Origin of the sequence: Actinobacillus porcinus (genome assembly GCF_901764995.1) — a bacterium.
In the GTDB taxonomy this organism is placed as follows: Bacteria; Pseudomonadota; Gammaproteobacteria; order Enterobacterales; family Pasteurellaceae; genus Exercitatus; species Exercitatus porcinus.
Genome location: NZ_CABFKI010000002.1, coordinates 56817 through 272636 on the forward strand (window position 1 = coordinate 56817; position 215820 = coordinate 272636).

Below are 215820 nucleotides of genomic sequence, written 5' to 3' on the forward strand. Positions count from 1 at the left end.
TAATGAAGCAGCAAACATATCTGAGCTCATATTGTTATTGCGCAAAAATAATTGATACGCTTCATTATTAAACTTACCGTCAACCAAGAAATTTGGCATGCTCACAATCGCACGTTTAATCGCGTCATCGCTCACCGCCAAATTTAATTCTTTGGTATATTGCTGTATTAAAGTTTGATCAATTAATTCCGTTAAAACACGGGTTCTTAAGCCGTTAATAAACTCGGGAGAGTCAACAACTGCCGCAAATTCTGTCTCGCCCAGTTCTTGGCTGATACGTTGATAGGCTTCGTTGTAACGTTGTTGAAATTGCTCTTGACTAATTTCTTCGCCATTCACTTTAACCGCTGACAAATCTGCCGATGAGCCTAAATACCCATACATTCCCGATACGAGAAATGATACGGCGATTGCCGCAAGAATTGCTTTTGACACCCAGCTATTCGCCATGTGGTGCATTTTTTCCATAAATGACATTTGGATTTTCCTATGTTTTATCAATAAGTCCAAAATTATAAAATAAAGCGCGGTGAAAAATAAGCAAATTTTTCACCGCACCTGCTTTAATTAACCGTTGGTTTCACTTTCGGCGACTTACGCGCTCGTGGTACTTTGACGGCATTGACCGGTGACAGTTTAACAAACTCCACACCTTGTGGCGGATTTTCAAGGGCAAGTGTTAACACTTCATCAATGGTTTCCACAGCGTGAATGGTCAAGCTATCTTTTGCATTTTGCGGGATATCTTCCAAATCTTTCACGTTATCTTTTGGAATTAATACGGTTTTGATCCCGCCACGATGTGCTGCCAATAATTTTTCCTTTAAGCCACCAATTGGCAAGACTTTACCCCGTAAACTAATTTCCCCTGTCATGGCCACATCCGCGCGCACGGGGTTGCCCGTTAAGCAAGAAACCAAGGCTGTACACATTGCAATCCCTGCACTTGGGCCATCTTTTGGTGTCGCGCCATCCGGCACATGAATATGAATATCACGTTTTTCGTGGAAATCACTGGCAATCCCCAATTTTTCCGCACGCGAACGAACGACCGTCATTGCCGCTTGGATAGACTCTTTCATTACATCACCCAATGAGCCGGTAAAAGTGAGTTTACCTTTGCCTACCACAGAAGCCGTTTCAATAGTCAACAAATCACCGCCCACTTCCGTCCAAGCTAAACCTGTTACTTCACCAATACGATTTTCCGTATCCGCCAAACCATAATCAAAACGGCGAACACCTAAATAATCATTAAGGTTATCGCTATTGACCACTAAAGATTTCACTTTTTTATCTAACAACAACTGTTTAACGGCTTTACGGCAAATTTTGGAAATTTCACGTTCTAAACCACGCACACCCGCTTCACGCGTGTAATAACGAATAATATCAATAATCGCGCTATCTTCAATCGTGAGTTCACCTTTTTTCAAGCCATTACGTTCCATTTGTTTTTCCAGCAAATGGCGAGTCGCAATATTCAGTTTTTCGTCTTCCGTATAACCTGACAAACGAATCACTTCCATACGATCTAACAATGGGCCGGGAATATTCATTGAATTTGACGTTGCCACAAACATCACGTCAGACAAATCATAATCCACTTCTAAATAATGATCGTTGAATTTAGTATTTTGTTCAGGATCAAGCACTTCCAATAATGCCGAAGCAGGGTCGCCACGATGATCCATTGCCATTTTGTCAATTTCATCGAGTAAAAATAGTGGATTTTTCACCCCCACTTTTGCCATTTTTTGGATCAATTTACCGGGCAAGGAACCGATATAAGTTTTACGGTGCCCACGAATTTCCGCTTCATCACGCACGCCACCTAATGCCATTCGAACATATTTACGCCCGGTAGCATTTGCAATAGATTGCCCTAAAGAGGTTTTACCCACCCCTGGTGGCCCTACCAAACAAAGAATAGGCCCCTTAATTTGGTTTAGGCGCGATTGTACGGCTAAATATTCCAAAATACGCTCTTTCACACGCTCAAGACCATAATGATCCGCATCAAGAATTTCTTGCGCTTTTTGAATATCTTTTTTCACTTTAGTGCGTTTGTGCCACGGCACTTGCAACATCCAATCAATATAACTGCGCACCACGGTCGCTTCTGAAGACATTGGCGACATCATTTTGAGCTTTTTAATTTCCGTCTCGACTTTTTCTTTCGCTTCCGCCGGCAATTTTGCTTCGTCTAATTTTTGGCGCAATTGATCGATTTCGCTGTCTGCCTGTGCATCTTCATCACCGTCTAGCTCTTTGCGAATGGCTTTCATTTGCTCGTTCAAGTAATAATCGCGATGGGTTTTCTCCATCTGCTCTTTTACTTTGCCACGAATACGTTTCTCAACTTGCAATAAATCCGTTTCGCTTTCCATAGCACCCAGCAAATATTCTAAGCGTTCCTGTACATTAGCACGCGATAACACTGCTTGTTTATGACGAACAGAAACCGGCAAATGCGCAGCTAAAGTATCCGCAAAACGATCAATGTCTTCAATCGTTGTGAGCGCATTGATCATCTCTGGCTGAATTTTTTTATTTTGTTTGGCGTAATTTTCAAATTCATCAAAGGCCACTTTACGCGCTACTTCAAGCTCTTTATTGGCTTCAATAATGGTTTCAATGGGCTCAATCACCGCAGAAAAATGATCATCATCGCTCATTCGTAAAATATCCGCACGTTGCTGACCTTCGACTAACACCTTCACTGTGCCGTCAGGTAATTTCAGCATTTGAATGATATTTACAATCGTACCAATATCATATAAATCTGCGACAGTCGGATCTTCGACTTCTGCTTGTTTTTGCGCTACAAGCAATAACTGTTTGCCCGTTTCCATAGCATGATCAAGGCTTCGAATTGACTTATCGCGTCCCACAAAAAGCGGCATCACCATATAAGGAAACACCACGACATCGCGTAAAGGTAAAACGGGAATTTCACGTTTTTGAGTGCGTTTAGCGTTCATCATTTATACTCTTCTTTACTTACTAGATTTCATACTAGGTTCTACTTACTAGATTTCATACTAGGTTCTACATTGGGGCAAAAAAACAAAATTCAAGACATAACAACAAAGCAGACACTTCACCATTACTTTCAATTTACTATTTCGTAGTAAAGACAAAAAGTGCGGTCAATTTAACCGCACTTTGACACTTTCTTGCCCGAATTTTTACTTTTTATATTCAAGTTTTGGACTTTCACCCTTGGTGATCACCGCTTCATCTACCACAACCTTAGCCAAATTGTCTAAAGACGGCAAATCATACATCGTATCAAGCAATATGCCTTCTACGATTGAGCGCAAACCACGTGCCCCGGTTTTACGTTCAAGGGCTTTTTTCGCCATTGCAGTCAACGCGTCTTGGGTAAATTCCAATTCCACATCTTCTAAACCAAATAAGGCTTGATATTGTTTTGTCAACGCATTTTTAGGTTCAGTTAAGATTTGAATTAAAGCGGCTTCATCCAATTCACTCAGTGGTGCAATCACAGGTAAACGTCCGATAAATTCAGGAATTAAACCAAACTTAATTAAGTCTTCCGTTTCAATTTGTTTAAATAAATCCGTCAAACTTAATTCATCTTGCTCACCTTTCACTTCAGCATCAAAGCCGATACCGCTGCCAACATGAATACGTTTTTGCACAATTTTATCTAAACCGGCAAAAGCCCCACCACAAATAAATAGAATTTTAGAGGTATCTACACGTAGCATATCCTGTTGTGGATGTTTACGTCCCCCTTGTGGTGGAATGGACGCCACAGTTCCTTCAATTAGTTTTAACAAGGCTTGTTGTACGCCTTCGCCTGAAACATCACGTGTAATAGATGGATTGTCAGATTTACGCGTGATCTTATCAATTTCATCGATATAAATAATGCCTTGTTCTGCTTTTTCTGTATCGTAATCACAGTTTTGCAACAACTTTTGAATGACATTTTCAACATCTTCACCCACATAACCTGCTTCCGTTAAAGTGGTGGCATCTGCCATGGCAAAAGGCACATTCAACATACGTGCTAAGGTTTGTGCCAATAAAGTCTTACCGCTTCCCGTTGGACCGATTAATAAAACATTACTTTTGCTTAATTCAACATCATCGGTTTTATGCCCTGAACGCAAGCGTTTGTAATGGTTATACAAGGCAACCGCAAGAACTTTCTTCGCATAATCTTGCCCGATAACATAATCGTCTAAATGGGCACGAATTTCATGGGGTGTCGGTAACTTTTCTTCTACTGTTTTTTCAGCTTCTTCAGCACTTTCTTCTTGCGCATCTAGTAATAATTCGTGGCATTGCTCAATACATTCGCCACAAATATAACCTGAAATCCCCGCAATTAACTTGCCCACTTCATCTTGAGACTTACCACAAAATGAACAATGTGTATGATTTTCTTGTGTCATCTCTTATCCTTAGCGTTTGCTTATTACCGTATCCACGAGACCGTAGGCACGAGCTTCTTCTGCCGACATAAAATTATCGCGATCCGTATCACGTTCAATCACTTCAAGGGATTGCCCCGTATGGAAAGCTAAACGCTCATTCAAAGTGTTCTTAATTTTTAAAATTTCATTGGCGTGAATTAAAATATCAGAAGCCTGACCACGGAAACCACCCAAAGGTTGGTGAATCATCACGCGCGCATTAGGCAATGCTGCACGTTTTCCTGCCGTTCCGCCCGCCAATAAAAAAGCTCCCATTGAGCAAGCCTGACCAATACAAAGCGTGCGCACATCCGGCTTAATAAATTGCATGGTGTCATAAATTGCCATCCCTGCAGTCACTGAACCGCCCGGGCTGTTAATGTAAATATTAATATCTTTATCTGGATTTTCTGACTCAAGGAATAACAATTGCGCCACAATTAAATTAGCCATATTGTCTTCCACTTCACCCGTTAAAAAAATGACGCGTTCTTTTAAAAGGCGGGAATAAATATCAAAGGAACGCTCACCGCGTGCCGTTTGCTCAATCACCATAGGGATTAATGCCATAAAGTTCTCCGTAATACTATCCGAAAAATAATTCGCCTATTCTACCTGAAAAAGTAATAAATAGATAATGTTTATCATCTAAACAAAATGCATGCTCTTTACTGTCATTAAAAACAGATATTATGTAGTAATTACACAAGGCGGTTAGTGAGCTTATTGAAATGTAAGTATTGTACCGTAAACGCTGAAATGTCTTATGGTTCGACAAGCTCACCAACCGCCATTTCAGCTTTGTACAAGTGCTATATAATGCCGTTAAAAACAAAAGTGCGGTTCATTTGCCGCAAGTTTTAAAACTCGCTCAAAATCAACCGCACTTAAGGAATTCAGAAACTTAACAATTAAGCTTTTGGATTCATAATTTCATCAAATGATGCTTTTTTCTCAGTAACCTGTGCTTTAGCAAGAACCGCATCTACCGCTTGTTCTTCTAACACTACGTTACGAACATTATTGGTTAATTCTGCATTTTTCGCATAGAATTCAACCACTTCTGCCGGTTGCTCATAAGCTGAAGCAATGTCTGCGATCATCGCTTTAACGCGATCTTCATCGGCTTTTAATTCATTCGCTTTAATGACTGCGCTGAATAAAAGACCTACTTGAACGCGGCGTTTTGCTTGTTCTTCAAATAATTCACGTGGCAATTGTGCCGCTTGTTTTGCATTACCGCCAAAACGTTGCGCCGCTTGTTCACGTAATACATCAATTTCTTGATCGACTGCAGCCGCCGGAACATCGATTGCATTTTCAGCAATTAAACCATCAATGACTTGTTGTTTAACGCGAGAAACTAAGGCATTTTTCAACTCACGTTCCATATTTTTTTGGATTTCAGCGCGTAAATCTGCCACAGTTTTTGTGTTTGGACCAAATTTAGCTACAAATTCATCCGTTAATTCCGGTAATACTTGGTTTTCTACTTTTTTCAAGGTAATCGCAAATTTCGCATCTTTACCTTTTAAGTTTTCAGCGTGATATTCTTCAGGGAATTTCACGTTAATGTCGAATTGTTCACCGGCTTTTTTACCTACGATGCCATCTTCAAAACCCGGAATCATACGGCCTTGACCCATCGCAAGAACGAAATCAGAAGCTTTACCGCCATCAAATTCAACGCCATCAATTGAACCAACGAAGTCAATAGTTACGCGATCATCTGCTTTCGCCGCATCGGCACTTTCTGCCCAAGTTGCTTGTTGTTTGCGTAATACTTCAACCATGTTATCCACATCAGCTTCCGTAATTTCAACAACCGGTTTCTCAACTTTGATATTTTCTAAGCCTTTTAATTCCACTTCCGGATAGACTTCAAAAGTTGCTGTGAAAACTACATCTTTGCCATCTTCAAAGCTTTCTACCGCGAAAGTTGGACGACCTGCAAGATTTAATTTTTCTTTAAACGCTAAATCAAAGAAATGACGTGGTAATAAGTCATTTAATACATCTTGGCGAATTGATGCACCAAAGCGTTTTTCTACGATTTGTGCCGGCACTTTACCTTTACGGAAACCATCAATACGAACATTGCGTGATGCACGTTTTAATTCTTCACGCACTGCATTTTCCACTTCTGCCGCCGGGATTGTAATTGTAACGCGGCGTTCTAAACCTTGAGTTGTTTCAATAGTTGACATTCTTTTTTCCTTTATAAAATTGAATGAAATTGGGTAAAAACTGGCGAATTATAACGAAAGATTGAATTTCAGTCGAGAGAAAATTTAAGGATTATGTTCTTTAAGAAAGAAAAAGTGCGGTCAAATTAGCTCTATTTTTTCTACCAAGTCTAACCGCACATTGATGATAACTTAGTTTAATGAATAAGTTTCATATGCGTATAATGTATTAAACATCAACATCGCCACGGTCATTGGCCCTACGCCACCTGGTACCGGTGTGATAAATGCCGCGTGTTCTGCCGCTTTATCATATTGAATATCGCCACGTAATTTACCGTCTGCCCCACGGTTAATGCCCACGTCAATCACGATAGCACCGTCTTTTACCCAATCACCATTGATAAATTCAGGCTTACCCACAGCGACCACTAAAATATCCGCTTGACGAATATGATGTTCTAAATCTTTCGTAAAACGATGGGTGACAGTAACCGTGCAACCGGCAAGCAACAGCTCCAACGCCATCGGTCGACCCACAATGTTGGATGCACCCACAATGACCGCATGTTGGCCACGCAAACTTATACCTGTGGTTTCCAACAATTTCATCACCCCATAAGGTGTGCAAGCACGCAAAGTAGGAATACGCTGACACAATCGACCTACGTTATAAGGATGGAAACCGTCCACATCTTTATGTGGTGCAATGCGTTCAATCACTTTTGTGCTATCAATGTGCTTAGGTAAAGGAAGTTGAACCAAAATCCCATCAATCGTCATATCTGCATTTAATTGGTCAATTAATGCCAATAAATCCGCTTCTGTTGTCGTTTCCGCCAAATCATAGGATTTAGACGTGATGCCTAACTCTTCACAACTTTTTCGTTTACTACCCACATAAACCTGAGAGGCGGGATCTGCCCCGACTAATATCACCGCTAATCCTGGCGCACGTTTACCCTGAGCAATATATTGATTAATTTTTTGAGCGACTTCAGCTTTAATATTTTTAGCAAGTGCTGTGCCTGATATAACTTGTGCTGGCATTCTTTATCCTTTATTTATTCAATTAAATTGACCGCGAAAACGTTTGCTATTTTCTCAAAAAAACGAAATAAATGTAACCCTAATTGCCATAAAATTAATCAATCAAACAAATTTTTTTAAAAAGTCATTGACTGTAAAAAAAAGAAAACTATAATGCACACATCTTGTCGGCGAGTAGCGCAGCTTGGTAGCGCAACTGGTTTGGGACCAGTGGGTCGTAGGTTCAAATCCTATCTCGCCGACCACTTCTTAAATATATCCTTTGAAATTCCATCAAAAGACATATCCATTTGAATGCGCCCTTAGCTCAGCTGGATAGAGCAACGCCCTTCTAAGGCGTGGGTCAAAGGTTCGAATCCTTTAGGGCGTGCCATTAAGTTATTTTAAAATCAATCACTTACAAGCTATGCAACTAATCTTAATCGAGGTTCACTTTGCGAATGTTCCGTAAATGTACCGTAAATTTCGACCTTGTTTGCGTGTTCCAATAAATGATCTGCATTTAAATGAGCATACTTTTTAACCATTTATAAGGTTTCCCAACCGCCTAATTCTTTTAATGTGAAAAGCGGTGTTCCTGCTTGAACGTGCCAACTCGCCCAAGTGTGGCGGAGGTCGTGAAAGTGGAAATCAGTTAATAAGCATTTTTTTGTAGCCAAATTAAATGCTTTTCGGTTAATATCCTGCAAAGGATTTGGTAAGTTTGAAATTGATGAAGTGGAATAAACGACAGATGGATATGTTCAAAGAGTGATTTCCCTACCCCTTAAAATGAAAAACTCAGTCAAAATCGGCTGAGTTTTTTTTATTTCTCTATGTGTAATGTCTTTTCATTTTTTATTTCACATTATTCCGTTTAATTCAATTTTTTCCCTAATTTATCTCACTTATTTAATGATGATTATGTTGGTTGGGTAAGGGCATTTTATCTTTATTTCTGATGCGGATTTCGTGTATTTGTTCCGCTTAAATTACGCATTAATAACGCATAATCTAATTCCACATCTTCAGGCACATCCAAATACACAAAATGCCCATCGCCAAGACCGGCTTCAACGAGCTCATTTTTGCGATTTAGCATACGGTTAATTTGGAACACCACATTGCCTTTTGGGGTCATCATTTCTACTTCATCACCCAATAAGAATTTATTTTTCACCGCCACTTCAGCCATACCTAGATCGTTGCGCTTACCCGTGAATTCGCCCACAAATTGTTGACGCTCAGAGATAGAATAGCCGTAATCGTAGTTTTGATATTCATCATGGTTATGACGGCGCAAGAAACCTTCCGTATAGCCGCGGTGTGCCAGACTTTCTAAGGTGCTTAATAAGCTTTCATCAAAAGGCTTGCCGGCTGCCGCATCATCAATGGCTTTACGGTAAACTTGCGCCGTTCGCGCGCAGTAATAAAAGGATTTGGTACGACCTTCAATTTTTAGCGAATGTACGCCCATTTGGGTCAAACGCTCAACATGTTGCACCGCACGCAAATCCTTCGAGTTCATAAAATACGTCCCATGCTCATCTTCAAAGGCGGTCATTTGCTCATCAGGACGGTGTGGTTCCGTATATAAGAACACTTTATCCGTAGTTTGCCCTTCCCCTAGGGTTGGCGCCACATTTTTCACGTCAATTTCAGGTTCATATTTCGGCACAATATTGCCCACATCATCCGTTGTGCCTTCTTGCATATTGTATTCCCAACGGCAAGCATTGGTACAAGTGCCTTGGTTTGAATCGCGCTTATTAATATAGCCCGAAAGCAAACAACGCCCTGAGTATGCCATGCATAACGCGCCGTGTACGAAAATTTCGAGCTCAATATCAGGCACATGCTCACGAATTTCTTCAATTTCTTCCAATGACAATTCGCGCGATAAAATTACACGTGTTAAGCCCATTTGTTTCCAGAATTTCACTGTCGCCCAGTTCACCGCATTGGCTTGTACGGAAAGATGAATATCCATTTCCGGGAAGTTTTCACGCACCAACATAATTAAGCCGGGATCAGACATAATTAATGCGTCAGGTTTCATATCGACCACAACTTTCAAATCTTTAATAAAGGTCTTCAGTTTGGAATTGTGGGGCGCAATATTCACGACCACATAAAATTTCTTACCCAGCTGATGAGCTTCATCAATGGCGATTTTCAAATTTTCGTGGTTAAATTCATTGTTACGCACGCGCAAGCTATAGCGTGGCTGTCCTGCATAAACCGCGTCAGCACCATAAGCAAAGGCATAACGCATATTTTTCAAGGTACCCGCAGGGGAGAGAAGTTCAGGTTTAAAGGTCATAAGTTTTCCATTTGTCTGAGTTCAAGTCAGGAGCTCGCCTAAGGCGAACCGTTAAAGGCGTGCATTTTAGCATAAAGCGCGGTGAAAAATGGAATGATTTTTGGCATAAAAATTGGGACACATGATGTGTCCCAAAATATATTATTTAAACAATTCTAGTAACGCCTGAACAGGATGTTTCGGTTTAAATTGTTCGATACGTTTAACTTGGCTGCGGCAAGAATACCCCGTGGCTAAACAGCGATCTTTCGGTTTGCCTTGTATTTTTTCGCCCCAAGATTGATCGTAAATTTCACGCGACATTTGTTGATTTTGCACTTCGTGACCAAATACGCCCGCCATACCGCAACAGCCAACGGTTTGAATGTGCAAAGTTTCACCAAACACGGTAAAAATTTGCTGCCAGTCTTTCGGGCTGGTTGGCATTGCCGTGGCTTCCGTACAATGCGGGAACAAATACCAAGGCTCAGGCGCGGAAGTGCGGTCAGAAATACGCAAGTTTTCCACCGCACTTTGCACGCGTGCCGATGACAATTCAGCTTTCAGCCATTCTTGCGATGTCAACACCTTAAAATCACCCCGATTTTCGCCCAACACTTCTCGATATTCATCGCGATAAGACAGTACAATCGCAGGGTCAACGCCCACTAACGGCACACCTAATTTTGCCACGCGGTTTAACATTTCCGCTTGATTTTTCGCAGTACGCGTAAATTGTTTTAGGAAACCTTTAATATGCTGTGCTTTTCCATTTGGACGGAACGGCAATAAAATGGCTTGGTAGCCTAATTTTTGCGTTAATGCCACAAAATCTCTCACTACTTTGGCATCGTAATAAGATGTCCAAGGATCTTGCACCACTAAAATTAAATTCGCTTTTGCTGCATCCGATAAGCTTTCCAACTGTTCCAAGGATTGACCTTGATAGCCGATTTCCACTAACTGTTTGTCTAAATTCGGTTGTGAAAGCAACGGCAAATCCGTCATTCCAATGGTTTTTTCCACCGCACTTTGTACCAGTTTCATTTTGGTGAAGAAGTTAAAAACTTGCGGCGCTTTCGCCATATATGGAGCAGCAAGTTCCAAATTGGCAACCACATAATCTTTCACAGGGCGCAAATAGCGTTGATGATAAAAATAGAAGAATTTTGAGCGGAAACTTGCCACATCAATTTTAATCGGACATTGGCTCGCGCAGGCTTTACAGGCCAGACAAGTGTCCATGGCTGCTTTGACTTCATGGCTGAAATCATATTCTTCTTTTTTCTTAAAGCTATTTTTGATTTTTTGTACAAAGTCGTTAAGCTTCACTTCGGCATGTTGGAAATCCAATTCCGCAGGCTGAACATTTTCATTTGCCATTAATTTCAACCACTCACGTACCATTGCCGCCCGCCCTTTTGGCGAGAAAACACGGTTACGCGAGATTTTCATAGACGGACACATGGTGCTGTGAACATCAAAATTAAAGCACAAACCATTGCCGTTACAATTCATTGCACCGCTAAATTCTTCGCGAATTTGAATCGGAATTTGGCGATCGTGATCTGCGCGCATATCCGATAACAAACCATAAAGTTCATCATCGCAATTTAACGGTGTACAGATTTTCCCCGGGTTTAAACGATTTTCAGGATCGAACAGGAATTTGACATAACGCAGTTCTTGCCAAAGTTCAGGGGTAAAGAATTTTTCTCCATAACAAGAGCGCACGCCTTTGCCGTGTTCGCCCCAAATTAAACCGCCGTATTTTAAGGTGAGATCTGCTACGCTATCGGAAATTTTCTTAAAGAGTTCCACTTGTGCGCGATCGGTTAAATCTAATGCAGGGCGCACGTGTAGCACCCCGGCATCCACGTGACCAAACATGCCATATGGCAAATTATGGGCATCCAATAAGGCGCGGAACTCTAAAATATAATCCGCGAGATGTTCAGGCGGTACACAAGTATCTTCCACAAAAGCAATGGGTTTTGCCCAACCTTTGGCATTGCCCAATAACCCTACGGCTTTTTTGCGCATGGCATAGATACGGTTGATACTATCGAGATCGTGGGTGACTTGGTAACCGATAATATTATCTTCGCCCTTGGCAATTTTTTCATCTAATTGCGCGCAAAGTGCGGTGACTAATTCGGTGATTTTGTGTTGATCATTGCCGGCATATTCCACAATGTTCAAGCCTAAAATCGGGTTTTCTTCCGTTTCCGTTAATAAATCGCGCACAGAATGCCAAATAATATCTTCTTTGGCTAAACCCAATACTTTGCTATCTACGGTTTCAACGGAGAGCGCGTTGGCTTTCACCATAAAAGGCGCGTTGCGCAATGCCGCGTTGAAAGAGCTGTATTTCACATTAATTAAGGTGCGGAATTGCGGAATCGGTGTAAGATCCAATTTGGCTTCACAAATAAAAGCCAGTGAGCCTTCGGAACCGGTTAAAATGCGGGTTAAATTAAATTCGCTTTCATCATCATTAAAGACGTTTTTCAAATCGTAGCCTGTTAAAAAGCGATTAAGCTGTGGCAAATCATTGAGAATTTGTGGGCGTTTTTCTTTGGTGCGCGCGAAAATTTCTTGATGAAGTTGACGACCAAGTGCGGTTAAATTTGGGGGTAAATTTTGCGCGAAGTTTTCCGTTTTTATGGCACCGGTTTCTAAAATTTCTCCATTGACCAACACGGCTTTTAATCCCAGCACGTGGTCGGAAGTTTTGCCGTATTGCAAGGAACCTTGTCCTGAGGCATCTGTATTAATCATACCGCCCAAGGTGGCGCGATTGCTGGTGGAGAGTTCAGGGGCAAAAAATAAACCGTGGGGTTTTAAGAATTGATTTAGCTGATCTTTGACTACGCCTGCTTGCACACGAACCCAGCGTTCTTTGACGTTGAGTTCCAAAATGCCGGTCATATGGCGCGATAGATCCACGATAATCGTATTATTGAGCGCTTGACCATTTGTCCCGGTGCCGCCACCGCGCGGTGTAAAACGCAGTGAACGATATTTATCTTGTTGCCCTAATTTGGTTAAACGCACCACATCAGCAACGGATTTCGGAAATAAAATCGCTTGTGGTAATAATTGGTAGACGCTGTTGTCGGTGGCAAGGCTTAAACGGTCGGCATAATGAGACGCCATATCGCCTTCAAAGGATTGGGCTTTTAACTCTTCGAGATAATCTTTGACCAGCGGATTTAAGGCTGGAACTTGGGATAAACGGGGTAACATAATGAACTCTATAAATCAGGTAAGAAAAGTAACTGAATGGATTTTAGCATATAAAAAGAAAAAAATTGGGTTAAATCGCGATCAAGAATAGGGCATTTTGTTCAAAAAATAATCTAAAAATCCATTTTTGAACAAAAAATAAGCAAAATAACAAAAAATAATTGCTTTCCTATTTTTATGGTAGATAATACGCACACTTTTGAAACGTTCTTTTGAACTTCGGTTTAAAAGAAAGGAATTTGTCAAAAGGAAGACAGGGCAAATTCAAACCCTTAAGTGTATATTTGGACAGCAATTTTGTAAAAAAGTTTTATTTTTTATAAAAAAGGTTTAAAATATACATAGCACAAGAAATTGTGTTTGGACTTCAGCTATATCAGCTGATACAAATTTTTTAATTAAGATGACTAAATATTAAGAGGATCATCACAATGAAAAAAACAGCAATCGCATTAGCTATCGCTGGTTTAGCAGCAACAGTTGCGCAAGCAGCTCCACAAGAAAATACATTCTACGCAGGCGCTCGTGTGGGTTGGTCTGCAATGCACCACGGTGTGGAACGTGTAGCAGATGAAGCCGGTGTTGGTTATAACCGTAACTCTGTAACTTACGGTGTATTCGGTGGCTACCAAATCTTAAACCAAAACAACTTTGGTTTAGCAGCTGAATTAGGTTACGATTTCTTCGGTAAAAACCGTACTCGTGAAGCTGGTGAAGGTACCGGTTACCACACAGCACACGGCGCAAGCTTAGCATTAAAACCTAGCTACGAAGTATTACCAGGCTTAGATGTTTACGGTAAAACCGGTGTTGCAATCGTTCGTAACATGTACAAAGATGGTAAAGGCGATGAAGCACCTAAATACAACAAAACTAAAGCATCTTTAATCTTAGGTGCTGGTGTTGAATATGCAATCTTACCAGAGTTAGCAGTTAACTTAGAATATCAATGGTTAAGTAAAGCAGGTAACTTAGATAAAGCTTTAACTAAAGAAGATATCGCTAACACTAACTACAACTACAACCCAGACATCCACTCTGTAACTGCAGGTATCTCTTACCGTTTCGGTCAAGGTGCAGCACCGGTTGCAGCGCCTGAAGTTGTAAACAAAACTTTCACTTTAAACAGTGATGTAACTTTCGCATTCGGTAAAGCAACATTAAAACCTGAAGCTTCTGCAGCATTAGACGGTATCTACAGCGAAATCGCTCAAGTAGCTAACCCGGCAGTAGCAGTTAACGGTTACGCTGACCGTATCGGTAAAGATGCAGCTAACTTAAAACTTTCACAACGTCGTGCAGAAACAGTAGCTAACTACTTAGTTTCTAAAGGTGTTGACTCTAACGCAATCACAGCAACAGGTTACGGTGAAGCAAACCCGGTAACCGGCGCAACTTGTGACAAAGTTAAAGGTCGTAAAGCATTAATCGCTTGCTTAGCACCAGACCGTCGCGTTGAAGTACAAGTTCAAGGCAACAAACAAGCTACTATGTAATTTAGTTGTCTAAGTAATTAGATAAATAAATTCAAAAAAGCCCCAAGCAGTAATGTTTGGGGTTTTTTACGATATATGTAGTCACTGCACAAGACGGTCGTTGAGCTTGTCGAAACGTAAGTCTTGTGCGGAATGCTGTGGTTCGACAAGCTCACCAACCGTGGTTCGACAGGCTCACCAACCACTATTTATGATTATTTCTGATGGATGTTATTTCCATCATGGCAAGGAACACAAAATGAAAAAATGGTTAATCGCAATTATTGTTGCCGTTATCGTAGGCTTTACCTTAATGTCGAGTTATAACGGCTTAGTGAAAGCGGAAGAAGAAATTGATTCGGTTTGGGCAAATGTTGAAACCCAATATCAACGCCGTTCAGATTTAATTCCAAACTTGGTAAGTACCGTTAAAGGACAAGCGAATTTTGAAAAAGAAACCTTAACGCAAGTAACAGAAGCGCGTGCCAAAGCGACACAAACGCAAATTAATCCAAGTAATATGACAGAAGAACAGCTTAACCAATTCCAACAAGCCCAAAATCAAGTGGGTTCGGCATTATCGCGTTTATTGGTTAGCGTAGAAAAATACCCTGATCTTAAAGCAGGTGAAGCATTTATGTCTTTGCAAGCCCAGTTAGAAGGAACTGAAAATCGTATCAATGTGGCACGAGATAAATTCAACAGTGCGGCTAAAAATTACAATTCCTATATTCGTACTTTCCCAACGAAATTTGTCGCCTTGATCTTTGGTTTCAAAGAAAAGCCTTATTTTAAAGCGGTAGCCGGTGCAGAAAATGCGCCTAAAGTGAGCTTTGAATAAAGCGACTTGTCAGGCAAAGTTAAAGTGGTAAAACCACTCTATGAGATATAACCGATCGCGCCCTAGGCGTTATCGGTTTTCAATGGAAAAAGAGAATCCCAATGTCCTTATTTTCTAACGCAATACCCTTCGATAAAACCCAAATAGAGCAAGGGATTGATTTGCTAGAGCAAAAAACTTCCGCGGAATTACGGGTTTATATCGAGCCACGTGTACAAAACGCGCCTATTTTTCACCGCGCTTTACAGATTTTTAACGCCCTTGAAATGCAACAAACCCAATTACGAAATGGGGTGCTGATTTATATTGCTTACAAAGATCATCAATTAGCGATTATCGGGGATGAAGGCATTCATCAATTTGTAGGCGATGCTTTTTGGCAACAGACACATCATATGATGGTGAATGAATTTAAACAAAATCGTTATACGGAAGCGGTTTTATTGGGCATTGAACGGATCGGGGCAGAGTTGGCTAAGCATTTCCCGATTCAGGCAGATGATATCAATGAATTACCTAACGAGGTGATTATTCATGGCTAAATGGCTTAAAAGCGCGGTGGTTTTTTTCACGTTTTTTATTGCGAGCGTGGCAGTGGCAAAAGATTTCCCTGCGCCACCCAACCCCTTTCGTTATGTAAATGACTATACCCATACTCTCTCAACCAATGAAGTCAATTATCTTGAAAATAAGTTGCAGGACTATAGTCGCCAAACCAGCTCACAAATCGCCGTGGTGATCATTGGTTCAACAGGGCAATATGCCATTGCGGATTATGCGTTCCAACTTGGCGATCAATGGGGCATTGGGCGGAAAAATTTGGATAATGGCGTGTTATTACTGGTTGCCAAAAATGATCGTAAGGTATTTATTGCCACAGGTTATGGACTAGAAGGCGCATTGCCTGATGCCCTATTGTCGCAAATTATCCGTAAGGTTATCTTACCGAACTTTCGCTCAGGAAATTACGGAAATGGCATTAATCAAGCCTTAGATCATATTATTGCCGCAAGCCAAAAAGAATATGATGCCTTGCCTGCAGACGCCAAAGATGAAGGCATCGATGATTACATTCCTTTTATTATGGTCTGTGTGTTCATTTTGTTTGTGTTATTTGGCGAAATAAGCTGGCGCGCGCCTTATGTGAGCCGTAGTCACTCTCATCAACATCTACAAAATGCCGCGATTCTTGCCGCTATGTTAGAACAAAGTCGCCGTAATCGTTATGGGAACGGTAATGGTGGTGGCTTTGGCGGCGGTTTTGGTGGCGGTGATAGTGGTGGTTTCGGTGGTGGTAGTTTTGGCGGCGGTGGTGCCGGCGGAAGCTGGTAATAACTTATTAAATCACTATGGTTTATCATGTAATTCTGTTACAATGACGCCGTATTTAATTATCGATTCAAAAAAGGAAAAACAATGGAAACTTTAGAGAAAATCAAGAAACAAATTGCTGAAAACCCAATTTTAATTTACATGAAAGGTTCACCAAAATTACCATCATGCGGTTTTTCAGCGCGTGCAGCAGAAGCCTTAATTAACTGCCAAGTGCCGTTTGGTTATGTGGATATTTTGCAACATCCTGATATTCGTGCAGAATTACCAAAATTCGCCAACTGGCCAACATTCCCACAATTATGGGTTGAAGGAGAGTTAATCGGTGGTTGTGATATTATGCTGGAAATGGCGCAATCAGGCGAATTACAAAGCTTATTAAAAGAAGTGGCCACTCGTCATCCTGCTTAAACATTCCGGCATGGCAGAGCCACTCAGATTGCTGACAAAGCGGTGTAATAGACAAAATAGTTGCTATTACACCCCTTATAAGCACCAAACATCAACAAACCTTAGGTTATTTCTTACGACATTCACCCAATATCCGTTTATTATTGACTTCATCCAATTGCTCAATTTTCATATAACGCTTTGTTACGTCCACAATTTTGAAATCCAGACTGTCTGAAAGGTTGGTGTTTTGTTGCACTTCCTTAAACAGCGAATTTTCTGCTTGGCGTAATCGCGCATTTTGTTTTAATTGCTGTTCCGTTTCTTTTGAGTGCATACGCACCGCGTTACTTTGATTGGAACGCAGCGTCAGCATGTGATCTTTTAACGACCAATTTCCAATCTGCTTATATTCGTAAGTCCATTTTTTGTCAAAAATGATAATACCCGTGGTGACCATTTGACCGTCAGCGCGCAGATCTTGGTTAAAGGAATCAATTGCTTGTCCTTCTAAGTAAGGAATTTGGCAAAACCATTCGCCGACCACCGATTGCGGTGGAATAGGCGGATTGAGTATGGCAAGGGCATACTGACTGGCAAGAAGTGCGGTGGAAAATAAACCTGATTGCATTATTTTGTCTCTCGTAATTTTTTCAAAATAGCTTTCATTTTCTCATCTAAAGGGGCATTCAACCGCAAGGTTTCCCCGGTTTTAGGGTGTTCAAAACGAATGCTCGCCGCGTGTAGAAATAAGCGATTAAGCCCTAAGGCACGCATTTCAGCATCAAAATCTTTATCGCCGTATTTATCGTCCAAGGCAATTGGATGACCCGCGTGCAAGGTATGTACCCGAATTTGATGGGTTCGACCGGTCACCGGCGAAGCCTTCACTAAGGTTGCCGTTGGATAACGTTCTTCAATGGAAAAACGTGTTTCAGACGGTTTACCTTCCGGGCTGACTTTAACAATGCGTTCGCCACTGGCTAATTCATTTTTGAGCAAGGGTGCTTGCACCACTTTAACATGGGATTGCCATTGTCCGCGTACTAATGCCAAATAATCCTTTTGCACGGTTTTGATGCGTAATTGTTCATGCAAATGGCGCAAGGCGGAGCGTTTTTTGGCAACTAACAAAATGCCCGAAGTATCACGGTCTAAACGGTGAACGAGTTCTAAAAAACGTGCTTCGGGGCGTAAGGCACGCAAACCTTCAATCACGCCAAAACTCAAGCCACTGCCACCATGTACTGCAATGCCCGAGGGTTTATTAATCACTAACAAACAGTCATCTTCAAAAATAATTTGTTGCTCAAGGCTTGCCACTTTATTTAATTTGCTCGAAACAGGCGCTTGCGTTTTTTCCGACACACGCACAGGCGGCACGCGAACCACATCGCCGCATTGCAATTTATACTCAGGCTTAATTCGCCCTTTATTTACGCGCACTTCACCTTTGCGCACAATGCGATAAATTAAACTTTTGGGTACGCCTTTTAATTTAGCCAGAAGGTAATTATCAATGCGTTGTCCTGCTTCATCTTCAGAAATTTCAAGCATTTTTACCGCAGCGTTAATGATCTGTTCAGTCATATTTTATGAATGGGAAATAAAAAATTTGCGCAGAGTTTAGCACAGATTCGCTTCGATTTAAATTCTGAAATGCCTTGCGAAAATGGCGCATTTCGCCCATAATAGTGCGGATTTTTGCCTGCTAAAAGTGCGGTGACAAAAAACGCTGTTTTTGAGTCGCTAACGCCTGAAGAAAATAGGGCAAAATCAATGTGTTTTGTTAAATGGTTCATAAATGCAGTTTAGACGTAAGACGTTTATTTTTAACAAAAAAAGACTGAGTTTCCCACTTTTTGCCAACTGATTTGGCAAGCTGTAATCAATGCGCCCAGCTAACGGATTGTCGTGAGGACAAGCTATAGCGACAAACACGAGGTCGATTACGGTGAGATTTGAGTTCAAGTGCGGTTTAATTCGGTATCGTTTTAAGAAATAACAGAGAATTTTGACCAATGAAAAGAATGTTAATTAATGCAACTCAAAAAGAAGAGTTGCGCGTTGCGCTGGTAGACGGGCAACGTTTATTTGATTTGGATATTGAAAGTCCGGGTCACGAACAGAAAAAAGCAAACATCTACAAAGGAAAAATCACACGAGTTGAGCCAAGTCTTGAAGCGGCTTTCGTGGATTATGGTGCAGAGCGTCATGGTTTCTTACCGTTAAAAGAAATTGCGCGCGAGTATTTCCCGGCAGATTATGTGTACAACGGTCGCCCAAACATCAAAGATGTGATTAAAGAAGGGCAAGAAGTCATCGTTCAAGTGAACAAAGAAGAGCGCGGCAACAAAGGGGCGGCGTTAACGACTTTTGTTTCCTTAGCGGGCAGCTATTTGGTGATTATGCCGAACAACCCGAGAGCAGGTGGGATTTCCCGCCGTATCGAAGGTGATGAGCGTCTTGAGTTAAAAGAAGCTTTAAGTTCCTTGGAAGTGCCGGAAGGCGTGGGTTTAATTGTTCGTACCGCCGGTGTGGGCAAATCCCCGGAAGAATTGCAATGGGACTTAAAAGTGTTGCTTCACCATTGGGAAGCCATTAAACAAGTGTCAGAAAGCCGTCCGGCACCATTTTTAATTCACCAAGAAAGCGATGTGATTGTGCGTGCGATCCGCGATTACTTGCGCCGCGATATTGGTGAAATTTTGGTGGATAGCCCGAAAGTGTATGAAAAAGCGAAGGCGCACATTAAATTAGTTCGCCCGGATTTTATCAATCGCATTAAACTTTACCAAGGCGAAGTGCCGTTATTCAGCCATTATCAAATCGAGTCGCAAATTGAGTCCGCTTTCCAACGCGAAGTGCGTTTGCCGTCAGGTGGCTCGATCGTTATTGATGTCACGGAAGCCTTAACCGCCATTGATATTAACTCCGCACGTTCAACCCGCGGTGGCGATATCGAAGAAACGGCGTTAAATACGAACCTTGAAGCAGCGGATGAAATCGCGCGTCAATTGCGTTTACGTGACTTAGGCGGCTTAATCGTGATCGACTTTATCGATATGACCCCGGTTCGTCACCAACGTGAAGTAGAAAACCGTATGCGTGATGCAGTGCGTCAAGACCGTGCGCGTATTCAAATTAGCCGTATTTCACGTTTCGGTTTATTAGAAATGAGCCGTCAACGTTTAAGCCCATCCTTAGGGGAATCGTCAAGCCACGTTTGCCCACGCTGTCAAGGTACCGGTAAAGTACGTGACAACGAAAGTTTATCTTTATCGATTTTACGTTTAATTGAAGAAGAAGCCTTAAAAGAAAACACCAAACAGGTGCAATGTATTGTGCCGGTTCAAATCGCGTCTTACTTACTCAATGAAAAACGCAAAGCCATTCGTAGCATTGAAAAACGCCATAATGTGGATGTGGTGGTGGCGCCAAATGAAGCCATGGAAACACCGCACTTTAGCGTTTTCCGTGTGCGTGACGGCGAAGATTTAAATGTATTAAGCTACAATTTAGCGAAATTACACGAAACCCATGAAGAGTTATTCGCGGCAGAAGAAAGTTTAGTATCCCGTAATACGGATATGACGCCTGAAAGCGAACCTGAAGTAGCGGCATTGTCCATGACCATTTCAGAAGCAGCGCCGGTTGTTGAGCCAAAAGTGGAAGCGAAACCGTCTTTATTGTCTCGTATTATTGCGGCAATTAAAGGCTTGTTTGTGTCTGAAACCAAACCGGAACCCAAAGCTAATACGCGTAATCGCAATAATCGCCGTAATAATGAACGCCGCACTAACCGCCGTTCACGCCCTGAGCGTAAATCTTCTGAAGATAACAACGCAGAGCGTGCAGACGTGCGTCAGGCTGAGCGCAATAACGAACGCGTGAATCGCCGCAATGCACGCAAAACGAGCTTGGCAGATGAGGCGCTTGTGAATGAAATGGCATTGGAAAATGCAGTGGAAACACAAGAAGAAAAAGCGCCACGCCAACGCCGTGAACGCCGTGATTTGCGTAAAAAAGTGCGCCTTAACAACGAAGTGGCGAATATGGACAATGTTGACATGACGGAAGAAATGTCTGTGCTGGCAGAAAGCGCGGTGGAAACCGTAGCCGTTTCTGAGCCGGCGCAAAATAACCGCCGCGAACGCAATAATAGCCGCCGCACAGCGCGTCATTTACGCAATAATAACCAACGCCGCCGCCGTCACGAAAATGCATCGCCAATGCCGTTGGCTTTCGCTGCGGCATCGCCGGAATTAGCGAGCGGTAAAGTTTGGGTTGATTATAGTTATGTTCAAAAACAGAAAGAGAACGCGAATTTCTTATCTGTGGATGAATTGCTTGAACAACAATATCAACAAGATGGCAATGTGGAAGTGAACCTACCGGCATCGGCGATTGTTGAGAAAGCAGAAAGTCATGTTCAACCATTGGGCTTGCTGACTCAGCCGGCCAACGAAGCGGTAGAGAAAAAAGTCCAAGAGTCGTTAGAGCGTTTAGATGCGGAACAACGTTTGTTAGAGCAACAAGCGCAAGCCGGCGCGGTAGTGGCTGAAGCAGAAAGCGCGGTTAAAAATCAGGTCGAATTTGAACGCACTTATCGCTTCACAGGTCGTTTGGGAACGTTCTCGGCTGTGCAACATACGCAAGCGCAAATGACCCTAGCCAAAGCGAGCGATGAAGTCCCTGAGCCGTTTAAGATCGTGGAATGGACAGAAAGCCGTTATTATTTCTACGGCAAAGGTGGAGCCGGTCATCATAGCGCCGTCAGCCACGTATTCAGCGAACCGACCAAAGCGCAAGCGGAGTAAGGGTTGAGTTGATAAAATAAAACCTAGCACGAGCTGATCAAACCGTGCTAGGTTTTTTAATCCCTACATGCTGGGCTGAAAAAAGCGATATTGTATCATTAACATTCATCTAATGCGGCATAAAACAATTTTAAGCTCATCGCAATTTTTTCAGATAAATCCTCATCATTGATAAAAGCGGAAAATAAAACAATCCTATTGTTTCGCTGAATAAACTGAGAATTGCGCAAGAAAATCTCTTGCCAATCATCACCGTTACCATAGCGTTCAAACGTTTCACAGCGAATACATTCATTTTCAATACTAAAATCCAGTGCAAACGTACGGTTATTTTTCACAAAATCAATAACAAAAACTCTATCTTCATAAACCCATATTTTAGTAGGTTTAATATAATTTTCTAATTCTGAATACACTTTATCTTTAATTAAAGTTAAAGTGTAAAAAGTTGATATTTTATTAGTCAATTTCTCTTGTATGTAATGAGCAACATTTTGTCCGATTTGGGCAGACAGAAAAGAAATATCGTTTCGTTCAACAAATAATGAATGGAAAGGATTTTCTTTATTTAATAAGGAAATTATATCTCTACTTAATTTTTCTGTTACAAAGGGTAAAGACCGAGCAGGGTGAATAACTTGATTTTCTAATTCAAAGCCTTTATCAATGGGCAAAGAAAAAACGTTATGATAACTAAAACAATGATAAGAAGTTGGGAAAATATCATTAAGAGATTTTATAGAGAGACCTTCACGGACTAGTGTTGTTGCGACAAGGACTTCATCATTAGGGAAATGAATTCCTACTGGGTTGTTGTCGTGGCTAAATGCTTGTCTTTTTTTGTAAATTTCAGAAATGCGTTTACGCTCTGTATAGCAGACTTCAACGGCTTTATGAGAAAGACGGGTTAAGGGAAATAAACAACCGTAGGGCGTTGTGTCAATTAGCGTTGCCGGCTTGTACCAATAGTGATCTTCAGCGAGTTGCTTATAATCTGAGAGCAATGCGGCTTCTTGATAGCTTTCTGTTTTGTCGAAAAAATCGTTTAAATTAGAAAATGAAAAAACAACATCCGGTTCAATTAACCAATAAAAATCCGCTTTTACTTGTTCTTCAAAAGCATAATAAAAATAGTCACCACAAAGCCAACCCAAACCGCGATTGAAATGATTGTAATTTAATAAATTTTTACGCTCTAAAAATGCTTCATTCCAATTAATTTTTTGTATGAAATTAGGGGTAAGAACTTCACCTTTCATTTCATCTGCAATAACAAAAATATGTTCTTTGGGGAATGCTTTTAATAACGTTGAATATAATTTTTCTTCAGCTTGTCCCCAGCAGTGGGTTCTAATGCCAATAACTTGTTTTATCATCGTTTGAACGTTTTTATAATAGGTAATATAAATTATAGGGATTTTTTACTATCAAATTCAACCCCAAAGGGGCTGAATTTAATAAGTCTGGTCGCGTTTATCGTAAATTACTTCACTTCCCGAAACATAATTTCCCCGGGGATAACCGACCCTTGCCAATATAATTCGCTGGCGACTTTTTCTGCTAATTGCAAATAAGCTTGACGGATTTCTTCGTTGGAATGAGAAACCACCGTTGGGGTGCCTTTGTCCAAATCTTCACGTAAGCAAATGTGCAACGGCAATTGCCCTAAGACTTTTACGCTATATTTTTCCGCAATTTTTTCTGCGCCGCCTGTGCCGAAAATCGGTTCATGATGACCGCAGTTTGAGCAAATATGCATGGACATATTTTCCACAATTCCCAATACAGGCACAGAAACCCGTTCAAACATCGAGATACCTTTCACGGCATCGAGTAACGCAATATCTTGCGGTGTCGTCACCACAATGGCACCGGTGACAGGAATTTGTTGCGACAACGTCAATTGAATATCGCCTGTGCCGGGTGGCATATCGATAACAAGATAATCTAATTCATTCCACAAGGTTTCATTGAGCAGTTGGCTCAACGCACTGCTTGCCATAGGCCCGCGCCAAATGGTGGCGTTATTGGCGTCCATTAAATAACCAATGGAATTGGTTTGTAAACCGTGGGCAATGACGGCGTTGATATGTTGATTATCCGGGGAAGTCGGGCGTTGATCCGCTGCACCAAGCATATGCGGTATGGATGGCCCATAAATATCCGCATCTAACAACCCCACTTTCGCCCCTTGTGCTTGTAAGGCGAGAGCAAGGTTAACGCTGGTGGTGGATTTCCCAACCCCCCCTTTGCCGGACGTAACGGCGATAATATTTTTTACCCCTTTAACAGCCGGATGATTATTGGCACGTTTTAAGGTAGCGATTTGATAATGCAACGCCCATTTGATTTCTTTGGCATCTGCTGTCTGTAATAATGCAGGAGATAATGCCGCTTTGAGTTGTTCAAAGGCGGTATTCCACGCAAAAGGCATTTGCAGTTCAATGCGTAAAACATCCCCACCTTTTTCAATTTTTTTCACCGCACTTAAAGCAATTAAATCTTGTTGTAAGCTTGGGTGTTGAAACTGTTTGAAGATTTGCTCAAGTTGAGCTTGTTGATCAGCTTGAAGATTGGCTGAAAATTGGATAGACATAATATTTCCTAAACACTAGAGTAAAATTCTCGGTTATTAAAACATGAACGGATTAAACTGTTAAGTAAAATTGGGTTCAACTGGAAAAAATACCGCACTTCAGGTAAAATTCCCGCAATTTTTAGCAAATTTAAGGTTATTACAATGTCAAAACAAAACCGTCAAATCCTTGTTACTTGTGCGTTACCTTACGCAAATGGCCCCATTCACCTAGGGCATATGCTTGAACATATTCAAGCGGATATTTGGGTGCGTTTCCAACGTATGCGTGGCAACGAAATTCACTTCGTTTGTGCAGACGATGCCCATGGCACACCAATCATGCTAAAAGCGGATCAAATGGGGATTACGCCTGAGCAACTTATTGCAGATGTACAACAAAGCCATTACGCGGATTTCTGCGGTTTTAACATTAGTTTTGATAATTATCATTCTACCCATAGTGAAGAAAACCGCGAGTTATCAGAAATGATTTACACGCGTTTAAAAGAAAACGGCTTTATTAAAAGTCGCACCATTTCGCAATTATTTGACCCTGAAAAATCCATGTTCTTGCCTGACCGTTTTGTAAAAGGCACTTGCCCGAAATGTAAAGCGGAAGATCAATATGGCGATAACTGCGAAGTGTGCTCAGCTACTTACAGCCCTACAGAATTAATCAACCCTCGTTCAGCAGTATCGGGCGCAACGCCGGTGGTTAAAGAAAGTGAACACTTCTTCTTTGATTTACCGAGTTTTGAAGCCATGCTTAAAGAATGGAACCGTTCGGGCGCGTTGCAATCGGAAGTGGCGAACAAAATGCAAGAATGGTTTGATAGCGGGTTACAACAATGGGACATTTCGCGCGATGCGCCGTATTTTGGCTTCAAAATCCCGGGCACAGAAAATAAATATTTCTACGTTTGGTTAGATGCGCCTATTGGTTATATGGCGTCTTTCAAAAACCTATGCAAACGCGAAAATATTGATTTTGATACCTTCTGGAAAAAAGACAGCAACGCAGAGCTTTATCATTTTATCGGTAAAGACATTATGTATTTCCACAGCCTATTCTGGCCGGCAATGTTAGAAGGGGCAAATTTACGCAAACCAAGCAATATTTTTGTCCATGGTTATGTGACCGTGAACGGTGAGAAAATGTCAAAATCCCGCGGAACCTTTATCCAAGCGGCGACTTATCTCAAACATTTAGATCCGGAATGTTTACGTTATTACTACGCGGCGAAGTTAAGCAACCGTATTGACGATTTAGACTTAAACCTTGACGATTTCGTACAACGCGTGAATACGGATTTGGTGAACAAATTAGTGAACTTAGCTTCGCGTAACGCGGGCTTTATCCAAAAACGTTTTGACGGCAAATTGGCAGAAAAATTAGATGACGAAGCGTTGTTTAATGAATTTATTGCCCAATCGGAACAAATCGCGACTTATTATGAAAACCGCGAATTTGGTAAAGCCATCCGTGAAATTATGGCGTTAACGGACAAAGCCAATAAATATGTGGACGACAAAGCCCCTTGGGTGATTGCCAAAGAAGAAGGACGCGATGCGGAATTACAGGCAGTGTGTTCGCAAGGGATTCAAATGTTCCGTGTGTTAATGGGTTATTTGAAACCGGTACTTCCAAAATTAGCGGAACGTTCGGAAGCTTTTTTACAAGCTGAATTAACCTGGGAAAATTTAGCCCAACCTTTATTGGCACATCAAATTGCACCGTTTAAAGCTTTGTTTAGTCGTTTAGATCCAAAACAAATTGACGCGATGATTGAAGCTTCTAAAACAGAAAATGCCGCGGTTAATGCCGCACCAAAAGCGGAAAAAACAACGGAAAAATCCACCGCAGTTTCTACCGAATTTGAGCCGGTGGAAGCTGAAATCAGTATTGATGATTTTGCCAAAATTGATATGCGAGTAGCAAAAGTCATTCACTGTGAAGCGGTGCCGGAAAGCAATAAGTTGTTGAAATTCCAATTGGATTTAGGTTTTGAACAACGCCAAGTCTTCTCAGGTATTAAAGCCGCGTATAACAAACCCGAAGATCTGATTGGTCGTCATGTGATTGTAGTCGCAAACCTGGCACCACGTAAAATGAAGTTTGGTATGTCAGAAGGGATGATTTTATCCGCCGGCACCGGTGGGGCAGATTTGTTCTTGCTTGATGTGGATACAGGCGCAAAAGCAGGTAGTCGTGTGATGTAAACCGCCAAGGGGAAATATCCCGCACCCAAATCACCCGTAGGAACAGGGTTTATCCCTGTCCGCAAACGCAAATACGGCGTGGGATTTTGGGCGAATCGTAGGGGCAAATCACATTTGCCCCAAAATAATCGTGGGGACATCAGGGGCGAATATCCCGGCATGGCAGAGCCATACCGGGTTACGCATAAATCAGCCCCTTTGGGGCTGGGGATTTATATCCAGCGCTGAAACCATTCAAATTTGTCTAAAAATCGTGGAAATAATGGGGGATTAGGGAATTTGGATATTTATTTTCCACTTTATTTCCATTATAATTGATCTGTGTCAATGAATGTGTTTGACATTCTTTACATTACTTTACAATTTTTATACACAATTCTTACAAAAATTGTTGTAAAATAACCAAAGTTAACGAGAAAGGGCTGGATTGATGCTGCTTGATGCTGCTTGATGCTGCTTGATGCTGCTTGATGCTGCTTGATGCTGCTTGATGCTACGTTTTCTAAAGATAGTTTTAAGTTCAGAATGAGTTGTGTAGTTGTACCTAATTTATTATCAGGTTCGCATGGACGGCGCACAAAGCGCCGTCTTTTTTGTGAATGAAATATGCTGGTATGACTTCTTTTTTGCCTGCAAAGCCTTGGAGTGAGCATGGATGGCATAAATGACTGAGCTTGTCGCAATCTTATTGTATTACTTATCTATATTCATAGAGGACTTATGAACAAAATTTTCAAAGTGATTTTTAATCGAGCAACAGGTAAAGCCGTTGTTGTGTCGGAATTAACCAAAGCTCACGGTAAAAGTGCGTCACAAACGGATGACCGCGCAAGTGTGGGATTATTAAATATCGGTGCAGCTGCCACAGCCGCTGTTTTATTAGGTTCAATGTCTGTAAGCTTAGATTCTTATGCGGCAATTGCAGAAGGTTCAGCAACTGGGCAGGCTGCAATTGCGATTGGTGCGGGTTCAACAGCATCATCAGTAAATGCCACAGCGGTGGGGCAGAGGCTAAAGCGATTGGTGCAAATGCAACCTCTTTAGGTATGAATGCTACAGCAACAGATGATAACACAGTAGCAATCGGTGCGAATGCAATCGTTCAAAACAGTGAAAAGGTTGGTGGTTTAGCGATTGGTAAAGGGGCGAATGCAACAGGTAAAGGTGCTTCTGCGATCGGTACATCATCCGTGGCGAATGCAATCTACGCAAGTGCTTACGGTGATACCACTAAAGTCTATGCAGAACGTGCAATTGCAATCGGTTTAGCAAGTAATATTTCTGCAGGCTCAACTAACGCCACCTTATTAGGTAGCCATGCAACCATTGGTGAAAACTCTGTGCGTGCCGTTTCTCTGGGTTCCGGTAACAACGTAAGTTCAGCAAATGCAACGGCATTAGGTTCAGGTATCACAATCGGTACCGGTCTTGCAAATTCAGTGGTATTGGGTGCAAACTCTGGTACAGGTGGTTCACACGCTATTGCTAACGAAACAGGCGCAACGGTAAATGGCGTAAGCTATTCAGGTTTTGCGGGTACGGTTAACAGCACAGGTAACTTTGTGAGCGTAGGGACTAACGCAACAGGTGGTCAACGTAAAATCATCAACGTTGCAGCAGGTAACGTGTCAGCAACTTCTACTGAAGCGATCAACGGTTCACAGTTATATATGGTGGCGAACGAGCTTAAAAACCAAATGGGCAGCTCTTCAATCAAATATTTCTCTGTAAAATCAACAAATGCAAATAACCAAAACAACAATGGTGCATCAGGTGACAATGCCATTGCGATTGGTCCAAATGCAACAGCACAAGGAAATCAGGCCATTGCCATTGGTCTAAACAGTGCTTCAGCAGCAGGCAAAGCGAATACGGTTGCAATCGGTAACAATGCAAGTGTATCAGGTGATAGCGGTACAGCAATGGGTAACGCAGCGCGTTCTGCTAAAGATGCTCTTGCATTAGGCGTACTTGCGAATGCAACAGCAGAACGTGCGACAGCCGTTGGTCCTGTGGCAAATGCATTAGCAGGTAACGCAACCGCAGTGGGTAACCAAGCAAATGCTACATCTACTTTCGCAACGGCGATTGGTGACCAAGCTGTAGCAAATATTTCTCGTGGCGTAGCGTTAGGTGCAGGTTCTGTGACGACACGTGATATCGCAACCACAGGCGGTTACGATATCTTAACTAATAAGGCTTCAACCATAACAGATAAAACTTGGAAAGCAAATGCAGCAGCGGTTTCTGTGGGTAATGCAACGCATACTCGTCAAATCGTAAACGTGGCGGCAGGTTCTGAAGACACAGACGCTGTGAACGTAGCGCAATTGAAAAAAGTGGTTGAAAGTCGTGCGGACTCAACTCGTACTTATACGTTCTCTATTGAAAATGGCGCTTCAGCACAAGCAAATACTTCAGGTAATGCAGATACTTGGAATTTAACTACGAACGATTCATTAACCTTTGGTGCAAGTGGCGATTTAAATGTCACAACAGATGGTGCAGGTAAAATCGTTTATGGCTTATCTTCAACTTTCTCAGATAAGATCAATACCATTGAAACCACTGCAAACCAAGCAAAAGCAACAGCCGACACGGCTAAAGCGACAGCTGATACTGCAAAAGCAACCGCAGATACCGCGAAAGCGACTGCAGACGATGCAAAAGCAACTGCAGATACCGCTAAAGCAACAGCTGATACTGCAAAAGCAACTGCAGATACCGCTAAAGCGACAGCTGATACTGCGAAAGCGACTGCAGACGATGCAAAAGCAACAGCTGATACCGCGAAAGCAACTGCAGATGATGCAAAAGCAACGGCTGATACAGCGAAAGCAACCGCAAACGATGCAAAAGCAACCGCAGATACAGCGAAAGCGACCGCAGACGATGCAAAAGCAACCGCAGATACAGCGAAAGCGACTGCAGATGATGCAAAAGCAACGGCAGACACCGCGAAAGCGACTGCAGATGATGCGAAAGCAACAGCAGACGATGCTAAAGCTATCGCAGGTACAGGTAAAGACGGTAAAGACGGCTCTACAGGTACAGCAGGCGCAGCAGGTCAAGGCTTAACAGGCAAAGACGGCTTAAACGGCAAAGACTTAACTACCAAAGTTAACGCATTACGTAACGGCGAAGCGGGCTCAGTGGTTTATACAGACGCAGACGGCAACCGTTTAGTGAAAGCGAACAATGGTCAATATTACCCTGCAGCTCAAGTGGGCGAAGACGGCGAACCGCTAGCAGGTGCAAAACCTGAAGCAAATCCAATCGCTTCAGTAGTAAACCCGGATGGTTCTACAACAGCACCAACAACAATGGGTAATGTGAAGAGCAATATCGGTCCGAACAACGGCGCTGGTCCAATTACAGCAAACGATGCGAAAACTGCGGTGACAGATTTATTAGATGACACCACAGGTTTAAACAACGTTGCAACCGTTGGTGATTTACAAGCGATTGCGCAAGCGGGCTTAGACTTTACGGGTAACAACAACGCTACCACGGTACACCGTGCGTTAGGTACGAAATTAACCGTTGAAGGCGAAGGTTCAACAGAAGCAGGTTGGACAGGTAAATCAACGGCTGCGAACAACTTATATGTTGAAGCCGATGCGACAAACAACAAATTAGTTGTGAAAATGGCATCAGATTTAGCGAACTTAACCTCTGTGGCAGTGGTTGATCCTGCTGACCCAACTAAATCAACAACGTTAAAACCAACAGGCACAACCGTTAAAGATGGCAACAAAGAAGCTACTTACGGCGTTGATGGCATTGGCTTAAAAGGCGATGATGGTGTAACTACCACTTTAGGTCGTGATAAAGACGGCAACTTAACCGTGAAAAAAGGCGATGAACCTGCCGTTGCGTTAGCGACACAAGGTATTTCAGGTAACGGTGCTGACGCCAAAGACGGTTCTAACGGTACAACAGGCGCTTCAGTTACGGGCCCTACAGGTAAAGACGGCTTAAACGGCAAAGACTTAACCACCAAAGTAAACGCATTACGTAACGGCGAAGCGGGTTCTGTGGTTTATACAGACGCAGACGGCAACCGTTTAGTGAAAGCGAACAATGGTCAGTATTACCCGGCTGATCAAGTAGAAGATAATGGCGAACCGAAAGCTGACGCAACACCTGTAAAAAATCCAATCGCTTCTGTAGTAAACCCGGATGGCTCTACAACAGCACCTACAACAATGGGTAATGTGAAGAGCACCATTGGCTTAAACGGTAAAGATGCAAACGGTCCAATCGGTGCAGAAGCTGCGAAAAACGCAGTGGCGGGTACAGATGGTCAATCCGGATTATTAGCGAAAAAAGGCGCTGAGTTAAACAACGCTGCAACCGTTGGCGATTTACAAGCGATTGCACAAGCGGGCTTAGATTTCACAGGTAATAATGCTGCTGAAGACAAAGATGTTCATCGTCCATTAGGTACGAAATTAACCATCGAAGGCGAAACAACAAACGCGAACCAAACGAAAGCAGACTTTGGTGCAACAGCTGCGAATAATATCCACGTTGAATCAAAAGGCGATGAGAACAAATTAGTGATCAGCCTAACGGAAGATTTAAAAGGTATTAACAGCGTTGACTTCAAACCGGCTGAAATTACTAACCCGGATGGTTCAACAACTTATGCTAAAGCAAACATCAGTTCAAAAGGTAATACTTACACTGAAACTGATAAAGATGGCAAACCTGTAGAAAACGGTAAAACCGCTTCATACGGTTTAAACGGTACTGAAATGGTAGAAACCGATGCAGAAGGTAATAAGTCTGTTAGCACCACAACGGCAAAAGGTACTGATATTAAAGAAACTGCAAAAGATGGTTCAGAAAAAACCGCTTCTTATAAAGTGGGTGGCACTGAGTTAAAAGAAACTGCAGCAGACGGTACAGAGAAAGCAGCTTCTTATAAAGTTGATGGTACAACATTAGAAGAAGTGGCAGCAGATGGTACAGAAAAATCTGCAGAATACAAAGTTGATGGTTCTAAAGTAACTGTGGTTGATCCAACAACAGGCGAAACTAAAGAAACCACAATGGATGCAGACGGTACACACGCAACTGTAAAAGATAAAGATGGTAACACAACGAAATCAGCAGATTACACAGCTGATGGTTCAACAGTGAAAACAGTTGATCCAACCACAGGCGAAGCGAAAGAAAGCACTTATGGTGCAGATGGCTTAAGCACAAAAGCGTTGGATAAAGACGGTAACGTTACGAGCGAAACCACAGTTACCCCTGAAGGTGTGAACCTTTACGGTAAAGATGGTAAAGACGGCAAAGATGCTGAACCGGTTGCTTCTTTAACGAACAAAGTTGATGAAAACGGTAACAACAACCCAAGCTTAGCATTCGCTAAAGATGGCAAAGGCGATGACGCTAAAGGTACTGGTTCTGTTACTGGCTTAAAAGACATCGAACGTAATTTAGATGGCACTGCAAAAGACAGAACTGCAGCTGCAAATGCAGGTTATGTGGATGATCGTCTGAAAGAAATGAACGATGGCAAACCATTTGAATATTTTGATAAAGATGGTAACCAAGTTGTTCGTGGTAAAGACGGTAACTTCTATGATCCAAAAGATTTAGAAGGTAAAGTTTACGATACAACTGCAGGAAAATACTATCCGGCGAAAGCTGATGGTACTGCGGATACAGCACAAACACCTGTTAAAGGCAAACCGGCTTCAGAAGTTGTGATTAAAGCAATGCCAAATGAAGCAGGCCCTGTTGCAATGGGTAATGTTGGAAGCGGATTAGGTTTAGAAGCTTACAATGGTAAACCGGGTGCGGATGGTAAAACGGTTCCTGCAAAATATGATGCAACTAATGCAGATAACGTTAAAGCGGCACAAGGCGCAGCAGATAAGTTATATGCTTTAGATGGTGATAAACTTAACAACGTGGTCACTGCAGGCGATTTACAAGCATTAGCAGTAGCGGGCTTAGACTTTACGGGTAACAACAACGCTACCACGGTACACCGTGCGTTAGGTTCAAAATTAACCGTTGAAGGCGAAGGTGCTTGGAACGGTCAAAACTCTGCAGCAAACAACTTGTATGTTCAAGCAGATGCAGCGAACAACAAACTTGTTGTGAAAATGAACGAGAACTTAACCGGTATCAACAGCGTTGATTTCAAACCAACTGAAATCACTAACCCGGATGGCTCAAAAACTTATGCGAAAGCAAGCATGAGCTCAGCAGGTAATACCTACGTTGAAACCGATAAAGACGGTAAAGCAGTACCAAATGGTAAATCTGCAACTTACGGCTTAAATGGTTCAACACTGGCAGACGGTAAAGGCAATGTGACCGATATGACTGCAGCAGGTACAAATGTTGTTGATGCAGCAGGTAACAGCGCAACTTACGGTGCAAACGGCTCAAAAGTAGCTGATGCAGCAGGTAACACTGCAAACTATGGTGCGAATGGTTTAACAGTTGCTGATAAAGATGGTAACCCGGCAATTACGCTTGTGAATAATGCTTCAGGCCCAAGCTTGAACTTTGCGAAAAACGCAGATGGTACGGGTACAGGTAAGATCACAGGTGTTGCGGCAGGCGATATCACACCGGATAGCACAGATGTGGTAACAGGTGCGCAAGTTTATGCGTTAAGTGGTGGTAATAATGTCACTATCAATCCGGCTGATGGTTCTACAACCTCAACAGCGAAAGATAAAGATGGCAATATCATCATGACTACCGATGAAAACGGTAACCAAGTAGAGAAACAATACACGTTAACCACTTACAACGTGGAAGGTCAAACTGAGTTTGTAACAAACTCTGTGATTACTGCGGTTCATAATATGAACGAACAAGGTATCAAGTTCTTCCATACAAATGATGATAAAGTGACACCAGTTGACCAAACCGGTCCTAACGGTATTGACTCAAGTGCTTCAGGTGCTTATGCAACAGCGGTGGGTTACCAAGCGACAGCATCAGGTACTAACGCGCTTGCAATGGGTAAAGGTGCGACAGTAACAGGTGAAAACTCAATTGCTATCGGTACAGGCAACCAAGTGGCAGCGTCAAAATCAGGTGCATTCGGTGACCCTAACATCATCATGAATACAACATCAGATAACGTTGTAGTATCAGGCAGCTATGCGATCGGTAACGATAACGTGATTAACTCAAGCAATACATTTGTATTGGGTAATGATGTTAATAACAAACTTGATGCAAACGGTAAGATTACCGGTCAAGCAGCAGGCAACACTGTTGAAAACTCTGTTTACTTAGGTAATAAGTCAACAGCAACAGCGGGTGATGGTAGCGCAACAGGTACCCTCAAAAACTTAAAACAAGATGGTACACAAGGTTCAACCACAACGGCAGGCTCAACAGGTACTGTTTCTACTGCGAAAGTGGGTAACATGACTTACGGTGGCTTCGCCGGTGCGAAAGCAGACGGTGTGGTTTCTGTTGGTGCTGCAGGTAACGAGCGCCGTGTTCAAAATGTGGCGGCAGGTGAAATCTCTGCAACCTCAACAGATGCGATCAACGGTAGCCAGTTATACAGCGTGGCAAAAGGCGTGGATCAACTTGATGGTAAAGTAAATCGTATGAACCGCAAACTACGTAGTGGTATTGCAGCGGCAACAGCGATGACTAACATTCCACAAGTTACCTTACCGGGTAAAAGCGCGTTGGGTGCCGGCGTGGGTAGCTATGACGGTCAAGGCGCACTTGCTGTGGGTTACTCAAGAATGTCTGACAACGGTCGCATTATCTTGAAATTGTCTGCAGGCGCAAGCACGCAAGGCAAATATAACGCAGGTGCAGGCGTTGCGGTACAATGGTAATCCGTTAGCCTAGCTAACTAATTAAATAAAACCCTATCGAATTTTTCGGTAGGGTTTTTTGTTGCTACATAATTATCGTAAGGCAATGAATATAGGCAATGTGCTCTATGTTTGGATTTGTGATATACTTCGCGCGATATTTTTTACTCGAGACGTTTTACAATGCGAGATCCACTTCAATATTATTTTCTTGAAATGCGCGAGCATTATCTCCATGTGCCTTATTTAAACCAACAACGCCGAATTCGTGTATTATTGCCGAAAGGCTACCGCGAAGAAGCCGGGCATTATCCTGTTCTTTATATGCACGATGGGCAAAATGTTTTTTACAGCAAAGAATCTTATTCGGGCTATTCTTGGAAAGTTATCCCGACCATTAAGCATCATAAAGAGTTCCCTAAACTTATTATTGTGGGGATTGATAATGCCGGCGCGGATCGTCTTGATGAATATGGTCCTTGGCAAACAGATACCGGTTCAACCCCTGATACACAAAATGCCGGTGGTTATGGGATGGCGTATGGTCGCTGGGTGGTGGAAACCGTAAAACCTTTTATTGATCAACATTATCGAACAAAGCGAGATCGTGAACATACGTTGCTGGCAGGGAGTTCGATGGGCGGCATTATTACCGCATATATGGGGGCGGAATATCCCGAGATCTTTGGTCATTTAGGGGTCTTTTCTTTGGCGTCATGGTTTAGCGAACCGGCGTTTATGGGCTTTATCCATTCCCATCCGTTAAATCAATCAAGCAAGGTCTTTATCCAAGTGGGAACCAATGAAGGCGATGACGCGGATGCGATGTTTATCTCCAATATGAACCAAGCTTATATTGATTGTACATTGCGTTATTACCAAGCGTTGTTACGGACAGGGCATCCGATTGACAATATTCGTCTGAAAATTATGGCAAATGAAATTCACCATGAAATGCATTGGGCAGATCATTTCGTAGAGTTTTTACGGTTTTCGTTGTTAAATCGGTAGGTTTTTGGGGGGGAAATATTTTTGCCCCCAAATAATCTGGTGTAATAGGCAAAGTAATTGCTATTACTCAGACCGCTGACAAACATCTAGACCTCTCGCTAGATGTTTGATCTAATAGGCATATCGAAAATCCAAAAGCCGAAAGGTTGATAACCCGACACATCTAAGCCGCAATGGACAACGCCAATGTAGTCAGACTGTCAGAACAAGGGAAAAAACTCTACAAACGCCGAGCGGAAACCGTCGAGCGCAGCTTTGCAGACGCCAAGCAACACCACGGACATCGCTACGCCCGTTACAGAGGGTTATCGAAAGTACAAATGCAATGCTTCCTTGCGGCAATGGCGCAAAATATCAAGAAGATAGCCCTTGTGCTCTGGGCTTTTTTACGCTTTTTATGGCTTATTCTTCACCAATATGCGGTAATGGCAAAGAAATCCCCAAAACTGACCGCTTAAGTGGCTATTTAAAGTAAAATGCAAAAGAAAGAGATAAAACAGCAAAATAAACCTACCTTTGGCAGGAAGCCTGAAAAGGTGGGTTTGTATCGGGGAGAAAGCGTAGTCAGAAATTCTCTTTTTCTGACCGCACTATAATAGAAAAGATTGCATTTTCTCGATTTGTCGTTAAAATACACACTTCCTTGTCATCGCTGAATTAGAGATCGGCGAATGATGTATCATTAACTTACTTTTTAGGAGTAAAAAATGTCTCTAAGCGTAGAACAAAAAGCTGCCATCGTTGCAGAATTCGGTCGTGATGCGAAAGATACTGGTTCATCAGAAGTTCAAATCGCGTTATTAACTGCTCAAATCAACCACCTTCAAGGTCACTTTGCTGAGCATAAAAAAGACCACCACGGTCGTCGTGGCTTATTAGGTATGGTTTCTCGTCGTCGTAAATTATTAGACTACTTAAAACGTACTGATTTAGCTAAATATTCTGAAACTATCGCGCGTTTAGGTTTACGCCGCTAATTTTCAAATATTACCGATTTTAAAGCGTCCATTTTGGGCGCTTTTTTATTGCTGTCACCAAATGCTTTCAATATCTTAAAAGCGCGGTGAATTTCACATTGATTTAAAAAACAGCAATTAAACACTTTTTTTATTTTCTCGCTTGACAGGTTGGCACGAAATCCGTATTATTCACCACCGTTAACCGCGGAAGAATGGCAGAGCGGTTGAATGCACCGGTCTTGAAAACCGGCGTGGATGCGAGTCCACCCTGAGTTCGAATCTCAGTTCTTCCGCCATATTATTCAGAAAAACCGTTATCGAGAGATAACGGTTTTTTGCTTTTATCTGATTTAAGGTGGTGAGCCACCGTTTAATGGAGTATGATTTTATTAAATCAGCGTAATCCCCAAAAATCAAATAACCATTCACCACTTGGTTGCTTGATTGCATGCATTGTTTTTCTGGTGGTTTCTTCACTCTGTGGCGAAATATAAACGACCTGAAATTCTACTGTATTAGCAGCCAACTTCTTAATTCCATCTATACGTAACACATTCAAGCAACCTGATTTATGATGAAACATAAGATGCTGTGGCATACCTAAGCCATTAGGTTCGGAACTATCGGGATCGCTGTAAGCAGAAAGAGTGCTTGTTGGAGTATTACAAGCGATTAATGCAACATATTTTGAAATAGCAGGTTTAGCCTGATTAAATAGTGCTTTGGCATTGCTGTTTGGCTTTGCATTATTAACAGCAGCATCAACAGATGCTTGTGCAGACGATGAAACACCTGCCCCTGAAAGGGCTGAATTTACAGAACGCAATGCCCCATTTACGGTTGAAAGAGTATTTATAAATTAGCCATAGGACTAGGTTGTTCTGCTACTGATTTGATGAAAAAGACCGAGGAAATACTCCAAAAACTAGATGAGATGTAATAGACAAAATAGTTGCTATTACATCTTAAATAGCTTCATCGAAAGACCTTGCCCTGTCTCAAAGGGAATAAAATAGAATGAAAGATTTATTCGGGTATCTTGTTCAATTACTGCATAATGCTGCAAAAATTTAGTATTTAGCTGGTTAATGTTGCATACACAATCAATATACATTATGGTTTGTGTATTGATTGTATATCTTCGGAGAATAACTATGCGTACAGCAGCCATTAATTTAAGAGTTCACCCTATGCAACGGGATATGATTGATTATGCGGCTTCTCTGCTTGGCAAAAGTCGTTCTGATTTTATGTTAGACGTTGCTTACACCTATGCGCAAAATGTGATTTTAGATAGAACGGTATTTCAATTAGATAGCGAAAAATTTAACCGCTTTATTGAAGTGCTTGAACAGCCAACAGAAGAAAATGCAGGATTAGCCAAATTAATGGCGGTAAAAGCCCCTTGGGAGGCATAATGTATTCTGCACCTGAATTATTGAATGCCACTCATCATTTAGACGATTTTGATTGTGGCGAAGAAGCCTTAAATAGTTGGTTAAAACGCAACGCATTGAAAAATCAACAAAATCAAGCAAGCCGTACTTTTGTGATTTGTCAGAATAATAACGTTGTTGGTTTCTATGCTTTAGCGGCCGGATCAGTAAGCCATCAATTTGTATCAGGTGGATTAAGACGAAATATGCCGGATCCTATTCCTGTTGTCGTTTTAGGTCGATTAGCCATTGATTTAACTCATCAGGGGCAACAATTGGGGGCAGCATTATTAAAAGACTCTGTTTTGAGAGCAAGCGCAGTTTCTCAGCAGGTGGAGGTTAAAGCGTTGTTGGTTCACGCATTGAATGATAAGGCGAAAGCGTTTTACCTAAATTATGGTTTTCAAGTTTCACCTATTGATGATTTGATTTTGTTATTGAAATTATAAGGCTTGTTGATGTTTTGTGCGTATAAAATATGCTATTTTATACCTAGTATGCAAAATACGTATCAGGTTACGCCTAGTTGAGCAGCTCTGTCTCTCTAATTCTCAGCCCCAAAGGGGCTGATTTATGCATAACCCAGTATGGCTCTGCCATGCTGGGATATTGATACCCATGAAAAATTCACCTCACTTATTCGCCATAATCACCGCACGTTTTGGTGCGGGGTAGCCTTCGATAGTTTTGCTGTGGTCGGTTGGATCTAAGAAATCGATAAGGCTTTCGTTTTCGAGCCAATCGGTTTTGCGTTGTTCTTCAAGGCTGGTCACTTCCACATCCACACAACGTACATTTTCAAATCCGCATTTTTCTAACCAATTGATTAAGCAAGGCACAGATGGGATGAAATACACATTTTTCATTTTGGCATAGCGTTCAGCAGGCACGAGAGCGGTATGTTCATCGCCGTCAACAACCAGTGTTTCTAACACCAATTCACCGCCTTTGCGTAATTGGTTTTTCAGTTGGGTTAAATGATCCAACGGCGATTTACGGTGGTAAAGCACGCCCATAGAGAAGACCGTATCAAATACGCCTAGCGGTTGCATTTGTTCGATGCCTAAGGGAATTAAGTTGGCACGGCGGTCGTTGTTGAGTAATTTGCGTACGGCTTCAAATTGGCAGAGGAAGAGTTCTGTTGGGTCAATGCCGACAACCATTTTTGCCCCTTCGCCAACCATACGCCACATATGGTAACCACTGCCACAACCGACATCTAAAATGGTGCGATCTTTTAATGGGGCAAGATGGGGTAAAACACGATCCCATTTAAAATCGGAACGCCATTCTGTATCAATATGGATACCGTGGAGATGATAAGGGCCTTTGCGCCAAGGCATCAGCTGTTTTAGATGATGAATAAGACGTTGTTTTTCGCCATCAGAGAGTGGCAAAGTGCGGTCGGATTTCACCGCACTTTTTAAATCAATTTGTTCCGCCGGCGTGTCGGGAAGAAACTCGATAACCTTTGCCCATTTGGCATAATCACCATGGGTATTTTTTTCCCAATTTTTGAGCTGCAACGGTAAAGTTTCCAGCCAAGGCGATAACGCTGTGGTGGCGATTTGTTGATAAAATGGGCGAAAATCAATCATTTTTCATCCTTATAAGCGGCGTCCGCTTTATGGAATGTGTCCACAATTTCTTGACTTGGTTTGCCTGAAATCAATGAAAAGACAATCACCGCTAAGGTTGCCAGTGCAAAGGCAGGAATCATTTCATAGACGCCATGCCATACGCTGTCCGTTGGGATCATTTTTTTCCAGCTAAACACGATAATTGCCCCGGTGAGCATGCCTGCCATTGCACCGCCGGACGTCATCCGTTTCCAAAACAGCGAAAGTAAAACCACAGGGCCGAAAGCACTACCAAATCCCGCCCACGCAAATTCCACTAATTTTAAGACTTGATTGTGTTCATCTTGGGCAATCCAAATGGCAAGTCCTGCGATAATCAGTACCATCGCGCGTCCAAGCCACACAAGCTCTTTATCACTGGCGTTAGGGCGAATAAAGCCTTTGTAGAAATCTTCGGTGATTGCGCTAGATGAAATCAGTAATTGGCAACTTAAGGTACTCATGACAGCGGCTAAAATTGCAGAAAGTAAAACGCCGGCAATCCAAGGATTAAAAAGCAGTTTTGCCAGTTCGATAAAGACTTGTTCACGTTCATGATTGACGACACCCGCTACTTGTGGGTTAGCGTAAAAATAGGCAATGCCAAAGAAACCAATGCCAATGGCACCCGCTAAACAAAGCACCATCCAGGTCATGCTGATTCGGCGTGCTTTGATTAAGGATTTGGCAGAATAAGCCGCCATAAAGCGCGCTAAAATATGCGGTTGTCCGAAATAGCCTAATCCCCATGCCGCAAGACTTAATAAACCAAGGGGCGTTGTCCCCGTAAATAAATCCGTAAAATCTTTATTAGCCACTTGCTCAGCCTGTGCCATAACAATATGGAAATTATCCAAGCCACCTAGCGCATAAACCACAACGACAGGGGTAAGGATTAAGGCGAAAATCATTAAGGTCGCTTGAATGGTATCGGTCCAACTCACCGCTAAGAAGCCACCGATAAAGGTGTAAGCGATGGTAGCCAGCGCGCCATACCAAATGGCGGTAGAGTACGGCACGGCAAATAAGTTTTGGAACAATTTGGCACCCGCCACAACGCCTGATGCGCAGTAAATGGTGAAGAACACTAAAATAATACTTGCCGACACAATTTTGAGTAAATTGTGGGAGGTGCCAAAGCGGTGATGAAAATATTCGGGTAGGGTTAAGGCATTATTGTTGTATTCGGTGTGAACACGCAAACGCCCGGCAACAAAACGCCAGTTGAGATAGGCACCAATGGTTAAACCAATGGCAATCCAACCTTCCACTAAACCGGAAACGTAAACCGCACCCGGCAAACCCATTAAGAGCCAACCGGACATATCCGATGCACCGGCAGACATGGCAGTCACAAAGCTACCTAAGCGGCGACCGCCTAAAATATAGTCAGAAAGATTGGACGTATAACGATAGGCAAGAAAGCCGATGGCGATCATCCCCAAAATATAAACCGTAAAGGTTGTTAGCGTTGGATCTAAGCCGAACATTAGAAACTCCAAAAAATTTTACCGCACTTTTATCGTTCAAGCGGAAATTTGATTATAAAATTTGATAAAGCGCACATTTTACATGATTTCTGCTTGTTTTTCTATTTGCCTTCGTTATCCTTATGGCAGTTTATGGAGATTTTAAAGATGAATTCTGTTGAATTATTAGTCAATGTCACCCCAAATGAAACCCGTGTAGCGTTAATGGATAACGGTGAATTAAAAGAAGTGCATATTGAACGCCAAGCGAAGCGTGGCATTGTGGGGAATATTTATAAAGGGCGCGTAACGCGTGTGTTGCCCGGTATGCAATCGGCTTTTGTGGATATTGGTTTGGAAAAAGCCGCATTTTTGCATGCTTCCGATATTGTGTCGTACACCGAATGTGTGGATGAAAATGAGAAAAAGCAATTTGTGGTGAAAGACATTGTGGAACTGGTGCGCGAAGGGCAAGATATTGTGGTGCAAGTGGTGAAAGATCCCATTGGCACCAAAGGCGCACGTTTAACCACCGATATTACCTTGCCATCTCGTTATCTCGTTTTTATGCCGGAAAATAGCCATGTTGGGGTGTCGCAACGTATTGAAAGCGAAGCAGAGCGCGTGCGTCTTAAAGAACTGGTGGAACCCTATTGTGATGAATTAGGCGGTTATATTATTCGTACCGCGGCAGAAGGGGTTGCTGAAGCGGAATTAAAGCAAGATGCGGATTTTTTGAAACGCGTTTGGCGCAAGGTGTTGGAACGAAAATCTAAATATCCAACCCGTTCAAAAATTTATGGCGAGTTGGCGTTGGCACAACGTATCTTGCGTGATTTTATTGGGCAAGGGATTGAGAAAATTCGCATTGACTCAAAGCTCTGTTTTGCGGAAGTGAAAGAGTTTACGGAAGAATTTATGCCCGAGTTGACGGATAAATTAGTGCTTTATTCAGGCAATAACCAACCTTTATTTGATGTTTATGGGGTGGAAACGGCGATCAATACTGCATTAGATAAGCGTGTGAATTTGAAGTCAGGCGGTTATTTGATTATTGAGCAAACCGAAGCCATGACCACCATTGATATTAACACAGGTGCCTTTGTGGGCAATCGTAACTTAGAAGAAACGATTTTTAACACCAATATTGAAGCTACAAAAGCCATTGCCCAACAGCTTCAACTGCGCAATTTGGGGGGGATTATCATCATTGATTTTATTGATATGCAAACCGATGATCACCGCAATCGTGTACTTGATGCGTTACGTACCGCTTTATCCAAAGATCGTGTGAAAACCAATGTGAACGGCTTTACGCAGTTGGGGTTGGTGGAAATGACGCGTAAACGCACCAGAGAAAGCCTTGAGCATATTTTGTGTAGTGATTGTCCATCTTGCCAAGGGCGTGGGCACGTGAAAACCGTGGAAACCGTGTGTTACGAAATTATGCGCGAAATTATTCGGGTGCATCATTTATTCGCCAGTGAGCAGTTCACGGTTTACGCTAGCCCTGCGGTGGCGGAATATTTGATTAACGAAGAAAGCCATGGCTTGCTGGCAGAAGTGGAAGTCTTTATTGGCAAACAGGTTAAAGTGAAAACGGAAGTGTATTACAACCAAGAACAATTTGATGTCGTTGTGGCGTAAATTTTTGTCATTTAACAGGGATACATTGGGCGTATCCCTGTTGGAACGACTATCGTTCTTGCAACGCCTGTTTCATGCGCGTAATTGGTTTAATCAAATATTGAAATACGGTTTTTTGTCCGGTTTTAATGTCAACAGAGGCAATCATCCCCGGAATAATGGGCATTTCTTTGCCTTCTTTATCAGTCAAATGGCTACCATCGGTTTTGACTAACACGCGGTAATAAGCTTCATTAGGGTTGAGCTTCAAATCGCTGGGGCGTTTTTGATCATGCAAGGTGTCGGGGCTAAGCAACGTCACCGTCCCGTTCAACCCACCATAAATAGCGTAATCGTAAGCGGTTAATTTCACCAGCGCAGGCATACCGGGGCGCACATAAGCCACATCATTAGGGCTAATATAAGCTTCCACCAACAAGGTATCTTCGATAGGCACAATTTCCATAATATCTTGCCCTACACTGATCACGCCGCCAATGGTGTTAATGCGAATATTCTTCACAATCCCTTTCAACGGCGAACGAATCATCGCACGTTCTACGGGGTCAGCACGCACCGCCATATTTTCTCGCGCTTGCGATAGTTCTGCTTCCACTTTGGTTAATTCCGTCCCTGCATCTGTCGCGTATTTATTGCGCCGTTCCGCCATTTGCAATTGCAAATCACTGGATTGGCGTTTCATTCGCAATAATTCCACTTCCGACATTGCGCCGCGTGCCACCATAGGTTCCGTCATTTTAATTTCCCGATCCAACAACGACTTACTATGGCTCAAGCTTTTCAAGGATTCTTCTAACGCTTCCTTTTTGGCTTGATAGACTGCGCGTTCACGTTGTTGAAGTGCGGTAGGAATTTGGTCAGAAAATTCTAATGGAATACCATAGGCTTCCGTTTTCAGACGTGTTGCCAAGGCTTCCAAGTTTTCCACTTTCGCTTGGCTTTCACGCAATACCGCAGAACTACGGGTATCATCTAATTTCAGCAATACCTGTCCTTTTTCTACGGTATCCCCTTCTTTAACCAGCATTTCTTTTAAAATTCCCGGATCCAAACTTTGAATAACCTGTTCGCGGCTGGTGGGAATAATGCTGCCTTGTCCGCGCGTGACTTCTTCAATCGGGCTGTTATAAGCCCAAATGACAAAGGCGGTGAGCAGCACAAAAAAGAACGAAATGGTGATAAAAATAGAATGATGCTTTTCCTGTTGCAATGCCGCGTGCAAATCGTTGAGCAAATGTAGATCTTTTTGACTCACGGTATTTTTAACCGTATTTTTGACCGCACTTTCATCCGTCCGGTTGTTTTGTGTTGCCTTATTCGGCAACACCCCTTGCTCGTCTGGTGGCATTGGTTTGTTGTCTTTATCCATAATTCTTTACCCGAAAATCACTGATTTTGCGACAGAACTCGATCGCCTGTCGCGGTTATCATTACTTTTGTGTCTCTTGTGTTTCTTGTATTTTCTGCGTTTCTTGTGTAGCCGGTTGCTTTTCTTTCGCCGACAAATGTTTCAATACCGCATCACGGGGGCCGTCTAACACCACTTTGCCATCTTCAACCACCACAATACGATTGACCAACTGCAAGACTTGCGAACGGTGCGTGACCACAACCAAAGTACGAGATTGACACCAATGCGCCAAGGCTCGCAAAGCATAAACTTCCGAGGTTTGATCTAAGCCTGTTGTAGGCTCATCTAACAACACCACTCGCGGGTCTTTTAGCGTCATCCGCGCCAACGCCACCATTTGTTTTTGACCGCCGGAAAGCCCTAAACCGTCTTCCCCAAGGGGCATATCTAAACCACGGGGATGTTGGCGGATCAAATCAATTAAGCCAAATCGCGCAAGGGCATTCAGTAAATCCTGATCCGTTGAAAAACCGTCCATACGCGCTAAATCCAAGTTCTCACGCAATGTCCCAAGGAATAAGCGCGGATTTTGTTCCAACAACACCACTTGATTGCGCAAAAAGTGCGGATCGATTTGGCGAAGATCTACATCATCAAGGCTAATATTCCCTTGTTGCGGTTCATACAACCCCGCGGCTAATTTCAACATGGTGGATTTACCGGAACCGATTTTTCCTAAAATGGCTACTTTCTCCCCCGGCTGTAAGGTCAAATCCAAATTATTCACCGTGGGTTCGCCGTCTTTGCTATAGCCAAAAGAAACATGATGAAATTTGACCGCACCTTGAATATGGCTCAGGGTCACATAATTCCGCTCGCTATCTCTATCCGTAGCACGTTCCACAATTCCGTTTACCCCTTTTAACGCCAACCACGCCTGTTGAAAACGAATGGCAAGTCCGGCAATTTGCCCCAAGGGGGCTAAAGCGCGACCGGATAAAATCACACAAGCAATCAACGCCCCCATGGTGATTTTTTCTGACGGATTATCGCTATGAATCAGATAAGTCCCTGTTAACACAAGGAAAACCGTATTCAGCTGTTGCATCATCATGGTGAAATTGGTCACAAAATTACTGATGTTTTTCACTTTGATGGATGACGCGGCGGATTTTGCCGTGAAAAAATCCCAGCGTTTTTGCGCCCAATTAAACGCATTATTGGTTTTTAAGGTTTCCAACCCTTCAATGGCTTCAACGGTTAAACCTTGGCGTTGTGAACTTTCGCGCATGGATTCATTAATAAAACGAGAAAGTGGAATTTGTGCCAATAAACCCACAATAATTACAACGGGAATAATGGTTAACGGCACAAAGGCTAATTTCCCCGCCACCAAAAACATCACAAAAATAAATAAAAATAAAAACGGCAAATCTACTAAAGTTAATAAACTGGCGCTGGTCATAAATTCACGAACGGATTCAAAATCGCGCAAGTTATTGGCATAAGAACCCGAAGAAACAGGGCGTTCTTGTAATTTAATATTTAATACACGCCGAAATAAGGCAGAGCTAATAATTAAATCCGCTTTTTTACCTGCAATATCCGTTAAATAAGCGCGTAATAATTTCGCCATTAATTCAAAAATAATTGCTGTAATCACGCCAATACTTAATACCCAAAGGGTTCCATAAGCTTTATTTGGCACAACGCGATCATAAACATTCATCACATATAAAGAGCTGACTAAAGCTAAAAAGTTAATAATAAAACTGGCTAATAAAACCTGATAATAATAGCTCTTAAAACGCCAAATAACTTTAAAAAACCACGCCTTAGGTAATTTATATTCAGGCAACTCAGAACGTGTATCTACGCTATCGCGTGGCTTAATAAACCAGCAATGTTGTAAATAATTTTTGTTTAATTCTTCTTCGCTCACCCAACGTGTTAAATTATCCGGTAAATGAATTTTATAACGGCGACCTTCATCATCTTCCTGAATTTCAGTGACCAATGCTGCTTCTTCATTTTGTAAAAATAATAAAACCGGCACAGCTAAAGAAGGAATTTCATTTAACGGACGTTTGGATAAGGTATTTTCAAATCCCTCGCTTTTTAAATATTCACGCAAAGAACTCAAGTCTAAACTATTATCTTTCGTGCGTAAGGTATGGGCGGCTAAGGTCGCGACCGATAAATTAGCCCCCAATAATCTTGTAGCAAGAGAAAGTGTTTCAATAATTTGTTTCATAAGCTATTTAAAATTTAATTTGATTTCTTGATTTTTAATGCCGCTCCAAGCGGAAATCATCCCTTGGGTATATAAATAATCTAATTTAGATTGACGTAAATTATGTTGCGTATTGCTATAAGCCAATTCTGCATTAGATAATTCTTTTTCCGCGTTTAATACATCTAACAACGAACGGCGTGCCACATCAAATTGCAAACGATAAAAATCTACCACTTTTTCCGATGCCGCAATTTGACGTTTTAAGGTTTTTAATTGTGCCTGACTTTCCTGAATATTAATTTTCGCCAAGGCGGCACTTTCTTCCAAATCTCGTGCGGTACGTAATAAACGTTCGTGACCGGCGGCAATGGCACTGGCGCGCTCGCGCACGGTGTAATCAGAGGCGCGGTCGAACACATCCCAAGCCACTTGCACCCCAATTTGACGGTCTTCACGGGTTGCGGAACCCACCAAATTCACCCGTGGCAAACGTTTTTTCTCTTCGGCTTGCAACGACAAATTCCGCGCTTCCAAATCCGCGGCACCCGCTTGATAAAGCGGATTCCGGGCTTTATCCGTCAAGCTGTATTTATGATAAAGTTCATCCGCACTTAATTGGGCAAAGGGGTCACTCAAGGTATTTGCCGCAATTTTTTTATGGTGATATTTGGACAGCGTGTTCAACGTAGCCGCTAATTTTTGCTGATAGGTGTTAATTTCCTGTTGCACCATCAACATCCGCGTTTCCGCTTGCACAAACTCCGATTCGCGCCCTTCGTCATTTTCCAGCACCACAGCAAGGTCTTGCAAAATACGCTGATGGCGCGCCAAACTACGTTCCATCACCGCAATGGATTCACGCATATTTAACGCCGTTAAATACAATTGCCCGATGGTATAACCTAATTCCTCGCGCGTTGCCGCGTGGTTATGGCGATAATATTCTTCTTCCTTGCGACTACGTTCAACGTCTTTTTCAATGGCACCAAAGGCATATAAATTCATTTCCGCTTGGACACCCGGAATAATTTTTTTCGACGTGTAATCGTTTTTATCTTGATGATATTGGCTCAATGATTTACTGCCTGTAACGCTAACGGTGGGGAAATGCGCAGATTTACTTTGTTCTGTTCGATTTCTCGCCGCTTCCACATCCGCAAGGGCTTCTTTCACTTCCGGCGCACCGGTTAAATTTTGTTGTAATAAATTTTTTAAGGTTTCTGCTTTTGCCGGCGTTGTTGCCAAAAGCGCGGTCAAAATAAGCGCAGAAACGGAACGATAGGAAAATGTTTTCATTGCGGTCTCCTTTTTTTACTTCCGTAAAGACTTTTTTAAAAAATAACAAAAAATAAAACAGAAAAAAACACGAAATTTACAGTTGAGACAAAATACTACTTTTTTGTGCAGTAACCTACAATGTTTATACCTACAATAACAGTAACACCCAAGTTTGGGTCGAAAATGGCATTGAAGTCATTTAATTCCCCAACATAACCCAAAGTGCGGCGAAATTCGCCGCATTTTTTATCGCAGTTAATATTGTAGGGACACACTGCGTGTGTCCGAAAATATTAATAAAATCAATAGTATGTAACAATGTTGATAACGGACACACGCAGTGTGTCCCTACAAAAACATTTTTTCCAATGATTTCAATGAATTAGCCGTAGGGGCGAAAAATATTTCGCCCGTACAAAACATCCCACACTGTCGTCACAATGGACACCGGCGGTGTTTCAAGTTTTAAAACTATGATAAAATCCACCGCACTTTTATTGCCTGCGGCAAAATCCAATTTAACTTAACGAGAAAATCATGTTAAAAATGACCCAGAATTCCCTACTGACCCAAAGCAACTTGACGCTTGTGGATCTTCAAAATACCTTTGATTTAATGTCACACCGCCAAATTGATTATGCGGATCTTTATTTTCAACTCAGCCAAGATGAAAACTGGGTGTTAGAAGACGGCATTATTAAAGAAGGTGGTTTTCATATTGATCGTGGCGTTGGTGTACGCGCGGTGTCGGGTGAGAAAACAGGTTTTGCTTATTCCGATCAAATTAATTTAGCGAATTTACAACAATGCGCCAATGCGGTGAAAGGGATTGCCAGCCCAAGCCAAGGCAATATTTTGAAGCCGTTGCGCTTTAATGAAGTCCATGCGGTGCAACGTTATGCGGCGATTAATCCGTTGGATACCCTTTCAAAAGTGCAAAAGATCGAGTTGTTGCGTTTGGTGGATGCGACCGCGCGGGCGGAAAGCCCTTATGTGACGAAAGTGACGGCAAATTTGACCGCACTTTATGAAGAAATGCTCGTGGCGGCTACTGACGGTACTTTAGCGGCGGATATTCGCCCCTTAATTCGTTTGTCGATTTCGGTGTTGGTGGAAAAAGACGGCAAACGTGAACGCGGTTCGTCAGGTGTGGGCGGTCGTATGAGTTTGGAATGGTTTTTTGAAGATTTTCAAGGGGAAATGCGCGCAAAATATTTCGCCAAAGAAGCAGTTCGTCAGGCGTTGGTGAATGTTAGCGCGGTGGCTGCACCTTCGGGGTTAATGCCTGTGGTGTTGGGGGCGGGCTGGCCCGGGGTATTGTTACACGAAGCTGTTGGACATGGTTTGGAAGGGGATTTTAACCGCAAAGAAAGTTCTTTATTTACCGGCAAAATCGGGGAATTGGTGACTTCCCCTTTATGTACGATTGTGGATGATGGCACGTTGCCAAATCGCCGCGGTTCGATTACGGTGGATGATGAAGGTACGCCAAGTCAATGTAATATGTTGATTAAAAACGGTATTTTGCAAGGCTATATGCAAGATAAGATGAATGCGCGTTTAATGGGCATGCAACCCACCGGTAACGGTCGCCGCGAAAGCTATGCGCATTTGCCAATGCCACGTATGACCAATACCTATATGTTAGCCGGCGAAAGCAAATTTGATGACATTATTGCTTCCGTAGAACAGGGGATTTTTGCACCGCACTTTGGTGGCGGGCAAGTGGATATTACGTCGGGGAAATTTACCTTTTCGATGTCGGAAGCCTATTTAATTGAAAAAGGAAAAATCACCAAGCCGGTTAAAGGCGCTACGATGATTGGTAACGGCATTGAAGTGATGCAGCAAATTTCAATGGTCGGCGATCAGGTAGAAATCGATCACGGCATTGGCGTTTGTGGCAAAGATGGACAAAGTGTCCCTGTTGGTGTTGGTCAACCCGTGTGTAAAATTGAGAAAATTACGGTGGGCGGAACGGATTGATTGAATTTTTATTCAAAATAATTGCATAATTAATCAAAAGGAATTATGCTAAATCCCAAATTAAACCAATTTATTTTTACAAAACAAGGAAGAACACAATGACACAGTATACTCGCGAAACATTTAACGAAGTGATGATCCAAAATTATAACCCTGCAAATTTTATTCCGGTTAAAGGGAAGGGGAGCCGCGTGTGGGATCAGGACGGGCGTGAGTATATTGATTTTACCAGCGGTATTGCGGTAAATGCTTTGGGGCATTGCCATGATGAAGTGGTGGCGGTGCTGAAAGAACAAGGTGAAAAATTATGGCATTCGAGCAACTGGTTTACCAGTGAAACCACGCTAGCGTTGGGCGAAAAGCTGGTTAAAAACACCTTTGCTGAGCGCGTGATGTTTGCCAATTCAGGGGCGGAAGCCAATGAAGCCGCATTAAAATTGGCGCGCCGTTATGCAGTCGATCATTTTGGTGCGCAAAAATATAACATTATTTCTTTTAAGCAAAGTTTCCACGGACGTACATTATTTACCGTTAGCGTGGGCGGTCAACCTAAATATTCTGACGGTTTTGGCCCGAAACCTGCCGGGATTATTCACGTGCCATTTAATGATTTAGATGCGGTGAAAGCGGTGATTGATGATCATACTTGCGCCATTATTGTTGAGCCGGTACAAGGTGAAAGTGGCGTTATTCCTGCAACCAAAGCGTTTTTACAGGGCTTGCGTGAACTTTGCGACCAATATAATGCTTTGTTAATTTTTGATGAAGTGCAAACGGGCGTGGGGCGTACAGGGGCATTTTATGCTTATCAAAAATACGGTGTGACACCTGATATTTTGACTTCGGCAAAAGCCTTAGCCAATGGTTTCCCGATGAGTGCAATGATGACAACCACAGAAATTGCGAAAAGCTTTGCACCAGGCGTGCATGGTACCACCTTTGGCGGTAATCCTTTGGCTTGTGCGGTCGGTGCGAAAGTGGTGGATATTATTGCAGATGAAAAATTCTTGGCAAATGTGAATGCTTCGGGCGAATTTTTTAAAGCTCAATTACGTCAGTTAAACGAAAAATTGGGCTTGTTTGCGGATGTTCGTGGCGAAGGCTTGCTCATTGGCGCAGAACTTATTGAGAAGTATCACGCGAAAGCCGGTGAATTTGTCACGGCTTGTGCCGAAAACGGTTTGATGATTTTAGTGGCGGGCCCGAATGTATTACGTTTTGCCCCGGCGTTGAATATTACGGAAAGCGAAATTTTAGAAGGGATGAAACGTTTAGAAAAAGCACTTTGTCAGTGGTTTGAGTAATTGCTATTACACCTTTTAATTGCCAACTATATGCGGTCTCCATAATTATAAATTTGTCTATTACACAAGTTTTGAACTAAAATTGTTATTTAAGATTAGAAACTATTCAGAATAGTTAAATAAAAAACGCGCTTCATTCAGTTAAAGCGCGTTTTTATATTCTGTTAAGCCCCTGTCTCTTTCTTCAAATCCAATTCATAACGTGGTGGAAGCTGCGGACTTGCATCATCTTCTTGCATCGGTACACTTTCAGGTTGTTTGGGTGTTGGTTGCGTGGTGTCCACTTTGGTTTTTCCCGTTAAGGGATCTTTTAATGGTGCAAATGCAGTTTTACCTGAGAGCCATAAATCCATAAAAGCGCGGTTAAATTCTTCATCAAATTGATATTCAAGAATTTGATCATTTAAAACAAAATAGCCCTTATGGTCTAAAACAATGTAGCTTAAACGATCATTAGGCGAGAAATCGGGTAATGTGCTTTGCAATACTTTAAGCCATTTTTCTTTTTTTTCATTATCGATGTGCAAGGCATCCATTTCTTTAATTAAGGTAATCGCAAAATTTTTACCTTCAACGGGTTTCGCATAGTCCACGCTCAGCATCACCGGGGTTTGGTTTTCTTTGTATTCCCCATTTTCGCTATAGAGCGAGACGGTGTAAACATGGAACGGCCCCCAGTTATAATCTGCTTTGCCTACAGGTTGCCAATGTGCAGAAAGTGCGGTGGAAATTAGGCATAAAATTGCGCTAAAGAATAATTTGAGCGACATAAATAATCTCAGAAAAACAAGGTTAAACTGTGCCGATTATAGCAAGTCTTATGGGAATAAAAAAGGCAACTGCCGTTGCCTTTTTCGTTTTATGCTGATTTTAACGCATTATTTTAATGAGCCAACCATATCTTCCGGACGAACCCATTTATCGAAGTCTTCCGCTGATACAAGACCAAGGTTGATCGCTTCTTCTTTTAAGGTTGTACCATTTTTATGTGCAGTTTTCGCAATTTTCGCGGCATTTTCATAACCGATATGGGTATTTAACGCCGTTACTAACATTAACGAATTATCTAATTGTTGTTTAATGCGTGGATAGTTTGGCTCGATACCTGTTGCACAGTGTTCATCAAATGAAATACAAACATCCGCTAATAATTGCGCTGATTGTAAGAAGTTCGCCGCCATTACCGGTTTAAATACGTTCAATTGGAAATGACCTTGTGAACCTGCAAATGAAATGGTTGTGTCGTTACCTAATACTTGTGCGCACACCATGGTCATCGCTTCACATTGAGTTGGGTTTACTTTACCCGGCATAATTGATGAACCCGGTTCATTTTCAGGAATTAAGATTTCGCCGATACCGGAACGTGGGCCTGATGCCAATAAACGGATGTCGTTAGCAATTTTGAATAATGACATGGCGATTTGTTTTAATGCACCGTGCGTTTCAACGATAGCATCGTGAGTCGCTAAGGCTTCAAATTTGTTTTCCGCCGTGATGAATGGTAAGCCGGTGAATTTTGCAATGTATTCAGCCACTTTCACATCATAACCTTTAGGTGTGTTCAAACCTGTGCCTACTGCTGTACCACCTAATGCCATTTGGCGTAAGTGTGGAAGGGTATTTTTTAAGGCGATTAAACCGAAATGTAATTGTGCTGCATAAGCAGAGAATTCTTGACCTAATGTTAATGGTGTTGCATCCATTAAGTGCGTACGACCAATTTTTACCACATCTTTAAAGGCTTCTGATTTTGCCACGAATGTTTTTTGTAAACGTTCTACCGCAGGAATAGTGGCTTCAACCACTTTTTTGTATGCCGCAATGTGCATTGCAGTTGGGTAAGTATCGTTTGAAGATTGTGATTTATTCACATCATCATTTGGGTGAATAATCGATTTTTCGCCTAATTTACCGCCATTGATAACATGTGCACGGTTTGCAATCACTTCGTTTAAGTTCATGTTTGATTGCGTACCGGAACCGGTTTGCCAAATAACTAATGGGAATTCGCCATCTAATTTACCGGCTAAAATTTCATCACAAGCTTGTCCGATTAAATCGCGTTTTTCAACAGGTAATACCCCTAAATCGTGGTTAGCGAAAGCAGCGGCTTTTTTCAAATAACCAAAAGCTTCGATAATTTCTTTTGGCATTGACGCTTCAGGGCCAATTTTGAAGTTATTGCGTGAACGTTCAGTTTGTGCCGCCCAATATTTGTCCGCAGGAACTTGAACTTCGCCCATAGTGTCTTTTTCGATACGAAATGTCATATAATCACCTTTAATAAATGAAATGAAAAAAGAATGGCAAAATTCTAACACTTTAGCGTTATTTAGAACAGTAGCAAATGTTGGTTTTGTGATTTAGATCATTAATTTGGAGAGAGATATGAAAGATAAAATCATTTTTACTCAATCTGTATCAGAACAAAAGCAAGCGCATTTTCAACCCAAAAAAGAATTTTCCAATAATGCGGAAATCACCCCCGATACAACCGAGCAAGAAAGCAATACAGAAGCACTTGAAGGCGAGTTGCTTACTGAGCAGTTTGAGCAAGCGGTAAACCCTAAATCGCGTTGGTGGAAACCTGTTGCTTGGAGCGCGGTAACCTTATTTCTTGGCGGGACAGTCGCGCAATCTATTCAATGGCTGATTGACAGTTGGCAAGGAAAACAGTGGATTTATTTTTCCTTTGCTATTGCCGGTTGCATTGTGATTGTCTTGGGCATTTCAGCTTTAATAAAAGAGCTGTGGCATTTGCGGCATTTACGTCAACATTTGCTGTTACAAGCACAAAGTGCGGTGATTTTTCGTGATATTTCTTCACCGGAGCAGAGTATTGCTACCTGTAAAAAAATGGCGGATAGTTTGAATTTAGATAACCAACATCCCAACCTTTTACAATGGCAACGACAAATCCATGATGGTCATTCAGGGCAGGAAATTGCGTATTTGTTCAGTCAAAATGTCATGAAGCCAATGGATAAACAGGCGAAAACCTTAATTACAAAAGCAGCGATTGAGAGCGCAACGGTGGTGGCAATTAGTCCACTCGCGGTGTTGGATCTCTTTTTTGTGGCATGGCGACATATTCGCTTGGTCAATCGAATTGCGAAACTTTACGGTATTAAGCTAGGTTATTTTAGTCGTTTACGCTTAATGAAGTTGGTTCTGTTGAATATGGCCTTTGCGGGGGCGACCGAGTTATTGCATGATGTGGGGATGGATTGGATCTCGCAAGACATTACGGCGAAATTATCCGCTCGTGTGGCGCAAGGTTTAGGCGTAGGGCTTTTAACCGCGCGTTTAGGCATTAAGGCGATGGCGTTTTGCCGTCCTTTAGCCTTCCAACCTGATGAAAAACCGCGTTTACGCCACATTCAAAAAGAGCTCTTGAGTGTGTTAAAAAATACGGTGTTAAATCCCATGAAAGTAAAAGAAACGGAAAAGCTGTAAAGTTAAATTGACATTTAACCGTTTTGAGCATACATTTATCGGTAAGATTTCTTTACGGAATAAGAAAATGACTGAAAATACACCGCACTTTTCTTTTGATGATTTGGTGGCACATAGCCCCAAAATGCGTACACTGGTAGAAACCGCAAAAAAATTTGCACAACTTGATGCCCCTTTGTTAATTCAAGGGGAAACAGGGACGGGCAAGGATTTAATTGCCAAGGCTTGCCATCAATGGAGCGCGCGCCGCAACGCCAGATTTATTGCCGTAAACTGTGCAGGGTTACCGAGTGAAGATGCGGAAAGTGAAATGTTTGGGCAAGCCAAAGGGGATAAAACCACGCAAGGCTTTTTTGAATATGCAGACGGCGGTACGGTGCTGTTGGACGGTATCGCGGAGCTTTCTTTACCGCTACAGGCTAAATTATTACGTTTTCTGACAGACGGTTCTTTCCGCCGAGTGGGAGAAGAACAGGAACATTATGCCAATGTTCGCGTAATCTGTACGTCACAGGTGCCATTGGCGCAATATGTGGAACAAGGTAAGGTTCGCAGTGATTTGTTTCATCGTTTGAATGTGTTGACCCTAGATGTACCGCCTTTGCGTGAACGACAAGCGGATATGGCGGATTTAGTGAATTTGTTTGTGACGCAAATTAGCTCAAATCTTCGCATTGAGACACCGCGCTTTAATACGGATTTTCTTGAATTTTTGAACCATTACCCTTGGGAAGGAAATGTGCGCGAGCTTTATAACGCGCTTTATCGTGCCTGTTCCTTGGCTGAAAATAACCAACTTTCCATTGTTCATTTAAATTTACAACTAAAATCCCAACAAGCTAACCCGTCAACTGAGATAAATTTAGCGCAATTTGGCGAAGCAACCCTTGATGACATTATGGCGAATTATGAAAAACAAGTGTTATCGCTATTTTATGCAAAATACCCAAGTACGCGTAAACTTGCCGCAAGATTAGGTGTGTCACACACCGCGGTGGCAAATAAATTGAAGCAATATGGTATTGGTAAGTAGAGCCGCAGAGCGGCTCAGATTCACGAACCCTATACGGCTCGTATAGGGGCAAAAGTCAGAAAATCTCTCTATTTTTCACCGCACTTGGCGTATGTTGATCTAACAACGGAAAACGTTTGACTAACTTTAGCCATTCCACTTTGTCAATTTCAATTTCTAACTCAAATTCGCCCCGTTCGCTAATTTGCTCATGACGAACACAATGAAGCTGATAAAGTGCATGGCGAATTTGCCCGAGATTAGGCGCAAGCGTTAAGGCTAATTTGAGTATTTCATCACTCAAACGCAAGCGAATTGCGTCTAAGAGTAGCTCAATGCCTTCGCCGGTTTGGGCAGAAAGATAAACGGCTATCGGTTGATTTTGATCATTCCATTCAATATGCGGCCGCACATTTTCTAAAGCATCAATTTTGTTATACACCAACAACATCGGCACATCGTTAGCATCAATTTCTTCTAAAACAGTATTAACCGCGGTGATATTTTCGAGCTTTCGCGTATCTGCGCCATCAATGACATGAAGCAACAAACCGGCTTCTGTGGTTTCTTGCAAGGTGGATTTGAACGCAGAAACTAAATCGTGCGGTAAATCGCGAATAAAGCCAACGGTATCTGCTAAAATGGTGGTGCCCACATCTTGAATGTGCAAACGGCGCAATGTAGGGTCAAGGGTGGCAAACAGTTGATCTGCGGCATACACATCCGATTGCGTCAAACGATTAAACAACGTGGATTTCCCCGCATTGGTATAACCCACGAGTGAAACCGTAGGAATATCTGCTTTTTGGCGCGTTTGACGATTTTGATTGCGTTGTTTCGCCACTTTTTCCAAGCGATTTTGCAGTTGTGCAATACGCACCTTAATTAAGCGGCGATCGGTTTCCAATTGTGTTTCGCCCGGTCCGCGTAAACCTACTGCACCTTTTTGTTGATCCAAGCCTGTTTTACGACGCACTAAACGAGTTGCAAGATGCTTTAACTGGGCTAATTCAACTTGCAATTTCCCTTCGTGAGAACGAGCGCGCTGAGCAAAAATATCCAAAATCAACCCCGTGCGATCCACCACACGACATTGGCATAAACTTTCTAAATTCCGAGCTTGCGCGGGCGTAAGTTGATGATTAACCAAAATGACATCCGCATGATGTAATTCCACGGCTTCTGCAATTTCTTCCGCTTTGCCTTGCCCCACAAAATATTTCGCTTGTGGTGTGGAACGAGATGTGGTTAAGACTTGTGCAATATCCACTTTTGCCGATTGCGCAAGAAGCCGGAATTCCATTAAATCATCGAGATTTTTATTTTGAGAAAAGAAAACATGAACGACAATGGCTTTGTCATTTTGTGTTTCTGTCAATGGAGAAAGTGCGGTCAAAATTTCAGGAATTTCCACCGCACTTTGATTAGATGCTTTTTCGCGATTCAACATTATTCCGCTTGAGTTGTCTCTAAGCTGACAGCTTGTTGTGCCTGTTGGTATTGCCCATTGTGGTTATTGTTATGGTGCGATACCGCACGAGCCGGTACAACCGTTGAAATTGCGTGTTTGTAAACCATTTGATTCACAGTGTTTTTCAATAAAATCACGAATTGGTCAAAAGATTCGATTTGACCTTGTAATTTAATACCGTTAACAAGATAAATCGAAACCGGAATACGTTCACGGCGAAGTGCGTTTAAATAAGGATCTTGTAATGATTGACCTTTTGCCATTTTGCTACCTTCTTAGTTATAGTTGTTATTTATTGTAATTATTTACTGTCTATCTCTAACAGCCGTCTCAATATATCAATTTTTAACGCTGTTGCATAGCCAAATCAAAGGCTTGAGTGATCTTTTTTAAATTTTGCTCATTTTTCAAGCTATCTAACCAAGTAATCGGTGTTTTCCAGCCGCGTAACCACGTAATTTGTCGTTTAGCCAACTGCCTTGTGGCGCAAATTCCACGATAAACCGCTTCATCTAAATCATATTGACCTTGTAAATGTTCCCACATTTGGCGATAGCCCACACAACGAATTGACGGCAAATCCAAATGCAAATCAGAGCGGGCAAAGAGTTTTTCTACTTCCGCTTTGAAGCCTAATTCCATCATTTTATGGAAACGCAGTTCAATGCGCTCGTGCAAAATAGCACGATCTTCAGGGGCAATCGCAAATTGCAACACATTGTAAGGTAAGGTTTCGCCTTTTTGTTCGGTGAGCTCGGTGAGCGATTTGCCGGTTAAATAAAATACTTCTAACGCGCGGTTAATGCGTTGGCTGTCATTGGGGTTAATGCGCGCCGCGGAAACCGGATCGATTTTTTCTAACGCTTTGTGTAATTCCGCCCAACCCACTAATTCGGCTTTGGCTTCAATTTCCGACCGCACTTTTTCATCTGCGTTGGGCAAAGGCGATAGCCCATCAATCAAGGCTTTGTAATAAAGCATCGTACCGCCGACTAATAAGGGAATTTTGCCTTGCGCACTAATTTCCGTCATTTCGCGCAAGGCATCTTCACGAAAATTCATAGCGGAATAACTTTCGGCAGGATCCAAAATATCAATCAATCGATGTGGCGCAAGGGCGAGCTCTTCTTTGCCGGGTTTTGCCGTGCCAATATCCATTCCCTTATAAATCAATGCACTATCAACGCTAATGACTTCCACCGGTAAATGTTGACGTAATTGAATGGCAAGATCGGTTTTGCCTGAGGCCGTTGGCCCCATAAGAAAAATCGCGGTAGGCAATGTATTATTCGTCATTATTTATTTCTCTCTTAAATAGGCGCTAAAATCCACAGGAATAAAAAATGAAGTTAAGGAAAAATGCGGTTGCGCTTCCATTAACTGTTCGACTTCTTGCAATAAATTAACCGCGCTTGCAAAGACTTTAATTTCACTCAATTCAATTTGTTCATAAAGCGCGGTGAAAAAGGCATGACTTTCAGTCAGATTTTGATTGAGCAAAGACATCACCATATTTTGCAAATTTTGCTGGCGCAGACATTGTGGTACGCTGTTTAAGGTAATGCGATGCTGTTCCCGGTTTTCAGTAAAGTCAAACCCCATTTGTGCAAAAAAGCTTTTTTGCTGTTCCCAAGCTTGTTGTAAGGGCGCATTTAAGCGAAAAACAACGGGAATTAACAAAGGTTGTTTTGGGCTTGTTGAATTTAAGGTTAATTCAAACCACACTTTTTGTAGCGTGGCTAATGGCAAGAGATAAAATTGGTTATCCTGTTGTAATAACAAGGCTTTTTCTTCCACTAATGCCAATGCGCGTAATATAGATTTTGCTGCTTTTTCATCCACTACAGGGGCAGCGGTTGGCTCGCTCGGGTTATGACCTTGCAATAATTCCCCATAAAGCCGTTGTTCTGTTTTGCTAACCGTTCCTCGTGCTAACGGCAAATGAGATGCCCCTTGAAAGCGCGGTTGAAAATCAGGCTGTTTTGGCAAATATGAGGGGCGATCTGCGTAACTTGTTTTTGTAGGTTCAGAAGGATAATTGGGTTTAGTATAAGTGCGTTCAAATAGATTTGCCCCTGCCGCTGCGCGATTAGGTTTAATCGTTGGCGCGTAGTTGTATGATACTTGGGGTTCTTGAATGTTGTTGTCAGCCATGTCTGGGGCGGAAAAATCCAGCTGTTCCGCACTGAATAAGGCGTTGCTGATTCCTTGAAAAATAAAATCATGGATTAAGCGCGATTGCTGAAAACGCACTTCGTGTTTAGTGGGATGCACATTAACATCCACATCATTGGGATTTAAATCCAAAAACAACACAAAAGCAGGGTATTGCTCTGTGTGCAAATGTTCCGCATAAGCCTGACGTATAGCGTGGTTAATCACCTTATCTTTCACCATTCGTCCGTTAATATAACAATAGGCTAAATCATTTTGCGAGCGGCTAAAATTGGCGGTGGCCACCCAACCGGACAAATGCAAATCATCGTGTTTCCAATCAATCTGTAACGCATGTTGCACAAAATCTTCACCACAAATCGCCGCAACGCGTTTCAATTTTTGCTGATCATTCACCGCACTTTTATACTGACGCACGATTTTTCCGTTATGGGTTAAGGTAAACGCAATGTTGGGTTTTGCCAATGCGATACGGCGAATGACTTCATCAATATGCGCAAATTCCGTTTTATCAGTGCGCAAAAACTTGCGGCGAGCAGGGGTGTTAAAAAATAAATTCGCTACTTCAACGGTTGTGCCCACAGGGTGCGAAGCGGGTTGAATGGTACTTTCTTGATCGCGTCCTTGAACATACACTTGCCAAGCTTCATGTTGTTCAGCAGTACGCGAAGTTAAGGTTAAACGAGAGACGGAACTAATACTAGCCAAGGCTTCACCGCGAAAGCCAAAGCTTAAAATAGCTTCAAGATCGTCCATACAAGCAATTTTGCTGGTAGCGTGGCGCGCCAAAGAAAGAGGTAATTCTTCTTTCGGAATACCGCTACCATTATCGCGAATACGAATCAGGGTGGCGCCGCCATTTTCAATATCCACGCGAATATTATTCGCGCCCGCATCAAGGCTGTTTTCAACTAATTCTTTAACAACCGATGCAGGGCGTTCTACCACTTCGCCAGCAGCGATTTGGTTTGCCAGTTGCGGTGGTAGAATTTGAATGGGCATAATTTTATTCCTTCAGTTGAATTTTTTGTCCGGCAATCGCTTTGCCATTTTTTAATTTTGGATTTAATTTCAAAATTTTTTCCGGCGAAATATTATACAATCGACCTACAGCGTAAATGGTTTGATCTTTTTCCATAACATGATATTTCGGGACAGTTTGCGTTTTGTCGGCTTTTGTTTTGCTGTTTTTACTATCATCGCGGCTATTTTTGGCGTTGCTTGTCTTTTTAACGTTACTTTCTTCCTTTTTTGTATTTTTTGTTGCCTTTTCTTTTTGGGGATTTGGCTTGCTTTCTGTTTGTTTTTCTTTGGTTGTTTTTTTCTCTTGGGCTGTTGTTTTCTCTTGGGCTGATTTTACTTCTACAGTTTTTTCAGCTTTTGTTGCCGCTGGGATGTTGATTTTTTCCCCTATTCGTAATTCCTTACGTTTTAGCTGATTGAGTTCAACAATATCGTCCACTTTCACACCGTATTTTTTCGCGATAGTGTCTAAACGTTCGCCTGATTTCACCGTATGTTTGATTCCACTGTCTTTAATGGTACTTTTTGGCGATTTTTCTGTCGATTTTTCTTCAGTTTTCACCGCGCTTTTTCCATTATCAGGAATACGTAAACTTTGCCCGATAAAGAGTTCTTTACGTTTTAATTGGTTTAATTCCACGATGTCATCGGCTTTAACGTCATATTTTTTCGCAATGGTGTCCAAACGTTCGCCTGACTTGACCGTATGCTTAATGCCACTGTCTTTAAGGGTGCTTTTTGGCGATTTTTCTTCAGTTTTCACCGCGCTTTTTCCATTATCAGGAATACGTAAACTTTGCCCGATAAAGAGTTCTTTACGTTTTAATTGGTTTAATTTCACGATGTCATCGGCTTTGACATTATATTTTTTCGCAATAATGTCCAAACGTTCGCCTGACTTGACCGTATGCTTGATTCCGCTGTCTTTAATGCCTTTTTCGGTAGCCTTATCTTTGTTATCTTTATTGTTCTCTTTTGGGCTTTCTTTGGCTTTTTTATCATCCTTATCTACCGGGGAGACAGATTCGTTCTTCTCGGATTTTTTTTCTTTAATATCAGGTGCTTTTACGGATGTATTCACATCTAACCCGCCATTACGTTTGCGATAATCCACAATGCCTTGATAAATAATATAGGCAATTCGGCGGCGATAGGATGGCGTACTTAATTTGGCTTCTTCTTCCGCATTGGACAGAAAACCTGTTTCCACTAAAACGGACGGAATATCCGGGGAGCGTAATACCCCTAAGCTGGCATGTTGCGGATTGTTTCGGCTTAAAGTCGTGATTTTGGCAAAATTACGCAAAATCGCATTACCCAATTCGTAACCCACTCGTTGGCTGTGCCCAAATTGTAAATCCAATACGGTTTGATTGAGGTATTTTTCATTACTATGTTCGGCTAACACATTGCCTGCGCCACCTAATAACTCGGATTGTTTTTCATGATCTTCTAACCATTGCCCCATTTCATCGTTGGCACGGCGATTAGATAACACCCAAACAGAAGCACCACGTAACGCGGGATTTTCAGAAGAATCGGCGTGAATAGAAATGAGATAATTGGCCTTTTTATGGCGTGCAATTTCAGAACGTTCAGGCACGGAAATGTAGTAATCGCCTGTGCGCGTTAATACGGCACGGAAATTAGGATCTTTATCTAAAAATCCTTTTAATTCGCGCGCAATAGATAAAGTAATATTTTTTTCATATAGGCGCATATTGCGGCTAATAGCACCCGGATCTTTGCCGCCGTGACCGGGATCAATAGCAATTGTCCAAGGTTGTGCTTGAACAGTCAAAGTCAAAAGTGCGGTAAAAAAAAGAACGATTTTTTTCATTATTATCCAGTTATATCTCAGCAAAATCCTAACGCTAAGTTTCAGAAAAATGGGTTATTAATAACGTTATTTCAAATGGTTTAGAATCTGTTCACCTTGCGTGCTGTTTGTCACCAATACAATCTCACGCCCGTTATCTACATAGGTAATATTTACCATTAAATCCGGTTCAGCAAGCAATCTGGCTCCTTTTTCTGCCCATTCCACAAGACAAATACTGTTAGCCGAAAAATAATCGCGAATGCCCATAAACTCAAGTTCTTCGGGATCGCTTAGGCGATATAAATCAAAATGATAAATCTGTTTGCCTTGTAAATGATATTCTTCCACTAAGGTATAAGTTGGGCTTTTGACATTACCTTGATGCCCTAATCCCTGAATCATTCCACGGCTTAAGGTGGTTTTGCCTGCACCAAGATCGCCATTTAAGTAAAGGGTAATGCCTGTTTGGGTTGAAACCCTGCAAATAGCCGAAATCAGTTTCTGACCAAAGGCAATCATCGCGGTTTCGTCAGGTAAAAATTGGCGGAATGTATTCGATGTCATAATGTGCTTGCGTGATCTTAGATTCGTTAAAAATAGACCGAATTGTACCGCACTTTTATGATTTTCAATAGGGGAAAAATATGAAATGATAAGGAATGGTTAATGGGAATAATAAAAAAGGACGCTGTAAAAAAGCGTCCTAAAAGAATTTGGAGCGGGAAACGAGGCTCGAACTCGCGACCCCGACCTTGGCAAGGTCGTGCTCTACCAACTGAGCTATTCCCGCGTAGCGACATGTTGTCGAAAACAGGGCGTATTATACAAATGTTTTTAGACCATGCAAGCAAAATTTTTTAAATTGAGTTTGTTTGTTTTAAAAATAAACAGAATTAGTCTAATTTAATAAAATGTTCACGATAATAAGCCAATTCTTTGATACTTTCACGGATATCATCTAGTGCCAAATGGGTATTGGTTTTGGTAAATCCTTCCAAAATTTCAGGCTTCCAACGGCGCGCTAGCTCTTTCAGCGTGCTGACATCTAAATGACGATAGTGAAAATAATCCGCTAAATCAGGCATATATTTGTAAAGAAAACGCTTATCTTGGGCAATGCTGTTGCCACAAATAGGGGAAGCCCCTTTAGGCACCCACTTTTTCAGAAAATCAAGGGTTTGTAGCTCTGCAGCACGCTCGGTTAATTTACTTACTTTCACCCGTTCGACCAACCCATTTTCCGTATGAGTTTTTACGCACCACTCGCTCATTTTGCTTAATAATTCATCGGATTGATGAACTGCAAGCACAGGGCCTTCCGCTAAAATATTGAGATTCTTATCGGTGACAATCGTTGCAATTTCAATAATTCGCTCTTTTTCGGGATCTAACCCCGTCATTTCCAAATCAATCCAAATGAGATTTTCTTTATCTTGTGCCATAATTTCAGTATCCTATGTTAAATTTTTTGCAATTCTACCTGAAAATTAACCGCACTTTAAATGGCAAAACATAAATTAACTCAAAATCAAAAACGCCGTATTCATTCAAATAATGCGAAAACTCTTGATCGTCATCGCCGTCAAGCCAAAAAAGACATTGACTGGCAAGATGAAATGTTGGGGGAAACCCAAGACGGCGTAGTCGTTACACGCTATTCGATGCACGCCGATATTGAAGACGCGCAAGGCGATATTTTTCGCTGTAATTTGCGCCGCACTTTAGCCGGCGTGGTGGTGGGCGATCACGTGGTTTGGCGCAAAGGCCATGAACAATTACAAGGCATTAGCGGCGTAGTTGAAGCCGTACAACCGCGCAAAAACGAATTGTCGCGCCCCGATTATTATGATGGCTTAAAAGTGATGGCATCAAATATTGATCGCATTATTATCGTCTCTGCGGTATTGCCGGCTTTGTCCTTGAATATTATTGACCGTTATTTGGTGATTTGTGAAAACGCCAATATTCCCGCGGTGATTGTGCTTAACAAGGTCGACTTATTGTCTGATGAAGAAAGAGAATGGGCAAAAACGCAGCTGCAAATTTATGAAACACTGGGTTATCAAACGCTGATGATTTCTGCACAAACCGGCGAAAATATGGATAAATTAACCGCACTTTTAGCGGAAGGAACATCGATTTTTGTGGGGCAATCAGGGGTGGGCAAATCAAGTCTTGTTAACCATATTTTGCCTGAAGTGCAAGCACAAACCGGTGAAGTGAGTAGCACATCCGGGTTAGGGCAACATACCACAACCGCTTCGCGTCTCTATCATTTGCCTCAAGGGGGCAATTTAATTGACAGCCCGGGGATCCGTGAATTTGGCTTATGGCATTTAGAACCGGATCAAATTACAAAAGGGTATCGCGAGTTCCAATATTTTTTAGGCACCTGTAAATTCCGTGATTGTAAACATCTCAATGATCCGGGGTGCGCTTTACGGGAAGCTCTTGAACAAGGAAAAATTCATCCTGTACGGTTTGAAAATTATCATCGCTTGATTTTAAGTCGTGATGAGAACAAATCACAGCGTCATTTCGTGGAATAATGCTTTGTGCTATAACGCTAACTTAGTCTAAAACGGAATTTTTTCTTTTAAAAATTTGTTAAAAAAGCTCAAAATAACAGCAAATCGATAATTTTTTTGTGATCTACTTCAAATTTTGTAGTGATTTAGCTTGATTAATTAAGCAGAATATTGATACTAGGGACTGAAATTTTTGCGCGCAAGAATAGTCGGTTTTCCGACCGCACTCTTAGGTGTGTTTGGTTGAACGATTTTGCTCGAGAGTTTTGGTGATGAGTTTGCTGTTTGAAGTCATCACAGAATGTTTACCTTAACTTAAAATAAAGGACAAATTATGTACTCAAAAGACGTTGAAATTACAGCAGCTGCAGGTTTACATACTCGCCCGGCAGCACAGTTCGTTAAAGAAGCAAAAGCATTCGCTTCAGACATTACTGTTACATCTGCAGGTAAAAGCGCGAGCGCAAAAAGCCTATTTAAATTACAAACCTTAGGTTTAACTCAAGGCACTGTTATTACAATCTCTGCAGAAGGCGAAGATGAGCAAGCTGCAGTTGATCATTTAGTGGCTTTAGTTCCAACTTTAGAATAATTTTTGTTTAGCCATAAGACTGAACATTTCCTGCTATAAGCAGGAAAAGTGGGTTTTATGGCTATTATTTTATATACATAATCAGGCTATAAAATAGAAGGTTAAATCATGATTTCAGGAATTCCAGCTTCTCCAGGTATTGTTTTTGGTAAAGCACTTGTACTTAAAGAAGAAAAAATTATTATTGATAACCAAAAAATTTCAGAAGATCAAATTGATGCTGAAATTGCACGTTTTTATGAAGGGCGTACTGCAGCAGTAGCGCAATTAAGCTCAATTCGTGATCGTGCCTTAAAATCTTTAGGGGAAGACAAAGCCGCTATTTTTGAAGGTCATTTGATGATCTTAGAAGATGAAGAATTGGAAGAAGAAATCATTAGTTATATTCGTTCTAATAAAGCCAATGCTGCTGCGGCGGCAAGTAAAATTATCGATCAACAGGTAGAAATGTTATCTGAAATCGATGATGAATATTTAAAAGAACGTGCAGGCGATATTCGCGATATTGGTAACCGTTTATTGAAAAATATCTTAGGTATGCATATCGTGGATTTGGGTGAAATCAATGAAGAAGCTATTTTAGTGGCTTATGATTTAACCCCATCTGAGACAGCACAATTAAACTTAGACAAAGTGTTAGGTTTTATCACAGATATCGGTGGTCGTACATCACACACCTCTATTATGGCACGTTCATTAGAGTTACCTGCGATTGTGGGGACAAATAATGTTACAGAGCAAGTGAATACCGGCGATTACTTAATCCTTGATGCGGTAAATAATGCCGTTTATGTGAATCCAACACGTGAACAAATCGAAAAATTAAAAGCACAACAAGTACAATTAGCAGAAGAAAAAGCGGAATTAGCAAAATTAAAAGATTTACCTGCATTGACGTTAGACGGTCATCGTGTGGATGTTGTGGCAAATATTGGTACCATCCGTGACTGTGACGGTGCAGACCGCAATGGCGCAGAAGGGGTTGGTTTATACCGTACTGAATTCTTATTTATGGATCGTGATAGCCTTCCATCAGAAGAAGAACAATTCCAAGCTTATAAAGAAGTGGTTGAAGCTATGAATGGTCGTATCGTGGTGTTACGTACCATGGACATCGGTGGTGATAAAGAATTACCATATTTAAATTTACCAAAAGAGATGAATCCGTTCTTAGGCTGGCGTGCCGTTCGTATTGCCATGGATCGCCGTGAAATTTTACATGCTCAATTACGTGCGGTTTTACGCGCTTCAGCATTTGGTAAACTGGCGGTCATGTTCCCGATGATTATTTCGGTAGAAGAAATTCGTGAATTAAAATCCGTTATCGAAACATTAAAACAAGAATTACGTAACGAAGGCAAAGCCTTTGATGAAAATATTCAAGTTGGCGTAATGGTAGAAACGCCGTCAGCTGCGGTGAATGCAAAATTCTTAGCGAAAGAAGTGGACTTCTTTAGTATCGGTACAAACGATTTAACACAATACACTTTAGCGGTTGACCGTGGTAACGAAATGATTTCTCATTTATACAACCCAATGTCGCCGTCCGTATTAGGTTTAATCAAACAAGTCATTGATGCTTCACATGCCGAAGGTAAATGGACAGGTATGTGTGGTGAGCTTGCCGGTGATGAGCGCGCTACCTTATTATTGTTAGGTATGGGCTTAGATGAGTTCAGTATGAGTGCAATTTCTGTGCCAAGAATTAAAAAATTAATTCGTAATGTGAACTATGCAGATGCAAAAGCCTTAGCTGAAAAAGCGTTGCAAGTACCAACTGCAGCAGAAATTGAACAATTAGTTGATGAATTCTTAAAAGAAAAAACATTAAACTAGATACAAATGGAAATTTTTGCGTTAGAATACGTGAAAGTTTCAATTAGTTAGGAGACAAGTAAATGGGCTTTTTTGCTAAATTATTCGGTTCAAAAGAGAGCCAAGCGGTAGATGTGAAAATTTATGCACCTTTATCAGGTGAAATCGTAAATATTGAAGATGTACCAGATGTGGTTTTCTCTGAAAAAATCGTAGGTGATGGTGTTGCAATTAACCCAACTGGTGACGTAATCGTTGCGCCGGTTGATGGAACAATTGGCAAAATCTTTGAAACGAACCACGCATTCTCAATGGAATCTGCGGAAGGTGTTGAATTATTTGTGCACTTCGGTATCGATACTGTTGAATTAAAAGGTGAAGGCTTTACTCGTGTAGCACAAGAAGGTCAAGCCGTAAAACGTGGTGACGTGATTATCAAATTTGATTTAGAACTTTTAAAAGCTAAAGCAAAATCAGTACTAACCCCAGTGGTTATTTCTAATATGGATGAAATCAGCCATATTGAGAAAAAAGCAGGTACAGTTGTTGCTGGCGAATCTGAAGTTTTATCACTTAAAAAATAATGTGTTGAATAAGAAACCGGCTATTTAAAATAGGCAGTTTCTATTTGTTAATTATCCCAAAAGTTCGCTTAGCTTTAAGCGGACTTTTTCTTTCATAAGGAACGAATATGTTTGGAAAAGCGGGTTTAGGCGGCTTGATGAAGCAAGCGCAACAAATGCAAGAGCGTATGCAAAAAATGCAGGAAGAAATTGCGCAATTAGAAGTGACAGGCGAGTCTGGTGCAGGTTTGGTCAAAATTACCATTAATGGCGCGCACAACTGCCGCCGTATTGATATTGATCCATCTTTAATGGAAGATGACAAAGAAATGTTGGAAGACTTAATTGCCGCAGCATTTAATGATGCCGTACGCCGTGCGGATGAATTACAAAAAGAAAAAATGGCTTCAGTCACAGCAGGTATGCCGTTACCACCGGGATTTAAAATGCCATTTTAATAAAACATGTTAAATTTTCACCGCACTTTTTAAGTGCGGTTTGTTTTTAAGGATGTTTATGCAAAGTAGTTCACTTTTAGAAAGCCTTATTGAAAACCTTCGTTGTTTACCTGGGGTTGGTCCTAAGTCAGCACAGCGAATGGCCTATCATTTATTACAACGCAATCGTAGTGGTGGCATGAATTTGGCGCGGGCGTTGACAGATGCCATGTCGAAAATAGGGCATTGCCAAGCTTGTCGGGATTTTACGGAAGAAGAAACTTGCCATATTTGTAATAATCCCCGCCGCCAAAATTCGGGTCTATTGTGTGTGGTAGAGATGCCGGCAGATATTCAAGCGATTGAGCAAACAGGACAATTTTCAGGGCGTTATTTTGTCTTAATGGGGCATCTTTCTCCCTTAGACGGTATTGGGCCACGAGAAATTGGCTTGGATTTACTGCAAAAACGTTTGCAAGACGAACAATTCACAGAAGTCATTTTAGCTACAAACCCTACGATTGAAGGCGATGCCACTGCAAATTATATTGCGGAAATGTGCTTCCAACAGGGGATAAAAGTAAGTCGTATCGCCCATGGCGTACCCGTGGGTGGGGAACTTGAAATGGTGGACGGAAATACGCTTACTCACTCATTATTAGGCCGACGCGAATTAGGATAATTTATGTCAGAACAAACCTTAAATAATTTTTCATTGATTAGCCGCTTATTTGGCAATCTTTTTTATCGTGCGCCTAGCGATGAAATTCTTGCTGGCGTATTTTCTTGGTTACAGCAAAAAGGTCTTGAGCAAGTTTGGGCATTGGATACGGATAAAGAAAGCCAATCTGCCATCGAGAGCTTGCAAATGCCTGTTGCAATTGATGTTTTACAAAAAGAATATGAAGCCATTTTTCTTCGTGAAAATGGTGTTTCTACTCAACTTTCTGATTATGGCGTAAATATTGCGGATTTTGTTCAATTTCGGCAAGAACGCGGAATGCCAATGGTTGAAAGTGCGGATCATTTTGGTTTAGTTTTTTTAACGGCTTCATGGATTGAAGATAACTTAGATTCAGTAGATGCCCAACGCCAGCTGTTTGAACAGTTCTTATTGCCTTGTGCGAATAAGTTTTTATCTAAAGTGGAAAGCGCTGCAAAATTGCCTTTTTATCGCTCTTTGGCCGTGTTAAGTCGAGAAATCCTTGCGGCAATGGCAGATGAGTTGGATGAAGTGGAATAATGATGAATAATGAAAGGGGATAGCCCTCTCATACCCTATACGAGCCGTATAGGGCTACTTGATCTGAGCCGCTCTGCGGCTCTTTTTGTCTAGGTGTAATAGACAAATTTGTTGCTATTACACCTTTTCAGCCCCAGCGGGGCCGGGATTAAGGAACCTAGCACGGCTCGTGCTAGGTTATTTCTTTATTCAAGGCAACATACAACGGCTGCAACGCCTGTAAGATCATCGTTAACTGCTGTAATGGCGTGGCAAAATGAAGATGATTGTTCATTTCATTTTGTTCGATATATTTCTTTAATCTCGTCTCAATGGTATTGAATTTCAGGCTAAATTGGGCTTCACCAATGGATTGAATATGTTCTAATAATTCAATGATTTCCTTCGCGATAGGATAAAATTCCCCAAGAAATTCACAATCTTGTTTTATTTTTTGCATGTTTTTACGATAAGCGCCCAGCGCAGAAATATAACCTAACAACGTGCTGTTAATTTGCACCAACTCAAAGCCTTGGGTTAAATAACGAGCATATTTTTTAGGCTCGCTGTTCATGGTTGAGATGGTATTATTTAACGCCATCGCACTTTCGTGGGCATTTCGCCGCACAATACGGTATTGCAAATCATCGCCTTTGCCAAATTGAAGATGGCAGATAATATGCAATAAATATTTCGCATCTGCCACGATCGCCTGACGGCTGACTTTATCCAGTTGCAAATATTTCCAATCAGGCATAATAAAAGACACCGCAATCCACGCTAAAGCAGAGCCAATTAAGGTATCTATAAAGCGCGGTAAGGTGGCATCATAAATATTAAAGCCCATAATATCAAAGCTCGCCAACACCTGAATGGTAATGAAAAAGGTAGAATAGCTGTAATTGTTGCTACGGAAAAAATAGAATAAGGTGCTACTGATGACCACCACAGCCAGTTTCGCTTCAATGGTGGATGTCATATAAGGCAAAAATGATCCTACCAGTACCCCAAGTAGCGTGCCAATAATACGTTGTTTTAACCGTACTTTGGTGGCGGAATAATTGGGTTGGCACACAAAAATAGCGGTCAGCAGAATCCAATAGCCGCGATCCAGTTGCAAATGAAAAATTTCCACTACCGAACAGCAAATAAACACCACAATAGACAGGCGAACCGCGTGGCGGAACAGTTGGGAGTTTAGGGTAAAATGACCGGCAATACGCGTCATAATATTGCGTAAACCGGTCACATTTTCTGTATAAATTTGTGCACGTTCGTTTTGTTCTTCTCGGTGTTGCGATTGTTCCAAATGGCGTAGCTGCCAGTCGATATTTTGCAAATTTTCCAGCAAAGTGCGGATAGATTGTAAGGTGTTTTCCGAGCATTGAATTTGTGGATCATTCACATATAACTCAAAGGATTGCACAATACCTTGAACTGCACGCTCTAAGCGTTTGTTGTATTGATAATCCTTCCCTTGTTGTAACGCTAAGGCAATATCGCGACAGGCTTGTGCTTCTAACTCAAGCAAACGTTGCATACGGAAAATTAAATCGGAATTTTTAAGTTGGGTGGCTAATTTTTCATAATCAAAATAGGCGGAATTGGCGCGCTCGTGAATATCTTGGGCGGCAAAATAAAAACGTAGCATTTTATTGGTATGCGCTTGGCGATGTTGTCCGCGCATACGGTTAAATAAGGCGTTCCGCGTGAGATTAAAGGCAGCAATCAAGGCGCTGTTTTTCATTGCCAGTTCAAGTTGTTTTTGCTCTAAGGATTCTACATCATCAGGATCGAAGAAATCGGATTTTGCATCGAGATAATCGGCAAGAGCAAAGAAAGAGCGAATAAGACTTTCTTGAACAGGGCGGTTGGGAAAGAATAAATGCACCACCACCGCGATACTGCTATAAAGTAACGCACCGCATAAAATCATCAACGGATTAATATACCAAGCGGTTTCAGGCAAATAGGTTAAGGTTGTATAAAGCGCGACAACCAATGTGCCAAAGGCGATGGTGCTGTAACGCTGTCCAACGGCACCGAGCATCGTGAAGATAAAGGTCATCGCTGTCATAGCAAGGATAAACAATGCACCTTGATGAAGAAAAAATTGTGCTGTGAGAGACGAAATAGAAAAGGCGAGTAGCGTGTAAAAAATATTGCGTAAGCGACCACTTAGGCGATCATCTAAATCAACCAATCCACCCGCGATTACACCAAGCACAAGGGGCATACTCCATTGCGAAATATCAAATTGCCAAACCAAAATGGCTGCAATATTGACTGCAATAAAAATAGGTAAGCTGGTAATCACTTTGGTATTAAGCATAGCGTTTTACTTGTGTGGCAAAAGGATAAATCGGTTATTTGATGCGATGATGGTGAAATTGATATATCGTAGCCCCTAGAATTGAAAGATAAACAGACTTCTATGAGACGGGATAAGCGTCTGTCCAAATCTACGAGCGTTAACGGACAGGCATAACGCCTGTCCTGACAAAAATATCAAGATTATTTTTGTTTTTTCACCCAGTCTAAGAAACGTTGTTGTGTTTCTTTATCGGCTTGTTGATACCAATATTGTAACATTTGCTCAGCGGCGTTTTCGCCTTGAACGGTCACTTTGCCTTTTTGAACTTTACCATTCGCACCAACGGTTGCCATCGTAGCCGGAAGTGTTGCTGTGGCGAAACCTGCAACGGCTGCCGGTGCGCCAGATGAGTTATAGTCTGAAAGATTTTCAACGAGATTTACATTTGGCAAGAAACCTTCTTGTTTTAAGTATTCTTGTTTCGTTGTAATTTCAGTACCGGAAACCGTGCTTACAGTGATTTTTGGTGACGCTTTGAACGCTTCTGCATCACGTTCATCAGACAATTTTGGTGCTGAAATACGAAGGTCTTCCGTTGAACCTTGGAATGTTACCACGATAGGATCACTTTCAAATAAAGTGCGGTCAGAACCGGAACGAATCACTTCGCTCACACGAACTACGACTTGGTGGGTGTTTGTATCATTGATATTAAATGAACGGGTTTCTTTTAAAAGCGCTTTGCTTGCTTTTTGACCATCGATCGCCAAAAAGTCAATATTTGATGAACCTGTTACCACGCTTGCTAAGCTAACAGAGCTCGCAAATAAAGTTGTTGCAGCAATGGCTGCTAAACGAAATTTCATAATAACTCCTTCCAAGGATATTTAAGATTTAAAGCCTACGCTTTATACAAAAGCGTTACTGCGTATGCTATGCTAAATTTAAATAAATGAAAATAGCCATACAGAAAAAAAACGTTATTTTTTGTGTTAAGGATGAAACTATGGAAAAAAGACAATTTACCGTTTATGGGCGTGTTCAAGGGGTGGGTTTTCGTTTCTATACGGCACAACAGGGGACAAAATTAATGTTGAATGGCAGTGTAAAAAATCTTTCGGATGGTTCAGTCTTGGTTATTGCCATCGGAAATAGCGAAGCGGTAAACCAGTTGCGTCAATGGTTAAAGACAGGATCACCGGCAGCAAAAGTGGAACGAATCATTGAACAAGAATATATTGGCGGACGTGAGTTTACCGGTTTTAAGATTGAACGATAAAGTTGTAAAAGTGCGGTTAAAATCTCGCTATTTTTAACCGCGCTTAACCCTTTACAAACATTTCGCAGGCTTGGGCAACCCGGCCAATTTAGTCGCCTGTTTAGCCGGACCATCAGGAAATAAACGTTGCAAATAACGGCTATTGCCTTTTTCTTCACCTAACTTTTCTGCCATCGCTTTAACCAGCATACGAATAGCCGGGGAAGTTTTATATTCTTCATAAAAATGACGTACAAAATAAATGACTTCCCAATGAGCATCCGTTAACGCCAAATTCTCTTTTTCCGCAATGGCACGCGCAACGTCTTCATTCCATTGACTCATGTCCATTAAATAGCCTGAAGGATCCGTTTCAATTTGAATATTATTTATGGTTAGCATATTGATAGTCAACGTAAAAAACGCCCCAAATGGGGCGTTGGTGATTTAGGACTGATTATTCATCGCGGTTGAAAATCGTTAATAAATTCAACAAGCTGATAAATAAGTTATAAATAGAAACGAATAAACTTACGGTCGCACGAATATAGTTTGTTTCGCCGCCGTGAATAATATTACTGGTTTCAAATAAAATCGCGGCACTTGAGAATACTACGAATAAACCACTTAAGGCGACTTGTAATGCAGGCATTTCTAAGAAAATATTAGCAATCATCCCGACCAGTAACACGATAAATAACGTGAACATCATACCGGAAAGGAATGACATATCTTTTTGAGTCGTTAATACGTAAGCTGAACAGGCGAAGAATACTGCCGCAGTACCGCCTAATGCTAAGATCACGAGATCGCTTAACCCCGCGCCCACATACATATTTAAAATCGGTCCAACGGTATAACCTAAGAACCCGGTGAACGCGAAAGCCGCAATAATACCGGCACCGCTATTCGCAAGGCTATTGGTTAAGAACAATAGACCATAAAATCCGGCCAAGGTCACAATAATCCCCGGACGTGGTAAACCTAAAGACATTGAAATATAGGCAACGACCGCAGAGAATGTTAGCGTTAATGCCAATAAAAAGTAAGTGTTGCGTAACACTTTGTGAGTTTGCAGTAATGATGTTGATTCATCACGACCACCAAAAACAATACGAGATTGTTGCATAGACTTTCCTTATAAAAGAGTGAAGAGACAGTTGTTAAATTAAAGTTAATTTAGAGAAATGTCAAAATATATTTTACCCAAAATGGCGGTAGTTTCAGCAATCTGAACAAAATACCATCTCTTGACAGTAATTTACAAAGTTTTGGTTTACGCTTAATAAAAACTATATTATACTCTGCGCCACTTAACCGCGGAAGAATGGCAGAGCGGTTGAATGCACCGGTCTTGAAAACCGGCGTGGATGCGAGTCCACCCTGAGTTCGAATCTCAGTTCTTCCGCCATCTTATTCAAGGAAAGTCGCAATGTTGTTATATAGTATTGCGGCTTTTTCAATTTCTGCGTTTATGGTGTAATAGACAAATTTGTTGCTATTACATCTCAAAATTAGAGAATAAATCGATTTATATGGTGTAATAGTAACTATTTTGTCTATTACACCCACCATATTAATTTGGGGAATAGCTTAAATACTCACCATTAAGCGAGAATCGATACTTATATAAAATTTGAATTAGACTATTGAGTCTTTTACTACTACGTCAATAATTAAAATTGAACAACACTATTTATTAATAGATGATTTTTTTATCCTCTCAATAATTTTGACTTATTCACTTGCTGTTTCTAGATTAGAAAGCGGTGTTTTCCTGTCTTTAAACATTCAATAATATATTAAAATAGCATCAACCATCCGTTCATTTGGTGTATTATTGGCTTTACATAATAAAATAATTTCATCAATTTCTTTTAATGAGTAGGAAATCGTTTTCTCACAAAAGATTGATTTTACACCAGCATCAATACACGCTTTTATTATCTCAAAATGAGTTTGAATAGGGGGCATATGCTAATAATATCAAACTTATTTTCTTTAAGCATTTGTTTATAATCAGTATATCCATATTCTATATTACATTCTTTTTTATAGAATGAACAAGTTCTTTATTAATATCACAAATAGAACTAATATTAACACATTCTATGCTATTATATGCTTTAATATGACTCCAAATAATTTTCCTGGTTGGATCTTTATCTATACCATAAGCAATAAGTCCTAACCCAATAACTCCAACATTAATCATAATAACCCTCCAATTATTTCTTTTTTAATGAAATGACACAACCCAAAATAACAATTAATGCTCCTACAGTTTGATAGATAGAAATTTCTTCTCCTAGAGTTAAATAACTAATTACTGCAGTGGATAAAGGAACTAGCAACTGAATAATATTAAATACAACAACACCTTGTTTCTGTACAATATAAAAAGCAAATAACATACCAGTTAACATTCCATACATACCTGCCAAAATTAATCCTATTAACAAACCTAAATTAACATCATATAGCTGGTAAATAACACCGGAATCATGAGCCAATATTAGATAGATGATTCCAGTTAATGTGGCAGTAGAAGCACTAATTATAATAGGATGTAGTTTATTTGAAACTTTTTTGACAAGAAGATTTTGAATAGATTGGATAAATATTGCTGTTATTAGAAAGATTGACCCCATTATAAAATTACTATTTTCGGATGAATTGTCTCCATAAATAACAAATATAAAAGAACCGAGTAAAGATAAAAAACTACCAAAATAAAAACTTATATTTTTCACTTTTTCGCGTTCATCTTTAAAAAATATAGCCGCCATTATTACAGCTAGAGGCATTGCCATAATAGCAAAAATACTACCTGATAATGCAGATGTATATTTGAGCCCATTTATAAAAAAATACATATTGCCAGTCATAAATAAGGCTAGCAATAACAGATACAGAATAATTGAAGGTTCTTTAATAATTTTTAATATCTCGTGCTTATATTTCAAAAGCACAATGAATACAAATAATAGCCCACCTGAGATAAACCTAACCGCATTATTATTTAATGTTTCAAAATGAATACTCATATAGCGCATAATAGGAAATCCAAATCCCATTAATACAATATAAGTCAGTCTTATTAAGTTTTCATTATTCATAATTACATCTCCTGTTCAGTAACATTATTGATAAATTATGTCAATATCTTGGTAAGACTATCTTTTATATTTATAAGGATATATCAAAATATGATATATCCTTATACAATTCAATAATGAAAAATATGTTTTTAACTATTCTTAAACGCTTTTATCTGTAAGATATATTGCGAGAATTTGTTAAACTCATGGGTTTCAATATCATCCCAAATAATATCATAGTAAGGCGCGAGCGCATCTGCACTTCGGTTTGCATTCACTACTTCGTCAAGGCTTGAAAGTAGCACCAACGCATTTCCTTTGTTTTTTTCACGGAAATTAGTCACGCATTTGAGCGCGATATCATCGAATTCTTCAGGACGGTCGATTTTATCTTGTAAGGTTTCGCTTGGGAAAAGCGTTGGATTCAACATAACTTGCTTAATGCCACATAAGAATCCAACACGTTCTGCCCAATAACCGCCTAAGCCCACACCACAAATTAAAGGGGATTTATCATCTGTTTGTGAAATCAGTTTATGAACTTCTTGCAATAAATGTTGCATATCGTGCCGTGGATGCAAAGTACTGTAATTGACAAAACGCACATCGGGATCAATGTAACGTAATTGCATCATTTTTTCGTAGTCATTGGCATGGCTGGAAGAAAAACCGTGTAAATAAATAATCATAACGTACTCCTTCTATGTCTGATTATTAAGGTTTATTTATCTTACGCAAAGTGCGGTTAAAAATCTGAAGATTTTTTAAATTTTGTGATCTTGCTCTCGAAATAAGCCAGTATTCTATCCGCGATATCAATACCGCTTGTTTTCTCAATCATTTCAAGCCCGGGGCTCGCATTGACTTCCAACACGAGATAGCCGCGCTCAGATTGAATAAGATCAACGCCTGCGACATCTAAGCCTATCGTTTTTGTGGCTTGAACCGCCAGCTGTTTCACAGATTCCGGAACATCAATGACGGTGGCTTTTCCGCCTAAATGACAATTGGCTCTAAAGTCATTCTCTGGGCTCTGACGCTGCATTGTTGCCACCACCCTATCACCAATAACAAAACAGCGAAGATCTTTGCCCTTCGCTTGAGCAATAAATTCTTGTGCTAACATTGGTGTGTGTTGTTCTGCATAGCAGGCTTCCGCTTGCGTCAATGTATTTGCCAACATCACACCATCGCCTTGCATCCCTTGCAAATGTTTAAGCACCATAGGTGCCGCCATTTGATAATAGGGTTGCGTCACTTCTTTCCCTGCAAAGGTTGAAAGCGGAATAGGAATATGATGGCTATGTAAAACTTGCAAGCTCTGCCATTTATCACGAGCCAAACGAATTGCCGCTTCCGTATTCAAACAAGGTATTCCTTGCGCTTGAAAATGCTGTAATACAAAGCAGCCCATTTGTGTGCTAGTTACGCCAAAACGCGGTAAAACCCCATCATAATGGGACAATAGAATAGGTGGCTTGTGGGTATCTTGTTGGTAATAAATGTCAAAGTGCGGTGAAGTTGGGTTAAGTTTTAATAAGCAACGATTTGGATCTAAAATATCCATTTTATGACCGCGCTTTTGTGCAGCAGCACGTAAACGTTGGCAACTGTAAAGGCGCGGTTCGCGACATAACATCAATAAATTCATATTCATCCCATTTATTTCATACACTAATATATTACACCAATCAAAGAGTTCGGTGAAAACCCCTTTCTTATTTTGTAACAAGATCTTACAATATTTAACGTCTTTTTTTACTAATAGGAGAAAAACATGTTTGTCGTTATTTTTGGCCGTTCGGGCTGTCCATATTGTGTTCGTGCAAAAAACTTAGCTGAAAAATTAAAAGGTGAAGTTGCAGATTTTGACTATCGCTATGTGGATATTCACGCAGAAGGTATTACAAAAGAAGATTTATCAAAATCTGTGGGTAAACCGGTAGAAACCGTACCGCAAATCTTTATCGATGAAAAACCAATCGGTGGTTGCACTGATTTTGAAGCATTAATGAAAGAACAATTTGGTGTTGTTGCTTAATTGATGTTATCTATGATAAACCTAAGAGTACGGTCAAATTTCAAGTGATTTGACCGCACTTTTTGCTGTATTATTCCACCATACTTTTAAAGAGATGAGGCCTCATGAATATTGAGTTTTTTATGAATAAAACCTTGCCAACACTAGTCACAAAATCATTACGGATTATTTTGAGTGCTAGCGTCATTGCATTAGGTATTATTGATTTAGTTGCTCTGATGAAAGTACTTTATACCCTTGGGTTGATGGTATTTACTAACGAAGCAATCGTCCCCCATAGCGTGGCAGAACAAATTGTGATTTTCTTTTTGTATTTTGGTTTTTTGGCATTTATTGCCCAATATTTCCAAAGCGGTTATCACTTTCCACTACGTTATTTCATTTATTCGGGGATTACGGCAATGCTACGGCTTATCATTGTGGATCACGAAAATGCTATGGATACGCTCTTATTTGCCGGCGCCATCTTATTAATGGTTATCGCACTCTGCTTATTACTTTATGCAGACAAGGTGAAAAATATTTAACACTAGGGTCTGTTTATCCACGCGGATGGAATTTCTCGTGCAAACGTTTGAGCCGCTCTTTTGCCACGTGCGTATAAATTTGGGTTGTAGAAAGATCGCTATGACCTAGTAGCATTTGCACCACGCGCAAATCCGCACCGTGATTAACCAAATGTGTCGCAAAGGCATGGCGTAATACATGGGGAGAAAGGCTGTCACTATCGATTTCCGCTAAAACGGCATAATATTTGATACGATGCCAAAAGGTTTGGCGGGTCATTTGAACGGCACGCTTACTCGGAAATACCACATCAGAACTTTGTCCGTTCAACAACATGGGACGCCCGTAATTAATAAACTGCGTGACCCAATAAGCCGCTTCTTCACCCATTGGCACAATACGCTCTTTATTCCCTTTACCGATTACCCGAACCACCCCTTGCGACAAACTAATATTATCCATCGACAGGGAAACCAATTCCGTGACACGTAATCCTGTGGCATAAAGCAATTCCAACATGGCCTTATCACGTAACTCTAACGGGATTCCTGTGCTAGGTGCTTGCAATAAATCGCCAACTTGTTGTTCCGTTAAATATTTAGGCAAACGGCTCGGTAATTTAGGCGAACTTAAGACCGCACTTGGGTCATCAGTACGGTATTTTTCACGGTATAAATATTGAAAAAAACGCCGCATCGCGCTTAACAGGCGTGCTGTGCTCGTGGCTTTGTAACCTTGATTGACGCGCTCACCTAAAAAACCTTGCAGATCAACAGGATCCAAATCTAACAAGGTTAAAGACTGATCGCACAACCAATTAGACAGTGCGGTCAAATCCAACCGATAAGATTGAATGGTGTTTTCTGACAATCCTTTTTCTAACCAAAGTTCGTTCAGAAAAAGTTCAATGAGCGCGTTATCTTTCATCTAAAGCCTTTACTCGTTTTCCTCTGCTTTATTGGCATTCTCGGCTTTTTCAGCTTCTGTTTCCGCAAAAGCATCTTCATCCGCTTTGTCAATTGCCCCTTTGATGGTGAGTTGGATTTCAGCAGAAATCACATGATCAAAAATATCTGAAAGGGCATTCAATTTGCTGACATCTGCATTGCCTTCTTCATTAAAATAGCCATTTTCTTTCAAGCTATTAATAAAGGTAGAAAAGACTGCCTTATCGAAAAATTCCGGGGCATTAATACCATGTAATACCGCCAAACGTTGTGCCACAGATTGACTTTCTTTTTCCAATACCGCACGGCCGATTTCAGGGTGATTTTGCAAAATATTAATGGTAATGGTGTAACGCTGTAAGATTTCGCGCACTGCAGAAGCCCATAATTGCAGCCTGCGCACTCTTGAGCGGTTAATGCTTAGCATATTTTCATAGCAATGAATTAATTGTTGGCGTTGTAATTCCGCAATAATCAACTCAATTTGCCCCTGAATTTCTTCGGCAGGAATGTGTAAGAATAATTCCGCTTTTAAGAATGGATAAATTTTACTAACGGCATCCACCACTAACTCTTTTTGGATGGCTTCATAATGCAACACCAAACTTGCCACCAAAGACGGTAAAACAAATAAATGTTGAATATTGTTGCGATAATAAGTCATGAGTACTGCAGAATTACGTTCCAAACGTACTAATTCACCAAAATTATCTTTTTCAACCAACACGCCCACGCGATCTAAACCTAAAACGTGTTCTAACATTTCTTCCGGTGTTTCCGTTGGAATAATCACATCCTCAGAATAAGGCACATTTTGTAGGAACTGTTGATAGCTGCCCAATTGCTCCAATAATTGCTCACGAGCAAGAGCGCGTTGACGAGATGACAATAACGCCGTTCCGGTTAAATTCATGGCATTGACTGCTGCTGCTTTGTTGATATTGATCATCACTTGATGAGAAACACTATCCACCGCTTTATTAAACCAAGTTGGACGCTCTTCTGTCTCTTCTTTCCATTCCGGATAATGTTGATTTAAATACGCAGCAAGCGTAATAGGTTCGCCAAAATTCACAAAGCCTTTACCTAAATTGCGTAATTTTTTGATCACACGCAACACTAAGCCCGCATTTTCTTTTTCCTTCTCAGCGCCACGTAATTCTTTCGCATAGGTATCGACTTCAATCACGTGTTCATAGCCCACATAAACCGGCACTACGGAAATCGGTCGAGTTTGGCTTTGTTGCAAGGCTTGCAAAGTCATCGACATCATTCCTGTTTTTGGTGTCAACAAGCGACCGGTACGTGAACGTCCGCCTTCGATAAAATATTCTACCGAGTAACCACGATGGAATAATTCCGCTAAATATTCACGGAACAGGGTGGAATATAAACGATTTCCTTTGAAAGTACGGCGAATAAAGAATGCGCCCCAGCTACGGAATAACGGACCCGCCGGCCAGAAGTTAAGATTGATCCCTGCGGCAATATGCGGTGGCACTAAACCTTGGTGATAAAGTACGTAAGAAAGCAGTAAATAGTCAATATGACTACGGTGACAAGGGACATAAACAATCTCATGGCCATCTAACGCTAACTTACGCACGCGATCGGCATTTTCAACCTGAATACCTTGATATAATTTATTCCATAGCCAACCCAAGAAACGATCCGCTAAACGTAAACTAGTGTGGTTGGTATCCGCCGCAATTTCGTGAAGAATTTTTTCCGCTTCTTTACGTGCTTTTTCAGGGGTTAATTTCTTCGCCTTCGCTTCGTCTTCAATGGCTTGCAACACAACTGGAAGTTGTAACAATTTATTAAACATCGCTTGGCGGTTAGGCAAACGCGGCCCGGTTGCAGAAATACGTTGGCGTGCAAAGTGAATTTTGGCAATTCTCGCTAGTTTCTGCGAAATACGCTCATCTGCACCATGGTTATCTACCATATAACGCATGGAAACCGCTTGAGAAAAACGCACAAACGTATCACGTCCAAACCAAATCGCCGCAATGGTTTTCTGAATACCATTTAATAAACGCAAATTAGGCAAGCCTTTATCTTCACGACCCGGCGAACGTCCCCACAACACAGAAACAGGGATAACTTGAACATCCAATTCCGCTAAAGTGCGGTGAGATTCAAGGTAATTATAAAAAATACTTTCGGTTTCTTTTTTCGCGCCTTTAGATTTGAAAAATTGACGTCCTTCATCTAAGAAAACATAGCGCGGCAAAGATTTGCCGGCAATTTCGTTATTGATTAAAGGATCGGGTAAACCCACATTTAAGCAGTTGTTACGAAAAACAACAAAGTCGGTTTGAGAGGTGTAAGGTAATACATAAACAATGGGTTGCGCCGTATTGAGTTGTAATTCTTCAATCGGGCTATGTGGAATGGGGTTATTTTTAACTAAGAAAGATAACGGAAATTCCAAGCATTTTCTATACAAGTTCATGAGTGCTGACATAATTAAATTCCATTGTGTCTATTAAGATCATATCCGACCAGAGTTTAACATAAAACCACTAGGGTTTCAGCTCAAAAAAAGAGCGAGTCCACAATTCTGTGAACTCGCTCACGAAAAATAACGATAATTTTATTTTTCAAATAATTCGGCGTGTAATGCGCGAACGACATCGTCTGCCTGCGTGCTTTGAACCAGCATACAGACGTTATTCGTGCTTGCACCATAACTAATCATACGCACATTGTATTGATCTAAAGAATCAAACACACGTTTTGCCACACCGGCAGAAATATGTAAGTCGTTACCAATTAATGCGACCAAAGATAAACCTGTATCCACTTTTACTGTGCAAACTTCACTTAATTCCGTGAGTAACTCGTTAGACAATAATTCCGCACCGGATGAAGCTGAGCCTGTTTTATCTAAGGTTAAAGCAACGCTGACTTCTGAAGTGGTAATGGTATCCACTGAAATTTTATGTTTTGCCAAAATGTTAAATACATTTGCTAAGAAACCTTGTGCGTGCAACATATTTAAGCTAGAAAGCGTTAATAAGGTTTGATCACGACGTAATGCAATGGCGCGGAAAGTTGGACGCGGTTGCGGATCACGCGTTACCCAAGTACCGCCATCTTGTGGTGCTTTGCTTGAACCCACATAAACCGGAATATTGCTACGTACAGCAGGTAATAAGGTGGCAGGGTGTAACACTTTTGCACCGAAAGTCGCCATTTCCGCCGCTTCGGCAAAGCTCATGGTATCAATACGTTGCGCTGCCGGTACAATACGCGGATCCGTGGTGTAAATGCCTGCTACATCTGTCCAAATTAATACATCTTTCGCTTTTAATACTTCTGCAATGAGTGCGGCAGAATAGTCTGAACCGCCACGACCTAATGTGGTAGTTTTACCATTCGGATCACGACCAATAAAGCCCTGAGTGATGACTAATTCACCGCGATCGATCAATGGTTTTAAGATATTATCGCTGTTTTTCTGTGTTTGTTCATCGTCTGGTGCTGCTTTACCAAAATGACTGTTTGTCGCCACAATTGAACGCACGTCCAACCAAGTCGATTGTGCATTTAATTCACGTAACACCTCTACGAAAATACGCGTTGACATCATTTCACCATGGCTGATTAACTCATCCGTTAACGCCGCTGAAGTAGCTAATGATGCGGCTTCAGAAAGACTTTCAACATTTTCTAACAAACGTTCAATTTCAGGGCGAACAAGACTATCGTCTTTTAATTCCGCTAAAATATTTTCTTGAATTTGACGAACTTCACCCACTAATTTTGCACGTTGCTGCGCATCTACACCATTGGCTAAAGCCACTAATAAATTCGTCACACCCGCAGACGCAGAAAGCACAACCACACGGGTATTAGGATCCGCTAAAACGATTTTGGCACAAGCCGTCATAGCAGCATGATTAGCAACACTCGTACCACCAAATTTTGCAACAGAAAGATGAGACATAGATAACTCCTGTAAATAAATATTTGTGAATATTTTGAATAACTATACAAATAATAATTTTATTCAATTTTGTCAAACAAAAAATAAGGAAAACACACAAATATTTGTATTTTCCTTAAATATTGTACATTTTATTGCGAAATTCTTGAAAATTCATCAAAGAAAGTCGGGAATGTTTTTGCTGTACATTTTGGATCTAAAATCGTCACCGGTGTATTCGATAACGCCACTAATGCAAAGCACATTGCCATACGGTGATCATTATAGGTTTCAATTTCCGCGTGTTGAAACTGTGCTAAATCCAAGGGTTGAACACGAATAAAATCTTCGCCTTCTTCCACTGTCGCGCCCACTTTACGCAATTCCGTTGCCATCGCCGTTAAACGATCCGTTTCTTTTACGCGCCAGTTGTAAATATTGCGAATAACGGTTTCGCCTTTGGCAAAGAGTGCTGTCGTTGCAATGGTCATCGCAGCATCAGGAATATGATTCATATCCATATCCACACCCACCAATTCACCTTGCTCTGCTTGGATAAAATCCTCGCCCCAAGTCATTTTTGCACCCATTTTTTCCAATACATCGGCAAATAAACGGTCGCCTTGAATACTATTTTTGCCAACGCCTGTGACTTTCACACAGCCCTTAATCGCTCCGGCCGCCAAAAAATAAGACGCCGAAGACGCATCCCCTTCAACTAAAAAGGTTTTCGGCGATTGATATTGTTGGTTTCCTTTCACTACAAAACGTTCGTAATTTTGGTTATCTACATCGACACCAAAAATCTTCATCATATTCAAAGTGATATCGATATAAGGTTTAGAAACCAATTCGCCGATAATTTCAATTTCAGTATCCGCAGAAGCCATTGGCGATGCCATTAAAAGTGCGGTCAAAAATTGCGAAGAAACGGAACCGTCAATTTTTACCTTGCCACCTTTTAAACCTGTATTACGAATTGCTACAGGCGGATAACCGTCTTGCTCTAAATATTGGACATCTGCCCCCGCTTGTAAAAGCGCGTCCACCAAATGTTTAATTGGTCGCTCTTTCATTCGCGGTTCGCCTGTTAATACAATTTCGGCCGGTACGGCATTAGGGGTTGCCAAACAAAGTGCCGCCGTTAAAGGACGCATTGCGGTTCCTGCATTGCCTAAGAATAAAGACAATCCATTTTGCCATTCAAAAGCACGCCCTAACCCTTCGACTTCACAAATCGATTTATCGTCCGAAAGGGTATATTTCACGCCCAAATGCTTTAAGGCATTAAGCATATGACGCACATCATCGCTATCCAGCAAATTGGTCACTTTGGTCGTGCCTTTAGCCAGTGCGGCTAATAATAACGCACGGTTTGACAGGCTTTTTGAACCGGGAAGGTTAATTGTGCCTTCCACGCGGTTAATCGGGTTTAAAGTAATTTTTTCCATTGTATTGATATCGGTCTATCTTGATATAAAGAAGCGGTATTATGTAGCACTTGTACAAAGCTGAAATGGCGGTTGGTGAGCTTGTCGAACCATAAGACATTTCAGCGGTTACTGCACAAGACTTACGTTTCGACAGGCTCAACGACCGTCTTGTGCAACTGCTACATAATATCGTAAATAAGGCTATTTAAGATTTAACACTTTCACCAAGGCGTTAAACAAGCGATCATTTTCTTCCGGTAAGCCCACGCTAATACGCAAATGGTTTGGCATGCCATAACCTGCAATAGGTCGAACAATCACGCCTTCGCGTAACAGGGCGTCATAAATCGGTGCCGCCGGTTGTTTAAAATCAATGGTGATGAAATTGCCTTTTGAAGGGATATATTCCAGCCCATATTGTTGGCAAAATGCTTCATAACGTTTTAGTTCTTGGCGGTTATTTTCCGCCACTTTTTGCACAAAAGCATCATCATTCATTACAGCAATAGCAGATGCTAATGCCAAACTATTCACATTAAAGGGCTGACGCACGCGGTTGAATAAATTGGCAATTTCGGGATTTGATACCGCATAACCAATGCGTAACCCTGCCAAACCGTAGGCTTTGGATAAAGAACGAGATACTACTAAATTCGGGTATTTGTTGAGTAAAGCAAAGGAATCAACGCGCTCATCTGCCGCAGTAAATTCCGTGTAGGCTTCATCTAAAACCACAATAATATCTGACCGCACTTTTGCCAAGAACCCATCAATTTCCGCTTCAGTTAAGAAGTTACCTGTGGGGTTATTTGGGTTAGCAATATAAATTAATTTGGTTTTCTCATTAATTGCCGCTAAAAATGCGTCTAAATCATGCCCCCAGTTTTTTGCCGGGATTTCACGGGCGGTGGCATTAATAGCCTTCGTCACTAAAGGATACACAATAAAAGCATATTGAGAATAAATAATCTCATCTTGCTCTGAAGCAAAAGTATGTGCTACTAATTCAAGTAAATCATTTGAACCATTACCCAAAGTAATTTGCTCAACGTTCACATTAAACTTTTTGCTAATCGCTTGTTTTAAATCAAATCCATTACTATCGGGATAACGGGTTAAATCATCTAACTGCGCTCGAATCGCATTTTTGGCACTTTCCGGAAAACCAAAGGGATTTTCATTCGAGGCTAATTTGATGATATTAGTAATACCTAACTCACGTTCAAGTTCTTCAATAGGTTTACCGGCTTGATAAGGAGAAAGCGATTGTACGCCTTGATTTGCACGTTGTAAAAATGACATAAATTTTAACCGCAGTTTGATAAAATCATAAGAAATAGGGCGAATAGGCTTCGCCCCGACATAGGCGATAAACTAGGCGTTTTCCGCTTCAAATTTTTTCATAAATTCGATTAAGGCTTGCACACCTTCAATTGGCATGGCGTTGTAAATAGAAGCACGCATACCGCCTAATACTTTATGCCCTTTCAAGGCTTGTAAGCCGGCCGCTGTCGCTTCTGCTACAAATTTCGCATTTAATTCATCGTTATCCGTTGAGAAGGTCACATTCATCACGGAACGATTGGCTTTCGCAATATAATTACGATAGAACGTGCTTTGATCAAGATAGCTATAAAGCAATGCCGCTTTTTCTGCATTGCGTTTTTTATAAACATCCAAACCACCTTGCGCAAGCATATGTTTAAACACAAGCGCGCACAAATACCACGCGAATGTTGGCGGTGTATTAATCATCGAATCTGCGTTAGCTTGGATCTCATAGTTCCAAATTGATGGCGTAGCTTGGCGTGCTTTACCGATTAAGTCCTCACGCACAATAACAAGCGTAATGCCTGCCGGCCCTAAGTTTTTCTGCGCACCCGCATAAATTAAGCCAAATTTGCTGATATCCACTTGTTCCGCCATGATGTCTGAAGACATATCCGCCACAAGCACTGCATTTCCTACATTAGGAATATCTTTAATTTGCACCCCGGTGATAGTTTCATTGGTGCAATAATGAACATAATCATATTGTTCTGCAATATCGCTAAAGTCCGTACGATTAACGGAAATCACGCCATTGTCGTCTTTTTCAATAATACTGACTTCATCTAACTCAATAAAATTACGTGCTTCTTTTGCCGCGGTACCGGACCAATGTCCACTATTTAAATACAACGCTTTCCCTTTAGCCCCACCTAAATTCATTGGAATTGCCGCAAATTGACCTCGCGCACCACCTTGCAAGAATAAAATTTTATAATTGTCCGGCACATTAAATAATTGACGTAAATCTTTTTCTGCTTCCGTGATAAGTTCCATAAAATACTTACCGCGATGGCTCACTTCCATCACAGAAGTGCCTTGATTTTGCCAATTTAATAATTCTGCTTGTGCTTTTTCTAATACCGCTTTCGGCATCATTGCAGGACCTGCACTAAAGTTAAATACTTGTGTCATGATTGCTTCCTAATATTTACGTATAATTTTGAAAAAAAGTGCTTGTATTTTTACCACCATCAGCCTGATCAAGCAATGAATTTTCCGTAAATTCAAAAAAAATTTGATCTAAGCCATAAAATACCGCTTAACGCTTTGACGTTACAGAAAAAAAACGCTAAATTAAAGCGTCTGTTTTACTTTAACGAGGCTTAAATAATGGAAAATGCTAGCAAACAATCGTTCCAAGATGCATTGGAATATGTGCGTATTACTCGTCAACGCAATAAATTACTTCGCGATATTGACGATTGCGAACGTAAAATCCGCGATAACAAAAAACGCGTATTGTTACTTGATAACTTAAATGACTATATTCAAGATGGTATGACTATCGCAGACGTGCGCGCCATTATTGAAAATATGCATGATGACTATGAAAACCGTGTGGATGAATATGTTATCAAAGCAGCGGAAATGTCAAAACAACGCCGCGAGTTAAAAGTGCGTATGAAAGAGCTTAAAGCATCACATTCAGTATTAGCTAAAAAAGAGAAATAATCATTAGGGATGTGTTATACGTCCCTATTATTTTGCTAATAGAAAGACAACGATTTATCTATGACACCAACACAAAGTGCGGCCGAAATCGACCGCACTTTTTTTATCAGAGAAGAAAATCAGAAAGATTAATTACCACCACGCTCATAGATAATTTCCACACCTTCGTCATCTTCTTCAGACCAATCGTCCCAGAAATCATCTTCATCTTCTTCAATGGCATTAGCCATGGCTTGTTGGTGATAATCATCCCATTTGAATTTCACGTCTTCCACTTCTTTATTTTCTTCTTCCACTTCACGTGGATTTGCTTCAATAAAGTCCATAATTTCGTTGGTTAAATCAGATACATTTTTACCTGTTGCCGCTGAAATTAAGAAGTAGTCTTCGTCAAAACCTAAACGTTCCGTAATATCTTTCGCACGCTCTTGCGCTTCTTCATCGCTCATGGTGTCAATTTTATTGAACACCAACCAACGGGGTTTATCCGCTAATTTTTCGCTATATTGGAATAATTCATTTTCAATAATAGCAATGTTATCCGCGGGATCACTTTCATCAATAGGCGCAATATCCACCAAATGAATTAATACACGACAACGCTCTAAATGTTTTAAGAAGCGAATACCCAAACCTGCGCCTTCTGATGCGTGTTCAATCAATCCGGGAATATCTGCAATCACGAAACTGCGATCAGCACCGACACGCGCCACACCTAAACTTGGCACAATAGTGGTAAAAGGGTAATCTGCCACTTTCGGTTTTGCCGCAGAAACCGCACGAATAAAGGTAGATTTACCCGCATTCGGCAAACCTAACATTCCCACATCAGCAAGCAACATCAACTCTAACTGTAAATCACGTTTTTCCCCCGGTGTGCCTAAGGTTTTTTGACGCGGTGCACGGTTAACGGAAGATTTAAAGCGCGTATTGCCTAAACCATGATAACCGCCTTTTGCCACCAGCATTTTGGCACCATGTTTGGTTAAATCCCCTAAAATTTCTTTAGTGTCATTATCAATCGCGCGTGTTCCTACAGGTACACGCAACGTAATATCTTTACCACGTTTGCCGGTACAATCTGAACTACGCCCATTTTCACCGCGCTGTGCAGCAAAACGTTTTTCAAAGCGGTAATCAATGAGAGTGTTTAGGTTCTCATCTGCGATTAAATAAACATCACCACCGTCACCACCATCACCGCCATCCGGTCCACCTTTAGGGATAAATTTCTCGCGGCGGAAACTCACACAACCGCTACCACCGTCACCGGCTTCTACTCGAATCAAGGCTTCATCAATAAATTTCATTCTTTTCTACCTTTAAATAATTTATGTCCAATCGCGGACAAACTCGCGCCTAATACTACCACAAAGGCACCAATATAACTTAGAGAATTTAACTGGGGATGTGCAAAATCTTCAGGATCGACAAAGTGTGCGATATGGGAAAAGACTATTGTTAACAGAGGCACCAATGTTAATACCACACTGACTTTAGAAACATCCCAACGATTTAACGCTTCCGCATAAGCACCATAGCCGATCATGGTGTTTAAACAACAATAAATAAAACAGCCCCAAGCAAAAGGGGTTAGGTCATTGACTTGAGCGAACTCTGCAAAGGGCGTAAATACGAAGGCGCATCCTAAATAAATTAATAAGAGAATTTGTTGAGATGAAAAAGATCTCAACATCACTTTTTGTGCCAACCCATAAAGCACCCAAATTAATGCAGCGGAAACACTTAAGAGCACACCAATAATACTTGTATTTAAACTCAAAAACAGTTCAAAACGGTCATTAAAAAAGAACGCTAGCCCAATAATTAAAATAACCAACCCTAATTTTTGGTGCAATCCTAAGGTTTCTTTAAATAAAAGTACGCCTAAAATTAACATTCCAAAAGAAGAAACATGGATAAAAATTTGGGCAATCGAAGGCTCAATAAAGTTAAGTGAAGAACTAAATAAGAAGAAGTTTCCTGCTAAACCAATCACCCCCACGACCGCCCAGATTAAATAAGTGCGGTTGAATTGAATGCGTTTTGGTAATTTATGACGACATGCAAGCAATAAAAACAAAGAAATGGTCGCTACTACAAACCGATACCATACAATGGTTTTTGCGTCCATAATAGCAACGACTTGCTTAAGCGCCAACGGCAAAGATCCCCATGCCATAGCCGCTGTCAATGCAAAAAGAAAACCCAATAAAGGCTGTTGTTTCATTTTTTCCGTCCTTTTTTAGGGGCTTATTTTTAATAAGCCATGATGTTATTATCTAACGACTGCGGACGTTTAATAAAAAAGCCCCACTACATTTAGCAGTGGGGCGTTTTATTCTTTGATAAATTATTCAGTTACAATACTTACGTATTTACGGCTTTTCTCGCCTTTAACTTCAAATTTAACTTTACCGTCAGCAGTTGCAAATAAAGTGTGGTCTTTACCCATACCTACATTTGAACCAGCGTGGAATTTAGTACCACGTTGACGAACAATGATGCTACCTGCTAATACAGATTCGCCACCGAAACGTTTAACACCAAGGCGTTTAGCTTCAGAATCACGACCGTTACGAGTTGAACCACCAGCTTTTTTAGTTGCCATCTACTTGATCTCCTCTGAAATTATGCTTGAATCCCAGTGATTTTCACTGCTGTGAACCACTGACGATGACCTTGTTGTTTACGGCTGTGTTTACGACGACGGAACTTAACGATTTTAACTTTCTCGCCACGACCTTGTTCTACAACTTCAGCCACTACTTTCGCGCCAGCAACTACTGGTGCACCAATTTTAACATCTTCACCGTTAACGACCATCAACACTGAATCGAATTCAACAGCAGAACCTACTGCCACTTCAAGTTTTTCTAAACGAACAACTTGACCTTCGCTTACACGGTGTTGTTTACCGCCACTTTGGAAAACTGCGTACATAAATACTCCGCTCATTTGCGCTTAACGTCAATTCGTCTTAGCGCGTATAAATTCATATAAATAGGTCGCAAATTCTACGGAAAAATCCTACCCTTGGCAAGCAATTATTTGCAATAAAATAAAAAAATCACAAATTTGCCTGTTTTATTTTAGAAATTTCCAAAACTCAGGTAAAATCAACCGCACTTTAACACCATTAAATTGGATTTACATAAATGACACAAACGACTTTAATGGATATGAAAACTATCCAAGCCCTGATTGAATCAGATATGCAAAAAGTGAACGCAGAAATTTTAGCACAACTAAATTCTGATGTCGCGCTCATCAATCAACTTGGTTTCTATATTATTCAAGGGGGCGGAAAACGTATTCGCCCGCTTATCGCCTTACTCGCAGCGCGCGCCATTAATTATCAAGGCGACTTAATGCCAACCTGCGCGGCGTTTATTGAATTTATTCATACCGCAAGCCTATTACATGATGATGTCGTAGATGAATCGGATATGCGCCGCGGACGTGCCACTGCCAATGCAGAATTTGGCAATGCGGCAAGCGTGTTGGTAGGGGACTTTATTTATACGCGTGCTTTCCAATTAGTGGCAAAATTACAATCACTTAAAATGCTCGCGGTAATGGCGGACGCGACTAACGTGTTAGCGGAAGGGGAAGTTCAGCAGTTAATGAATGTGAACGATCCTGAAACCACCGAAGAAAATTATATGAAGGTCATTTATCGCAAAACCGCGCGCCTTTTTGAAGTGTCAACTCAAGCGGCTGCCATTGTTGCCCAAGCGGATGAAAATATCGAACGTGCGTTGCAAGAATACGGTCGCTATCTTGGTACAGCATTTCAATTGGTGGATGACGTGTTAGATTACAGCGCAGAAGCGGAAACCATGGGTAAAAATGTAGGGGATGACTTAGCAGAAGGCAAGCCAACCTTACCGTTGCTTCACGCAATGCGTCACGGCACGCCGGAACAAGCGGCACTCATTCGTTCAGCCATTGAAGAAGGCGGAAAACGCGAAATTATTCATGATGTTTTGGCGATTATGGCAGAGCATCAATCGCTTGAATACTCGATGACACGAGCCAAAGCAGAAGCGCAAAAAGCCGTGGATGCTATTCGTATTTTGCCAGACAATGAATATAAACAAGCCCTAATTTCCTTGGCATATTTATCGGTTGATCGAACCTATTAGCCACCATTTATCTTTGGGGCGTGACAAACGCCCTTTTTTATTTAATTTAATGGAAACTTTATGACTGAAACTGAAAAAACAACAGCAGAAATCATCCAAAGCGCGGTGAATTTCAAAGAAGAATTTAAAAAGCCATCAAAACCACGCAAACAAAAACAAGATCCCAATGCGCCTTATGTGCGTCCTAAATTGATTATGCCAAATGATCATAAAAAGCTCTTGTTGCATACTTGCTGCGCCCCTTGTGCCGGGGAAATTATTGCAGCAGTAATGGCGTCCGATGTGGAATTTACTATTTTCTTTTACAATCCCAATATTCACCCACATAAAGAATATTTAATTCGTAAAGATGAAAATAAACGCTTCGCGGATAAACATAATATCCCGTTTATCGATGCGGATTACGACCGAGCGGATTGGTTTGAGCGTGTTAAAGGTTTAGAACACGAACCGGAACGTGGCGCGCGTTGCACCAAATGTTTCGATATGCGCTTAGAACGTACCGCACTTTACGCGCATGAAAATGGCTTTCCAGTAATTGCCACTAGTTTGGGAATTTCTCGTTGGAAAAATCAAGAACAAGTTTATGACAGCGGACGCCGTGCGGCAAGCCGTTATGAGGATGTTATTTTTTGGGATTTTAACTGGCGTAAAGACGGCGGCTCAGCACGTTCTGACCGCTTGCGTAAAGAAGAACGTTTTTACAAACAAGAATATTGCGGTTGCGTATATTCTTTACGCGATGCCAACCAATGGCGCGAAAGTCGTGGATTAGGAAAAATAGAAATCGGCAAAACGTTCTATTCCCTTGATGAATAAACATTATAAAAAAACACCGCACTTTTTATCGTGCGGTGTTTTATTTTTCTTTATTTCGCAGGATTACGCTTTGGCTTTTTCGCGTAAACCTAATACAATAGCGACACTAAACGCCACAACGAAAGAAATAAGCATACCAACGCTGTACATTCCCCAGTCGCCTGCACGAATTGACGCAATACCTACAAGACCTGCTGCACCAAGTGCGGTGGCTTTGACATTAAAGAATGCAATAAATGCTGCGGCTAAACCTGAACCGATCATAGCTGCATAGAATGGGTAACGATAACGTAAGTTCACACCAAACATTGCAGGCTCTGTGATCCCTAATAAAGCTGAAATGCCTGATGGAATCGCTAAACCGCGTGTTTTCGCATCTTTATTTAATACCGCAACCGCTAAACAAGCGGCACCTTGCGCAATATTAGACATTGCCGCAATCGGGAAAATAAAGGTAGCTGCTGTGCTGGCTAATAATTGAGTTTCAATGGCGATAAAGGTTTGGTGCATACCGGTAATAACGATTGGTGCATACAAACCACCAAATACACCGCCCCCCACAAAGCCCAGGCTGTCATATAACCACGTTAACCCTGAACTTAATAATTCACCTGCTTCACGACCAAATGGACCGATGATAGTGAACGCTAAGAAACCGGTAATGAAAAGTGAGAATAACGGTGTAATTAAGTTATTTAAAACCGATGGAACCACTTTCACAAAGAATTTCTCAAGGGTTGCTAACACCCAAGCCGCGATCAATACCGGGATTACCGTACCTTGATAACCCACGCGCTCAATTTCTAAACCAAAAATGTTCCATAATTGAAGGTTGCCTTTTGCTAAAGCTTCCGCATAGCCATAAGCATTGGTTAAGGCCGGGTGAACCAAAAGCATCCCCAAGGTCGCCCCCAAATAAGGGTTACCACCAAATTTTTTGGTTGCCGTAAAGCCAAGCAATACAGGCAAGAATACGAATGGGGCATTGGCGAACGTATCGATTAAGTTGGCAAGATCTTGATAATGCGGGTAAAGATCTAATAAAGATTTGCCTTCTTCAAATAAATCTTTGGCGGTAAAGATATTTCCAATCCCCATTAACAAACCGCCTGCCACGATAGCAGGGATAATAGGCACGAAAATTTCAGATAAGCCTTTGATTAAACGTTGAACAATATTTTGCTTCGGTGCTTGAGCCGCTGCTTCTTCAGCACTTGCTGAAGATTCACCGCCCATAATTTTTGCCATTTCCGCATAAACTTTGTTTACCGTCCCTGAACCGAAAATAATTTGATATTGACCGGATGTCGAAAATTGTCCTTTTACACCTTCAATATCTTCGATGCCCGCTTTGTCAATTTTTGATTCATCAGCCATCGTTAAACGTAAACGCGTAGCACAGTGAGCTAAATTAGCGATATTACCTTTACCGCCCAATTTATCGATCACTTCCTGCGCAATTTTGGGATAATTCATAGGTTGCTCCTAGGTTAATGAAATGCTGAAAGGATTTTATCGAAAAGTGCGGTGAGAAACTAGGAAATTTTGAATAAACACAAGAAAAAACCGCGAAAATCAGCGTTATAAGAAAAAAATGGATAAAAAAAGCAGGCCTAAGGGGAGCCTGCATCAAGGGGTTAACAAATGTATATTTGTTGTTATTATTGCCGTTTCGAGAGTAACTACGAAACGTAAAGAATTGTAAAGAAACTTAGAAAACTTGTCAACTAAAAAATATCACCTATTCTTATTTTCGTTACAAAAATAAATACTTAGCAAAAAATAAAATGTCAAGTTATGTAAAGAAATGTCAAGATGCGTTGTTATGTGCGGTTGTGTGCACAGAAAATACGGCAAAAAAAAGCCAGATTAGGGATATCTGGCTACTAAGGACTGAGAATAAAATATAATTATTTTTATGGGATTACTTTCCATTAAGGGCTATGAACAAGTAATCAACACCACGGACACCGCTACGCCCGTTAAGAGGGGTGTCGAAAGTACAAATGCAATGTTTCCTTGCGGCAATGGCAAAGAAATCCACAAAACTGAGCGCTTGAGTGGCTATTTGAGGGGAAAGACAAGAGAAAGATATAAAACAGCAAAAAATAAACCCACTTGTGACAGGAAGCCTGAAAAGGTGGGGCTGTCAGAGGCCTAAAATCCCAGCGGTTGCTGGGATTTTGTGTTTTATGTGTAAATCCTTAAAACGGAATTTCATCATCAAAGCTATCCATTGGTGGCTCTGGTTGTGCCGGTTTTTGTGGTGGTTGGCGTGGGGTGTTGTAAGTTTGTTGACCGCCGAAAGTATCTTGTTGTGCAAATCCCCCCTGATTACCACCATTGGTACTATTACGGCTGTCTAACATTTGCATCACATCGCCTTGGATTTCTGTGGTGTAACGATCTTGACCATTTTGATCTTGCCATTTACGAGTGCGTAAGCGTCCTTCAACATAAATTTGAGAACCTTTGCGAAGGTATTCGCCAACGACTTCAGCTTGACGGCGATAGAATACAATGCGGTGCCATTCAGTGATTTCACGGCGTTCGCCTGTATTACGGTCTGTCCAGCTTTCACTGGTTGCCACGCTGATATTGGCGACTGCTTCGCCATTAGGCATCGTGCGGATTTCAGGGTCGTTACCTAAACGCCCAACGATAATTACTTTGTTAACGCCTGCCATAAATTTCTCCTCGTTAATAAAATTTTTTTCTGTGAAAAGTGCGGTGTATTTTGCCTGAATTCCGAAAAAAGATCTATAAAAATTCACTGAATATTTTCACAGAGTATAAAATATGCGATAATCATTCCAATTTTTCAAATAAGTAGTTGTAAAACATTATCTATGGATCAAATCGATATTCGTGGGGCGAGAACCCATAATCTTAAAAATATTAATCTTACAATTCCGCGCGATAAACTGATTGTTATTACGGGGCTATCGGGTTCCGGTAAGTCATCCCTTGCTTTTGATACGCTTTATGCGGAAGGGCAACGCCGTTATGTGGAAAGTTTATCGGCTTATGCACGTCAATTTTTATCCTTAATGGAAAAGCCGGATGTAGATAGTATTGAAGGCTTGTCGCCAGCGATTTCTATTGAACAAAAATCAACGTCCCATAACCCGCGTTCAACGGTGGGGACGGTGACGGAAATTCATGATTACTTGCGTTTATTATTTGCTCGAGTCGGCGAACCCCGTTGTCCGCATCATGATGTCCCATTGGCGGCACAAACGATTTCGCAGATGGTGGATAAGGTGTTAACTTTGCCTGAAGAAAGCCGAATGATGTTGCTTGCACCTATTGTGAAAGGGCGAAAAGGGGAACATGTCAAGACCTTGGAACAGATTGCGGCGCAAGGTTATATCCGTGCACGTATTGACGGAGAAATTTGTGATTTGTCTGATCCGCCAAAATTAGAATTGCATAAAAAACATACTATTGAAGTCGTGGTGGATCGTTTCAAAGTGCGGTCAGATTTAGCCACAAGATTAGCGGAATCCTTTGAAACGGCATTAGAACTTTCAGGCGGTACGGCGATTGTTGCGGATATGGACAATTCTCAAGCAGAAGAGTTGATGTTTTCTGCCAATTTTGCTTGCCCACATTGTGGGTATTCCGTGCCTGAATTAGAGCCACGTTTGTTTTCTTTTAACAATCCGGCCGGCGCTTGTCCGACTTGTGATGGTTTGGGCGTGCAACAATATTTTGACGAAAGTCGCGTGGTTCAAAATGATGAAATCTCTTTAGCTAGCGGTGCGGTAAAAGGTTGGGATCGCCGTAATTTCTATTATTATCAAATGTTGAAATCCCTTGCAGAACATTATCATTTTGATATTGAAATTCCTTATGGGCAGTTGCCGAAAAAGATCAAAGACATTTTGATGAATGGTTCCGGCGAAGAAGAAATTCAGTTTACTTACTTAAACGATCGTGGCGATAAAGTGGTGCGTAAGCATCCTTTTGAAGGTATTTTGAACAATATGGCGCGCCGTTATAAAGAAACGGAATCCATGACGGTACGTGAAGAATTGGCGAAAAATATTAGTACTCGTCCTTGTCAAGATTGTTGCGGTTCGCGTTTGCGCCCTGAAGCGCGCCACGTATATATTGGTAAAACAAACTTGCCTGATGTGTCTGAAATGGGGATTGGTGAAGCTTTAGCCTTTTTCGAGCAGATGACATTGGAAGGGCAGCGTGCGCAAATTGCGGAGAAAATCTTAAAAGAAATTAAAGAGCGGTTGTCTTTCTTGGTGAATGTGGGATTAAACTATCTTTCCCTTTCGCGTTCGGCAGAAACCTTGTCAGGTGGCGAAGCGCAACGTATTCGCTTGGCGAGTCAAATTGGCGCGGGTTTGGTGGGCGTGATGTATGTGCTTGATGAGCCGTCTATTGGTTTGCATCAACGAGATAACGAACGCTTGTTAAATACGCTCATCCATTTACGTAATTTGGGTAACACGGTCATTGTCGTTGAGCATGATGAAGATGCCATTCGTGCGGCAGATCATATTATTGATATTGGGCCGGGGGCTGGTGTGCATGGTGGGCAAGTCATTGTGCAAGGCAATGCACAAGAGATTATGGCGAACCCACAATCCATTACGGGGAAATTTTTATCAGGCGCAGAAAAAATCGAAATTCCGGCAAAACGCACCGCACTTGATAAGAAAAAATGGCTGAAATTAAAAGGCGCCACCGGAAATAACTTAAAATCCGTGAATTTGGATATTCCCGTGGGATTATTTACTTGTGTTACAGGGGTTTCGGGGTCAGGAAAATCAACGTTGATTAATGATACTTTATTCCCTTTGGCACAAAATGCCTTAAATCGCGCGGATAATATTCATTTTGCACCTTATAAGTCCATTGAAGGATTGGAACATTTTGACAAGGTCATTGATATTAACCAAAGCCCAATCGGGCGGACACCGCGTTCAAATCCGGCAACTTATACGGGGTTATTCACACCGATTCGTGAGCTCTTTGCCGGTGTGCCTGAAGCGCGTGCCCGTGGTTATAACGTGGGGCGTTTTAGCTTTAATGTGCGTGGCGGACGTTGTGAAGCCTGTCAGGGGGATGGTGTGATTAAAGTAGAAATGCACTTCTTACCTGATGTTTATGTGCCTTGTGATCATTGTAAAGGGAAACGTTATAACCGCGAAACCTTAGAAATTCGTTATAAAGGTAAAACCATTCATCAAGTGCTAGACATGACAGTGGAAGAAGCGCGCGAATTTTTTGATGCCATTCCGGTGATCGCACGTAAATTGCAAACCTTAATGGATGTAGGGTTATCCTATATTCGTTTAGGGCAATCTTCTACCACATTGTCGGGCGGTGAAGCGCAGCGTGTGAAATTAGCCACGGAATTATCAAAACGTGATACAGGGAAAACCCTTTATATTTTAGATGAACCAACCACAGGTTTGCATTTTGCGGATATTAAACAATTATTGGAAGTCTTGCACCGTTTGCGCGATCAGGGCAATACCATTGTGGTGATTGAGCATAATTTAGACGTGATTAAAACGGCGGATTGGATTGTGGATCTCGGGCCTGAAGGCGGAAGCGGCGGTGGGCAAATTATTGCGACAGGGACACCTGAACAGGTGGCGGAAGTGGAAGGTTCGCACACAGCCCGATTCTTAAAACCTATCTTGGCGAAAAGATAAACAGACCTGAAGCTCTTGGCTTTAATCTTGTGGGATTTATGCGTATAATAGCGCGTATTTTTAACTTTCTATAAGCCGATAGGGTGAGCGCAGAATGCAATTAATTCGTGGAATGCACAATTTTAACTCAAAGCAACCAAGCTTTGCTCAAGGTTGTGCATTAACGATGGGCAACTTCGATGGCGTTCATTTGGGACATCAAGCCGTCTTAAAGCATTTGCGCGAAAAAGCAGATAGCCTAAATTTGCCCATGGTAGTCATGCTATTTGAGCCACAGCCGCGTGAATATTTTCAAGGCAACCAAGCTCCCGCGCGTTTAATGCGTTTGCGTGATAAACTGCAAGCCTTGAGTCAGCTGGGTGTGGATACGGTAATTTGCGTTAAATTTGACCGCACTTTTGCCCAACTTAACGCGCAACAATTTGTGCAAGATTGGCTGGTGAAAAAATTAAACGTAAAATTTCTCAGCATTGGCGATGATTTTCGTTTTGGTGCAAATCGCGAAGGGGATTTTGCCTTGTTGCAACAGGCTGGCGAGCAATTTGGATTTGTGGTGGAAGATAACCGCACTTTCCAATTAAATGATCAGCGCATTAGCAGCACAGCTATCCGCCACGCATTAGCCAATGATGATTTGGCTTTGGCTGAACATTTATTAGGTCGCCCTTATCGTATTTTTGGCAAAGTCGTACACGGTCAAAAATTAGGGCGAACTATTGGTTTTCCCACAGCAAATATTCGTTTACACCGTCAAGTTAACCCGATAAAAGGGGTTTATGCGGTAAAAGTGCGGTGCAAATGTGGTGAGATTTTTAATGGCGTAGCGAACATTGGTCAGCGCCCTACGGTCAATGGCGTAAAACAATTATTAGAAGTCCATCTCTTTGATTTTAATCAAAATTTGTATGGACAGGCGATAGAAGTGGAATTTTGTAAGAAAATTCGTCACGAAATGAAATTCCCCTCTGTCGATGACTTAAAAGCACAAATTCAAAAAGATGTGCAAGTGGCAAAAAATTATTTTCAATAAAATTTTATTTACAACGGTATAAAATATGTCTGAAGTTGATTACAAAAACACCTTAAACCTGCCTGAAACAGGTTTTCCGATGCGTGGGGATTTAGCCAAACGCGAACCTGCGATGTTAAAAAATTGGTACGATAAACAGTTGTATCAAAAAATTCGTCAAAGCACCAAAGGCAAAAAATCTTTCATTTTGCACGATGGCCCTCCTTATGCGAACGGAAGTATTCATATTGGTCACGCCGTAAATAAAATTTTAAAAGATATTATTATTAAATCTAAAACCGCGCTGGGTTTTGACAGCCCTTATATTCCGGGTTGGGACTGCCACGGTTTGCCGATTGAATTAAAAGTTGAAGCGTTGGTGGGGAAACCAAACCAAAAAATCTCAGCGGCAGAGTTCCGTGAGGAATGTCGTAAATACGCGCGCGAGCAAGTCGAAGGTCAGAAAAAAGATTTTATTCGTTTAGGTGTGTTGGGCGATTGGGATAATCCGTACTTAACCATGAATTTTGACACGGAAGCGAATATTATCCGTGCTTTTGGTAAAGCGGTTGCGAATGGGCACTTATACAAAGGCTCAAAACCTGTTCACTGGTGCTTAGATTGTGCGTCATCTTTGGCGGAAGCGGAAGTGGAATACGAAGATAAAACTTCGCCGTCAATTTATGTGCGTTTTGCGGCTGCCGATGAAAGTGCGGTGGAAAAATTGTTTAATTTAACGGAAAAAGGCAAGGGCAAATTATCCGCGGTGATTTGGACAACAACCCCTTGGACATTGCCGTCAAATAAAGCCATTGCCATCAATGCTGACTTAGAATATCAACTTGTTCAATTCAATGATGAACGTTTGATTTTAGCCGCTGAATTAGTGGAAAGCGTAGCGAAAGCAGTCGGCGTTGAAAGTTGGGCCGTATTAGGTTCGGCAAAAGGTGAGAGCCTTGAATTGTTGCAATTCAATCACCCATTCTATGATTATACGGTGCCGTTTATTTTGGGCGACCACGTGACCACAGATGGTGGTACAGGTTTAGTGCATACCGCCCCTGACCACGGTCAAGACGACTATGTGGTGGCGCGTAAATACAATATCGGTATGGCGTGTTTAGTGGGGAATGACGGTAAATTCACCGGCCAAACAGAATTTTTCGCAGGCTTAGGCGTATTTGAAGCCAACGGTAAAGTGCTAGAAAAATTGGAAGAAGTGGGCGCATTGTTAAAATTAGAAAAAATTCGTCACAGCTATCCACATTGCTGGCGTCACAAAACACCGATTATTTTCCGTGCGACACCACAATGGTTTATTGGCATGGAAACAAAAGGGTTGCGTCAACAGGCCTTAAGCGAAATTAAAAATGTGCGTTGGATTCCTGATTGGGGTCAAGCACGTATTGAAAAAATGGTGGAAAATCGCCCGGATTGGTGTATCTCACGCCAACGTACTTGGGGGGTGCCTGTTGCCTTATTTATTCATAATGAAACAGAACAACTTCACCCACGTACCGTAGAATTAATCGAAGAAGTGGCGAAATTAGTTGAGCAAAAAGGTATTCAGGCTTGGTGGGATCTTGATCCGAAAGACTTATTAGGCGATGAAGCGACAAACTATAGCAAAGTGCCTGATACGTTGGATGTATGGTTTGACTCGGGATCGACTTATTCAAGCGTGGTGGGTGCTCGCCCTGAATTTAACGGCAAAGCCGCGGATATGTACCTTGAAGGTTCAGACCAACACCGCGGTTGGTTTATGTCATCCTTAATGCTTTCAACCGCAACGGATAATAAAGCACCTTACAAACAAGTGTTAACCCACGGCTTTACAGTGGATGGTCAAGGCCGCAAAATGTCGAAATCTATCGGCAATATCGTGACGCCACAAGAAGTGATGGATAAATTCGGCGGTGATATCCTACGTTTATGGGTGGCGTCAACAGACTATACGGGCGAGATGACCGTGTCTGATGAAATCTTAAAACGTGCCGCTGATAGCTATCGCCGTATTCGTAATACCGCGCGTTTCTTGTTGGCGAACTTAAACGGTTTTGATCCAAAACGTGATTTAGTGAAACCTGAAGACATGATTTCTCTTGACCGCTGGGCGGTGGATTGTGCCTACCAAGCACAAGCAGAAATCAAAGAGGCTTATGATAACTATCAATTCCACACCGTTGTGCAACGTTTAATGCGTTTCTGCTCGGTGGAAATGGGATCGTTCTATCTGGATATTATTAAAGACCGTCAATACACCACCAAAGCAGATAGTCTCGCGCGCCGTAGTTGTCAAACTGCCTTATGGCATATTGCAGAAGCGTTGGTTCGTTGGATGGCGCCAATTCTTTCATTCACCGCCGATGAAATTTGGGGCTATTTACCCGGTGAGCGTAGTGAATTCGTCTTTACAGAAGAATTCTATAACGGCTTATTTGCCTTAGACGTTGACGCAGAACTTGACGATGTTTACTGGCAACAAGTACTGACGGTGCGTAACGAAGTTAACCGCGTGTTAGAACAGGCGCGTAATGATAAAGTTATCGGCGGTGGTTTAGAAGCAGAATTAACGATTTTTGCCGATGAAACTTTCTCAAGCCTGTTAAATAAACTGGAAAATGAATTACGTTTCGTAGTGATTACTTCAAAAGCCGAAGTGAAACCATTAGCACAAGCGGATGTGGCGGAAGGTGAAGTGAAAGGCTTAGCGATTAAAGCTGTTCGCTCTGCTAACCACAAATGCCCACGTTGCTGGCATTATTCAGACAGCAAAGATGAAAATTCACTTTGTTCTCGTTGTGAAGAAAACGTCAACGGCAATGGCGAAGTACGTAGATTTGCGTAAAATCTGACCGCACTTTAATTGCTCTCAGATAAATACCCCACACGAGCCGTGTGGGGTTACGCATAATTGAGCCGCTTTGCGGCTCTGAATTTATAAAAATAAATTGAGTATTATGTTGTATATTCCCCGTCTGAGTCGCCTGAGCGTTTTGAAAATTTTAGCAAAATTCAGTATGTCTGAGCGAAGCGAGTTCTGGAATTTTGCGTAAAAAAGTTTTCAAATAAGCGAAGAAAAGCAGCGAAGTCGGGGTGTGTTTCTTTTGCCTACTTTTCTTTGCACAAGCAAAGAAAAGTAGGTCGCCTTAAGGCGAAACTTACCTTTGAATAACAAGGAAAATTATGGAAAATAAAACATCAGGTTTATCCTTCCTCTGGTTAAGTGCGGTGGCTTTTATCCTAGATTTGCTCACAAAATATATTGTGACGCAAAATTTTGAGCTTTATGAAAGTGTGAATATTCTGCCAATTTTTAACTTAACCTATGCACGTAATACTGGTGCGGCATTTAGCTTCTTAGCTAATCATGATGGTTGGCAAAAATATTTCTTTATTGTACTGGCTATGGTCATTTCTGCGGTATTGGTTTATTTCTTAAAGAAAAATAGCACAAGCCAAAAGTTACAAAATTCCGCTTATGCTTTAATTATTGGCGGTGCCTTAGCGAATATGGTGGATCGCGCTTATAACGGTTTTGTAGTGGATTTCTTGGATTTCTACTGGCAAAACTGGCATTATCCTACGTTTAATGTGGCGGATATTGCGATTTGTATCGGCGCAGGTTTATTAGCATTAGATGCGTTCAAAAATCCAGAGAAGAAAAAAGAATGAAGATTATCTTAGCCAATCCGCGCGGATTTTGCGCCGGTGTGGATCGTGCAATTAGCATTGTAGAACTTGCCCTTGAAATTCATGGGGCACCGATTTATGTGCGTCACGAAGTGGTGCATAACCGTTTTGTGGTCAATGGGTTGCGTGAACGCGGCGCGATTTTCGTGGAAGAATTAGACGAAGTACCGGACGGTGCCATTGTGATTTTTTCCGCGCATGGTGTTTCTCAAGCGGTACGCCAAGAAGCCAAACGCCGCGAGTTGAAAGTTTTTGATGCCACTTGCCCATTGGTGACAAAAGTACATATGCAAGTGGCTCGAGCAAGTCGTAAAGGAACAAAAGCCATTCTCATTGGTCATGAGGGTCATCCTGAAGTACAAGGCACAATGGGGCAGTATGATAATGAAAATGGCGGTATTTTCTTAGTGGAAAGCGTAGAAGATATTGCCAAACTCAATATTAAAGATGACAGCGATTTAACCTTTATGACTCAAACCACGCTGTCCCTTGATGACACAGCAGAAGCGATTGCGGCGTTGAAAGCGAAGTATCCGAATATTCAAGGGCCGCGTAAAAACGATATTTGTTATGCGACCACTAACCGTCAACAAGCGGTGCGTGAATTGGCAAAACAAACGGATCTCGTTTTGGTGGTGGGCTCGAAAAATTCCTCTAACTCAAACCGTTTAGCGGAATTAGCAACCCGAATGGGTGTTCAAGCGCGCTTAATTGATGGTGCTGAAGATATCGATCCAAGTTGGCTTGAAAATGTAAATGCGATTGGTTTAACCGCGGGGGCGTCTGCGCCGGAAATATTAGTGCAGTCTGTGATTGCCCACCTAAAAGAACTGGGGGCAACGGAAGTGGAAAATCTGCAAGGCGTTGAAGAAAATATGTTCTTTGAAGTACCGAAAGAGTTACGCGTAAATGAATAAGGTGTCTGGGCGAACAAATTGTTCGCTCATTTTTTATGCCTAAATTATCCCTGTTTTTTACCGCACTTTTTCTATTTTTGTGATCTTCATTCCAAAAGCGCGGTGAATTTATTGTCAGTTTTCACAAAATCCTTGAAAGTACAGGCGTTGAATGCATATTCAACATCATAATCAAGGAGAAACTATGACATCATTGAAAAAATTATTGAGTACCACATTCGTCATTGGTACATTATTGAGCACAAATGCGTTAGCTGAAAATACCCCTGCAACGGCAGATTCTGCAACGACTGCGGTGCAGCAAGAATCTGTAGCACAAGTTCAACCCCAAGCAGCGGCTATTGGCGATAAGCTTAATATCAATACCGCAACAGTGGCTGAAATCCAAAAATCTTTGGTCGGCATTGGGGCGAAAAAAGCGGAAGCGATTGTACAATATCGTGAAAAGCACGGTAATTTTACCGCGGCAGAGCAGTTACTTGAAGTGCAAGGTATTGGCAAAGCCACCCTTGAGAAAAACCGAGATCGTATTGCATTTTAACCTATCTTTAACTTTATTAGCGGCATAGGAATATGTCGCTTTTTTGTTATAATGGCAGGCATTTTCAAAAGCGTTAAAAAAGGAAGAACGGATGAAACAAAAAATTGTGCTTGCTACAGGCAATAAAGGCAAAGTGAAAGAAATGGCGGATGTATTAGCTGACTTTGGTTTTGAAGTTGTTGCACAAACAGATTTAGGTATCGAAAGTCCTGAAGAAACCGGGTTAACTTTTGTGGAAAATGCAATTTTAAAAGCGCGCCATGCGGCAAAAGTATCAGGCTTACCGGCTATTGCAGATGACAGTGGTTTAGCGGTTGAAGCCTTAGGGGGCGCGCCCGGGTTATATTCTGCGCGTTATGCCGGCGTTGAAGGTGATAATGCAGACGCCTTAAATCGTCAGAAATTATTACAAGAATTAGCGGATGTCCCGGTCGAAAAACGTCAAGCTAAATTTGTGAGCTGTATTGTGTTGTTGCAACACGAAACGGATCCAACCCCAATTATTGCGGAAGGCGAATGTTTTGGCACGATTTTATTTGAAGAAAAAGGCAAAAATGGTTTTGGTTATGACAGCCTTTTTTATAGCCCGGAAAAAGGTTGTACCTTTGCTGAATTGGAAACCTTAGAAAAGAAAAAAATTTCTCATCGCGCTCGTGCTTTAACGGTGCTTAAAACCAAATTAAAAGGTGAATAATTGACGACTTTAACCTTACCGCCGCTCAGTTTGTACGTACATATTCCTTGGTGCGTACAAAAATGCCCTTATTGTGATTTTAATTCGCATGGGCAAAAAGGGGAAATTCCCGAACAAGATTATATTCAGCACTTGCTTGCAGATTTGCAACAGGATTTGAGCCGTTATGGGGAAAGTATTCAAGGGCGAAAATTAACGAGCATTTTTATTGGCGGCGGAACACCGAGTTTGTTTTCGGCTCAAGGTATTCGAGAGTTGCTTGAGGGAGTTCAATGTCTGCTTCCTTTTGCAGAAAATATTGAAATCACCCTAGAAGCCAATCCGGGCACGGTGGAAGCGGGGCGTTTTAAAGGCTATGTGGATGCCGGTGTGACACGGATTTCTATGGGGATTCAAAGTTTTTCCGATGAAAAACTCCGTGCTTTAGGTCGCATTCATAATGCGCAAGAAGCAAAAAGTGCGGTGGGATTTGCTCAAGATTTATTAGGGCAAGGATTGAAAAGCTTTAACCTTGACTTAATGCACGGTTTGCCTGAGCAAACGGTTGAGCAAGCCTTGGATGACTTACGTCAAGCGATTGCCTTAAATCCGCCTCATTTATCTTGGTATCAGTTGACCATTGAACCCAATACGATGTTTGCGTATCGTCCACCAATGTTGCCTGATGACGATGCCTTATGGGACATTTTTGAGCAAGGGCATCAACTGTTGCTGTCTGCAGGTTATCAGCAATACGAAACCTCCGCTTATGCTAAACCCGATTTTCAATGCCAACATAATTTAAATTATTGGCGTTTTGGCGATTATCTTGCCATTGGTTGTGGTGCACATGGCAAACTGAGTTTTACCGATGGGCGAATTATTCGTTTCTCAAAAACGAAACATCCTAAAGGCTATATGCGTGGTGAGTATCGTTATGAAGAAAAAAATATCCCTGAAACTGACCGCGCTTTTGAGTTTTTTATGAATCGTTTTCGTTTGCTTGAAGCCGTGCCTAAAGCAGAATTGACCGCCTTGACGGGGTTAGCGGAAAGTGAGGTTAAAAATGAGATCATTTGGGCGTTGGAAAAAGGTTATTTAATAGAAACTGAAACTCATTGGCAAATTACCGAACAAGGAAAATTATTTTTAAATGAATTGCTAGAAAGATTTCTTTCTGAATAGCTATTGAATAATTCTTGAACGTTGCAAACGATTGCTTTTATTGCTTTTTTTATTTGCTAAAAAAATCAGCAAAAAACTTTGATGTTTGTCACAAAATAATGATTTTATATTTGAAATAAATGTTCCATCAGTCTAATATGCCGCACAAAGTTTAGAGCTTATGGTATTTTAAATATCAATAATGATTTATTTAGAATTTCAGTAAGCTAGATGAAAAATATTGTTTCATAAATTGTCTATTTTTAGAACGATCATAAAGATGGCTGGTCAGCCTTTTTACGAATAAATTTCTCTATGAGAAATGGGGTGTTGTTCGTCTAAATTTTCCATAAGTTCAAATAAACTTGAATGAGAAAACTGCTATGGATTATTGCAGTTTGATTTATTATTTTTTGAAAACTTTGGAGAATATTATGTCTATGATCTCTAAATCATCATCTGAACATAATTCAGCAAATCATAAAATGAAATGGAATAAATTTGATATCACGTGGGTATTTAATTTATTTGGTACGGCTGTGGGGGCTGGTGTACTTTTTTTACCTATTAATGCCGGTATGGGGGGCTTCTGGCCGTTGGTGATTATGACTGTGCTTATTATGCCGATGACCTATTTAGCCCACCGTGGTCTTGCTCGTTTTGTATTATCATCAAGTAAACCGGGTAGTAATATTACGGAAGTGGTGGAAGAACATTTTGGACGCAAAGCGGGGATTTTAATTACCTTACTTTACTTTTTCGCGATTTTTCCTATTTTATTAATTTACGGAAATGGCATTACCAATACAGTGGATTCATTTATTGTTAATCAATTGGGGATGGAATCGCCAAATCGCGCACTTTTATCGTTAATCTTAATTGCTTCGTTAATTGGTGTAATGTTATTAAGCGAAAAAGCGATGTTGAAGATTACAGAATATTTAGTTTATCCATTAGTTTTCATTTTATTTGCCTTATCTATTTATTTAATTCCGGAATGGAATATGGCAGCAATTTCAGAATATCCTACTTTATCTGAATGTTTAAAAACTTTATGGATTACGATTCCGGTCTTAGTCTTTTCATTCAATCATTCGCCTGAAATTTCCGCATTTAGTTTGTCACAACAACGCGAATATAAAGAGTTTGAATTAACAGAAAAACATGCCAGCCGTACCTTAAAAGGTACTGCAACTGTTTTACTTTGCTTCGTGATGTTCTTTGTGTTTAGCTGTGTATTAACGCTTTCACCGGCGGAATTGGCGGCGGCTAAAACACAAAATATCAGTATCTTATCTTTCTTAGCTAATAAATTTGATAATCCATATATTTCCTATTTTGGTCCGTTTGTTGCCTTTTTAGCGATTACTAGTTCATTCTTTGGGCATTATCTTGGTGCCAAAGAAGGTTTAGAAGGGTTATTCTTAAAACTTCGCCAAGATAAGAAAGCGATTTCTGCTCGCAAATTAAATTATGGCGCAGCGGCATTTTTCCTAGCGACATTATGGGGTGTTGCAATTATTAACCCAAGTATTTTAGGTTTAATTGAATCTTTAGGCGGTCCAATTATTGCCATGATTTTATTCATTATGCCGATGTACGCCATTGCAAAAGTTCCGGCAATGAAACGTTATCAAGGGAAATTAAGTAACATTTTTGTTACAATAATGGGCTTAATTGCGATTTCTGCCGTAGTTTACGGTTTGTTCTAACCAACTATTCTAGGCAAACGGTATGTTTGTCTAGATTTTTTTTAGGGGATAGTATGATTAGTGTATTTGATATGTTCAAAATTGGGATTGGCCCTTCTAGTTCGCATACGGTAGGCCCGATGCGTGCAGGGAAACAATTTTTGGACGATTTAGTAGAACGTGATTTATTAACACAAATTAACCATATTCAAGTGGATGTTTATGGTTCCTTATCTATGACAGGGCGTGGGCACAGTACGGATATCGCCATTATTATGGGATTAGCCGGTTCTTTACCTCATGATGTGGATATTCAACATATTCCGCATTTTATTAATGAGATTAAAAAGACCGCACTTTTACCGTTAAACCATGGTGAGGTGAGCGTGAAATTTGATTTTGAAAAAGATCTGATTTTTAACCAAAACTTTTTACCATTGCATGAAAATGGGATGCGAATTCGTGCGCTGAAGGATGAACATCTTGTGTATGAGCAAACCTATTATTCCATTGGTGGTGGGTTTATTGTGACAGAAGCAGAATTGAAAGCGCAATCTGCACAAACAGAAACAGCACAGGAGAACATTCCATTCCCTTATAAAACCGCTGAAGATATTTTGCGTCATTGTGAAGAAAATGCCTTGCCATTTTCAACAGTGATGTGGGAAAACGAAAAAGCCTTACATGGGAAGGAAGCCACAGAAGCCTATTTAGCTTCTATTTGGCAAACCATGAGTGATTGTATTCAGCATGGTTTGAAAACAGAAGGGGTGTTACCGGGTCCATTAAAAGTAGCTCGCCGCGCACCGGGGCTCTATCGAATGTTGCAGTCGCATGCCAGTTTATCTAATGATCCGATGAAAATTATTGATTGGGTGAATTTATTTGCACTTGCAGTGAGTGAAGAAAATGCAGCAGGTGGGCGAGTGGTTACTGCGCCAACCAATGGGGCTTGTGGTATCGTGCCTGCGGTTTTAGCCTATTATGATAAATTTATTTCACCACTCAATGCGGAAACCATTGAGCGCTATTTATTAACCTGCGGCATGATTGGATCTTTGTACAAAATGAATGCGTCTATTTCAGGGGCGGAAGTAGGATGTCAAGGTGAAGTTGGGGTTGCTTGCTCAATGGCGGCCGCAGGTTTAACAGAAATTATGGGGGGGAGCCCAATTCAGGTATGTATTGCCGCAGAAATTGCGATGGAACATAACCTTGGTTTGACTTGTGATCCCGTGGGGGGGCAAGTTCAAGTTCCTTGTATTGAACGCAATGCGATTGCGGGGGTAAAAGCCATTAATGCCAGTCGGATGGCATTACGCCGTACTTCTAGTCCACGTGTTTCTTTGGATAAAGTAATTGAAACCATGTTTGAAACGGGTAAGGACATGAATACCAAATACCGCGAAACTTCACAAGGTGGACTTGCCATTAAGGTAACCTGTAGTTAATCCGTCTTTATTTTTAGATAAGCCAAAAGTCAAATTTTGGCTTATTTTTTTGTAGTGATTTTAATTTTAAATAGATATGGTAATCTATGGCGGATGGTAGCTATGAACCCCTTTCATAGCGAGATGAAATAATTTATAGCAAATTGTTATTGTCACGATGGCAGTTTGGTATTAGAGTATGGCAATCGTTTGCGCGATAGGCGTAATAAGGAAAAAAGATGAATCAACTTGAAATGAAGAAACTTGCTGCACAAGAAGCGTTGAAATTTGTTCAACCTGATACCATTGTTGGGGTGGGAAGCGGTTCAACGGTGAATTGTTTTATTGAAGCTTTGGGCACGATGCGTGATGAGATTAAAGGCGCAGTGGCTGCATCAAAAGCCTCAGAAGAATTATTACGTCAACAAGGTATAGAAGTGTTTAGTGCCAATGACGTTTCAAGTTTAGATATTTATGTGGACGGTGCGGATGAGATTAACCCACAAAAAATGATGATTAAGGGCGGCGGTGCGGCATTAACCCGTGAAAAAATTGTGGCGTCTTTGGCGAAAAAATTTATCTGTATCGTTGATCGCTCGAAATTAGTGGACGTATTAGGTTCAACATTCCCATTACCGGTGGAAGTGATTCCAATGGCACGCTCACAAGTGGCGCGCAAATTGGTGGCATTAGGTGGTTCACCGGAATGGCGCGAAGGGGTGATTACTGATAATGGCAATGTGATTTTAGATGTACATAATTTCGCTATTATGAATCCCATCGAAATGGAAAAAGAATTAAATAATGTTGCAGGTGTAGTGACAAATGGTATTTTTGCACTCAATGCGGCACATACAGTGATTGTTGGAACCCCTGAAGGTGCGAAAGTTATTGAATAATGACCGCACTTTTCTTCCTAAACAATGCAAACATAAATTTAACAATACAATAAGGAAATCACAGAATGGCTAAAGTCTCTCTCGATAAATCAAAGATTAAATTTCTGTTACTCGAAGGCGTACACCAAAATGCATTAGATGTGTTACATAATGCAGGTTACACCAACATCGAATATCACAAAAAAGCCTTAGAGCCCGAAGAATTAAAAGAAGCGATTAAAGACGCTCATTTCGTTGGTTTGCGTTCGCGCACTAACTTAACGGCAGATATTTTAGAACATGCCAATAAATTAATTGCGGTAGGTTGCTTCTGTATCGGCACCAACCAAGTGGATTTGGTGGCAGCAAAAGAAAAAGGGATTCCTGTTTTTAATGCGCCTTACTCGAATACACGTTCTGTAGCGGAATTAGTGTTAGCCGAAATTATTTTGTTAATGCGTCAAATTCCAAAAGCCAATGCGGAAGTTCACCGTGGTGAATGGAATAAATCTGCAGTGGGTTCACACGAAGTGCGCGGTAAAAAATTAGGGATTGTGGGATATGGTCATATCGGCTCTCAATTAAGTATTATCGCAGAATCTTTGGGGATGAACGTCTATTTCTATGATGTTGAAACGAAATTACCATTGGGTAATGCACAACAAGTCAATACGCTGGAAGAATTATTGCGTTCTTGTGATGTGATTTCTTTACATGTACCGGAAAACCCATCCACTAAAAATTTAATGAGCGCAGAACGTATTGCACAATTAAAACAAGATAGCATTTTGGTGAATGCTGCACGTGGTACCGTGGTAGATATTGATGCTTTAGCAGCAGCATTAGACGCAGGTAAGATCCGTGGTGCAGCGGTAGACGTCTTCCCGGTAGAACCTGCTTCAGCCGATGAAGTATTTGAATCACCTTTACGCAAATTTGATAATGTCCTTTTAACACCGCATATCGGTGGTTCAACGGTAGAAGCACAAGAGAATATTGGTACGGAAGTGGCGTTGAAATTTGTGAAATATTCAGACAACGGTTCAACACTTTCTGCGGTGAATTTCCCAGAAGTGTCCTTACCTGAACATGAAGGGGCGAAACGTTTATTACATATTCATCATAACAAACCGGGTATTTTAAACAAAATCAACCAAGTATTTGTGAATGCCAATGTGAATATCGCGGCGCAATTCTTACAAACGGATCCGTCAATTGGTTACGTGGTCGTTGATGTGGAATCGGAAAATACCGATGAATTGCTTGCTCAATTAAAAGAAATTGACGGCACAATCCGTGCGCGTTTGTTGTATTAATTTCTTATCTCTTCAAAGTGCGGTGAAATTTTACCGCACTTTTTCTTTCTTTTCTGTTCTATGCTAAAATCACGCCAATTTTTATTCACTTCATATAATCAATGAAAAAAATTCTTTCTATTTTTCTTATTTTACTTGTACTTTTGGTGGGCGCCGGCTTTTGGGGTTATCACCAACTACAACAATTTCTACAGCAACCTATCCCTGTGCAATCGGATCAATTATTGACCTTGGAACGGGGCACCACCGGCAAAAAATTAGCCACATTGTTAGAGCAAGAAAAATTGGTTGATGATGCCAAATGGTTGCCTTGGGCCTTAAAATTGCATCCCAATTTAAATAACGTCAAAGCGGGAACCTATTCCTTAAACGGCGTGAAAACGCTCAATGATTTGCTAGTACTGTTGAATAGCGGTAAGGAAGTGCAGTTTAGCCTTCGTTTTGGCGAAGGAGAAACTTGGAAATTAGTGAAAAAATCCTTGGAAAATGCACCGCACTTAAAACAGCAATTAGCCGGAAAAAGCGAAGCAGAGCTACTTAAACAATTCAACTTACCTGAAAACAACCAACACAAATTGGAAGGTTGGATTTATCCGGATACTTACCATTATGTGCCCAATTCTAGTGATGAAGAACTATTGAAACGTGCCGTGGTGAAAATGACGAAAATCTTAGATAAAGCTTGGGCTGAAAGGGATGCGGATTTGCCGCTTGCCAATAAATATGAGATGTTGATTTTGGCTTCGATTGTGGAAAAGGAAAGTGGTGTTCAGGCGGAGCGTGGCAAAATTGCTTCGGTATTTATTAATCGTTTGAAAACGAAAATGCGCTTGCAAACGGATCCTACGGTGATTTACGGTATGGGCGATGAGTATAATGGCAATATCCGTAAAAAAGATTTAGAGCAGGTTACGGTGTACAATACTTATACCATTGATGGATTGCCGCCGACACCGATTGCGAACCCAAGTGAAAGTGCGATTTTTGCAGTAGCGCATCCGGAAAAAACGAATTTTCTGTATTTTGTGGCAGATGGCACCGGTGGTCATAAGTTTAGCCGTACGTTGAGTGAACATAATCGCGCGGTACAAGAATATTTACGTTGGTATCGACAAAATAAAAAATAATCCCAGTCATTGAGAACAGTATGAACGGAAAATTTATTGTTTTAGAAGGTTTAGAAGGTGCGGGAAAAACCACTGCACTGAATACAGTCGTCGCGCAACTGAAAGCGTTAGGGGTGACAGATTTAGTTTTTACACGCGAACCGGGCGGCACGCCTTTGGCAGAAAAGTTGCGCAATTTAATTAAATATGAAACGGAAGAACCCGTAACCGATAAAGCGGAACTGTTAATGCTTTATGCAGCACGTATTCAGCTGATCGAAAATATTATCAAACCCGCACTGGCGCAAGGAAAATGGGTGATTGGCGATCGTCATGATTTGTCATCACAAGCTTATCAAGGCGGTGGGCGTCAGCTTGATAAGGCATTTATGCAAATGCTTAAAGAGAGCGTATTGGGCGATTTTGAACCGGATTTTACCCTGTATTTGGATATTGATCCTGCCTTGGGATTAGCGCGTGCCCGTGGGCGTGGCGAATTAGATCGCATTGAACAGGCAGGCTTAGACTTTTTTTACCGCACGCGAGCGCGTTATTTGGAATTGGTGAAAGACAACCCGAAAGCCGTGATTATCAATGCTGGTCAGGAACTTGAACGAGTCACCGCAGATATCCAAAGTGCGGTGCAAAAATTTGTGAATTCGGTAGGAAAAACAACTTCATTATGACCGCACTTTATCCTTGGCTTATGCCCACTTATGACAAAATTACGCAGGCTTTTTCCCAAGGTCATGGGCATCACGCGTTATTATTTAAGGCGGATTTGGGCTTGGGGACGGAAAGCCTTGTGAATGCAGTCGCGGCATTTTTATTTTGCCAAGAAAGCCAAAAGCCTTGTGGGCATTGTCATCATTGCCATTTATTTAGCGCAGGTAATCACCCTGATTTTCATTTGTTAGCTTCGATTGAAGATAAAGATATTGGTGTAGATCAGGTGCGTGAAATCAATGAAAAAGTGAATCAGCATGCACAACAAGGTGGTAGTAAGGTTGTGCTTGTACAGGGTGCGGAACGATTAACGGAAGCAGCAGCCAATGCGTTGTTAAAAACCTTAGAAGAACCGCGCCCGAATACCTATTTTTTATTGCAAACAGATTTGTCTTCTTCATTGATTGCGACCATTTATAGCCGTTGCCAATCTTGGTTATTGAATGTGCCGACCTTAGGCATTGCGCAGGCTTGGTTGCAATCTCAACGCAATGATGAAATCGCAGAAATTCACACCGCACTTCGTATTAATTATGGGCGGCCGTTATTGGCGTTAACTACGTTGGAACAGGGGCTGATTGAAAAACGCCGTGAATTTTTACGTGCCTTTTGGGTATTTTATTTACGCCGTTCGCCTTTGGAAGTGCTGCCGTTATTTGATAAAACTTTGGTTCATCAACAATTAGACTGGTTGAACAGCTTTTTATCCGATGCGTTAAAAGATAAATTAGGCATTAGAACCGGCTGGGTGTGCCAAGATTTGGCGAAAGGTGTACAACAATTTAGTGAAAAACAAACCGCACAAGGGTTATTAAAAGCCAATCAAATTATTCAAAAAGTGCGGTGGGATTTAGCACAGATTAATGGGGTAAACCAAGAATTGATCTTATTAGACGGATTAACGCAATTAGTAACGGAAGTGTTTGAGAGATAGGTCAATAGCCCTAGTACATCATCATTCAATCCATTAAAATCTTTAGGTTATTTTTCAAAAAGGAGCAAGCCAATGACAGTAGAACGAACTTTATCTATCATCAAACCTGATGCCGTTGAGCGGAATTTGGTTGGGAAAATTTTAGCCCGTTTTGAAGAGCAAGGGTTTCAGATTATTGCCGCTAAAATGCTACGTTTAACACGTGCTCAAGCGGAAGGATTTTATGCGGAACATCAAGGCAAGGAATTTTTTGAGCCTTTGGTGGAATATATGATGTCAGCACCTATTTTGGTCTCTGTTCTTGAAAAAGAAAATGCCGTCAAAGATTACCGCACTTTGATAGGAACCACCAATCCGGAAGCTGCGGCAGAAGGCACGATTCGCAAGGATTTTGCTCAAAGCCAACGCCGTAATTCGGTTCATGGCTCTGATAGTGTGGATAGTGCAGCGCGCGAAATTGCGTATTTCTTTGTTGAATCTGAAATTTGTCCGCGTTAAAATAAAAAGCGTCCAAGGTGCCCCACACCTTGAACGCTTAAGGTTTATCTGTTACAAACCAATAGTTGCTGTGTCGCCTTTAAGCAATAGACATAGCAGTAAAATGATAAGAAACTTAATTAATCGTTTCATACATTCTCCTTACTGATGTGAATCAACAAGGTCTGCTTAGCCCCACTAGCTGCTACTGGTGGGGCTTTTCACAGACCCACCTATATTTAAATCCCATATCTGAAATTTAAATACCTGCGTATTATACTGTATTTATATTCCTATGACTATATTTGTATTCAGTAAAAAATTTCTGATTAAATAACTTGCCTTTTGGTTAAAAAAGTCTATTATAGACGTCTATACTTCTAAATGATTTTTTAAGGAACGATTATGTCATCTTATTTATTTACTTCTGAATCGGTATCAGAAGGACATCCTGATAAAATTGCCGATCAAATTTCTGATGCGGTATTGGACGAAATTTTAAAACAAGATCCTAAAGCGCGCGTGGCGTGTGAAACCTATGTGAAAACCGGTATGGCGTTAGTGGGCGGTGAAATTACGACCTCTGCTTGGGTGGATATTGAAAATTTAACGCGCCAAGTGATTTGTGATATTGGTTATAAACATTCAGAAATGGGCTTTGATGGACATTCTTGCGCGGTATTAAATGCTATCGGTAAACAATCTCAAGATATTAACCAAGGGGTTGACCGTGAAAATCCATTAGATCAAGGCGCAGGTGACCAAGGAATTATGTTTGGTTATGCCACCAATGAAACTGACGTATTTATGCCAGCGGCCATTACTTATGCGCACCGTTTAATGCAACGTCAAGCGGAAGTACGTAAAAACGGTACATTAGATTGGTTACGTCCTGATGCCAAAAGCCAAGTCACCTTAAAATATGAAAATAATAAAATTGTCGGCGTTGATGCGGTAGTGCTTTCAACTCAACACGCTGAAGACGTGAGCCAAAAAGCGGTGCACGAAGGGGTGATGGAAGAAATTATCAAGCCGATTTTACCTTCAGAATGGCTAAGCAAAGAGACAAAATATTTTATTAACCCAACAGGGCGTTTTGTGATTGGTGGCCCAATGGGCGACTGCGGTTTAACGGGGCGTAAAATTATCGTGGATACTTACGGCGGTGCAGCACGTCATGGTGGCGGTGCATTTTCGGGTAAAGATCCGTCAAAAGTTGACCGTTCAGCCGCTTATGCTGCACGTTATGTGGCAAAAAATATTGTTGCCGCAGGTTTAGCAGATCGCTGTGAAATCCAACTTTCTTACGCTATCGGTGTGGCAGAGCCAACCTCAATTATGGTGGAAACCTTTGGTACAGGGAAAGTGGCAAATGAATTGTTAGTAGCGCTTGTGCGCGAACATTTCGATTTGCGTCCTTATGGTTTAATTAAAATGTTAGATTTAATTCAACCAATTTACCGCGAAACTGCCGCTTATGGTCACTTCGGGCGTGAACAATTCCCATGGGAAAAAATTGATCGCGCAGCAGATTTGCGTGCGGCAGCCGGGTTGTAATTAAAAGAAAACCGCTCGATCTTTCAATCGAGCGGAAACGGATGTTTTTTTATTACGGTGTCAGGTTATTGACATAACAACGAAATCAAGGCTACAATGATTCTGTAGTCGATTTCGACTGCAATATGCAATTTACCCTCGGTACAAGAAAAATAAATTCGCATTTACTGCTCCTTATATTGTGTTAAACACAAGCAGAGCAAAAACACAAAAATCCCTGTTCCAGCAGGGATTTTGCATTTCTCCCTGCCACCAACTGTTTTTCAACAGCGAGAAAATTATATAATTACCTGTAAATTTAATCAATAAAATGACCGAGCCAAATTTTCGACAACTCAAAATGCAAATACAACGCCGTTTGTCCGTTTGTTTGGCAATGGCTGAAAGCTATTTCAACCGTCCATTTTTAATGCCTGAAGTGAGTTACGATATTCGTGGTGTGAAAGCGGGTGTAGCGTATTTGCAACAAAATACCATTAAATTTAACCGCACTTTGTTATTGGAAAATCCCGAAGAATTTATTCGTCAAGTGGTTCCCCATGAATTCGCGCATTTGTTGGTGTATCAATTATTTGGTCGCGTCAAGCCACACGGAAAAGAATGGCAAGGAGTTATGGAAAAGGTGTTTCATTTGCCTGCGGATACTTGTCATCAATTTGATGTGCAATCGGTGCAAGGGCAAACTTTCGCATATCGCTGTGCTTGTCAAGAACATCAATTGAGTATCCGCCGTCATAATCGTATTGTGCGAGAAAGTGCGGTTTATTTTTGTCGTAAATGCAAAAAGCCCTTAGAAAAAATAGGCTAGAAAAGATTTGTAATGAGATCATATTGTTATGTATAATCAGCCTGCAATTTAAACCAATAAGGAGCATTTTTATGAAAAAAACAGCACTAGCAATCGTTTTAGGGGCATTAACATTCTCAACTGCGGCAAGCGCGAATTGGTATGTTGAAGGTGATGTAGGTTATTCAAAAGTAAAAACTTCGGGTTTAGCGGTTAAAGAAATTAATGACAGTTCATTTTCACCGAGCGTAGCGGTTGGTTATAAAATTAATGATTGGCGTTTTGCGCTAGATTACACACATTACGGTAAAGCAGACCAAAGTTATACATATATTGAACAAGATAGTACTACCGTTGGTAATGAAGAATTAAATGTTTATGGCTTTGGTGTAGCTGCATACTACGATTTTAATCTTCAGTCAGCGATTAAACCTTATGTAGGTGCGCGTGTTGCGACTAACTACGTAAAATTAGAAGGAAGTAGTGTAGAAAGAACTTCAACCGGTATTTCTCGCACAAGTGACTCTGATTCAGCGACAAAAGTAGGCTATGGTGCCGTTGTAGGCGCAACCTATAACTTTGCGCCAAAATGGGATTTAAATGCCGCATTAGAGTATAACCATTTAGGCAAAGTGGAAGATGTGAAAATCAACCAATACGGCGCGAAAGTGGGCGTACGTTATTCATTCTAATTTTCCCGTTATTTTGAAAGTGCGGTCGTTATTTTTAATAAATGCGACCGTATTTTTTTATGTTTATTCCCTTGAAAAATCCATTTCTATTCCTATTTAACTTCACATCCTATTTATTTTTTCAAGGAAATAATAATGTCAAAACAACAAACTTATGGTTTTCAAACAGAAGTTAAACAACTTCTTCAATTAATGATCCATTCTCTCTATTCTAACAAAGAGATTTTCTTACGCGAATTGATTTCAAATGCCTCTGATGCGGCGGATAAATTACGTTTTAAAGCCTTGTCTGCACCAGAACTTTATGAAGGCGATGGCGATTTAAAAGTACGGATCAAATTTGATGAGAAAAAAGGCACCATCACCATTTCAGATAACGGTATCGGGATGAACCGTGAACAAGTGATTGCACATTTGGGAACAATCGCAAAATCAGGAACTAAAGAATTTTTAACCGCACTTGGTGCGGATGCCGCCAAAGATAGCCAGCTTATCGGGCAATTTGGGGTGGGTTTCTATTCGGCATTTATTGTAGCGGATAAAGTGGAAGTGCGCAGTCGTGCCGCGGGTGAAAGTGCGGATAAAGGCGTACTTTGGGTTTCTGCCGGTGAAGGTGAATATTCTGTTGAAGATATTGAGAAAAAAGAGCGTGGTACAGAAATTACCCTTTTCTTGCGCGAAGATGAAAAAGAATTTTTAAACGAATGGCGTTTACGCGAAGTGATTAGTAAATATTCTGATCATATTGGTTTGCCGGTGGAAATCTTAACTAAAGATTATGGTGACGATGGCAAAGAGCAAGGCGTGAAATGGGAAAAAATCAATAAAGCGCAAGCCTTGTGGACGCGCGCAAAAGGTGAGATTTCCGATGATGAATATAAAGAATTTTATAAACATTTGAGCCATGATTTTGCGGATCCGTTAATTTGGGCGCACAATAAAGTAGAAGGTAATCAAGAGTACACCAGCTTACTTTACGTGCCGTCAAAAGCCCCTTGGGATTTATTTAATCGCGAGCAGCAACACGGTTTGAAACTTTATGTTCAACGCGTGTTTATTATGGATGACGCAGAAGTGTTTATGCCAAATTACTTGCGTTTTATGCGCGGCCTTTTGGATAGTAATGATCTGCCGTTAAATGTGTCTCGTGAAATTTTGCAAGATAATAAAACCACTGCTGCATTGCGCAAAGCCTTGACGAAACGCTCACTTCAAATGCTGGAAAAATTAGCACAAGATGATCAGGAGAAATACTTAGCATTTTGGAAAGAATTTGGTTTGGTGTTAAAAGAAGGCGTGGGCGAAGATTTTGCTAACCGTGAACAAATTGCTAAACTTTATCGTTTTGCATCAACCAAAACAGACAGTAGCGAGCAAACCCTTGCTTTGGCGGATTATGTGGCGCGTATGAAAGAAGGGCAAAAAGCCATTTATTATATTACGGCAGATAGTTACACCGCCGCGAAAAATAGTCCGCATTTAGAATTGTTCAACAAAAAAGATATTGAAGTGTTGCTACTTTCAGATCGTATTGATGAATGGATGTTGAGCTATTTAACGGAATTTGACGGCAAACCGTTGCAGTCTGTTACAAAAGCTGATATTGATTTAGGCGATTTAGCGGATAAAGAAGCCGAAGAACAAAAAGCGCAAGATGCAGAGTTTGGTTCTTTTGTGGAACGCGTGAAAACCTTGTTGGGGGAACGCGTGAAAGATGTTCGTATTACGCACCGCCTAACGGATACACCGGCAGTAGTGTCAACGGATAATGATCAAATGACAACGCAAATGGCGAAGTTGTTTGCCATGAGTGGTCAACCTGTACCGGAAGTGAAATATACTTTTGAGCTGAATACGGAACATCCGTTAGTGCAAAAAGTGGCAGATTTAACGGATGAAACGGAATTTGCGAATTGGGTTGAATTGCTACTTGAGCAAGCAATGCTGTCTGAACGTGGTACGTTGGAAAACCCGGCAGCCTTTATTAAACGGGTGAATAGCTTGCTTACGAAGTAGTTTTTGTTTGAGAAATAACCTAGCACGAGCCGTGCTAGGTTCGCTAAACCCAGCCCAGCTGGGGCTGAAAAAAGAGCCGCAGAGCGGCTCAGATTAAGTAACCCTATATGGCGCGTATAGGGTTTGTTAACGGTCTAGGACAGGGATAAACCCTGTCCCTACGTTTATGAATCATGTTGTTCAATTTAGGGATCCTTATGGCGGTTTTTATTGCGTGGGGAAATATTCAACAAACTTATTCTTTTCAAGATATTCCCGCTGACTTATTGCCTGAACAATTACGCATTGTGCCACAAGGCAATTCGCGCGTTTTGCAGCGTTATGAATGTCGCAAATTGTCGCATTTTCTTTTGTGGCAACTGTGTAAAACGGCACAAATTCCTACCGCACTTTTAGCGCAAATTTATCGCACAGAAAGTGGTCGTCCGCAATTTCCTGTCAACCATATTGATTTTAATATTACCCATTCAGGTGATTGGGTGGCGGTGGTGTTGAATGTTGTGGAACAGGGCGACTGTGCGGTTGGCATTGATATTGAATTTCCTAAAAAAACAAGAAATTTCGCCGCACTTTTGGCGCATTTTGCAGCTGAAAACGAGATTCAATGGTTTGAGCAACAAGAAAACCCTGAACAAGCCTTTTATCGAATTTGGTGTTTGCGTGAAGCCCTATTGAAGTCGCAAGGTGTGGGGATTGTGAAGTTAAGTGAAGTGGCGCACGATCCTGTTAATTTTACGTTGAATTCGGCTTATTGTCCGCAAGGCGAATTGGTTTTTACCCATGAATTGCCTTTTTATTTGGCAACTTTTAGTTCAGGGGATGGGCTAAGAACAGCGCGATACTTTCAGCTTACGGAGAACGGGCTACAGGCGGTTGATTTGCAAAGTGCGGTGAATTATTTGGTGAATAATGAAACTATTTTGTGAGCCACTTCAAATTTTGCATAAAAATTCGAGAAAAATAGTTGTTTTTTTAGTAATATTTCACCGCTGATAGCGGTGTTCACAGCTATCTTGAAGCAAATTGAAGTGTACAAGTTGTATAGGTACAAAAAATGTCTGAATTAAATCAATTTACCCAAAATGATATCGAAATTATCAACAGTGAAAAATTGTATGATGGTTTTTTTGATATGCGCCGTATTCAATTTCGTCATAAACTATTTGCTGGCGGTTGGAGCGGAGTGGTTACGCGTGAACTGTTGATAAAAGGTGCTGCATCAGCAGTCATTGCTTACGATCCTAAATTAGATAATGTGGTTCTAGTTGAGCAAGTTCGTATTGGTGCTTACGATCCCAAATTATCTACATCGCCTTGGTTGTTTGAATTGATCGCAGGGATGGTGGAAGAAGGCGAAACGCCTGAAAATGTAGCGTTGCGTGAAAGTGAAGAAGAAGCCGGGGTGGTGATTGAAAATCTACAACCCGCCTTGAGCGTTTGGGACAGCCCGGGTGGAACTTTGGAACGCATTTATTTATTTGCAGGCAAAGTCGATAGCACGAAAGCCAAAGGAATACATGGACTTGCAGAAGAAAATGAAGATATTCGGGTGCATGTGTTAAGTCGGGAAATGGCTTATCAATGGCTTGAGCAAGGCAAAATTGATAACGGTATTGCGGTAATAGGTTTGCAATGGCTGCAGCTAAATTATCAACGATTGCAGCAAGAATGGTGTTGATAACGAATAAAATATCAACAAAAAAATGAAAAAAGTTAGATCTTTGTCGCATTTTTAATTTTTGAGTGATGAAAAATTTTTTTGAAAGAGTAGAGTTTCGTAAACCGATTCTTAAATAGCGATAGTTGTTGTAAAAAAGGGGGGATTGTGCGTAACACCTATATCGATAATACCAAGGCGAAAGTGATACGCCTTGTGCAAATAACGGATCCCCATTTGTTCAAGGATGAGAACGGTGAACTGCTTGGTATTAATACGCTAGCGAGTTTTAATCAGGTGCTAAGGGAAATTCAAGAAACGGATTTTGATTTTAATTTGATTTTAGCAACTGGGGATATTGTACAAGATAGCTCTGATGAGGGTTATCTGAGATTTTGTGAACGAGTCAACAGGTTGAATAAACCGGTATTTTGGTTGCCGGGAAATCACGATTTTCAGCCCAAAATGCAGGAATATTTAAATAGTGAGCATGGTTGTGTCAATTCGCGCAAGCATTTATTGCTTGGTGAAACTTGGCAAGTGTTGATGTTAGACAGTCAAGTTTTTGGCGTGCCGCATGGGCATCTTGGACAGTACCAAATTGATTGGGTAATGTCTAAACTGAAAGAACATCCGGAACGTTATACTTTAGTGGTGCTGCATCACCATATTCTATCAACAAATTCAGCGTGGTTGGATCAACATAATTTGCGCAATTCGGAAGAACTTGCGCAAACACTTGCGCCATTTCGTAATGTAAAAGGGATTCTACATGGTCATATTCATCAACAGATGGATGCAAAATGGCATGGTTATCAGTTAATGGCGACACCATCAACCTGTGTGCAATTTAAGCCCGATAGCAATCATTTTGCTTTGGATACCTTGCAACCGGGTTGGCGTGAAATTGAGCTTCATGCAAATGGCGATATTGTGACCCGAGTGAAACGGATTCAACAGGCAGAATTTTTGCCAAATATGCACGAAGAAGGCTATTAGTTATTTGATAATGGCAAAGGGCAGAGGTTATGATGATCTCTGCCTTTTCTTATTTTTTTGATCTAATTCAATCTTTCTTAAATTTAACACTAAAGAGTTATTCCTTTAATTCATTGTTAACTACGCGATTTTTTTAGCTTGTGCTAGAATTCACCGCATTATGTACAAATCGCACAAATTCAGATTGCGGATATTTTGTAGGGTGGCTATGACTTCACAACTCGACATTGAACAACTTGCCTGCCAGCGCGGTGACAAAATTTTGTTTACGGATTTGAATCTGACGTTTAAATCAGGGGATTTTGTACAAATTGAGGGTCATAATGGGATCGGCAAAACCAGTTTGCTACGGATTTTAGCCGGATTGGCGTTGCCTTTGAGCGGTAAAGTGCGGTGGAATTCCTGTGAGATTGAGGTAGATCGCGAAGGGTATTATGACAATTTGCTGTATCTTGGACATCAATCCGGGGTGAAGCCTGAATTGACAGCTTGGGAAAATTTACATTTTTATCAGCAAGTGAGCTCGAGCAAACAAGGTGATGATATTTTGTGGCAAGCCTTGGAAATGGTGGGATTATTAGGGCGAGAAGATTTGCCGGCGAGTCAACTTTCAGCGGGACAACAAAAGCGCATTGCGTTGGCGAGATTATGGCTTTCTACCGCGCCACTTTGGATTTTAGATGAACCATTTAATGCCATTGATAAATCGGGTGTGGGCGTGTTAACTCGACATTTTGAGCAACATGCCGAACAAGGCGGCATTGTAATATTGACCAGCCATCAAGATGTGCCAAGTCAACGCTTACAAAAAGTGCGGTTAGATCAATTTAAGTTTTTAGCATAATGATATTTTTAGCGATTATTAAACGAGAACTACGGATTGCCATGAGAAAGCAAGCGGAAATTTTAAATCCGTTATGGTTTTTCTTAATTGTTATCACGTTGTTTCCCTTGGTTGTCGGGCCTGATCCTAATTTGCTCGGCAAAATAGCAGGTGGTGTGGCTTGGGTCGCTGCGCTGCTTTCTGCCTTATTATCCTTTGAACGCTTATTTCGTGATGACTTCGTTGATGGCTCATTGGAACAGTTGATGTTAATGGCGCAACCTTTAGCCATTACCGCCTTGGCAAAAGTGATCGCGCATTGGTTGTTGACGGGCGTTCCTTTAATTTTATTATCGCCTATTGCGGCATTATTGCTTTCTCTTGAAATGTCTATCTGGTGGGCTTTGGTGTTAACCTTGTTATTGGGCACGCCGATTTTAAGTTGCCTTGGTGCCATTGGTGTAGCGTTAACAGTGGGATTACGCAAAGGCGGCGTGTTGTTAAGTTTAATTATTTTGCCGTTGTTTATTCCGGTACTTATTTTTTCTGCGTCTGTGCTTGATGCGGCAACATTAAATTTGCCTTATCACGGACAATTAGCCATTTTAGGCGCCATTTTAGCCGCTGCATTGACCTTTTCACCTTTTGCGATTGCGGCAGCATTACGAATTTCATTAGACAATTAAAGGAATGATTATGTGGAAATGGCTTCATCCTTATGCCAAATCTGAAACACAATATGCATTATGCGGTAAGTTTATACCGTTTTTTGCCGTATTGAGCGTGCTGTTACTGGTTGTTGGAATTGTGTGGGGGCTGGCTTTTGCTCCGGCGGATTACCAACAAGGGAATAGTTTCCGAATTATGTATGTTCATGTGCCAACGGCGATTTGGTCAATGGGCGTTTATGGCTCAATGGCGGTGGCGGCCTTGATTGGGTTGGTGTGGCAAATTAAAAATGCCCATTTGTCTGTGATGGCGATGGCACCTATTGGCGCGATATTTACCTTTTTAGCTTTGGTCACCGGTGCAATTTGGGGCAAACCGATGTGGGGAACTTGGTGGGTTTGGGATGCGCGCTTGACCGCTGAATTAATTCTATTTTTCTTATACTTAGGTGTAATGGCGTTGTATTCTGCTTTCTCTGATCGTAGCAAAGGCATGAAAGCCGCCGCGGTGCTTTGCGTGGTGGGGGTGATTAACTTGCCGATTATTCATTTTTCCGTGGAATGGTGGAACACCTTACATCAGGGCGCGAGTATTACCAAATTTGAGAAACCTTCTATTGCAACACCGATGCTGATTCCCTTAATTTTCAGTATTTTCGGTTTTATGAGTTTAACCATTTGGTTAACGTTAGTGCGTTATCGTAATGCTTTGTTGCGCGATGAAATGAAACGCCCGTGGGTGAAAGCGTTAGCGAAGTAAAAAGCGCGGTCAAATTTTAAATGATTTTGGGAGAGAAATATGTTTTTCCAATCTTGGAATGATTTCTGGAATATGGGCGGCTACGGCTTTTATGTTTGGCTGTCTTATGGCATTTCCCTTGTGGTAATTCTTGGGCTAATTGTGAGCAGTTACAAAGGAAAAAATACGGTTTTGCGCGAAGTGCAACGTGAACAAGCGCGTGAAGAACGCTTAAAAAATATAAAAGTAGGGAGTGGGCTATGAATCCAAGACGTAAATCGCGTTTGAGTTTGATTTTATTTGTAGTGCTAGGTGTTGCGGTGGCGGCCGGATTGGTGATGTATGCCTTACGCTCAAATATTGATTTATTTTATACGCCGTCAGAAGTGCTGTACGGTAAAAATGATGACGCTGCAACCAAACCTGAAGTTGGGCAGCGTATTCGAGTGGGGGGGATGGTTGTGGCTGGAACGGTAAAACGCGATGCCAAAAGCTTAAAAGTGCAATTTGATGTGAACGATATTGGCCCGGCGATTACCGTGGAATATGAAGGCATTTTGCCTGATTTATTCCGTGAAGGACAAGGGATCGTGGCGCAAGGTGTGTTAATTTCCCCGACTGTTTTACAGGCAACAGAAGTGTTGGCAAAGCATGATGAAAATTATGTTCCGCCTGAATTAGGGGATCAGCTTAAAAAAGCACATCAACCGATGGGCATTAGTGAGAAAGATTTGAAAGGTGAAAGCGAACGAGATCGCAATGAGAAAGAAGGTCAACAATGATTGCTGAATTAGGTCACTTTGCTTTAGCATTAAGTTTGGCGGTAGCGGTGCTACTCGCCATTTTCCCCTTGTGGGGGGCTGAAAAGGGCAATATTCAATTCATGCGCTTAGCTCGCCCGATGACGTATGCGCTATTTTTTGCCTTAACATTTGCGTTTGGTACGTTGTTTTATGCTTTTGCTGTCAATGATTTTACCGTGCAATATGTGGTGAATAATTCTAACAGCCAACTGCCGTTACAATATCGTTTATCCGCCGTTTGGGGATCCCACGAAGGGTCATTATTGCTGTGGATTTGGTTGCTGAGTTTATGGGGTGCCGCGGTAGCCCTATTTAGTAAGCCTTTACCACAAGAAGCCGTAGCGCGCGTATTGGGCATTATGGGCTTAATTAGCATTGGCTTTTTGATTTTTGTGTTATTTACCTCCAATCCGTTTATCCGCACGTTCCCTGATTTTCCCGTGGATGGGCGAGAGTTAAATCCGTTATTACAAGACGTAGGCTTAATTTTTCACCCACCATTGTTGTATATGGGCTACGTAGGTTTTTCCGTAGCTTTCGCCTTTTCGATTGCGTCTTTGATGACAGGAAAACTGGATACTGCTTGGGCGCGTTGGTCGCGTCCTTGGACAATGGCTGCTTGGGTATTTTTAACCTTGGGTATCGTGCTGGGTTCTTGGTGGGCTTATTACGAATTGGGCTGGGGTGGCTGGTGGTTCTGGGATCCCGTGGAAAATGCGTCTTTAATGCCGTGGCTAGCAGGAACCGCCTTGTTGCATAGTCTTGCGGTAACGGAAAAGCGCGGTGCTTTTAAAGCTTGGACTGTGCTATTAGCGATCTTAGCCTTTTCATTATGCTTATTGGGCACGTTCTTAGTTCGCTCGGGCATTTTAGTGTCGGTTCACGCCTTTGCTTCGGATCCTACTCGCGGTTTGTATATTTTAGCCTATTTAATCGTGGTGATTGGCGGCTCCTTGTTGCTTTACGGCTTTAAAGGCAACCAAATTCGTTCACGTGATAATGCCGAACATTATTCGCGCGAAACCATGTTATTGCTCAATAATATCCTTTTAATGACCGCACTTTCCGTGGTGTTGCTGGGAACCCTTTTGCCTTTAGTACATAAGCAATTAGGCTTAGGTTCCATTTCCATTGGTGCGCCATTCTTTGATCAAATGTTTCTGATTATTTGTACGCCATTTGCCTTGCTATTGGGTATCGGACCGCTGGTAAAATGGCGCAGAGATCAATTTTCGGCTATTCGGAAACCTGTGATTATTTCAGTGTTATTCATGGCAATCCTGGGTTTTGCCTTGCCTTATTTCTTGCAGGATCAATTAACGGTGAGCGCGGTATTGGGTTCAATGATGGTGGTGATTATTACGGCGCTTGCGTTATATGAATTACACCAACGCGCAACGCATCGCACTACGTTTTTTGTGGGCTTAACCAAATTTTCTCGTTCACAATGGGGAATGGTGTTGGCGCATTTAGGCGTGGCGATGACTATTTGGGGGATTACCTTTAGCCAAAACTACAGCATCGAGCGCGATATTCGTATGAATGTCGGGGATACGGTGGAAATTTCTGGCTATCAATTCCAATTCAAAGGGATTCAAGATGCCAATGGACCGAATTATTTGGGCGGAAAAGCGGAAGTGGAAATTACTCAAAATGGTCAATATGAAACCACGCTTTTTGCCGAAAAACGCTTCTATAAAGTCAGTAAAATGACCATGACCGAAGCCGCGATAGATTGGGGCTTGACGCGCGATCTTTATGTGGCACTTGGCGAAAGTCTAGGCGATGGCTCTTGGGCATTGCGACTTTACTACAAACCCTTTATCCGTTGGATTTGGCTAGGGGGATTATTGATGGCATTAGGGGGCGTGCTTTGTTTATTTGACCGCCGTTATCGTTTTTCGAAGATGTTGACAAAATAAATGATGAACAAAAAATTCTTTTTACCTTTAATTATTTTTTTCCTGTTGATTGTTGCTTTTTTTGTACAGCTACAACGTAATGCGCAAGGGGATGATCCTAAAGCATTAGAAAGTGCGTTGATTGGGAAAACGGTTCCGACCAAAACGTTGGTTGATTTATTTGATGAAAATAAGGTTTACGGCAACGAAATCTTTCAACAGGGTAAACCCATTTTGCTCAATGTTTGGGCAACTTGGTGCCCAACTTGTTATGCGGAACATCAATATTTAAATGAATTAGCAGCGCAAGGCATTGCGATTATTGGTTTGGATTATAAAGATAAAACCGATAAAGCGATTAAGTGGTTGAAAGATCTGAAAAATCCCTATCAAGTTGTTTTAAAAGATGAAAAAGGGGCGTTTGGCTTGGATTTAGGTGTGTATGGTGCGCCTGAAACCTTTATTGTGGATGGCAAAGGCATTATTCATTATCGTCATACAGGCGATGTAAATGCCAATGTTTGGGAACAAAAACTGAAGCCGATTTATGAGCAATTAATGGAGCAGGCGCAATGAAATTAGTGAAAATTGGCTTGATTTTAACCGCTCTTTTAACGGCAACTAGTAGTTTTGCCGCCATTGATGCCTTGGAATTTAAATCCGCTCAGCAAGAGCGCGATTACCATAGTTTGACGCAAGAACTACGTTGCCCCCAATGTCAAAATAATAATATCGCAGACAGCAACGCGACTATTGCGGTAGATATGCGGGCAAAAGTGTTTGACTTGCTGAATGAAGGAAAAAGTAAAGACGAGATTGTGAATTATATGGTCGAACGTTATGGTAATTTTGTGACCTACAATCCGCCGTTAACCCCCGCTACCATATTACTTTGGTTGTTGCCCTTGTGCTTTGTTGTATTGGGTGTATTTTTTATTTTTCGCCGTAAAGCGAAGACAACTGAAAGTGCGGTAGAAAATTCAGCGATTTCTTCAACGCATTTGTCTGCGGAAGACGAAAAACGCCTGCAAGCGTTATTGGATAAGAAGGATTAATTTATGATGTTATGGCTTGTTGCCGCTTTATTAACCTTTATTGTGGCACTGATTGGTTTTTATCCTTTATTGAAAAAAACAACTCAAGATGGGGATACTCAACGTGATGAATTGAATAAGGCATTTTATTTTGATCGTTTGAAGGAGATTGAGCGTGATGAAGCGCAGGGGTTGCTTGAAAATACATCGCAATTAAAAACGGAATTGCAGCAAAGATTATTGGAAGACATTCCTGATGATGTCGCGCAAGATGCCGACCAAAGTGCGGTGAAAAAGAGCGATAGATCCTTGGGAAAACTTTGGTTTGTCTCCGGATTTTTGACGTTGTTGATTGTCGCGGGTTGTCTGTATTTTAAACTGGGAGCGTGGCAACAACAGGCGATGTTTGAGAACGCCTATGAGAAATTACCTTATTTTTATGAGCGGGTGAAAACCGAGGATGTAAATCCATTAAGCGATGAAGAATTACAACAATTTGCCACCGCACTTCGTGTGAAATTACAAAAAGAACCACAGGATTCAAAAGGTTGGTGGACATTAGGACAAATTGGGATGTCATTGAACAATGGGAATTTAGCCTTTTCCGCCTATGAAAAAGCCCTAAGCCAAGATCCGAACAATGTGGAATATAAATTATCTTTCGCGCGTATTTTGATGATGTCAGATAATGACGACGAAAAATTGCAGGGCGAAACCTTGTTAAAAGAAGTGATTCGCCAAGATCATAGTAATTTACAAGCGTTGGGTTTATTGGCATTTTATTATTTTTCAAAAGAAGATTATAAGATGGCTGCGGTTACTTGGGCGATGATGTTGAAATTGATGCCTGAAGACGATAGTAGACGTGAATTGATTGAGCGTTCTATCCGATCTGCAAGAGATGCTGTCGCGGAGCAGGATGACCGCCAAAGTTCTAGAAAATAATTGGTAAAAAGTAACACTGGGGGCTGTTTATTCAAAGATAAACAGACCCTGTTTTTTATTATTATAAAATTGTTTAAAAAATGATATCATATTAAAGGTTATGGGTAATTTTACTTCAAGGGACTTGAAAAAAGCTCTATAGAATATGAATCCTATTTGGATTGATGTATTAACAGAACTTAATTTTTGTTTTTGTAATTCTGATAATTTTCCTTTGGAATTGTATTGAGTCGTGACAACTTAGGGAGGGGAGGCATGAAATTATTACAAACATCTTTAAGTACAGCCACATTTATGATGATAGTGTCAATGTTGTCATTTGCCGAAATGAATATTCGTATCTCAGAAGATTCTACCACCGTAAATGGAGTAGAAACATCTTTAGACAGCATTTGGAATAATAAGAAGTCTACCTCTTATACCGTCAATGGACAGGACGTTCAACTTAACGGTCGAAATAACCAAGCCATAAAGAAAAAGAACGACAATATTCAATTTGAAGTTTATGGATATGGTGAAAATTATACTTCTCATTCCATTTATTCTTCAGGTGCCGGCGTTTGTCATGCTTTTGTTGGTGGTCGTGAAGTTGAGTTAAAAGATTCCAGTATTTATTATGTCAAAGATTCTAAAACCGGAGATTATTATGCCGCGATTGTGGGAGCTGACGTATCAAAAGGTGGCGCGAAAAATGTTCAATATGCACCAATTTTTAATATTAAAGATCCTAAATTGTTAGAACAAATCCGTAAACAGGAACAAAATGACGGCAAAAAAATCGTTGAGAAAAATATATCAGAACGTGGCGATTTCTTAGAAAACGTGATTTGTCGTTAAGATGAAATAATAAATGAAAGAGAATGTTATGCAACGAAAGATATTGATTGCTTTATTGAGTGTTTTAACCGCTTGTACAACACCAAAAAATCAACCACAAGCACCATTAGATATGCAAGCGGTACAAGAATATAATGCAAAAGTTTATAGTGGAAATACCGTACCTTTAGCTGAGAGAATGAAATCCCCTAAACAAGTTGATAATCCGGTCAATCAAAGTGATAAGCAATCAAGTAAAAATCCAGTAACAAGGGTTAATCCGAACATCGCCGTGGGTGTAGGCTATGGTCATGGTTATTGCCATCATAGACATTGTTGGTAATTTCGTTTTATACTTCCTGATATAGAAATTGTTCTTTCTATGAAAATAGAACTGTATAAGTTGCAAATATCACTTGAAATCCCTATTGAAATTTTACTTCAATAGGGATTTTTTCATATTCTAAAAACATTTAATCTTTACCTAAAAAACATCATATCCCTAACCTAGAATTCACGTTTGGATTTGACGAAAATTAAGCAAACCTTTAACATTGAACCAAGTGATTGGCAAAAAGCCTTAAAGAATATTAAGGCGTATCAAAGTTAAATAGAAGGAGGCGATATGAGCTTAATTCCGATGAATGAAATTACTCGCTTAGACCAACTAGATCCAGATGGCAGTTACAGTTATAAAGATTATTTACTTTGGAAATTGAAAGAGCGTGTAGAAATTATCAAAGGTAAGATTATGGCAATGTCGCCTGCGCCAAATCGTCTGCATCAACGGATTTCGATGAAATTAACGAAAGCATTTCTTGATGTTTTTTCCGGTCAGCAGTGTGAATTATATGTAGCCCCTTTTGATGTACGTTTTCCCGATGAAAACGGCAACGTGAGAACGGTCGTGCAGCCTGATTTATGTGTGATTTGCGATCCTAATAAGTTAGATGAACGAGGTTGTCTTGGTGCACCGGATTTGGTAGTGGAAATTCTTTCGCCGGGGAATTCCAAACGAGAAATGAAAGATAAATATGAGCTTTATCAAGAATATGGTGTGAGCGAATATTGGGTAGTTCGCCCTGAAGAGCGCAATATTCATATATATGTGCTTGAAAATGGGCGATATATTGGTATTGCGCCGGTGGTGGAAGATGATGTGATTACTTCGGTTAGATTCCCGAATTTAAGTTTTTCTACGTCAGGTTTATACGATTTGTAAGATAGGTAATGGACGATTTTGGAAAAACTATGATTTTGGGCTATTAGATAGCTTGTATGAAAAAGGATATATTACTAACCCCGTCAATAAAAATAAATCCTGTTATTTAACGCCTGAAGGTTTGGAAAGAGCAAAAAAATTAGCCGAAGAAATGTTTGGGCAAGAGAAAACAGATAAATAAATTATCTTTTATATGCCATTGAATAATCTAGCAAATCGTAAATTTAAATGATGACAAAAAAAATTTTAGTAACAGGCGGAGCGGGCTTTATTGGCTCTGCAGTCGTTCGCCATATTATTAACGACACTCAAGATTCGGTGATTAACGTAGATAAATTAACCTATGCAGGTAATTTAGAATCACTCGAAGCGGTTGAAAATAATCCACGTTATGCTTTTGAGCAAGTGGATATTTGCGATAAAGCCGCATTAGAACGTGTTTTTGCGCAACATCAACCTGACGCTGTGATGCACCTTGCGGCAGAAAGCCACGTGGATCGTTCTATTGACGGGCCGGCTGCATTTATTGAAACCAATATCGTTGGTACTTACACGTTATTAGAAGTGGCTCGTAGCTATTGGAATAACTTGCCTGAAGAACGGAAATCTGCTTTCCGTTTCCACCATATTTCAACCGATGAGGTTTATGGGGATTTGGAAGGCACTGACGATCTCTTTACTGAAACAACGCCTTATGCGCCTTCGAGCCCTTATTCAGCGTCAAAAGCCTCCAGCGATCACTTAGTGCGCGCTTGGTTGCGCACCTACGGCTTACCGACCATTGTAACTAACTGCTCAAATAACTATGGCCCGTACCATTTCCCTGAAAAATTGATTCCATTGATGATTTTAAATGCGTTGGAAGGTAAAAAGTTACCAGTGTACGGCAACGGTATGCAAATTCGTGATTGGTTATTTGTGGAAGATCACGCTCGTGCGCTATATAAAGTTGTAATGGAAGGCGTGGTGGGCGAAACCTACAATATCGGCGGACATAATGAGAAAGCCAATATCGAAGTGGTTCGTACAATTTGTGGCTTATTGGAAGAACTTGTTCCGAATAAACCGGCTGGCGTGGCGAAATATGAAGATTTAATCACTTATGTAACTGACCGCCCAGGGCACGATGTGCGTTATGCGATTGATGCCACCAAAATTGGTAAGGAATTAGGCTGGAAACCACGAGAAACTTTTGAAACCGGTATTCGTAAAACCGTGGAATGGTACTTAAATAACAAAAAATGGTGGAGCCGTGTATTAGATGGTTCTTATAATTTAGAACGTTTGGGGATTAAATAAATGTGTTAATCCATAGAGATAATTGATTGGCAAAATTATCTTTCTTGTAAAAGTGCGGTGGGATTTTAGAAAATTTCTCTCTACTCCCACCAATTACAAATCACTATTTTCCCCGACTTTGCAAAATTTTCCCTAGATTTTCTTCCAACCAATCCACTAAATTCGCAAGGCGACTGCCAGCTTCTTTGCCATAATCCGTCAGCGAATATTCAACATGTGGCGGTACGGTGTTGTAGGATTTACGATTGAGCATACCATCTTGTTCCAACTGTTGGAGCGTTTGGGTCAGCATGCGTTCACTCACACCGTCAATCTCACGGCGGATTTCGCTAAACCGTTTTGTGCCTTTCATCAACACAATCATCACCAACACACCCCAGCGGTTAGTGAGATGTTGCAAAATCTGTCTGGAAGGGCATTGAGCGGATAATACATAGCCCCGTTCTATTGAATTTGAAAATTTTTCCATTTTTATTTCCTTGTATTTCAATCAGTTAAAAATTATTTTCAAACTTACAAATTTGTAAGTACTTCACAAAAGTAAGTTTGGATCTATAATACGCCACATCAGCCAGTTTGGCAAATTTAATCAACTTAATCAGAGGTAAACAAAATGAAAAAAATCGCAGTAATTGGTGCAACAGGTTATGTCGGTAGTGCAGTGGTAGCGGAGTTGGCGAGCCGTGGTCATCAAGTAACGGCATTTGCTCGTAATACTGATAAAGTAGCAAAAGCGGACAACGTGCAAGCGGTCAGTTTTGATGTCAATGCTGCAGATTTTGCCGAGCAGTTAAAAGGTTTTGATGCGGTAGTGAGTGCGTTTAACCCAGGTTGGGCAAATCCAAATATCGTCGAAGATTTTACCCGTGGGGCAAATGCGATTACCGAAGCAGCAAAAGCAGCGCAAGTGCCGTATTTATTAATTGTGGGCGGTGCGGGCAGTTTGTATGTCGTGCCAAACGTACAACTGATTGACACAGATGCTTTTCCGAAAGAGATTTTTGCAGGGGCAAATGCCGCTCGTAATTTACTTAACGACTTGCGTGACCGCCGTGATGTAAACTGGGCATTTATCTCGCCGCCAGCCTTATTAGGTGCAGACGCAGGTTTCAGCGAAGAGCGCACAGGCGAATACCGTTTAGGTAGCGAAGATTTGTTGATGAACGGCGAAGCCCCAGCAGGCATCAGCGTTGCAGACTTAGCGATTGCGATTGCAGACGATGCAGAAAAACAAGCTCACTTGTTTAAACGCTTTACCGTGGCGAGCAAGTAATTTAATGTGAAAAGTGCGGTGGGATTTTGGAAAGATTTTGCAATTTGCAAAGTTTATCTTAAATCCCACCGCTTGTTTATTTACTCTCTTTCAATTCCCCCAATGCCCGAAGAATAATCTCTTTTGCCGCTTGTAAGGCTAAAAATGCCAAGATAAAGGCGACAACTAAATCAGGGAATTTGGACTGGGTAAAATAGACCGCAACACCAGCCAACACAACGGCGATATTGCCGATGGCGTCATTTCTTGAGCAAAGCCACACGCTGCGCATATTGCTGTCGCCATCACGGAAGTGGTAAAGCACCCATAATGCAGCGAGATTGGCGAAAAGGGCGAGTACGCCGACAATGCTCATTTCGCTATGGTTTGGAAGATCGCCGTAGAACCAGCGATATAAGGTCGTAATTAAAATAAACAGCCCGAAACCGCCCATCGTTGCACCTTTGATTAAAGAGGCTTTGGCTCGGTAACTTAAAGCCATTGGCAACACGATCAGGCTAATCACATAATTGGCACTATCGCCTAAAAAATCGAGACTGTCGGAAAGCAATGATACCGACCCCGATTTTACCCCCATCACAATTTCAACCATAAACATCGTGAAATTTATCGCCAAAGCGATCCATAAGGCTCGGCGGTATTGCGGAGAACGGTGGGCGCTGTGCGAGCCACAGCAAGAACTTGAACAACTCATTTTCTTTTCCTTGTGTTTAAATTTAACTTACGACACAATATAAACTCCGTAGTTATTACAGGGTCAAGCGAAATGGGCAGATTTTTTAAAATAAGTGAATTGAGCAAAGCAAGCGGTGTGAATTTAGAAACAATCCGCTATTACGAAAAGCTGGGCCTGATTGATGCCGCCACACGGCAGGCGAACGGTTATCGCCTTTTTAGTGAAAAGCAGCTCAACCAACTGAGTTTTATTAAGAGCTGCCGAATGATTGGTTTTAGTTTAGAAGAAATCAAACAACTGCTAGAGATCCAAGCCAACCCGCACAACCGCTGCGAAGTGGCGGATAAACTCACTCGCCAGCATTTAATCCAAATTGAACAACAAATCGCCCAACTTAACCAAATCAAAGCAATGCTCGAACCCTTCATTGAGTGCCAAGCGGAAGACGTAGAGCATTGCCAAATTATTAAGGGGATTAAGGCGTTGGAGTAGAATGTCTTATTTCAATTTTAAAAAAAGAGCGGTGGGATTTTTTGAAGATTTTGCAAATTGCAAAGTTTGCCCCAAATCCCACCGCTTGTAATCGGCTTATTCACATCTTAGCCATTCAATATGCCAATGGTGCATAATTTCACGAATTAGGGTTAAATAAACCGCAAAATCGACACTTTCGGGCAAACCTTCAGCTTTGGCTGGATAGCCGTTGATGACCCGAGAAAAACGGGTAAAAAGCTGTTCGATTTGTTCTTGTGAAATGACTATGGCATTCTCTTTTGATTGACCAAATCCTAAGCGGGCAATTTCGGCTAATGCAGGAATATCTGAAACAATAGTTAAATTCTGCATTGGCTTAAACATTTCACTGTATTTTTCCAATTCATTTTCAATAACTAAAATTAACGCTTCAATTTCTTCTTTTGTTGCTGGAGTGTGCTGAATATCGGCTGCTAATTTTTCTCGAGCAAGATTTAAAGCCAAATTCTGTTCATTCAATGTAACGGAAAATAACCCTGATTGTTCTTGTAAATGTATAAATTGTGTATTCATCTTTCACCCCTTTGTTGTTTTGATTATTTCTTTAATATGAAAGATAGGCAAATTATACAACTGAATTCTCTCTTTAGTTTTACTAAATTCTCTTTGGCTCAAAATCGGTTTATTCTTTTTGTACATTAAATCGGAAAGGAGTAAAAACAATGAAAAAAATGCCCGCACTTTTTGTCGGACACGGCAATCCGATGAATGCGTTAGATCCGCAAAATATCTTTAATCAAGGTTTTCAACAAATCACAGCAACCTTTGAGAAACCGAAGCTGATTTTATGTATTTCTGCCCATTGGTACAGTGCAAAATTGCAAGTGATGGGGGCGGAAAATCCGCCGATGATTTACGATTTTTACGGCTTTCCGCCGGAATTAAGCGAGATTGTTTACCCGGCAAAAGGCGATCCTGAATTTGCTCGACACATTCAAGGGTTACTTGCACCGGAACAAGTGGAAATCAACCCAACTCGAGGCTTCGATCACGGGGCGTGGGCAGTGTTGAAATATCTCTACCCGGAGGCAGATATTCCCGTGGTTCAGCTCAGTTTGGATCGTACCAAATCCCCACAGTGGCATTATGAATTGGCGAAAAAATTACGTCCATTGCGTGAACAAGGTGTGTTGATTTTGGGTAGCGGCGACATTGTGCATAACTTAAGGGCGATCAGCTGGGAACATATTGATCAAGTGGGCGCAGGCTACGACTGGGCGTATCAGTTCAGAGATGAAATTAATCAGGCAATGCGTGAACATAACGATGATGCATTAGTCAATTTTGAACAGTTCGGCGAAAGTGCAACTCTTTCCGTCCCAACGCCTGATCATTATTTACCGCTGCTTTACGTGATGGCACAACGTGATGAAAATGATGAGATTACATTGTTTAATGATGAACTGATCGCAGGCTCGCTCAGTATGACATCGGTGTTGGTTAGGGAAAAATAGACATATCCATCATTACTTTCATAGCGTTCAATAAGATCCGCCATCACATTCGCTTGGGGGCTGTTGATTTGATGTAAATGCTGGCAAATACGTTGTTTCGTTGCTGCATCTTTATTTTGACTAAGTTTAAATTGCGCTTCGGTTTTTTCTATCTTGATTTCAAAGCAAACAATCGCCTTATAGAGTGCCTGTAAATAATCTTCAGGCGCATCGCTTAATTGCCAAGGCGTATTATTTGGCAAATTATTTTCCCAAAAATCAGTTTGTGCGGCTAATACAGCGACCACATCGTCCAGCTGACGCAACGTCCCCCGAATATGCACAGCTTGATAATTCCAAGTCGGCACTTCTTTGTGCGTTATCGCTTTATTGGGATACCAGTTTGGCGAAATATAATGCCCATTTTCTTGAAAAATTGCCAACCACGATTGCGGTTGCGACATTGCTGAAACAATCGGATTGCAGTTTGCTCTGTTGCAGTTCGGTTTCCAGCATATATTTTGGCAACATCGCAATGCCGTTGCCGTTCAGCACGGAGTTGAGCAGGGCTTGAGTGTCGTTGGTAGTGAAACGGCTGTCGAGGTCGAGCAGTACTTCCCGTTCCCCTTGCGTACATTTCCACGCTTTGCGGTTGATGTTGTGGTGCGACAAATAGTGATGTTGATACAAATCTTTGGGCTGCGTTGGTGTGCCGAACTTTGCCAAATAATCAGGCGTTGCCACTAGCAAGGAATGGCAATCGGCAAGTTTTCGGGCGATAAAATTCGGGTCGGGGTTGTTGGTAATTCGAATGGCAAGATCGATCCGTTCGCTAATTAAATCCATTGGTTGATCATTGAGTAACAGCTGAATATTCAATTTCGGGTGCAATTGTAAAAAGCGATTGGATAATGCGGATTTTGCGGTGATTGAACTGGTGTTGCACAAGCTCAATCTTAGCCAAACGGTGTCGTTGCTTAGCGAACAATCTACCCAAATGGCATTAGCACAACGTCTTCAATTCGGGCAACAACTCGCCCACCATTGCGGTGTGCAAGGCGTGCCGCAGTTGATTGTCGAAAAAGACGAACGGTTGTATATTGTGCCGAGCCAGTTGTTGTATGGGGACATTCAAGGGTTGAAGGATTACTTACAACGCTTATAAAAGAGCGGTGGAATTTTCATAAGTTTTGTATTTGCAAAATTTCCTGAAAATCCCAACGCTTGTTTATTGGCAAGCCTCCGCCATCAATTCCCGCAACCAACGATACGCCACATCTCGATGAGTACGTTCGTGCCAAATCAGCGTTTTGGTAAAACCTTGAATCGCAAGGGGCGGTTCAAACAGTTTGAGTTGCGGTAGGTTGCTGACCAATCGTCTTGGCACAACGGCGAGCAAATCGCTTTGCGCCAATAGGTCGGGCAGGACAATAAAATTTTGCACCGATAAACTCACGTTGCGGCTTAACCCCAATTTGGCTAGTGCATCATCGGTTACGCCGCTGAAACTGCCGCCGTGATAGGACACCAGCGCTTGTTCCAGTTGGCAAAATTGTTCTAGTGATAAACTATTTTGTTTAGCAATCGGATGGTCGTGGCGGACGGCGCACACATATTGCTCGTCATACAAGGCTTTGGCGTGAATATCGGGGGCGTGGAAATCGGGCGTTACCAGTGCAAAATCAAGTAATCGTTGTTCTAATTGATGTTGTACCGCATTTTCGTTAATTGCTAACACCGCCACTTTAATATTAGGCGCACGCTGTTTTAGCACTCGCAAAAACGGCACAATCACTGCACGCATTGCATAATCGGTGCAAGCTATGCGAATATTCAAGAAAGCTGTTATCCTGATTATTCACGCAGTCAAATTCAGGCTTGGTGTGACGTCAATCAGTCGTCCTTTTTTTGCCAAACTAGCACATCAACAGACTTTTTTATTTGTATTGGAACAGCAGATTGTCGGGTTAATTTCGGCAGAGCAATCGGGTTATTTGGATTTATTATTTGTTAAAAAATCATTCCAACATCAAGGGATTGCAAGCAGGCTACTAAACCAAATCGAAGATTGGTTGGTAAAACAAAAAATAGAGATTTTAACCGTAGAAAGCAGTTTAACGGCAAAACCTTTTTTTGAACAAAAAGGGTTTCAACTCATTGCTAAACAACAAGTTGAGTTGAGAAATAAACGGTTTATCAATTTTAAAATGTCAAAACAGATTACAAAATGAAAGAAAATCTTAATGACTTACGTGCTTTTATTTTAGTCGCCCGCACCGGCAGTTTTACCAAAGCGGCGGCACAGATGGGCGTGTCGCAATCGGCGTTGAGCCATAGTATTCGGGGCATTGAAGAGCGGTTGAAAATCAAGCTGTTTCATCGCACCACTCGCAGTATTTCCACCACCGAAGCGGGCGAACAGCTTTATCAGCGTTTATCGCCGTTGTTTAGGGCATTGGTGGAAGTGTTGAAAGGGTAAAAGTGCGGTGTTTTTTGCAAGAGATTTTGCAAAAATAACCGCTTAGCTTTTCAGTCCGCCCCTTTGCTATAATGCCCATTCTGATTATCAAGGAGATACTATGCAAGCTTTTAATCCGCAGTCGCTTGTTTGGACGAGAGAGCCGCAAGCCTATGAAATAACAGAAAATAAAATTACGATAACCACTGCACCGCATACGGATTTGTGGCAACGCACCTATTATCACTTCCAAAATGACAACGCGCCTGTTTTGCAAATGGAAACCGATGAACGCTATTTCAGTTTTGTCGTCAAAACCGATTTTTCAGGCAGTCATCAACGCTTTGACCAGTGCGGCATTGTATTGTATTTGGATAGTGAAAACTGGCTTAAAGCGTCCGTTGAATATGAAAATGAGCAATTCCAACATCTTGGTAGCGTGGTAACCAATCACGGCTATTCTGATTGGGCTACGGTGGAAATTGCTACAGATACTAAATCAATGTGGTTTCGTTTAAGTCGCCGTGAAAGCGATTATTGCTTGGAATGTTCGTATGACGGTGTGCATTTTCAACAAATGCGGATTTGTCATTTGCATAAAGGTAACGAGCGTATTCGCTTTGGTGTCTATGCTTGCTCGCCCGAAAATTCTTCGTTCACGGCGGTCTTTACGGATATGGCATTAACCGAATGTCAATGGCAAGCCCATAATGGACAACAGCCTGATTAGGTAACACAAAGTGCGGTCAAATTTGCAAAAGATTTTGCGAAAATGACCGCTAATTATTTTCAGCCTGCCTGAAAACTATTTAAATCGGCATGGCTCGCAATGGAATAATATTTTTCATCACTAATGTAGAAGTAATCCCCGTAATATGCGGTAGTTGTGTTAAACGGCGGTCATATAATTGCTGAAACGATTTCATATCTTGGGTAACAATGTGCAAAATAAAATCAGGGTCGCCCAACAAACTTTGTGCTTGAATAATTTCAGGAATATCCATTAAGGCTTGTTCAAATTCACGGATATTGTCGCCACTATTATTTTTCATTTTCACAAACACAATGGCGGAAAAATTCAAGCCAATCCGTTCGGGATTGACTTCGGCACGATAACCGCTAATCACGCCACTGTCTTCCAGTTGCTTTATCCACCACGCTGAAAAACCATTCTTGTTTTTCTTCGTCCCACACTGAGCGAATTTGTTGATTTTCAAAAAGTTTAATTTTGTTCATTGATGATTTTTCCACTGTTTAATTTTTCAGGTATTCAATCATAAACCTTATCCAGTATCAATACTGTATAAATGGAATTTTTTTGTTTTTTCGATCAACTTCACACAAAGTGCGATTGGATTTGCAGAATTTTCCGGTATTATGTAGCACTTGCACAAAGATTTAACCGATTGAAAACATTAAAATCCCTATTGAAATTCTCACTCAATAGGGATTTTTATTATGGCACAAAAGTTACTTAAGCACGAGTTAGTTGAGCGGTTACTTCAACTGAAAGAAAAACAAGATTTATTAACGGTACAAATGCAACTTTTAACGCAAGAGATTAGCGAATTGGCAGCCCCATTTGTGCCGAAAACACCTAAAAGCCAGTCTGTCATTACCACTCGTTTAATCGCACAGGTATTAAGGGGAAATCAGGGGACGTGGTTGATGTGTGGGGATATCGCAGAACAGGCATTACAGTTAGTGGGGGCAACCGCAATTTGTTGATGTAGCTAAATGGCTGGACTATTATGATAAACGGACGTTTAATCCTGAAACAGGTAAACCACAGTATACACATCGCCGTTTAAGGAGTGCATATCGAAGTTTAATGAATAACCTTCCTTATCTGTTTACCTATCAAAAATATCCTAATTTAGGTATTCCTAATACATCTAATTTAATCGAGGGACAATTTGGATATTTGAAGCGACTTTTAGGTAATCACAGGGGGATGAATCTCACTCAAAAACTAAAAATGATTGATGAGATTTTGGGTGTTTAGATTGTATAAAAAACGGCTATAAAATCTGTATGTTTTATAACCATTAAAAATATCCTTTAACGGATCGCTAGGCTAAAAAACCATTAATTTTGTCCTTTAATACCCATTTCCCACTTGTATTTCAATACAATTTCTGTATAATTCGCGCCTTGCAGTCACATTTAATTTTCGTTCCTTGCTTCCGCAGATTAGTGACTGGATCAACAGTCGGAGGCTGATTAACCCGTAAGGATCAACAATGCGTCACTACGAAATCGTTTTTATGGTTCATCCGGACCAAAGCGAACAAGTACCAGGTATGATCGAACGTTACACAGGTTCTATTAAAGAAGCCGGTGGTGCGATTCATCGCCTAGAAGATTGGGGTCGCCGTCAATTAGCATACCCAATTAACAAATTACATAAAGCACATTATGTGCTTATGAATGTAGAAGCGCCTCAAAGTGTAATCGACGAGCTAGAAACAACATTCCGTTACAACGATGCAATTCTTCGTAACGTCGTAATTCGTACTAAGCACGCCGTAACAGAAGCGTCCCCAATGGCTAAAGCAAAAGACGAAAAGAAAGTTGCTGTAGCTGAAGTTGAAACCAACGATTTTGAGGATGCTGAGTAGTCATTTGAAAATTGATAATCGTTTGTCATTGATTGGTACAGTTTGTAGCCAACCTAAACAAACAAAAAGCCCTAACGGTATCGAACATTGCCAATTTTTGTTAGAACATCGTTCTGAACAAATTGAAGTGGGACTTAAGCGTCAAGCTTGGTGCAAGATACCGATACAATTGAGTGGCAATCAATTTACTCAAACAACTAAAAGCATTACGGTCGGCAAAAAACTCTTGGTAGTCGGGTTTATTAGTTCACACCAAACCAAAAATGGTTTAAACCAATTAGTTTTACATGCTGAAAATATCGAATTATTAGATTAGGAGACTCGCCAAATGGCACGTTATTTCCGTCGTCGCAAGTTCTGCCGTTTCACAGCGGAAAACGTAGTTGAAATCGATTACAAAGATATCGCTACATTAAAGAACTACATTACAGAGAGCGGCAAAATTGTTCCAAGCCGTATTACCGGTACTCGTGCGAAGTATCAACGTCAATTAGCTCGCGCAATCAAACGCGCTCGTTATTTAGCGTTACTTCCATACACTGACAACCATCAGTAATTAAGGAGATACGGTAATGCAAGTTATTTTATTAGACAAAATTGCTCACTTAGGTCAAGTGGGTGATCAAGTTAGCGTTAAATCAGGTTTCGCTCGTAACTACTTAATCCCACAAGGTAAAGCAGTTATGGCTACCAAAGCTAACATTGAATTCTTCGAAGCACGCCGTGCTGAATTTGAAGCTAAAGCCGCAGCTGAATTAGCTGAAGCTCACGCTCGCGCAGCAAAAATCGCTGCATTAGAATCAGTAACTATCGTTTCTAAAGCAGGTGATGAAGGTCGTTTATTCGGTGCTATCACAACACGTGACGTTGCAGAAGCAGTATCTGCAGCAGGCGTTGAAGTAGCGAAATCAGAAGTTCGTTTATCAACCGGTCCATTACGTACCACTGGTGATCACGAAGTTCGTTTCCAACTTCACGGCGAAGTATTCGCAACATTAAACGTTGTTGTTGTTGCAGAATAATTATCTTATTCAAAATGCAAGACAATAAAAACCCAGCTTTCGCTGGGTTTTTTATCATCTACATCTCATGCAAAATAGGTGTAATAGACAAATACAGTTATTCTCTTTGCAAAGCCAAAGGTATAACTCCAACATTATCAGCCGTTAATCCATCCCTTAATAATCTCATCTGTTGACAGATTTTATCCGTTACCGCCTGAGCTTCATTCATTTTCTCATCCGTAATATCAGGGGGAATCTTATTGAATAAAATCGCGTCCAATAACCGTTCTGCATGCATACCGTCACGACAATAATGCAATACACCGGGTTCATTAAATAAAGTCCCCACTTGGCAAACTTGTGTCGTGGCAATACCTAAAGCCCCATCTTCACCACCTAATTCACGGAATAATTGATGCTGTGGAAAACCACCACAAGCTAAGAAAAAAGCACGGCGGAAAACCACATTACCACCGCAAGTCATTCGCATATGCTGCCAAGCAAAGTCAAAATTTGGGTGCGCGCTATAACGCTCTGCAATACCAACTGGATTTAACGCTAAGCGAAGTACCTGTATTTCAGGGCGGAAATGAAACACACTACTAGCTAACGTTAACGCTTCAGGCTCATAAGCATCATCAGCATCTAAAAAGGCAATAATTTCAGCCGCACTTTGCAACGCCCCCCAATTTCGGGTTTTCGCCACACCGCTATTACGTGGCATTTGTTCCACGTTAATTTTTTCGGGGTATTGTGCGGCAAATTGTTGAGCTAGCGATAACGTTTGGTCGGTAGAAGCATCATCAATCAGCCAAAGTGTGCCTAAGTGCGGTTGATTTAAAACGGATTTTACTGCGCGCTCAAGAGTCTGAGCAGCATTGTAACAAGGGATAATGACGTCAATTAAAGGAAATTGCATAAAACACTCTCATCAAAAAATTTGAAAGATATTTTAGGATATGTTGATATTTTGAGGCTATAAAATCATCAATAAGTGTTTATTTAATATCCCAGCATGGCAGAGCCATACTGGGTTACGCATAAATCAGCCCCTTTGGGGCTGAGAATGAGAGTGGCAAAGCCACTCAACTATGCGTAACCTAGTACGCACTTTGCGTGCTAGGCACAAAAAGTATATTTTATAAGCACAAAGCATCAACAAGCCTTAGCAAATAGACAAAAAAACGGTTAATTCAGATGTTGAATTAACCGCACATTTTGTCATGATGAAATTAAATTTCAATGCCTTCAAACAACGCTGTACTTAAATAACGCTCTGAGGCAGAAGGAAGAATAGCCACGATAAGTTTATCCGCAAATTCCGGTAATTTTGCTAAACGATCAGCGGCAGCGACCGCAGCACCTGATGAAATCCCCGCAAGAATACCTTCTTCTGCCATTAAACGGCGTGCCGTTGCAATCGCGGTGTCGCTATCCACTTGTTCAACGCGGTCAATTAAACTCAAATCTAAATTTTTAGGAATAAAGCCTGCGCCGATACCTTGGATTTTGTGCGGGCCCGGTTTCACTTCTTCACCATTTAAAGTTTGGGTAATCACCGGGCTTTCTGCCGGTTCTACGGCAACAGAAAGAATTTGTTTACCTTTGTCTTGTTTAATAGCACGAGAAATACCCGTAATCGTACCGCCTGTCCCCACGCCGGCCACGACCACATCCACTTTGCCTTCTGTTCCTTCCCAGATTTCAACGCCTGTGGTTTGTTGGTGAATTGCCGGGTTTGCCGGGTTTTCAAATTGTTTCAACATGATGTAACGATTAGGATCGCTGGCGACAATTTCTTCTGCTTTGGCAATCGCGCCTTTCATCCCTTTCGCGCCTTCGGTTAAAACTAAATTGACACCTAAGCCACGTAATAAACGTTTACGTTCCGTACTCATGGTTTCCGGCATGGTTAAGGTAATTTTATAACCGCGCGCTGCCGCAACATAAGCAAGGGCAATCCCTGTGTTACCACTGGTTGCATCCACAATTTCTTTATCTTTGGTTAAAACGCCATCTTTTTCCGCTTGCCAAATCATATTCGCACCGATACGGCATTTCACACTGAAACTTGGGTTACGACCTTCTACTTTGACCACTAAGTTACCGTTTTGACCGAAATGTTTTAAACGTACTAATGGTGTATTGCCAATGGAATAGGAATTATCTGCGTAAATTGTCATTTTCAATCTCCTTGAGAGTTATCTATTTGTTGATAGTAGTTTTAACATGCTATGTTATAAAAGAACAATAGTTATTTGTTCTATTTTATAACTAAAAGCTATTTATAGAAGAAAAACTGAATGTTTACCGATGAGAAGATAAAAAAATACGATACTATACGGGGCTTGCACAAGACGGTCGTTGAGCTTGTCGAAACGTAAGTCTTGTGCCGCTGAAATGTCTTATGGTTCGATAAGCTCACCAACCGTGGTTCGACAAGCTCACCAACCGCCATTTCAGCTTTATGTAGTTGTTACATAATATCAAAAAAATACCCACACAAGGTGGGCATTTTATTTAACAAATTCGATTATTTCACACGAGAGACATATTCGCCTGAACGTGTATCTACTTTAATCACTTCGCCAATTTGAACGAATAAAGGAACACGAACTACCGCGCCTGTGCTTAATGTTGCCGGTTTACCACCCGTGCCAGCGGTATCGCCTTTCAAACCCGGATCGGTTTCAATGACTTCTAATTCTACAAAGTTTGGTGGTGTCACAGTAATTGGGCTACCGTTCCATAAAGTAATGATACAATCTGCTTGGTCTAATAACCATTTTTCAGCGTCACCCACTGCTTTCGCATCGGCTGAATATTGCTCAAAGGTTTCCGGGTGCATAAAGTACCAGAATGCTTCATCTTTGTATGAATAAGTTAAGTTTAAATCCATTACATCAGCCGCTTCAACTGAAGTACCTGATTTAAAGTTCACATCTAATACTTTGCCGGAAATTAATTTACGAATACGAGTACGCGTAAACGCTTGACCTTTACCTGGTTTTACGAATTCATTTTCAACAATCACGCAAGGCTCGCCGTCTTGCATAAATTTTAGACCTGGTTTGAAGTCAGTGGTAGTATATGTAGCCATGATTTCCTCAATTAAATAAGAGCTAGTTTTTAAAAGTGCATATTTTAACCCAAAACATCCCTGTTAGAGAAGAACCAAAACGTGAAATTTGGTTAGAAATTCTAAATAACGCCGTTTCTGATCCGAAAATTCTGCTGGAAAAGTTAAATTTACCCGTGGAAAATTTTGAACAGGACATTCAAGCGCGTAAACTTTTTGCATTACGTGTGCCTCAACCTTTTATCGATAGAATGGAAAAAGGTAATCCCCATGATCCCCTTTTTTTACAAGTGATGTCTTCCGCACAGGAATTCCTTCAAGTAGATGGTTTTGTCAAAGATCCCCTTGACGAGCAGCATAATGCCGCACCCAATGTTTTACATAAATACCATAACCGTTTGTTATTAATGGTAAAAAATGCTTGTGCAGTAAATTGCCGTTACTGTTTCCGCCGCCATTTCCCTTATGACCAAAATCAGGGAAACAAAACTAATTGGCAAAAAGCGATTGATTACATTGCAAGCAATCCGCAAATTGAAGAAGTGATCTTTTCAGGCGGAGATCCCCTGATGGCAAAAGATAATGAGTTAGAATGGCTGATAAAACACCTTGAAAAAATACCACACTTACAGCGATTACGCATTCATACGCGCTTGCCTGTGGTTATTCCTGAACGCATTACAGCAAAATTCTGTCAAATACTCAGCGAAAGCCATTTGAAAACAGTGCTAGTCACACATATCAACCATCAAAATGAAATTGATGATAAGTTGGCAAACGCATTATTTCAATTGAAGCAAACAGGCGTTACCTTACTTAACCAATCCGTCTTGTTAAAAGGGATTAATGATAATGCGCTGACACTAAAAAACTTAAGTGACGCACTCTTTCAAGTGGGGGTACTGCCTTATTACTTACACCTTTTTGATAAGGTAGAAGGAGCAAGTCATTTTTATCTTGATGATGCAACTGCGGTTAAAATTTATCAAGAATTACAAGCAATTACATCGGGTTATTTAGTACCGAAATTAGCAAGAGAAATTGCAGGTGAACCGAATAAAACTTTGTTTTAAACCGCATTTTCATTTAGAATAAGGGCAATTTTTTCAACCGCATTTTTGCACATTTTATTGATTACATATTGAGGTATATCGTGGAGAATAAATCTGAAAATCAGTCAACATCAACACAAAGCGAACTTGATTTTGATGCAAACCCAATTGAACCTGTGACGCCAAGAAAAAGTAGCGCAACGGATTCATCCTCTTTCTTAAATAAATTTTTCGGAAAAAAAAATGTCGTGCAGACAAATCCATTTGCGGAGCGTAAAGAGCCCACTTTTGGCAATACAACTCGCGTGACAGAAACCGCCACGACAACGGCAATTAACCAAACCGTTAATTATTCTGCGGAGAGCATTTTTAAACAACCGGCTCAAGCCATTGCCAAACAAGCCAAATCCACTGACGATATTGAAGAAAATAAAGACAAGATTGAAGAATCGGCTGACACCGCGGTGACGGCTGAGACAACGTCTAATACTGTTGAAAATACGGCAGAACCAGAGAAAATTCTAACAGAAGAACCTATTGTGGCAACGAAACAAAATATGAAGAATCCGGAAAACTGGAGCTTTATGCAAAAATTACCGCCAAAACATCGCCGTTTTATTATCGCTATCGCCGGTGCTGTCGCCGTACTGATTGCTTTAGTATTATTAAAACCAAGTTCGGAAACTGCGGATGAATACCAAGTTAACAATAGCAATAATACGCCGATTGAGTTTCAATCTTTAACGCCAAATCAGCCGAACGAAATGACGGATATGGCAAATACCACTCAACCGGCAGAACCGCCAGTGGTGGAACAGGCTCAACCTGAACCAATGCCTTCTGTGGTAAATGATACAGCAGTGAATGAAAGCGTGGCGAATATCTCTGCAACACCTGCTACACCGGCAACACAACCGTCAGCCTCAACGCAACCTGCATTAGAACCGGTTCCAATGCCTGAACAACCATCGGTTGATCCGCAAGCACAGCAAGCAGAAAAAGCACGCCAAGAACAATTACAAGCAGAAAAAGCCCAGCAAGAGCAATTAGCCCGTGAACAACAGAAAGCGCGTGCAGAAAAAGCCAAAGCTGAGCAATTAGCCAAAGCTGAACAGTTAGCGAAAGCCAAAGCGGAAAAAGCAAAAGCAGAACAGTTAGCAAAAGCGAAAGCCGCAGAAAAAGCGAAAGCAGAAAAACTGGCAGCAGAAAAAGCACGTGCACAAGCGGCGTTAAATGGTGCGCCGATCAGCGAAGCCAAACCTGCAACGAAAAAAGCCGGTCAAACTGCCGGCTCAACAAGCAAAACCCTAACGGTGCCAGCGAGTACATCATTATTCCAAGTATTCCGTACAAATGGCTTAGATATTCGTGATGTAAATGCGATGACCAAAGCCAATGGTGCCGGTAATGTATTGAGCAGCTTTAAACCGGGCGATAAAGTTCAAGTATCAGTAAACAGCGAAGGGCGCGTCAGTTCAATGCGTTTATCAGACGGATCCGTCTTTACGCGTCAATCTGACGGCTCGTACAAATACCGCAAGTAAGGAAATTAGCATGAAAACGACCGCACTTTTTTTAATCTCAGCATGCATCTTAACGGCTTGTCATTCTGCGGTTGAACAAGCCCCTGTGGATGCAGTGGTTAAAATTGCGCCTCAAATCAAATCGGGCGCAATGAATAAAACTACACAAACCGGTTCTGCGAGTCGTTTTCTTTGCAAAGACGATAAAATCGTGCGCGTAACGCGGATGAAACCTAAAAGCACCGCCAAAGCCAGTCGTGTAGAAACGGTGACGTTAACCTTTAATGGTATTACTGAAAAGCTAAAATCAACGGTATCGGAAACCGGAAAATCCTACACCAGTATTCACTGGCGCTGGATCGAACGCTCAAACAATACCGCCACGTTAACCAATACGCAAGGTGTGATTTTAGCGGATATTTGTGTTGAACAATAAATGACTTAATAGCAAAAATAAACCCTATACGCCTTGATTGCTCGTATAGGGTTTTCATTCTCTTCTAGGTATTACTTATTCTTCCCTTCTTCATATAACCATTCGGCCACTTGTTTTGCGAAGTAGGTTAAAATACCGTCTGCACCAGCGCGTTTAAAGCATAGCAAACCTTCCATAATACATTCTTTTTCTTTCAACCAACCGTTTTGAATGGCAGCCCAATGCATCGCATATTCCCCGGAAACTTGATAGGCAAAAGTCGGCACGCCAAACTGTTCTTTAACGCGATAAACCATATCCAAATACGGCATGCCCGGTTTAACCATCACCATATCTGCGCCTTCTGCAATGTCTAAAGCGACTTCTTGCAAACCTTCATTGCCATTGGCCGGATCCACTTGATAGGTTTTCTTATCACCGCCTTTCAGGTTCCCCGCTGAACCGACTGCATCACGGAATGGGCCATAATAATTAGACGCATATTTCGCGGCATAGGCCATAATCAATGTGTTAATAAAGCCTTTTTCTTCAAGTGCGGTACGAATTTTGCCAATTCTGCCGTCCATCATATCACTGGGGGCAACAATATCCGCGCCCGCTTCCGCGTGAGAAAGGGCTTGCTTAACCAACACGTCACTGGTCACTTCGTTAAGCACATAGCCTGTTTCATCGATAATCCCATCTTGCCCGTGAATCGTATAAGGATCCAACGCGACATCCGTTAACACGCCTAAATCAGGATAAGCCGCTTTTAACGCCCGCACCGCGCGTTGCACTAAGCCATTTGGATTATAGGCCTCTTCCGCCAATAAAGATTTTTTATCTTGTTCAACCACAGGGAATAAGGCAATAACCGGTACGCCATATTTTACTAATAACCCTGCTTCAACCAGTAATTGATCGATCGTCAAACGCTCTACTTTTGGCATGGATGGAACCGGTTCACGATGATTTTCCCCTTCCATGATAAATACGGGATAAATTAAATCGTCAACAGTTAATTTATTCTCTGCCATTAAACGGCGGCTAAAATCATTTTTTCGCATACGGCGCAAACGGCGTGCCGGATAACCGGTAAAATATTGTTGTGTCATGTTTTTATCCTTGAGTCTTAGAATGTGACAAACCCTATACGAGCCGTATAGGGTTACTTAATCTGAGCCGCTCTGCGGCTCTTTCTTTCAGCCCCGGCAGGGGCTGGGCTTTACGAACCTAGCACGGCTCGTGCTAGGTTATTTTTAAAGATGAACTTCGTCAGTAATCTAATTTAAATTTATATCAAAACGCTTATTTTTCTACCGCACTTTCATCGGAATTCACATTATTCTCATCTTTAGGCGCATAAAATTTCGCACAAATTACCCCTAATTCAAATAACAAACACATTGGTAGGGCAAGTAAGGTTTGAGAAAAAATATCTGGCGGTGTCAGCAACATCCCAATCACAAAAGCCGCTACAATAATATAAGGGCGTTTTTCTCGTAAACTTTCAGGTGAAGTAATGCCCGCCCAACACAGCAAAATAATTGCCACAGGCACTTCAAAACACACCCCAAAGGCGATAAATAAGGTTAATACAAAATCAAGATAGCTACTAATATCCGTTGCCATCGTGACCCCATCCGGTGATGTGCCGGAAAGGAAGCTAAATACCAGAGGGAAAACAATGTAATAAGCAAAGGCAACACCGACATAAAATAATACCGTGCTTGAAATTAACAACGGATAAACTAACCGTTTTTCATGTTGATACAACGCCGGCGCAACAAATGCCCATACCTGATACAACAAAAATGGCACAGATAAAAATACGGAGGCTAAAATCGTTAATTTGATCGGTGTAAAAAAAGGGGAAACCACATTGGTGGCAATCATCGTCGCGCCCTTAGGCATGGCATCAAGCAAAGGGGTTGCAATCAAATGATAAATATCATTGGCGAAATACACCAAAGATAAAAAAACAACCATGATACAAATTACGCAACGCAGTAAACGGTTACGTAATTCAAGAAGATGACTAATTAAAGGTTGAGATTCGTCAACACTACTCATGTATTTTTCTCAGGCGTTGGGTTTGCAACAGTCGGCTGCACATCATCCGTAGGATGATACTGATCCATATATTTTGCCAACTGTTCATCTAAAGAAATTTCAGCTTGTTCAGCCTGTTCTGCCGGGGTTAGCTCGGTATCAAGTGCGGTGGTATTTTCCGCTGTTTTTTCTGCTGTGAAATTTACCGCACTTTGATCATCTTTGTGTTGTTCTACTTCAGCAAAATTGGCTTCGCGCACATCTTTAATATGTTCTTCAAGGGACTTATTGGCCGCATTGGCTTGCTGTTCAAGATCCACTCTCATTTTATCCGCAGATTGCTTTAATTCTTCTACGGTCTGTGCTAATTCCGGGGATAAAGATTTTAAATTTAAATGCTCGGCTTTTTTAATACTTTCCTGCAATTCCTGTAATTTAAGCTCTTGCGCCAGTTCATTTTGTACATTTGCAGCTAAACCACGAATGGTACGAACCCATTTCATCACAGTTCGAATTGCCACAGGCATACGTTGTGGACCAAGTACCACCAAGCCCACAATAAATACCAGTACTAATTCCGAAAAGCCAATATCAAACACACTGCTTACCTTACTTTTCAGGCCTTATTCTTTATCGTTTTTTTCCACAGATTTAACTTCTGTCTCTTTTGGCTCATCTGCCATCGCTTTTTTAAAGCCTTTTACGGACTCACCTAAATCAGCCCCTAAGGTGCGGAGTTTTTTCGTGCCGAATAATAAAACCACGATTGCTACAATAATTAGAAGTTGCCAAATGCTAATACCGCCCATAATTTTTCCTTTTGGTAAAATAAATATGAATAAAGATGGTCGGCAATATACTCTTTTTAGACGTGACGAACAATAGCCAAGTAGGATTATTTTTCTTAAAAATTTTTTTATTTTGTCCCTTGAAAGCCCTAAAATAATGCCCCATATAGGTCTCGCAATCGATAATTTTAATTATTTAAGGAGTAACAATATGGCAATTCGTCCATTACATGATCGCGTTCTACTTAAACGCGAAGAAGTTGAAGCATTATCTGCAGGCGGTATCGTGTTAACAGGTTCTGCCGCAACCAAATCAACCCGCGCAAAAGTCATTGCGGTAGGTAAAGGCCGTATTTTAGAAAACGGCACCGTTCAACCGTTAGATGTAAAAGTCGGCGACACCGTTATTTTCAATGATGGTTATGGCGTAAAAGCAGAAAAAATTGATGGCGAAGAAGTGTTAATCGTTTCAGAAAACGATATTTTGGCTATTGTAGAATAATAAAGTGCGGTCAATTTTGACCGAGAATTTTATAGGGGCAAATCCTATTTGCCCGATTGATAAAGGAAAATAAAAATGGCAGCAAAAGACGTAAAATTTGGTAATGATGCTCGTGTAAAAATGTTAGCGGGTGTGAATATTTTAGCAGACGCAGTAAAAGTAACCCTAGGTCCTAAAGGTCGTAACGTCATTTTAGACAAAGCCTTTGGCGCACCAACGATCACCAAAGACGGGGTGTCTGTAGCACGTGAAATCGAATTAGAAGACAAATTCGAAAATATGGGCGCACAAATGGTGAAAGAAGTGGCGTCAAAAGCCAATGATGCGGCAGGTGACGGTACAACCACCGCAACTGTTCTTGCACAAGCTATCGTCAATGAAGGTTTAAAAGCCGTTGCAGCGGGTATGAACCCAATGGATTTAAAACGCGGTATCGACAAAGCGGTAGCTTCAGTAGTTGAAGAATTAAAAGCATTATCTAAACCTTGTGAAACCTCAAAAGAAATTGAGCAAGTCGGTACCATTTCTGCTAACTCAGATGAAACTGTAGGTAAATTAATTGCGCAAGCCATGGAAAAAGTGGGTAAAGAAGGCGTGATCACCGTTGAAGATGGCTCAGGTCTTTCTGATGAATTAGATGTGGTTGAAGGGATGCAATTCGACCGTGGTTATTTATCACCATACTTCATCAATAAACCGGAAGCGGCAACGGTTGAATTAGATAACCCATTCATTTTATTAGTGGATAAAAAAATCTCTAACATTCGTGAATTACTTCCGGTATTAGAAGGCGTGGCAAAAGCAGGCAAACCGCTTTTAATTATCGCGGAAGATGTGGAAGGCGAAGCGCTTGCAACATTAGTGGTGAACACCATGCGCGGTATTGTGAAAGTAGCGGCAGTGAAAGCACCGGGCTTTGGTGATCGCCGTAAAGCGATGTTACAAGACATTGCAATTTTAACCGCAGGTACCGTGATTTCTGAAGAAATCGGTATGGAACTTGAAAAAGCAACCCTTGAAGATTTAGGTCAAGCGAAACGTGTTGTAATCAACAAAGACAACACCACCATTATTGACGGTATTGGCGATGAAGCACAAATTAAAGGTCGTGTAGCACAAATTCGTCAACAAATCGAAGAATCAACGTCTGATTACGACAAAGAAAAACTTCAAGAACGCGTGGCGAAATTAGCCGGCGGTGTGGCTGTAATCAAAGTAGGTGCAGCGACTGAAGTGGAAATGAAAGAGAAAAAAGATCGTGTTGATGACGCATTGCACGCGACTCGCGCAGCGGTGGAGGAAGGTATCGTTGCCGGTGGTGGTGTGGCATTAGTACGTGCTGCAGGCAAAGTGGCTGCAACCTTAAAAGGCGACAATGAAGATCAAAATGTGGGTATCAAACTTGCCTTACGTGCAATGGAAGCACCACTTCGCCAAATCGTAACGAATGCGGGTGAAGAAGCATCAGTAGTCGCAAGTGCGGTGAAAAATGGCGAAGGAAACTTCGGTTATAACGCGGGTACTGAAACTTACGGCGATATGATCGAAATGGGTATTTTGGATCCGACCAAAGTAACACGTTCTGCATTGCAATTTGCAGCATCAATTGCAGGTTTAATGATCACTACAGAATGTATGGTAACTGACTTGCCAAAAGATGACAAAGCTGATTTAGGTGCCGGAATGGGCGGTATGGGTGGAATGGGCGGCATGATGTAATCCGTCTCTACTCATCGGGGCAGGTATCAAAACCTGCTCCAAACAACATAAAGCGCGGTCAAAATTTTTATTTTTTTGACCGCGCTTTTGCTCGAGCTTTATCGCTATCTCTCCGCCATTAACCGCTCAATATCCTCAATTTCTTTGGGCACCGCGCAAGTTAGGTTTTTGTTGCCGTATTCCGTAATCAAAATATTATCTTCAATACGCACACCAATCCCCTTATATTGCTCTGGCACATTGGACTTTGGCGAAATATAAAGTCCGGGTTCAACGGTTAATACCATCCCCACTTCCAAAGTGCGGTCGCGTTTTTTCGAGTTTCGATCACCGTTTTCTGTGGCATTAGAATAACTGCCCACATCATGCACATCCAAACCTAACCAATGCCCTAATCCGTGCATATAAAATTCACGATGCGCATTATTCGCGATCAACTCGTCCACATCCCCCTGCAAGATCCCTAAGCGCACCAAACCTTCCACTTTAATGCGCACCACTTCATCATTGGCTTGTTGAATATTATTGCCCACCACCAGCAATTCCAAGGCACGTTTTTGCGCCGCCAATACGATTTCATAAATTTCCCGTTGTGGTTGGCTAAATTTTCCGTTCACTGGAAAAGTGCGTGTAATATCGCCGGCATACATGGCAAATTCACAGCCCGCATCAATGAGCACTAAATCGCCGTCTTTTAAGGGTTGATCATTTTCGGTGTAATGTAAAATACAGGCATTTTCGCCCCCTGCAACAATGCTGTTGTAAGAAGGGTAACGTGCACCAAATCGGTTGAATTCATGTAAAATTTCACTTTCAATTTCATATTCAAAACGATTTGGACGCGTTTCACGCATCGCTCGAATATGCCCTAACGCACTAATTTGCCCTGCTTGTTGCATCAACCGTATTTCATTTGGGGATTTAAACAACCGCATTTCGTCTAAGTGCGGTCGTAAATTCGTAAGTTTTGCACTAGGCGGTAACAACGCCAACATTAAGGTATCATTATGCTCACGCAAATCTTGCAAATGATAAATCTGTTCAACATTTGCCAATAACGCAGGCAGTTCGTCTTTCAGTGTTTCAATTGAAAAGGCATAATCCACATTGAGCGTAGCCGGCGCATTTTCTACGCCCAAACGCCGTCCGTTCCACGTTTCCATTTCAGGATCATTGGGACGCAAAAAAAGTGCGGTCTGGTTTTGCCCGTTTTGGCGGGTTAAAACCAGCACAGAATCAGGTTCATTAAACCCCGTTAAATACCAAAAATAACTGTCTTGACGAAATGGATAAGCGGTGTCATTTGAACGTGTTTGTTCGCTTGCCGAGAAAATAATGGCGGCAAAATTATCGCCTAAACGTTCAAATAACGTTGTACGCCGTTCTATAAATTCTTGCTTTGGCAAGGCTGCCATATAAGCCAAATCCATCACAAACTCCTAGTGAATTGTCGGTTTTTCGGTATCGGTTTGCGGTTTAAAATGAGTATAAAATAACGCCGCGATGGTACGCACATATTCAATGATTTCTTCCAGTGCTTCCGCTAATTCTTCTTGATTATCATCTTCATCATAACCTAACTGACAAATATCATTTAAGTCATCTAATGCTTCACCGATTTCGCCTTTTTCTTTGTCCAATTTAGGTTGATTTAAGCCTAAACCCAGTAAGAAATGATTCGTCCATTCGCATAATGCGTCCGCTTGCACAAATACATTGTCATCTTCAGGCAACAATAATTCAAAATTAAAGCCATCAATATCCGATAAAGTGCGGTCAATATCTTGATAGATTTGGGTAATATCAGCAAGCAACGCGGTTGGATAGGCATGATTGTCGTTGGTCATTTGATACAACAATGTTTGCCAGCTTTGATCTCGCACACCGCCGCAAATTAAACCGGTTAAAAAGCCATGTAATTCTGCCGCAGTGAGTTCAATTTGCGCGCTTTTTAATTGTTGTTGAAGTGTTGAATATTCAGTCATTTACTCTTCCTTTCTGTTAAGTTATCCGCATTCTATCAGATTCTCTATGACGAAAATATTTCTCTGTGGCATAATAGCCAAAAATTTTTAGAATGGTAAAAGTTATGGCAATGATTGAGCTGAATTTTTTAGGGCAAATTGTGCGTTTAAATGTGCCTGAAGAACAACACGACAGTTTGCGTGAAGCGGCACGCATTTTGGATCAACGCGTCATGGAAATGAAAGATCGGATGCAAACGGTGCAAGTTGAACGCGCATTAAATATTGTGGCATTAAATCTCAGTTTTGAATTATTACAAGAAAGAAGCAAAATTACGGAAACGGAAAAAGTGTTACAGAATCAAATTCAGCAATTAAGTGCGTCTTTGGAAAAAATTATTGCATGTTCAACAAATCAGCAAACAACCTATGAAATTCAATAAAATTTGATAAAAATCATGTTTTGACACTGTTCAAATTCGCTAATTTCAGTTAGTATTTAACGCAAAGATTACCTGAGATGTTCGCCAAAGGGTTACGTCCCTGAGCCGATATTTACATACTTAGAGTTGGCTTCTCAGCTGTCGGTGTGCAGGCTTAGTTTAACTAAGAAGCCTAATGATAGTTATAGTTAACTCCCTTGAACCATCGGGTTCAAGGACCGACCACCCAAAACGGCATCTCGGGGCTCTTCCCTAACAATTTCCTATGAAAAAATCAATTTCTGAGCTACGCGCTCAACTCCGCAATCAAATTCGCCAAACTCGTTATCTTTTAACCGCACTTGAACAAGCTCAAGCGGAAAAAATTGTAACGCAAAAAGCCTTAGATCTCATTGCACAACGTCAAGCGCAAAATATTGCGATTTATTTATCCTTTGATGGTGAAATTTCCACTCAATTACTGATTGAACAACTGTGGGAAAAAGGAAAAAACGTCTATTTGCCCCTTCTGCATCCATTTTGTAAAGGACATTTGTTGTTTATTCATTACACACCGCAAACTCCATTAATCCCTAATAAATTTGGTATTCTTGAACCGCAGTTAAATGTTCAACACATTCTGCCGTTAGAAAAGTTAGATATTATTTTTACTCCTTTAGTTGCCTTTGATAAACAAGGTAATCGTCTCGGCATGGGGGGCGGGTTCTATGATCGCACTTTACAAGATTGGCGTTCAAAAAATTTCATTCCCGTTGGGCTGGCACATCAATGTCAACAAGTGGAAGCCTTACCTATTGAAAGTTGGGATATACCGCTATTTGATATTTTGGTGGGTTGATTGGATTTGGGGCATTTATTGCCCCATTTCATAATAAAATTTGAAGGGATTAAATAAACGATTTCGCCAATTCACGCGCTTGACCATCGACTTCAAGCACATCGTCAACGCAATCAATAGATTGCGGTTGTATCGCTTCAACGACTTTGCTATTCACTTTGGCAATATCCGTAAACTTAATCTGACCATTTAAGAAAGCATCTACCGCAATTTCGTTCGCCGCATTCATTGCCGTTGTCGCATACTGCCCTGCGGCAAAGGCATCCATGGCCAATTTAAGATTAGGGTAACGATTAAAATCCGGTTCTAAAAATGTCAGCCCATTTAACTTATAAAAATCCAAGGGTTCAACCCCGGCAAAAGTGCGGTTTGGATAAGCCATGGTTTCTGCAATTGGCGTGCGCATATCAGGATTGCCCATCTGTGCAATCACGGAACCATCCACATAACGCACCATAGAATGAATAATAGATTGCGGGTGAATAATCACTTCCATTTCATCTGCACTAGCATTAAACAACCAACGCGCTTCAATATATTCCAACCCTTTATTCATCATGGTTGCACTATCTACAGAGATTTTCTTACCCATTGACCAATTCGGATGTGCCACCGCCTGTGCCGGCGTAATACGGTCAAACTCACTTAAATCCGTATAGCGGAAAGGCCCGCCAGATCCCGTCAACACAATCTTCGAAATACCCAAATCCTTTAACGGACAAAAGCCGATTTTTTGTTGTGCTTCGGGCGGTAAAGACTGGAAAATCGCATTATGTTCACTATCCACCGGCAATAATTGTGCACCGTGATTTTTTACAGCATCAATAAAAAGCTGCCCACAAGTCACCAAACTTTCTTTATTTGCCAACAACACACGCTTGCCCGCTTTCACTGCGGAAAGGGTTGGCAACAAACCGGCCGCGCCCACAATTGCCGCCATCACCTGATCTGCCTGTTCGTGTGCCGCCAATTCACAAATGGCTTTTTGCCCGCTCAACACTTGAGTTTTGCTACCAAGTGCGGTCAATTTTTCCCGCAAATTTTTCGCCGCACTTTCATCATCTAAGGCGGCAAAGATAGGTTGAAACTTCATACATTGTTCAACCATCAATTCTACATTTCGTCCACCCACTAAAGCAAAGGCTTGATATTGTTCGGGATTATGTTCAATAACAGACAACGTACTTGTGCCAATTGAGCCTGTTGAACCCAGAATGACGAGATTTTGTTTTTTCATAGAAATTCCGTAGAATGAACGCTCATATAAAAAAACGCAGAAAAATCTGCGTTCTACATTGGTGGGGAATTGCCCCACCCCATAATTTAAATTAAAAATCCATCAACTCTTTTTCTTTATCCGCTAACACTTCATCCACTTTCTTGATAAAGGCGTCAGTAATTTTTTGGATTTCTTCTTCCGCTTTGTGTTGTTCGTTTTCGCTGATTTCTTTGTCTTTTAACAACGCTTTGATTTTATCATTTGCGTCACGGCGCACGTTACGAATGGCCACTTTGCCTTGCTCACCTTCGCCTTTCACCAATTTAATTAAATCTTTACGGCGTTCTTCTGTTAATGGTGGCAATGGTACACGGATTGTTGTGCCGGCTGAAGATGGGTTTAAACCGAGATCTGAGGTTAAAATTGCTTTTTCCACCGCACTAATTAATGAACGGTCAAACACGCTGACGGCTAATGTACGTGCATCTTCTGCCACTACGTTCGCTAATTGGCGTAATGGTGTTGCAGCACCGTAATATTCCACTTGAATCCCATCTAAAAGAGAGGGTTGCGCACGGCCTGTACGAATTTTTGAAATATGGCCTTTAAGTGCTTCAAGACTCTTTTCCATACGCTCTTGCGTATCTTTTTTGATTTCGTTGATCATTGTTTTTCCTTGTTATTGACTATTTTAAGGTTTTATCAAAATAATGAAGTAAATTAAGAAATAATGGTGCCTTCGGTTAAACCAGTCACCACTTCACGTAATGCACCCGGTTTACCCATATTAAATACACGAATCGGCATACCGTGGTCGCGCGCTAAAGTAAATGCCGCTAAGTCCATCACTTGTAATTCTTTTTCGATCACATCAGCATAGCTTAATGTATTAAATAATTTCGCATCCGGGTTTTTAGCAGGGTCGCAATCATATACGCCATCTACTTTGGTGGCTTTTAAAACCACATCTGCTTCAATTTCAATACCACGCAAACAAGCGGCTGAGTCTGTTGTAAAGAATGGGCTACCTGTACCGCCAGAGAAAATAACAACACGTTTTTCACGTAACATTTTAATGGCTTCTGACCAGTTGTAAGTATCGCAAATACCGTTTAATTGGAAGGCAGACATCAATTTCGCATTCACATCTGCACGGTGTAAAGCATCACGCATTGCCAAACCATTCATTACCGTTGCAAGCATCCCCATATGGTCACCCACAACGCGGTTCATGCCCGCTTTCGCTAATTTTGCACCGCGGAATAAATTACCACCACCTAAAACAACACCGACTTCCACGCCCATAGATAACAATTCCTTAATCTCAAGCGCCATTCTGTCCAGTATAGATGGATCGATACCAAACCCTTCAGCCCCTTGCAAGGCTTCGCCACTTAATTTTAAAAGAATACGGTTATAAATTGGTTTGCTCATTTTCTTGCTCCCACTAGGATTGAACACAAAATTCTCGCTATTATAAAGTAACTTCACATAACAACCAATAGAATACATCAGAAAAATTCGGTAAAATTGCACCGCACTTTCGGCAATAATAACAAAAGGAAAAATCGTGTTTGCCAAATTGATTAATAAGTTATTTTCTCATCCTACAGCCCAACAAGTCATCGCGACAATTTTATCGCTCATTTTAGTCATTTTTGCCGCTCGATTAATGATTATCGGCTCAGGTTTTGATGCACATCCCAGCCTTAAAGCCGTGTTATTGATGGCGGTTTTATTGATTATGTTAAGCGCATCGAAAAAAATATTTTGGTTTGTGGCATTTCCTTTTGTTTTACTGCACGCCCTTTATTCACCGGTGGGATTAACCTTTGGTGCACCGTCTTACCAATATGTTGCATCGATATTTGCTACGGATCTTCTTGAAAGCAAAGAATTTTTCTCGCAACTTCCATTGCTCAATTTCTTATATCCTATAGGGATTTTATTTTGCATTTGGCAATTCCGTTCGCTTACCCAAACATTTCACATTCATTTTTACAAAAATAAACTCTTTCTCGCGGTAGTGACTATTTTTCTGCTATGGAGCGCGGGCCCGTTAAAATTTATTACGGAAACCTACACGGCAACAATCAAAGTCAAAGATGAACTGGCTCGGCTAAATGGCATGTCCATTCAAAGCCAATGGGGAAATTCAACGATTTCGGGAGCAAAATATGATGATTATGTTTTGATCATCGGCGAAAGTGCACGAAAAGATTACCATCATGCTTATGGTTACCCTGTGGAAAATACCCCATTTATGTCAACGGCTAATGGCATATTAATTGACGGATTTACCGCTGGCGGCACCAATACCATAGCGTCTCTTAAGTTAATGTTAACCAAACCCGATACACAAACTTGGGAAGGCAATTATGCTTTAAATTTCATCGACTTAATCAAATCTGCGGGTCTAAAAACCATTTGGATTTCAAACCAAGGCTATTTAGGGCAATTTGATACGCCAATTTCAGCCATTGCGAACAAAAGCGATGAAAAAATCTTTTTAAAATCAGGGGATAGCTTAAATACCAATACCAGCGATTTTGACTTACTGCCCAAATTTGCCCAAGTTATCGAACAACCTGCGCAAGGCAAACGTTTTATCGTGCTGCATTTGTATGGTTCACATCCCATTACTTGCGATCGTCTCAGTGATTATGAAAAGCTCTATAGCGATTATGATATTGAGGAAAAATACTACAATGTCAATTGCTATGCTTCATCCATGAAAAAAACGGACGAAGTGCTCAAACGCGTTTATGAAGCGTTGGTCAAAAACAACGAAAAATCTCACCGCACTTTTTCGATGATCTATTTTTCTGACCACGGCTTAGCGCAACATGAAACGGAAACCAGTATCGAAATTCACAATAGCGCAGGTAAAAGTAAGCGTCATTTTGATATTCCGTTGTTTAAAATTTCCAGTGATGATCGCGAACGCCATGTTTATCGCGTGTTTAAATCAGGTTTAAACTTTACGGACGGGATTGCCAAATGGATCGGTATTCAAAATCCCAAACTCAATCCTGATGCGGATTTATTTAGCAACGAAGCCGACAAAGACGATTACGGCTTAAAAGCTCAAATTGAGAAGATCAATGCCCCCGATGATCCTGCCGTGGTGATTCCACGCAAAAACAAGGGGGAATAATGCATTTAGTGTTCTTACACGGTTTACTCGGCAGCCAAGAAGATTGGCAAAAAATCATCGAAAATTGCCCGCACTTTGATTGTATTGCCTTAGATTTACCCTACCACGGCACAGCAAAAAATAGGGCGGTAACCGATTTTGCAGAATGTGCTAATTATCTCGCGGAGCAAATCCAAAGTGCGGTGAAAAATGAGCCTTATTTTCTGATCGGCTACTCTCTGGGGGGACGAATTGCCTTGTATTATGCGTTGCAAGCACAATGTGAAAAGGGCAATCTGCAAGGCTTAATTGTCGAAGGGGCTAATCTCGGATTAAAGGATGACGCCGAGAAAGCCGTCCGTTGGCAAAATGATGAAAAATGGGCAGATCGATTTTGTTCAACCGCGCTCGAAAACCTATTAGAAGATTGGTATCAACAACCTGTTTTTGCCCATTTAAACGAACAGGAACGTGCGGCGTTAATTCAAAAACGCGTGGGGAATTGTGGTGAAAACATCGGAAAAATGCTGAGAGCCACATCCCTTGCCAAACAACCCTATTTGGGCGATAAAGTGCGGTCAAGTTTGTTGCCGATTTATTATTTCGTGGGCGAAAAAGATCAAAAATTTCGCCAAATGGCAGCGTTGGAAAAATTAAATACGCGCATTATTCCCAATGCAGGGCACAATGCCCATTTGGAAAATCCCAAGGGTTTTGTGGAAGCGTTGCAAGGAATTTTGGCATAGAGAAATCAATTCTACATTTATGCCCAAACTTCCGTTATAATTACCCCACTTTTTTAATCAGTTAACTTTTACTCAAATAGGAAACTCAAATGTTATATCCAAGTGAAGAATTTTTATACGCCCCGGTTGAATGGGTTGACCATAGCGAAGGCTACACGGATATTCGTTATCACAAATCAACAGACGGTATCGCGAAAATTACCATTAACCGTCCGGAAGTGCGCAACGCATTCCGTCCGCAAACGGTGAAAGAAATGATTCACGCCTTTGCTGATGCACGTTTTGATGAAAAAATTGGTGTGATCGTGTTAACCGGCGAAGGCGAATATGCGTTCTGCGCAGGCGGTGACCAAAAAATTCGCGGCGACTACGGTGGTTATAAAGACGACAGCGGCGTACACCACTTAAACGTTTTAGAATTCCAACGCGATATTCGCACCTGTCCAAAACCTGTAGTGGCAATGGTAGCAGGTTATGCAGTGGGCGGCGGTCACGTGTTACATATGATGTGTGACTTAACCATTGCCGCGGATAACGCGAAATTTGGTCAAACCGGCCCGAAAGTGGGTTCATTTGACGGCGGCTGGGGCGCAAGCTATATGGCGCGTATCGTAGGTCAGAAAAAAGCCCGTGAAATTTGGTTCTTATGCCGTATGTACGATGCACAAGAAGCCTTAAATATGGGCTTAGTCAATACTGTTGTGCCTTATGCTGACTTAGAAAAAGAAACCGTGCGTTGGTGTCGTGAAATGTTACAAAACAGCCCAATCGCATTACGTTGCTTAAAAGCAGCATTAAATGCGGACTGTGACGGTCAAGCCGGCTTGCAAGAACTGGCCGGTAACGCAACGATGTTGTTCTATATGACGGAAGAGGGGCAAGAAGGTCGCAACGCGTTCAACGAAAAACGCGAACCTGATTTCAGCAAATTCCGCCGTAATCCTTAATGTTATCCACAAAGTGCGGTTATTTTTGACCGCACTTTTCTCTTGAAAGGTGGTTATATGGTCGAACAAGATATTCGCTGGAAACAGCGGTTTCAAAACTATAAAAAGGCGTTAAGTTATTTAGTTAAAGATGTTAATTTTTGCCTAGAAAATGACATAGATATCGCAAAGCGTGCTGTGATTAAAGATTTTGAAATGACACATGAATTAGCGTGGAAGTTAATGAAAGATATCTTACTTGAAGCCGGTCACATCGATATTTTAGATTCTCGCATTGCGACTCGTATAGCCTTTAACCAAGGTTTAATTACTGATGGTGAAACTTGGGGTGAGATGATCAAAACTCGAAATATCACGGTGCACACTTATGATGATAGTATATTTAATACTGAATTCGATAAAATTGCCCACCAATATTTACCATTGCTTTTAATATTCCAACAACGAGTTGAAAACCTATGGCAGACTTTGGATTAAGCGAAAAATCAACTGCGTTAATTCACGAAATCTTAAAAAAATATCCTGAAGTTGAGCAAGCGATTATTTATGGTTCAAGAGCAAAGGGGAATTATCGAGAAGGTTCGGATATTGATTTAACGCTCAAAGGTGAGCGGCTCACAAGTTCAATCTTATCATCTATTTGGCTAGATTTAGATGAATCTTACTCGCCTTATCTTTTTGATTTATCTATTTATTCTCAACTTACAAACCCAGATTTCATTGCTCATATTGATCGTGTAGGCAAAATTTTTTACCAAAAGGAAAGCTCTTAATTATGCGTGAATATCATCTTTACCGTTATTCCATTCCCGTTGACAGCCAATTAATTTTGCGCAACCGTTTTTTAAAACGCCGCGAAGGTTTGTTGGTGCAAATTAAATGTAAGGACAATGAAGGCTGGGGCGAAATTGCGCCGTTGCCTGAATTTAGTGAAGAAACCCTAGACCAAGCGCAAGAACAGGCGATTCAGTGGTTGCAAGATTGGGATAAAGCGCGGTCAGAAAATCAAAAACTTTCTTTTGACGGTTTGTATCCTTCCGTTGCCTTTGGTTTAAGTTGTGCATTGGCTGAATTAAAAGGTGCATTGCAAGCAGACGGCAACTATCAAGTGGCACCGCTTTGCTACGGCGATCCTGACGAGCTTTATGAACCCTTGGATCAAATGCAAGGGGAAAAAGTGGCAAAAATTAAAGTAGGCATGTATGAAGCAAACCGCGATGGTTTAATTGCGGATATGTTGCTGGAAGCTATTCCTGATTTGCAGTTGCGTTTAGATGCCAACCGCAGTTGGACACCGGCAAAAGCGGCGATGTTTGCCAAATACGTGAAACCCGAACACCGCGCGCGTATTCAATTTTTGGAAGAACCTTGCAAAACACGTGATGAAAGTCGTCAATTTGCCCAAGAAACAGGGATTCATATTGCGTGGGACGAATCGGTACGTGAAGCGGATTTTGCCGTGAAAGCAGAGCCTTATGTAGCCGCCATTGTGATTAAACCAACATTAGTGGGTTCGCTGGAAAAATGTGTGAGTTTGATTGAACGGGCTCATCAACAAGGCTTAAAAGCGGTGATTAGTTCAAGTATTGAAAGTAGCTTTGGTTTAACCCAATTGGCGCGTATTGCCGCTCAATACACCCCCAACGTCACCCCCGGATTGGATACTTTGAATTTAATGGAACATCAGATTGTTCGCCAATGGCAAGGGTCTGAGTTACCTGTGATCGATTTAAATCACGAATTTATTACTCAAATTATTTAAATTTTAGAAAAACAAAATGCGGTCAAAACGACCGCACTTTTTTCATCAATACAGCTAACAATTAGCCCATACCGTATTTTTTCAATTTTTTGCGTAATGTACCGCGGTTTACGCCAAGCATTAATGCCGCACGAGTTTGGTTACCGCGTGTATATTGCATCACCATATCTAACATTGGATGTTCAACTTCTGCTAACACTAATTCATAAAGCTCTGTGACATCTTGACCATCTAATTGAGAAAGATAGTTGCGTAAAGCCTGTTTTACTGAGTCACGAAGTGGCTTATTGGTTACTTGAGATTGTGAATTTAGCACCGATACCGTTAACGCATCAGCTGCTGGAGTACGTTGTTGTTCAAACATTGTGGTTTCCATTACAAATTAAATTAAAAAAATCTTCCAAGGCAACAAGTTGCATTTTTGCTTCTGTAATGCTGTTGAAAGTTTGTCTAAAATCGGAATTAGGTTGAATTCCCTGTAAATACCAAGCTACATGCTTACGCGCAATGCGATAACCTTTTTCTGCACCATAAAATTGATGTAATTCTTCAATATGGCGCAAAATCACACCGCACTTTTCAGCTAAACTTGGCTCTAAAATGGTCGAGCCTTGTTCAATAAGACCCACCACAGATTGGAAAATCCATGGATTGCCTAATGCACCACGCCCGATCATAATCGCATCTGCACCTGTGTAATCAAGTACAAATCTGGCTTTTTCAGCCGAAATGATATCCCCATTCGCAATAACCGGAATAGAGACCGCTGCTTTCACAGCTTTGATATTGTCATATTCCGCATCGCCATTATATAGGCACGCTCTCGTACGTCCATGAATTGTCAGCGCCTGAATGCCGCTTTGTTCTGCAATTTTCGCAATTTCAAGGCAATTACGATTATCGCGATCCCAGCCCGTTCTAATTTTTAAAGTAACAGGGACATTAACAGCATTAACCACTGCATCAAGAATTTCAGCGACTAAATCAGGAAATTGCAGCAATGCAGAACCTGCAAGCTTTTTATTTACCTTTTTAGCGGGGCATCCCATATTGATGTCAATAATTTCAGCACCATAATCGACATTAACTTGTGCCGCCTGTGCCATTTCTTGCGGATCAGAGCCCGCAATTTGCACCGCATTGATACCGATATCTTGATGATGAGCCAAGCGTAATTTTGATTTTTCTGTATGCCACACTTGTGGGTTGGTTGACATCATTTCCGAAAACGTAAGCCCCGCGCCATAATGCGCACAAAGTTTACGAAACGGTTGATCTGTAATGCCAGCCATTGGTGCCAACAAAATGCGATTTTTGAGTTGATACTGACCAATTCGCACGCTTTGTTTACTCCAAGTTCATACAAAAAAATAAACCGAACAGTTCTAAAACCATTCGGCTATCGACACCGATAAGGGCGTGTATAATACGCATTTTTCGGCATTTTGAAAAGGGCAAAAAGTAAACAATTTTTACAAAAATTTACTTTTATCCCGTTGACATTTCTAAATTAAGCCAATTTGCCTGTAATTCGGCACCATTCTTCACGTTCCACCACAGGATCAAGCTCAAAGGTTTGCGCATAAGCATCACAAACAGATTGCGCTTGGGTGGCTAAAATACCTGATAATCCTAAATCACCTTGCGCTTTTGGAAGCTGGCTAATGACAGGATAAAGCTCTTTCAGTGGCCCTGCTAAAATATTAGCAACCACCACATCCGCTTTTAAATCCGCAGGTTTATCATCAGACAAAAAGAGCTGTAGGCGATCCGCTACGCCATTGGCTTCCGCATTATTACGGCTCGCCAAAATCGCTTGCGGATCGATGTCAATTCCCACCGCACTTTTTGCCCCCAGTTTTAACGCTGCAATGGCAAGAATGCCCGAGCCACAACCAAAATCAATTACAGTTTTGCCTTCTAAATCTAAACTGTCTAACCATTCTAAACATAAAGCAGTGGTTGGGTGGGTTCCTGTACCAAATGCCAATCCGGGGTCTAACATCACATTCACCGCATCAGGTTCAGGAATTTCGCGCCAAGTCGGGCAAATCCATAAGCGTTTGCCAAACTTCATTGGGTGGAAATTATCCATCCATTCACGTTCCCAATCTTTATCTTCAATTTGTTCGATTTTATAAGCAAAACCTTGTTCTAATAACTGACTTTCTTGAAGCGCGGTCAAAATCGGGTTCATATCTGTTTCCGCATCAAATAGCGCGATGACATCCGTATTGCCCCACAGGCGCGTTTCCCCCGGCAATGGTTCAAAAATCGGCGTATCTTGGCTATCCATAAATGTCACTGACACCGAGCCAAGTTCTTCTAAAAAATCGCTGATTGTTTCAGCGCGTTCATTTGTGCTGTTTAGGCGAATTTGGATCCAAGCCATTTTGTTTCCTTTTTTGTTTCGTTATCTTTTCTCTATGGTGATATTTTCTCTATGAGAACCAAATTTTATCATAGATTCTCTTTCGCTTCGCCGAATTTGTTGCCGATGAGAAAAGCAATAAGCCCCCAAACTAATGACGGAACAATTTCGTGAAATTGGCTAAATAATTTGATGCTTTGAATGGCATATTGTAGCGGTTCAACCAAAGTCGTTAAATCTACCGATTTCATTTGCGTTAAGAAAATATAAATTCCCAACCCCACAACCATAGAACTGATCGCGCCATAAGCATTCGCTTTATCCCAATAAATGCCCAAAATGATCACCCATAAAAATGCTGCTTCTAAGCCACCAAAAGCAAATAAATTCAGCCAAATAATCATATCAGGTGGGTTAAGTGCGGCGAAAATTAAAAGCACCGTGATAGTTAACGTAATAATGGAAGATAACCAACTAATGCGCTTTTGATTATTCGCGGCTTCGGGTTTCGCGGATAAATAAAGATCTTTAACGAAAATAGCCGATGATTGGATCAGTTGTGCGTCAATCGTGGACATAATAGCGGACATAGGCGCGGCTAAAAAAATCCCTGCCACTAGTGGCGGTAAAACCTGCAACATTAAGCTCGGAATAACTTGGTCGGGAATGGTTAAATTAGGTACAACAGCGCGTCCCAATGCCCCGGCCAAATGCATTCCCAGCATAATGATGCTCAAAATTGCCGTTCCAATGAGCATACCACGATGCAAGGCGCGGCTGTCTTTGAATGCCATACAACGCACTGCGGTATGGGGCAGTCCTACCACACCAAAACACACTAACACCCAAAAGGATGCCATAAATTGGAAGCTTAACATTTCATTCGGGCCGTAAGGACTGACTAAGTGCGGATCAATTTCGGTGAGTTTTGTCACCGCACTTTCAACACCACCCGCCGCATAAATCACCCCGATTAACAGGACGATTGTCCCTAAAATCATCACTGTTCCTTGGATAGTATCCGTTAACACAACGGCACGGAAGCCGCCGATAAAGGTGTAAAGCCCAACGGTTAAGGCAAAAATTAATAAGGCTTGAGTATAGGAAATCCCAATGGTGGTTTCCAGTAAACGTGCGCCGCCAATAAATTGGGTCATCATTGCCGCAAAAAACGCCATTAATAAGGCAAAACCGGCAATCCAAACGAGATATTTATTTTTATAGCGATAAAGCAATAAATCATTGAGTGTTAAGGCATTGGTTTCACGAGACAACAGAGCGAATTTTTTCCCTAACGCGCCCAAAGCTAACCACACCGCCGGCACTTGGATCATGGCAAGCAGTACCCAACCTAAACCATATTTATAGGCTGCCCCGGGGCCACCGATAAAGGAACTGGCACTGGCATAGGTCGATGCGGTCGTCATTGCTAACACAAAGCCTGTCATCGAGCGATTGCCCACATAATATTCTGTTAAAAAATCCCCTTTTGAACGTTTGACATAGGCATACAATGCCGCGCCAAACACAAAGACAAGGTAAATGACTAACGGAAGAATAATGCCTAAATTCATTGTCTCGTCTCCTTGGTATTTTGCGTTAAAGTGCGGTGTTTTTCCGGGGAATTTTCGATATCTAAATCAATGTCTTGGTAAAAAATTTGAATCACCCAATAAGCAACCACTAAAAATAGCACCGGCAAATAAATACAGGCTAATTCAAACCACAATGGAAATCCCAAAGGGCCCGCACTATTGTCCGGTAAATAAGCGCAAGCTATCCAGCCAAATAGATATAACACAGTTAATCCCAACGCCCATTTGGCTTCAAGGGCGGCTTGTTTATAACGTTGTTTGAGAGTCATTCTTTTATCCTTTCAATATGATGACTAGCGAAAAAGAGCATACAAAAAATGGAGCCTAAGCTCCATTTTATTTACATTATGCCAGACCCAATTTCTTCTCAAGGTAGTGAATATTCGTGCCACCTTTTTGGAAATTTTCATCTTCTAAAATCAGATTATGCAACGGAATATTGGTTTTAATTCCGTTAATAATGGTTTCTGACAATGCGTTTTGCATACGGCGAATCGCGCTTTCGCGGGTGTCACCATAAGAAATCAATTTCGCAATCATTGAATCATAATGTGGTGGCACGGTATAACCGCCATACACGTGGGAATCCCAACGAATACCTAAACCACCCGGTGCATGCAAGTGTGCAATTTTACCCGGTGATGGTAAGAATGTTTTTGGATCTTCCGCATTAATACGACATTCAATCGCATGGCCTTTCACTTTAATATCTTCTTGTTTGAACGATAATGGAAGCCCTGCTGCAACACGCAATTGTTCTTTAACTAAGTCAATGCCCGTAATCATCTCAGTAACAGGGTGTTCAACTTGAATACGCGTATTCATTTCAATGAAATAGAATTCACCGTTTTCGTATAAGAACTCAAATGTCCCTGCGCCACGATAGCCGATTTCTACGCAAGCTTTCGCACAACGGGAACCGATGTCACGGCGCACTTCTTCTGAAATACCCGGTGCCGGTGCTTCTTCTACCACTTTTTGGTGACGGCGTTGCATTGAACAATCACGTTCAGCCAAATACACCGCATTACCGTGAGTATCTGCAATCACTTGAATTTCCACGTGACGTGGGTTTTCCAAGTATTTTTCCATATAAACCATATCGTTATTAAATGCGGCTTTCGCTTCCGCTTTCGTCATCGCGATAGATTCTTCTAAGCTTTCAACATTACGCACAACGCGCATACCGCGACCACCGCCGCCACCTGAAGCTTTAATAATCACAGGGAAACCGATACGTTTTGCGATTTCTTTATTTTTCACCATATCTGAACCCAATGGACCATCAGAACCCGGTACACAAGGTACACCCGCTTTTTTCATTGCGTTAATCGCCGAAACTTTATCGCCCATTAAACGAATAACGTCTGCTGTTGGACCAATGAAAGTAAAGCCGGAACGCTCTACTTGTTCAGCAAAATCTGCATTTTCTGACAAGAAACCATAACCGGGGTGAATCGCATCTGCCCCTGTTACTTCTGCTGCTGCAATAATTGCCGGAACATTTAAATAACTTTTGACAGATGGTGCAGGACCGATACATACGGTTTCATCTGCTAATAACACGTGTTTTAAATCACGATCTGCTGTTGAGTGAACGGCGACTGTTTTAATGCCTAATTCTTTACAAGCGCGCAAAATACGCAACGCGATTTCACCGCGGTTGGCAATAACCACTTTTTCTAACATAAGATTATTCCAATTAGAAATTGATAGGATAAAAATAGTGGGCAAATCTGCCCACCTACGAATTTGCTAATTATTCAATAACGATTAATGGTTCGTCAAATTCTACTGCTTCGCCATCGTTGATTAAAATTGCTTTCACCACACCCGCTTTATCTGCTTCGATACGGTTCATCATTTTCATTGCTTCAACGATACATAAAGCATCACCCACTTTAACCGCTTGACCCACTTCAACAAATGCTTTCGCTTCAGGGCTTGGGCTACGATAGAACGTTCCCACCATTGGCGAACGGATAACGTGGCCGGCTAAATCATCTGATGCCGATGCCGCTGGTGCTGAGGCGACAGCCGGTGCAGCTTGAGCAACAGGTGCCGGAGCTGCAACCGGTGCAGCAGCCGGAATCGTATATTGTACTGAGCTTGGTGCCGCTGTGCCGCGGCTAATACGTACTGATTCTTCGCCTTCTGAAATTTCAAGCTCCATAATGCCTGATTCTTCAACTAATTCGATTAATTTTTTAATTTTACGAATGTCCATTGCCATTGTTGTATTTCCTAAATGATGAAAAAACGAACCGCGCTTTTGTATGCTTGATTTTATCAATCAAAAGCACGGCAAAATAAATTCTTTTTTTGTGAACGCAAGATTACCCGAAAATATGAATTTTTGCGACAACTTTCTACTATTTTCGGTGAAAATTCTAAAAAAATTATGCTTTTTTAGCTAAATACTCCAGTGCAAATTGAAAAGCACAGTCATAACCTTTAGCCCCCAAACCACAAATCACCCCTTCAGCCACATCAGAAAAATAAGAATGATGGCGAAATGGCTCGCGTTTATGGATATTAGATAAATGCACTTCCACAAACGGGATATCCACCGCTAATAAGGCATCACGTAACGCAACGCTGGTGTGCGTATAAGCCGCCGGATTAATAATAATAAAATCCACCTTTTGAAAACTTTCATGAATTTTATTGATCAGTTTTTCTTCGCTATTCGCTTGAAAACAATCCAAATTTACACCGTACTTTTCCGCCTGTGCTTGCATATTGGCTTCAATTGTCGCCAATGATAAAGAACCATAATACTTCGGTTCTCGCGCCCCTAACATATTCAAATTCGGGCCATTTAACAGCAAAATTCGTGGAGATTGCATAATTTATCCTTAATTTTTAGGGAGATGTAGTATAACTGAAAATAGATCATGGGTGGTTAAACCACTATTAGTCAACCTATTAGGATTTTTTGCGCCATAAAAATTTATCTTCTTGCCCGCGCCACAAACGTTGAATATTGCCGTGATGACGATACACCAAGAGACAACAAACCAAGGCAACAGGGAACGTAAATTCAGGGCGAAAATACCACACATAGAGCGGCGTCAGCAAAGCAGCAACAACCGCACTTAATGAAGAATAACCACTAATCAAAAAGACCAGCAACCAAGTGCCTAGCATGGTTCCTGTGACACCCCAAGCAATAGGGGCAATCGCACCAAACGCCGTTGCAACACCTTTTCCCCCTTTAAATTTAAAGAAAATCGGGAAAATATGCCCAAGGCAAGCACCCAACGCCACCATGCCCAACTCAAATTGGGTTAATCCCAGACGATAACCAATCCACACAGGCAACGCACCTTTTAGTGCATCAAAAACAAATACTGCTAATGCCGCCCATCTTCCTCCAATACGGAGCACATTGGTTGCGCCGGGGTTGCCCGAGCCATTTTCACGGGGATCAGGCAAACCTGCCATACGGCAAATTAAAATGGCACTCGAAATTGAACCAAGCAAATAGGCTGCAAGCATATAACAAAGGGCAAATTGGCTCATAATCTCTTCCTTAATAAATTTTTGTTTATTTTACCTAAACTTGATAGCATTAGGGCAAATTTTTTCTCAGGAATAAAAAATATATGACAGATCGTATTTTTATTGAAGAACTTATCGCTTTTGCTCAAATTGGTGTTTATGAGTGGGAGCAACAAATTAAACAGAAACTCATTTTTGATATTGAAATGGCGTGGGATAGTCGTAAAGCGGCGGAAACGGATGATGTGAAATTTTGCTTGAATTATGCAGAAGTGAGCGAATTTATTATCCATTATGTCGAAAGCAAACCTTTTTTATTAATTGAACGGGTCGCCAATGAAGTTGCCGCTCAGTTGCAAGAGAAATTTGGGATTCAATGGCTTCGATTAAAGTTAAGCAAACCTAAAGCCGTTGCGCAGGCGAAGAATGTGGGGATCATTATTGAGCGTGGTAAGTGTTAATAAGTAATAAAGGGAAACAGTTAAGTCTCCCCTGTTATTCACTACAAATTATCAATATTAGGTTGCTGTTACACAAGACGGTCGTTGAGCCTGTCGAAACGTGAGTCTTGTACAGTCGCTGAAATGTCTTATGGTTCGACAGGCTCACCAACCGACATTTCAGCTTTGTACGAGTGCTACATAATGCTACAAATTATTTATTGTTCTGAATCATTGCCGCGATAAGTTGATCTTGTAGCTTCGCATAAATCGCACCGCTCGCTCGCCCATATTCACGGATACATTCTACGATTTCATTAAAACGCTGTTCTTCGCCTAATTTGGCTAATTCTGCATAAAAATCAACCGCTAACGCACGGGCTTCCGGTAATGAAAAATACACCATTCCAACACGCGTATAAAGTCCTTTTAAGCTATTTAACACTAAACCATAAATTGGATTTTTAGATACAAAGGTCAAATTACGGAAAATGGCATAATCAAATTCTACGTAAGCCTTTGGTTCATCGGGTAATTTATCGTAATCCTTGAATAAGGCTAAGGACTCTGTTGGGGCAATTTTAAATGCACGCGGCACATAAATAGTCGCCAAATTCGTTCGAGCAGAAAGGACATTTGCAATTAAAATGGGTGAAAGTGTACTATCAAGATTGATTAACACTTCTAAAATATTAAGTCCTGAAGTTTCCCACACATCATTAACCAGCGTAGGTTTGCCATGTTGAATGGTTAGCCATCCATCGCGAGATAAGCGTTGCAATACTTCTCGCAATGTCGTACGTGTTACACCAATACGTTCAGCGAGTTCACGTTCCGCAGGAAGAGCAGAACCGGGAGGGAAATAGTTATTCCAAATACTTTTAATAATATATTCTTCTGCAAGCGCAGCAGGGCTCCTGGCTTTAAGAATAGGCTCGATTGGATTGCTCATTAATGATTTCTCTTCTTGTATAAAATGGGAAAATAAAAAAATGAAAAAATTTATAATTTATGCTGTAAATTTGCGCCATTATCCGTTAAAGTTGGACGCATTGAAAGTGTTTTTTGCCAAAGGACAAAAATTTATATGCAGTACATACAAGCATTTATGAATAACTTTATGGGCAAAAGCCCAAATTGGTATAAAGTTACCATTGTCGCCTTCCTATTAATAAATCCTGTTGTATTCTGGATTAACCCCTTTGTAGCCGGTTGGTTATTGGTGGCTGAATTTATTTTCACTCTTGCTATGGCGTTAAAATGCTATCCATTGCAACCCGGCGGTATGCTCGCTTTAGAAGCGGTCACCATCGGTATGACAAGCCCTGAACATGTTAAAGCAGAAATTATGGCAAACTTTGAAGTCATTTTACTGTTAATGTTTATGGTGGCGGGTATTTACTTTATGAAGCAATTATTGCTTTATGCGTTCACCAAACTTCTTCTCCGAATCCATTCTAAAATCACCCTATCTCTTGCTTTCTGCTTAAGTGCGGCGTTTTTATCTGCCTTTTTAGATGCACTGACCGTTATCGCTGTAATCATTAGCGTTGGCATGGGGTTCTATGGGGTTTATCACAAAGTGGCATCAGGGGTTTCTTTTGAAGATTCGACCGATATTACCAATGATAACAAAATCACCAAACATGTGGATATTTTAGAAAATTTCCGCGCATTCTTGCGTAGCCTATTAATGCATGCCGCCGTAGGAACGGCATTAGGTGGTGTAATGACCATGGTGGGAGAACCACAAAACTTAATCATCGCGGAACAAGCAGGTTGGGGATTTAAAGAATTTTTCTTCCGTATGGCACCTGTTACTCTCCCCGTCTTAATCTGTGGCGTTTTAACCACTGTCACCGTGGAAAAACTCCGTTTATTTGGCTACGGCGAAAGACTACCACGTAAAGTTTGGGCTGAGTTAGCGAAATTTGACCGTTTCCAAGAACAAAAACTCACTAAACAAGATCGCGTAAAATTAGTGGTACAAGGGTTTGTGGGCGTATGGCTCGTGATCGGTTTAGCTTTCCATTTAGCCGCAGTAGGTTTGATTGGCTTAACGGTGATTATCTTAACCACCAGCTACAATGGTATTACCGATGAACATGCTCTTGGACATGCTTTCCAAGAATCATTGCCATTTACGGCATTATTAGTCGTCTTCTTCTCTGTGGTTGCCGTTATCATAGACCAGCATTTATTTGCCCCCATTATCAGTATCGTGTTAAGTGCGGCGGAAAATGTTCAACTTTTATTATTCTACGCATTTAATGGTGTTTTATCTGCGATTTCGGATAACGTTTTCGTTGCAACGGTCTATATTAATGAAGCGAAAAGTGCCTTAGCCAATGGCGCTATTTCGCCTGAACAATTTGAGATGATTGCAGTCGCCATTAATACAGGGACAAACTTACCATCGGTTGCTACACCAAATGGACAAGCGGCATTCTTATTCTTATTAACTTCTGCGATTGCGCCACTTATCCGTTTATCTTATGGCAGAATGGTCGTTATGGCGTTGCCTTACACCATTGTTCTTACGTTGGTAGGGCTAGCCGCCGTGGAATTCATTTTACCTAGTGCAACACAATGGTTATTCCAAGTGGGGTTAATTAGTTCGCCACATGTTCCTGCAGCTGTTGCGGTAGGTCATTAATCATTAAGGAAAATGCAATGTTACGATTTTTTAAAGATTGGTCCGTAGAACGTTCAGGTTGGTTATTGCTGTTTGTCAGTGCAACCGCCCTAGAATTGACCGCACTTTATTTCCAACACGGAATGGAACTTCAGCCCTGCGTCATGTGTATTTATGAACGCATTGCCGTTCTTGGCATTGCATTTGCCGGATTGATTGGATTTATTGCGCCACGTTTTCTCGCGATCCGCTTAATTGCTCTCGCGCTCGGTTTATTCAGTGCAATTAAAGGATTGCTCATTGCGATTCATCATATGGATTTGCAAATGAACCCTGCACCGTGGAAAACCTGTCCAATTATTCCGGAATTTCCACAAACGTTGCCGCTACATGAATGGCTACCTTTTATGTTTAAACCTACCGGGTTATGCAGTGAAATCAGTTGGCAATGGCTTGGGTTAACCATGGTGCAATGGTTAGTTGTGGCATTTTCCATCTACACTCTCGTGCTTATCCTTGTGCTTATCAGCCAAGTTAAGAAAAGTAAAGAAACTCGGGATATTTTCCACTAAAACAACAAGTGCGGTCTAATTGACCGCACTTTGGACTGATGACAAACCTAATAATGTTGTAGGGGCGAAATATTTTTCGCCCCAAAATAATCATGATAAATCAGGGCGAAAGATGTTTCGCCCCTACAGTCATTTCATATTAAAAATATTAAATAAAAAAACTTTGTCAGCAATCTGAAGTGCGGTTAATATGACCGCACTTTCCATCTCAATAAGAACTATGACGCTGTCTTGTCCTGTTCGGGTAAATCCCCTAACAACACCGCATATCGTGCAGTTTTAGGGCTGGATTCCAACGTAATTTTTAACGCCATGGTTAATGGCACCGAAAGCAACATCCCGACCGTTCCCAATAACCATCCCCAAAATAAGAGCGAAAGGAAAACCACGAGCGTTGAAAGCCCTAACTTTTTGCCCATCATTTTAGGTTCTAACACATTACCAACCACCATATTAATGGCGATCACGCCTATTGCAACAGCAAACCCGACCGAAAAACCATTGAGCAAAAACGACTGCACAATAATTGGAATGGCTGCCAAAATTGAGCCGATATTCGGGATATAGTTAAATAAGAAACTCAATGTTGCCCAAAGTACAGCGTACTGAACCCCGGCAATTTCGAGCAACACCCAAACTAAAAAACCCGTTAATAGGCTCACCGTGGTTTTCACTGCAAGATAACCGATAACGCCTTGCAATACGCGATCTAAATAACGTTCTGACACATTCTCTTCGTTATTATTTTTTGAAAACGCAACGGCAAATTTTCGTTTAGCGGTTGGTGCTTCCGATAACATAAAGATCACCACTAAAATTAACACAAAGGCATTCGACACTACATTCGAGAAGTTCACCAATAAACTACTCACAAAATTCATAATAATATTGGGGTCAAACTGCTTGGCCATTTTGCCGGAATCAATATTAAAGGGAATCTTAAACCGCTCCGCCAAGGCTTTCACATCATTTAAACGCTCCGCCATCAACAGCTTATATTGCGGCATTGACTGCGTAAATTCTTGCACCGTGCCATTAATCAAGCTAATCAAAGAAAAAAAGATCAACAGAATCAGCGTAAATAACAAGGAAATCGCTAACCAATGGGGAATACGATGATTTGTCATGAATTTAATCATGGGTGAACAAATAATCGCAATGAACAAGGACAACAAAAAAGGCACGATAATTTCTGCGGATAGCTTTACCCCGCCTAAAATAACCACCAGACTTGCCGCTCCTAAGAAATAAGGAACAAGAGATTTTTCTGTATTCATAAAAACTCAGTAAATTTTAACCGCGCTTTCAGTTCAAACTGTTTTCCCCTATACGAGCCGTATAGGGTTACTTAATCTGAGCCGCTCTGCGGCTCTTTCTTTCAGCCCCGGCGGGGCTGGGCTTAATAAACCTAGCACGGCGCGTGCTAGGTTTTTCTCAAAGATGAACTTTATTCGCCATCTGACCTTTTGGTTATTTATATTTCACATGAAATTCTTTCTTTAATTCAAACAAGCGTTGCGTTGCGCGTTTGGCTTCATCTAAATCCCCTTGTTGCGCTAACGCATCCGCTTGATCAAGGGCATCGATAAATTGTTGCATACCGGCTTGATAACCTTTGAAATCTTCTGCATTTTTAATGCTTGAAGGTTGTTTAGCCATGGCTTGTAAAGAAGCATCACGTAACATCATCGCTGCCTGATGAAATTCTTCCGCGGTTTTCGCATCCGTTAATTTATTCACCGCCAACGACATTTGCCCCATCTCGGCTTTAACATTTGAGCCATTATCGCAAGCTGCCACAAATGCCAAAGTAACAATACTAAATAACGTCCAAAATTTCTTCATACTCATTTCCTATAAAAATCTAAGTTAAATTGCTTCTTCGTTTTCTTCACCGGTACGAATACGGATCACGCGTTCCACATCGTACACAAAAATTTTGCCATCCCCAATTTTGCCCGTTTGTGCCGTTTCAATAATGGCTTCCAAACATTGCTCAACAATGTCATCTGCCACAATAATTTCCACCTTCACTTTAGGCAAAAAGTCCACCATATATTCCGCACCACGGTACAGTTCCGTATGCCCTTTTTGGCGACCAAAGCCGCGTACTTCGGTGACAGTCATCCCGTTAATCCCAATATCAGACAAAGCTTCACGCACATCATCTAATTTAAATGGTTTAATAATGGCTTCAATTTTTTTCATTTTTTATCCTTTTATCCAAATAATTTCTTACCAAAAAAGAAAATCGTTAATCCCAAGGCAATCACCAACAAACCGATAATTTGCCAAATTTGCATTGGGCGTTCATTCATGCCAAGCAGCCCAAAGTGATCAATCAACATTGCCGCAATCAATTGCCCCACGATAATAAAAAACAGCATATTGGTAACGCCAATTTTGGGGGCGAGAAAGATGGTCGTAAACACCACCAACGCGCCAAGGGGGCCGCCAATTAATTTCCACCAAGGTTGCTTCGGGATATGTTGCCAAGCGATAGCCAGATCCGCTTTCCACCAACAAATTACAAGCAACACAATAGTTCCTGTTAAAAAGGAAATAAATGCTGCCACAACAGGTTGTCCAATCAACGCCCCTGCAAGCTGGCTATTGATTGCCGCTTGTATCGCCAGGGCAAAGCCTGCACAAAGCGCAATAATCACAAAAGAGAGCGTCATAGCCCCTCCTTCTTATGCTCGGCGAGCTGATTTCGGTCTAAAACTTTCAATCACTTCAGGTTTGGTATCAATGTAAATACCGTCAATAAGTTGCAAGCAATAAGGCACTGCCGCAAAAATCCCTTTCACCAACACCTTACCGTCCCCATCTTTCACCCCTTCTAAGGTTTCTTTAATAGCTTTAGGTTGCCCCGGTAAATTTAGAATTAAGCTATTTTTACGAATAACCCCCACTTGGCGCGACAAAATTGCCGTTGGCACAAAATGCAAACTCACTTGGCGCATTTGCTCGCCAAAACCCGGCATTTCGCGATCGGCTATGGCTAATGTGGCATCAGGGGTTACGTCACGTTTGGCAGGTCCTGTACCGCCTGTCGTTAACACTAAATGGCATTGGCAATTATCCACCAAATCCACTAAAGTTTGCTCAATCTCAGCTTGTTCATCGGGGATTAATCGGGTTTCTACATCAAACTCATCCACCAGCGCGCTTTCCAACCACGCCTGTAATTCAGGGATACCTTGGTCGGCATAAACACCGCTTGAAGCGCGATCTGACACTGAAACCAAGCCGATTTTTAATTTTTTCTCTAAAAGTGCGGTCATATTTTTCCTTGTTTTATGCATTAAAATGGAAATAAAAGCGGTACAACAAACACCGTTACCAACATCACCAAAATCGTAAACGGCACACCAATTTTAACGAAATCACTAAATTGATAGTTACCCGGCCCTAACACCATGGTATTCACCGGCGATGAAATCGGGGTCATAAAAGCCGCAGATGAAGCAATGGCTACCGTCATAGCAAAAGGCACAGGCGATAATCCTAATTGTTGTGCCATGGTAATGGCAATAGGCGCCATCAAAATGGCTGTGGCAGTATTGGAAATAAACAACCCCACCACTGCACACAAAACAAATAAACTGATTAACATCCAATGTTTACCCATTGTACCCACGGTGTGAATCATAAAATCCACCACCAAATTCACACCACCTGTTTTTTGTAGCGCAATAGAAAACGGCATCATGCCAATAATCAAAATTAACGTTGCCCAATGCACACTGCCATAGGCACTTTTGGCGTCAACACAGCGGAATTTCCCTAACATTAAACAAGCAATAAGCGCGGCGATAACGTTGGGAACAATGCCTGTCACCATCAACACCACCATGGTGACAATGGAAAAAATCGCATGCCACGCTTGGCTACGTGCAGGCACGGCTTTATCAATCTCGCTCGGGTAATTTAAAATAAAGAAGGATTTCGTTGCTTCACGTAGTTGTTGGATTAGCTTCCAATCCCCTACTACCAACAACATATCGCCCAATTGAAACGGCTCTTCCACTAAATTACCTTGCAACAATTCGCCATTACGTTTAATCCCAATAATATTCAATCCATAACGCGATCTAAAGCGCAATTCCACCGCACTTTTTCCTATCGCGCTCGCCTCAGGAATAGGGGTAATTTCCGCCATACCAATGGATTTGGCTTGCTCATTAAAGTTTTGGCTACGAATTTCTGCTTGTTCTAAATTCAATAGGCGACAAAGTTCATTCAAGTCTAAATCAGGGTTAGCGATATCAATTACCAAAATATCTTTTTCTTTAATTTCCGTTTTACCGAGTGAAGCGGCAAGAAATACCGGACGAAAACGCTTCCAACGCTCAATAGCCAAAATATTTAAACCGTAATTGGAACGTAAATGTAATTCTTCTACCGGCTTGCCAATAAAACTAGAGCCGGTTTTAACCACAAAACGCTTAATGCGATCATGTAAGTGATAACTTTCAATTAAATCCTCAATGGAATGGCGGTCTACGGTTTCCATATTTTTTTCATCAGAAGAAGATAACCAACGGCGCGCCACCAACATATAAACAATTCCAAAAGCCAGCACTAATAAACCGATGGGCGTAAAAGAGAAAAAGCTAAATCGCCCGGCATGAACACGGACCAATTCAGCATTCACCACCAAGTTAGGGGCTGTGGCAATTAAAGTCATCATCCCACTAATTAATCCTGCCACAGAAAGCGGCATCATTAAACGTTTCGGCGAAATCTTCATTTGTTGGCAAATCACTAACACCACCGGAATAAAAATGGCCACCACGCCCGTGGAACTCATAAATGCTCCCAACCCGGCCACTGCAAGCATCAGTAAAATCAATACTTTCGTTTCGCTATTATTGGCGGCCTTCATCAACCATTCACTCACCTGATAAGCCACCCCGGTGCGTACCAACCCTTCCCCCACAATAAATAACAAGGCAATCAAAATCACATTGGGATCACTAAAACCTGCAAATACTTCTTGTACAGACAAAATCCCTGTCAAACAAAAAAACAGCATGACCAATAATGCAATCACATCCATTCTGACTTTATTTTGCACAAATAAAAAAATCGCCGCGCCTAATAACGCCACGGTCATCACCAAAGGTGAAGATAAGAATGAAAGTATTGCGTCATGCATAATTTGTCCTTTTATTTATCTTGTAAACACTTTCTCACAGGGGCAAAGCTACGGCGGTGTTGTGGTAATGCCCCAAATTCGACTAATTTTTCTAAATGTACTTTCGTTGGATAGCCTTTGTGTTTAGCAAATTCATATTGTGGAAATTCCCGATCCAGTGCTTCCATTTCTTGATCACGAGCTACTTTAGCCAAAATGGACGCGGCACTAATTTCTGCCACTTTACTATCACCTTTAACCACAGCTTGGGCCGGCATATCCAATAAAGGAATACGATTACCATCTACTAACACAAAGTGCGGTTGAATCTTCAGTGATTTTACCGCACGTTGCATCGCCAACATCGTGGCGTGCAAAATATTCAACTCATCAATTTCTTCAGGTTCAGCACGCCCCAAACTCCAAGCTAAGGCTTTCTCTTTAATTTCAGCAGCTAGAGCCAAGCGTTTCTTTTCGCTCAGTTTTTTACTATCCGCCAATCCTTCTATCGGATTCTTCGGATCTAAAATGACGGCTGCAGTGACTACCGCTCCTACAAGTGGACCACGCCCCACTTCATCTACACCGGCAATCAGTTCATAACCTTCCGGATATTCAAATTTTTCTGTCATTTTATTTCTCAGTGAGCAAATCTACTACAGCCTGTGCCGCTTGTTTATCGGCATTCTTACGCACAAGTTCGTGTAACGCAGTAAAACGTTCAATTAAAACACGACGATTTTCCACCGCGCTTTCGCCTAAATAGCTATCTAATTTCTCCGCCAATTTTTCCGGCGTACATTCTTCTTGTAACATTTCAGACACTAACATTTCATTTGCCAATAAATTAGGCAAAGACACATAAGGGGTTTTCACCAAACGTTTCGCCAACCAATATGTCAAGGGTTTCATTTTATAACCAACTACCATTGGCGATTTACAAAGCATACATTCTAATGCCGCCGTTCCGGATGCCAATAATGTAGCTTCCGCCACCATCATTGCCTGACGCGCATTTCCGTCTAACAAAATCAAAGTGTCATCAGAAAAGTGCGGTGCAATTTGCGCCCGAACTTGTTCAAATTGGTGACGGCGTTTTTGATTAATTAACGGCACTAAAAATTTTATATCCGGGTATTTGGCTTTTAAGATCAGCGCGGTTTTAAGAAATGGCTCCGTTAACATGTCTACTTCGGCACCACGACTGCCCACTAAAATAGCCACATAGCGTTGATTTTCATCTAAATTCAATGCTTGACAAGCGGCTTGTCGATTAGGATGCAACGGAATAGCATCAGCCATCGTATGACCAATAAAACGGCAAGGTACATTAAATCGGTCATAAAAAGCTTTTTCAAAAGGCAGAAATGCCAGCACCATATTGGTTGCTCGCGCAATTTTGTGAATCCGATTTTGTCGCCATGCCCACACACTTGGACTGACGTAATGAATCGTTTTAATCCCCTGTGCCTTGAGTTTTTCTTCCACATAAAGATTAAAATCAGGCGCATCAATACCGATAAAAATATCCGGCTTATGCTGAGAAAAATATTGCACAATATGACGGCGAATTTTTAACAAGCGGGGCAAATGTTTCACCACTTCCACCAATCCCATGACGGCGATTTCTTCCATATCCACTAAAGTTTCACAGCCTTCGCGCAACATTTGCTGACCCGCAATGCCGATAAATTTCGCATTCGGATATATGACTTTGAGTTCACGGATTAAACCGGCACCCAAAATATCCCCGGACACTTCGCCTGCCACAAGCGCAATAGTTGGATTGGTTTTAGTTAGGTTTTGCATACAAATTCCTAAAAAAATAGGCGGACACGTTGGTCCGCCCACTACGGATGAAATTAACGAATAATTCCGCGAGTTGAACGTTTAAAGAATTCCAAGAAGAAGCTAATTGCCGCTTCTGTTTTCGCATAATGCTCAATTTCCGGCATGACGTCTTCAAGAGTTCGCTCGCTACGATAAATGAGTTTATACACATTACGAATCGCATGCAGTGTTGGCTTATCAAAACCACGACGTTTTAAGCCTTCGATATTCACACCAAAGGGACGCGCGTGATTACCTTGCGCCATAACATAAGGCGGCACATCTTGGCTTACCATTGAACCGCCGCCCAACATAACGTGCGCGCCAACAATTACAAATTGATGAATGGCTGACATGCCGCCTACAATCACAAAATCATCTAATTCTACGTGTCCTGCCAAGGTAGCATTATTGGCAAGAATACAACGATTTTTAATTTTACAATCGTGGGCAATATGGGCGTTAACCATAAATAAGTTATCGTCACCCACACGGGTTACGCCCCCACCTTGAACCGTTCCACGGTGAATAGTCACATTTTCGCGAATTCGGTTGCGATCGCCTACAATGGTTTTTGTCGGCTCACCTTGATATTTTAAATCTTGGTTAACTTCGCCAATGCTTGCGCCTTGGAAAATTTGGTTATCTTCACCAATTTTTGTTACGCCACGAACTACAACGTGCGAATGTAAAACGGTGCCTTTGCCAATTTCCACATCTTTTTCAACGATACAAAATGGGCCGATAACCACGTTTTCGCCAATTTTTGCGCCTTCTTCAACAATAGAAGAAGGATGAATTTTTGCTGTAGGGTGAATCATATTTTGCCCCTTTTCCTTGTACTAAACTGTTATCTACGTGCGCACATTAATTTGGCTTCACAAGCCACTTCACCGTTCACGCGAGCGACGCCGGTGAAAGATGTAATGCCACGGCGTTCTTTGACCACTTCAACGTGCAATTCCATTTGATCACCGGGTAATACCGGACGTTTAAAACGTGCATCATCAATCCCTGCAAAATAGAATAACTCACCGCCTTGAAGTTCATGGGTTTTGAACGCCAAAATCCCCATTGATTGGGCTAAGGCTTCTAAGATTAACACACCGGGCAAAATAGGTTCACCCGGAAAATGCCCTGTAAAACAAGGTTCATTTACACTGATATTTTTAATGGCAGTCAACCATTCGCCTTCTTGGAAATCCACAACACGATCCACTAATAGAAATGGATAACGATGTGGTAATAAGGTCATAATTTCTTTTGCTTCAATAATTCGAGGTGTTCTGGTTTCAGTTGTCACAGTCTTGTCCTTTGAGAAATGTTTTCGCTAGATGAGTGAAATTATACGTTATTTTATAGGGAATTAGTAGTGGGGAAAAGTCGGCGTATTTATCTTTTGAAAAAAGTGATATTGATTAAAAAGATACAAAAAAATCCCCCCATTACAGAAAAATGGGGGGAAGGATCAAATGAAAAAAAACATTAGCATCAAGTTGTTATATCATGTTAGAACATGATTCGAGTACCAACGAGTACACGATGGTTATCTTTAAGTGTTACACCTGATTGTTTAACTTTACCTTTACCGCCTTCAGCATAAACCGCAACGTGTTTGTTAAAGCGATGGTCCGCACCAATCATCCAACCACGCATTTTGACATCATCATCCCCTGCCGCTGCAGTGTCCGCATTAGCAAAGTAATATTGTCCATAAATGGCATTTTGTGGTGTGACATCCACTTTTAAGCCCACTAAGTAACGGTTGTTTTTGTTAAATTCCTTAGATGGCTCATTAGGTGGGTAACTATATGCGGCAATTTTTTGGAAGCCGATATTTTTAGAGCCCACGCCTTTTTTATCAACCTTACCGTATGCCCAGTCAAAACCAACAGTGACAATTTTATATTTCACATCAAAACCGATACCGGCACGTTTCAATTTGTATTCATCCGCTTTCAAACCTGTATTGGATTGAAGTACTTCAGTGAAACCTGAACCAAAGCGAACGGCTAAGTCATCCCATTTTCCATCATAGAATAAACCGATACCATAGCCTTGTCCTTGATCCCAGTTTGGTACACCGGCTGATGTGCCATTCGCTTTATTTGAATTACCAAAATAGTAATCCGCCGCGAAGCGAACGCCTGCAAATTTGGCGGACATAAAGGTTGCGGCTTTTCTGTGACCATCAAAGAAGACGTTGCTACCCCATTCATAGGTGTAGTTCGCTTTTGGAATATGGTCACCTAAATGTAATTGACGACCGAAAGTTAATGTACCGATGTCTTTATGAATAAAACCAGCATAGAGACGATGAGCACGTAAATCTGAACCAATACTATCCGCCTCACCACCTAGTTTAGAGAAGCGCAATTCAACACCACCATAAGCGGAGAATCCTGCGCCCATTTCTTGATAAGCACGAACGCGGAGACGAGAGCCAACATCGCGTAAATCTGTGCGGTTATCTTTACTATTCATTAATTCAAAGTGAGCTCGACCATCAATATCAATTTTTGTCCCGTCTTTTTGATAAATCACGGTAGCTTGAGCTGAACTGGCTGCGAATGCAGCAACTGCTAATGCGAGAAGTGTCTTTTTCATAGTATGTTCCTTAGTTTTAGGTTTTACCATTTTGCCAGTTAAGAAGAGAATTTCTTCTTGCTACGTACTATATAAACGGTTATTTTTGAAGTAAAGATTCAAAAAACTTCATAAAAATCAAAAAAGAACAATTAAATCAATATGTTACATATTGATTCACCTATGTACATAGGTGACGCAGATCACAAAATAAACAATTATCATGGAGTGTTACATTTTGATCTATTTTATAACCCATTGTTAAAAAAGAACTTATTTGGAGATGTGTAACTTTATTATAGTGAAATAAATGGAGTAGAAGTTTATTTTACTTTTTTTACGGGATTGTGATGAGGATCACAGAATGAATGGAACTTATTCAAATTTAAGAAAAAAATAACTAGCACGAGCCGCACAGGGTTCCTTAAATCTAGCTCCACTGAAGTAAAAAGCCGCAAAGCGGCTCAGATTGCTGACAAAGCTCATCTTTGGGAAACCACCTAGCACGAGCCGTGCTAGGTTCATTAAGCCCAGCCCCGCTGGGGCTGAAAAAAGAGCCGCAGAGCGGCTCAGATTATGTAACCCTATACGGCTCGTATAGGGTTTGTCAACGGTCTGGGGCAAAAATATTTGCCCCTTGTATAGCATAGAGTTATTACTCTACAACCAATTTTTTACCATCATAAGACATGGATTGTACTTTGGTAAGTGCTTTGCCGCCGTCAGTTTCCCCACCAATCAACAGCACTTTATTACCATAAGATACCGCAAGACCGGCGGCAATATTTTCTGGTAATTTACCAACAATTTTCCATGTGCCATTTTTCTCATTGAGTGCATACACATCATTATGATATGTTTTTTTCAAACCGCCTGTACGATGTGCATCAGTAATGCCTTTTTCATAATTCGCTCTTGCACCCGGGAAGTTCGCACCGCCTGTAACAATATAGTGTCCGTTAGAATAGCCCCCCATGGCTGCCGCAATACCATCTTGTTGTGCCATGCCTGCCGGTGCAGGAAGATCACCGAGTTTTTTCCACGTAATACCATCCTTACCAATGGTACCTAGCTCTGTGCTGGCCGTGCGTAAACCGGCTTTAATTTCGCCGTTAACCACGAGCAATTTACCATTTTTAAGTCCCAATGCGGCACCGGCTCTTGGCGGGAATGGGAACACCCCTTCATTACGCCAAACATTTGTTGCCGGTTCATAGCTGGCGATTTCAGGTGAGAAGAAGAAGTCTTGTGCACGTAAATTGAAATAAGGATCGAAAACGGCTTTTTCTTTCTCTTTATCGCCACCCGCTGCAGCTACATCTTGGAATAAGCCGTTCCAAATTTCTTGGTTCACGCCACCCACAAAGTAAATTTTCTTACCGTCAGAAATCGCACTGGTTCCTGCTGTCGCCCCTTTTGGTGAACGTGTTTGCAATTTTGTCCACATATTCGAGGCCGGATCATAAACATAAGCATCATTAATGCTTTCATTTTTGTGGTTGGCTGTATCTTGGAAACCACCAAACACATAAAGCTTGCCGTCTACGCCTGCTGCGGTAGCTTGATTACGCATACCGCCTGGGAACGCGGCAATTTCTTGCCATTGCGCATCTTTTTCTTTTAAATTTAAGGCATAGAATTTGTCACCGCCGGAACCTAATCCAATATAGACGGTATCGCCAATCAATGCACCCGCACCGCCTTTAATTCCAACAGGAAGATCAGGATATGGCGCGGCTTGTGCAGCAAATGCAGTTAAACCTAATACAGATACAGCTAAAAGAGATTTTGTGAATTTCATAGGAAAGCTCCTTTTCTATTTAACAAATATTGGCTTTTTAGGCACAACGCAGTCTTTTATTGAAAGATAAACAGACCCTATTGAGTAAACAGCTAAATTACCCCAAATTTTCACCGCACTTTAAGGCATTAATAAGTTCGGTATAAACGTAATAATTTGTGGGAATATCGTAATTAATACCAATGTGATAAAAATCGGTGCTAAGAACGGTAATACCCCTTTGGTAACCGTTGATACTGACATATTGCCAACACGAGCCACCACAAACAACGCCATTCCCATTGGCGGTGTGAGGATACCAATCATCATATTAAGTGTTGTCATCACACCAAAGAACACAAGATCAATGCCAAATTGTTGTGCAATCGGGATAAGCATTGGTAACACAAGGAATTGTAATGCTAAGGCATCGATGAACATTCCCAAGAACAGCAATAAAAGGTTGATCATCACTAGCACCATAATCGGGCTATCCGCCAAAGCCACAAAGGCTTCACCAATTTTCATGGCTACTTGTTCGCGCGCAATCATGTCGCCAAAGAATGTCACTGTCATCACCATTAAAGCGGTTACACCTGTAATAGAAATCGCTTCTATACAACTTTTAAATAGGCTTTCTAAGGTCAATTCTTTGTAAACAAATTTACCAATAATAATGGCATATGCTGAAGCAAATACCGCGGCTTCCGTTGGTGTAAATAAGCCTGAAAAAATCCCGACGATAATTAAAACAGGGGTTAAAATTGCCCAAATGCTTTCTTTAAAGGCTTTGCAGAGTTCTTCTCTTGAGGCTTTTGGTGTTCTTGGATATCCCCGTTTTTTCGACACAAAATAATTCATGGTCATTAATGCGACAGTGACCAATACACCGGGTACAAAACCGGCCACAAAGAGTTTCGCTATACTTTCATTGGCAATCACGCCATAGATAATCATGGCAATACTTGGCGGTACAAGAGGGCCAATAATACAAGAGGCTGCGGTAATGCCTCCGCTGATCTCATCATCATAACCTGCATCGCGCATGGATTTTATTTCAAGCTGCCCTAACCCTCCTGCATCTGCCAAAGCAGAACCGGACATCCCTGAGAAAATCAAACTTGCCCCGATATTCACATGCCCCATACCACCTGTGTAATGCCCTAATAAAGCTTTGGCAAAGGTGAATATCTTGGTGGTTATCCCCCCAGTGTTCATCAAAATCCCTGTTAGGATAAAAAATGGCACACTGAGTAATGGGAAACTGTTTAAACTATCGACTAATTTAATTGAAGCGGAATTAATAATGTTCCAACGCGTCATCGCAAAATACAACACAGTGGCAATGAATAAAGACCATCCTACAGGTGTACCCAGGAACATAATCACCAACCAAATGCCCAAGGTGACATACACCGCTGAATCGCCTAATTTAACGTAATTAGAAATACGCAATGCCTTAAACCAATCCGGTTGGAAGAACAAAATAGCAAAAATAATCACCGCACTTACGACAAAAAACAGCGCTGGCAAATAACTTAATTTGTTATGAAAATTCTCATTTTGTGCTTGTAAGAAACGGAAAAACATGAGCAATGAAATAAACGGCAAACCGCCATAGAGCCATTTTTCCGAAATGCCCAATGAAACAATTTCAAAGGTTGCGCCAAGCCAGGTTTTAAACCCAAGATGCACAAATAATACAATCGAAATAAAAATCAGGAGTTGTACAAAGGAATTGGTAGCACGACGAATATAGTCCGGCATCAAATTCGTGAGAAAATCGATATACACATGCTGTTGGCTACGAATCGCCATACTAATCCCGAATAAGCCGGCATAAATAAATAAGAGCCGAGCTAATTCTTCACTCCAAATAATCGGTGAGTCAAAAATTTGACGAGCGACAATTTGTGCCACAAGAATGGCGAAAATGATGAGTAATAACGTACCCCCAAGCCATTCTTCTAATTTATTGATGAATTTCATAAAGCCTCCGAAATCAGGCTCATTAAGCGATATGGGCTAAGGGCGCATTACTACGCCCTCGTTTCACGAAAATAGCGTGATAAAAGTGCGGTCATTATTGAGAGAGTTTAGAGAATTCCTCCATGGCTTTTTTACCCGCATCACCGGTGCGTTTTACATAATCATCATAGTAAGGTTGTAAGGCCGCTTTGAATGGTTTGAGATCAGGTTGGGTAACCGTCACTTTTTTCTCTTTGAAGAATTCAATTAACTTAGTTTCATCATCCATAAACAATTTGGTGTGATATTCCGCCGCTTTGGCAGCCGACTCTTTCACAATTTTTTGTAAATCTTCAGGCAAATCATTCAAGGTTTCGTTACTAATCAAATAAAGTTGGTCATTTAAAATATGGTTGGTTAATGCCAAATATTTTTGCACTTCATAGAATTTTTGTGCTTGAATCGTTGGCAATGGGTTTTCTTGACCATCTACAGAATGGGTTTGTAACGCCAAATACACTTCAGAGAATGCCATTGGTGTTGGTGCGGCACCAACATATTTTGCAAAGGCGAGGTTAGTCGCCGCATTAGGTACACGAAGTTTTAACCCTTTCATATCCGCAATGCTGTTAATTGGACGGTTTGAGGTGGTTTGACGCGTACCGTTATAGGCGATACCAATAACTTTCATATTGAGTTCTTTGTCAATTTTTGACAACAAACCTTGACCAAATTTCGTATCAAACAAGGCTTTTTTCGCAGTATCGAAATTTGGAATCATATAAGGTAAAGCAAAAATTTCCGCTTCAGGGTAGAAAATTTGGAAACGGGCAGATTCGCTAAAGGTGAAATCTAACGCACCATCTTTTAATTGTTTCAACATCACGCGATCATCGCCTAATTGCGCAGCAGGATAAATCGAGATCTCAATTTTGCCGGCTGATTTGTCTTTCACTTCTTTCGCAAAGAATTCTGCAGCTTTATATTCATTTGAACTGGTTCCGGCTACCATACCAAATTTGAGGTCATAATCCGCTGCAAAAGCTGCACCTGAAATAGCCAATGCCAATGCAGTAAGAGCAAATTGTTTCAATTTCATGGATATCTCCTTGTTTGTCATAACCAATAAGCGATAACAAATAAATGAACACTAAATACAACTTGTCCGTCTATTCACTGATTACAGTTATAAAGCAATAAAGTCATTTTTTCAATTTAAAATGAAGTTTTATTTCTAAATTTGTGACAAAGCTCACATTTTAATCATTAGATGAAATAAAACTCCAATTTATGTTTTCTTTTAAGGAATTTTAACGATATAATTCAACCTAATGAAAATTTGACCGCGCTTTCTACAAACAAGGATGTGCGATTTATGCCATAGTTAATCTGAATAGGGAATCATTGGCTAAAGAAAGCATCATCAACCACGTGATTTATGGAGTAGATATGTCAAAATTAGATCCTCAAAATGTATTGGAACGTATTCGTTATGGGTTAATCGCTTCTTGCCAACCTGTTGATGATGGCCCGATGGATCATCCTAATATTGTTGCCGCAATGGCACAAGCCTCTGTCATTGGTGGCGCAGCAGGTTTACGTATTGAAGGCGTTGATAATTTAAAAGCCACTCGTCCTACAGTTTCCGTACCGATTATTGGTATCGTTAAACGTGATTTACCCGATAGCCCGATTCGTATTACCCCATTCTTAGATGACATTGATGCACTCGCTACTGCAGGCGCAGATATTATTGCTGTTGATGGAACAAATCGCCCACGCCCTGTTGCTATAAAAGCAGCGGTAGAACGCATTCATCAATGTGGCTGTTTAGCGATGGCGGATTGCTCAAATTTAGAAGAAGGGCTTTATTGTCAACAATTAGGTTTTGATATTGTGGGCAGCACAATGTCCGGTTACACAGGTGACCATACCCCTGAAGAACCTGATTTTCAATTAGTGAAAGATCTCAAGGCAGCCGGCTGTTTTGTCATGGCCGAAGGGCGATATAATACCCCTGAACTCGCTCGTTCTGCCATTGAAGCCGGTGCAGACTGTGTGACTGTGGGTTCTGCCTTAACGCGTTTAGAGCATATTGTCAGTTGGTTTGCTCAGGCGATCCAACAAGCCAAAAAATAAGGAAATTACTATGCGTTGTTTAGCCATTGATATTGGCGGCACTAAAATTGCCGTGGCATTAGTCGAAAATCAATTAATTTCGCAACGTCAACAAATTGTCACGCCACAGGATCATGATGGAAGTGGAATGCGTCAGGTTTTGAAAGATATTGTGCAACAATATCAAGGGAAATTTGATTATATTGCTGTTGCCTCAACAGGCATTATTAATCAAGGTATTTTAACCGCACTTAATCCTAAAAACCTGGGTGGCTTAGCGCATTTTCCTTTGTATGACAACCTGGCTTCGGTAAGTAAAAAACCAATTTTTTTGCTTAATGATGTGCAAGCGGCGGCCTTTGCAGAATATCAACATGAAGATCAAAGTGCGGTGAAAAATTTTGTGTTTATTACCGTCTCAACCGGCGTAGGCGGTGGTATCATTCAAAATGGACACTTACTGACGGAACCCAATGGTGTCGCCGGCCATATTGGTCATACGTTAGCCGATCCGAATGAGGTGATGTGTGGTTGTGGTCGCCGTGGTTGTGTGGAGGCGGTTGCCTCTGGACGCGCCATTGAAGCGGTTTCAAGCCAATGGGACAACCCTTGTTCGCCAAAAGAAGTCTTTGAGCGTTTTCGTCAAAATGATGAAAAAGCCACCGCACTTGTGGAACGTTCTGCTAAAGCCATTGCTAATTTAATCGCCAATTTACGCATTAGCTTAGATACGCAAAAAATCGTTATTGGCGGCAGTGTTGGCTTGGCCGAAGGTTATTTGCCTTTAGTAGAAAAATATCTTAAAAAGCAACCCTACTTTTATCGTTGCCCATTGCGCACTGCTCAATTTGGTGGTGATGCCGGCTTAATTGGTGCAGCAGCATGGGGGGAATATAATTTTCATCATAAAAATACTAAATAGTAAGGAAAAACTATGTATATCGGAACCTTAACTCGTCAAGATTATCAACGTGATTTACCTAAAGTTTTAGCGGAAGTCTGTGATTATTTAAAAACGATTGATTTACACGCCTTAGAAAATGGACGACATGACATCACTGAGCAAATTTTTATGAATGTGATGACACCAACAAGCGAGGCTTCAGAAAATAAAAAAGCAGAACTTCATCATCGTTATATTGATGTGCAACTGATCATTGACGGAATTGACGGCATGGAATATGGCGTTGAAACACCGGATTTAAGCCAATATGAAGAATATCATGAAGAAGACGATTACCAACTTACGAGCGTGACCATTGCCGATAAAAATTGGATTGAAGTTCGTCCGCAACAATTTGTGGTGTTTTATCCTTATGAACCTCATAAACCTTGTTGCAATGTAAATGGTCGGGTTGCGCAATTGAAAAAATTAGTGGTTAAAGTCCCTGTTGAATTAGTATAGCTAAGGGCGCACCGGGATGTGAATATTCAAACAGCAGGAAGTAATTATGACAAAAAGCAATATCTTAGAGCGTATGGCGGCGTTACAGGCGAGCTTAACCAAAACAGAAAAACGTATCGCCGAGCAAATTTTACAAAATCCTGAATTGATCAATAACTGTTCATTAGCGGATATTGCCAAAAATATTAATGTAGGTGAAGCCACGATGATTCGCTTCTGTCGCAGTTTGGGATTTGACGGATTTAGCGATTTCAAAATGGAATTTGCTATCGAACTGGCTACACAAAACCCAACGGTACAAACTTTATTAGATACGGATATTGCCAGTGATGATGAACCGGATTTAGTGGCGAATAAAATTCAAGTGGCATTAAATAAGGTCGTGAGTGAAACTATTAACCTTATTGATTTCAATGTATTAGAGCAAGTAGTCAATGAATTGCGTTTGGCTAAACGTATTTTTTTATACGGTGTCGGAACCTCGGGATTGCTTGCCCTTTGGGGAAAAAGCAAGTTAATGCGGATCGGTATGCAAGTAGATGCCTCTAGCAATAACCATTTTATGTACATGCAAGCAGCATTAATGCGCAAAGGCGATGTGGTGATTGGATTGAGCCATTCAGGGCAGTCTGAAGAAACCGTGCAATCTCTGGCTATCGCTCGTAACGCAGGTGCAAAAACCATTGCAATTACCCATAATGCGCGCTCACCGATCACCAAAGTAGCCGATTACGTTTTGCACAATGGTAACCGCCAATACTTATTACAAGGTGATTCTATTGGTACGCAAATTGCCCAATCTTTTGTATTGGATTTGATTTACACCTTACTGGTGCAAGCGGAAGAAGAAAAAGCCATTACCGCAAAACAAAAAACCGTACATGTTATTTTAGAACAACGTCAAAAATAGGAGAACGTTATGAAAAATCTGAAAGGTATTTTTAGTGCATTATTAGTTTCCTTTAACGAAGATGGTTCGGTGAATGAGAAAGGATTGCGCGAAATTATCCGTCACAATATTGATAAAATGAAAGTCGATGGTTTGTATGTGGGGGGCTCAACGGGGGAAAACTTTATGCTTTCCACCGCGGAGAAAAAAGAAATTTTTCGTATTGCAAAAGATGAAGCAAAAGATGATATTGCTTTAATTGCACAGGTCGGTAGCGTAAATCTACATGAAGCCGTTGAGTTGGGTAAATATGCCACAGAATTAGGCTATGACAGCTTATCTGCAGTAACGCCGTTCTACTATAAATTTAGCTTTGCAGAAATCAAACATTACTACGATACCATTATTGCAGAAACAGGCAATAATATGATTGTGTACTCTATTCCGTTCTTAACCGGCGTGAATATGGGGATTGAGCAATTTGGCGAGCTTTATAAAAATCCAAAAGTATTGGGTGTGAAATTTACTGCCGGTGATTTCTATTTGTTAGAACGTTTGAAAAAGGCGTTCCCAAATCATCTCATTTGGGCCGGTTTTGATGAAATGATGTTGCCTGCAGTTTCCCTTGGGGCGGATGGCGCAATTGGTAGCACTTTCAATATTAATGGTGTGCGTGCTCGCCAAATTTTTGAATTAGGCCAGGCGGGTAAACTTGCCGAAGCACGTGAAATTCAACATGTTACCAATGACTTAATTGAAGGCATTTTGGCAAATGGCTTATATTTAACCATTAAAGAAATCTTGAAATTACAAGGTGTTGACGCAGGTTACTGCCGAGAGCCAATGACAAAATCGGCCACAGAGCAACAACTTGCTGTCGCAAAAGCCTTAAAAGAAAAATATTTATAATCCTAGATATAAGCAGCGTGTGTTCTTCCGAACAGCTATTGGCACACGCTGTTTTTCCTATTTAATCGGAGAATTTCCCATGCGCCTTATTCCCTTACAAACAGAACAACAAGTCAGCCAATGGGCTGCTCGCCATATTGTTGATAGAATTAATCACTTTAATCCCTCTGAAGATCGTCCTTTTGTTTTAGGTTTGCCTACAGGGGGAACGCCACTAAAAACCTATCAAGAATTAATCGCACTTTATCAAGCCGGAGAGGTGAGTTTTAAACATGTTGTCACCTTTAATATGGATGAATATGTCGGCTTACCTAAAGAACATCCTGAAAGCTATCATTCTTTTATGTATAACAACTTCTTCAATCATATTGATATTCAAGAAAAAAATATCAATATTCTGAATGGCAATACGGATAATCATGATGAAGAATGTCGCCGTTATGAAGAAAAAATCAAATCTTACGGCAAAATTCATTTGTTTATGGGAGGAGTTGGACAAGATGGACATATTGCATTCAATGAACCGGCCTCTTCGTTGACTTCACGTACCCGCATTAAAACCCTAAATACGGATACCTTGATTGCTAATTCACGCTTTTTTGATAATGATATTAACAGCGTGCCAAAATATGCCTTAACTATTGGCGTTGGGACATTAATGGACGCGGAAGAAGTGATGATTTTAGCCACGGGACATAACAAGGCTTTAGCGGTACAGGCAGGTGTGGAAGGTTCGGTCAATCATCTTTGGACCATTAGCGCGTTACAATTACATCGTCATTTTATCCTTGTTTGTGATGAACCTGCACAGCAAGAATTAAAAGTGAAAACCGTAAAATACTTCACGGAATTGGAACAACGCGCGATTCACAGCGTTTTAGACTAATAAGAGAAATGAAATTATATGGCTTATGCTTTAATTAACAGCACGATTTACACGGGGCAGGAAACCTTGCGCGGTTATGCGGTGGTGGTAAAAGATGACAAAATCCACGCCATTATTCCGCAGCAGGAATTAGATAAAAATATAGAAACCATTGATCTGCAAGGCAATAATCTCACGGCAGGTTTTATTGACTTGCAACTTAATGGTTGTGGCGGCGTGATGTTTAATGATCAAACCAGCGTGCAAACCCTTGAAATTATGCAGGAAACCAACCTGAAATCCGGCACCACGAGTTTTTTACCCACATTTATTACATCCCCCGATGAAGATATGAAAACCGCGGTCAAAATCATGACCGAATATTTGGCGAAATATCAAAACCAAGCGTTAGGTTTACATTTGGAAGGGCCTTATTTAAGTGTGGAGAAAAAAGGCGTACATCGCCCTGAATATATTCGTGAAATCAGCCCTGAAATGAAGCAATTCTTACTGGATAATGCGGCAGTGATTACCAAAATCACCCTAGCGGCTGAAAATCCTACTGCGCAATATATTCCTGAATTTGTGGAAAAAGGCATCATCGTTTCCATTGGACATTCTAACGCCAATTATGATACGGCAAAAAGAGCCTTTAGACAGGGCGCCGGTTTTGCCACTCATTTGCATAACGCCATGTCACCAATCAGTTCGGGGCGCGAATTAGGCGTTGTCGGTGCGGTATTGGATTCGGATGTTTACACAGGCATTATTGTGGATGGTGTGCATGTGGATTTTGCCAATGTGCGTTTAGCCCAAAAATTAAAAGGCGACAAACTTTGCATTGTGACCGATGCACTGGCGGCGGCAGGTTCGGATATTAAAACCTTTACTTTTGTAGGCAAACCGATTTTTGTGGAAAACGGACGTTGTTTTGATGCCAATGGCGCGTTAGGCGGTGCTTCTATTACGATGATTGAGTCTCTCAAAAATATGGTGGAACAGGTTGGTGTCTCGCTTAGCGAAGCACTCAAAATGTGCAATCTCTACCCGGCACGCGCCATCCATCAAGACCATAAATTAGGTTCCATTGAAACAGGCAAAATTGCCAATCTCACCGCATTTACTGCAGATTTCCAAGTGATCGGTACCGCGGTAAATGGTATCTGGAAAAGTGCTCATCATTAATACCCCCTATACGAGCCGTATAGGGTTACTTCATCTGAGCCGCTCTGCGGCTCTGCTCTACGACTCTTACTGTCAGCCCCAGCGGGGCTGGGCTTAAGGAACCTAGCACGGCGCGTGCTAGGTGAACTCTCAAAATGAGGTGTAATAGACAAATTTGTTGCTAAAAACTGGCTTAAAGCTTTATAGTACAAGGCTTTAAGCCCTATTTTTGAAATATGAACAAAAAACTGCCCATTTTGCCAAAATCCGAAAATAAAGAAACATGGCACATCAAATAATATTCAACGATATTTTTTGTAATAAGTGTCATAAAACATTTTCCTTCAAGAAAAAATTAGATCCAATTAAAATTTGGAACGATTATATTTTAGGGAAACAAACCTATAAAGAACTCGCAATTAAATATCATTGTTCAGTCAGAACTATTCAAAGATATATCGATATGCAAAAATTAAGAAAAAAGCATCAATCGCAAGCAGGAAAAGAATTAAAAATAATAGTAAAAACATTAACAAAGAGTTCAAAAAATGAATTTTATCTACGATTACATTATTGGTTTATTAAACACCAAAATTTTTTAAAAGAACGAAGTGATAAAGCCAATGAAAAAGGTTATTTTCCTTATAAACATCGCAATGTAAGAAGTGCTTATGCCGGTTTAAGGCGTTATATGGATTATATTTTTACCTATGAGAAATATCCTGAATTAAATATAGAAAGGACAACAAATCGTTTAGAAGGGCTTTTTAGTGAACTTAAACGAAAAATAAATAATCACAACGGATTAAATAAAATACGTAATGTATTGTTTATACAGGATTTTCTAAATAGAAAAAGTTGCTAACATTTAAAGAAAATAAATATTGGCAACTGTTTTGTCTATTTGAGCTGTTTTGGGTGTAATAGCAACTATTTTGTCTATTACACCTATATTATCCATAGAATTTATAAATGGGGTTATGGCATGAGTGGCATTACCTATATTGATGTTAATCACTTCACCAAACTGGTCATAAATGATATTGTTTGGAACTATTCTAATTCCATTACTAACATAGTTCACTGTGTTCCTTTTTTTGAAATTAAATGTATTCCCGTTTTCTCTTGCTAACTTTTCCAAAAAAATTCTATTTTTAATCTTGTCAGCAAATCTCGAATCTGGAACATCGGATATATAATGAGATGAAGAATCAACATTTAAACTACCTTTCCAAAAAGACAAGCCAGAGCCATTAAATCCAATAGAGCCTTCAGATAAATCTGTAGTGAAGTGAATTGCATCACCTATTGTTTTGCCTAAACTATGTGAAACATTGGTAAAAGAACGTGTAATAATTTTACGCCTAATTAAGTCATCAACAAAATGCTTTGCATCTTCTACTTGTTTTTGAGGAAGCCCAGTTATTGCTAATTCAAAATCGGCAATTTTATCTTCTTTTGTAGAAAATTCTGTTCCTCTATGTAATAAAAACATTTGATTAGTCTTTTTATTTATAACGAGAGTTCCTGAGTAGCCACTAGCAGTATTTGATTGATGAGCTAGAATGTCATAATTGTCTATAAAATTTCTAGCTTGTTCATCAGAAAGTTCAGATTTTTCTCTTAAACTCTCATTAATTTTCTTACGGTTATTTATTTCAGGAAATTCTCCATATGCTGAAGCTGCTAACAATGCTAGGTTGTCATTAGACATAATCCTACCTCACTAGTTATTTAAATAATCATTCATAAAATCTGAACCTTCCGAAATATCATTTTCATTACACTTAAAACTTTCAGCTAGCCCTGAAAGAGGGTTTCTGAAATACCCCGCAATTAAATGATACTGTACTATAACCTGTTTAAGGTTATGATCGTATAGTACGAAAGTATTATGACCAAATATCTTGTTAGGGTTTATATATACATATATATTTAAGTAAGGATATTTTCTATTTACCTCCCCTAAAAAATGTTTATTTCCATCAAAATACATTACTTGTTGATATAGCCCTTGATTTTTTATAAAAAAAGGATCTGTTTCTGGCTCACCTTCAATCGTAGGATAATATACCCATTCAGTACCTTTGAGTGACTCATTAACGCCTGATAACTTTCTCCATTCTTCGGGTGTTAAAAAAACTTCTACTTCTTTGCCTTTCCACATATCACAACGGTAAGGAGTAATGATTTCTGCTAAAATCATGTCATAGAAAAAAGATACCCATAAAATATAGGGTATAAAAGGGATAAGTAGAGCAATGCAACAACAAGGATGCTTGCTAAAATGCTGTTTTAACTTATTACAAATGCTATGACTCATCGCAAAATCTCACCATTGTTTTTATTCTAACCCCTAAACATAGGGTAATAGAAAGCGTCATTATCGCGTTTATAACATACCAACCACGTTTAATAAATAATCAAATGTTGAATTTGTGATCTACTTCATATTTTTATGAATAGAAATTTCAGAGAAGAGAATATTAAAAGAATTGAGACAGAAATTATTGGTTCATAATAGATTAATGGAAAGACATAACATTATGTTTATAAAGGATTTTTTAATACAAAGAGTTGGTAATAATTAGAAAAATAATTAAAACCAACTCTTTGAGCCATTAGAGATATAAATTTCCAAAATATAGTGGTAGACTAGATAAAGGCTCATCTTCAGTAGATGTATTAATTCCTATAATTAAATCCGCATATCCTAAAAAAATGACCGCGCTTGGTAGCAAGTGCGGTCATTCTTTTTAATATTTTACCACCTATTTTTTCTTCGCGTATTTCAAACTATCAATAGCAACCGCAAGAATGATAATGGAACCTTTGATAATGTATTGCCAGTAAGGGTTAACACCGATATAGGTTAAACCATAGTTGATAACGGTGAAAATTAACACCCCCGTGACGACACCGATAATGGTGCCCACACCGCCGGCAAATGACACACCGCCCACCACGCAAGCGGCAATGGCGTCTAATTCATACATAAAACCAAGGTTGTTCGTTGCAGAACCGATACGTCCTGCTTCGAGCATCCCACCAAAGGCATAGAATACACCTGCAAGGGTATAAATCACCAATAAGTTACGTGTGACGTTTACACCGGATACTCGTGCTGCTTCCGGGTTGCCACCGATGGCGAAAATGTTTTTACCGAAGCGGGTTTTGTTCCATAAAATCCACATTAAGATGGTTGCTACAATGGCGTAAATCGTAATGTAAGAAAGTTTGAAACTACCGAAGCGGAAGAACCCTTGTGCAAATGACGAGAAGTTTTCGCTGAAGCCTGCAATTGGAGACCCGCCTACGGCGTCATAGTACAAAGAGTTAAAGCCATAAACGATAATCATCGTCCCCATGGTTGCAATAAATGGCGTTACATTTAACACTGCCACCACAAAGCCGTTCACTAAGCCAATGACCGCGCCAATGGCACACACAATCAAAATCACCACAAAAATCGGCATTTCGGGTAAATTAGGAAATACACGGTTAAAGTTATCCATAGCTTGCAACATGGTTGCTGCAACCACCGCTGCTAAGCCCACTTGACGACCGGCGGATAAGTCCGTACCTTGAACCACCAACAAGCCGGCAATCCCCAACGCGATAATTAAGCGAACAGAAGATTGGGTTAAAATATTACTGAAGTTCATCAGCGTTAAGAAACTTGGGTCTTGAGCAATAATGACACCAAGCAAAATCAACAACACGAAATAAATCGCATTTTGTTTGAAAAAATCCCATGTTTTTGTTTTTTGACCAGCCATACCACATTCCTTCTATAAATACTTAGCTGCCAATTGCAAAATTTCTTCTTGTGAAGTTTTTGCTGTTTCAACAATGCCAGCCACTCGACCATTGCTCATCACTAAAATGCGATCCGTAATCCCTAGTAATTCAGGCATTTCTGATGAAATCATAATGATGCCTTTATCTTTTTGGGCAAGTTGCATAATCAATTGATAAATTTCATATTTTGCCCCAACGTCAATACCACGGGTCGGCTCATCAAGCATTAAGACTTCAGGTTGAGTCAGCAACCAGCGCCCAATAATCACCTTTTGTTGATTACCGCCTGAAAGCGAACCAATGGTAGTTTTATGGGATGGTGTTTTCACATTCATCGCATCAATCACCCATTGGGTATCGCTTTTCATTTTTTTGCTACTGAGCAAACCCCATTGGGTCATATAAGATTTCATATTAGAAATCAACGAATTAAACTCAATACTGAGATTAGCATAGATCCCCGTAGAACGGCGTTCTTCCGTCACCAAGGCAAAACCATTGTTAATGGCTTCAAGCGCACTGTGATTGACCACCGTTTTATCGTGCAATTTCACCGTACCACCGGCACGCGCACGTACGCCGAAAATAGTTTCCACAATATCCGTGCGTTTTGCACCAACTAAACCTGCAATACCTAAAATCTCGCCTTTGCGTAATTCAAAGCTAACGTCTTGGATAGACGGCTGATTAAGTGCGGTTAAATTTTCCACCGTTAGGATCACTTCTTTCGGCGTATTAATTTTTTCAGGGAAGCGTTGCGTTAGCTCTCGTCCCACCATCATAGACACCACTTGATCCATGGTGACATCTTGAACCGCTACGGTATTCACCCATTGCCCATCGCGTAAAATGGTGATTTCATCACAAATGCGGAAAATCTCATCCATTTTGTGAGAAATGTAAATAATGCCGCAACCGCGTGCTTTTAATTTGGCGATAATGGTGAAAAGATGTTCCACTTCTTTTTCTGAAAGCGATGACGTAGGCTCATCCATAATCACAATTTTGGCGTTATAGGAAAAGGCCTTCGCAATTTCGATCATCTGCATTTGTGACACAGACAAATCCGCTACTTTATCTCGCGGATCCACATCAATCCCCAGTTCATCAAAAATGGCTTTGGTGTCGTTATACATTTTGGTGTGATCCACAAAAATCCCTTTCAGCGGATAACGCCCTAGCCAAAGGTTATCCATCACATTACGCTGGCGCACAAGGTTTAACTCTTGATGCACCATAGAAATGCCGTGTTCTAAGGCTTCTTTCGATGTTTTAAAATTGACAGGCTTACCAAGGAACATAATATCGCCTTCATCCTTGGCGTAAATGCCAAATAAGCATTTTAGTAAAGTAGATTTACCTGCCCCATTCTCCCCCATTAATGCGTGAACACTATGGGATTTCACGGTTAAATTTGCCTTATCCAAGGCTTTAACACCAGGGAACGACTTGCTCACATTTGTCATGGTGAGTAGCACTTCTTGATTTTGTGCCGTCATACATCACCCCATCTATTTCTTGTTAAAATTAAAGTGGGTAACTCGCCACCGCGCCAAAAGTGCGGACAAAATTCATCGAGTTTCCCACCTAAGGATCTTATTTCATAAATTCAGATAAATTGTCTTTATCAATGCCGACATAAGGCACACGAACGACTTTATTTTCGACTTTATAAGCCGTGCCTTCCCCTGCAGGTTTTCCGTGCGCAAGGTTATTAGATAATTGCACAACCGCTTTACCTTGGTTGACACCATCATTCAACACCGTTCCCGCAATTTCACCTTTTTTGATCAATTGCAACACTTCTGGTAAGGCATCCACACCGAAAATCGGCAGTTTTTTACCATGTGCTTTTACCGCTTCCAATGCGCCCATTGCCATACCGTCATTGTTAGAAATGATCATCTCAATGTCGTTCGCTTTCGCGCTAGATAACCACGCATCGGTTTTATCTTTCGCCATTGCGGCATCCCACATCCCTGTATCCATAAAGAGTTGCTCGGTTTGAATGCCTGCATCAGCTAATTTTTCAATCACATATTTAGTACGCGCTTCCGCATCCGGGTGACCCGGTTCGCCTTTCAATAAGACATACTGAATTTTACCGTCTTTGTTTAAGTCAAAGGCAGGATTGGCTTTCCATTGTTTCGCAATTAATTCCCCTTGGATTAAGCCGGATTCTTTTGGATCGGTTCCCACATAATAGGCGTTATCATATGTTGATAAGGCTTTTTCGCCCGGGTCTTTATTGAAGAACACCACAGGAATATTATCCGGTTTCGCTTTGCCAATAATGGTTGACGCTGCAGCAGGGTCAACTAGGTTAATCGCTAGGGCTTTCACGCCTTTTGAAATCAACACATCCACTTGGTCATTTTGAATCGATTGCGCATTTTGAGAGTCATTCATCAATAACTTAACATCTTTTAATGTTTCTGCTTCCTTGCTAATTTCCTTGCGCATCAATGACATAAAGTTATCATCGTATTTATAAATCGTAACCCCGATTTTTGTTTCCGCTTGCGCAACACTTACGCCAGCCGCTAAACCTAATGCTAAAGTTAATGCACTTAAACCTAATTTTTTCATAAGCTTTCTCCTTGAAATGAAATAAGTACAATCTTACCTTAGCCGTTCCCCAATCATCGCGACAACGCACTAACGTAATTAGGGTTAAATATAATGGTTCAAATGATAAATATCTGTGATCTTCATCACAAAATAGCATTAACCCATTCAGCAAATATTGAAATCTGTGATCCATATCACAAAAATCATTTTTCCTTATATTTCCACTCCATTTTTTATGCTATGTTAACGTCACCATAAAGAAAAAAATAAGGAAGGAAACTATATGACTGCGTTATTCGACCCAACAGAACATCCACATCGCCGCTATAATCCACTCACCGATCAATGGGTTCTCGTTTCCCCCCATCGCGCAAAACGCCCTTGGCAAGGACAGCAAGAAAAAGTACAAGAAGAACAAAAACCAAGCCACGATCCCAACTGTTATCTTTGCCCGAGAAACAAGCGAATTACAGGCGAGCCAAACCCTGATTACCGCAAACCTTATGTTTTTAAAAATGATTTTTCTGCATTGTTGGTCGATTCGCCTGCGCCTGAAGCATCACAAGATCCCTTATTTCAAAGCAGTGTCGCGCGCGGAGAAAGTCGTGTTATTTGCTTCTCCCCTGACCATAGTAAAACCTTGCCGTTACTGACAGAAAGCGAAATTGAAGATGTGATTGATGTGTGGCAAGCCCAATTAAATGAATTAGGGCAACAATATCAATGGGTTCAAATCTTTGAAAACAAAGGGGCGGCAATGGGTTGCTCCAATCCGCATCCCCACGGTCAAATTTGGGCAAACAGCTTTTTACCCAATGAAGTCGCCCGCGAAGATGAAAATCAACGTAAATACTATGAAAAACACGGCTCGGTATTGTTAGTGGATTATGCCAAACGCGAACTGGAACAAAAAGAACGCGTTGTGGTGGAAACGGCGCACTGGGTGGCGGTTGTGCCTTATTGGGCGGTATGGCCTTTTGAAACCTTGTTATTACCGAAAGCCCACGTAAAACGTTTAACGGAACTCAGCGCCGAACAACGCCAAGATTTAGCGGTGATATTGAAAAAACTCACCACCAAATACGACAACTTATTTGAGACCAGTTTCCCTTATTCTATGGGCTTCCACGCTGCGCCATTTAATGATGAAAACAATGAACATTGGCAACTGCATGCCCATTTCTATCCGCCGCTATTGCGCTCGGCTACGGTGCGTAAATTTATGGTGGGTTATGAAATGCTCGGCGAAAGCCAACGAGATTTGACGGCGGAACAAGCCGCTGCCAGATTACGGGAATTATCTGACGTTCATTATAAATATCGTTAATTTTCACCGCACTTTAAATAATCTGGTAAAAATAGGAATTCATTATGCTTCCACAAGAATTATCAAAAAAATTATTCAACGAAAAATATCAAAAAGCCCCAACACTCAATGTTTACGCGCCCGGGCGAGTCAATATCATTGGCGAACATACCGACTATAACGATGGCTTTGTCATGCCCTGTGCCATTAATTACGGTACATCCATTAGTGGCGCACCGCGTCAAGATCACCTTTTCAAGGTTTTTGCCGCAGACTTGCAAGAAAGCGATGAATTTCGCCTTGACCAACCCATTGAGCCCAAAGCCAATGCGAAATGGACGGGCTATGTGCGCGGTGTGGTGAAATTTATTCAGGAACGTTGCCCTGAATTTACCCAAGGCGCCGATTTAGTTATTAATGGCAATGTCCCACTTTCTTCAGGTTTAAGCTCATCCGCTTCTCTTGAAGTTGCCGTGGGTAAATTTTGCCAACAGCTGGGCAACTTGCCTTTAAGCCATACCGACATCGCGCTCATTGGGCAAAAAGCTGAAAATAAATTTGTCGGCGCGAATTGCGGCAATATGGATCAATTGATCTCAGCCCTTGGACAAGCGGATCACTTGCTCATGATTGATTGCCGCAGCCTTGAAACTCAAGCTACACCTGTGCCGGACAATATCGCAGTGATTATTGTGAATTCCCACGTAAAACACGATTTGGTGACAGGCGAATACAATACGCGCCGTCAACAATGCGAAGCCGCCGCAAAATTCTTTGGCGTTAAAGCATTGCGCGATGTCTCGGTGACACAATTCCACGAAAAAGAAGCAGAATTAACCGCACTTGATCCTGAAATGGCAAAACGTGCTCGTCACGTAGTGACCGAAAATCAACGTGTATTGGATGCGGTGCAAGCGTTAAATGCCGGGGATATTTCGCGTTTAGGGCAATTGATGAACGCGTCCCATGTTTCTATGCGCGATGACTTTGAAATTACCACACCTGAAATTGATTATTTAGTTGAGTTAGCCCAATCGGTGATTGGTTCATCAGGCGGCGCGCGAATGACCGGCGGTGGTTTCGGTGGCTGTATTGTGGCACTGGCACCAACGGAAAAAGTGGACGAAGTTCGTCAAATTATTGAAGCCAATTATGAAAAACGGACAGGCTTAAAAGAAAGTTTCTACGTCTGTACCGCGTCTCAAGGGGTACATCTATGTTAGACAAACAGGCACCATTAGCCATCGGCTGTGCGCCTGATGGCTTGCCCTTTCATATCTACACCTTGGAAAATGAAAACGGTATGCGCGTTCAAATGATGGACTGGGGTGCCACTTGGCTTTCTTGCCAAGTCCCTGTTAACGGCAATCTGCGCGAAGTATTGTTAGGTTGCCAACCTGACGACTACCCAAAACAAACCGCTTATTTGGGCGCAAGCATTGGGCGTTATGCCAATCGCATTGCTCACGCGGCAAAATTAGGGCTTAGCCCAAATCAAGGCGAGCACCAATTACACGGCGGCGCGCTAGGTTGGGATAAAGTGCGGTGGAAATTGAAAGACTTTTCTGAACATAGCCTGTGTTTCTGCCATTTTTCACCCCATGGTGATCAGGGCTTTGCGGGCGAAGTGAACGTCACCGTGACTTACACCCTAGAGCAAGACAACAGCTTAGTAGTCACCTACAGCGCGCACAATCAACAAGATACGCCGTTAAATCTGACCAACCACGCCTATTTCAACTTGCAAGACAGTAAAAATGGCTGTGACGTTCGTCAACATTTTCTCCAACTCAACGCAGATCAATTTTTGCCTGTGGATGGGCAAGGTATTCCAAATGCCCCCTTAAAATCCGTGCAAAGAACCAGCTTTGATTTTCGAACGGAAAAACCTATTCAGCAGGATTTTCTTAAAGAGGAACAATTGCTCACTAAAGGCTATGATCACGCATTCTTACTGAATCAAGAGCACAACAAACCTTGCGCTATTTTAACTTCACCTGATCGAGCTTTACGCCTAGAAGTGAGCACTAGCCAACCGGCATTGCAAGTTTACACGGGTAACTATCTCGCCGGAACCCCCACAAGAAATGGCGGACAATATGCAGATTACAGCGGAATCGCCTTAGAAACCCAAGCCCTGCCTGATACCCCAAACCATCCAGAATGGTGGCAATATGGCGGTATGGCAAAAGCAGGTAGTCATTATCATCACTGGACAAGATTTAAATTTGTCCTGTAATCGCCAAAAGTGCGGTGAAAATCAACCCGGTTTTTCACCGCACTTTGCCACTGTATGACATGATATTCAAATTTCTTCTAGCAACCATTTGAAAAATATGCTACTTTTTTATCCGTCAATCCGACAATAACATACTAAAATATTATGAACGAAGAGCATTCGATAAATCCAACTCAAACAGAAACACATCAAAAAAAATCCTTTTTCCAATCCTTATTTGGGCGTTTTTTCCAAGGTGAACTGAAAAATCGCGAAGAATTAGTGGAGGTTATTCGGGATTCCGAACAAAACGAATTGATTGATCAGGATACACGTGAAATGATCGAAGGGGTGATGGAAATTGCCGAACTTCGCGTACGCGATATTATGATCCCACGCGCCCAAATTGTTTTTATTGAAAAAGAACAAGATCTTGAAAGTTGCCTTGATACCATTATTACTACAGCACACTCGCGTTTTCCCGTGATTAGCGATGAACGCGATAATGTATTGGGCATTTTGCACGCCAAAGACTTATTAAAATTCTTACGTTCCGATGCGGAAGAATTTGATTTACCGCGTTTATTGCGCCCGGTGGAAATTGTGCCGGAAAGTAAACGCGTGGATCGTTTGCTGAAAGAATTCCGTTCAGAACGTTTCCATATGGCAATTGTGGTAGATGAATTTGGTGCGGTTTCGGGCTTGGTCACCATTGAAGATATTTTGGAACAAATTGTAGGCGACATTGAAGATGAATTTGACGAAGAAGAACTCATTGCCAATATCCGCCAATTATCGCGCCATACTTACGCCGTTCGCGCACTCACTGATATTGATGATTTTAACCTCCAATTTAATACCCACTTTGCCGATGAAGAAGTGGATACCATTGGTGGTGTCATTATGCAAGCCTTTGGTTATTTACCCAAACGCGGCGAAGAAATTACCCTTGAAAACGTACATTTTAAAGTCACGTCTGCAGACAGCCGCCGCATCATTCAATTACGCGCGACAGTGACCGATGAATTATTGGCTGAAATGACATCACAAGAGGAAGAAGATAAAAATAATGAGTAACTTACTCGTCTCTATGATTGCGCTGATTTCGGGAGGAATCGGCGTTTTTGCCTTTTCCCCCTATGATTATTGGGGCGTTACCTATCTTTCATTATTAGGCTTGATTTATATTGCCAAACATCCCCAAAAACGCACCGCACTTTGGGCAACATTCTTGTGGGGACTCAGCTTTTTTAGTATTGGTACCAGCTGGTTACATGTCAGCATCCATCAATTCGGTGGATCACCTTTATGGTTAAGCTACGGCTTAGTGGTTTTACTCGCCGCTTATCTTTCACTTTACCCCATGCTTTTTACCTATCTCATTCAACGCTTTAAGGTACAAAGTGCGGTCATTTTTGCCGTAATTTGGACATTCACCGAATTTCTGCGTGGTTGGGTATTGACAGGTTTTCCTTGGTTACAATTTGGTTACAGCCAAATCGACAGTCCCTTTTATGGTTTAGCCCCGATTTTTGGTGTCACCGGCTTAACTTTCTTTACCCTATGGGCAAGTGCGGTGATTTTTAACGGCATTTCAGCACTTTTTCAAGCGCAAAAAAAATGGCATGTCTTGCTTGCCAATATGGCGATGTTAGCGGTGATTGGTGTTTTAAGTGCTTACGCATCTCAACAAAATTATGTGCAAAAACAAACAGATCAAGCTTTAACCATCACGTTGGCACAAGGCAACATTGAACAAAATCTCAAATGGGATCCTGACTATCTCAATAGCACCCTTGAAATTTATAGCCGCCAAATTACCGAAAATTTAGGAAAAACGGATTTGATTATTCTGCCCGAAAGTGCTTTGCCTACCCTCGAGAATCATATTCAACCTTTCTTTAACGCCTTAAAACAAGCAGGGCAAAAAGCCAATACCGATGTGATTATCGGGACGGTTTATCGAGATGATAATGTGGGCAAATTACTCAATTCCATTACGGTTGTGGATCCAACGTATCAGGCAGAAACGGCTCAACGCTATAACAAGCACCATCTCGTTCCTTTTGGTGAATATGTTCCATTAGAAAGCCTGTTACGTCCATTAGGTTCAGTGTTTAATTTACCGATGTCCGCCTTCCAACAAGGAAAAGAAATTCAGCCTGCACTGAATATAAAAAATCGACTTTTTACGCCAGCGATTTGTTATGAAATTATTTTAGGTGAGCAACTTCGCCGTAACTTAGCCGGAAAAGCAGGATTTATCTTAACCATATCCAATGATGCTTGGTTTGGTGACAGCCACGGTCCTTGGCAACATTTGCAAATGGCAAGAATGCGCGCCTTGGAGCTAGGTCGTCCATTAGTTCGTGCCACCAATACAGGCATTAGTGTTTTTGTTGATGAACAGGGGAAAATTATCGCCCAAGCCCCACAATTTACCGAAACCACCCTAACCCAGCGTATTGAACCCACCCAAGGTTGGACCCCCTACGCCAAATTAGGCAATCTCCCCTTGTATATCCTCTCTTTCCTGTTCATCGCAGTACGCGGTTTAGGTGCGTTGTTAAAACGGAAATTGACGAAAAATACCGCGCTTTAAAGGGTTAAAGGTCATTAGGGCGGATTTAATCTCCGCCCTAATAACGATATAGATATTAACCACCAAATCCTTAATTGGCATGTTTCAAGTTCTGGCATTTACCCTTAAGAGCTTGCGATACATATGGATTTTCATTAAGATACAATAAGTTAAAGGTTTAACAGGTTGAAATAGGTTATATGAATAAAAATTTAGGAAAAAAGAGAAAGTTATCATTAAAAATTATGCCTATTTTAGGATTGCTTTTCTCTCTGTCTGCATTATCTGCACCGAATGACCCCAACCTAAACCAAATTGACGCTCAGCAACAACAACGCCAACAACAGCAAAATGCACAACGTGCGGCTCAATTACAATCTAAGCCTGATGTACGTTTAGAGGTTGCACAAGACAGCAAAGAAAAGTTACCTAGCGATGAAAAACCTTGCTTTGATATTTATAAAATTTCTCTTCTCGATTATTCTGCAGACAACCAATATCACCCCTCTCAATTTCAACTTGAACTGACTAAAACTGCACGATCGTTAGATCTACGACTCCCTCGTTGTATCGGGGCAAAAGGCATTAATGCGCTTGTTTCGCAAGTACAAAATCGAATTGTAGAAAAAGGCTATGTCACAACGCGTGTGATCGTACCTGAACAAAATCTTAACCAAGGCGAACTGGTCTTAATGGTGATCCCAGGTAAAATTAAAAATATTATTGTCTCTGACGTGGGCAATACGCCACGTTTCACACGTTTACACAGTTGGACAGGATTGACTTTTGATTCTGGCGAATTATTAAATTTGCGTGATATTGAACAAAGCTTAGAAAATCTTAAACGCTCTCCCACTGCAGACGCTAATATTGAAATCCAACCGAGCCAAGCCAAAGATGCAGAGCTAGGTGATAGTGATTTATTGGTCACTTATGCGCAGAATTTTCCTTTTCGTTTAACGCTTGGTTTAGATAACAGTGGCTCCAAATCTACAGGGAAATTACAAGGCTCTGCAACCCTTTCTTGGGATAACCTTTTTTCTGCAAACGATTTATTTTACGCCAGCTTTACGCATAGCATTAAACGCCACACTGATGACAAAGGGCAACGTGCTAGTAAAAACTGGAATCTTTATTACAGCATTCCTTTTGGCTATTGGGATTTACGTTTTAGCCACAGCCAAAATCATTATCACCAAGAGTTGGCAGGTGCGTTCACCAATTATATTTACTCAGGTGAAAGTACCACAGATAAATTCACCTTATCTTACATGCTCTATCGTGATAGTTCGCGCAAAACCTCAATTTATGGCTCGCTGTGGTCACGCCAATCGGAAAACTATATTGATGAAGCAGAAATTGAAGTACAACGCCGCCGAATGGCAGGCTGGGAAGCGGGTATCAATCACAGAGAATATATCAATCGAGCGATTATAAACTTAGGGTTTAATTATAAACACGGCACAGGCGCACGTGGAGCAATACCTGCACCAGAAGAACTCTGGCACGAGGGGACATCGCGCCCTGTGATTATGACCGCAACATTAAGTTATCTACAGCCTTTTACCGTTGGCGAACAGGAATTTCGTTTTTCTAGCGAATGGTCGGCGCAATGGAACAAAACGCCATTGATTATGCAAGACCGTTTTAGCCTTGGCGGACGTTATACAGTACGTGGTTTTGACGGTGAGTTAACTTTAACAGGCGAACGAGGTTGGTTAACACGTAATGAGTTAAGCTGGAATATTCTTGGCTCAAATCAATGGATTTATGTAGGCATTGACGCCGGTCGTGTCTCAGGTCGCACTATCCACGAACAATTAGGCAATACTCTTGTGGGTAGTGTATTAGGTGTACGTGGTGGATTAAAAGGTTTGTACTATGATGTTTCATTATCCAAACCAATCAGCAAACCCGATGGATTTAGAACGTCTAACCTTTATACGGCATTTAATGTTGGGTATTCGTTTTAACTATTTATAGGCACATAATTTTCAACTTAAAATCAATAAAATAAGGAGCCCCCTATGAACAAAAATAAATTCCGCGTGATTTTCAACCGCACTTTGTTGCGTTGGGTGGTGACATCGGAATTAGCCAAAACTGCAGATAAATCATCACCAGTTGGGGATGGGGATGCGGTAAAAAGTGCGGTGCGTTTTTGTTCAGTTTTATCCTTAAAGTCTGTAAGTTTTAGCTTATTTTGTGCGTGGGGTTTTGTGTCGTTGGTGGTGCCTCAAGTCGCGTTGGCAAACCTTGAAATTCGTGCCGATAAAACTGCGCCGGTCAATCAGCAACCGATTATTCTCTCCACCGCCAACGGCATTCCGCAAGTCAATATCCAAACCCCGAACAGTAAGGGGCTTTCTCACAATAAATATGCGCAATTTGATGTGGCGGAAAAAGGCGCGATTTTAAACAACAGCCGCACCACCGTGCAAACTCAGCAAGGCGGTTTGGTCACCGGTAACCCTTATTTGGCGCGCGGTGAAGCGCGTGTGATTTTAAATGAAGTGAATTCTGCCAACCCAAGCCAATTACGTGGTTATGTGGAAGTGGCGGGCAAAAAAGCCGATGTGATTATTGCCAACCCTAGTGGTATTCATTGCGACGGCTGTGGTGTGATTAATTCAGGGCGCACCACGTTGACCACAGGTAACCCAAAAATCAAAGACGGACAAGTCACCGGTTTTGACGTAGAAAAAGGCCAAGTTAAGGTATCGGGCAAAGGGTTAGACAACAGCCGCGTGGATTACACGGAAATCATCGCGCGCGAAACGGAAATCAACGCAGGCATTTGGTCGAACAAAAAATTAACGGTGGTGACAGGCGAAAACCGTGTTCAACGCACTGAAACTGCCGCGACTAAAAATGATAATGACCATCTCATCATCACCCATACCAAACCCTCTGCTATTCCCACCCAACAAAGCGAAAAATACGCCGTTGACGTAAGCGAATTAGGCGGTATGTACGCCGGAAAAATCTATCTTATCGGCACCGAACAAGGGTTAGGCGTGCGTAATGCCGGGCATATTGGGGCGAGTGCAGGTGAAGTGTATATTGACAGCCAAGGTCGTATCGTCAATAAAGGCACGGTCAATGCCAACCAAAACATCCAACTAACCGGTAAACAAGGCATTGAAAACACAGGCAAAGTCGAGAACCGTCAAAACGACATTACACTTAATACACCGGCTGACATTCAGCAAAATGGCTCTGTTGTCGCACGCTCAGGCAATATTCATCAAACAGCAAAACAAGGCATTCACCAACAAGGCGAAACGGTCGCCAAGGGTAATATTCACTACCAAGCCCCGACTGTTACCGCATCAACATCATCCTTAATCGCAGCCGGCGTAGAGATTAAAGACACACCAAATGGCGAAACGCGAACCCTTGAACAACATTCAACGCAAGGTAAAAATCTCACTGTAAGCACTACAGGCAAAACCACGTTACAAGGCAAAAACCTCGCTTCGGGTAAAATTCAGGTCAATGGGCAAGAGATTAACTTAGATAACAGCCAAACATCTGCACATACCATTGAAGCCAAAGCCACGCAAGGCGACATTCAAGCAAACAACGCTACGATTGTTGCCAACCGTGATTTAACCCTCACCACCCCGAAAACACTGCAAACGCAAAACAGCTCAGTCAAAGCCGAGAAAATCACCGCAAAACAAACCGCACTTAACACGCAAAATGCGGTTTGGGAGCAGACAGGCGATAGTCATTTTATGCTTGAAGCAGCACGCATTGATAACCAAGGTGGCTCAATCGTCACGCAAGGTGATTTTGCTATAAATACCCACTACCTTGATAATACACAAGGTAAACTTGCAACGAATAAAAACCTGGATATTACCACACAGCAAGGTGAGCTTAATACAGGTAATGGTGTCTTGTTTGCAACAGAAAATATCACCTTAAATACAGGTCGGCTTAATAATGAAAATGGCACTATCTTAGCAGAAAAGCACTTGCAATTAGATACCCACAACCAATCGCTTAACAACCGACAAAACGGTCAAATTCAAGCATTGGGTAACATGAAGTTATCGACCTATGAAATTGATAACCGCGGTGGTTTTATCCAATCTGCAGGAGATACGACGATTTCTACAGCCTTACTGAATAACCGGAAAATAAACAGCACAGGCTCATTATTAGAAAGTCGCAACATACTCACGTTAAATGCCCAAAGTTTACTCAACAGCAATACTAAGAATGTGGATACACAACCAACACAAGGCATTATTGCGGGGCAGCTTAATCTCGATACAGAAACTCTTGATAATCAGCAAGGGGGGATTTATACAGAAAATAAGGCGACATTGAATGTCAAGCACAACCTAAATAACCATCAGGGTGAGATTTTAAGTTGGGGTAATCTTGCCATTTTAGGTTATGCCACTGATTTAGCTATTCAAAACAGCCAAGGGATCATTCAAGCACAACAGGATTTAACCATTCAAAGCAAAGGGATTTCTGAAGATGGCCATTTAGAAGCCACTCGCTTGTCTATTCAACAAAAAGACGACTTCAATACTCAAAATGACATTAATGCCGGCAGTTCGTTACAGCTATCAACCTTGGGGAACATGACTAATCATCATAAATTATCTGCCAACGGCGTAATTCAATTACAGGCACAAAATATTGATAATAAAGTTACCGCATCAATCAGTGCATCAACGACCTTGATTAATGCCGTAAATAATGTGACCAACCGAGGTTTAATTAATAGCTACAATGCGCAAGATAATGCACAAACCATTATAAAGGCAGGAAGCCAACTCAATAATATTGGCACAGGGCGTATTTATGGTGACCATATTGCCCTTCAAGCCGACCGCATCCAAAATAAAGATGAAACCCTTGCCGGCAAAGTCTCTTCTGCGACCATTGCAGCACGCCAACGCTTGGATTTGGGCGCACGCGAAATCCTGAACCAAACGGACGATTACAATCCAAATAAAAAAGGCGGCGCTTTTATTTATAGCGGTGGCGATATTCAATTTGGTCGCTGGTTGGATGCTAATCATCAAGCTACCGGCAATGCTGCGGTATTTCGCAACAACAGTAGTATTGTGGAAGCCGACAAGCATATAGCATTAAATGTTGATGACATTGAAAACAACAATATTCACTATCGCTCAGAAATACAAGAAACCGGCAATAAAACGGTGAATAAATCGTATATTATTCCAACAGGTGAGGCAGTTTATAATGACGGCAATGTTACCGCCATTCCAACCTCACAACTCAAAAAATTTAGCTTTAGTCGTACATGGAAATATGCTCATGCCTATGCAGATAAAGATTATCCGGTTGTTGGCAAAGACACGAAATTGACCGGTACTACAGCACTGGCCATGCCAAATGATATTTCTTGTGATAGTCAAGGACATTGCAACTTAAGCAAAGCCGGCATTTATACCAAAGACAGTGCGGTTTGGAATTATTTCCATATCACCCCACCAGCAGAAGATATGCCGCCATTAACCCCGGAGATGGCGGCGGCATTAGCTCGCATAGCGAAAACAGAAGAGTATTTAACGGACGCTGAGCTTGATGCTCGTGAACAAGAAATCGCCAAGTCAGGTTTACCGACTAACCCGACACCACAAGAACGCCAAGATTATACCTTGCTCGCGCCATATATCACATGGACAAACAAATATGCGGATACCTATAAAGCATTATCAGAAGCCATTGAAGCACAAAATAACAGAATTATTGGCACAGTATACAGTGACTTCTGGGAATTAAACGTTAATCGTGAAATTACGCGTGAAAATGTCACCCAAACCAGCTTACCGGCACAAATCTTAGCGGGTGGAGATATCACTTATCGCACCAAGCGTTTTCTCAACGATAAAAGTGCGGTGATTTCCGGTGGAAATTTAACGGGTGAGTTAACCCAACTAACGAATCGCGATGATGTGGATGCGATTTTCCAAACCATTGAACAAGGCAATCGTGATTTTACCTATACCAAATGGCGCGGTGGGGTTAAACGCTATTTTCAACGCAAATATAATAGTCATGGCGAATTAAAACGCATCAAAACCGAGCATAAAGACATGAATATTTTTGTGTTAGAGACCCACAAAAATCCACAGGCACAGCCGAATTATGTCAACACAAAAGCCGTTAACCATGTGACGACACCACAAAACAACGTCAATTTAACCGCACTTTCTGCTTACAATGACATTAAGGTTTCTACACGCCAAGATGGACTTGAAGTGCGTTCGATAAAGGCTGATACTCGCCTGCCAACCCAAAGCCTATATCGTATTAATCCACAAGCCGACAGCCATGTGTTAATTGAAACCGACCCTGCTTTCACCAACCAAAAACGTTGGCTCAGCTCCGATTACATGTACAACGCCCTACGCCATGACCACGAAAACGTGCATAAACGTTTAGGTGATGGGTATTATGAACAGCGTTTGGTGCGAGAGCAAATCAACCGCTTAACAGGCAGAAACTTTGTGAGTGACTACACGGATTTTGACAGCCAATATCGTGGACTGATGGATGCCGGTATCACCTTTGCACAAAAATTT

Annotated in this window: 207 protein-coding genes, 5 tRNA genes, 1 other RNA gene and 6 pseudogenes (1 of these 219 cut by a window edge); 119 read left to right on the forward strand and 100 right to left on the reverse strand. The window is 41.3% G+C overall.

Annotation, left to right across the window (positions count from 1 at the left end; translation table 11 throughout):
• The 6 genes from ppiD to folD all read right to left on the reverse strand — a co-directional run.
• A protein-coding gene (gene ppiD, locus E7T07_RS01700) for a peptidylprolyl isomerase (RefSeq protein WP_135709209.1) crosses the window boundary here: on the reverse strand, window positions 1-477 show its 5' portion. Its footprint begins 1401 nt before the window's first position; 477 of the gene's 1878 nt are visible here — the first part of the coding sequence; the start codon lies at window positions 475-477; its stop codon lies off the left edge, out of view.
• A gap of 86 nt (window positions 478-563) precedes the next feature.
• The gene (gene lon / locus E7T07_RS01705) at window positions 564-2984 is read right to left on the reverse strand and encodes an endopeptidase La (protein WP_135709394.1); all 2421 of its coding nucleotides are present in this window, start codon (window positions 2982-2984) and stop codon (window positions 564-566) included.
• A 207-nt stretch (window positions 2985-3191) separates the two neighbouring features.
• On the reverse strand, window positions 3192-4430 hold the full coding sequence (gene clpX / locus E7T07_RS01710) for an ATP-dependent protease ATP-binding subunit ClpX (protein WP_135709210.1): 1239 nt from the start codon (window positions 4428-4430) through the stop codon (window positions 3192-3194).
• Between the two features lie 9 nt (window positions 4431-4439).
• Window positions 4440-5021, reverse strand: a complete 582-nt coding sequence (clpP, locus tag E7T07_RS01715) for an ATP-dependent Clp endopeptidase proteolytic subunit ClpP (protein ID WP_135709211.1) — start codon at window positions 5019-5021, stop codon at window positions 4440-4442.
• Between the two features lie 341 nt (window positions 5022-5362).
• Window positions 5363-6658 carry a trigger factor gene (gene tig / locus E7T07_RS01720; RefSeq protein WP_135709212.1) on the reverse strand — a complete coding sequence of 432 codons (1296 nt, stop codon included), beginning with the start codon at window positions 6656-6658 and terminating at the stop codon, window positions 5363-5365.
• 171 nt (window positions 6659-6829) lie between these two features.
• Complete coding sequence (folD, locus tag E7T07_RS01725) at window positions 6830-7687, reverse strand: bifunctional methylenetetrahydrofolate dehydrogenase/methenyltetrahydrofolate cyclohydrolase FolD (RefSeq protein WP_135709213.1); 858 nt, start codon at window positions 7685-7687, stop codon at window positions 6830-6832.
• 168 nt (window positions 7688-7855) lie between these two features.
• Between folD and E7T07_RS01730 the strand changes: the two genes are divergently transcribed.
• Both E7T07_RS01730 and E7T07_RS01735 read left to right on the forward strand, forming a co-directional pair.
• Window positions 7856-7932 (forward strand) — tRNA-Pro (locus E7T07_RS01730).
• Between the two features lie 51 nt (window positions 7933-7983).
• Window positions 7984-8060, forward strand: a tRNA-Arg gene (locus E7T07_RS01735).
• A gap of 31 nt (window positions 8061-8091) precedes the next feature.
• On the opposite strand, the pseudogene E7T07_RS01740 reads toward E7T07_RS01735, so the two are convergent.
• The 3 genes and pseudogenes from E7T07_RS01740 to ydiJ all read right to left on the reverse strand — a co-directional run.
• A pseudogene (locus E7T07_RS01740) lies at window positions 8092-8379 on the reverse strand (tyrosine-type recombinase/integrase); the annotation flags it as partial.
• A gap of 239 nt (window positions 8380-8618) precedes the next feature.
• Window positions 8619-9989, reverse strand: coding sequence for a prephenate-dependent tRNA uridine(34) hydroxylase TrhP (gene trhP / locus E7T07_RS01745; RefSeq protein ID WP_135709214.1), 1371 nt, complete (start codon window positions 9987-9989; stop codon window positions 8619-8621).
• Window positions 9990-10130: 141 nt separating this feature from the next.
• On the reverse strand, window positions 10131-13217 hold the full coding sequence (gene ydiJ, locus E7T07_RS01750) for a D-2-hydroxyglutarate dehydrogenase YdiJ (protein WP_135709215.1): 3087 nt from the start codon (window positions 13215-13217) through the stop codon (window positions 10131-10133).
• Between the two features lie 431 nt (window positions 13218-13648).
• Between ydiJ and ompA the strand changes: the two genes are divergently transcribed.
• The 5 genes from ompA (at window position 13649) to grxD (ending at window position 17276) form a co-directional block, all read left to right on the forward strand.
• On the forward strand, window positions 13649-14713 hold the full coding sequence (gene ompA / locus E7T07_RS01755; RefSeq protein ID WP_135709216.1) for a porin OmpA: 1065 nt from the start codon (window positions 13649-13651) through the stop codon (window positions 14711-14713).
• Between the two features lie 238 nt (window positions 14714-14951).
• The gene (locus tag E7T07_RS01760) at window positions 14952-15533 is read left to right on the forward strand and encodes a LemA family protein (RefSeq protein WP_135709217.1); all 582 of its coding nucleotides are present in this window, start codon (window positions 14952-14954) and stop codon (window positions 15531-15533) included.
• A 101-nt stretch (window positions 15534-15634) separates the two neighbouring features.
• Window positions 15635-16075 (forward strand): TPM domain-containing protein, encoded by a 441-nt coding sequence (locus tag E7T07_RS01765; protein ID WP_135709218.1) that lies wholly within the window; start codon window positions 15635-15637, stop codon window positions 16073-16075.
• Window positions 16068-16865 carry a TPM domain-containing protein gene (locus tag E7T07_RS01770; protein WP_135709219.1) on the forward strand — a complete coding sequence of 266 codons (798 nt, stop codon included), beginning with the start codon at window positions 16068-16070 and terminating at the stop codon, window positions 16863-16865. Before E7T07_RS01765 ends, E7T07_RS01770 begins: the two co-directional genes overlap by 8 nt.
• 84 nt (window positions 16866-16949) lie before the next feature.
• Entirely contained in the window at window positions 16950-17276 is a 327-nt protein-coding gene (gene grxD, locus E7T07_RS01775; protein ID WP_135709220.1) for a Grx4 family monothiol glutaredoxin, read from the forward strand.
• A gap of 106 nt (window positions 17277-17382) precedes the next feature.
• On the opposite strand, the gene E7T07_RS01780 is transcribed toward grxD, so the two are convergent.
• Together E7T07_RS01780 and rluC are read right to left on the reverse strand one after the other, a co-directional pair.
• Entirely contained in the window at window positions 17383-17886 is a 504-nt protein-coding gene (locus tag E7T07_RS01780; RefSeq protein WP_135709221.1) for a hypothetical protein, read from the reverse strand.
• A complete protein-coding gene (gene rluC, locus E7T07_RS01785) occupies window positions 17886-18845 on the reverse strand; it encodes a 23S rRNA pseudouridine(955/2504/2580) synthase RluC (RefSeq protein ID WP_135709222.1) in 960 nt (319 codons plus the stop codon). The genes E7T07_RS01780 and rluC overlap by 1 nt, the downstream gene beginning before the upstream one ends.
• 431 nt (window positions 18846-19276) lie before the next feature.
• On the opposite strand from rluC, the gene rne reads away from it, so the two are divergent.
• Window positions 19277-22075: a ribonuclease E gene (gene rne, locus E7T07_RS01795; RefSeq protein WP_135709223.1), complete on the forward strand. Its 2799-nt coding sequence runs from the start codon at window positions 19277-19279 to the stop codon at window positions 22073-22075.
• A 98-nt stretch (window positions 22076-22173) separates the two neighbouring features.
• On the opposite strand, the gene E7T07_RS01800 is transcribed toward rne, so the two are convergent.
• Window positions 22174-23451: a hypothetical protein gene (locus E7T07_RS01800; protein WP_135709224.1), complete on the reverse strand. Its 1278-nt coding sequence runs from the start codon at window positions 23449-23451 to the stop codon at window positions 22174-22176.
• Between the two features lie 107 nt (window positions 23452-23558).
• Complete coding sequence (gene apbC / locus E7T07_RS01805) at window positions 23559-24671, reverse strand: iron-sulfur cluster carrier protein ApbC (RefSeq protein ID WP_135709225.1); 1113 nt, start codon at window positions 24669-24671, stop codon at window positions 23559-23561.
• Window positions 24672-24815: 144 nt separating this feature from the next.
• Between apbC and metG the strand changes: the two genes are divergently transcribed.
• Window positions 24816-26873 carry a methionine--tRNA ligase gene (metG, locus tag E7T07_RS01810; protein WP_135709226.1) on the forward strand — a complete coding sequence of 686 codons (2058 nt, stop codon included), beginning with the start codon at window positions 24816-24818 and terminating at the stop codon, window positions 26871-26873.
• A gap of 347 nt (window positions 26874-27220) precedes the next feature.
• Here the strand turns inward: metG and E7T07_RS01815 are convergent, their stop codons facing one another.
• Window positions 27221-27535 (reverse strand): hypothetical protein, encoded by a 315-nt coding sequence (locus E7T07_RS01815; protein ID WP_135709227.1) that lies wholly within the window; start codon window positions 27533-27535, stop codon window positions 27221-27223.
• 58 nt (window positions 27536-27593) lie between these two features.
• Here E7T07_RS01815 and E7T07_RS01820 point away from each other — a divergent pair, with 58 nt between their 5' ends.
• From E7T07_RS01820 to E7T07_RS01845, 6 genes and pseudogenes are all read left to right on the forward strand, one after another.
• Window positions 27594-27917 carry an ESPR domain-containing protein gene (locus E7T07_RS01820; RefSeq protein WP_135709228.1) on the forward strand — a complete coding sequence of 108 codons (324 nt, stop codon included), beginning with the start codon at window positions 27594-27596 and terminating at the stop codon, window positions 27915-27917.
• A gap of 2 nt (window positions 27918-27919) precedes the next feature.
• The gene (locus tag E7T07_RS01825) at window positions 27920-34714 is read left to right on the forward strand and encodes a YadA-like family protein (RefSeq protein WP_135709229.1); all 6795 of its coding nucleotides are present in this window, start codon (window positions 27920-27922) and stop codon (window positions 34712-34714) included.
• Window positions 34715-34876: 162 nt separating this feature from the next.
• Entirely contained in the window at window positions 34877-35704 is an 828-nt protein-coding gene (locus E7T07_RS01830) for an alpha/beta hydrolase (protein WP_135709230.1), read from the forward strand.
• Window positions 35705-35880: 176 nt separating this feature from the next.
• Window positions 35881-36162: pseudogene (locus tag E7T07_RS01835) on the forward strand (transposase); the annotation flags it as partial.
• Between the two features lie 249 nt (window positions 36163-36411).
• Window positions 36412-36681 carry a 30S ribosomal protein S15 gene (rpsO, locus tag E7T07_RS01840; RefSeq protein WP_135709231.1) on the forward strand — a complete coding sequence of 90 codons (270 nt, stop codon included), beginning with the start codon at window positions 36412-36414 and terminating at the stop codon, window positions 36679-36681.
• A 188-nt stretch (window positions 36682-36869) separates the two neighbouring features.
• A tRNA-Ser gene (locus E7T07_RS01845) sits at window positions 36870-36959 on the forward strand.
• Window positions 36960-37057: 98 nt separating this feature from the next.
• On the opposite strand, the gene E7T07_RS01850 is transcribed toward E7T07_RS01845, so the two are convergent.
• Entirely contained in the window at window positions 37058-37489 is a 432-nt protein-coding gene (locus tag E7T07_RS01850) for a hypothetical protein (protein ID WP_135709232.1), read from the reverse strand.
• 328 nt (window positions 37490-37817) lie between these two features.
• Between E7T07_RS01850 and E7T07_RS01855 the strand changes: the two genes are divergently transcribed.
• Window positions 37818-38081 carry a type II toxin-antitoxin system TacA family antitoxin gene (locus tag E7T07_RS01855; protein WP_135709233.1) on the forward strand — a complete coding sequence of 88 codons (264 nt, stop codon included), beginning with the start codon at window positions 37818-37820 and terminating at the stop codon, window positions 38079-38081.
• A complete protein-coding gene (locus E7T07_RS01860; protein WP_135709234.1) occupies window positions 38081-38548 on the forward strand; it encodes a GNAT family N-acetyltransferase in 468 nt (155 codons plus the stop codon). The genes E7T07_RS01855 and E7T07_RS01860 overlap by 1 nt, the downstream gene beginning before the upstream one ends.
• A 183-nt stretch (window positions 38549-38731) precedes the next feature.
• Here the strand turns inward: E7T07_RS01860 and cmoB are convergent, their stop codons facing one another.
• Together cmoB and putP are read right to left on the reverse strand one after the other, a co-directional pair.
• Complete coding sequence (cmoB, locus tag E7T07_RS01865) at window positions 38732-39697, reverse strand: tRNA 5-methoxyuridine(34)/uridine 5-oxyacetic acid(34) synthase CmoB (RefSeq protein WP_135709235.1); 966 nt, start codon at window positions 39695-39697, stop codon at window positions 38732-38734.
• On the reverse strand, window positions 39694-41208 hold the full coding sequence (gene putP, locus E7T07_RS01870; protein WP_135709236.1) for a sodium/proline symporter PutP: 1515 nt from the start codon (window positions 41206-41208) through the stop codon (window positions 39694-39696). Before putP ends, cmoB begins: the two co-directional genes overlap by 4 nt.
• Before the next feature lie 147 nt (window positions 41209-41355).
• Here putP and rng point away from each other — a divergent pair, with 147 nt between their 5' ends.
• A complete protein-coding gene (gene rng, locus E7T07_RS01875; RefSeq protein ID WP_135709237.1) occupies window positions 41356-42834 on the forward strand; it encodes a ribonuclease G in 1479 nt (492 codons plus the stop codon).
• A 49-nt stretch (window positions 42835-42883) separates the two neighbouring features.
• Here rng and E7T07_RS01880 read toward each other — a convergent pair whose 3' ends face one another.
• The 3 genes from E7T07_RS01880 to E7T07_RS01890 form a co-directional block, all read right to left on the reverse strand.
• Window positions 42884-44203, reverse strand: a complete 1320-nt coding sequence (locus tag E7T07_RS01880; protein ID WP_246046076.1) for an HlyD family type I secretion periplasmic adaptor subunit — start codon at window positions 44201-44203, stop codon at window positions 42884-42886.
• Between the two features lie 61 nt (window positions 44204-44264).
• Entirely contained in the window at window positions 44265-46439 is a 2175-nt protein-coding gene (locus E7T07_RS01885) for a type I secretion system permease/ATPase (RefSeq protein ID WP_135709238.1), read from the reverse strand.
• Between the two features lie 3 nt (window positions 46440-46442).
• Complete coding sequence (locus E7T07_RS01890) at window positions 46443-47717, reverse strand: TolC family protein (protein ID WP_135709239.1); 1275 nt, start codon at window positions 47715-47717, stop codon at window positions 46443-46445.
• Between the two features lie 519 nt (window positions 47718-48236).
• Between E7T07_RS01890 and tldD the strand changes: the two genes are divergently transcribed.
• Together tldD and E7T07_RS01900 are read left to right on the forward strand one after the other, a co-directional pair.
• Entirely contained in the window at window positions 48237-49685 is a 1449-nt protein-coding gene (tldD, locus tag E7T07_RS01895; protein WP_135709240.1) for a metalloprotease TldD, read from the forward strand.
• A 98-nt stretch (window positions 49686-49783) separates the two neighbouring features.
• Complete coding sequence (locus tag E7T07_RS01900) at window positions 49784-50989, forward strand: aspartate aminotransferase family protein (RefSeq protein ID WP_135709241.1); 1206 nt, start codon at window positions 49784-49786, stop codon at window positions 50987-50989.
• 164 nt (window positions 50990-51153) lie between these two features.
• Here E7T07_RS01900 and E7T07_RS01905 read toward each other — a convergent pair whose 3' ends face one another.
• Together E7T07_RS01905 and fumC are read right to left on the reverse strand one after the other, a co-directional pair.
• Window positions 51154-51759 (reverse strand): hypothetical protein, encoded by a 606-nt coding sequence (locus E7T07_RS01905; protein WP_135709242.1) that lies wholly within the window; start codon window positions 51757-51759, stop codon window positions 51154-51156.
• A 108-nt stretch (window positions 51760-51867) separates the two neighbouring features.
• On the reverse strand, window positions 51868-53262 hold the full coding sequence (gene fumC / locus E7T07_RS01910; protein WP_135709243.1) for a class II fumarate hydratase: 1395 nt from the start codon (window positions 53260-53262) through the stop codon (window positions 51868-51870).
• Window positions 53263-53380: 118 nt separating this feature from the next.
• Here fumC and E7T07_RS01915 point away from each other — a divergent pair, with 118 nt between their 5' ends.
• Together E7T07_RS01915 and E7T07_RS01920 are read left to right on the forward strand one after the other, a co-directional pair.
• The gene (locus tag E7T07_RS01915) at window positions 53381-54448 is read left to right on the forward strand and encodes a TIGR01620 family protein (protein ID WP_135709244.1); all 1068 of its coding nucleotides are present in this window, start codon (window positions 53381-53383) and stop codon (window positions 54446-54448) included.
• Window positions 54449-54515: 67 nt separating this feature from the next.
• Window positions 54516-55481: a sigma 54-interacting transcriptional regulator gene (locus E7T07_RS01920; protein ID WP_135709245.1), complete on the forward strand. Its 966-nt coding sequence runs from the start codon at window positions 54516-54518 to the stop codon at window positions 55479-55481.
• 55 nt (window positions 55482-55536) lie between these two features.
• Here the strand turns inward: E7T07_RS01920 and hflX are convergent, their stop codons facing one another.
• The 8 genes from hflX to orn form a co-directional block, all read right to left on the reverse strand.
• Complete coding sequence (gene hflX, locus E7T07_RS01925) at window positions 55537-56910, reverse strand: ribosome rescue GTPase HflX (RefSeq protein ID WP_135709246.1); 1374 nt, start codon at window positions 56908-56910, stop codon at window positions 55537-55539.
• On the reverse strand, window positions 56910-57194 hold the full coding sequence (gene hfq / locus E7T07_RS01930) for an RNA chaperone Hfq (protein ID WP_135709247.1): 285 nt from the start codon (window positions 57192-57194) through the stop codon (window positions 56910-56912). Before hfq ends, hflX begins: the two co-directional genes overlap by 1 nt.
• An 82-nt stretch (window positions 57195-57276) precedes the next feature.
• A complete protein-coding gene (gene miaA / locus E7T07_RS01935) occupies window positions 57277-58227 on the reverse strand; it encodes a tRNA (adenosine(37)-N6)-dimethylallyltransferase MiaA (protein WP_135709248.1) in 951 nt (316 codons plus the stop codon).
• Between the two features lie 3 nt (window positions 58228-58230).
• Window positions 58231-60108 (reverse strand): DNA mismatch repair endonuclease MutL, encoded by a 1878-nt coding sequence (mutL, locus tag E7T07_RS01940; protein ID WP_135709249.1) that lies wholly within the window; start codon window positions 60106-60108, stop codon window positions 58231-58233.
• A 4-nt stretch (window positions 60109-60112) separates the two neighbouring features.
• A complete protein-coding gene (locus E7T07_RS01945; RefSeq protein WP_135709250.1) occupies window positions 60113-61969 on the reverse strand; it encodes an N-acetylmuramoyl-L-alanine amidase in 1857 nt (618 codons plus the stop codon).
• 66 nt (window positions 61970-62035) lie between these two features.
• Complete coding sequence (gene tsaE / locus E7T07_RS01950) at window positions 62036-62515, reverse strand: tRNA (adenosine(37)-N6)-threonylcarbamoyltransferase complex ATPase subunit type 1 TsaE (protein ID WP_135709251.1); 480 nt, start codon at window positions 62513-62515, stop codon at window positions 62036-62038.
• Window positions 62516-62665: 150 nt separating this feature from the next.
• Window positions 62666-62741 (reverse strand) — tRNA-Gly (locus E7T07_RS01955).
• A gap of 103 nt (window positions 62742-62844) precedes the next feature.
• The gene (gene orn, locus E7T07_RS01960) at window positions 62845-63393 is read right to left on the reverse strand and encodes an oligoribonuclease (protein ID WP_135709252.1); all 549 of its coding nucleotides are present in this window, start codon (window positions 63391-63393) and stop codon (window positions 62845-62847) included.
• A 60-nt stretch (window positions 63394-63453) separates the two neighbouring features.
• On the opposite strand from orn, the gene rsgA reads away from it, so the two are divergent.
• The 7 genes from rsgA to E7T07_RS01995 all read left to right on the forward strand — a co-directional run bounded on the left by rsgA (window position 63454) and on the right by E7T07_RS01995 (window position 69129).
• Window positions 63454-64500: a small ribosomal subunit biogenesis GTPase RsgA gene (rsgA, locus tag E7T07_RS01965; protein ID WP_135709253.1), complete on the forward strand. Its 1047-nt coding sequence runs from the start codon at window positions 63454-63456 to the stop codon at window positions 64498-64500.
• Between the two features lie 313 nt (window positions 64501-64813).
• Window positions 64814-65071 (forward strand): phosphocarrier protein Hpr, encoded by a 258-nt coding sequence (gene ptsH / locus E7T07_RS01970; RefSeq protein WP_115638499.1) that lies wholly within the window; start codon window positions 64814-64816, stop codon window positions 65069-65071.
• Between the two features lie 108 nt (window positions 65072-65179).
• Window positions 65180-66907 carry a phosphoenolpyruvate-protein phosphotransferase PtsI gene (ptsI, locus tag E7T07_RS01975; RefSeq protein WP_135709254.1) on the forward strand — a complete coding sequence of 576 codons (1728 nt, stop codon included), beginning with the start codon at window positions 65180-65182 and terminating at the stop codon, window positions 66905-66907.
• A 62-nt stretch (window positions 66908-66969) separates the two neighbouring features.
• The gene (crr, locus tag E7T07_RS01980) at window positions 66970-67470 is read left to right on the forward strand and encodes a PTS glucose transporter subunit IIA (RefSeq protein WP_135709255.1); all 501 of its coding nucleotides are present in this window, start codon (window positions 66970-66972) and stop codon (window positions 67468-67470) included.
• Between the two features lie 107 nt (window positions 67471-67577).
• A complete protein-coding gene (locus E7T07_RS01985; protein WP_135709256.1) occupies window positions 67578-67907 on the forward strand; it encodes a YbaB/EbfC family nucleoid-associated protein in 330 nt (109 codons plus the stop codon).
• Window positions 67908-67965: 58 nt separating this feature from the next.
• On the forward strand, window positions 67966-68568 hold the full coding sequence (recR, locus tag E7T07_RS01990; protein WP_135709257.1) for a recombination mediator RecR: 603 nt from the start codon (window positions 67966-67968) through the stop codon (window positions 68566-68568).
• A gap of 3 nt (window positions 68569-68571) precedes the next feature.
• The gene (locus tag E7T07_RS01995; protein WP_135709258.1) at window positions 68572-69129 is read left to right on the forward strand and encodes a TorD/DmsD family molecular chaperone; all 558 of its coding nucleotides are present in this window, start codon (window positions 68572-68574) and stop codon (window positions 69127-69129) included.
• A 172-nt stretch (window positions 69130-69301) separates the two neighbouring features.
• On the opposite strand, the gene yccS is transcribed toward E7T07_RS01995, so the two are convergent.
• Both yccS and E7T07_RS02005 read right to left on the reverse strand, forming a co-directional pair.
• A complete protein-coding gene (gene yccS / locus E7T07_RS02000) occupies window positions 69302-71440 on the reverse strand; it encodes a YccS family putative transporter (protein ID WP_135709259.1) in 2139 nt (712 codons plus the stop codon).
• A gap of 182 nt (window positions 71441-71622) precedes the next feature.
• Window positions 71623-72288: a curli polymerization inhibitor CsgI-related protein gene (locus E7T07_RS02005; RefSeq protein ID WP_135709260.1), complete on the reverse strand. Its 666-nt coding sequence runs from the start codon at window positions 72286-72288 to the stop codon at window positions 71623-71625.
• 140 nt (window positions 72289-72428) lie between these two features.
• Here E7T07_RS02005 and E7T07_RS02010 point away from each other — a divergent pair, with 140 nt between their 5' ends.
• Window positions 72429-72701 (forward strand): acylphosphatase, encoded by a 273-nt coding sequence (locus E7T07_RS02010; RefSeq protein ID WP_135709261.1) that lies wholly within the window; start codon window positions 72429-72431, stop codon window positions 72699-72701.
• Between the two features lie 51 nt (window positions 72702-72752).
• Here E7T07_RS02010 and E7T07_RS02015 read toward each other — a convergent pair whose 3' ends face one another.
• Entirely contained in the window at window positions 72753-73082 is a 330-nt protein-coding gene (locus tag E7T07_RS02015; protein ID WP_135709262.1) for a TusE/DsrC/DsvC family sulfur relay protein, read from the reverse strand.
• 55 nt (window positions 73083-73137) lie between these two features.
• Entirely contained in the window at window positions 73138-73809 is a 672-nt protein-coding gene (locus E7T07_RS02020) for a Bax inhibitor-1 family protein (RefSeq protein WP_135709263.1), read from the reverse strand.
• A 192-nt stretch (window positions 73810-74001) separates the two neighbouring features.
• Between E7T07_RS02020 and E7T07_RS02025 the strand changes: the two genes are divergently transcribed.
• Window positions 74002-74091, forward strand: a tRNA-Ser gene (locus E7T07_RS02025).
• Window positions 74092-74471: 380 nt separating this feature from the next.
• On the opposite strand, the gene E7T07_RS11235 is transcribed toward E7T07_RS02025, so the two are convergent.
• From E7T07_RS11235 to E7T07_RS02045, 5 genes are all read right to left on the reverse strand, one after another.
• Entirely contained in the window at window positions 74472-74654 is a 183-nt protein-coding gene (locus tag E7T07_RS11235) for a Gfo/Idh/MocA family oxidoreductase (protein ID WP_210403503.1), read from the reverse strand.
• Window positions 74655-74715: 61 nt separating this feature from the next.
• Window positions 74716-74895 (reverse strand): hypothetical protein, encoded by a 180-nt coding sequence (locus E7T07_RS11030; RefSeq protein WP_210403504.1) that lies wholly within the window; start codon window positions 74893-74895, stop codon window positions 74716-74718.
• A gap of 13 nt (window positions 74896-74908) precedes the next feature.
• Entirely contained in the window at window positions 74909-75799 is an 891-nt protein-coding gene (locus E7T07_RS02035; protein WP_135709264.1) for a DMT family transporter, read from the reverse strand.
• Between the two features lie 131 nt (window positions 75800-75930).
• Window positions 75931-76470, reverse strand: a complete 540-nt coding sequence (ycfP, locus tag E7T07_RS02040) for an alpha/beta hydrolase YcfP (RefSeq protein ID WP_135709265.1) — start codon at window positions 76468-76470, stop codon at window positions 75931-75933.
• A gap of 56 nt (window positions 76471-76526) precedes the next feature.
• Window positions 76527-77432 (reverse strand): ATP-grasp domain-containing protein, encoded by a 906-nt coding sequence (locus tag E7T07_RS02045; RefSeq protein ID WP_135709396.1) that lies wholly within the window; start codon window positions 77430-77432, stop codon window positions 76527-76529.
• Window positions 77433-77558: 126 nt separating this feature from the next.
• Between E7T07_RS02045 and E7T07_RS02050 the strand changes: the two genes are divergently transcribed.
• Together E7T07_RS02050 and psiE are read left to right on the forward strand one after the other, a co-directional pair.
• Entirely contained in the window at window positions 77559-77822 is a 264-nt protein-coding gene (locus tag E7T07_RS02050) for a GrxA family glutaredoxin (RefSeq protein ID WP_135709266.1), read from the forward strand.
• Window positions 77823-77944: 122 nt separating this feature from the next.
• On the forward strand, window positions 77945-78349 hold the full coding sequence (psiE, locus tag E7T07_RS02055; protein WP_425455025.1) for a phosphate-starvation-inducible protein PsiE: 405 nt from the start codon (window positions 77945-77947) through the stop codon (window positions 78347-78349).
• Between the two features lie 13 nt (window positions 78350-78362).
• On the opposite strand, the gene xerD is transcribed toward psiE, so the two are convergent.
• The 6 genes from xerD to serC all read right to left on the reverse strand — a co-directional run bounded on the left by xerD (window position 78363) and on the right by serC (window position 87106).
• Window positions 78363-79256, reverse strand: a complete 894-nt coding sequence (gene xerD, locus E7T07_RS02060; RefSeq protein ID WP_135709268.1) for a site-specific tyrosine recombinase XerD — start codon at window positions 79254-79256, stop codon at window positions 78363-78365.
• A 9-nt stretch (window positions 79257-79265) separates the two neighbouring features.
• Entirely contained in the window at window positions 79266-81746 is a 2481-nt protein-coding gene (plsB, locus tag E7T07_RS02065) for a glycerol-3-phosphate 1-O-acyltransferase PlsB (protein ID WP_135709269.1), read from the reverse strand.
• Between the two features lie 129 nt (window positions 81747-81875).
• On the reverse strand, window positions 81876-83231 hold the full coding sequence (lysC, locus tag E7T07_RS02070) for a lysine-sensitive aspartokinase 3 (RefSeq protein ID WP_135709270.1): 1356 nt from the start codon (window positions 83229-83231) through the stop codon (window positions 81876-81878).
• A gap of 131 nt (window positions 83232-83362) precedes the next feature.
• Window positions 83363-84661, reverse strand: coding sequence for a 3-phosphoshikimate 1-carboxyvinyltransferase (gene aroA, locus E7T07_RS02075; RefSeq protein WP_135709271.1), 1299 nt, complete (start codon window positions 84659-84661; stop codon window positions 83363-83365).
• 183 nt (window positions 84662-84844) lie between these two features.
• On the reverse strand, window positions 84845-85945 hold the full coding sequence (hisC, locus tag E7T07_RS02080) for a histidinol-phosphate transaminase (RefSeq protein WP_135709272.1): 1101 nt from the start codon (window positions 85943-85945) through the stop codon (window positions 84845-84847).
• Window positions 85946-86017: 72 nt separating this feature from the next.
• Window positions 86018-87106, reverse strand: a complete 1089-nt coding sequence (serC, locus tag E7T07_RS02085) for a 3-phosphoserine/phosphohydroxythreonine transaminase (RefSeq protein ID WP_135709273.1) — start codon at window positions 87104-87106, stop codon at window positions 86018-86020.
• Between the two features lie 198 nt (window positions 87107-87304).
• Between serC and E7T07_RS02090 the strand changes: the two genes are divergently transcribed.
• On the forward strand, window positions 87305-87646 hold the full coding sequence (locus tag E7T07_RS02090) for a DUF496 family protein (RefSeq protein WP_135709274.1): 342 nt from the start codon (window positions 87305-87307) through the stop codon (window positions 87644-87646).
• 128 nt (window positions 87647-87774) lie between these two features.
• Here E7T07_RS02090 and cgtA read toward each other — a convergent pair whose 3' ends face one another.
• The 4 genes from cgtA to rplU all read right to left on the reverse strand — a co-directional run bounded on the left by cgtA (window position 87775) and on the right by rplU (window position 90589).
• Window positions 87775-88956 (reverse strand): Obg family GTPase CgtA, encoded by a 1182-nt coding sequence (cgtA, locus tag E7T07_RS02095; protein ID WP_135709275.1) that lies wholly within the window; start codon window positions 88954-88956, stop codon window positions 87775-87777.
• Complete coding sequence (locus E7T07_RS02100) at window positions 88953-89876, reverse strand: DMT family transporter (RefSeq protein ID WP_135709276.1); 924 nt, start codon at window positions 89874-89876, stop codon at window positions 88953-88955. The genes cgtA and E7T07_RS02100 overlap by 4 nt, the downstream gene beginning before the upstream one ends.
• Before the next feature lie 123 nt (window positions 89877-89999).
• The gene (gene rpmA, locus E7T07_RS02105) at window positions 90000-90257 is read right to left on the reverse strand and encodes a 50S ribosomal protein L27 (RefSeq protein ID WP_005626413.1); all 258 of its coding nucleotides are present in this window, start codon (window positions 90255-90257) and stop codon (window positions 90000-90002) included.
• A gap of 20 nt (window positions 90258-90277) precedes the next feature.
• On the reverse strand, window positions 90278-90589 hold the full coding sequence (gene rplU / locus E7T07_RS02110) for a 50S ribosomal protein L21 (RefSeq protein WP_115638522.1): 312 nt from the start codon (window positions 90587-90589) through the stop codon (window positions 90278-90280).
• Window positions 90590-90822: 233 nt separating this feature from the next.
• On the opposite strand from rplU, the gene ispB reads away from it, so the two are divergent.
• Entirely contained in the window at window positions 90823-91794 is a 972-nt protein-coding gene (ispB, locus tag E7T07_RS02115; RefSeq protein WP_135709397.1) for an octaprenyl diphosphate synthase, read from the forward strand.
• A 60-nt stretch (window positions 91795-91854) separates the two neighbouring features.
• Window positions 91855-92613 (forward strand): epoxyqueuosine reductase QueH, encoded by a 759-nt coding sequence (locus E7T07_RS02120; protein ID WP_180338706.1) that lies wholly within the window; start codon window positions 91855-91857, stop codon window positions 92611-92613.
• A 63-nt stretch (window positions 92614-92676) separates the two neighbouring features.
• On the opposite strand, the gene E7T07_RS02125 is transcribed toward E7T07_RS02120, so the two are convergent.
• Together E7T07_RS02125 and E7T07_RS02130 are read right to left on the reverse strand one after the other, a co-directional pair.
• Window positions 92677-94089, reverse strand: coding sequence for a sucrose-specific PTS transporter subunit IIBC (locus tag E7T07_RS02125; RefSeq protein ID WP_135709277.1), 1413 nt, complete (start codon window positions 94087-94089; stop codon window positions 92677-92679).
• A gap of 728 nt (window positions 94090-94817) precedes the next feature.
• Window positions 94818-95300 carry a single-stranded DNA-binding protein gene (locus E7T07_RS02130; RefSeq protein WP_135709278.1) on the reverse strand — a complete coding sequence of 161 codons (483 nt, stop codon included), beginning with the start codon at window positions 95298-95300 and terminating at the stop codon, window positions 94818-94820.
• Window positions 95301-95462: 162 nt separating this feature from the next.
• On the opposite strand from E7T07_RS02130, the gene uvrA reads away from it, so the two are divergent.
• The 38 genes and pseudogenes from uvrA (at window position 95463) to rffG (ending at window position 132807) form a co-directional block, all read left to right on the forward strand.
• Entirely contained in the window at window positions 95463-98294 is a 2832-nt protein-coding gene (gene uvrA / locus E7T07_RS02135; RefSeq protein WP_135709279.1) for an excinuclease ABC subunit UvrA, read from the forward strand.
• Window positions 98295-98388: 94 nt separating this feature from the next.
• On the forward strand, window positions 98389-99324 hold the full coding sequence (gene ribF / locus E7T07_RS02140; RefSeq protein ID WP_135709280.1) for a bifunctional riboflavin kinase/FAD synthetase: 936 nt from the start codon (window positions 98389-98391) through the stop codon (window positions 99322-99324).
• 25 nt (window positions 99325-99349) lie between these two features.
• Window positions 99350-102151: an isoleucine--tRNA ligase gene (gene ileS, locus E7T07_RS02145; protein WP_135709281.1), complete on the forward strand. Its 2802-nt coding sequence runs from the start codon at window positions 99350-99352 to the stop codon at window positions 102149-102151.
• A 338-nt stretch (window positions 102152-102489) separates the two neighbouring features.
• Complete coding sequence (gene lspA / locus E7T07_RS02150) at window positions 102490-102978, forward strand: signal peptidase II (protein ID WP_135709282.1); 489 nt, start codon at window positions 102490-102492, stop codon at window positions 102976-102978.
• On the forward strand, window positions 102975-103913 hold the full coding sequence (gene ispH, locus E7T07_RS02155; protein WP_135709283.1) for a 4-hydroxy-3-methylbut-2-enyl diphosphate reductase: 939 nt from the start codon (window positions 102975-102977) through the stop codon (window positions 103911-103913). Before lspA ends, ispH begins: the two co-directional genes overlap by 4 nt.
• Before the next feature lie 184 nt (window positions 103914-104097).
• On the forward strand, window positions 104098-104454 hold the full coding sequence (locus tag E7T07_RS02160) for a ComEA family DNA-binding protein (RefSeq protein ID WP_135709284.1): 357 nt from the start codon (window positions 104098-104100) through the stop codon (window positions 104452-104454).
• A 91-nt stretch (window positions 104455-104545) separates the two neighbouring features.
• On the forward strand, window positions 104546-105148 hold the full coding sequence (gene rdgB, locus E7T07_RS02165) for an RdgB/HAM1 family non-canonical purine NTP pyrophosphatase (RefSeq protein WP_135709285.1): 603 nt from the start codon (window positions 104546-104548) through the stop codon (window positions 105146-105148).
• On the forward strand, window positions 105149-106312 hold the full coding sequence (gene hemW, locus E7T07_RS02170) for a radical SAM family heme chaperone HemW (protein WP_135709286.1): 1164 nt from the start codon (window positions 105149-105151) through the stop codon (window positions 106310-106312).
• Between the two features lie 419 nt (window positions 106313-106731).
• On the forward strand, window positions 106732-108003 hold the full coding sequence (locus tag E7T07_RS02175) for an HAAAP family serine/threonine permease (RefSeq protein ID WP_135709399.1): 1272 nt from the start codon (window positions 106732-106734) through the stop codon (window positions 108001-108003).
• 53 nt (window positions 108004-108056) lie between these two features.
• Window positions 108057-109433 (forward strand): L-serine ammonia-lyase, encoded by a 1377-nt coding sequence (locus tag E7T07_RS02180; protein WP_135709287.1) that lies wholly within the window; start codon window positions 108057-108059, stop codon window positions 109431-109433.
• Between the two features lie 218 nt (window positions 109434-109651).
• Complete coding sequence (gene rpiA, locus E7T07_RS02185) at window positions 109652-110311, forward strand: ribose-5-phosphate isomerase RpiA (RefSeq protein WP_135709288.1); 660 nt, start codon at window positions 109652-109654, stop codon at window positions 110309-110311.
• 65 nt (window positions 110312-110376) lie between these two features.
• Entirely contained in the window at window positions 110377-111606 is a 1230-nt protein-coding gene (gene serA / locus E7T07_RS02190) for a phosphoglycerate dehydrogenase (RefSeq protein ID WP_135709289.1), read from the forward strand.
• A 101-nt stretch (window positions 111607-111707) separates the two neighbouring features.
• The gene (mltG, locus tag E7T07_RS02195; protein ID WP_135709290.1) at window positions 111708-112733 is read left to right on the forward strand and encodes an endolytic transglycosylase MltG; all 1026 of its coding nucleotides are present in this window, start codon (window positions 111708-111710) and stop codon (window positions 112731-112733) included.
• Between the two features lie 20 nt (window positions 112734-112753).
• On the forward strand, window positions 112754-113398 hold the full coding sequence (tmk, locus tag E7T07_RS02200; RefSeq protein WP_135709291.1) for a dTMP kinase: 645 nt from the start codon (window positions 112754-112756) through the stop codon (window positions 113396-113398).
• Window positions 113395-114372: a DNA polymerase III subunit delta' gene (locus tag E7T07_RS02205; RefSeq protein WP_135709292.1), complete on the forward strand. Its 978-nt coding sequence runs from the start codon at window positions 113395-113397 to the stop codon at window positions 114370-114372. The genes tmk and E7T07_RS02205 overlap by 4 nt, the downstream gene beginning before the upstream one ends.
• A gap of 72 nt (window positions 114373-114444) precedes the next feature.
• Window positions 114445-114870 carry a nucleoside-diphosphate kinase gene (gene ndk, locus E7T07_RS02210; protein ID WP_135709293.1) on the forward strand — a complete coding sequence of 142 codons (426 nt, stop codon included), beginning with the start codon at window positions 114445-114447 and terminating at the stop codon, window positions 114868-114870.
• Window positions 114871-115254: 384 nt separating this feature from the next.
• Window positions 115255-116406, forward strand: coding sequence for a methionine adenosyltransferase (gene metK / locus E7T07_RS02215; protein ID WP_135709294.1), 1152 nt, complete (start codon window positions 115255-115257; stop codon window positions 116404-116406).
• Window positions 116407-116716: 310 nt separating this feature from the next.
• Window positions 116717-117214: a SprT family zinc-dependent metalloprotease gene (locus E7T07_RS02220; protein ID WP_135709295.1), complete on the forward strand. Its 498-nt coding sequence runs from the start codon at window positions 116717-116719 to the stop codon at window positions 117212-117214.
• A gap of 71 nt (window positions 117215-117285) precedes the next feature.
• Window positions 117286-117885 (forward strand): opacity family porin, encoded by a 600-nt coding sequence (locus E7T07_RS02225; RefSeq protein ID WP_135709296.1) that lies wholly within the window; start codon window positions 117286-117288, stop codon window positions 117883-117885.
• Window positions 117886-118020: 135 nt separating this feature from the next.
• On the forward strand, window positions 118021-119901 hold the full coding sequence (htpG, locus tag E7T07_RS02230; protein WP_420535184.1) for a molecular chaperone HtpG: 1881 nt from the start codon (window positions 118021-118023) through the stop codon (window positions 119899-119901).
• Between the two features lie 197 nt (window positions 119902-120098).
• The gene (locus E7T07_RS02235) at window positions 120099-120827 is read left to right on the forward strand and encodes a 4'-phosphopantetheinyl transferase family protein (protein WP_135709298.1); all 729 of its coding nucleotides are present in this window, start codon (window positions 120099-120101) and stop codon (window positions 120825-120827) included.
• A gap of 128 nt (window positions 120828-120955) precedes the next feature.
• A complete protein-coding gene (gene nudF, locus E7T07_RS02240) occupies window positions 120956-121579 on the forward strand; it encodes an ADP-ribose diphosphatase (RefSeq protein ID WP_135709299.1) in 624 nt (207 codons plus the stop codon).
• A gap of 147 nt (window positions 121580-121726) precedes the next feature.
• Window positions 121727-122557, forward strand: coding sequence for a 3',5'-cyclic-AMP phosphodiesterase (gene cpdA, locus E7T07_RS02245; RefSeq protein WP_135709300.1), 831 nt, complete (start codon window positions 121727-121729; stop codon window positions 122555-122557).
• Between the two features lie 208 nt (window positions 122558-122765).
• Entirely contained in the window at window positions 122766-123401 is a 636-nt protein-coding gene (gene ccmA, locus E7T07_RS02250) for a cytochrome c biogenesis heme-transporting ATPase CcmA (protein WP_135709301.1), read from the forward strand.
• Window positions 123401-124066 carry a heme exporter protein CcmB gene (ccmB, locus tag E7T07_RS02255; protein ID WP_135709302.1) on the forward strand — a complete coding sequence of 222 codons (666 nt, stop codon included), beginning with the start codon at window positions 123401-123403 and terminating at the stop codon, window positions 124064-124066. The genes ccmA and ccmB overlap by 1 nt, the downstream gene beginning before the upstream one ends.
• Window positions 124067-124076: 10 nt before the next feature.
• Window positions 124077-124808, forward strand: a complete 732-nt coding sequence (locus E7T07_RS02260; RefSeq protein ID WP_135709303.1) for a heme ABC transporter permease — start codon at window positions 124077-124079, stop codon at window positions 124806-124808.
• Between the two features lie 39 nt (window positions 124809-124847).
• Complete coding sequence (ccmD, locus tag E7T07_RS02265) at window positions 124848-125051, forward strand: heme exporter protein CcmD (protein WP_135709304.1); 204 nt, start codon at window positions 124848-124850, stop codon at window positions 125049-125051.
• A complete protein-coding gene (gene ccmE / locus E7T07_RS02270) occupies window positions 125048-125569 on the forward strand; it encodes a cytochrome c maturation protein CcmE (RefSeq protein ID WP_135709305.1) in 522 nt (173 codons plus the stop codon). The genes ccmD and ccmE overlap by 4 nt, the downstream gene beginning before the upstream one ends.
• Window positions 125566-127512: a heme lyase CcmF/NrfE family subunit gene (locus E7T07_RS02275; protein ID WP_135709306.1), complete on the forward strand. Its 1947-nt coding sequence runs from the start codon at window positions 125566-125568 to the stop codon at window positions 127510-127512. The genes ccmE and E7T07_RS02275 overlap by 4 nt, the downstream gene beginning before the upstream one ends.
• Before the next feature lie 3 nt (window positions 127513-127515).
• Window positions 127516-128067: a DsbE family thiol:disulfide interchange protein gene (locus E7T07_RS02280; RefSeq protein ID WP_135709400.1), complete on the forward strand. Its 552-nt coding sequence runs from the start codon at window positions 127516-127518 to the stop codon at window positions 128065-128067.
• Entirely contained in the window at window positions 128064-128546 is a 483-nt protein-coding gene (locus tag E7T07_RS02285) for a cytochrome c-type biogenesis protein (RefSeq protein WP_135709307.1), read from the forward strand. The genes E7T07_RS02280 and E7T07_RS02285 overlap by 4 nt, the downstream gene beginning before the upstream one ends.
• Before the next feature lie 3 nt (window positions 128547-128549).
• Window positions 128550-129470 carry a c-type cytochrome biogenesis protein CcmI gene (gene ccmI / locus E7T07_RS02290; RefSeq protein WP_135709308.1) on the forward strand — a complete coding sequence of 307 codons (921 nt, stop codon included), beginning with the start codon at window positions 128550-128552 and terminating at the stop codon, window positions 129468-129470.
• A gap of 255 nt (window positions 129471-129725) precedes the next feature.
• Window positions 129726-130307 carry a DUF8095 domain-containing protein gene (locus E7T07_RS02295; RefSeq protein WP_135709309.1) on the forward strand — a complete coding sequence of 194 codons (582 nt, stop codon included), beginning with the start codon at window positions 129726-129728 and terminating at the stop codon, window positions 130305-130307.
• 28 nt (window positions 130308-130335) lie between these two features.
• Window positions 130336-130629, forward strand: coding sequence for a hypothetical protein (locus E7T07_RS02300; protein ID WP_139712582.1), 294 nt, complete (start codon window positions 130336-130338; stop codon window positions 130627-130629).
• A gap of 168 nt (window positions 130630-130797) precedes the next feature.
• Window positions 130798-130896: pseudogene (locus E7T07_RS11065) on the forward strand (dTDP-4-dehydrorhamnose reductase); the annotation flags it as partial.
• Between the two features lie 15 nt (window positions 130897-130911).
• On the forward strand, window positions 130912-131508 hold the full coding sequence (locus E7T07_RS02310) for a Uma2 family endonuclease (RefSeq protein ID WP_135709311.1): 597 nt from the start codon (window positions 130912-130914) through the stop codon (window positions 131506-131508).
• A gap of 1 nt (window position 131509) precedes the next feature.
• Window positions 131510-131689, forward strand: a complete 180-nt coding sequence (locus E7T07_RS11240; RefSeq protein ID WP_425455026.1) for a DUF6429 family protein — start codon at window positions 131510-131512, stop codon at window positions 131687-131689.
• Window positions 131690-131739: 50 nt separating this feature from the next.
• Window positions 131740-132807: a dTDP-glucose 4,6-dehydratase gene (gene rffG / locus E7T07_RS02315; protein ID WP_135709401.1), complete on the forward strand. Its 1068-nt coding sequence runs from the start codon at window positions 131740-131742 to the stop codon at window positions 132805-132807.
• 103 nt (window positions 132808-132910) lie between these two features.
• Here rffG and E7T07_RS02320 read toward each other — a convergent pair whose 3' ends face one another.
• Window positions 132911-133276, reverse strand: a complete 366-nt coding sequence (locus tag E7T07_RS02320) for a winged helix-turn-helix transcriptional regulator (protein ID WP_135709312.1) — start codon at window positions 133274-133276, stop codon at window positions 132911-132913.
• A gap of 144 nt (window positions 133277-133420) precedes the next feature.
• Here E7T07_RS02320 and E7T07_RS02325 point away from each other — a divergent pair, with 144 nt between their 5' ends.
• Window positions 133421-134080: an NAD(P)-dependent oxidoreductase gene (locus E7T07_RS02325; RefSeq protein ID WP_135709313.1), complete on the forward strand. Its 660-nt coding sequence runs from the start codon at window positions 133421-133423 to the stop codon at window positions 134078-134080.
• A 76-nt stretch (window positions 134081-134156) separates the two neighbouring features.
• Here E7T07_RS02325 and E7T07_RS02330 read toward each other — a convergent pair whose 3' ends face one another.
• Window positions 134157-134774 carry a cation efflux transmembrane domain-containing protein gene (locus E7T07_RS02330; RefSeq protein WP_135709314.1) on the reverse strand — a complete coding sequence of 206 codons (618 nt, stop codon included), beginning with the start codon at window positions 134772-134774 and terminating at the stop codon, window positions 134157-134159.
• A 72-nt stretch (window positions 134775-134846) separates the two neighbouring features.
• On the opposite strand from E7T07_RS02330, the gene E7T07_RS02335 reads away from it, so the two are divergent.
• Window positions 134847-135248 (forward strand): MerR family DNA-binding protein, encoded by a 402-nt coding sequence (locus tag E7T07_RS02335; RefSeq protein WP_135709315.1) that lies wholly within the window; start codon window positions 134847-134849, stop codon window positions 135246-135248.
• A gap of 96 nt (window positions 135249-135344) precedes the next feature.
• Here the strand turns inward: E7T07_RS02335 and E7T07_RS02340 are convergent, their stop codons facing one another.
• Window positions 135345-135803 carry a hypothetical protein gene (locus tag E7T07_RS02340; RefSeq protein WP_135709316.1) on the reverse strand — a complete coding sequence of 153 codons (459 nt, stop codon included), beginning with the start codon at window positions 135801-135803 and terminating at the stop codon, window positions 135345-135347.
• A gap of 149 nt (window positions 135804-135952) precedes the next feature.
• Between E7T07_RS02340 and ygiD the strand changes: the two genes are divergently transcribed.
• Complete coding sequence (gene ygiD, locus E7T07_RS02345) at window positions 135953-136744, forward strand: 4,5-DOPA-extradiol-dioxygenase (RefSeq protein ID WP_135709317.1); 792 nt, start codon at window positions 135953-135955, stop codon at window positions 136742-136744.
• Here ygiD and E7T07_RS02350 read toward each other — a convergent pair.
• Window positions 136639-137166 carry an FMN-binding negative transcriptional regulator gene (locus E7T07_RS02350; RefSeq protein WP_246046081.1) on the reverse strand — a complete coding sequence of 176 codons (528 nt, stop codon included), beginning with the start codon at window positions 137164-137166 and terminating at the stop codon, window positions 136639-136641. The genes ygiD and E7T07_RS02350 overlap by 106 nt on opposite strands.
• Window positions 137111-137602, reverse strand: coding sequence for a substrate binding domain-containing protein (locus tag E7T07_RS02355; RefSeq protein ID WP_246046083.1), 492 nt, complete (start codon window positions 137600-137602; stop codon window positions 137111-137113). The genes E7T07_RS02350 and E7T07_RS02355 overlap by 56 nt, the downstream gene beginning before the upstream one ends.
• A gap of 25 nt (window positions 137603-137627) precedes the next feature.
• Here E7T07_RS02355 and E7T07_RS02360 point away from each other — a divergent pair, with 25 nt between their 5' ends.
• Window positions 137628-137888, forward strand: a complete 261-nt coding sequence (locus tag E7T07_RS02360) for a hypothetical protein (RefSeq protein ID WP_246046084.1) — start codon at window positions 137628-137630, stop codon at window positions 137886-137888.
• A gap of 63 nt (window positions 137889-137951) precedes the next feature.
• Here E7T07_RS02360 and E7T07_RS02365 read toward each other — a convergent pair whose 3' ends face one another.
• Window positions 137952-138560 carry a LysR substrate-binding domain-containing protein gene (locus E7T07_RS02365; protein WP_246046086.1) on the reverse strand — a complete coding sequence of 203 codons (609 nt, stop codon included), beginning with the start codon at window positions 138558-138560 and terminating at the stop codon, window positions 137952-137954.
• Here E7T07_RS02365 and E7T07_RS02370 point away from each other — a divergent pair.
• The 3 genes and pseudogenes from E7T07_RS02370 (at window position 138547) to E7T07_RS02380 (ending at window position 139911) form a co-directional block, all read left to right on the forward strand.
• Window positions 138547-138954, forward strand: coding sequence for a GNAT family N-acetyltransferase (locus tag E7T07_RS02370; RefSeq protein WP_135709319.1), 408 nt, complete (start codon window positions 138547-138549; stop codon window positions 138952-138954). The genes E7T07_RS02365 and E7T07_RS02370 overlap by 14 nt on opposite strands.
• Window positions 138951-139193 (forward strand): annotated as a pseudogene (locus E7T07_RS02375) (LysR family transcriptional regulator); the annotation flags it as partial. The gene E7T07_RS02370 and the pseudogene E7T07_RS02375, both read left to right, overlap by 4 nt.
• 109 nt (window positions 139194-139302) lie before the next feature.
• Complete coding sequence (locus E7T07_RS02380; protein WP_135709320.1) at window positions 139303-139911, forward strand: DUF1349 domain-containing protein; 609 nt, start codon at window positions 139303-139305, stop codon at window positions 139909-139911.
• A gap of 79 nt (window positions 139912-139990) precedes the next feature.
• On the opposite strand, the gene E7T07_RS02385 is transcribed toward E7T07_RS02380, so the two are convergent.
• Window positions 139991-140308 carry an Lrp/AsnC family transcriptional regulator gene (locus E7T07_RS02385; protein WP_180338707.1) on the reverse strand — a complete coding sequence of 106 codons (318 nt, stop codon included), beginning with the start codon at window positions 140306-140308 and terminating at the stop codon, window positions 139991-139993.
• A gap of 22 nt (window positions 140309-140330) precedes the next feature.
• A pseudogene (locus E7T07_RS11195) lies at window positions 140331-140417 on the reverse strand (phage antirepressor protein); the annotation flags it as partial.
• A 222-nt stretch (window positions 140418-140639) separates the two neighbouring features.
• On the opposite strand from E7T07_RS11195, the pseudogene E7T07_RS02390 reads away from it, so the two are divergent.
• The 6 genes and pseudogenes from E7T07_RS02390 to rplI all read left to right on the forward strand — a co-directional run.
• Window positions 140640-140913: pseudogene (locus tag E7T07_RS02390) on the forward strand (hypothetical protein); the annotation flags it as partial.
• A gap of 99 nt (window positions 140914-141012) precedes the next feature.
• Window positions 141013-141186: a hypothetical protein gene (locus tag E7T07_RS02395; protein ID WP_210403505.1), complete on the forward strand. Its 174-nt coding sequence runs from the start codon at window positions 141013-141015 to the stop codon at window positions 141184-141186.
• A gap of 238 nt (window positions 141187-141424) precedes the next feature.
• On the forward strand, window positions 141425-141802 hold the full coding sequence (rpsF, locus tag E7T07_RS02400; protein ID WP_135709321.1) for a 30S ribosomal protein S6: 378 nt from the start codon (window positions 141425-141427) through the stop codon (window positions 141800-141802).
• Window positions 141792-142118, forward strand: a complete 327-nt coding sequence (priB, locus tag E7T07_RS02405; RefSeq protein WP_135709322.1) for a primosomal replication protein N — start codon at window positions 141792-141794, stop codon at window positions 142116-142118. Before rpsF ends, priB begins: the two co-directional genes overlap by 11 nt.
• 12 nt (window positions 142119-142130) lie before the next feature.
• Window positions 142131-142358, forward strand: a complete 228-nt coding sequence (gene rpsR, locus E7T07_RS02410) for a 30S ribosomal protein S18 (RefSeq protein ID WP_005759927.1) — start codon at window positions 142131-142133, stop codon at window positions 142356-142358.
• 16 nt (window positions 142359-142374) lie between these two features.
• Window positions 142375-142824, forward strand: a complete 450-nt coding sequence (gene rplI, locus E7T07_RS02415; RefSeq protein WP_135709323.1) for a 50S ribosomal protein L9 — start codon at window positions 142375-142377, stop codon at window positions 142822-142824.
• A 97-nt stretch (window positions 142825-142921) separates the two neighbouring features.
• Here the strand turns inward: rplI and E7T07_RS02420 are convergent, their stop codons facing one another.
• From E7T07_RS02420 to efp, 3 genes are all read right to left on the reverse strand, one after another.
• Window positions 142922-143725 carry a glycosyltransferase family 2 protein gene (locus E7T07_RS02420; RefSeq protein WP_135709324.1) on the reverse strand — a complete coding sequence of 268 codons (804 nt, stop codon included), beginning with the start codon at window positions 143723-143725 and terminating at the stop codon, window positions 142922-142924.
• Window positions 143726-144038: 313 nt separating this feature from the next.
• The gene (cysK, locus tag E7T07_RS02425) at window positions 144039-144989 is read right to left on the reverse strand and encodes a cysteine synthase A (protein WP_135709325.1); all 951 of its coding nucleotides are present in this window, start codon (window positions 144987-144989) and stop codon (window positions 144039-144041) included.
• A gap of 350 nt (window positions 144990-145339) precedes the next feature.
• Window positions 145340-145906 carry an elongation factor P gene (gene efp / locus E7T07_RS02430; RefSeq protein WP_135709326.1) on the reverse strand — a complete coding sequence of 189 codons (567 nt, stop codon included), beginning with the start codon at window positions 145904-145906 and terminating at the stop codon, window positions 145340-145342.
• Window positions 145907-145941: 35 nt separating this feature from the next.
• Here efp and epmB point away from each other — a divergent pair, with 35 nt between their 5' ends.
• The 3 genes from epmB (at window position 145942) to E7T07_RS02445 (ending at window position 148896) form a co-directional block, all read left to right on the forward strand.
• Window positions 145942-146958: an EF-P beta-lysylation protein EpmB gene (epmB, locus tag E7T07_RS02435; RefSeq protein WP_135709327.1), complete on the forward strand. Its 1017-nt coding sequence runs from the start codon at window positions 145942-145944 to the stop codon at window positions 146956-146958.
• Window positions 146959-147038: 80 nt separating this feature from the next.
• Window positions 147039-148481 (forward strand): LysM-like peptidoglycan-binding domain-containing protein, encoded by a 1443-nt coding sequence (locus E7T07_RS02440; RefSeq protein WP_135709328.1) that lies wholly within the window; start codon window positions 147039-147041, stop codon window positions 148479-148481.
• A gap of 10 nt (window positions 148482-148491) precedes the next feature.
• Window positions 148492-148896, forward strand: a complete 405-nt coding sequence (locus E7T07_RS02445) for an MliC family protein (RefSeq protein ID WP_135709329.1) — start codon at window positions 148492-148494, stop codon at window positions 148894-148896.
• Window positions 148897-148967: 71 nt separating this feature from the next.
• Here E7T07_RS02445 and hemB read toward each other — a convergent pair whose 3' ends face one another.
• The 4 genes from hemB to tatA form a co-directional block, all read right to left on the reverse strand.
• The gene (gene hemB, locus E7T07_RS02450) at window positions 148968-149990 is read right to left on the reverse strand and encodes a porphobilinogen synthase (protein WP_135709330.1); all 1023 of its coding nucleotides are present in this window, start codon (window positions 149988-149990) and stop codon (window positions 148968-148970) included.
• Window positions 149991-150183: 193 nt separating this feature from the next.
• A complete protein-coding gene (gene tatC, locus E7T07_RS02455; RefSeq protein WP_135709331.1) occupies window positions 150184-150948 on the reverse strand; it encodes a twin-arginine translocase subunit TatC in 765 nt (254 codons plus the stop codon).
• A complete protein-coding gene (tatB, locus tag E7T07_RS02460) occupies window positions 150945-151526 on the reverse strand; it encodes a Sec-independent protein translocase protein TatB (RefSeq protein WP_135709332.1) in 582 nt (193 codons plus the stop codon). Before tatB ends, tatC begins: the two co-directional genes overlap by 4 nt.
• A 24-nt stretch (window positions 151527-151550) precedes the next feature.
• Window positions 151551-151736: a Sec-independent protein translocase subunit TatA gene (tatA, locus tag E7T07_RS02465; RefSeq protein WP_135709333.1), complete on the reverse strand. Its 186-nt coding sequence runs from the start codon at window positions 151734-151736 to the stop codon at window positions 151551-151553.
• 190 nt (window positions 151737-151926) lie between these two features.
• Here tatA and E7T07_RS02470 point away from each other — a divergent pair, with 190 nt between their 5' ends.
• Window positions 151927-152217, forward strand: coding sequence for a co-chaperone GroES (locus tag E7T07_RS02470; protein ID WP_135709334.1), 291 nt, complete (start codon window positions 151927-151929; stop codon window positions 152215-152217).
• Between the two features lie 75 nt (window positions 152218-152292).
• Window positions 152293-153936 carry a chaperonin GroEL gene (gene groL / locus E7T07_RS02475; protein ID WP_135709335.1) on the forward strand — a complete coding sequence of 548 codons (1644 nt, stop codon included), beginning with the start codon at window positions 152293-152295 and terminating at the stop codon, window positions 153934-153936.
• 104 nt (window positions 153937-154040) lie between these two features.
• On the opposite strand, the gene pepP is transcribed toward groL, so the two are convergent.
• A complete protein-coding gene (gene pepP, locus E7T07_RS02480; RefSeq protein WP_135709336.1) occupies window positions 154041-155366 on the reverse strand; it encodes a Xaa-Pro aminopeptidase in 1326 nt (441 codons plus the stop codon).
• A gap of 9 nt (window positions 155367-155375) precedes the next feature.
• Window positions 155376-155921 (reverse strand): YecA/YgfB family protein, encoded by a 546-nt coding sequence (locus E7T07_RS02485; protein WP_135709337.1) that lies wholly within the window; start codon window positions 155919-155921, stop codon window positions 155376-155378.
• 104 nt (window positions 155922-156025) lie between these two features.
• Between E7T07_RS02485 and E7T07_RS02490 the strand changes: the two genes are divergently transcribed.
• The 3 genes from E7T07_RS02490 to E7T07_RS02500 all read left to right on the forward strand — a co-directional run bounded on the left by E7T07_RS02490 (window position 156026) and on the right by E7T07_RS02500 (window position 157181).
• Window positions 156026-156343 (forward strand): cell division protein ZapA, encoded by a 318-nt coding sequence (locus E7T07_RS02490; protein ID WP_135709338.1) that lies wholly within the window; start codon window positions 156026-156028, stop codon window positions 156341-156343.
• Between the two features lie 66 nt (window positions 156344-156409).
• Window positions 156410-156593: non-coding RNA, 6S RNA (gene ssrS, locus E7T07_RS02495), on the forward strand.
• A gap of 15 nt (window positions 156594-156608) precedes the next feature.
• Window positions 156609-157181, forward strand: coding sequence for a 5-formyltetrahydrofolate cyclo-ligase (locus E7T07_RS02500; protein ID WP_135709339.1), 573 nt, complete (start codon window positions 156609-156611; stop codon window positions 157179-157181).
• Between the two features lie 49 nt (window positions 157182-157230).
• Here the strand turns inward: E7T07_RS02500 and ispC are convergent, their stop codons facing one another.
• The 3 genes from ispC to pyrH all read right to left on the reverse strand — a co-directional run bounded on the left by ispC (window position 157231) and on the right by pyrH (window position 159834).
• Window positions 157231-158418, reverse strand: a complete 1188-nt coding sequence (ispC, locus tag E7T07_RS02505) for a 1-deoxy-D-xylulose-5-phosphate reductoisomerase (RefSeq protein ID WP_135709340.1) — start codon at window positions 158416-158418, stop codon at window positions 157231-157233.
• 91 nt (window positions 158419-158509) lie between these two features.
• Window positions 158510-159067, reverse strand: coding sequence for a ribosome recycling factor (frr, locus tag E7T07_RS02510; protein WP_135709341.1), 558 nt, complete (start codon window positions 159065-159067; stop codon window positions 158510-158512).
• 53 nt (window positions 159068-159120) lie between these two features.
• Window positions 159121-159834 (reverse strand): UMP kinase, encoded by a 714-nt coding sequence (gene pyrH / locus E7T07_RS02515; RefSeq protein WP_135709342.1) that lies wholly within the window; start codon window positions 159832-159834, stop codon window positions 159121-159123.
• A 136-nt stretch (window positions 159835-159970) separates the two neighbouring features.
• Here pyrH and E7T07_RS02520 point away from each other — a divergent pair, with 136 nt between their 5' ends.
• The 6 genes from E7T07_RS02520 to menC all read left to right on the forward strand — a co-directional run bounded on the left by E7T07_RS02520 (window position 159971) and on the right by menC (window position 164991).
• Window positions 159971-161557 (forward strand): phosphoethanolamine transferase, encoded by a 1587-nt coding sequence (locus tag E7T07_RS02520; protein WP_246046088.1) that lies wholly within the window; start codon window positions 159971-159973, stop codon window positions 161555-161557.
• A complete protein-coding gene (menH, locus tag E7T07_RS02525) occupies window positions 161557-162282 on the forward strand; it encodes a 2-succinyl-6-hydroxy-2,4-cyclohexadiene-1-carboxylate synthase (RefSeq protein ID WP_246046095.1) in 726 nt (241 codons plus the stop codon). The genes E7T07_RS02520 and menH overlap by 1 nt, the downstream gene beginning before the upstream one ends.
• A gap of 89 nt (window positions 162283-162371) precedes the next feature.
• On the forward strand, window positions 162372-163229 hold the full coding sequence (gene menB, locus E7T07_RS02530; protein ID WP_135709344.1) for a 1,4-dihydroxy-2-naphthoyl-CoA synthase: 858 nt from the start codon (window positions 162372-162374) through the stop codon (window positions 163227-163229).
• Window positions 163230-163286: 57 nt separating this feature from the next.
• Window positions 163287-163706, forward strand: a complete 420-nt coding sequence (locus E7T07_RS02535; RefSeq protein WP_135709345.1) for an HI0074 family nucleotidyltransferase substrate-binding subunit — start codon at window positions 163287-163289, stop codon at window positions 163704-163706.
• The gene (locus E7T07_RS02540) at window positions 163688-164002 is read left to right on the forward strand and encodes a nucleotidyltransferase domain-containing protein (protein ID WP_135709346.1); all 315 of its coding nucleotides are present in this window, start codon (window positions 163688-163690) and stop codon (window positions 164000-164002) included. Before E7T07_RS02535 ends, E7T07_RS02540 begins: the two co-directional genes overlap by 19 nt.
• 2 nt (window positions 164003-164004) lie before the next feature.
• Window positions 164005-164991 (forward strand): o-succinylbenzoate synthase, encoded by a 987-nt coding sequence (menC, locus tag E7T07_RS02545; RefSeq protein WP_135709347.1) that lies wholly within the window; start codon window positions 164005-164007, stop codon window positions 164989-164991.
• 61 nt (window positions 164992-165052) lie between these two features.
• Here the strand turns inward: menC and fis are convergent, their stop codons facing one another.
• The 9 genes from fis to plsY all read right to left on the reverse strand — a co-directional run bounded on the left by fis (window position 165053) and on the right by plsY (window position 172482).
• Entirely contained in the window at window positions 165053-165355 is a 303-nt protein-coding gene (fis, locus tag E7T07_RS02550; protein ID WP_135709348.1) for a DNA-binding transcriptional regulator Fis, read from the reverse strand.
• Window positions 165348-166331, reverse strand: coding sequence for a tRNA dihydrouridine synthase DusB (gene dusB, locus E7T07_RS02555; RefSeq protein ID WP_135709349.1), 984 nt, complete (start codon window positions 166329-166331; stop codon window positions 165348-165350). The genes fis and dusB overlap by 8 nt, the downstream gene beginning before the upstream one ends.
• 170 nt (window positions 166332-166501) lie before the next feature.
• The gene (gene prmA / locus E7T07_RS02560; protein ID WP_135709350.1) at window positions 166502-167383 is read right to left on the reverse strand and encodes a 50S ribosomal protein L11 methyltransferase; all 882 of its coding nucleotides are present in this window, start codon (window positions 167381-167383) and stop codon (window positions 166502-166504) included.
• A 68-nt stretch (window positions 167384-167451) separates the two neighbouring features.
• Window positions 167452-168936, reverse strand: coding sequence for a sodium/pantothenate symporter (panF, locus tag E7T07_RS02565; protein ID WP_135709351.1), 1485 nt, complete (start codon window positions 168934-168936; stop codon window positions 167452-167454).
• Window positions 168933-169226, reverse strand: coding sequence for a YhdT family protein (locus E7T07_RS02570; protein WP_135709352.1), 294 nt, complete (start codon window positions 169224-169226; stop codon window positions 168933-168935). The genes panF and E7T07_RS02570 overlap by 4 nt, the downstream gene beginning before the upstream one ends.
• A gap of 76 nt (window positions 169227-169302) precedes the next feature.
• Window positions 169303-170646 carry an acetyl-CoA carboxylase biotin carboxylase subunit gene (gene accC / locus E7T07_RS02575; protein ID WP_135709353.1) on the reverse strand — a complete coding sequence of 448 codons (1344 nt, stop codon included), beginning with the start codon at window positions 170644-170646 and terminating at the stop codon, window positions 169303-169305.
• A 70-nt stretch (window positions 170647-170716) separates the two neighbouring features.
• Entirely contained in the window at window positions 170717-171184 is a 468-nt protein-coding gene (accB, locus tag E7T07_RS02580; RefSeq protein WP_135709406.1) for an acetyl-CoA carboxylase biotin carboxyl carrier protein, read from the reverse strand.
• Window positions 171185-171356: 172 nt separating this feature from the next.
• Window positions 171357-171809 carry a type II 3-dehydroquinate dehydratase gene (aroQ, locus tag E7T07_RS02585; protein ID WP_135709354.1) on the reverse strand — a complete coding sequence of 151 codons (453 nt, stop codon included), beginning with the start codon at window positions 171807-171809 and terminating at the stop codon, window positions 171357-171359.
• Window positions 171810-171885: 76 nt separating this feature from the next.
• A complete protein-coding gene (gene plsY / locus E7T07_RS02590; protein ID WP_135709355.1) occupies window positions 171886-172482 on the reverse strand; it encodes a glycerol-3-phosphate 1-O-acyltransferase PlsY in 597 nt (198 codons plus the stop codon).
• Window positions 172483-172565: 83 nt separating this feature from the next.
• Between plsY and folB the strand changes: the two genes are divergently transcribed.
• Entirely contained in the window at window positions 172566-172922 is a 357-nt protein-coding gene (folB, locus tag E7T07_RS02595) for a dihydroneopterin aldolase (protein ID WP_135709356.1), read from the forward strand.
• 193 nt (window positions 172923-173115) lie between these two features.
• On the opposite strand, the gene fadR is transcribed toward folB, so the two are convergent.
• Complete coding sequence (fadR, locus tag E7T07_RS02600; protein ID WP_135709357.1) at window positions 173116-173853, reverse strand: fatty acid metabolism transcriptional regulator FadR; 738 nt, start codon at window positions 173851-173853, stop codon at window positions 173116-173118.
• Window positions 173854-173988: 135 nt separating this feature from the next.
• Here fadR and nhaB point away from each other — a divergent pair, with 135 nt between their 5' ends.
• Window positions 173989-175557 carry a Na(+)/H(+) antiporter NhaB gene (gene nhaB / locus E7T07_RS02605; RefSeq protein WP_135709358.1) on the forward strand — a complete coding sequence of 523 codons (1569 nt, stop codon included), beginning with the start codon at window positions 173989-173991 and terminating at the stop codon, window positions 175555-175557.
• A gap of 17 nt (window positions 175558-175574) precedes the next feature.
• Window positions 175575-176108 carry a disulfide bond formation protein DsbB gene (gene dsbB / locus E7T07_RS02610; protein ID WP_135709359.1) on the forward strand — a complete coding sequence of 178 codons (534 nt, stop codon included), beginning with the start codon at window positions 175575-175577 and terminating at the stop codon, window positions 176106-176108.
• A gap of 218 nt (window positions 176109-176326) precedes the next feature.
• On the opposite strand, the gene E7T07_RS02615 is transcribed toward dsbB, so the two are convergent.
• The 14 genes from E7T07_RS02615 to E7T07_RS02680 all read right to left on the reverse strand — a co-directional run bounded on the left by E7T07_RS02615 (window position 176327) and on the right by E7T07_RS02680 (window position 190514).
• Window positions 176327-177385 carry an AI-2E family transporter gene (locus E7T07_RS02615; RefSeq protein WP_135709360.1) on the reverse strand — a complete coding sequence of 353 codons (1059 nt, stop codon included), beginning with the start codon at window positions 177383-177385 and terminating at the stop codon, window positions 176327-176329.
• A 193-nt stretch (window positions 177386-177578) separates the two neighbouring features.
• Window positions 177579-177953 (reverse strand): cytochrome b562, encoded by a 375-nt coding sequence (locus E7T07_RS02620; protein ID WP_167874919.1) that lies wholly within the window; start codon window positions 177951-177953, stop codon window positions 177579-177581.
• Window positions 177954-177977: 24 nt separating this feature from the next.
• On the reverse strand, window positions 177978-178316 hold the full coding sequence (glnB, locus tag E7T07_RS02625; protein WP_135709362.1) for a nitrogen regulatory protein P-II: 339 nt from the start codon (window positions 178314-178316) through the stop codon (window positions 177978-177980).
• Window positions 178317-178327: 11 nt separating this feature from the next.
• Window positions 178328-178789: a DMT family transporter gene (locus E7T07_RS02630; protein ID WP_135709363.1), complete on the reverse strand. Its 462-nt coding sequence runs from the start codon at window positions 178787-178789 to the stop codon at window positions 178328-178330.
• A 12-nt stretch (window positions 178790-178801) separates the two neighbouring features.
• Window positions 178802-179395, reverse strand: coding sequence for a molybdopterin adenylyltransferase (mog, locus tag E7T07_RS02635; protein ID WP_135709364.1), 594 nt, complete (start codon window positions 179393-179395; stop codon window positions 178802-178804).
• Window positions 179396-179415: 20 nt separating this feature from the next.
• Window positions 179416-181272, reverse strand: a complete 1857-nt coding sequence (locus tag E7T07_RS02640; protein WP_135709365.1) for an SLC13 family permease — start codon at window positions 181270-181272, stop codon at window positions 179416-179418.
• 11 nt (window positions 181273-181283) lie between these two features.
• Entirely contained in the window at window positions 181284-181883 is a 600-nt protein-coding gene (gene rnhB, locus E7T07_RS02645; protein WP_135709366.1) for a ribonuclease HII, read from the reverse strand.
• 1 nt (window position 181884) lies between these two features.
• Window positions 181885-183060 (reverse strand): lipid-A-disaccharide synthase, encoded by a 1176-nt coding sequence (gene lpxB, locus E7T07_RS02650; protein WP_135709367.1) that lies wholly within the window; start codon window positions 183058-183060, stop codon window positions 181885-181887.
• A 53-nt stretch (window positions 183061-183113) separates the two neighbouring features.
• Complete coding sequence (gene lpxA / locus E7T07_RS02655) at window positions 183114-183902, reverse strand: acyl-ACP--UDP-N-acetylglucosamine O-acyltransferase (protein ID WP_135709368.1); 789 nt, start codon at window positions 183900-183902, stop codon at window positions 183114-183116.
• Between the two features lie 29 nt (window positions 183903-183931).
• A complete protein-coding gene (gene fabZ / locus E7T07_RS02660) occupies window positions 183932-184384 on the reverse strand; it encodes a 3-hydroxyacyl-ACP dehydratase FabZ (RefSeq protein ID WP_167874920.1) in 453 nt (150 codons plus the stop codon).
• A gap of 206 nt (window positions 184385-184590) precedes the next feature.
• Complete coding sequence (locus E7T07_RS02665) at window positions 184591-185688, reverse strand: porin (protein ID WP_135709369.1); 1098 nt, start codon at window positions 185686-185688, stop codon at window positions 184591-184593.
• 634 nt (window positions 185689-186322) lie between these two features.
• Window positions 186323-187468, reverse strand: coding sequence for an N-acetylneuraminate epimerase (locus tag E7T07_RS02670; protein ID WP_135709370.1), 1146 nt, complete (start codon window positions 187466-187468; stop codon window positions 186323-186325).
• 120 nt (window positions 187469-187588) lie between these two features.
• Window positions 187589-189436, reverse strand: coding sequence for a TRAP transporter large permease (locus E7T07_RS02675; protein WP_135709371.1), 1848 nt, complete (start codon window positions 189434-189436; stop codon window positions 187589-187591).
• 94 nt (window positions 189437-189530) lie between these two features.
• Window positions 189531-190514 carry a sialic acid TRAP transporter substrate-binding protein SiaP gene (locus E7T07_RS02680; protein ID WP_135709372.1) on the reverse strand — a complete coding sequence of 328 codons (984 nt, stop codon included), beginning with the start codon at window positions 190512-190514 and terminating at the stop codon, window positions 189531-189533.
• Between the two features lie 350 nt (window positions 190515-190864).
• On the opposite strand from E7T07_RS02680, the gene E7T07_RS02685 reads away from it, so the two are divergent.
• The 8 genes from E7T07_RS02685 (at window position 190865) to E7T07_RS11245 (ending at window position 197086) form a co-directional block, all read left to right on the forward strand.
• Window positions 190865-191554 (forward strand): N-acetylmannosamine-6-phosphate 2-epimerase, encoded by a 690-nt coding sequence (locus E7T07_RS02685; protein WP_135709373.1) that lies wholly within the window; start codon window positions 190865-190867, stop codon window positions 191552-191554.
• Window positions 191555-191564: 10 nt separating this feature from the next.
• Complete coding sequence (locus E7T07_RS02690; protein ID WP_135709374.1) at window positions 191565-192455, forward strand: N-acetylmannosamine kinase; 891 nt, start codon at window positions 191565-191567, stop codon at window positions 192453-192455.
• 12 nt (window positions 192456-192467) lie between these two features.
• Complete coding sequence (nanQ, locus tag E7T07_RS02695; protein ID WP_135709375.1) at window positions 192468-192938, forward strand: N-acetylneuraminate anomerase; 471 nt, start codon at window positions 192468-192470, stop codon at window positions 192936-192938.
• A 43-nt stretch (window positions 192939-192981) separates the two neighbouring features.
• Window positions 192982-193848, forward strand: coding sequence for a MurR/RpiR family transcriptional regulator (locus tag E7T07_RS02700; protein WP_425455027.1), 867 nt, complete (start codon window positions 192982-192984; stop codon window positions 193846-193848).
• Between the two features lie 9 nt (window positions 193849-193857).
• Window positions 193858-194736 (forward strand): N-acetylneuraminate lyase, encoded by an 879-nt coding sequence (nanA, locus tag E7T07_RS02705; protein WP_135709377.1) that lies wholly within the window; start codon window positions 193858-193860, stop codon window positions 194734-194736.
• A gap of 79 nt (window positions 194737-194815) precedes the next feature.
• Complete coding sequence (gene nagB / locus E7T07_RS02710) at window positions 194816-195622, forward strand: glucosamine-6-phosphate deaminase (RefSeq protein ID WP_135709378.1); 807 nt, start codon at window positions 194816-194818, stop codon at window positions 195620-195622.
• Window positions 195623-195640: 18 nt separating this feature from the next.
• The gene (gene nagA, locus E7T07_RS02715) at window positions 195641-196786 is read left to right on the forward strand and encodes an N-acetylglucosamine-6-phosphate deacetylase (RefSeq protein ID WP_135709379.1); all 1146 of its coding nucleotides are present in this window, start codon (window positions 195641-195643) and stop codon (window positions 196784-196786) included.
• Between the two features lie 252 nt (window positions 196787-197038).
• Entirely contained in the window at window positions 197039-197086 is a 48-nt protein-coding gene (locus tag E7T07_RS11245; RefSeq protein ID WP_425455028.1) for a hypothetical protein, read from the forward strand.
• Between the two features lie 547 nt (window positions 197087-197633).
• Here the strand turns inward: E7T07_RS11245 and E7T07_RS02725 are convergent.
• From E7T07_RS02725 to mglB, 5 genes are all read right to left on the reverse strand, one after another.
• A complete protein-coding gene (locus E7T07_RS02725) occupies window positions 197634-198479 on the reverse strand; it encodes a DUF6792 domain-containing protein (RefSeq protein WP_135709381.1) in 846 nt (281 codons plus the stop codon).
• Between the two features lie 12 nt (window positions 198480-198491).
• On the reverse strand, window positions 198492-198971 hold the full coding sequence (locus E7T07_RS02730) for a hypothetical protein (RefSeq protein WP_246046097.1): 480 nt from the start codon (window positions 198969-198971) through the stop codon (window positions 198492-198494).
• Between the two features lie 565 nt (window positions 198972-199536).
• Window positions 199537-200544: a galactose/methyl galactoside ABC transporter permease MglC gene (gene mglC / locus E7T07_RS02735; RefSeq protein WP_135709383.1), complete on the reverse strand. Its 1008-nt coding sequence runs from the start codon at window positions 200542-200544 to the stop codon at window positions 199537-199539.
• A gap of 12 nt (window positions 200545-200556) precedes the next feature.
• Window positions 200557-202065 (reverse strand): galactose/methyl galactoside ABC transporter ATP-binding protein MglA, encoded by a 1509-nt coding sequence (gene mglA / locus E7T07_RS02740; protein WP_135709384.1) that lies wholly within the window; start codon window positions 202063-202065, stop codon window positions 200557-200559.
• A 97-nt stretch (window positions 202066-202162) separates the two neighbouring features.
• Window positions 202163-203155: a galactose/glucose ABC transporter substrate-binding protein MglB gene (gene mglB, locus E7T07_RS02745; protein WP_135709385.1), complete on the reverse strand. Its 993-nt coding sequence runs from the start codon at window positions 203153-203155 to the stop codon at window positions 202163-202165.
• Between the two features lie 265 nt (window positions 203156-203420).
• Between mglB and galT the strand changes: the two genes are divergently transcribed.
• The 7 genes from galT to E7T07_RS02780 form a co-directional block, all read left to right on the forward strand.
• Window positions 203421-204464, forward strand: coding sequence for a galactose-1-phosphate uridylyltransferase (galT, locus tag E7T07_RS02750; RefSeq protein WP_135709386.1), 1044 nt, complete (start codon window positions 203421-203423; stop codon window positions 204462-204464).
• Between the two features lie 44 nt (window positions 204465-204508).
• Window positions 204509-205666, forward strand: a complete 1158-nt coding sequence (gene galK, locus E7T07_RS02755) for a galactokinase (protein WP_135709387.1) — start codon at window positions 204509-204511, stop codon at window positions 205664-205666.
• Window positions 205660-206682, forward strand: coding sequence for a galactose-1-epimerase (gene galM / locus E7T07_RS02760; protein ID WP_135709388.1), 1023 nt, complete (start codon window positions 205660-205662; stop codon window positions 206680-206682). The genes galK and galM overlap by 7 nt, the downstream gene beginning before the upstream one ends.
• Before the next feature lie 141 nt (window positions 206683-206823).
• Window positions 206824-207738, forward strand: coding sequence for a CNNM family magnesium/cobalt transport protein CorC (gene corC / locus E7T07_RS02765; protein ID WP_180338708.1), 915 nt, complete (start codon window positions 206824-206826; stop codon window positions 207736-207738).
• Window positions 207731-209263, forward strand: coding sequence for an apolipoprotein N-acyltransferase (gene lnt / locus E7T07_RS02770; protein WP_135709390.1), 1533 nt, complete (start codon window positions 207731-207733; stop codon window positions 209261-209263). Before corC ends, lnt begins: the two co-directional genes overlap by 8 nt.
• A 179-nt stretch (window positions 209264-209442) precedes the next feature.
• Window positions 209443-211215: a ShlB/FhaC/HecB family hemolysin secretion/activation protein gene (locus tag E7T07_RS02775; protein WP_246046099.1), complete on the forward strand. Its 1773-nt coding sequence runs from the start codon at window positions 209443-209445 to the stop codon at window positions 211213-211215.
• 54 nt (window positions 211216-211269) lie between these two features.
• Window positions 211270-215820: two-partner secretion domain-containing protein (locus E7T07_RS02780; protein ID WP_135709391.1), on the forward strand; the 4551-nt coding region annotated here is incomplete at its 3' end.

Coding starts and splice junctions, on each gene's coding strand:
- rdgB (WP_135709285.1), top strand. CDS start 104,546: ATGAAACAAAAAATTGTGCTTGCTACAGGCAATAAAGGCAAAGTGAAA.
- rpmA (WP_005626413.1), bottom strand. CDS start 90,257: ATGGCAACTAAAAAAGCTGGTGGTTCAACTCGTAACGGTCGTGATTCT.
- rne (WP_135709223.1), top strand. CDS start 19,277: ATGAAAAGAATGTTAATTAATGCAACTCAAAAAGAAGAGTTGCGCGTT.
- rluC (WP_135709222.1), bottom strand. CDS start 18,845: ATGACTGAACAGATCATTAACGCTGCGGTAAAAATGCTTGAAATTTCT.
- E7T07_RS02050 (WP_135709266.1), top strand. CDS start 77,559: ATGTTTGTCGTTATTTTTGGCCGTTCGGGCTGTCCATATTGTGTTCGT.
- E7T07_RS01885 (WP_135709238.1), bottom strand. CDS start 46,439: ATGAAACAAATTATTGAAACACTTTCTCTTGCTACAAGATTATTGGGG.
- E7T07_RS02380 (WP_135709320.1), top strand. CDS start 139,303: ATGCAAGCTTTTAATCCGCAGTCGCTTGTTTGGACGAGAGAGCCGCAA.
- dsbB (WP_135709359.1), top strand. CDS start 175,575: ATGTTACGATTTTTTAAAGATTGGTCCGTAGAACGTTCAGGTTGGTTA.
- galK (WP_135709387.1), top strand. CDS start 204,509: ATGCTTCCACAAGAATTATCAAAAAAATTATTCAACGAAAAATATCAA.
- E7T07_RS02130 (WP_135709278.1), bottom strand. CDS start 95,300: ATGGCAGGCGTTAACAAAGTAATTATCGTTGGGCGTTTAGGTAACGAC.
- E7T07_RS01800 (WP_135709224.1), bottom strand. CDS start 23,451: ATGATAAAACAAGTTATTGGCATTAGAACCCACTGCTGGGGACAAGCT.
- E7T07_RS02035 (WP_135709264.1), bottom strand. CDS start 75,799: ATGAATAATGAAAACTTAATAAGACTGACTTATATTGTATTAATGGGA.
- lpxB (WP_135709367.1), bottom strand. CDS start 183,060: ATGCAAAACCTAACTAAAACCAATCCAACTATTGCGCTTGTGGCAGGC.
- yccS (WP_135709259.1), bottom strand. CDS start 71,440: ATGCTTAATACCAAAGTGATTACCAGCTTACCTATTTTTATTGCAGTC.
- E7T07_RS02235 (WP_135709298.1), top strand. CDS start 120,099: ATGGCGGTTTTTATTGCGTGGGGAAATATTCAACAAACTTATTCTTTT.
- hisC (WP_135709272.1), bottom strand. CDS start 85,945: ATGTCATTTTTACAACGTGCAAATCAAGGCGTACAATCGCTTTCTCCT.
- E7T07_RS02220 (WP_135709295.1), top strand. CDS start 116,717: ATGACCGAGCCAAATTTTCGACAACTCAAAATGCAAATACAACGCCGT.
- menC (WP_135709347.1), top strand. CDS start 164,005: ATGCGTGAATATCATCTTTACCGTTATTCCATTCCCGTTGACAGCCAA.
- lspA (WP_135709282.1), top strand. CDS start 102,490: ATGGAAAATAAAACATCAGGTTTATCCTTCCTCTGGTTAAGTGCGGTG.
- groL (WP_135709335.1), top strand. CDS start 152,293: ATGGCAGCAAAAGACGTAAAATTTGGTAATGATGCTCGTGTAAAAATG.
- E7T07_RS02015 (WP_135709262.1), bottom strand. CDS start 73,082: ATGCTAACCATAAATAATATTCAAATTGAAACGGATCCTTCAGGCTAT.
- metK (WP_135709294.1), top strand. CDS start 115,255: ATGTCATCTTATTTATTTACTTCTGAATCGGTATCAGAAGGACATCCT.
- tldD (WP_135709240.1), top strand. CDS start 48,237: ATGTTAAAAATGACCCAGAATTCCCTACTGACCCAAAGCAACTTGACG.
- orn (WP_135709252.1), bottom strand. CDS start 63,393: ATGGCACAAGATAAAGAAAATCTCATTTGGATTGATTTGGAAATGACG.
- ccmB (WP_135709302.1), top strand. CDS start 123,401: ATGATATTTTTAGCGATTATTAAACGAGAACTACGGATTGCCATGAGA.
- E7T07_RS02675 (WP_135709371.1), bottom strand. CDS start 189,436: ATGAAATTCATCAATAAATTAGAAGAATGGCTTGGGGGTACGTTATTA.
- E7T07_RS02445 (WP_135709329.1), top strand. CDS start 148,492: ATGAAAACGACCGCACTTTTTTTAATCTCAGCATGCATCTTAACGGCT.
- E7T07_RS02535 (WP_135709345.1), top strand. CDS start 163,287: ATGGTCGAACAAGATATTCGCTGGAAACAGCGGTTTCAAAACTATAAA.
- E7T07_RS01985 (WP_135709256.1), top strand. CDS start 67,578: ATGTTTGGAAAAGCGGGTTTAGGCGGCTTGATGAAGCAAGCGCAACAA.
- E7T07_RS02490 (WP_135709338.1), top strand. CDS start 156,026: ATGGCAATGATTGAGCTGAATTTTTTAGGGCAAATTGTGCGTTTAAAT.
- E7T07_RS02100 (WP_135709276.1), bottom strand. CDS start 89,876: ATGAAACAACAGCCTTTATTGGGTTTTCTTTTTGCATTGACAGCGGCT.
- ptsI (WP_135709254.1), top strand. CDS start 65,180: ATGATTTCAGGAATTCCAGCTTCTCCAGGTATTGTTTTTGGTAAAGCA.
- prmA (WP_135709350.1), bottom strand. CDS start 167,383: ATGGCTTGGATCCAAATTCGCCTAAACAGCACAAATGAACGCGCTGAA.
- ndk (WP_135709293.1), top strand. CDS start 114,445: ATGACAGTAGAACGAACTTTATCTATCATCAAACCTGATGCCGTTGAG.
- E7T07_RS02485 (WP_135709337.1), bottom strand. CDS start 155,921: ATGACTGAATATTCAACACTTCAACAACAATTAAAAAGCGCGCAAATT.
- E7T07_RS01855 (WP_135709233.1), top strand. CDS start 37,818: ATGCGTACAGCAGCCATTAATTTAAGAGTTCACCCTATGCAACGGGAT.
- E7T07_RS01825 (WP_135709229.1), top strand. CDS start 27,920: ATGAATGCTACAGCAACAGATGATAACACAGTAGCAATCGGTGCGAAT.
- lnt (WP_135709390.1), top strand. CDS start 207,731: ATGAGTAACTTACTCGTCTCTATGATTGCGCTGATTTCGGGAGGAATC.
- lysC (WP_135709270.1), bottom strand. CDS start 83,231: ATGTCTCATCTTTCTGTTGCAAAATTTGGTGGTACGAGTGTTGCTAAT.
- ispH (WP_135709283.1), top strand. CDS start 102,975: ATGAAGATTATCTTAGCCAATCCGCGCGGATTTTGCGCCGGTGTGGAT.
- E7T07_RS02275 (WP_135709306.1), top strand. CDS start 125,566: ATGATTGCTGAATTAGGTCACTTTGCTTTAGCATTAAGTTTGGCGGTA.
- galT (WP_135709386.1), top strand. CDS start 203,421: ATGACTGCGTTATTCGACCCAACAGAACATCCACATCGCCGCTATAAT.
- E7T07_RS01830 (WP_135709230.1), top strand. CDS start 34,877: ATGCGAGATCCACTTCAATATTATTTTCTTGAAATGCGCGAGCATTAT.
- E7T07_RS02300 (WP_139712582.1), top strand. CDS start 130,336: ATGCAACGAAAGATATTGATTGCTTTATTGAGTGTTTTAACCGCTTGT.
- E7T07_RS01915 (WP_135709244.1), top strand. CDS start 53,381: ATGAAAGATAAAATCATTTTTACTCAATCTGTATCAGAACAAAAGCAA.
- E7T07_RS02295 (WP_135709309.1), top strand. CDS start 129,726: ATGAAATTATTACAAACATCTTTAAGTACAGCCACATTTATGATGATA.
- E7T07_RS11235 (WP_210403503.1), bottom strand. CDS start 74,654: ATGCCCCCTATTCAAACTCATTTTGAGATAATAAAAGCGTGTATTGAT.
- ycfP (WP_135709265.1), bottom strand. CDS start 76,470: ATGATTATTTATTTACACGGTTTTTCTTCCAGCCATGCCAATGACTAC.
- E7T07_RS02730 (WP_246046097.1), bottom strand. CDS start 198,971: ATGATTTTAGCAGAAATCATTACTCCTTACCGTTGTGATATGTGGAAA.
- mltG (WP_135709290.1), top strand. CDS start 111,708: ATGAAAAAAATTCTTTCTATTTTTCTTATTTTACTTGTACTTTTGGTG.
- E7T07_RS02680 (WP_135709372.1), bottom strand. CDS start 190,514: ATGAAATTGAAACAATTTGCTCTTACTGCATTGGCATTGGCTATTTCA.
- pepP (WP_135709336.1), bottom strand. CDS start 155,366: ATGGATTTGGCTTATATGGCAGCCTTGCCAAAGCAAGAATTTATAGAA.
- E7T07_RS01770 (WP_135709219.1), top strand. CDS start 16,068: ATGGCTAAATGGCTTAAAAGCGCGGTGGTTTTTTTCACGTTTTTTATT.
- xerD (WP_135709268.1), bottom strand. CDS start 79,256: ATGAAAGATAACGCGCTCATTGAACTTTTTCTGAACGAACTTTGGTTA.
- E7T07_RS02320 (WP_135709312.1), bottom strand. CDS start 133,276: ATGGAAAAATTTTCAAATTCAATAGAACGGGGCTATGTATTATCCGCT.
- tatC (WP_135709331.1), bottom strand. CDS start 150,948: ATGAGTAGTGTTGACGAATCTCAACCTTTAATTAGTCATCTTCTTGAA.
- aroA (WP_135709271.1), bottom strand. CDS start 84,661: ATGGAAAAAATTACTTTAAACCCGATTAACCGCGTGGAAGGCACAATT.
- tatA (WP_135709333.1), bottom strand. CDS start 151,736: ATGGGCGGTATTAGCATTTGGCAACTTCTAATTATTGTAGCAATCGTG.
- serA (WP_135709289.1), top strand. CDS start 110,377: ATGGCTAAAGTCTCTCTCGATAAATCAAAGATTAAATTTCTGTTACTC.
- E7T07_RS01905 (WP_135709242.1), bottom strand. CDS start 51,759: ATGTCGCTCAAATTATTCTTTAGCGCAATTTTATGCCTAATTTCCACC.
- ygiD (WP_135709317.1), top strand. CDS start 135,953: ATGAAAAAAATGCCCGCACTTTTTGTCGGACACGGCAATCCGATGAAT.
- E7T07_RS02325 (WP_135709313.1), top strand. CDS start 133,421: ATGAAAAAAATCGCAGTAATTGGTGCAACAGGTTATGTCGGTAGTGCA.
- priB (WP_135709322.1), top strand. CDS start 141,792: ATGCTGAGTAGTCATTTGAAAATTGATAATCGTTTGTCATTGATTGGT.
- accB (WP_135709406.1), bottom strand. CDS start 171,184: ATGGACATTCGTAAAATTAAAAAATTAATCGAATTAGTTGAAGAATCA.
- plsB (WP_135709269.1), bottom strand. CDS start 81,746: ATGTCAGCACTCATGAACTTGTATAGAAAATGCTTGGAATTTCCGTTA.
- lon (WP_135709394.1), bottom strand. CDS start 2,984: ATGAACGCTAAACGCACTCAAAAACGTGAAATTCCCGTTTTACCTTTA.
- nagA (WP_135709379.1), top strand. CDS start 195,641: ATGGCTTATGCTTTAATTAACAGCACGATTTACACGGGGCAGGAAACC.
- rplU (WP_115638522.1), bottom strand. CDS start 90,589: ATGTACGCAGTTTTCCAAAGTGGCGGTAAACAACACCGTGTAAGCGAA.
- E7T07_RS02640 (WP_135709365.1), bottom strand. CDS start 181,272: ATGCATGACGCAATACTTTCATTCTTATCTTCACCTTTGGTGATGACC.
- rng (WP_135709237.1), top strand. CDS start 41,356: ATGAATTCTGTTGAATTATTAGTCAATGTCACCCCAAATGAAACCCGT.
- galM (WP_135709388.1), top strand. CDS start 205,660: ATGTTAGACAAACAGGCACCATTAGCCATCGGCTGTGCGCCTGATGGC.
- E7T07_RS02175 (WP_135709399.1), top strand. CDS start 106,732: ATGATCTCTAAATCATCATCTGAACATAATTCAGCAAATCATAAAATG.
- lpxA (WP_135709368.1), bottom strand. CDS start 183,902: ATGATTCACCCTACAGCAAAAATTCATCCTTCTTCTATTGTTGAAGAA.
- metG (WP_135709226.1), top strand. CDS start 24,816: ATGTCAAAACAAAACCGTCAAATCCTTGTTACTTGTGCGTTACCTTAC.
- E7T07_RS02570 (WP_135709352.1), bottom strand. CDS start 169,226: ATGACTCTCAAACAACGTTATAAACAAGCCGCCCTTGAAGCCAAATGG.
- nhaB (WP_135709358.1), top strand. CDS start 173,989: ATGCAGTACATACAAGCATTTATGAATAACTTTATGGGCAAAAGCCCA.
- E7T07_RS01945 (WP_135709250.1), bottom strand. CDS start 61,969: ATGAAAAAAATCGTTCTTTTTTTTACCGCACTTTTGACTTTGACTGTT.
- E7T07_RS02090 (WP_135709274.1), top strand. CDS start 87,305: ATGGAAAATGCTAGCAAACAATCGTTCCAAGATGCATTGGAATATGTG.
- E7T07_RS01765 (WP_135709218.1), top strand. CDS start 15,635: ATGTCCTTATTTTCTAACGCAATACCCTTCGATAAAACCCAAATAGAG.
- ispC (WP_135709340.1), bottom strand. CDS start 158,418: ATGAAAAAACAAAATCTCGTCATTCTGGGTTCAACAGGCTCAATTGGC.
- E7T07_RS01920 (WP_135709245.1), top strand. CDS start 54,516: ATGACTGAAAATACACCGCACTTTTCTTTTGATGATTTGGTGGCACAT.
- menH (WP_246046095.1), top strand. CDS start 161,557: ATGCATTTAGTGTTCTTACACGGTTTACTCGGCAGCCAAGAAGATTGG.
- E7T07_RS02020 (WP_135709263.1), bottom strand. CDS start 73,809: ATGCAACAATCTCGTATTGTTTTTGGTGGTCGTGATGAATCAACATCA.
- rplI (WP_135709323.1), top strand. CDS start 142,375: ATGCAAGTTATTTTATTAGACAAAATTGCTCACTTAGGTCAAGTGGGT.
- htpG (WP_420535184.1), top strand. CDS start 118,021: ATGTCAAAACAACAAACTTATGGTTTTCAAACAGAAGTTAAACAACTT.
- tsaE (WP_135709251.1), bottom strand. CDS start 62,515: ATGACATCGAATACATTCCGCCAATTTTTACCTGACGAAACCGCGATG.
- E7T07_RS02620 (WP_167874919.1), bottom strand. CDS start 177,953: ATGAAGAAATTTTGGACGTTATTTAGTATTGTTACTTTGGCATTTGTG.
- efp (WP_135709326.1), bottom strand. CDS start 145,906: ATGGCTACATATACTACCACTGACTTCAAACCAGGTCTAAAATTTATG.
- E7T07_RS02010 (WP_135709261.1), top strand. CDS start 72,429: ATGGAAAAAAGACAATTTACCGTTTATGGGCGTGTTCAAGGGGTGGGT.
- rpsR (WP_005759927.1), top strand. CDS start 142,131: ATGGCACGTTATTTCCGTCGTCGCAAGTTCTGCCGTTTCACAGCGGAA.
- E7T07_RS02470 (WP_135709334.1), top strand. CDS start 151,927: ATGGCAATTCGTCCATTACATGATCGCGTTCTACTTAAACGCGAAGAA.
- accC (WP_135709353.1), bottom strand. CDS start 170,646: ATGTTAGAAAAAGTGGTTATTGCCAACCGCGGTGAAATCGCGTTGCGT.
- E7T07_RS01860 (WP_135709234.1), top strand. CDS start 38,081: ATGTATTCTGCACCTGAATTATTGAATGCCACTCATCATTTAGACGAT.
- fumC (WP_135709243.1), bottom strand. CDS start 53,262: ATGACATTTCGTATCGAAAAAGACACTATGGGCGAAGTTCAAGTTCCT.
- nanQ (WP_135709375.1), top strand. CDS start 192,468: ATGTATATCGGAACCTTAACTCGTCAAGATTATCAACGTGATTTACCT.
- E7T07_RS02120 (WP_180338706.1), top strand. CDS start 91,855: ATGACTGAAACTGAAAAAACAACAGCAGAAATCATCCAAAGCGCGGTG.
- pyrH (WP_135709342.1), bottom strand. CDS start 159,834: ATGAGCAAACCAATTTATAACCGTATTCTTTTAAAATTAAGTGGCGAA.
- E7T07_RS02775 (WP_246046099.1), top strand. CDS start 209,443: ATGAATAAAAATTTAGGAAAAAAGAGAAAGTTATCATTAAAAATTATG.
- cgtA (WP_135709275.1), bottom strand. CDS start 88,956: ATGAAATTTATTGATGAAGCCTTGATTCGAGTAGAAGCCGGTGACGGT.
- fis (WP_135709348.1), bottom strand. CDS start 165,355: ATGTTTGAACAACAACGTACTCCAGCAGCTGATGCGTTAACGGTATCG.
- E7T07_RS02630 (WP_135709363.1), bottom strand. CDS start 178,789: ATGACGCTCTCTTTTGTGATTATTGCGCTTTGTGCAGGCTTTGCCCTG.
- ileS (WP_135709281.1), top strand. CDS start 99,350: ATGTCTGAAGTTGATTACAAAAACACCTTAAACCTGCCTGAAACAGGT.
- nanA (WP_135709377.1), top strand. CDS start 193,858: ATGAAAAATCTGAAAGGTATTTTTAGTGCATTATTAGTTTCCTTTAAC.
- nudF (WP_135709299.1), top strand. CDS start 120,956: ATGTCTGAATTAAATCAATTTACCCAAAATGATATCGAAATTATCAAC.
- E7T07_RS02670 (WP_135709370.1), bottom strand. CDS start 187,468: ATGAAATTCACAAAATCTCTTTTAGCTGTATCTGTATTAGGTTTAACT.
- hflX (WP_135709246.1), bottom strand. CDS start 56,910: ATGTTGAATCGCGAAAAAGCATCTAATCAAAGTGCGGTGGAAATTCCT.
- rnhB (WP_135709366.1), bottom strand. CDS start 181,883: ATGACAGAAAAATTTGAATATCCGGAAGGTTATGAACTGATTGCCGGT.
- E7T07_RS02045 (WP_135709396.1), bottom strand. CDS start 77,432: ATGAATTTATTGATGTTATGTCGCGAACCGCGCCTTTACAGTTGCCAA.
- E7T07_RS02725 (WP_135709381.1), bottom strand. CDS start 198,479: ATGTCTAATGACAACCTAGCATTGTTAGCAGCTTCAGCATATGGAGAA.
- tig (WP_135709212.1), bottom strand. CDS start 6,658: ATGTCAACTATTGAAACAACTCAAGGTTTAGAACGCCGCGTTACAATT.
- serC (WP_135709273.1), bottom strand. CDS start 87,106: ATGACACAAGTATTTAACTTTAGTGCAGGTCCTGCAATGATGCCGAAA.
- ptsH (WP_115638499.1), top strand. CDS start 64,814: ATGTACTCAAAAGACGTTGAAATTACAGCAGCTGCAGGTTTACATACT.
- E7T07_RS01890 (WP_135709239.1), bottom strand. CDS start 47,717: ATGAAAACATTTTCCTATCGTTCCGTTTCTGCGCTTATTTTGACCGCG.
- plsY (WP_135709355.1), bottom strand. CDS start 172,482: ATGAGCCAATTTGCCCTTTGTTATATGCTTGCAGCCTATTTGCTTGGT.
- psiE (WP_425455025.1), top strand. CDS start 77,945: ATGAATAAAACCTTGCCAACACTAGTCACAAAATCATTACGGATTATT.
- trhP (WP_135709214.1), bottom strand. CDS start 9,989: ATGACCTTTAAACCTGAACTTCTCTCCCCTGCGGGTACCTTGAAAAAT.
- rffG (WP_135709401.1), top strand. CDS start 131,740: ATGACAAAAAAAATTTTAGTAACAGGCGGAGCGGGCTTTATTGGCTCT.
- ydiJ (WP_135709215.1), bottom strand. CDS start 13,217: ATGTTACCCCGTTTATCCCAAGTTCCAGCCTTAAATCCGCTGGTCAAA.
- E7T07_RS02225 (WP_135709296.1), top strand. CDS start 117,286: ATGAAAAAAACAGCACTAGCAATCGTTTTAGGGGCATTAACATTCTCA.
- folD (WP_135709213.1), bottom strand. CDS start 7,687: ATGCCAGCACAAGTTATATCAGGCACAGCACTTGCTAAAAATATTAAA.
- E7T07_RS02125 (WP_135709277.1), bottom strand. CDS start 94,089: ATGAATTATCCCAAAATTGCGCAGGAAGTGATCGATAAATTGGGCGGT.
- mog (WP_135709364.1), bottom strand. CDS start 179,395: ATGACCGCACTTTTAGAGAAAAAATTAAAAATCGGCTTGGTTTCAGTG.
- clpX (WP_135709210.1), bottom strand. CDS start 4,430: ATGACACAAGAAAATCATACACATTGTTCATTTTGTGGTAAGTCTCAA.
- recR (WP_135709257.1), top strand. CDS start 67,966: ATGCAAAGTAGTTCACTTTTAGAAAGCCTTATTGAAAACCTTCGTTGT.
- E7T07_RS01900 (WP_135709241.1), top strand. CDS start 49,784: ATGACACAGTATACTCGCGAAACATTTAACGAAGTGATGATCCAAAAT.
- E7T07_RS02005 (WP_135709260.1), bottom strand. CDS start 72,288: ATGAAATTTCGTTTAGCAGCCATTGCTGCAACAACTTTATTTGCGAGC.
- E7T07_RS01760 (WP_135709217.1), top strand. CDS start 14,952: ATGAAAAAATGGTTAATCGCAATTATTGTTGCCGTTATCGTAGGCTTT.
- hfq (WP_135709247.1), bottom strand. CDS start 57,194: ATGGCAAAAGGTCAATCATTACAAGATCCTTATTTAAACGCACTTCGC.
- hemB (WP_135709330.1), bottom strand. CDS start 149,990: ATGACACAACAATATTTTACCGGTTATCCGGCACGCCGTTTGCGCCGT.
- E7T07_RS02685 (WP_135709373.1), top strand. CDS start 190,865: ATGTCAAAATTAGATCCTCAAAATGTATTGGAACGTATTCGTTATGGG.
- folB (WP_135709356.1), top strand. CDS start 172,566: ATGACAGATCGTATTTTTATTGAAGAACTTATCGCTTTTGCTCAAATT.
- apbC (WP_135709225.1), bottom strand. CDS start 24,671: ATGTCTATCCAATTTTCAGCCAATCTTCAAGCTGATCAACAAGCTCAA.
- panF (WP_135709351.1), bottom strand. CDS start 168,936: ATGAATTTAGGCATTATTCTTCCGTTAGTCATTTACCTTGTCTTTGTG.
- E7T07_RS02285 (WP_135709307.1), top strand. CDS start 128,064: ATGAAATTAGTGAAAATTGGCTTGATTTTAACCGCTCTTTTAACGGCA.
- miaA (WP_135709248.1), bottom strand. CDS start 58,227: ATGACGAATAATACATTGCCTACCGCGATTTTTCTTATGGGGCCAACG.
- glnB (WP_135709362.1), bottom strand. CDS start 178,316: ATGAAAAAAATTGAAGCCATTATTAAACCATTTAAATTAGATGATGTG.
- ccmE (WP_135709305.1), top strand. CDS start 125,048: ATGAATCCAAGACGTAAATCGCGTTTGAGTTTGATTTTATTTGTAGTG.
- E7T07_RS02335 (WP_135709315.1), top strand. CDS start 134,847: ATGGGCAGATTTTTTAAAATAAGTGAATTGAGCAAAGCAAGCGGTGTG.
- ompA (WP_135709216.1), top strand. CDS start 13,649: ATGAAAAAAACAGCAATCGCATTAGCTATCGCTGGTTTAGCAGCAACA.
- E7T07_RS02180 (WP_135709287.1), top strand. CDS start 108,057: ATGATTAGTGTATTTGATATGTTCAAAATTGGGATTGGCCCTTCTAGT.
- E7T07_RS02665 (WP_135709369.1), bottom strand. CDS start 185,688: ATGAAAAAGACACTTCTCGCATTAGCAGTTGCTGCATTCGCAGCCAGT.
- mglB (WP_135709385.1), bottom strand. CDS start 203,155: ATGAAAAAATTAGGTTTAAGTGCATTAACTTTAGCATTAGGTTTAGCG.
- cysK (WP_135709325.1), bottom strand. CDS start 144,989: ATGACAATTTACGCAGATAATTCCTATTCCATTGGCAATACACCATTA.
- ribF (WP_135709280.1), top strand. CDS start 98,389: ATGCAATTAATTCGTGGAATGCACAATTTTAACTCAAAGCAACCAAGC.
- E7T07_RS02540 (WP_135709346.1), top strand. CDS start 163,688: ATGGCAGACTTTGGATTAAGCGAAAAATCAACTGCGTTAATTCACGAA.
- E7T07_RS02280 (WP_135709400.1), top strand. CDS start 127,516: ATGAACAAAAAATTCTTTTTACCTTTAATTATTTTTTTCCTGTTGATT.
- cmoB (WP_135709235.1), bottom strand. CDS start 39,697: ATGATTGATTTTCGCCCATTTTATCAACAAATCGCCACCACAGCGTTA.
- rpiA (WP_135709288.1), top strand. CDS start 109,652: ATGAATCAACTTGAAATGAAGAAACTTGCTGCACAAGAAGCGTTGAAA.
- E7T07_RS01995 (WP_135709258.1), top strand. CDS start 68,572: ATGTCAGAACAAACCTTAAATAATTTTTCATTGATTAGCCGCTTATTT.
- rpsF (WP_135709321.1), top strand. CDS start 141,425: ATGCGTCACTACGAAATCGTTTTTATGGTTCATCCGGACCAAAGCGAA.
- clpP (WP_135709211.1), bottom strand. CDS start 5,021: ATGGCATTAATCCCTATGGTGATTGAGCAAACGGCACGCGGTGAGCGT.
- rsgA (WP_135709253.1), top strand. CDS start 63,454: ATGGCAAAACATAAATTAACTCAAAATCAAAAACGCCGTATTCATTCA.
- frr (WP_135709341.1), bottom strand. CDS start 159,067: ATGATCAACGAAATCAAAAAAGATACGCAAGAGCGTATGGAAAAGAGT.
- E7T07_RS01780 (WP_135709221.1), bottom strand. CDS start 17,886: ATGCAATCAGGTTTATTTTCCACCGCACTTCTTGCCAGTCAGTATGCC.
- E7T07_RS02310 (WP_135709311.1), top strand. CDS start 130,912: ATGAGCTTAATTCCGATGAATGAAATTACTCGCTTAGACCAACTAGAT.
- mglC (WP_135709383.1), bottom strand. CDS start 200,544: ATGGCTGGTCAAAAAACAAAAACATGGGATTTTTTCAAACAAAATGCG.
- tmk (WP_135709291.1), top strand. CDS start 112,754: ATGAACGGAAAATTTATTGTTTTAGAAGGTTTAGAAGGTGCGGGAAAA.
- putP (WP_135709236.1), bottom strand. CDS start 41,208: ATGTTCGGCTTAGATCCAACGCTAACAACCTTTACGGTTTATATTTTG.
- ccmD (WP_135709304.1), top strand. CDS start 124,848: ATGTTTTTCCAATCTTGGAATGATTTCTGGAATATGGGCGGCTACGGC.
- E7T07_RS11030 (WP_210403504.1), bottom strand. CDS start 74,895: ATGATTAATGTTGGAGTTATTGGGTTAGGACTTATTGCTTATGGTATA.
- E7T07_RS02420 (WP_135709324.1), bottom strand. CDS start 143,725: ATGCAATTTCCTTTAATTGACGTCATTATCCCTTGTTACAATGCTGCT.
- fadR (WP_135709357.1), bottom strand. CDS start 173,853: ATGAGCAATCCAATCGAGCCTATTCTTAAAGCCAGGAGCCCTGCTGCG.
- nagB (WP_135709378.1), top strand. CDS start 194,816: ATGCGCCTTATTCCCTTACAAACAGAACAACAAGTCAGCCAATGGGCT.
- E7T07_RS01815 (WP_135709227.1), bottom strand. CDS start 27,535: ATGCCATCCATGCTCACTCCAAGGCTTTGCAGGCAAAAAAGAAGTCAT.
- crr (WP_135709255.1), top strand. CDS start 66,970: ATGGGCTTTTTTGCTAAATTATTCGGTTCAAAAGAGAGCCAAGCGGTA.
- E7T07_RS02260 (WP_135709303.1), top strand. CDS start 124,077: ATGTGGAAATGGCTTCATCCTTATGCCAAATCTGAAACACAATATGCA.
- E7T07_RS02330 (WP_135709314.1), bottom strand. CDS start 134,774: ATGAGTTGTTCAAGTTCTTGCTGTGGCTCGCACAGCGCCCACCGTTCT.
- ccmA (WP_135709301.1), top strand. CDS start 122,766: ATGACTTCACAACTCGACATTGAACAACTTGCCTGCCAGCGCGGTGAC.
- E7T07_RS02500 (WP_135709339.1), top strand. CDS start 156,609: ATGAAAAAATCAATTTCTGAGCTACGCGCTCAACTCCGCAATCAAATT.
- E7T07_RS02160 (WP_135709284.1), top strand. CDS start 104,098: ATGACATCATTGAAAAAATTATTGAGTACCACATTCGTCATTGGTACA.
- ccmI (WP_135709308.1), top strand. CDS start 128,550: ATGATGTTATGGCTTGTTGCCGCTTTATTAACCTTTATTGTGGCACTG.
- E7T07_RS02395 (WP_210403505.1), top strand. CDS start 141,013: ATGAATAACCTTCCTTATCTGTTTACCTATCAAAAATATCCTAATTTA.
- mglA (WP_135709384.1), bottom strand. CDS start 202,065: ATGACGGCACAAAATCAAGAAGTGCTACTCACCATGACAAATGTGAGC.
- rpsO (WP_135709231.1), top strand. CDS start 36,412: ATGTCTCTAAGCGTAGAACAAAAAGCTGCCATCGTTGCAGAATTCGGT.
- E7T07_RS02340 (WP_135709316.1), bottom strand. CDS start 135,803: ATGAATACACAATTTATACATTTACAAGAACAATCAGGGTTATTTTCC.
- uvrA (WP_135709279.1), top strand. CDS start 95,463: ATGGATCAAATCGATATTCGTGGGGCGAGAACCCATAATCTTAAAAAT.
- E7T07_RS02615 (WP_135709360.1), bottom strand. CDS start 177,385: ATGAATACAGAAAAATCTCTTGTTCCTTATTTCTTAGGAGCGGCAAGT.
- E7T07_RS01880 (WP_246046076.1), bottom strand. CDS start 44,203: ATGGATAAAGACAACAAACCAATGCCACCAGACGAGCAAGGGGTGTTG.
- menB (WP_135709344.1), top strand. CDS start 162,372: ATGTTATATCCAAGTGAAGAATTTTTATACGCCCCGGTTGAATGGGTT.
- E7T07_RS01820 (WP_135709228.1), top strand. CDS start 27,594: ATGAACAAAATTTTCAAAGTGATTTTTAATCGAGCAACAGGTAAAGCC.
- ispB (WP_135709397.1), top strand. CDS start 90,823: ATGGATATGAAAACTATCCAAGCCCTGATTGAATCAGATATGCAAAAA.
- mutL (WP_135709249.1), bottom strand. CDS start 60,108: ATGCCCATTCAAATTCTACCACCGCAACTGGCAAACCAAATCGCTGCT.
- E7T07_RS02690 (WP_135709374.1), top strand. CDS start 191,565: ATGCGTTGTTTAGCCATTGATATTGGCGGCACTAAAATTGCCGTGGCA.
- E7T07_RS02370 (WP_135709319.1), top strand. CDS start 138,547: ATGCGAATATTCAAGAAAGCTGTTATCCTGATTATTCACGCAGTCAAA.
- grxD (WP_135709220.1), top strand. CDS start 16,950: ATGGAAACTTTAGAGAAAATCAAGAAACAAATTGCTGAAAACCCAATT.
- E7T07_RS02205 (WP_135709292.1), top strand. CDS start 113,395: ATGACCGCACTTTATCCTTGGCTTATGCCCACTTATGACAAAATTACG.